Origin of the sequence: Virgibacillus sp. NKC19-16, assembly GCF_021560035.1 — a bacterium.
Lineage (GTDB): Bacteria > Bacillota > Bacilli > Bacillales > Amphibacillaceae > Virgibacillus_L > Virgibacillus_L salidurans.
The window spans coordinates 3,459,545-3,690,230 of sequence record NZ_CP074373.1 but is presented as its reverse complement, the minus strand read 5'-3'; the positions used below and the strand labels follow the sequence as shown (position 1 = coordinate 3,690,230).

The following is a 230,686-nucleotide window of genomic DNA, read 5'->3' as shown; positions in this document are numbered from 1 at the left end:
CACCGGAGTAAGAAGCCTTTTTAGAGAAAATAAGTAAATCAATGGAAGAAATGTACAAAAAATGAGGGTTGAGAGCCCTATGTTGTTTAACTTTTAAATTGTCATAAAAGATAGATTTTAGAATATTTTCGAATAGAGAGAGCAGGATGTAACCATTCATCCTGCTCCTTTAAGCATGATAACAATTGATTTTAATCGTCAATATAGAATATCCGAGTTTCTCTTGTGACCTTGCCTGCTATGTTTTTAGCCTCAAAGGTCACCACATGAAAACGTTCCTGTAAGTCTTCAGTCAGCTGCAGTGATAATGTTGATGTATTTTTATCAAAATCAGGTTCATAAGGGATACCATCTACAATAACTTTAAGACTGTCTTTATCAACAGGTGCTCCTCTTTTTGTTTCTATTTCTGCCGTTAGAAGGGGTGTTCTGCTATCAATGATTTCTCCCATTTCGTAATCAGGCTTGACAACAGGGCTCATACCACGTTTTGATGGGTCATGTTCTGCCGCTTTTTCGACATCTTTAAGGACACGCAGTTGATTTCCTCCTAGCACTTTCTCAATTTCTTGATTTGAATACCCCCTACTGACTAGTTCCTTCGTGATTTCAGGCATTTCTGATGCATCTTGCAGATCGTCAGGCATTGAGGCACCGTCAAAATCAGACCCTAGTCCGACATGGTCAATGCCGATCAAATTAACAGCATATTCGATATGATCAACGATATCTTCAGCGTAACCAGTTGAATTGTCTGTCAAAAATGCAGGGTAAAAAACGATATTGATGACACCCCCATTTTCTTCAAGCGCCAAAAGCTGTTCTTCTGTCAGATTGCGTTGGTGATCTTTTAATCCATTTACTCCTGAATGGGATGCTATTACAGGAGCTTCAGAGACTTCGATTACGTCCCAGAATGTATTTCTGGACATGTGAGACACATCAATGACCATCCCTAGCTTATTCATTTCCTGAGTCACCTCAGCACCCAACTCTGTCAAGCCACCTTCTGAAGGTGTTCTTTCAGGGTCGCCATATACTCTGTCAGCGCCTTCACCGAGGGCATTTGAATAATTCCAATTAAAGCCGATAACTTTCACGCCAAGGTCATTGTATTGATGCAGGAGTCCCAATGCATTGTGTTCTTGCATGGAATAAGCCCCTTCGATTGCAGGGACAGCTGCAATTTTATTATCTTTTACTGTTTGTTTGATTTCTTTGGTAGTGGATGAGATTTTGAGATCTTGCGGATTTTGTTCTTCTGTCCAGTATAACGCATTAATCAAGGCTAACGTCCTGCTAATACTGCGGGGGTTATTATCATAATATCCGGATGTATATGCTGCAAAGAAAGGAGCGTCGATACCGCCTGTCTGAAGCTTAGGTATATCAAGTTGAAATGATGTATTGTCTCCGATGTCTGTTTCAGGTAACCATGTATCCTTATCTACCACCTTCATCATCGTATCATTATGACCATCGACTACAGTGGAATTAAAATGGACATTCTCCACATCTTGTCCAGCATCATGTTTTGCTAGAGCTGAAGTAGAGGTGAAAGATAGAAACAGGATGGCGACAATTAGATATAAAAACTTCTTTTGCATAAAATTTCCTCCTCATCGTAGTGTTATAAGCTATTTTACTACTCAAAATAATATAAACAATAGTCCGAATGTAGCGTTTTATAGCATTTAAAATAGGGTTTGTAGGTATTTTCAATTAAGGTTGTTTCAACTCCACACGGAGAAGAAACTTTATCCACTTGTATTCTAAAAAACATTGACTTTTCCATAAAGTAAATAGAAACTAAGATTAGATTATTTTATGGGGTGGATGATTAGATGGATCTGATTCTTACATATCAATGGGAAATATTCATTGTAGCGGAAGTTTTATCGTTGGCTGCGCTTCTTCTATTCGGTGTTGTTCGTTATTTATTAAATAAGCGAAGACAGAGTTTGCTTTTTCTCCTTGCTTTTCTCGTACTATTGATATTTGAGGCATTGTTGGCAATTCTGATTTACCGGGAAACCGGGGAGATTTCAACCTTCCAGATTATCATCACGATTTTTGTGATTTACGCATGTACGTTTGGAATAGTTGATTTCATGAAATTGGATCGCTGGATGCGTCAGAAAATTGGTGTTTGGCGTGGTGTCGATCTTTTAACAGAGAAAGACTATCGTATTATCAAGAGGAATAAGGATCCAAAGTTTATAGCAAAAAAGTACCGCTGGAGCGCCATGGTGCATTTCGTTGTATTTGTTGGTGTGCAGGCTGTTTTTTGGGTTCATGGGACGGATGGCCTTGATGAAATGCTCATATATGTAACAGATCTTTCATGGATTGAGGCGGGGACTGCAGCCGAATCGCCATACGCAAATGAAACAATTTATAGCATTTCTATGGTGTGGGGAATTGTTTTTATTGTTGATTTTATTTATTCGTGGTCTTATACCCTATCTCCATCTAACTCAGGGGTATGAATTTTATGAAACAGAGGAAGTTATCGCTCGCCATTATTTTACTTTGTTTAGTAGCATAATTTTAATGAATCATGTATAATACTGTATAGGGAGAGGGGGTATGCATCCCCTCAATGAATATTGCGGTTCCCTTAATACGAGAACCATTTTGCAGCATGTAAGGCGAGCTTTTTGAGCACTCGCCTTATTTTCTTTCTATCCCAAATTGCTTGTACAAAAAATATTAGGAATAGAAAGGCAACTGCCTCAAACAATATTTTCACCCCCTTTCTATCGGGGGGTGGTAGCCAAAATCCTATACAGCATCGACGACATCTTCATTATACTACATATCTATAGTTTGGACAGGGAAATCTTATAGCAAATAATAACTTGTAGGAGGGATATTTTTGCGAATTGTTGTTATAGGTGCAGGTGCACTAGGCGCTTATTTCGGGGCGCGTTGGATTGAGGCAAGAGCAGATGTAACATTTTTAGTTAGGGAAAAAAGAGCAGCGCAAATTAAGGACCATGGGATCAAAATCAATAGCCCATACGGGGATTATGAAGTGGAAAATCCTAAGGTGATAACAGATCCTGAGGAGATTCAAGCAGCAGATCTCGTACTTGTAAGCGTGAAGGGATATCATCTGCAAGGTACGCTTGAGCATGTAAAAGCACTGACGAAAAAAGGTGCTTACGTGCTGCCAGTATTAAATGGCATGGAACATATTCAGATTTTACAAGACGCGCTTGGCAAGGACTCTGTTATTGGAGGGCTGTCATTTATTTTTGCAACGTTAAACGATAAGGGACATGTCGAGCATTCCGGTGATGCACATCAGTTGATTTTTGGACCGCTTAATCCTTCCCAAAAGGAAGTGTGCAGCAGAATAGAGGAGATGTCAGAACATGCTGTCATGGACAGCCGAAATAGTGAGGACATTTCACGGGAACTATGGAAAAAATACATGTTTATCAATGCATTGTCAGGTGTGACGACTGCGTCCAACTTAACTATCGGGCCGATTCGTGATAACAAAGAAACGTTTCATATCGTGGAGATGTTACTCAAGGAAATGAAGCTTTTGGCAACTAAGTACAACGTGCAGTTAACCGATGCAGATGTGGAAGCGACCAAACAGAATATAAGCAAGTTAGATTCCGAAGCAACATCTTCCATGCATAAAGACCGGCGAAAAGGCTTATCACTTGAAGTAGACCATTTGCATGGAGGGGCAGTGCGGCTGGCTGAAGGTGTGAATTTGGACGTTCCTTATATTAAGGCTGTACTGGGATTGATCAAGCCTTTTGCGTGAAGGAAGTATGAAGGCGGTTCTTTGCTTTTTTTATCTACTTCCTGCTTTAAGGGACTGAACCGCTCGATCCATGTATCCTAAAACATCTCTGATGGGAAGTTTAATTTTGTTGTTGTCCCTGGAAAAGGTTATATTTGAATGGAGGAAGCAGGAGAAACTTCCTCCCCGTGCTTCCTCGCTCAAGCCTCTTTACCCCAAAAACAATCCAGCCACAAAATACATCACTACAGCAATTCCCGCGCCGATGGATACGATTTTCAATTTGTATCGTGCATAATCGATCAAGGGGACTTCCAGTATGGATGCGGTTGTGATAGTTGTGTCGCCAAGCGGGGAGGTCATGGCACCGAATGAACCGCTGGCAAAAACTGCTCCGACGGTCATTGGAATGGGTGCGCCGGTTGCTGTTGCCAATGCCATCCCAAGTGGCATGAGCAGGCCCCATGTTCCCCAAGAGGAACCGATGAAATAGCTGATGATGGAACCAATCAGAAAAACGACTGCGGGTATCGTGAACCCCGGCAGGAATGAACCAAGTGTAGAACCAATAAATTGTGAAAAACCGAGATCTTCAGCTACAAGAGAGAGCGCCCATACAAGTATAAGGAGGATGATTGGCTGCATTAGCTGGTTTCCGCCATCATAGAAATGATAGATGATTTCTCCTAGTTTCTGATTTCGGATCATGTAGAAAACGAACGTGATGATAAGCGTAATAAATATAGAAAGCAACATCACAAAGGTAGCATCCGCTTCCGCAAAAGCATTAAAAATACCCGTAGCACCTTTGTCGACCCCATCCTTCCACAACAGGAATAGCGTCAGTCCAAGCAGTAAAAACAAGGGAACAATCAGATTCCACGGCTGTGCCTTTACCATGGAAAGCTCCTTTTTAATACCAACACGGTGATATTTCTTCCCCTGCTCCTGATCTCCTTTTTTGTTCTTATGTTTTTTTTCATTGGATGACCAAAATGTTCGAATCAGCCCGATAATGAGCATGACAATGGCAAAAAAGTTAAACGGAATACTGAAAAGAAACACCTGATAGGCATCCATGTTAAGGTTGTGTTCTTGAATACCGCCTTGAACAAGAGATACCATGAATCCGACAAATGCAGTTGCAACTGGTAGCAAAACAATTACCGAACTTGTCGATACATCCATGGTAAAGCCGACCTTCCATTTGGATGTATTTACTTTTTTAAGCAATGATTTCACAACAGGGCCGATCATCATGATCCGAAACATTGGCATCATAAATGTAAAGGGAAGTGTCAGCCAGATAATCGAAAGCAGACCGCGTTCAGAATCAATTTTTTCACCGATCCACTCGGAAAACCCTTTAATACCTCCCGAAATCTGCATCATGCCGATTAACCCGCCGAAAAGATAGAGAAAGGCGATAATATTTATATTTGACGGATCCGAAAGTGTTGTTACAATATAGTTGACCGTTTCCACTGTTCCGCCAAGAACACTGAATTCAACCAAAAGAGCCCCAACTAAAAGCCCAAGCACAAGACCGGGTAAGATTTTCTTCAGCCAAATGGATAAAGCTATAACAATCACAAACGGAATTAAAGAAAACCACGCATATTCCAAAATTTAGCCTCTTTTCTTTGAAGCATGGGACGGCCCCCTGCTTCCAAGGGTTATATTCTTACCATGTGTAAAATGTAGGATTTCATGCGAGGGTAAGGGTAATTTTTTGGGACGAAGGGACAGGAACGGTGTCTTTTTGTTGTTGTTGAGACGAGGAACCTCCCCTTTCTCCATAAATTTCAAACTTTTAATTAAGTTAATTCTTAGTAAAGTTTTTTAAATCGAAGGCCTAATTCTACATCTTTACGCCAATTTGTGATACAATAGGAATAAATATAATATTTAGAAAAATAAATGGAGTGAAACAGATGAGTAATATTGCATCGAGACTAATACAATTAAGGGAAGAAAAAGGATTATCGCCAGAGGAATTGGCTAATGAATTGCATTTTGCGAAAACAATTATTTGGAGTTATGAGCTTGGTAAGAAGCAACCGATCCCCAGTCATGTTAGTAAGATTGCTGAATATTTTGATGTGGACGTGGACTATTTACTAGGTGAAGAGACAAAATCATCAGGGGTAAACCTGCAGCATGCAAAGGATCTGGAGAGTTATAACTTATATGTGGATGATATCAAGTTGACCGATGAGGAAATAGAAGAAGCAATTGCCTATATCAAGGCAAGAAGGCTTATGAAAAATAATATGGCTATATAAGGGGAAGGTGAAAGGGTACTTTGCCCCCTCCCTTCCGTCAATTGATTGATAGATTGGGTGTTTATGTATTATGATAGATACAACAATTTACGGGAGGGTTGCCAATGAATGCGTTAGAGGTATGGAACAAAATACAAAAGCGAGATTACGAGTTTGAGATACATACAGTACCCAGAAATCATCAGGAACCATTATGGTTTGCTGTAATTCCTGCAGACGACACCTTAATTATAAAACCCACCACATTTAAAAAACCAAGTGTGAATATATCGAAAAACAGAAAGATCAGTTTCAAAGAATTCGAGCGTGTCCATGTTTTTTATGATCGTTGGAGCAGCGGGGAACCAGGTGTGAGGAAAGAAGCATCCTATGTATCGAAAAATACAGCATATATTTTTGCATTGATTGAAAGGTTTGAGAAAAAGCATGGGGTCGGTTCTTCTGCTTCTTAAGGAGGCGGGAGAACCTGTCCACATGCTTTTTTAAGGAGGTTAAAAAATTTCAGTTACCGATTTAAAAGCTGCTCAAAAATGGTCTAAAATTCCTAAGGACATCCAGATGCAGCTTCTTAGCAATGTGTTTTGTGTCAACTGCATGGAAACTACTATCGTCGATTATGACATGCATAACGACAAGCATGGAATATTGCTTAAAGGAAAATGCAAAAAATGCGGGGAAGATGTTGCTAGACTTATTGAGGATAATTAAGAAAGGGTAATTTAATTTAGAGGTAATCGCTAACCTTAGGGAGAGCGGTCACCTTTTTTATTTTACAGTAATATACATTCCAAGCCACATCCATTTCTGAAGTCAGGAAAATGTTTATTTTTCAAGAGCAGAAGGAATACTATTTACACCAGCAACAAAAAGGAGTGTATAGTAATGAGTCAAACTGAGATCAAAGCAACCGTTGAAAAAATTCTAAAAAGCAGCTACGTTGGCCCGATGGCAACAGTGAAGAATAATAAGCCCCATACAAGGTACATGACGTTTTTCAATGAAGGATTGAAGCTCTATACGTTAACGAGCAAGGAAACGGATAAGGCGGAGGAAATTGAAGCGAATCCTTTCACGCATATTCTGCTCGGATACGATGGTGAAGGATTTGGTGATGATTATGTGGAATATCAAGGGAAGGTCTCCTTTAATAATTCAGAAGCACTGAAAAAGGAGCTGTGGAATGACACGATGAAAATTTATTTTGATGGCCCAGAGGACCCAGAACTTGTCTTGCTGGAGATTAATCCAACTGCCATCCGGGTTATGAATAAAAAAGGAGAAGCACCAAAGGAATTGGAATTCTAAGGATGAACTGGGACGGCTCTTCTGCTTTTTAGGAAGCAAAAGGGCTGCCCCGTGCTTCCCCGTTGATTTGTGCAAGTAACATATGGAAGAAGGTAATGTCATGAACATCGGCATGTTTCTTGACCGGGATGGTGTAATCAATGAGGTACTCACCAATCGGGTGAAATTCGTAAATAAGCCAAAGGACTTCCATTTGCTAAGTGGTGTAGGCGAAGCTGTAAGGCGGTTCAATGATTTGGGATTTAAGGTTTTCGTTGTAACGAATCAGGGGGGGATCGGGCTTGGCTATATGCAAGAAACTGCTTTAGAGGCAGTACATACAAAGATGAAAAAAGATTTAGCCGCATTTGGTGCAACCATCGATGACATCGCTTATTGCCCCCACAAGCCACATGCGAATTGTGCCTGCCGTAAGCCGAAGCCGCAAATGATTTTGGATTTTGCAGAAAAACATGATATTGATTTAGATCAAAGTTATATGGTAGGGGACCGCGAGCCGGATATTGAAGCAGGGAAGGAAGCGGGTGTTAGGACCATTCTTATTGGAAATAGGAAAGAAACACGAGCAGATGCAGACATGTTTTTTCCAGATCTTATTTCGGTTGCACAGTGGATAGGGTGACACACGTATGCATGCTACCCTTTGTCGTTAGTATTGTGAGGGTTGTCCATGCTTCCTTGCTTTTTATCTATAAAAATGCTACTATCGTTTGTATAGTAATTCAAATAATTCAGGTAACGATTCTTATTAAGAGAGGCTGAGGGACTAAGCCCAGTGACGCTTCAGCAACCTGTTATTATAACAAGGTGCTACTTCTAGCAAGTTGATGAAACTTGGAAGATAAGAAGATGATCGCATGATAGTGCCTCTTCTTAATCGAAGGGGCCTTTTTTGATTAAAGGAGCGGAATACCATGACAACAACAAAATTAGATAGCAAGGCACCATTCAAAGCAGACCATGTGGGTAGTTTTCTAAGACCGGAACGCCTTAAACAGGCAAGAGCCCAGAATGCAAATGGAGAAATTTCCGCCCAGCAGCTTCGTACTATTGAAGATGAAGAAATAAGCAAACTTGTCGAAAAGCAGAAGGAAGCAGGACTTACGTCGATAACCGACGGGGAATTTCGCCGTTCATGGTGGCATTTTGACTTTCTAGAAAATTTGGGTGGTGTGGAAGGATTCGAATCAAACACTGGATTGAAGTTTGATGGCATTGAAACAACTGCCCATGCGATTCGTGTAACAGGCAACGTTGATTTTAATGAAGATCATCCATTCCTAGATCATTTCAAGTTTTTGCGAGGAAAAGTAGGAGAGGATCATGTTGCCAAGCAGACCATTCCAAGCCCTAATATGCTCCTAGTTCGGGCGGAGATTGATAATGAAGTTTATGGTGATATTGAGGATTTGTTGAGGGATTTGACAAATGCCTATAAAAAAGCGATTCAGGCTTTTTATGATGCGGGATGCCGCTATTTACAGCTTGATGACACGTCATGGGCTTCCTTTTTATCGGAAGAGGGGGAACAATCGCTCCGCGCGGAAGGGTATGAGCCTGCCGAACTGCAAAAATTATGCAAACGCGCTATCAATGAATCCATCGCCGATCGTCCAGATGATCTTCTGGTTACCATGCATATTTGCCGGGGCAATTACCGTTCGTTATTTCAGTTCTGGTTCGTATGATAAGGCATCGGAAACGATATTTAATGGTCTGAATGTTGACGGGCTTTTTCTTGAATTTGACGACGGGCGTTCCGGTGGATTCGAACCGCTGAAACATGTGAACAGGGATGATCTGCATGTTGTTCTAGGTTTAGTTACATCCAAATTTGCTGAGCTGGAAAATAAAGCCCTTGTAAAAGAGCGAATTGCTGAAGCGGCTGGATATCTATCCTATGATAACCTATGTCTTAGCCCGCAATGTGGATTTGCTTCAACGGAAGAGGGTAATGATTTAACGGAAGATCAGCAATGGGATAAAATCCGCCATATTGTAGAAATTTCTGAAGAAGTGTGGCAATAAACAGGTGCGAGTTTTAACGTTGTTAATAGAATAAGTATGCAGGAGGGAGAGATGTCAGTTGCCAATAAACATACCGAAAGAATTGCCTGCAACGGAAGTATTAAAACAAGAGAAAATTTTTGTGATGGATGAAGATCGGGCAAGGATGCAAGACATTCGTCCACTTAATATAATCATCTTAAATTTAATGCCGGAAAAGGAAAGGACGGAGTTACAGCTCCTGCGTTTATTGGGGAATACGCCCCTGCAGGTAAATATCACGTTCTTAAGAATGCGGACACATGAATCGAAAACTGTAAGCAAATCCCATTTGGATACGTTCTACACAACCTTTGAAAACATCAAAGATCGCCGGTATGATGGAATGATTGTTACCGGAGCCCCAATTGAGCATCTGCCATTTGAAGATGTAAACTATTGGGGAGAATTAACAGAGATCATGGAATGGACAAAAGAGAATGTGACTTCTGTTTTGAACATTTGCTGGGGTGCCCAGGCCGCATTGTACTATCATTATGGGATTGGTAAATATGAGCTGCCGGAAAAATTATTCGGCGTTTATAATCATCTGGTGTCTGATCCCAAAATAAAGCTGGTTCGTGGATTTGATGAAATTTTCAACGCTCCACATTCCAGGTATACAACCGTTTCGATGGAAGAAATTCAAAATGATCCACGCCTGACCTTACTTTCTTCCTCAAGTGAGGCTGGTGCGTTTATTGTTATTTCCAACGATGAAAAACATATTATGATTACCGGTCATTTTGAATATGATGCTGAAACACTTGCTGAGGAATACACGCGGGATCACCAGAGGGGTCTGGATACAAGCATACCGGAGAACTATTTTCCAGGTAATGACCCAAACGAAAGACCACCGAATACATGGCGGTCGCACACGCATTTGCTTTTTTATAATTGGCTTAATTACTATGTATATCAGCAAACCCCTTATCAATGGGATTAGCCACGATAAGCGAGTGACTCAACGCAAGGCACGGGCAGTCACTCGCTTTTTCTATGAAAAACGCTAAAATCCTTTGTCCCCGACCGCCTTATCGGCCATCCATTTCACGAAAACACCAATCAGAAAATAAAAAGGTGTAGAGTACCAATGCTCCCATCCAAGCAAGATATAAATACCTAACATCCCAAAAATGGGTTCCGCCACGAATACGGCAAAAAGCGATAATAAGAAAAGCCTAATAAGGTAAGGCCTCCATTTTCTAGCGTATTGATACAGAAGCATATAGCTTACTGGAATGATGGCGATATCGACAGTTAGTAATTTTTGTGTGAACGGTGCAAGTTGGTAGGCATAGGCCCATAAAGTTAAGAAAAGGCCAATCTCATCCAAAATTAATGCGATAATGCTTGCCATTAATCCGACCAGCAAGATGGCATTCAATCTCTTTTTATCCACTACAATTGCCCAAACGAACCAAAGCCCTACAGCGATAATCAGGAGGAACCACCACTGATAAGAGAAAATAATACTTTCAAAAAAGTACTCATTTTTAAATTGGACGAACCTTTTTTGCATTTCAATGATTTGCATGGCTGCTGGTTTCACCTTTCTTCAGATGTGAGCTAACCATAGGATTTGTTTTCCTATAAAAGATATACACACCTAATAACATACACTTCATTAGGATAAACGTTCTTTTTAAGGAAAGGTTATAAAAGACAGATAAATTTCGTAATAGGAGTCATTTCATTGAAAAATAACACTTCAGATAATAATGCCAGGCGGTACATTGCTCATATGACCGCGCTTGGTACAACACAGCTCCATTTAAGAAGTCCTTCGATCATTGCCTGGTGGAGTGCTGCTTTTCCGGGATTTGGACATTTGCTTTTATCAAAATATATCCGGGGTTTTGTCTTGTTTATTTGGGAAGTGATCGTTAATGTGAATGCGAATATTAATTTGGCAATCATGTATTCTTTTCAGGGTAACATTGATATGGTTGTTCAAGTGCTTGAGCCCAGATGGCTTTTAGTTTACTTGCCGGTTTACTTTTTTGGGATTTGGGATGGTCACCGAACAACGGTGGAAATGAACAAAATTTACATACTGGCAGACCGTGAAGAACATCGTTTCAATTTATTTAGCATAGAGGCACTGGAAATTAACTACTTGGATAAAAGAAGTCCAATAATGGCAGTTATATGGTCACTATTTGTCCCGGGACTCGGACAACTGTATAACCATCGAATTGTAACTGCATTTTTCATGATTATCTGGGGGTATTATTCTTTTATTTATCCCATTTTCTCGAGGCTGTCCTGCTTTTAACCTTAGGAGAAGTACAGCAGGCTACCGCCGTCCTGAAACCTGAATGGCTCCTGATGCTGCCTTCCATATTTGGTTTTTCCATTTACGATTCGTATGTGTATGCTGTCGAAAATAATAAGCTTTTTGAAAAAGAACAACGGCAATTTTTAAAAGATAATTATCAAAATCCCAATTTCCAAATCAAAGGGAAAAAGTGAAGTGATAAGATGCAGCTATTCTCCGTTTTTGATAATGATGCTCATATAGAGATGGCGATTTCCACCCTGGAAAAAGAGGGAATAAAAAAAGAAAGCATTTATGCGATTCCCCTCGATAAGCGAATGGAAGAACGAAAATTGTTTGATAGCCTCCACACTTCAGATGGCACATCACTTATCGATATCGGAGCAGCGCTTGCAACGGCTTTTGCTGTTGCTGGAACCAGTATAGGCTTCGAATTGGCATGGGGCCCGATATGGTGGGGGTTAATTGCTGCTTTTATTGGTTTTGTTCTGGGATTCGTAATTCGGCTGTTCACGGAAAAAGTCATCAAAAAGCGAAAACGGCTTTTAAAAGGCAAAAAGCCTGAAGTCATTTTAATTATTGATTGCAAGGAAGAGCAAGGTGAGCTAGTTGAAAATATTCTTTGGGAGCATTTGGCTTTGGGGGTTGGGAAGGTGGAGTGAAGGGATATTCACCCAACTTCAACCCTCATGTTTCTCACTCTTCAACTTTGCCAGCATTCTATCCACTTTCTCCAGTTCTCGCTGCTCGTCTTTGCTTACAGGTTTATCTGCTAAGCTTTTCTTCTGTTCCCTTTCCCTAAACCAGTCCGGCACAATTTCCTGCTGATAGTTGCCACCTCCACCAGATCTGTACGGTTGTTTTTGTTGCTGTTGATTATAAAAGGCTACTTCCTCGGCATGCGCCTGCTTAACAGTGGTGATTCCTTTCTTTGCCCAGTTTTTCAAGATGCTTTTCACATATCCCCAGCTGGCCTTATTGCGTTCCAAGGCACGCTTTAGCGCTTCAAGTACCAAGGCATCACCAACATCATTCGTCCAGTTCAAAAGGTCATCAGCTACATAGGCAGTGATGACACCGAAGTTTTCCTGGTAGAATCGCGCGGCATCTGTTGTATTTGTTTTCTTTTGTTTATTTTTTTGTTTATGTTTAAAGAATGGAGTCGGAATGCCCTCCACTTTGTCCTCCAAATTGTCCGCCGTTGTTTGCTCCTGTTGCACGGTGTCTTCTTTTTTGACCTCCGTTTTGCCGTTCAAATTGTCCGCCTTATTTTCATACAAGCAGACCATCCTGTATGCTGCAGCCTTATTCCCGCTCCCTGATGTAACATGAATAAATCCGTTATCCTCCAATTCTTTGCGCGCCCGTCGTAAAGGAGTTTCGGCTAATCCTGCTTTTGCAATAAGCGTGGATACCGCAACGGTAAAATCTTCTTTCCATCCTAGACGATTATTAATGTCCATTAACGTAAACCACAAGGACCGGGCATTGACAGATATTGGCTCCAGGTCAATTTTTAAATGAAATGCATTGATTTGTTTGAGGTAGTTCATGGTTTTCATCCTTTCGATTTTGTATAGGGTTCTTCTAATCTACAATCGAAGGGAATTTGGAAATGGGGGTGTGGATTTTAAAAATTTTATGATTTGCTTGGGAAGCATGCAACATCTTAATTTTTCAGTTCAATCCTACTCAGACATGCCTAATTTTTGCTATACTAGGTTTTATGGTATGGCAGATAAGAAAGTATAAACTTTCTTATCTGCATAAGTGCGGGCTTTGCCTTTTGCCGTAAAATCTTGGCAAAAGGCAAGTTTGCTAAAAAATTGGAGTGACACATGTGCGTAATGTTTTAAAAATAATTATTCATATCGCCGTATTATACGTCATTTTTTTAGTAGGAAATGGGATTCAGCAATATTTTAATCTTTTCATACCAGGAAGTGTAATCGGGATGCTTCTGTTGTTTGTTTTGCTTATGACAGGTGTGATAAAGGCGTCTTGGATAGAGGAAGGTGCACGGACGATCATCAATCATTTGGCTTTATTTTTTATCCCTGCAACGGTAGGGGTTATAAATTATTTTGACCTTTTTGCCGGGAAGGGTTTCCTTCTCGTCATCATTGTTTTGCTAAGTACGGTGATGGTGATTGTGACTTCAGGGCATGTGAGTCAAATTCTGATGCGCAGGAAGGAAGGAAATCAGCTGCAAGAGGAGGAAAGAAGTCATGGTTAATTTTCTCATTGGATTGGCTGCAATTATTGGTACATTCGTTTTTTATCTAATTGGGCTGACCGTGCATCAGCGGTGGCGCTATACTTTTACAGCGCCAGTAATTATAGCAACAATCTTTATTGTTAGTACCTTGCTTATTTTTAATATTTCCTATGAGACATATATGATTGGCGGAGACTGGATAAACGAGTTGCTTGGGCCAGCGGTGGTGGCGCTCGCATATCCACTTTACCAGCATCGTACAACACTTAAAAAGTTGATGTTCCCGGTTTTGACAGGGACTGTGGTTGGAGCGGTTGTCGGTATTTTGTCTGGTGTCTTGCTTGCAAAATGGGCTGGCTTTGAGGAATTTCTGATTTATTCGCTTACGCCAAAAAGTGTAACAACACCTGTTGCGATGGAAGTTTCAACGACGCTGGGGGGAGAGGCTTCCTTGGCAGCTGTATTCGTTATGATCGCAGGAATTGGTGGTGTCATGCTTAGCTCATTGATTTTTAAATATACGCGGATGGATCACTATATTGGACGCGGTGTCGGCATCGGCAGTGGAAGTCATGCGATTGGAACAGCTACAGCAATGGAGCACAGTCAATTGGAAGGATCTGTTAGTACGATAGCGATGGTGGTGAGTGCGATTGTTGTGTCGGTAATTGCACCTTGGATGGTGATGATTTTCGTGTGATAGGGAAGAAGAGACCTCGATGGATGAGGTCTCTTCTGTTATGCATGATGCATTTATTTATCTTTATCTTCCGGATCGTAGGGGGAAGTTTCCTCAGATGCTTCTGTTTGCATCGCCCGATCCCTCGGATGGCCCTCACGCTCGTCGTGATGCACTTCATTGTATGCTGATTTGAAATATTTATGATAGAAATACTCAAATATAGTGACACCAACTGCTGCAACGAATGAAGCCATAAACCAGCCTTCACCAGTTGTAACACCGAAACTCATAAAATAAATGATCAAAAAAGCAGTGGCAAAATCAGCAATGGTTGCGATTGTATTATTAACGTTAGGCAGAATAACAACATCTCCCAAATAGCCAATCATTCCTAAGACTAATGTGATCAGAAAAACGTTGCCAAAGGACATGCCAAAACCAAAACCTAGGATCAAATACAACAAAAGTAACGTCCCAATAAATTTAACGGCGAATAACTTAATATGATTCATAAAAAAACGCCTCCTTTTGCCCCTATCTTCTGCAGAATTCCAGGATCTATGCACGGAGACGACAAGAAACGACAAAATTCGGGCAGTGCCTGTCACGCCCCGAACAGTGACAGGCACTGCCTCTTAGCTGATGATATATGCGTCTTCTATTCCAGCGTTTTTAACTGTATTTAGGTGATCTTCAGCATTTTCACGAGAGGAGAAGGCTCCTGCTTGCACTCTGTACCACGTTCTGCCGGAAATCGTAATGGAATCAACAAAAGCGTCGATGCCATTTGAGTTCAGGAAATCTACGCGTTCTTCTGCGTTTGATTTTGATTGAAAAGAACCGGCAATCACCCTGTAAATAGAACCGGAATCATCTTCTTGTTTACGCTCCAGATTAAATGCGCGCGCTAACCCATTCGCGTGACCTTGCGCAACTTCCCTGCGCCATGATGGACTTTTTAACAATGCGGCATCATGATCGTTATCAATGAACCCATTCTCGGTTAAAAGTGCTGACATAGATGTTTCCCGTAAAACATGGAAATTCGCCTTTTTCTGGCCGCGGTTCCTTAATCCATTCACGTCAGTAATTTCATCATGCAAAATATCCTGATACGCAGCAGTCTGAGAAGAATCAGACAGGCTACTGTGAATATAATCTTCATACCCTTGAGCAGAGCCATTGAAGGCATTACAATGAATGGATAAATAATAATCCGCACCCCAGGAATTAGCCTCATCAGTGCGCGCCTGCAAGCTTTTCGTTCTGTCATTGGAGCGACTCATCATCACGTCCACATCGTCATAATCATTTGTCAAAATATCCCTCAGGTGGCGTGCAATGTCTAAAACAATATCCTTTTCTTCTATTCCATTGCCTTGAGCACCAGGATCTGAGCCACCATGGCCCGGGTCTAAATAGACTTTCATTTATTTTTCCTCCATTTCTTTTTAAAATTTGGCGGGACATAGGGACAGGATTCTTGTCCCTATATTCATAAAGGGAAAGGGGATTTCCTTTTAGCCATAAAAGGACAATGTACCTGTCCCCGTCCCATATAGCTATAATATGGTGAAAAAAGAAATCCAATTGGACAGACATCTTAATTCTCTTTCATTTCCATTATTGTCACCGCCCTTTCTTTGTAATTAGTATCGAAATGAGTTGCGGTTTGGGGGTGTTTTTTGTTGAAATAATGTATGAAAAATTTTGAGTAGATAGTAATTTGAGGCGATTTTATATGGTAACATGAAGATAAGCAGCGTATTATATTTTTAATATTATGACTATTAAACAAAAAGGAGGAAACTCAAATCAAAGAGACTGGCAAACCTTATCGATGATTGATTCCTGCTGGAGTGATGATTATGAGATATCGATAACAGTGGGAATGATGGTTGATAGTATGGAAACCTGTAAAGAAATGGTGATTATGGGATTGGGGTATGCGATATTACCTACTTCTATGTTGGAAGGGAACAAAGGTATATACCGAGTTGATTTGTTTGATAAGAATACAAAGATAGTATCCAAATTTGTTGATTTCATAAAAACATGGAATTGAAATGAAAGGAGTGGGGTAATGTCTATCAATAATGTTGATGAATTTTCGAAGCTTCCGACTACCGCTGTCTCAGATGGGTTAAAGGGTTATAATACGATGGATTTTGCTATTAAGCCCTTATCCAACCATACCATTGCCGGGAGAGCGTATACGGTGAAAATGCCAAAAGGACAAAACAAGGAAGTCTTAAAAGCTATTAAAGAAGCAAGTGTTGGTGATGTGCTTGTCATTGATACGGAAGATGATACTTCAAAAGCTATCGCGGGAGATTTTATTTTAGGAATGGCCCAGACGCTAGGAATTAATGGGATCGTAACCAACGGGGTGATACGAGATATCGAGGGTATCAAAAAATTGGATTTTCCTGTATTTTGTAAAGGCACAACGACTAATGCCGGGAGTAAGTCAGATGAAGGCATCTCTAATGTTCCAGTAACCTGTGGTGGGGTCGTGGTGCAACAAGGAGATATTATCATTGGCGATACTGACGGAGTCGTTGTCGTTCCAAGGGAAATAGAAGCGGAAACATTGGAGAAAGCAAAGAAAAAAGTTCAAAAGGATGACGAAAGAGACGCCAAGGTCTCGGACAATGTGCAAGCAATTCATGAATATATAGATAATCTGCTTAAATGAGAAGTAAAAATAGGATTAAATTATTATTACTTTCTGAAATAATTTTACATGAAGAGATAAAAGCCTTTGTAAAATGGGTGAACTTAGAAAAATATAGTAATTTGCAACAGGTGTATGATAAATTAGAGAAAATTCCAGGAGGGGACGAGTTTCCTGTCCCTCCACACACCAATTTGATTAATAAAAATGAATAATCATTTCGCTATCATCAATGAACCACCAAGTCCTATTGAATATAACAATTTGCAATTGGAAGGTGGTATAAGTGGAAAGTCAGAATAAGCTGCAATAGTCGGTTTAAAAAATTCATTGTTCGCGGTGAGCATCTACGATAAGAGTACATTAATCGGGAGGGGTCGTATAATTGGTGATGGAGGGGCCTTTTTCAGATAGTGGATATCGTTGTAAAGCCAAATTATCAAGGTCAAGAACTAGGAAAGATGGTTATGAAGGAACTGATAACTTATCTAGACCAAAACACGTATGCCGGTTCTTACTTAAGTCTGATAGCTGATGATCCAGCTAACAAACTTTATGAACAATTTGGGTTTAGGTATACCTATCCCAGATCACATGGTATGTTTAGCATGTATTAAATTTGGGTTTTCCTAAATAGCGATCAGATCAGGCAGTAAGGGCTATTATTGAATAACGTATTTTTTAAAAATGATGGGGAGACGGGGCCTACCCCCCATCTTTACGCATACGTCCACTTACGCCACAGCCATTCCATCGGCCCTTGCTTGAACCGCTTTAAATAAAAGTGGCTCACAAAGACTTGAAAAACATAGATCACCAGAGCGATAAGAAAACCCATACTACTAGACACTTGGCCAAAGAGACCCGCTCCATAGCCATAAAATATGCCAACTGCAACAAGGGACTGGAGTAAATAATTGGTCAGTGCCATCCGTCCCACGGAAGCAAATGGCATGAGCAGTTGCTGTATTTTCCCATTGCGCAAAAGTAGGACTATTGCCGATACATAGAACAGCATCAGGAATGGCCCTGACACCATATTGATGCCTTGATAGAGGCCCTGCGTCAGATATGCCGGCAAGCCAAAAACATTATAAGCAACAGCTAATCCGAGAGTATTCAAAGGAATGCCGATGATGAGGCCAACTAAGCAAAGGGTCTTCCATTTGTTTATATTTGTTTTAACGTCTTGAAACATGTTCTTTTTACCCATATATAAGCCAATCAGAAAAAGTGGCAAAATAGATGGAACGACAAACAAAACCTGCATGAGGATCGGCATAGCCTCGTTTGTAATCCGGAAAGACAGGATCTCACCCAGGCTACCACTACTCATGATCGCCGCGCTCATCTCCGTCTCCTGCTCCATTTCAGCTGCACTTAACATCCCTTCATCAATACTATAATGTATACCCAAGCCACTAACCATTATAAAGGCTCCTGTGATTAACGAAGCGATTAACAATAGGCCCACAATCCAGAAAATAATCGTTTTTCCAGCGCGATGAAAGAAGAATGGGAGTAAGATTCCAGTAATCGCGTACACATGCAAAATATCGCCACTCCAAATAAAAAAGAGATGGAAAAGTCCAAGCACGAGCAGAAAGACTATTCTTCTATAGAAAACCACTCTAGGAGAAATCTCTTTATCTTCTAATCGCTTGTAGAAAATATAGAATCCAAGACCAAACAACAATGAAAACATGGGATAGAACTTTCCGACGACAAAAAACTCTGTAAACAAGGTCGCACCTGCATTTAAGAGCCCCTCAGGCAGCGTATTGCCTTGAATAAAAACGTCTATATCTGTAAAAGCAAGTGTTTTAAAAGCTACCATATTGGCTAGTAGAATGCCAAATATGGCAAAACCTCGTATAATATCAAGTGAGTGAATTCGTTCATGTGGTGCAATCGTATTTGGTCGCATAACAGTCCCACCTTAACAACATAATTTTCCAATAATAAGTATAACCTATCTTGAATTAGCCGTCGAGGGACATTTAAGGAAAAGATCACTCATGCGTACAATTCGCGTGCATTTAGGCGCCTCCATTCTATAATTAGTCTAGAATCCCGTTATTATTTTTTATATAAATGTTTCCTTTTGTGAAACCAAAAAAGTATAAAATCGTGTATGATTTTACACTCGTATTCAAATTTTATCTGTCCTCCCATTCACCTCATAAGCAGAACGAATTCCGGATTCAATAGCCCCTTCGATCCATCCGTGAAAGGACGAAGTATGCTCTCCAGCGAAATGCAGCCTTCCTTCAGGTCGTGTGATTTCGTTGGCAAAATTGGTTCTCTGTCCCGGGGTATATATTGTGAAACATCCAGCAGAAAAGGGGTTCTCACTCCAATTGAAAGATACACTCTGCACATATTCATGGTAAACCTGGTCTCCGTAAATTTTCGCCAGGTCCTTCAATACATAATAAATGATGTCCTCATGAGACAAACTATTCCACAACAACGCATTCTGCCCCCATGTATAGCTGGCAAGAAGTACAGCTGCTCCAGTACTGCCAATATAGTGACTCGGGGTAAACGTAGCCCGTGTGGGAAGATCGGAAACAATGTTACCGCCCTGAAACCTCTCCCAAAAACGGTGTTTGAATTCAATGCCGACTTTTACAGCGGGTACATTTTTGAGCTCTCGAATTGCCTGCCATTTTTTAAAGGAAATAGAATGATACGGGGCGACATCGATTAATTGAAATACGGGGAATGGAATTGTGGTAATAGCAAAGTCTCCTGAAAATGCCTGTGCCACCCCGGTGACCTGGTTTTTGGTTATAAGGCGCACTTCTGCGTCATTTTGTATAACTTTTTCCACCTTTTGATCACATAAAATGTTGCTATAAAGCTCTGGCAGAAAGGACAGGGGAATTTGGTCATTCCCGCCTGTAACTTCATAGAACTTAGCATCATCATTAAAAATTGGGAGAATAATATTTGTTAATATATCAACGAAGGAAAGAGCGGTTATCCCTTCAATTCCAAAAAACACATTGATTTTATTGATGGCATTCACCGACAAAGAAGGGCCTATGGGGTTATATCGCAAAAATTCGTTCATCGAATAGCGATCATATTGTTTTGCTAGCTTTTCCTGTTGTTCAGGTGTACTGGTGGTGTAAAGGTCGATAAATGGCTGAACTGCTAAGAAGAAAAGTTCTTCCGCTGTTTTTCCTTTTTCCCAGTTCTCAACTGGAAACTCCAATATATCAGGGTTTTGCTCATAATAGGAGAGCGTGGTTCGTATGTTGTTGGTAAAAATGACATCATTTGGCGAAGTGCTAATAAAACGGTTGGTGCGGAGATGGAAACGGCGAATATATTCAGCTAAGAGGACATGAGTCCCGGGGAGTCGCATCGCCCCTACATCTAAATAATTCCCCTGGGTGAATGGCTTTCTCACTGTGTGAACTCTTCCGCCTAAGCGGTTGTTCCCTTCAAGGATGGTGACGTGATGTCCGGCTTGTTTCAATAAAGAAGCTGCGACAAGTCCGGACATGCCAGCCCCGACGATAATTATTTTTTTCGGCGAGGTGCTTCTGTTTAACCCTTTTCTGATAATAGCGAGCATATCATCTGGATACCTGAGTGAAGATACAGAACGTACTAGCAAATATTTTACCCCCTTTATTTACATTATGAAGGTCGGTGGAGGGATATGCTTTTATTAGGAGCCTTTTGGGGGGCTGTCCCCATAGCCATCAAGCTAAGCATATAACTTGGAAAAAAAGGAAATTTTTTACTAAACTTCTCTCAAAAATAATTATTGGGGAGGAGTTTTATTTATGTCAGACATGATCAAAGATAAAGAACTTCGAAATTTTAAGAAAGAATTGGAACATCTTTTTACTCCAAAGCAAGTTGAGCAGATAGCTAGAAGCGTAGATTTTACGCAAAGGAAATCAAAGCTTAAACCGGAATATTTCCTGCAGTTCTGCTCGTTCTTAGGTGAATCTATGGGAACGAAATCACTTACTGAATTATGTGCGCAGTTTTCTGGCCTTTTTGGATTACAAATTACTACAGAGGGATTAAATCAGCGTTTTGATGAAACGGCGGTGGATTTTTTGAAAAAGATCTTTCATTCTTTATTAATGACGCAGGTGGTGACTGCTCTGCCTATCGTTGAAAAACGATTGTTTAATACCATTCGAATTATGGATTCTACCGCCTTTGATTTACCCTCCGATTATAAGAAGTTTGAAGGCCCAAATGGATCCGGGATCAAAATTCAACTGGAATATGAATTATATCAAGGCATTTTTCGCCACCTTCAAGTACAAAATGGAAAAGATAATGACAGTACATATCCAGCATCTATTCAGAACGATATTGAGACCGGTGATTTATTTTTACGTGATTTGGGTTATTTCTCACAAAGAAATTTATTGACCATTGCCAAGAACGGCGGCTATTTTATAAGCAGATTAAAATCTGATACAAACCTTTATCAAAAAGATGAACAAGGAAATTGGCAGAAACTTAATACGATGGAAATAATGGATCCATTAAAGCCAGGTGAAGATATCGAACTAACGGATGTGCGAATCGGAGCGAAAAAGGAAGACCCACTTATAGCACGCGTGGTGATGACCAAGTTGACGGAGGAACAGGAACAACAGAGACAAGCTCAACTAAACATAAAAAATAGGAAGGGGAAAAGCACCCCTTCCGCACAGAAACATGTTTCCATCAACATGTTTGCCACCAATATACCACAGGAAATGGTAGGAAGTGAAGAAATTTACTCTCTTTATTCGTTGAGATGGCAAATTGAAATTTTATTTAAAACCTGGAAATCCTTATTCAAGATCGACGAAATAAAAGAGATGAAACAGGAACGATTCGAATGCCATTTATATGGTACATTGATACAAATCATTGTGTGCTCGGCTGCGGCCTTTCAATGCCGCAGGATCCTTTATAAAGAGGAACAAATGGAGGTAAGTGAATATAAATCTATAGACATCGTCAAAGAACATTTGTCTATAATATTTGCCATGACTAAGAAAGGAAAATTACCTAGATTTTTTAATCGGATTTATATAAGCATAAAAACAAATGGAAGGAAGAGTCGCAAACAGCAAAAGCCAACCGTATTTGACATCTTGCATATTGTTCATAAGCAATATGTTCCAGAAGTAGCGTAAAAGAACGGAAAAATATAATTATTTTCTGAAAAAAGTCTCCTCCAGAGGCTCATTTTGTCATGCGCTTTTTTAAATTAGGCGTGAGAAAATAAGAAGAGCTAACAAAATTAAATACTTCTACTTTATTATCTTTTGTTAGCTTGATGGCTATGGGGGCTGTCCCTCAGTGCTTTATCACTTTAGTATAGCGGGGGACAGGCCCCATACTATATAATATAAGATAGACAAGCTACTATTAACACAAGGTGGAGATATTATGAAGCCAATTCATGTAAGCAGGCGTGATGTTCGTCGCTTTTTACTTGATACGCAAAGCCTTCTTCACAGTGGTGAAGATACGGAGGCCTCCCGCTCTGTACTAGAATCCACTTTAAGGATGATTCGGCAGCTTGAGTGTGTTCAGCTTGACCCCATCGCCTCTGTTGAGCGTAATCAGCATCTTGTACTTGCAGCTCGAATTCCTGGATACGAGCCTCCAATGCTAAATGAGCTATTATCTCAAGGGGAGTTATTTGAGTATTGGGCGAATGCTGCTTGCACGATCCCAATGGAGGATTATCCGATATTTGAAGCAACTCGGAATCGATTTCGTTCGCGAACTCAAGCAGAACTGGATAAGCTTGAGCCTGCTGCATGTAATGTGTTGGAAAGATTGCACCGGGAAGGGGAGCTTCCTTCCCGGGATTTTCGTTCTACAGAGCGTGTCCACGGGGGATGGGACAATAAATTTCCCAAGACCAAAGCAACATCCCAAGCTCTTAATCTACTGCAAGACATCGGAAAGATTCGCGTTGTCAGGAGACAGGGAAGTGAGCGGTTTTTTGATCTGACAGCGCGTACTATACCGCCTGAATTACTGAAGAACGCTGAAAGCATAGACGAAGCTCAATCCAACGAGGCACTGTTGGAAAAATACTTGCGCGCCTATCGTGTGTTTGACGCTGGAGACGCTCGATTCGGTTGGCAAAAGTTAAGCGTAGCAGAACGTCGGGCGGCTATTATGAAGCGTGTTGACTCGGGAAAAGTTATCCCATTGGAAATCGAAGGCGTTCGCCAAAACTATTTTATATTGGCCACAGATCTTGATCAGCTAAGAGAACATAAACGAGGCGAGCAAGTATTTTCGCCGAACGAAGCACCAATCCGATTTCTTCCACCGCTGGATAACTTACTCTGGCGCCGGGAGCGTCTAGTCGACCTTTTTGACTTCACCTATAAGTGGGAGGTATATACACCAAAGGCCAAACGCCACTACGGCTATTACGCCATGCCAATTCTAGCCGGGGACCGCTTGATCGGCCGGATAGACCCTGGACTGGATAGAAAAAACAGGCGACTTCATATTCGCTTACTTCAGCTGGAACCCGATGTCGAGGTAACCGTCTATCTTCGCAAAAACATAAGACAAGCACTGGAGGCCTTTGCAGCATTTCATCAAGCAATTGATGTTATTATAGAACGAACGGATCCGCGGTGCCTGTCCCCTTTATGACTTTAGTGGAGCGGGGGGACAGGCACCTCAGGAGGAGTGAAAACATGAAGCAATTCACAGAGAACGTTCTTACAGTACTACACCAAATCCCTGAGGGGCAGGTGATGACATATGGGCAAGTTGCCCGTGCTGCGGGTAGTCCACGAGGAGCACGTCAGGTTGTTCGCATTTTATATTCCATGAGCCGCAAATATGATTTGCCTTGGCACCGAGTCATTAATGTAAAGGGACAGATTGCGTTGAAAAGTGAGGAAGGCATCATGAATCAGAAGTCGATGCTGGAGGATGAAGGTATAGAGGTTAGCGAGACGGGAAAAGTGGATTTGGATACATACCAATTTTATCCGGATATGATTTTGGATGAAGATGATAAACCTTGATTTGAAACCATTTGCTTGATAGCGGATAACAGTTGTGAAATAATTAAAAATATAAACCAATAAAAGGGAGGCATACTATCGTGAAAGTTCTTGTAATTGGTGCAAATGGACAAATTGGAAAACATATCGTCAATCAACTGCAAAACAGCAACGAACATACAGTAAGAGCGATGGTACGTAAAGAAGAGCAGGCTGAGGCCTTACAGCAATCCGGTGTAGAAGCTGTGGTGACTAATCTGGAAGGCAGTGTAGACGGGATTACAGAAGCAGCCAAAGGTTGTGATGCTGTTATCTTCACTGCTGGATCCGGGGCTAGTACTGGTTCGGATAAAACCATTTTAATCGATCTTGATGGTGCGGTGAAATCCATAGAGGCTGCAGAGCAAGCCGGAGCGAAACGCTTTATCATGGTTAGTGCTATTCAGACCCATAAGAGAGAAAACTGGAGTGAAAAGATTGCTCATTATTCTGCAGCTAAGCATTATGCAGATAGAATGCTAGAGGCAAGTGCTTTAAACTATACCATCCTCCGCCCAGGCGGCCTTCTAAACGAACCAGGCACCGGCAAAATTGCTGCAGCAGATAGCTTAAGCAGAGGTGACATTCCACGTGAGGACGTTGCCCGGACAGCTATCACAGCCTTAACCGAGGAAAATGCGCATACAAAAGCCTTTGATTTGATATCAGGCGACACAGATATTGCAGAAGCTTTGAAAAAAGTATAAACATGTATAAAGCAAACAGTAGCTCCCTACTGTTTGCCTTTTTCAGTGCCTGTACTGTCACCACCCGAAATTTGTCGAATAAAACCATATGTAAATAGGGTACATGAATCTTCTCTGTTCATGTACCCTTCATGCAAGGGTATTTCCTAATATTATTTTTTATCCAGCAACGCCAAAAAGTGTGTCAGTATCTTGGCTGTTAGCCCCCAAATTACTTTTCCGTCATATTGATAAAAAAGTTCATCGATTTGCCGCGTATGCCAGTTATAATTTTCCCCACCAACGATTAAGTCAAAAGGGAAATTCTCCTCTGGGACGACTTGAACATCCACTTTATATACATCCGGCTTTGTTTGGAGAAAAAAAGCCAAAGGTACAGTGAACACTTCTTCTACTTCGGCTTCACTTGGCTGAATTTGATCCAGATTCGTAATGCTGCCGATAAATGGATAAATCATTCTGCCGGAATCGGCCACGATGTAATCAAGTGGGATGATATCATCAATAGCAGCTTCGTTTATCCCGAGCTCTTCTGTTGTCTCACGGATTGCGCAGGCTCGAGGATCCTTGTCTATGCTATCTATTTTCCCACCTGGAAAACATATATCACCAGGCTGACTTCGCATCTTCATCGACCTGACTTCAAATAAAATATGAATTTCATTTTCTACTTCAATAAGTGGCAGCAGCACCGCAGACTTCCGAAACTGCTCCTGACCAAGGATGCCGGGCTGTCGATTCTGCAATTTTGAAATGATGTTTGATAGATTCATTCTAAAACCTCCATAAAACAGAACACACACTACTCTTTCTAGTATACTATATTCTACACCACAGTGAAAAATGCAGAACCACCGAACAGTGCCTGTACCACCCGTATTTTGTCGGAATGTGTCGTTAAAACGGATTCTTTCCCTCACTACATGAATGCGGTAGAGCGGTGAAGGGACAGGCCCCGGACTAGCATATCTTTTTCGGATATTAGGCATAATAATACCTCTCGCTTGGCACGAGGCACCGTCATGACGTAAAATGAAAGTGAAACCTTTTGCCGTTTTTAATCGTATAAGAGGTATGGACTTTTCTAAAGTTTATCCAATCCAAACTAATCTATCTAAATTGGATTTAATATAGGAGCTGGAAGATATGAAAGGATTTCTTCAATTTATAGTACGATCCATGTCCGCCACTTCAGCCACAGCCCTCACATGGCTGATCAGCTTTTTCGCCTTTGAGCAAACGATTTGGCTAGCTGGTCTGTACGGTATCCTTGGTGGAGGGGCAGTTTATATTTCCATGAAACAGATTATGGATTTCCGCCATCGAAAGCAGAATGGCCTGAGTCGTAGAGAATATAAATTTATCGAACAAAACCTGAAAGAAGCGAAGGAAAAAATAACACGTCTTAATCGAGCCTTACGAAGTGTCCGGAGTCTCGGACAAGCGAAGCAAAATTTTGAAACTATGATGACAGTGCGGAAAATTTATGCCAACACGAAAAAGGATCCAAAGCGTTTCTATAAAGCAGAACGCTTTTACTATGAACATTTGGACTCCCTTGTGGCATTAACCGAGAAATATGCGTATTTGTCCGAACAGCCATCGAGGACAAAAGAGATAAATCAGTCTTTGCGAGACACTCGTCACACGCTGGCGATCATGAACGAAACTGTTAAGAAGGATTTGCACATCATGCTGAATGATGACTTGGACATCTTGGATTTTGAACTGGATGTGGCCAAGCAATCCATAGACAAAAGGAAAAAACCAGATAGGAGGGCCTTGAAATGAATGAACAACATGAGCAGAAACGCTCGAACGAAATAGAAGATTTACTGGCAAATCCGTTTGGTAATCAGGAAAACGCCACGCAAGCCACCAATACTCAACAAGAGCAGGACAAGCCGCAAAGACAAATCGATCTTTTGGATGAAGAAAGCAGGCAACAAGCAATCCGGCTTGCAGAACAGATCGATTCGAATAATTATCAGGCAATCACCCAGTTTGGAACAGAAGCTCAGAACAAGCTGCTGAATTTTTCCCATTCGATGCTTGAGCATGTCCAAAGTAATGATGCTTCAGAAATCGGCGGGATTCTGGAAGACTTAATGAAAAAACTCGAGCAAGTAAACCCAGATGAATTACAGCCGGAGAAGCGTGGATTATTTTCCCGTATATTTGGAAAAATTCAGGGATCCGTCAATGAAATTCTCTCGAGATATCAAAAAACCGGTGCGCAAATTGACCGAATCAGTGTTAAACTGGATCATTATAAAAGTACATTAACCAAAGATAATGACATGCTGCAAGAAGTGTTTGATAAAAATAAAGATTATTTCGAGGCGTTGAATATTTATATTGCTGCCGGTGAAGTAAAGCAGGAGGAGCTAGAGCAGAAAACCATCCCCGAGCTGAAGCGAAAAGCCGAGCAGAGTCAGAATCAAATGGATGTGCAAGAGGTAAACGATAAACTGCAATTTGTCGAGCGACTTGATAAACGCATGCATGATTTGAAACTAAGCCGGCAAATCACCACACAAAGCGCGCCACAAATACGTCTTATTCAAAATACAAACCAAGCATTGGTCGAAAAAATTCAATCATCCATTCTAACCGCGATTCCACTTTGGAAAAATCAAATCGCAATTGCGCTCACACTGATCCGTCAGCGTCATGCTGTTGAGGCACAGAAACAAGTGTCTAACACAACGAATGAACTACTAGAAAGAAACTCAGAGATGCTAAAAACCAATTCCATCGAAACAGCGAAAGAAAATGAACGTGGCCTGGTTGATATTGAAACATTGAAGAAAACGCAGGAGGATCTTATCACAACCATCGAAGAAACGATGAATATCCAAACAGAAGGAAGGGAAAAACGCCAGCAGGCAGAAAAAGAAATAGCCAGTATGGAAAACGAACTAAAAGGGAAGCTGCTTGAATTGAAGTAGTGGAGCTCACAAAAAAGCTTGGGCAATGTCCTATTGTCCAAGCTTTTTATCTTTGCGATAATGATCAGGATAATCTAACGGACTCATATTAATCGCACGATCAATATCAAGATGCGGCTTGCCATGAACGGCCTCATTGGAAGCGATCGTGGTCTTGTTCTTCTTCTTCTTGTTTTTCATACATACTACCTCCTTAAGCGTAGTTTGCGCAATGTCTGGTCGACTCATTCTCTATTGCGAAAGTTTCAATAGTAAGTTACGATAAATGATAACGTTAAAGGAGTGAAATTTCATGACTGCAGAGCTATTTCATAACAAAAAGCCCCCTTATATTTGCATACCGTTAACTGGAAAAAATAAAGAAGAGATTCATGATGAGCTAAAAATGATTATCCCAAAGCAACCGGATTTAATTGAATGGCGTGCAGATTTCTTTGAAGAGATACATGATATTGATTCTGTTTTGGCTATAGCAGAGGAAATCGCCACGACTAGCAAAACGCCCATTCTATTCACCATTCGATCTGAAAAGGAAGGCGGAGAAAAGATCTCCGTAACGCAGGAAGAAAAGGTTCATTTATTAAGCGAAATATGTAAAAGTCCAGGTGTTGCAATCATTGATTTTGAAGTATCCAATGACCCAGAGCATATTAGAGAATTAAGAAGCGTCTCCAAAGAACATAACAAAAAATTGATCCTGTCTTATCATAATTTTAATTTTACACCAGAAAGCTCAGAAATAATGAAACGCGTATTCAAGGCTGAATTTTACGAAGCTGATATCGTTAAAGTAGCAGTCATGCCTGAAACAAAAGAGGATGTATTACGATTATTGGAAGTAACAAAGGAGGCGGATGATTCGCTCGCCATTCCTATTGTGACCATGTCGATGGGGCAAATGGGTAGTTTGAGCAGAATCATAGGCTGGGCATATGGCTCCATCATAACATTCGGCCTAGGTGTGCAAAGCTCAGCTCCAGGACAAGTACCAATAGACGACCTAAGGCAAATGATTGAAATGGTGCGGGAAACGGTGGGAGAGTGGGAGTGAAAAACATGAAAAGCCGACTGACATTGTAACTAACATCAATCGGCTAATTTGTTTCAAAAACATGGCAAACAGAGCGGCCGCGTATCACGCATTTACACGTTCTATCTTGCTTGCATGGCATGTAATTTTTTCATTGCAAACCTTGCTATCGGCTGTGCAGGAACGGTAACCGAGGGCGGTCCTAAATGCCGAAAGCGTGTGAAAGTTACCCAACTAATAACCTAAGTGGTTCATGGCCCCCAAAGAACACAGCAAAGCATCAAAAACACATACAAAAAAAGACCATCAAATCAACAAACAATTTGATAGTCATTTAACCTCATATTATCAATCAAGCTCACGCCAACACCTTTCCTACCCAAATCTCCCAGAAATATAATCCTCGGTTCGCTCATCAGCCGGGTTATTAAAAATCTTATCCGTTTTATCAAATTCAACCACTTCCCCGTGTAAGAAGAAAGCTGTTTTATCTGAGATTCGGGCAGCTTGTTGCATGTTGTGTGTAACAATGATAATGGAGTATTCTTTTTTAAGATCCTGAACGAGCTCTTCAATATGCGATGTTGATTTCGGGTCAAGGGATGAAGTTGGTTCATCCATTAAGATGACTTCCGGCTCAATAGCTAAGCAACGAGCGATACATAAACGCTGCTGCTGCCCGCCGGAAAGGCCGTATGCATTTTCGTTCAGTCGATCCTTGACTTCTTCCCAGAGAGAAGCTCCACGAAGGCTTTTTTCCACAATTTGATTTAGTACTTTTTTATTGCGGATACCATGGATTTTCGGGCCGTATGTGATATTTTCGTAAATAGATTTTGGAAATGGATTCGGTTTTTGAAAGACCATTCCAACGCGAGTCCGTAAATCCTCCACTTTAAAGGACTTATCCAAAATATTTTTGTCCTTATACGTGATATTGCCTGTCGTGCTAACGCTCGGGACAAGTTCCACCATACGATTTAATGTCTTGATAAATGTGGATTTGCCGCAGCCTGAAGGGCCGATGATTGCCGTCACTTCTTGTTCATGGATTGACAGATTAATATCTTTTAATGCGTGCGTATTCCCATACCATAGGTTTAAATCATTGGTGTTATAGACGCTTTTTTTATTTTCATCTGTGTTTTCTTCTGGATTTTTATTGTCTACTAATTTCAACTCTACTTTCTTTTCTAATGCAGTGCTCATTATTCATCACTACTCCTTTTTATAAAATTAATATCTTTGCTGAAACTTATTTCTTATAAATATTGCAATTGAGTTCAACAGTAACAACAATAAAAGCAATACAACAATGGTTGCAGCTGCTAGGTATGCATATTCCTCTGTTAGAACAGCATCAAGTGTCCAATAGTAAATTTGCATTGGCAGTGCGGTAAATGTGTCAAACAGTCCTTCCGGGAACGGAATTAAGAGTGCTGGTATACCGAGCGCTGTCAGCGGCGCTGTTTCGCCAATTGCGCGTGAAAGGGCTAAAATGGTGCCCGTCATGATCCCAGGCAATGCTGCTGGCAGAATGATCTTCTTGATGGTTTGCCATTTTGTTGCACCCATTCCGTAAGACGCTTCGCTTAAATCCTGTGGTACCGAACGGAGCGCTTCCTGTGCAGAAACAACGACAATAGGCATAATTAAGAGGGACAGTGTTAACCCTCCGGCTAAAACAACATTCCCAAGTTGCATGGCCCTTACAAAGATCGTCAATCCTAAGAGACCATATACGATGGACGGCACACCTGCAAGGTTAGCAATATTCGTTTGAATGAATGATTGAACACGTCCCTTTTTCGCATATAACTCAATATAAATGGCTGTACCTACTCCTAAAATAAAGGTAACAGGAACCACAACAAGCATTAGCCAGGCTGTCCCGAGGATCGCCCCCATGATACCCGCTTGTTCGGCATCTGTTGATAATCTGCCTGTCAGGAAGTTCCAATCGATCCAGCCGATGCTTTGGCTGATAACACGGATCAATAGAATTGCCAGTACAATAAGCCCGGAGATCGTTGCCAGGAAAAATACCCCTTTGGCAATTTTATTTTTTCTAACTCGGGCGTTCATTCTATTTTCGAATTGATTTGTATCTAAGTGCTCCATTTTAATATTCCTCCCTGAATTTGCGAGAGATATACCTTGCAAGCAAGTTCATGATTAGTGTAAAAACAAACAGGGTTAAAGCAACAGCATAAAGACTGTAATACATGGTTGTTCCAGTGGAGGCATCGCCACTTGTGATTTCGACAATATAAGAGGTCATTGTCTGCATCGATTGGGTAATGTCAAAGGTGAAATCCTTGGAGCTTCCGCTGGCAATGGTAACAATCATTGTTTCACCGATTGCTCTTGAAATTCCCAGTACAAAAGAAGATATAATTCCAGATAATGCTGCAGGAATAACCACCTTCAGCGATACCTCCAATTTGGTTGCACCAAGCGCAAGTGCTCCCTCCCGCATGGAACCTGGAACAGAAGTCATGGCGTCCTCAGAAAGTGAGGCAATCATTGGTATAATCATTACACCCATAATAATACCGGGACTGAGAATATTAGTTAGTCCAAGACCTGGAATAACTGCCTGCAGGATCGGTGTTAAAAATGTAAAGGCAAAAAAGCCATACACAATGGTAGGTATACCGGCAAGCACTTCCAACAGCGGTTTTAGTGTTCTTCTCATTTTATCTGAGGCGAATTCACTCAGATAAATAGCAGTCATTAACCCAATTGGGCCTGCAACAACCATCGCAATGAGGGTGGAAATAATCGTACCGTTGATCAGTGGCAATATGCCAAACTGGGGGTCTGCACCAAATGGATCCAGTTCGATACCTGTAAAGAAATCCCAAATTGGCACACGTCTGAAGAATTCAATCGCTTCAGAAAGCAATGTGTAGATAATCCCGATAGTTGTCAAAATGGACACAGTTGTGATGAGAAAAAGAAGTGCAGGAACCAGTTTTTCTGTTATATTGGAAAAACTCTTTTTCTGTTTGTTGTTTGCGATCATTTCGCTAACATTAATCTTGTTGTTTTTATTGTTATTATTTGCCATTCTTATAGCTCCTTCTAGCGTCTGTAAAGTGGCAAAGATGAGAGCACTATATGCTCTCATCTTATTGACATTTGCTATAAAACTAAATCAAGTTTTTATTGTTGCAAGGATTCAAGCTCCTCAACCTGTGACTGTATTTCTTCTTCAGGAATTGGTGCGAATCCAGTTTCCCCGGCAAAATCACTAACATTATTCATAACCCAAAGAGCGTAATCCATTACTTGCGGTTTTTCCTGAGCCATTCCAACATTCAAGTAAGTAAACACTGGACGTGTGAAGTTGGCATATGGGCCTTCTTCTCCAATCGTATCAAGGGATGGTTCGACAGCTCCTTCACCGAAGTCAATGCCTACTGCTTGCAGTTGATCCTGGTTGCTTTCATAGTAACCATAGCCGAAGAATCCAATTGAATTCACGTCTTCTGCTACCAGGCTGACCAGTGTGGAATATTCCTGCTGCAGGTTAATATTTTCAGCTAAAGGTTCTTCGCCAAGAATATCTTCATAAAAGAATTCATACGTACCATGGTTTTCGTTTGGACCGTATGTGTTGATTGCTTCATCCGGCCATTCTGAATTAACATCAGACCAGTTCGTATATTCACCAGTAAAGATGCCAATCACTTCATCTTCTGTCAGTTCAGTTGCCCAGTCGTTATCCGGGTGGATTGCGATGGTCAGTCCATCTAATGCTAATTTCATTTCTTGATATTCAATACTATTTTCCTCAGCAGTTGCTTGTTCTTCTTCACTAATGGGACGGGATGCATCGTTGAAGTCTGTTTCTTCATTTAGGAATCTTTCAAATCCGGCGCCAGTTCCTGCGCGACTGACTTCAACTGAAACATTTTGCTGTTCATTTACCATATATTCTTCAGCCATTGTAGACATTAACGGATAAACCGTTCCTGATCCGTCAATAGCAACTTCCCCTTCTAATTCCTCCGATTCGCTGTCACCTTCTGATTCTGCGTTCTCTGAGGATGTATCTTCAGATTCTGTGGTCTCTTCGCCTTCCTCTGCACTCGTTCCTCCACAGGCTACAAGCACCACAGCCAGTGCAGCTATTAGAAGCAAAAATAAAGCCTTCTTGAACCTCATAAACAATTGCCCTCCCTAGGTATCTATTAATTTTAGAGCGTTGTCCGCCCTCAATTGCTAGTATAGTAGACGAATGTTAAGAAGATATGTTGATAATGTAAAGCTTTTGTAAATTTATTGGATGAGAGACCGAACAAAAACAGAACAGTGCCTGTCACGCGCCCGTATTTTGTCGAAACCCGAACGGGCCCCCACCCGTAAATTGTCGGTTTTTGTTAAATTTTATTGTGAGATTTTCTTTCTTGAGTGGTTTATAATAGGTATTGAAAGTGAGGGATTTAGAATGACGAAGGTTTTATATTTTATTATTGTTGTTTCATTTTTAGATACATTTATTCAACTGCCGATTATTACACCATACGCGTTGGAATTAGGGGCCTCTCATTTTATGGCGGGGGCTATTGTTGCTGTTTATTCGCTTACAAATATGATTGGTAATATTTTTGGTGGGCATTGGATTGATTTATTCGGCCGTAAAAAGCTTCTGTTGATCGGTATGCTTAGCGGAGCGGTTATTCTTTTCTTCTATCCATTTGCTGGGACTCCTGAACAGCTTTTCGTAATAAGGCTTCTTCACGGCGTTGCAGGGGGTGTGCTGATACCAGCGGCCTTTGCTTATGTGGGGGATAAGTCAAGGGAAGGATCAAGAGGGAAGTCAATGGCTCTAACCGGTGCTTGTATCGGGATAGCCGCAATTATTGGGCCCGCGGTTGGTGGCATCATGGCCGCAAGAGCGCAGATTGATTATGTGTTCTGGCTCGTTGCTATACTCTTCCTTATCAGCTCTGTATTAATCGTGTACTTTGTTGAAGAATCTTTTTCCTCCAAGGAAAGAAATAAAGTTGTCTTTGGCGATTTTATTCCGCTTTTAAAACAGCCATTGCTGATACAAGCCTCATTAGCTGCTTTTGGGCTTATGGTAAGTAATGGAACATTAGCGTTCGCGCTACCATTAAAGGTAGGGGAAATGGGGCTGGATTCCGCAACAACGGGAATGCTTTTAACGACATTCGGGATTATCGCGATCATTATCTTTGTAAGTCCGACGAATGCCATATATGAAAAATTTCCTCCCATTTATTTAGTGATCACAGGACTGACGGTCATTGGACTCGTGCACCTTTCCCTAAACTTTACGGCGATTCCTTGGGTCAGTTTTCTATTAATGGTGATTTACGGAATTGGATTCGCACTCGTATTTCCTTCGATGAACCAGATTGTCTCAGAGGTATCATCAATGGTTGACCGGGGCAAAGCATATGGTATTTTCTACGCCTTCTTCTCCCTTGGTTCGGTAGCAGGATCTAGCCTATCAGGAGCAACTGCAGAAGTATTTGGCCTGCCATTTACATCTAGCGCAACGATCATGCTGGGGATTGGCGTGATTCTGTTGGTTATGTCTAGGAGAAGAGAATAGGTGCCTGTCACCACCCGAAATATGCCAAAATTTGTCGAATGGATTTCCCGTTAAATATATGACATTTGTCATGTGACATCCTTGACGTTTATGCCTTTTTTGGCTCGTGGTTTATAGCTACAATAAAGATAGAGAATAGTATCACCGAAAATTCCTATCTTTGGAGGATGTATGTTATGAGTAAACAAAAACAGGCGCAATTGAGAAAAAGTGTCATCCCGTTTGCAAGTTCAGATCATCGGATGAGCATCATACAACTGATCAATACGATCATCCCGCTTTTCCTGATTTGGTTTCTTGCATACCAAAGCTTGTCCATTTCCGTATGGCTAACCGTTGCATTAGCAGTCGTTGCTTCCGGATTTGTCGTTCGGACATTCATTATTTTCCATGATTGCACGCACGGGTCATTTTTCAAAAGCAGTAAAGCGAACCGGGTTGTCGGTACGATTACGGGGATTATTACTTTATTTGCTTTTGACAAATGGAAACGAAGCCATGCGATCCATCATGCAACGAGCAGCAACTTGGACAAGCGCGGCACGGGAGATGTATGGGTGATGACGGTGGATGAATATGTTGCTGCATCCTTTTGGGGCAGGCTAGCATATCGCTTGTACCGGACTCCTATTGTTATGTTTGGTCTAGGCCCGATTTACCTTTTCCTGATTTCTAATCGATTTAATCGAAAAGGGGCAAAACGGAAAGAACGCATGAATACGTATTTGATCAATGGTTCTGTCGCTATTATTTATGGACTGCTGATTTGGGCAATCGGCTGGCAGGCATTTTTGATCATTCAGCTGCCGATTCTGTTTGTCGCAGGTGCCGCTGGAATATGGTTATTTTACGTTCAGCACCAGTTTGAGGATTCTTATTTTGAAAATGAGGATGAGTGGGATTTTGTAAAAGCTGCGGTTGATGGAAGTTCCTATTATAAGCTTCCGAAAGTAATGGAATGGCTGACAGGCAGCATTGGCTACCATCACGTGCATCACCTGAGTCCGAGGGTTCCGAACTATAATCTAGAGAAGGCACATGAATCCACGCCGCCACTACAACAGGCAACAACGATTACGCTTGCTTCCAGTTTAAAATCGATTCGTTTCAGGCTTTATGATGAAGCTAATAAATCGTTTGTAAGTTTTTCAGAGGTTAAGGATCTGCTGAGAAAAAGAAATTTGAACCTGGATCTGGGCGAACAAAAGTCAAGCTTTCAGGAAAAATAAATACGAAATGAAATAGCGGCCTCCTGGGGGTCGCTTTTTCTGTTATACTTATCAAAAAGGAGGGGCCCCTACCATGCAAAGCTGGTATCACATCATCCCGAAAAACACCGGGCTCAGCGCCTATGCCTGGATTATATTTTGTGTTTTGCCATTCTATTTCGTCTTTCGTTCGTCAGGAATTTGGGAAATTATTTTCGGTATTGTGATGATTTTATTATTTTTCACGATATACAGGGTCTCCTTTCTTTCCCAAGAATGGACATGGACGGTATATTTATCGGTGAGCTTAAATATGGTAATAAGCATCGTGATGACAGTGCTTCTCGGCTATGTCTATTTTGCGTTGTTTTTAGCCTTTTACATCGGGAATATTCAGCATAAAGGTGGTTTCGTCGCCCTGTACGTGGTTCATCTTGTCACGACGATCGGTGCTGTCAGTGTCGGTTTTTTTACACAGAATGAATATTTCCTATCTCAGTTGCCATTTATCATCATTGCTGTAATCGGTGTTATTCTGCTGCCGTTTACATTATATAATCGGAATAAGCGAGAGAGGCTGGAGGATCAATTAAAGGATGCAAATGAAAAAATTTCCCAATTGGTCGTTGTGGAGGAACGGCATCGGATTGCGCGCGACCTGCATGACACATTGGGGCAAAAGCTTTCCCTCATTGGTTTGAAAAGTGATTTGGCCGGAAAATTAGTGGAAGCAAAACCGGAAACAGTCAAATCGGAACTGCATGATATCCACCAGACGGCAAGAACAGCGTTAAAAGAAGTGCGTGAAATGGTTTCAGATATGAAAGGGGAAAAATTGAAGGATGAAATGATCCGTATCCAGCAAATCCTGCAGGCTGCACAGATCGAATTCCATTTAGAAGGAAATCCGGAGCTTAAATATACGCCACTGCTAACTGAAAATGTGCTTAGCATGTGTTTAAAAGAGGCTGTCACAAATGTTGTCAAGCACAGTCAGGCCGCAAGTTGCAAGGTATCGATTATACAATCTCCTACAGCGCTGATTCTCCAAGTGAAGGATGATGGAATTGGTATCCCTGATCAAATAACGTTTAAGGAAAATGGCCTTCAAGGTATAAAAGAACGCCTGGAATTTGTGAACGGAAGCTTAGGCCTAGATGCTTCAAATGGCACAACCCTGACAATTCAGGTACCGCAAGTTATTCAACAAATGGAGAAGGGGGCATTGTCGTGATTCGCATCGTAATTGCTGAAGACCAGCGCATGCTGCTTGGCGCGCTTGGATCTATACTTGATTTGGAAGAAGATATGGAAGTGGTCGGAAAAGCCAGGAACGGGGAAGAAGCATTGGACGCTGTGAAACGAGAACAGCCTGACATATGCATCATGGACATTGAAATGCCACTCAAAAGCGGACTTGAAGCAGCAGAGGAATTAAAGGATGATGCTTGTAAAGTAATTGTGCTGACTACATTTGCACGTACAGGATATTTTGAACGTGCAAGAGGAGCCGGGGTAAGTGGCTACCTGCTTAAAGACAGTCCAAGTGAAGAGTTGGCCAGTTCTATACGTACGATTATGGATGGCCGGCGCATTTACGCACCGGAATTGGTAGATATGGCATTTGATTATGGAAGCCCGTTGACTAGCCGGGAGGAGCAGGTTATTAAGCTTATTGCTGATGGCAAAACGACAAAAGAAATTGCAAACGAGCTTTTTATCACAAATGGTACTGTTCGCAACTATGTATCCGTGATTTTGGATAAGTTGGATGTGAGCAACCGGATTGAGGCCATCTCAAAGTTTAAGGAGAACGGGTGGTTTAAGTGAGGGTGGCCTTGAAAATATGAAGTAAATGTAAAGTTTAGTAAAAGCTATTGAATTGTAAAATAAAACATGGTACTTTATCAATATCGGGTTTCGATATTGGATTTCGATAACGGAAAGAAGGGATCAAGCTGGAAGACAAAATATTAAGAAAGCTCTTCTTAGGATTCATACAAATACACATCCTGCATCACGCAAAGGAGCACCCTATCTATGGTGCTTGGATGCATGAAGAGCTAGAGGGGCACGGATATGAAATCAGCGCAGGGACACTATATCCAATCCTTCACAATATGGAATCAGACGGACTTTTGCTGAAAGAAGAGCGAAACGTAGATGGGAAAATAAGAAAGTATTATACAGCAACGAGCAAAGGGGAAGAAATTCTTGAACAAGCCCGGGCAAAGGCGTATGAATTATTTAAAGAGATAAAAGATTAGAGGGGCGGTGTAAACATGAATAATAAATTGAAAACATGGCTGGAAATCTTAATTGTTTCTACCAGACTTGGATTAACTTCATTTGGTGGACCTATAGCACATTTAGGATATTTTCACGAAGAATATATCCGCAGACGAAAGTGGATGGACGAAAAGGGGTACGCAGATTTAGTTGCGCTCTGTCAGTTTCTGCCTGGCCCTGCCAGCAGTCAGGTTGGAATTGGCATCGGTATTATGCGTGGGGGCATAGTTGGAGGAATGATCTCCTTTCTAGGCTTTACACTGCCATCTGTTATTGCACTTATTATATTCGCTTCCCTTCTTCATACGTTCAATATAGCAGATGCAGGATGGATAAATGGATTGAAGATAGTTGCTGTCGTCGTTGTTGCCCATGCAGTCCTGGGTATGGCCAAAAAACTAACGCCTGACTTGCAACGAAAAACAATTGCTTTATTTGCTTTGATAGTTACGTTACTATGGCAAACAGCTTACACCCAGATTGGTGTCATCTTACTGGCGGGGGTTGTCGGTTTTCTTGTTTATCGCCAGCACACCCAACAAGAAGAACAAGTCGTTTCCCATTTTCCGATTTCACGTCGTATAGGTTATATTAGTTTAACGTTATTTTTTGGATTACTAATATTTCTTCCTATATTACGAAATCTTACATCCGTCGAATGGGTTGCCTTATTTGATAGTTTTTATCGCTCCGGTTCGCTTGTATTTGGTGGAGGTCATGTCGTCCTGCCTTTACTGGAACAGGAATTTGTTCCTGCAGGTTGGCTTAGTGAACAGGAATTTCTAGCAGGATACGGCGCCGCTCAAGCAGTTCCCGGACCATTATTTACATTTGCAGCATATATTGGTGCAGTCATTAACGGCTGGCAAGGCGGTCTATTTGCGACCTTTGCCATCTTCCTGCCTGCATTCCTTCTCATACTAGGCACACTGCCATTTTGGGACGCTCTGCGCAGTAACCCGAAAATCAAAGGTGCATTAATCGGGGTAAATGCTTCCGTTGTAGGTATCTTAATCGCTGCACTTTACAACCCAATTTGGACCAGTTCGATTCATGAGCCAATTGATTTTGCACTGGCAGCAATTTTATTCAGTATGTTGGTTTATTGGAAGCTTCCGCCATGGGTTATTGTGGTGACAGGTGCTTTGGGTGGGTTGTTGATAGCTTATATATAGCCCATGTTTAGTGATCTGGTTCAAACATAACCTTACGAATAAAAACCCCAATAAATCAAAAACTAACTTCTAATCATATATAAAGGGGTTCTGATAAATATGGTCAACAAAGGAAAAGAGTTCAATAATATGTTTAAGAAAAATGAACAAAGCGGCGAACACCGTAACGGGCGGAAGAGTCAATTTAAAAATAGTAATACCCAAGGCGGAGAGGAACCGAACGAGTATATTAGCAAAAAGGATGAATAAGGTCGATTAGCGGTGTGGTTTCCATAAAATCACATCGCTTTTTATTTTTTCGGAGAGGCGATAATTCTTGCAAGTAATTCTGAATATTTATGTTAGAATGATTGTATCTAATATGAATGAATATACTTAGTAACTAAGTTCTGTTGAAGATGGATCAGGGGTGATTTTTATAATAATTGATAGAGAAAAAATCATCTCTCTTATTAAAGAAGATGAATGGATGATGGATATATTACTATCCGCAAAATCATTGAATTTACCTGATTGGTGGATATGCGCTGGATTTGTTCGTTCAAAAATATGGGATACATTACATAATTTTAGTGAAAGAACACCGCTTCCGGATATTGATGTCATTTATTTTGAACCTGAAAATAGTAATGAATTTGAGGAAAAGAAACTTGAAGAAATGCTTAGGATTCTTATCCCTGACACTCCCTGGTCTGTGAAAAATGAAGCAAGAATGCATATTAATAACAATATCCACCCTTATACCTCTTCCGTTGATGCTATTTCTAAGTTTCCAGAAACAGCGACAGCTTTAGGAGTAAGATTAGATGAAAAAGATAACGTGATTTTAATAGCTCCTTATGGAATTAGCGATCTTGTCCATTTAGAGGTGAAGCCTACCCCATTTTTTACAGAGGATAAACAACGTCTGCATATTTACGAAGACCGCATAACAAAAAAGAATTGGAAATCGACTTGGAATAAACTAAAAGTGTTTCATACCGATACTTCTGATTAGGCTAAATATATACTTCCGATAGAGGAGCTGCCCCAACGGATATGAAAGATATTAACTTAACAAGGATGGGTTTTAATGTTTATATTCGACCGAATGGATAATTTCTTGGCACATAGCACTGATAATTTTATTTTATTCATTTTGATCGGGATACTAGTCGCCTTAAGTTCGTTGATTATTTATGGAATATATATGAAGAAGATACGAAATGGTGATGATCATACATTGTTGCTCAAATTCCGCATAGAGAGACAGATGTTCTATGCATTGTTACTTTCGCTTGTCTTTTTTCTTTTCTTTGTACCAAGTGAATCGTAATTTTACAGGCAGTATATGTTTTTGCCTATTATAATCTCAATAGTAGTTGGAGCAATATCGTCATTCTATATGTATAGAGAACACATTCACAGCGTTACGCAATGAAATGACCGATAAAACTCGAGGACCTGTGTTTCTAATGATCAATTATTATAAAAAAGAATGCCGCAATCGGATGCTAGTCAGGAATAAATACTATCCTGGAATTGGCAGGTTTCTGGAAGATCAAGGTAGAATATAATCAAACTTTATTCCAAAGCAAACATTTCAACAAATAAATGATGATTTTAAAATTACAAGGTACGTTCCTACAAGAAACTAGGAGCGTTTTTTCTTATTGGGACTGATTATGAATAAAATTCGGCTTGTTTCCCTCATTTATCTCCCAGAATTGGAAATGCTAAAAGACGAAGTAAATTTCAAACGAGAAAGGACGGTTACAAGATGAGAAAAATTTCATTTATACTTGCTGCAATGGTGCTTTCACTCGGGATTATGGGGCAGGGTTCGGTTTCTGCTGATTCCCATGATGAGGTATGGAAGTCAGAGGAGAAGGATGATAAGAAGGGGCACGGAAAGATAGGCTTTTTTAAAAGTGAGGCGTTTTTAAAGTATCAAGCAGAGGAACTTGGTGTTGATGCGGAAGGAAAAGACGTGAAAGACTTAAAAAAAGAAGTAAAGGAAGCTAAGGTAGAGCAAGCAGCTGAAGAAATGGATATGGAGACAGAGGGAAAAGATTTCAAAGAGCTTGCAAAAGAAGTACATCATCAAAAAGTGAAGGAAAAAGCTGAAGAAATGAGCATCGAAACGGAAGGGAAAGAACCGGAGGAATTAGCTAAAGAAGTCCAGGAAGAAAGGCTGAAAGAAAGAGCGAATGACTTAGATATCGCTACAGAAGGAAAAGATCTTGAAACACTGCAAAAGGAAGTTTTCGAAACAGCCGTCAAATACGAGGCAACGATTTTGGGCATTGACACAGAAGGGAAAGAATGGATTGACGTCCATAAAGAAGTTCAAGAGGTGAAAGTGATACAATCTGCAGAACAATTGCGCATCAATACCAAAGACAAAGATCCGCAGCAACTCTTTGACGAAATAATCACAGACCATGCAGACGAAGCTAAAAAGCAAAAACTATTTCCATTTGATAAAAAGTGACAGGCACGACCCGAAATTTGTCGTATTTTGTCAAATCAGGGGGTGGGCTCTTGGTTACCATTCAAGAGCCCTAAGGATATATAAAAACATTCATTTTCTGCGATTGTTATAATTCTAGTTACAGCATATACAAAAGGACAGCTCCAAGACAGACACTTACTTTAGCAAGCAATCGCATTGTACACCTCCAGATAAGCTGTGTTATTTTCTACTTAAAGTGTACTATATTTGTTTTAAGACAGTGCTAAGAGCAAGTTAATTTTATGTAAAGTTACAAAAGAGCCACAATCTCACTCTGAGATCATGGCTCTTAAATTAATGCCGCTTATTCAACCAAAGTACACCGGACTTGGCCAGCCGAGGCAGGTATCCTGTTACTGATTTTTGCATCATGTTTCCAAACCCATCTGACTTTCCTAAGGATCCGAGTGTTCCTTTAAGTTTTATTTCTTTTGGCTTCGCTGGCTTTTTATCTTGCAATACAGCCAGCAACACCTCAGCGACTTGTTCCCCCTGCTGTCCTGCTAGTTGTGCGCTCGGTGAATGAACAGATGAAGCACAGTCGCCAACCACATAGATATTTTCTTGTCCTGGTACTTGGTAATAATCATTCACCACAATTTTTTCTTGCTCGTCTTTTTCAAGTGGCAATTCCCTTACTAAATAATTCGGTCGTACGCCTGCTGTCCAAATCGTGACATCATCTATGTAACATACACCTTTGTTGCAAACGCCTTGCTTCTCTACATATTCCACGCTGGAGCGGTGGAAGACGTCAACATCATTTTTTACAAACCAATCCTGCACGTACTCCTGAATTTTTGTATCAAATGCCTTTAATACAGATTCCCCCCGGTCCAGTAGTCTGATATTTAGATCTTTTCTACTTTCCCTAATTTCAGAAGCGACTTCGATACCGCTCAGGCCTGCACCAACGATGGTAACTTTTCCATAGGCATCTAGATTCCCCACTGCAAGACCCGTCCTCCTGGCTTTGGCGAATGTTTGTACACTATGTGTGAATTCCGCTGCACCTTCAACTCCGTGATAATCATCCTCACATCCCAGTCCAATCACCAGGTAATCATAAAGAATCGGATAGCTCTGTTCTCTCACCAAAATTTGCTGATTTTCGGTATCAATTTTTGTGATTTCTCCATAAGCATAGTTCACTCGTTTATCATCGGGAAAACTCACGCGTACATCCGTTTCCGCTGAGGTTCCTGCCGCAATCGTATAAAATTCTGTTTTCACGGAATGGTATGGATTTCGATCAATAATTGTAATATGTATGTCCTCAGGCAGCTGATGGTTCAGTAATCCCGTCAAAATATTAAGCCCACCATAACCCCCACCTAAAATGACTAATCTTTTCATAACAAAACCCCCATTACTAATGATCTATGTAAAAACGCTTACCCTCCTAAGAGTAACAAAAAATCGCAGCTTTAACTACCCAGAACTGAATAATTTAAAGCATGGCGACAGTTCCTTTGCTGATTGATATTGATTTTCATACCAATTTTTCTATGGGCTCATAATTTGGAAATTAATTTAAAAATAATTTGAAGGTTATGTTAAAATAAATGGAGATTGTGAGGAAATGTATTCGAGTAAGGGAAAAATATAAGGAGAGAAGAAAATGGACATTAATTTACAAAAAATGAATGCTGTTGAATTTCAGCAATATCATAGTTATGCAATTAAAAACTTTGCAAACGAACAAATGAAGTCTGGTAATTGGGAACAACACGAGGCAATGATCAAGGCAAAACAAGAATATGAAAAGCTCTTACCTGCAGGAGAGAAAACGGTACACAACTATTTATTTACTATTCGTGACGGTGATCAAGAAGTTGGTATGATTTGGCTCACGCAACGAACAAATGAAAAAGGGTTTATTTATGACATCAATATTTGGAAAGGCAACCAGGGTAAGGGTTACGGTAAGCAAGCAATGAAGGAAATTGAAACCGTAGCTAAAAAGATAGGATTGGTAAGTATAGGGCTTCACGTCTTCGGCCACAACAAAATAGCATGGTCCTTATATGAGAAATTAGGGTACATCGAAACGAATATAAATATGGAGAAGATGTTATAATTTAAAATGATTAGATAGATAGAAAGCAGGTTGATAGATATGAGCAATGATTCGATTAACAAAATGTGGGAAGATTATCGAAAAATGAACCCAATTGCACCGAAAGATTATGAAGCTTGGGCATTTGGTGATTCAAAGGAAATGGCTGATGAGCTTGCAAAATTAGTGTTAGAAGGAACGAAAACAGCAACAGCGTCAAATTATAATTTATATGAATTAGATAATGAGGAATTACCATACGTCGGTCTTCACAATATTATCCTCGATGGGGATGGGAAAGCTGTTGCAATAGCAGAAACTGTATCAGTAGAAGTGGTTCCTTTTGATGAAGTTACGGCAGAATTCGCGTATTTGGAAGGTGAAGGTGATCGTACATTAGATTATTGGCGCGAAGTTCACGAAGCCTTCTTTAAAAAAGAATTTCATCATATAGATCAGGAGTTTCATGACAAAATCCCTGTTGTTTGTGAAAGGTTTAAGCTGTTATATAAAAAGTAACATGTATTATCTGAAGGGAGTAAAAGGAGAAACACATCTATGCCTGAACATAAAAATAATTCATTTCGTGATATGAATAAAAAAGAAAAAGCGGCAACAGTTGCTGGAATAGCGCTTCTCATCATCTTTGTGGTTGGCTTTGTATTGGGGATTTATTTTTTTGGAATAACGGGGATCTTTATGCTGCTCGGCGTTGAGTATGAATCTATTTGGTCATTGATTGTTTTTGTTGTCAGTTACGTGATTTTAGGCGTCATCGTCGAACTGTTTTCCAAACCAATTTTCAAGCTGCTCGTCAAAAATATAAAAGGGAAAATAGAGATACTTTGGACCAGACTCAGCATTGAAGGCGCAACGAACTGGATGGTCTTGTTCACAGTGGATGAGTTTATGCAAAGCATTACACTTTCCCTGGAAACAGAGATTATTGCTGCATTGATAATTGCCGTAATAGAAATGGTTTTTGATCGTGATAAGGAGTGGCACAATAGGAATTGACTATGGGTCAGGTTGTATGTAATAACTCATGATGTGGTTGCACAGATTAGGGGCATATATATTCTTAAAGTAATAGCCGCGTTTTTAGCTCCTTTGGTATTGTCTTTGTTCTTCATTATACATAATATATTTAATAGGATTATCATACATAACGATTCTCTAATTTTTTCTATTGATGGTTTATTATTTGTTTATATTTATGCTTTGCCCGCTTTTCTCTTGGTTGGAGTACTTACGTCTATGCTTATAGAACGCATTAATAAAGGTATACGATGGTTTAATTATATCTTATCAGGAGGTATTGCGGGTGGAACTTTAGTTTTTATTAATTCAGTTATTAGTAGGGAAGATTTTGTATTTAATATAGAATGGATTCTAGCATGTATGATAGCAGGATTATCCTACTACCTAGCACTAAGATTTTTGGAAGTGAAGGAACAGAGGCTGCAGGAGGGAGAAGAGAATTAAACGGATTTGGAAATGCAAGAATCGTAGTTACAATTAAAAAATAATTCCTAGCTCTTATTGGCCTATATGGTGCAAAATGTTACACCGGAGATTCACTTATTGTATCTAAAAACAGATTTGTTTTACAGGAGGTAGATAATTCAATGAATATTAAGAAGAACATTATCCTGAGCACTGTAGGGATAATATTTTGTTTTATTTTGTTTGCTGTAAGCATGTTGTCTGTTGAAAAAAATGATTTCCTTGTTCTATCAGGGATTATGGGGCTTAGTGGTATGAGTTACTTTGTATTCAGTATGGTAACGAGAGCATTGGAAAATAAAAAATAGTGGTATGTCGCTTCTAATGGATGCTTTATTAGATGATAGCATGTTAGCCATCACATTAATACATCTCTAACTCAAATCCCATGCATAAAACCCCAATACAAACAAACCCTAAATCTGTGCATGAAAAACAGCGGCACAACTATAACTATGAGGAGGGTTTGAATGGGAGTTTTAGATGGAAATCCGACAGATGAGCCGATGCATTATGGTGAGGTTTTTGGTGTATGGTCAACATTACTGGCAACCAACGGGATGATTGCGGCACATCAAATACATCTTAACCATACAGGCGATCAGGATTTGGCTAATTTAATTCAGGAGTCTATTCAACAGGCTCAGCGGGATGTGAAAGAAATAGAGAGCCTGTTAAAAGATAATGGTATCGGTCTCCCCCGGCACCTCCAGAGCGTCCTAAGGCGCAAGTCGAGGACATTCCAGCAGGGGCTCGCATGCAGGATAAGGAAATTGCTGCTTCCCTGTCAGCGGAAGTTGCTGCAGGACTCGTTTCATGCAGTACAATGATGGGTAAATCCATTCGGGAAGACATCATTGCGATGTACGGGCAGTTTCATACACAGAAGGCGGCTATGGGCGGAAAACTTCTCAGGCTCAATAAACAAAAGGGTTGGTTAGTACCCCCGCCACTACATCACAAGCCAGCAAATAACTAAAACAGAAAGAGTGGACTGCTTCATCGTCTGCTCTTTTTATTTGGGCAGCTTTTCAACGGCCGTTTTTTTACAATTGCGGTAATTAACGATACAATATAATTAGACAGTTCAAACGGGGGAGGCAATCAGATGAAACATGCGGTTTATCAAATGGATATCATAGCGGGAGATCCGGGGGCGAATCGGCTGAAGGTTGAAAAATGGGTGAATCGGACGGTGAAGGAAGAGCAACCTGACATTATCGTACTTCCGGAAATGTGGACGACAGGCTATACATTAGCGGAACTTGAGAAACTAGCAGATGTGGATGGGGAGCCGACAACTTCCTTTTTAAAAAATATGGCTTCTAGACATAACATCAATATCATCGGTGGATCTATCGCTAATAAGAAAGAGGACGGAATCTATAATTCTAGCATCGTAATTGACGACCGAGGCAATGTGATCTATCAATATGACAAAATCCATCTTGTCCCCATGCTGGATGAACCGCGCTATTTAACAGGCGGCAAAGAGAAGGTGCAGGTTTTCGAATTAGGTGGGGTGAAAATGGGACTGATTATTTGCTATGACCTTCGTTTTCCTGAATTGGCCAGAAGTTTGGCACTGCAGGACGTGCAAATTTTATATGTAGTTGCCCAGTGGCCAACCGCTAGAAAAGAACATTGGAAGGCATTGCAGGTAGCTAGAGCAATCGAGAATCAAATGTATGTGGTTTCCAGCAATCGTATCGGCAGCTATGATGGGGTTGATTTTTCCGGAAATTCCATGGTTATCGATCCATGGGGTAATGTTTTGAAGGCTGGCAGTGGAACAGAGGAAGAGACAATCGTGGAAACACTCTCGTTGGAACTCGTTCCTAAAATCAGGAAGGATGTACCGATATTTTCAAGCAGAGTTCCTAAACTATATGAATGAAAAATAAGGCTACCTTTAGCGTGTGCGCATAAGGTAGCCAATCCATTTATTTTATATTTGGTGGTTCTTTCATTAATGCTGTTACGTTGTCCTCTGTTACATGAACCTGGCACGTTTTTCCCTCGTTATTTACGAATTTAAACACGCCATTGTTAAAATCGGTTCCGATTTCTTTATAGAAAATACCTTCATAGAGGTTGTTTTTCGATCTTGTAAAACTAAGTCGATAGCCGTCATCGTCCTGCCGGAGGAAGCCGCGCACACCCTTTTCGTAGGTGGTATCATTCGCATTCGCGCTTTTTAACGTCCGATCGGTGGACACGATATGGATATCAATAAATGTCATTTGGCGCAAGAGAACATTGACAAATGAGCCTTTTGTTATTTCTTCCCATCTGTTTTGCGGACTTTGGCCTATCACAATTTGCGTTATATTGTGATTATGCGCTACTTCTTTGATCGCTTTGACAGATGATCGCTTTTCATTGTCACGAATAATAAATTCATCCACATCCAGTTCTTCGCATAATTCCTTCCAGCGATCGACATATCCGGATTTTTCCGCATCGAACTCATCATATGGAAGTGGGTCGACGGTTAACACATATAACGGACAGTCGACGATTTGAGCCAACTTGTGGCCACGTTTAATTAATCTTTCACCATTTGGACCGTAATACACACAAACCAGGATGCTTTCATCCATACGTCCTTTTATTCTTTTCATGACGGCAATCACCTCTTTAATTGTTCATGTAATTCACCCCGCAAATTAGTGCGAGTGTGTGCATCAAACTTAAATATTGTAACACGATAATAATGGTTGTCAATCCCTTATGCTACAGAAATTTTTCAAGGAGTATAATTCCCTCATTTTCATATATCATATATCATAGTCGATGTTTATCAAAATTACTATAGAAAAGGGTAAATTGGAATAAAATAGCTTTAGAAATGCATTGAAAGTTTGTTTCATGTATAATTAACTTGTTAGGCTTTCGTTGATCTTATGTTTAGCATGTGATTGAAGTGGAATCCCACTATACACTATTATCACATGCGTTCTGCATAAATGAGTGATACTCCTGCAATATCCCTATTTAAATAGCTAGGGATCCATCATGCATTTTCCCACACAGGAAGTCAAGGTCAAATGGTTGCATATGACATGATTATCATATCTTTTCATCATATGCCACCGACTATCCATTGTTAACGAGTACCATAATAGGAAGTTACTTAGATTATCATTACGCCACCCACAAGCCCTTAGTTTGAAATGGAGGTTAGAATTTGTTATCTGTGAATTTGGCAATCATTATCCCATTTCTTATTGCCATCATTATTCCGTTTATTAATAAAAAATTTAGACGAATCCATATCGGCTGGTTTGTTCTTCTTGTTCCTGCTGGATTATTTATCGCCTTAGCAAGCTATATTCCATCTATAGCAAATGGACAGACATTCGAGAATACCATCCATTGGATCCCGACCTTTGGTGTCAACTTCACCACCTATCTTGATGGACTCAGCTTGATATTTGGTCTTTTAATCACTGGTGTAGGTGCACTTGTTGTACACTATTCCATCTACTATTTATCTTCAAAAGAATCACTGAATCACTTTTATATTTATTTATTACTATTTATGGGGGCTATGCTTGGGGTTGTATTTTCAGACAACATCATGATTTTATATGTGTTCTGGGAATTAACAAGTATTTCATCTTTCTTATTAATTGCTTTTTGGTATCACAGGAAAAGATCGAGAGAGGGCGCGCAGAAGTCGCTTTTAATTACGGTTGCCGGTGGATTTGCAATGCTGGTTGGCTTTATCATGCTTTACGTGATGACAGGTACTTTCAGTGTTCGTGAAATCATATCCATAATCCCGGATTATACGGATCATGCGCTCTTTATACCTGCGATGCTGCTGATTTTGCTTGCTGCTTTTACTAAATCGGCACAATTTCCGTTCCATATCTGGCTGCCTGATGCGATGGAAGCACCAACGCCTGTCAGTGCGTATTTGCATTCAGCAACAATGGTAAAAGCAGGGATTTATTTGGTCGCTCGTTTCACACCGGTTTTCGGCGGGGATGCGGTCTGGTTTTGGCTCGTTACAGGTGTAGGGATTCTAACACTGTTCTGGGGCGCTTTTAATGCCGTGAAGCAGACGGATCTTAAAGCGCTGCTGGCTTATTCAACAATCAGCCAGCTGGGAATGATTATGAGTATGTTTGGTATGGGTTCTGCTGCGCTTCATAATGGCTATTCGGCAGATTCCGTTATTTATACACAGGCCACGTTTGCGGCGCTTTTTCATCTTGTTAACCACTCTACCTTTAAAGGTGCGCTTTTCATGGTTGTCGGGATTGTCGACCATGAAGTGGGGACAAGGGACATTCGCAAGCTTGGCGGGTTAGTTACGTTAATGCCGATAACATTTACGATGGCTACGATAGGAAGCCTCTCCATGGCTGGCCTGCCGCCTTTTAATGGTTTCCTGAGTAAGGAAATGTTCTTTACCGTTGCCTTAAACGTAATGGAATTGAACATTTTCTCATTGGAAACATGGGGAGCTCTTATACCAATTTTAGGCTGGGTGGCAAGTGTTTTAACATTTGTTTACTGTTTGATCATTGTATTTAAAACATTTCTTGGCCCTTACCAGGAGGAAAAATTGGAGCGGCCTGCACAGGAGCCACCTGGAGGGATGCTAGTTGGGCCTGGTGTCCTTTCACTTCTTGTTGTAGGTATTTTCTTCTTTCCGAATATACTCGGAGATAATTTACTCAGACCTGCGATGAACGGTATTTTTCCGGAGTTTGCTCGTCAAGAAGGAAGCCTGGGTATAGAGATCTATGCATGGCATGGATTTAATTTGGAGTTATTTATGACTATCGCAATCGTGATTCTTGGAACATTGTTGTTTGTCACGCTGCGCCGCTGGAGAGGTATTTACAGCCTGTTCCCGGAAAATTGGACGTTTAATACCTTGTACAATTTTTCCCTTTATCAATTAGAGGAAAAATCATATCCGGTAACTCGTTCTTATATGACAGGCTTCCTTCGCGATTACTTGGTATATATCTATCTTTTCTTTGTAATGGTAGTAGGAGGAGCAATTATTTTTACAGGCGCCTTTTCTTTCGATATATCGGATGATCTTCCAATTACGAGGTATGAGTGGATTATTGCGATTGCCATGATGGTAGCTGCAATTGCTATTCTTTTTGCCAAGTCACGTTTAACCGCCATCATCCTTAATGGGGTACTCGGATATTCCATTGCATTGTTCTTTGTTTTATTCCGTGCGCCCGACCTGGCACTAACACAGCTCGTGATTGAAACGGTCACCACTGTATTATTTTTGGTATGTTATTATTTCTTGCCGGAATGGAAAAAGGAAAATTCTCCGAGACGATCAAAATCACTCAATGCCATTATTGCGATTGGTGTTGGAAGTGTGTTCACAGCGGTTGCGCTTGCTGTACAGAACGGAAGGTTATTTGAAACAATATCAGGCTACTTTGAAAATGCATATGAATTAGCTGGTGGAAACAATATTGTAAATGCCATTTTAGGTGATTTCCGTGCTTTTGATACGATGCTTGAAGTTGTCGTCCTTCTTATAGCAGGGATCGGTGTCTACACCATGATCAAGCTGAAAGCTGGGAAGGAGGATAAGAACGTTGAAGATCAATAATGTTATCCTTCGAGCTGTTACGAAAATTGTCGTATTTATTATATTAACCTTGGCCGTGTATTTATTTTTATCCGGGCATAACAACCCGGGAGGCGGATTTGTTGGAGGGCTTGTTTTGGCCTCTGCTTTCGTCTTACTGTTTATCGTCTTTGATATTGAAACGATTCAAAAGGCGGTTCCTTTTGATTTTAAAAAAATTGCTGCATTAGGTGCTTTTATTGCAGTGGCGACCGGATTTGGTTCGCTTTTATTCGGTGAACCTTTCCTGAGCCAGGCTTTTGACTATTTTGACCTTCCTATCTTCGGCGAAACGGAACTGGCGACAGTCACTCTTTTTGAAGCTGGTGTTGCACTGGCGGTCGTAGGTGTTGTTGTAACAATTATTTTAAGTATTAGTGAGGATGTGTAATATATGGAAACGTTAATAACCATCCTAGCAGGGGTTTTGGTAACTGTTGCTACCTATCTGATTCTCTCCAGGAGTTTGATCCGGGTTATTTTGGGGACGGCTATCCTTTCACATGCCGCTCACTTGCTCCTGATGACGATGGGTGGCCTGAAGCAAGGAAGTGTTCCTCTACTCGGGGAAGATGCGGGGTCATACGTTGATGCGCTTCCACAGGCACTTATTCTAACATCCATTGTTATAAGCTTTGCTGTCACTGCACTTTTCCTTGTCTTGGCTTATCGGACGTACCAGGAAACCGGGACGGATAATCTCGATGAATTGAGAGGTTTTAAAGATGAATAACCTTCTTGTATTGCCAATGGTACTTCCTGTGTTGGCAGGGATTATACTGATTTTTTTGCGTCCATATGTCCGGTTGCAGCGATGGATCAGTTTCAGTGTCATGATCGTTAATGCGATTATAGGTATCATTCTTTTAAATCAAATTCAAGAACAAGGGCCACTAAGGCTTGATATTGGAGGATGGGAACCGCCATTTGGCATTATGTTTGTAGCGGATTCCTTTTCTGTACTTCTTGTTCTGACAACAAGTATCGTAGCTTCTATCTGTTTGCTGTATGCTTTTTCTTCTATCGGGAAATCTTATGAAAATATGTTCTTCTATTCGTTTGTGAATTTTCTAGTAGCAGGTGTGAACGGTTCTTTTCTAACAGGGGATCTGTTCAATCTTTATGTTGCTTTTGAAGTAATGCTGCTAGCTTCTTATGTGCTTATTACACTAGGTGGAAGGGAAGTTCAATTACGGGAGTCTATCAAGTATGTCGCCATTAATGTGGTGTCTTCCTGGATCTTCCTTATTTCGATTGCTTATTTATACGGCACGATGGGTACACTTAATTTTGCACATTTATCAAGTCGGATTGCTGAATCAGGACAAACGCCTTTGCTGACAGTAATTAGTATTATTTTTCTAACTGTTTTCAGTTTAAAAGCAGGACTCCTCCTTTATTATTGGCTCCCAGGGTCCTATAGTGCGCCGCCTACCGCTGTTGCTGCCCTGTTTGGTGCATTGTTAACTAAGGTTGGAATATACGCGATGTTTCGTATGTTCACGCTTATCTTTTATCATGAACCTTCCATTACGCATACGATCATTGGTGTTTTGGCAGGGCTAACCTTAATTGGAGGAAGTATCGGTGCAATTGCGTATAAAGATGTCAGGCAGATTGTTTCGTATAATGTAGTCATTGCTGTCGGGTTTATCCTAGTAGGGCTTGCAGTGGCGACGCCGGAAGCAATTGAAGGATCTATTTATTATCTCGTCCACGATATGGTTGTAAAGGCATTATTATTTCTACTTGCAGGTACGATGATTTCCTTAACCGGTTATATAAGAATCGATTATATGAGCGGGCTCATTAAAAATTATCCAATGCTTGGCTGGATGTTCTTTATCGCGATGCTTTCACTTGCCGGGGTTCCACCGCTAAGCGGCTTTATTGGTAAGCTATTGATTGGACAAGGGACAGTGGAAGTAGGATCTTACATCCTGCTGGCACTTGTGTTTATCTCAAGTCTATTCGTATTATATTCATTGCTGCGTGTATTCCTGATTAGCTTTTGGGGTGAGACGATCATTAGTGAAGAAGATGAAGAACCGTTAAAAAAAGGCTGGTTAATCCCATGCGTTCTTCTCACCGTAGCTACGATCGGACTTGGACTCGGAGCAGAAACAATTTCAGTTTATGTACAGGATGCAGCAAATACACTGCTAAACCCTGATATATATATAGATGCCGTTTTGAATGACTAAATGTGAAAAGAGGTGAATGTGGATGCCTGCCCAGTTTTTATTAAATTTATGTATTGCTCTCCTGTGGATGCTTTTGAATGATGAAAGCGAGTTACGTTTCTCCACGTTTTTGGCCGGTTATCTTGTGGGTGCTGCCATTGTGTTTTTAATGCATCGTCTTTTTGGGGAACGATTTTACTTGATGCGATTCTTTGCAGTAATTAAATTGCTACTTATTTTTAATTGGGAATTACTGCAGTCGAGTTACCATATCATTAAGCAGATATTAAGTCCAAAACTAAAGATTAGACCGGGAATCTTTAAATATGAAACAGAGCTGAGAGGGGAATGGGAAATTACTGCACTCGCCCTGCTTTTGACATTAACTCCTGGGTCTGTGGTGCTTGAGGTAACGCCTGAAGGGGATGCATACTACATTCATGCGATGGATGTTGAACAATCGATGGGTAATTTAATACGATCCCTGTATAAATTTGAAAAAGCAATCATGGAGGTGACTCGCTGATGATAGAAACTATGCTCCTTACTGCACTCACGCTGTTCGGTGTATCAATTGCGATTGCCCTTATCCGCATTGTCATCGGCCCAAGTTTGCCGGATCGTGTAGTAGCTCTTGATATGATAGGGGTTAATCTCGTATCAGGGATAGCTATTATATCTGTTTTGCTTGGGACAAGATCGTTTCTTGAAGTTATACTAATACTGGCAATTCTAGCATTTGTAAGTACGATTGCCTTCTCGAAATACATTGAGAGGGGTGTTATCATTGAACGTAAGCGAGATAGTTGAGTTTATTGGCGTATTTCTAATTTTAATTGGCAGTATTATGGCTGTCATTAGTGCAATTGGAATTGTTCGCTTGCCGGATGTATATACACGCTCCCATTCTGGTACAAAAAGTTCCACGTTAGCCGTACTGCTAACACTTACAGGAGCGTTTATCTTCTTTTGGGGGAGCCAATCGTTTGCTAGTGTACGTCTACTTTTAGGAATTGTATTTGTGTTCTTAACGGCGCCTGTAGCAGGACATCTTATTAGCCGGGCAGCATACCGAGCTAACGTGAAGACGTCAGATTTAACAGTCGAGGATGAGTTAGGGGACGCGATACGGGCATATGAAGAAGAGGGTACAGGTGAACATGAAGAGGATAAAAAGGAGTAACTATTGGGATGGTTGCTTCCTTTTTTAATGGCTTTTTAATTCACAGGGTTTCAGAAGACCGGGTATAATGGGAGGGCGATTTTACGTTTGAGGAGGGGAAGGTATGCTTTTCGAATATGTATTGGTGTTTATTGCGGCGGCTATTCCATGGTTTGAAATCGCAGTGGTTATCCCATTGGGTATTGTTAGAGGCTTGTCGCCATTTTGGGTCATGCTGCTTGCGTTTGTGGGAAATGTTATTACTGTTCTTCCGGTTGTCTTCGGGGCTGATAAGATAATGGAATGGTATGCAAAACGGCGGGAGAAAAAGGGGAAAGAATCTTCAAATCGCAATGATCGTGGAAGAAGGATATGGAATAAATATGGCCTTCCCGGACTCGCGTTACTAGGGCCAATCGTAACCGGCATCCATCTGGCAGCACTTATAGCCATGACATTAGGCGCACAGAAAACAAGCGCTACAATATGGCTTACAATCAGCCTGGGGATATGGACACTTGTCTTAGGGATCGGCACAATACTGGGGTTGGATATTTTTTTATAAATATAATTCGACAAAATTCGGGTGGTGCCAGGCACTTTGTTACTTTTAGTTAGCAGGTTACTTGACACAAGTGTATTCCTCTGATATATTACTTACATAAAGTAATTAAGTTATAAAACAGAAGTTAAGCTCTATTTTGATAAAGGAGTGTCATTTAATAAATTTCACATAGTAAGGGGAAATTAATCATATGGGATTTTTAGATAAATTATTTGGAAAATCATCTACAGAGGAGACTGAGAAAATGGAAAATGTAAAATTAGCAATCGTTTATTACAGTCAAACAGGAACGAACTATCAATTAGCAAAGTGGGCGGAAGAAAGTGCGAAGGAAAATGGCGCAGAGGTTAGAATCGTAAAAGCCGCTGAACTTGCTCCAGAAGCAGCTATCGAGTCAAATCCGGCATGGAAAGAACATGTAGAAGCAACAAAAGATGTCCCGGAAGCATCTTCAGATGATATTGAATGGGCAGACGCTATTATCTTTAGTATGTCTACGCGTTTCGGTGGTATCCCATCACAAATGAAACAATTCCTTGATATGCAAGGTGGTTTGTGGGGATCTGGTAAAACAGTAAACAAAGTGGTGAGCGCTATGTCATCGGCAGGGAACGCACACGGTGGCCAAGAAGCAAGTATTTTGTCACTGTATACATCACTTATGCACTGGGGTGCTATTATCGTGCCACCTGGATATTCCGACTCAAGCTTGTTTGCGGCTGGCGGTAACCCTTATGGTGTCAGCACAGCGATAGACGGTGAAGGTAATATGGTGGATGATGTTGAAGGTGCCGCAAAACATCAAGCAAAACGTACAGTGGATATCGCAGCGCGCGTGAAAGCTGGCAATTAATTTTTTCCGAAAAGCTGATCAGAGGTAATTCTGGTCGGCTTTTTGTTTTCAGATGAAGTTCGTGGTAGCGAGCGTCCGAATGTCATTAATTTTTCACCACATACTATTATCACTTGTTTGGTAAGCCCATCTGATGGGAAAGCTTAATTAAAAAAGGAGATAGTGATCACATGTCATCAACGAATCAAATCCCGAAAGAAAAAGGTCTTGATAATAGTATTAAATTAATGACGGAAGGCTTTCTGTATATTCCAAACAGGTTACGTCGCTTTGATTCAACTATCTTTCAAACGAGATTGCTTGGTCAGAAGGCAATTTGTATAAGTGGCGAAGAAGCGGCTGAGCTATTTTATGATAATGAATTGTTCCAGCGAAAGGGAGCGGCACCAAAGCGAATCAAAGAGTCCCTGTTTGGCGTAGGCGGGGTGCAAGGCATGGACGGGAAGGCTCACCGGCATCGAAAGAAACTGTTCATGTCGCTGATGACATCGGAGCGCCTGAAAGTACTAAATTCCCTCACTGCCCGGCACTGGGAACTCGCCACCGAAAACTGGGAAAAAATGAAGCGTGTTGAACTTTTCCAAGAGACTGAGAAAATGATGTGCAGGATAGCATGCGGGTGGACTGGGGTTCCATTATGGGCAAAGGAATTAGAGCTACGGTCAGGAGATCTCGCAGCGATGATAGACGCTTTTGGAGCTGCAGGACCGAGACATTGGAAAGGAAGAACCGCACGCAATCGAACGGAAAAATGGATTGAATATATTATTGAGCAGGTTCGCACGGGCGAGTTGGAAGCACTGGAAGACACAGCTTTATATGCTATGAGCTGGCACCGTGATTTAAACGGCAATTTATTGGACCTGAAAACAGCAGCAGTAGAGCTGATAAATATACTACGCCCGATTGTTGCTATTGCTAGGTACATTACGTTTGGAGCTTTAGCATTACATCATTATCCTGAGACACGTGAGAAACTTGTGACAGATGACGGGGAATACAGTCAAATGTTTGTACAGGAAATCCGGCGTTTTTACCCGTTTGGCCCGTTTACCGGAGCTAGGGTGCGAAAAAACTTTACCTGGAAAGGGTATAAATTTAAGCAGGGAACACTCGTGTTACTTGATATTTATGGTACAAATCACAGCCCGGATTTGTGGAAAGATCCGAATACATTCCTGCCGGAGCGGTTTAAGGATTGGGAAGGAAGTCCGTTTGATTTTATCCCACAAGGCGGCGGTGAGTATGATATTGGACACCGCTGCGCCGGGGAATGGATCACTATCGAAGCAATGAAAACAAGTCTGGAATTCTTGACCCAGCGCATCACGTATGAAGTACCACCACAGGATTTAAGCTACAGTATGGTACGAATGCCAACCATTCCAAAAAGTCGCTTTGTGGTACAACATGTAAGAAGAAAATAAAATAAATGCTAAAAATCCACGATCTAAACAGGAATCGTGGATTTTTTGTGTTAGGATCTGCTCGACAAAATCTGACAAAATGCGGGTGGTGACAGGCACTGTTCGGTATTGCACATACTCCAGCCCAAATTAAAAAGCCGCGATTCTCAACAAATCGCGGCTCCCTCCTAATTTAATCCATCAACCCAGCAACAATCTCATAAGATCGCTTCCTGTCTTCCACATTAAAAATTTGTGAATTGATGATGATTTCATCTGCTTGTGTTTCTTCTTGAAACTTCTCAAGACCGCGCCGAACGGTCTCCGCGTCCCCTATGATAGTTGTACGTGGGTCAAGGCTTTGCTCAATTGCTGACAATTCCATTGGTGAGTACATTTCTTCTATATTTTCAATCGGAGGTAATAGCTTCGTCGGTTGCCCTTTTTGCATCGTTAAAAATTGCTGCTTTAGACTTGTTGCTAACCATTCAGCTTTCTCATTCGTATCAGCTGCGATCACATTGACACCAACCATCGCATATGGTTTTTCCAATATTTCTGATGGCTGAAAATTATCACGATACAGTTTCAGCGCTGGGATGGTATACGCAGGTGCAAAGTGACTGGCAAAGGAAAAATATAATCCTTTCTGTGCTGCAAGCCTTGCGCTAAAGTCGCTTGATCCAAGCAGCCAAATCGGAATATCAAGCCCTTGCCCTGGTACAGCTTTCACATGAGACACTGGTTCATCTGAAAAGTAATCCTGTAATTCATTAACCTGCATTGGAAAATCCTCTGGCCCTGTATTCAATGTACAACGCAATGCGTATGCGGTTGCCTGGTCGCTCCCCGGCGCGCGCCCAAGGCCAAGGTCAATACGCCCAGGGTAAATGGACTCAAGTGTGCCGAACTGTTCTGCAATCACAAGTGTTGCGTGGTTTGGCAGCATAATTCCGCCAGCACCGACGCGCATATGATTGGTAGCGCCCGCAATATGGCCGATAATTATCGATGTTGCAGAACTGGCAATACCTGGCATATTATGATGCTCAGCTAACCAATAGCGGTGAAAGCCAAATTTTTCAACGTGTTGGGCTAAGTATACGCTATTTTTAAAGGATTCACTTGGATTGCTCCCCTCAACGACAGGCGCAAGATCTAGAACGGACAGTGGAATATTATTAAATGTTTTTGCGTTGGTGGATTCTGTCAAATTGCTTCACTCCTCCTTAGTTCTTCTTAATAAGAAATAATACTTTTTTTGTAAAGTTTAGTCCAACTATAAGCTCGGGTTGCAGGTTTTGCGATGATTTCCCAGGCAATAGAAAGTAAAATATTATTATATAAGGCACTAACAGAGAAGGAATACTTATTGAAGTGGAAAAACCGAAACGATCGAGCCAGACCCCCATTGAACACCTTCAACGAGAAAAAACGTCACAAACGTGCCCAGAAAGCACTGCATACTAATGAAGCTAAACTCAGCTGCCTTCAGCATGAGCGGTGGCAAGTGACACAGCAGCCTAGTAAGTTAAAGGATCTTGAAAATCAGAAAGCTTCAAGGTGCTAAAGAAGAAAATCAAGTGGCGGAAATTATCCTTGTCTGTGAGCGTCATATCCCTCGTAGCATGTGGAATTATGTAGATCGCACACAGCCGTTTGTGAGTGTTTTGAAACAGGATAGTCGGGATTATAATCGCCACGTGCTTATTTGACTTTACAGCGGTGTGAGACGGTTTAGGTGGAGGGGTTACAGGAATTATTCTAAAAGGGGGCGAGCACGTGGGGACGCAACTCTCTGGTACATGGTTATACTGATTGAGCCCATTCATGTATCGGCGAATCGTTCTCAGGTAGGAGCTTCGGGTGGTTCTAGCTCACTCATGTATCAGAGAAGCATTCTCTGGTACATGGTAACGTCGAACCGTCCCATCCATATACCATCAAACCTCTCCCCACAGAACCTATCATCATTTGCCTCAAAGCCTCACATCAAGTATGATATAAGATAGTAATAAGCAATGTTTCGAAATGAGGGTACAAAATGAGTAAAACATCTATTTATGGGCTGACATATGATAAATTGACGGATTGGCTTTTGGAGCATGGACAAAAGCGATTCCGCGCGCAGCAGGTCTGGAATTGGCTTTATAAGAAGCGGGTCACAAGCTTCGCGGCTATGAAAAATGTAAACAGCGAAACAATCGAGCTACTGGAGGAAAACTTTTCCCTCCACACACTTGAAGAAGAGATTAAGCAGGAATCCGAGGATGGCACGATTAAATTTTTACTAAAATTAGCGGACGGCAACTTAATCGAAACGGTACTCATGCGCTTTAATTATGGCCTGTCCGTATGTTTAACCACTCAAGTTGGCTGTAATATCGGCTGTACATTTTGTGCGAGCGGACTCTTGAAGAAAAATCGTGATCTATCGGGTGGTGAGATTGTTGAGCAGATCATGAATGTTCAGAGGCATCTTGACGAACAAGGTGAAGACGAGCGCGTGAGTCATATTGTCGTGATGGGAATTGGTGAGCCATTTGATAACTTTAACAATCTGATGGACTTCTTATACGTCGTCAATGATGATCGAGGCTTAAATATTGGAGCAAGACATATTACCGTCTCCACAAGCGGTCTTGCTCATAAAATATATGAATTTGCCGATACAGGTATCCAGGTGAATTTAGCCATTTCAATCCATGCGCCAAACAACGAGCTTCGTTCACGGATTATGAAGATTAACAAGGCGTTTCCAATCGAAAAGCTCATGAAAGCTGTTGATTATTATCTGGAAAAAACAAATCGGCGAATTACATATGAGTATATTATGCTGCGCGATGTGAACGATCATGAGGAAGAAGCGAAACAACTGGCAAAATTATTATATAATCACCGCCACTTAGCTTACGTGAATCTCATTCCATATAATGCTGTATCCGAGCATGATCAATATGCAAGAAGTGAATCCACAGCGATTCAATCCTTCTTTGAAACGCTCAAAGCACACGGGATTAATTCCGGGGTACGCTGGGAAAATGGAGCAGATATTGACGCTGCATGTGGCCAGCTGAGAAGTAAGCAGATTAAAAAGACAAAAGCTGTGTAGGCTGGAAAAAAGCGCATCTAATGCTATTAGGTGCGCTCTTTTCATGCTTTTTACATTCCATGAATCATTATTACCCCGAGGTTAAATCATTTCAATATTCCCTCTCAAATGCTTCACATTTGCATTCACCCGACCACCACATATGACTGACCATTTTTATATAATTTGAATAAAGTTGGCGTAAATACAGGATATTATAATTAGTAGGATCTTTTATTGCTAAGCTTATGTGTTACTTCTGTTCTATTTTCGGAAACAAATCTGTCATAAATGAGTTTGAATAAATTTATGATTATGTTAATATGAAAAACATCTGTGTTATCAAAACAAACATAAAGAGGATGAAGTTTCATTATGAAAACAAAAAGAAAACAATTTTCCAGTGTATTCACTTACGCTTCAATAGTTGTTGGAATACTAGTACTTCTAGGCGCTGTATTTCCTGATCAATTTGGTCAAATCTCCGGTGCTGTTGGTACATGGGTTACTGATACTTTTGGTTGGTATTATATGACGGTTTTTACATTGATTTTATTTTTCTGTATATTTCTAGGTTTAAGTCCAATCGGTAAACTCAAACTGGGTAAGCCAAATGATGAACCTGAGTTTAGAACGATATCATGGTTAGCAATGCTGTTTAGTGCTGGTATGGGGATTGGCTTAGTGTTTTATGGCTCATCTGAACCTATCTCTCATTTCCTAGCTCCACCTACTGCTGAACCTGAAACAAGAGCTGCCTTGGCTGAATCAATGCGTTCAACTTTTCTGCATTATGGTTTTCATCCATGGGCTGTATACGGTATTGTAGCACTCGCGTTGGCCTATTCACAATTTAGAAAAGGCGAGGTGGGCTTAATATCTAAAACCCTCCGCCCTATTCTAGGAGATAAAGTAGATGGCCCTATCGGTACTGTTGTTGATGTGTTAGCGGTATTTGCAACAATTATTGGTGTAGCTGTTTCTTTAGGGGTAGGAGCCATGCAAATCAATGGAGGTTTGAACTACCTTTTCGATATCCCTAACAATCAGCTTGTCCAAGGCATCATCATTGCCATTGTTACGGTGTTGTTCTTATTTAGTGCTTGGAGTGGCCTAAGTAAAGGTATTCAGTACTTAAGTAATTTAAATATGATATTAGCAGGTCTATTGTTTGCTGCTATCTTAATTATGGGTCCGACTTTACTCATTCTCAACATGATACCAAGTGGGACTGCTAATTATTTAGATTCCTTGTTATTTAACAGTTTAGATGTAGCTCCACTAAACGAACAAAAAAATGAGTGGATGCAGTCTTGGACTTTATATTATTGGGGTTGGTGGATGAGCTGGAGTCCGTTTGTAGGTATATTTATCGCACGAATTTCACGTGGCCGGTCCATCCGGGAATTTGTTATTGCGATACTGACCGTTCCAACTGTTGTGAGTATCATTTGGTTTACTGCATTTGGTCTGACCGGAATTGAAGCGGGGCAAAATGTACCAGCAATATTTGACATGCCACCTGAAACGCAGTTATTTGGTATTTTAAATGAGCTGCCATTGGGCACCATTTTGTCTTTTATTACGTTGGCCCTGATCGCATCATTTTTTATTACTTCAGCCGATTCTGCAACATTTGTTTTAGGTATGCAGACTGCTTTTGGTATGTTAACTCCTGCAAATTTTGTGAAAGTCGTATGGGGATTAGGGTTATCAGCGATCGCATATGTGTTGCTTTTAGCAGGTGGAGAAACGGGGTTAAATGCACTGCAATCTGCAGCAATTATATCAGCATTGCCATTTAGTGTAGTGGTAATATTGATGACGGTAGCATTTTATAAAGATGCCAACCGGGAAAGAAAGTACTTAGGTTATACACTTACCCCGAATAAAAAAAGAATGAGAGAATATATTGATAAAACAAATGAGGAGCAAGATAAAAGAAACCAACGGGATTAATTCCGGCGTACGCTTGTAAAATGCAGCAGATATTGACGATGCCTGTGGTCAGTGGATAAGTAAGGAGATTAAAAGACAAAAACTGTATAAGCTATAGAGGAGCGCATCTAATGGTTAGGTGCGCTTTTCTAATGTAATAGTAATCATGCAGTGGTGCTTATTACGTCGAGATTTAAATTATCCGCAACTCTCTTCCTACAATCGTAAAAGTGACGAAATAGATAGCTAAAGGTAAAGGCGTAAAGAAATAGAAGCGATATCTTATGAGGAGCAACGCTAATAAGTCTGCGTTGCTCCTTTTAAATACTAAAGCACGCTTCACTTAAATGTTATCCGTTCCTCGAAGATCCACATCCCCACGCTATGAAAATAGTGAGGACAAATAATCCCTACTATCAATCCTACTCATCAATATACTCCATCAAATCCCCAGGTTGACAGCCTAACGCTTTACACAATGTATCGAGTGTTGTGAAGCGAATTGCTTTCCCTTTTTCGTTTTTTAATATCGATAAATTTGCTGGAGTACTATCGACTAGTTCGGAGAGTTTGTTTAGTGACATTTTACGCTCAGCCATCATGACATCAAGTTTTATACGTATCATCTTTAACCCCTATTTCGTGTCTATATTGTTTTATTATTTTATTCCACTGCATTTATAGCTTTTTTTCATTGCCCAGGAAATAAATAATAGAACAATCCCACCAATAATGAAATCAATAAGCGATTATTTGCAAGTTCAAAATCATATTTAGAATTCCATCAGTACTATAAACTTCTTATACACTAGCTTGTTTTGTTATATTAAAGCTATAGTATTCATGCTATTATTATGGATGTTTTTTACAAAAAAGGACGTTGCAGGTCACTAGGTAAGTGGTAAAATGATAATATAGAAAACAGCAAAAACTTAAGAGTAAAGGATTGATCTTTTGTACACACATGTTCAAGCACCAGAGGATCGGTTATCTAAGGATAGTGTCAAGGTCTGGTTAATCAGTGAAACAACGATGAATATCATCGGATTTATCATACTTGGTGTACTATTTTATCTTGATTATCACTTTTTCTGGAATGAATGGATAGGCTGGGTTCTTATTGGAATGACTGTCATATCTGTTTTTACGACAATCTGGTCTTTTTTTAATGCCTTTTTACTTTATAAACATTGGCGTTATGGGGTCAGCGCGGAATTTTTACAATTAAAATCAGGCGCTTTAAATGAGAAGCATCAGCTTATCCCAATGACTAAAATTCAATTTGTTTCCACGAAACAAGGACCGATAATGCGCAAATACAGACTTTACTCCATAACGGTGAAAACGATAGGATCTGAGCATGTGATTCCGGCATTGCATGAAACAGTGGCCATGGAATTGCGGGATCAAATTGCGCACTATGCAAAGGTGAAGGAGGCAGACGAATGATTGAGGAAAAACGATATCATCCGCTGCTTATCCTGTATAACATTTGGGACTTAATCAAGAATTCTATTTTCATCGCCATTCTCTTATTTATCATTCAGGGAGACTCCGATTTCTGGCTGGTGACATACGGTAGAATTGCATTTGTTGCAATCTTTGTTCTTATACTTTTGTACATTCCGATTAAATGGTTCACGCGTACGTATACGTTTGATGAGACATCGCTTCAGTTGCAGCGGAATTTTTTAACGACTACCAAGCAAACCATTCCCTATGCGAAAATTCAACATGTAAAGCGGGAAACGACATTGTTTCATCGCATTTTCAACATTACCTCTCTTAGGATTGAAACTAGTATTCAGGGTGACGTTGGTACGGTTACTTTTCATGTGCTTACACCTAAGGAAGCAACGCTGATTGAGGAGAAAATTCAAATAGGAGGACAGGGTGGCGGAGCAACTTCTGCGTCTTGTAAAGCACCAATTGAGGCTCCTGAGGCCATACCCGAACAGCAAAGCGAATCAAATCTTACTATACATTTTACACCAACGAAAGAGGATACACTAAAAGCTTCCTTTACATCGTTTAGTTTTATAGCAATTATTCCTATTGCAGGTACGTTTATTTCACAGATTGAGCGTACATTTCGTATGGAAGGGCAGATAGAAGGGCTGTTCTCTTCCATCTTTAACTCTTGGTGGATGATTACACTTTTCCTTATTGTAATAGTGCTGCTCGCTGTCTTCGCCGGGGTTATTTGGACGACAATAAGATATGGCAAGTACGAGATTGCTTCGGACACTGAAAAAATTTATATTACGAAAGGTATGCTTGAAGAAACCTATTTTTCGATTACAAAAGATAAAGTTCAGGCCATTAGTGTGGAGCAATCATTGATGAAACGGATACTCGGGCTCGCGGAGGTTAAATTGACCAGTGCTGGCGGAATGGGCGAGGATGATCTTGAAGTCAACACACTTTACCCCTTTCTTCCTGTAAAACGTGCGTATGCAATGATTACCGAAATATTGCCGTCCTATCAGTTGAGTCACACGATGGAACGTCTTCCTAGAAGTGCATTTTGGCTTCGTATTCTTGCTCCAAGCTGGCTTTGGATCATTGCCACAGCGGCTCTGTACTTTATAGAAGCGGACTTTCTTGGGATGGAACAGTCCTGGTGGATGATTTCCATTCTCATTCTTGTACTGGTAATCGTCTCCCGAATATTGAATTTTTTCCAGTCGCGTTACGTATTGAATGATCAATATGTACAATTTAAAACAGGTGGATTTACCACTACATTATTTGTTTCGAAGCGGAATAAGGTTATGGAAATTCAAGGTAGTCGAAATATCCTGCAGAAAAAACTGGGTTTAGCATCTCTTGTTACGGTAAACCGCGCCAAGCCAGTTAAGCACACGAAAATAAGGGATGTGCCGGTAGGTTGGGCCAGCATGTTTTATAAATGGTATATGGAGCGGAATAGGGAAGTGGAGGTTGAGCGATGAGTTGAAGGGGGGTGGAATCGACCAGACAGCTGAGAGAGCATCCCGACAGCAAAAGAATCAACTTGCCCACGATACTTCACACCAATGCAATACCATATCTGCAGAATAATTTGGCACTAATTGATCCTTTGAAATATTATAAATAAAAAATGGAACAAAAATCTCATACTAATCCCCTTTTAGGAAAGCATAACAAATGCAGCATTTTACTTAAGAAAGGGGAACGTCTATGAGTGATAAGAAAAAAGAAAATGAAAACAAGAAACAAGAACAATTGGAGCAGTATAAGGTAGATGATTCTAATAAAAAGATGACGATGGATCAGGGACTTAAGATTTCGGAGGATGAATTTTCCTTAACAGCCGGTGAACGCGGCCCGAGCCTGATGGAGGATTTCCATTTTCGTGAAAAAATGACCCATTTTGACCATGAGCGTATACCAGAACGGGTTGTACATGCGCGTGGTTTTGCCGCACATGGGGAGTTTGAACTATATGAGTCGATGAAGCCTTATACGAAAGCTAACTTTTTGCAAACACCTGGTACGAAAACACCCGTGTTCACCCGTTTTTCTACTGTGGTAGGCTCTCGTGGATCATCGGACATTGTTCGGGATGTTCGTGGTTTTGCGACAAAGTTTTATACAGAGGAAGGAAATTATGATTTAGTTGCCAATAATATGCCTGTTTTCTTCATTCAGGATGCCATGAAGTTCCCTGATATTGTCCATGCGATTAAGCCGGAGCCACATAATGAAATTCCACAGGCAACCGCAGCACATGATACATTTTGGGATTGGACTGCTAACAATCAGGAATCAGCACATCAGGTCATGTGGCTGATGTCTGATCGAGGGATCCCTCGGAGCTTTCGTATGATGCAAGGGTTTGGTATCAATACATTTCGCTTTGTGAACGATAAAGGTAAATCTCATTTTGTGAAATTTCATTGGATACCAGTGCTTGGTGTTCATTCATTCGTCTGGGATGAGGCGCAAAAGGTATCTGGTAAAGATCCGGATTTCAATCGACGTGACTTGTATGATGCAATTGAGCAAGGAAACTTTCCGGAATATGAATTAGGGGTGCAAATTATTGAAGAAAAAGATGAATTTGCTTTTGATTTCGATATTCTGGATGCTACGAAGCTCTGGCCGGAAGAAGACGTACCAGTTAAAATTATTGGCAAACTGACATTGAACCGTAATACGGATAACTTTTTTACGGAAACAGAACAGGTAGCTTTTCATCCGGGAAATGTTGTCCCAGGCATTGATTTTACCAATGATCCCTTATTGCAGGGGCGCTTATTTTCCTATACAGATACACAGTTAATTCGATTAGGTGGCCCTAATTTCCATGAACTACCGACGAACCGAGCAATTTGTCCGATTCATAATAACCAGCGTGACGGCTTCGGTAGGCAGACGATTCACAAAGGCAAAGTAGCCTACCATAATAATTCGCTTGCAAATAATACGCCAGCCACATCTACAGAACAAGAAGGTGGATTCGTCCATTATCAGGAGAAAATTGATGGGAAAAAGGTTCAGGCGCGCAGTGAGAGCTTTAAAGATCATTTTTCTCAAGCGAAGCTGTTTTGGAATAGTATGAGTCAGACGGAAAGACAGCATATTATTGACGCTTTCAGCTTTGAAGTTGGAAAAGTTCAAAGCATGAATATCAGACAGCAGGTTGTCGAAATGTTTAGCAATGTCGATTTAGAATTAGCAACGGCATTTGCAAAAAATATTGGAGCAACACCACCAAGCAAGGGTGGATCAAATGTTACCAAGTCCTCGCCAGCTCTCAGTCAGGCAAATACAACTAAAATACCGGCTACACGTAAAGTAGGGGTTATTTTAAATAATGGCTTTAAGGATGCCGAACTGAAGGATATATTACATGGATTGCAGGCAAAAGGGATTGTGTATGAAGTTGTCAGTGAAAAGCAGGGTGTTGTAACAGGAGAAAATGGTGAGGATCTAAAGGTTGATCACACATTCATAACGACACACTCGGTATTGTATGATGCTCTCTATATTGTTGGTGGAAGCGGGGAAAGTAATGCGTTTCATAAAAATACGACCGACTTTCTGAATGAGGCATTCAAGCATTACAAACCAATTGGGGCTACCCATGATGGGAAGAAGTGGCTGAGGGAAAATAATATGCAATCGGCCGTGGGTGTTGTTATGAATGACAATAACCAGAAATTCGTGGATATGTTTATCGATGCCATTGCAGCACACAGACATTGGGATCGGGAAGATGTTTAAGTTATAGGTATATGTGACCTGAGATGAGAGTGGAATGCTCTCGTCTCTTTTTTTAACACTCAGATTGGATAATCATGGTAAAATAATCTATGTATACATAATTGTTTACAAGTATATAAATTGTTTACAAATGAAAACAAAAAAGTTTTCTTGTACACAAAGCTGTTTACTTGTTGATTTAACAACGTGTTCATTTTGTACGCAAGTAAACGATATTGTGTGCACTAAATATATTATTGCTTATTTTATCCAAAACTATTAATCTAGTAGTAGTACTATTTTTTGAGAGGAGTAATTTTACAATGACAAATTCAAGAATTGCGGCAGTCGATGTTGGAAATGATGCCCTGAAGGCAAATTTTGGCAAACTGGAAAACGAAGTACACATACCTAACGTAATCGCACCTGATCTGGAGGATCGCCCGGTAATTGGAATCGAGGATTTGGATGAGAAGGATGTGCTGGATAATATTCATTTACGTGTACACTCCCCTGCCCTTGAGGAAAACAATGCCGTTTATCGTGTTGGGAATCTGGCAACGAAAAGTAATAATTCAACAGAGCTCGATCCTGGTGGGAGTAAATCGGAAGAGGATCAGACACTTGTAATGCTTTTTGCATCTATTGCACTGGACGCAGTGGCTAGTGACGCATTCAAATCGACGAAAAAAGACATTATTGACGCGAATTATACACTTGGAACAGGACTCCCTTTACGTGAAGTGAAGGAAGGAAAAGATGTCGGTTACCGCTCCCAGCTACTAGGTTCCGTACATCAAGTTGAATTTTTAGTAACACCGAAACACCAAGGCAAAAAGGTAAATATTAAATTTGATGAAGTCAAAGTGTATCCGGAGGGATTTGCGGCTTACGTAAATTTGATCATGGATAATGACCTGAAAGTGATTAATAAAGATCTGATTGATAAGCAAATTTTGATCCAGGATATTGGTGGTCTGTCAACAGATATTGCCGTCATTCGAAATCGTAATGTGGATGATGATAAGGCGCAAGGGTTCAATCTTGGTGTATCTGAGTCGCTGGAAGACATCCGGGAAGAAATTCGTTCCAAACATGGTGTTGAGTTAGATAGCCGCCGGGATGTTGTTGATATCATCACCCGGAAAAATGATCGGAATCATATTATGGTGAAAGGAAGCAGAACGAACGTCCATGACATCACTGATCATATTTTACTGGAGCTTGCGAAGAAGGAATACCGTTTCTTAAGAAATGTTTGGCAGAAAAACTCACAATCTGAGATCTGTTATTTTGTTGGTGGTGGGTCTACCGTATTGAAAGATTATATTAAAGCACTTAACAATAAGATGGACGGCTTTAATATAGAATTCTTTGAAGATGAAAATGAAAGTATCTGGATGATGGCAAACGCGTATTATAAGTTGGTTACAGATTTTGTCAGAAAATCGGGCAAAGATGACAGTAAGAAGGAAGAACAAGCAACGACGGAAGCTAAATAGGGTGAGAGGATGTCTAAGAAAAGTATAGAGCGGGGACAATCGATTACATTTCGTGTTCCCTCTGATACACCGGATTATCTTTTAAAACAATTGCAGAAGTTGAAAGAAACAGAGCGGAGAAATTTTTCCAGTGAAATCGCCCAGTTCGTCCTAAAAGGTGTGAATGAAACCTATTCCAAAGAACGGGAAACAATCACGATTCCGCTGCCAAAACAGCTTACAAAGGAACAGAAAAGCTGGCTTAAGCATGAACATTCGGAAGCACTAATTGGAACGATTCTCTATCAATTATTAAATGACCCAATGCGTGCGACCACATTGTTGGCCTCATTGAATAGTAATACAAGTGATATTGATGAAGCACTTTATTTACAGGAAGAGGTCGCTTCAGCTAATGAAGAAGACAAGCAGGAAGCCGATCCGGATTTTTCATTGGATAATGTGGATCTGGATGCGTTAGAAAATGACATTCATGAGAAACAAGAAGAGGAAGCAGAAACCGAGGAAGACGATGATCCTTTGGGCGACTTTTTCTCGAGTATGAATAAGTAGGAAAGCTGGTTTGAGAGGTTTGAAGCCTTTTGAACCGGCTTTTTTAATCCCCCATTGTTTTCGCGAACAGCAAGCAATGGGGCATTATTTAATCCTCGACTACTTATGTTTAGACCCTCCATGATCATCCGAAGTAGTATCCTCTGGAAAAACAGGGACAACATCAAAAATCTTCCCACTTTCAAAAAAGTCTACAAGTCGGTCGATCCAATCATAATAAGCGACCCATTCATCTAATTCCTGTTTTAGCTCATCTATTTTCTTCTCTACCTCTTCATTAGAAACTTCATCATGCCTTTGCTCGATTTGCGCAAGTTTATCCTGAAGACGCTTAGCCAATAACGAATTCTTACTGACAACATCTTTCCAGTTCGTTGTAAATAATGATATAAATGTTTGCACATAGTTATCCTCTACCGTGTAATGCTCCTTACGACTTCCTTTTACAAACTTTTTATCAGCAATGTTTAATGCCATCATCTGACGCATTACCTGACTCATTCTCGTTTTACTCATTCCTGTTTTGACCGCAAGCTCATCAAGGGTCATTGGTTCGCGATTTAAATAAATAATGCCAAGCAATCTTCCAATGGTTGAAGAAACACCAAATGTATTCATATTATCTGCAATTCGATCAGATATTTGATCTTCAGCCTCTTTCAGTTCATCCAGAACGTCTTGCCGCGTTTTATTAGCCATAAAATCCTTCCACCCCTTCACTTACTTGTTACATTAACATACATACAAAAGAAAAGAAAAAGTCTGTAGTATTTCTAATAACAAGTAAATCAAAGGAAATCTAAGAAAACAGTTTATATAATTTATACAATATATATTGCATAGGTTTTTAAAAGTTTACAGTCTTAAATGCTACTTTCCATTTATAGAGGTTTTTCCTATACTTAAAAAAGTGTTCATCAAGAAAAGACAATACGGAGGTGTTTTACTTTGTTAGATTTTAATCATATGACTAAGAACTATAAAGATGGAATACTAGCTGTTAAGGGGAAGCTGAAATGAGATCATGAAAATAGCTTTGTATAATTTAATCAAGAAAAAAGAACGTAGATACAGTGAGTGCAACAAGTTACCCTTTAATAGTATTATTTTTCTCCATGGATGAAAGAAAGAAGTCTGGGAACGTTATTTATAAAACCACTATCCTTATTAGGGAGGAGAAAATGAAGGCATATATCGGAAAATCTATGAATGATTTGTTTTGATATCGATTTTCCAAATACAATGCACCATTCATTTACCTGAAATGATCGAGCTTACAATAAACGATACTTAATATGTCAGGAGAGATTTAAAATGAAGAAAACACTATTTATTTTAATAACAATTTTATTATCACTAGTCATATACGGCTGCTCAGCAAGTGGTGATTCAGAAGATACAGGTGATGAGGAGAAACCAACATTAACGCTTGGCGTCACAAACTGGACAAGTACCGTTCCACCAACGAAAATAGCTGGACAAATCTTAGAAGACATGGGTTATGAAGTAGAAGAAATAAATGCCGATGCTGGTAGTGTTTATACCGGTATGTCAGATGGCGATGTCGATGTATTTATGGATTCATGGTTTCCAGCACAAAGACAATATATCGAGGAGTACTCCGATTCCATAGAAAGCATTTCTGTCAGTTACGATGATGCAAATTCCGGAATGGTTGTCCCTGCGTATATGGAGGATATTAATGACGTTGAAGATTTAAAAGGCAATGAAGATATAGTAAATAATGAAATGATTGCAATTGGCGAAGGTGATCCGGCAATGCAGGACATGCAAGAAGTTATAGATTTTTATGATCTGGACATTGAAATGATTAATTCATCTGAAGCAGCTATGCTAGCAGCTGCTGAAGGAGAAATGGAAGAGGGAAATCCTGTTTTGTTTTATGGATGGCGTCCGCATTCGATGTTTGATAAATTCGATTTAAAAATACTGACAAATGAGGAAGTAGCCGAACAGGAAGGATTGTTTGATTCGAGTACTATTCATGTTATTGCTAATAAGGGATTGGAAGAGAAGGCACCAGAGGCATATCAGTTTTTAAGTAACTGGAGTATATCCATGGGAGATGTGGAACAAATGATAGCCGAAATTGATAGTGGTGCGAATCCCGAAGAAGTCGCACAGGAGTGGATTGATAACAATCAAGATAAGGTTGAGGAAATGAAAAATGGAAATTAAGAAAGGCTTAGTTGTTGCTTAGTCAAATTTTCCATTAAGCGTAATTCAATCATTACATGACGATCAGGCGTTTTCCTTGACCGTCCGTTTAGTGACTCCATATTGGAACGAATTTTAACGCGGAGCAACTTAATACACGCATTAAAACGTGTGAAAAGAGAAAAAATTTATTGATAGTAAAGTCCCTAAATTTTTATGATTGGATACAGACAAGAGAGGAGCATGAAATTATGAAAATAGCGAACGATCCAATTATGTGGAAAGAACTCATCGAGGGGACGGAAGTTAAGGGTTTAACACAGAACTATCAATTCGCTGCCCCCGATAACGCTCAGGCACCTTCTACGGAATTTGAAGGTGCTTTGAAGCTTGAAGGTACACAAATGGGGATAAGCCCAGACTTCAATACGCACAAAGTACACGGCAAAGATATTACCTTTTTTCCAGACGTGTCTTTAGAATTTTTTACGGTAGATGACAAATATCTAGTTCCCGTGACTCAGGATGTCATCCCAAATGGCACGTTGGAGCATACAAGAAGCTACTGGGATATCGTTGTCCAACCGGGGCGTGTTTGGAGTAACTTTGACCAAGATAACGACTGGAATCGTGCGTCATTTCCATTTTCTCTCGTCAATCGCTTAGAAGGAGAAACGCGTATTGGAATTGCCATGTTCCTTTATAAAGAAGATAAAGTTTCACATGTTCGATTTCAAATAGTTGCTCAGACAGGTCCTTTCGATGTATCGGGCTACTTCAATGCCTGGGGAGTTACGAAGGCATCATATAAGTCCGGCGGAATAGATAACCTGGAGAATCACAAAAATGTTTATCGTCGTCACCTCGAAAACCGCTTTCCAACCGCACCATTTAATGAATTAAAAGAAAAGGTCGGCGCTAAAACCCTAGCGGCGTTTAACGGGGCAACAAACACAGCGGAGGAGAAACACGTTCTCCAGACTGGTCTTCTCTATGAGGGAGTACTTTATCGATCTCCTTGCCATTTCGCTGCTGGTCCATTTCCATATTGCGATGAAATTCGTTATGGCGTGTGGTCAGTGACAAAAACAGCGATGATGAACGTTGCGATGTTACGTTTAGCAGAGAAGTATGGGCGTGGTCTGCTTGATGAGAAGATCGCTAACTATATACAAATACCAGAAACCCAAACAGAGTGGAAGGCTGTCACTTACCTGGATATGGCTAACATGGCTTCAGGACGTGGTGCCACCGCTGATGATCCGACATCCTATTTAGGTGATTACCACAGATGGTATTTAGCACCCTCGAAGAATGAAAAGGTTACGGAATCATTAGACTATCCTCGGATTTGGGAGCCCGGAACGAAATACAACTATCGTGATCAAGATGCATTTCTTCTTGGCGTTGCTCTTGAAGGGTTTCTCCGGAGTAAGGAGGGCGAGGACGCCTCATTGGAGCAGTTGCTCAAGAAAGAAGTGTACGAACCAATTGGTATTTACTACGCACCAGTAAATCGCAGCATCGAGGACAACGGCTTATCTGGTCATCCCAGAATGGATTTCGGTTATCACGCCACACTGGACGACTTGGCAAAAATCGCTTTGCTCTATGAAAAGCGCGGTAACTGGAATGGCAAGCCGATACTAAATCGCCAGCTGGTGGACAGCATATTGCCAAAACAGGATCCTCCAGCTTTAGCTCTTCCCAAGGGAGTGAGGAATGAGTTTGGACCTAAATATTATGCTATGAATTGGCATATTGAGCCTTATCGCTCATCAGAAGGACGCGAGCTCTATCTGCCAAATATGAGGGGCTATGGTGGTAATATTGTTACGCTCATGCCTGGCCATGTAGTCGGTTTGCGAATGGCGAACAACCTAATAACTTCAGATTCGGCAGACTTTGATTCTACGGTGCCCCAGGCGAGAGTAGGCGATCAACTTGTATCTTTTTGCAGGGATAATGACCAAAAAAACAACAACTGAAAAAGTAGAAAGACAATTGAAAGGTAAAGCTGTTATCTTGTCATAAGATAACAGCTTTACCTTTTTAATGTAGGGCAGCCTTTCACCAATAAATTTAGCTTTCCAAATAGCCTGAAGGTGGATCCCGACCTGTGCGATAAGGCATTTGCCATGTATTGGATGTGGCTTTAACGCAGATGAGGTTTTTCTGTTAAACGCCTAAAAAATATGCTATACTCTATGGATTAGAAGTACTTATTTAGGTACTGTTCCAGAATCGCTTTTTTGATATAATTATGTACATATAAATAGCAAATATAGATAATGCAGGGGAGACAAGGTTTAGTGGAGGTAATCAAAATGAAATTAAATAACTTGTTAAAAGCAATAGAAATACAAAATAATCCAACATCAACGAATATCGATATTTCCGGAATTTCGTATCATTCGCAGAAAGTGACAGAAGACCATCTTTTTGTCTGTATCAGGGGATATAAAACGGACGGGCATAGATACCTTGAGGATGCCGCAAACCGTGGAGCAAAAGTTGCTATCGTAGAAGAAATTCAGGAAAACGTCGCTATTTCCCAGATTCTTGTCGAAAATAGTAGAATAGCATTAGCAAAGATAGCTGCTGCTTATTACAACCGTCCATCGGAAAAACTAAAAATGATCGGGATTACAGCAACAAATGGTAAAACGACGACCTCGTATATGGTAAATGCTATTTTGGAACAGCATGCACTTAAAACCGGATTAATCGGAACAGTGAATGTGAAAAACGGAGAAACTTCTATTCCAGCAGAACTCACAACACCGGAATCTTTGGAACTACAATACTTTTTAAACGAAATGGCCCATAATGACGTCTCCCATGTGAGCATGGAAGTGTCTTCTGCTGCGCTTGAAATGCATCGCGTGGAGGCAGTCGATTATGACATTGTGTCACTTCATAACATCAGCAAGGAGCACGTGGATACACATGGTTCTTTTGAAAGATATTTTGAAGTGAAATCCAGTTTGATTCGAGATGCTTCCGAGCATAGTTTTGCAATCCTTAATCTCGATGATGCATATTCAGCATCACTTGTTGATCAAACGAACGCGAAAGTGATTGCTTTTGGAGTTAATAGTAACAAAGGAACGGTGCGGTGTAAGGACTTGGATCTATCCACAGGGCGGGCAAGATTCACATTTGAGATTTTAAAACCTTTTACAGTGGATAATATAGAATACAAGCCCAGCCAGTTTAACGTAGAGTTGTCTGTGCCGGGCCTTCATTCGGTATATAATTCCATGACTGCGATTATTATTGGATTGCTTAATGGCGTGCCGATCGAGACAATTCAGCAATCATTAAAAGAATTTACCGGTGTTCCGAGAAGATTTGAATTTATTTACGAAGATAAATTCAAAGTTGTGGACGACCACTTTGCCAACCCGGGAAATATCAAAGTGACCTTGCAAACCATACATTTTATGGATTACAACAATCTCCATGTCGTTTATGCGATCAGAGGCAGGCGGGGAGCAAAAATTAACAGGGATAACGCGGAAATTCTCGCTAATTGGGCTGCTGAGCTAGGGATAAATGAAGTGACGGCAACCAGGAGTATTTCGCATACGACCGAAAAAGATAAAGTGACAGACGAGGAACTGGATGCATTTATGGATGTGATGGCAGAAGCGAATATTAAAGTCCATTTATATGATGAACTGCCAGGTGCTATCGTTGAGTCGTTAAATAAAGCAATGGAAGACGATCTTGTTCTATTAGCTGGTTGCCAGGGCATGGATTATGGTGCAGGCGTTGTGCTGGACCAGCTCAGCCAAGCAGGTGTGAAAATGAAATAAATTTTCAGTAGGGTACTCCTTTCAATAGAAACGGGTGCCTTTTGTTTTGCTAGCACAGTGCATAATACCAAGCCTATCAGTCAAACTATGCATATCACCCATAAAAAGGAGCTTGCATTGTATGGAATTTGATTGGATTTGGAAAGCAGTCGTCATTATAGTTGGTGGCACACTTCTTTTACGGTTAGCAGGAAGAAAATCAATTTCGCAAATGACCCTTGCTCAAACTGCGATCATGATTGGAATCGGCTCCCTGCTGATTCAGCCAGTTGCCGGGGAAAATATCTGGGTGACGCTCGGAGTTGGTGCCATACTCGTACTGACATTGATCGTCATGGAGTTTCTGCAAATTAAAGGAGATTTTTTCGAAGGCTTAATCACAGGTAAAGCAAAGGTATTGATAGAAAATGGGACGTTAAATGAGAAAAATCTAAGAAAGCTGCGATTAACGACAGATCAGCTGGAAATGAATTTGCGTCAAAAGAATATAACGAGGATAAGTGATGTGCAATGGGCGACACTCGAGCCAAATGGTCAAATCGGTTACGTATTAAAGCCAGAAGCACAGACCGCAACGAAAAAAGACTTACAACAGCTAGAGACGATGCAGCAAACACTTGACCAAATTGTGCAGCATTTGGGGATGATGAATGTAAACCAACCCAACAACCAACCCCTCCCTCCAGACCAGCAAGATGATTTATTTGCTGAAGTGAAGCGGAAGAGTCATAAAAACACACCGCCGAAGCATTTGCAGTGATTGGGTGTGGGCTAGGCACCCGTAATGGGTGCTTTTTCGCGTTTTCAATCGCCAAGGAGCGTTCTAGGTAATCGTTTCGATTATTCTTCCCCCCGCTTACGATTCCTCTTCACCGATTCACTAGGATCAATATGAATCGTGGGGGAGTTGTAATCTCTGGAAGCTCTAATATCACTGCTGGATGCCTTCATAAAGGACCAGGCGAGTAAGAACATGATAAATATAACCGGGAATCCTGCGACAATACTTGCTGTTTGCAATGTTTCTAAGCCTCCAATATACATCATGACAAGTGGCAATATGCATAACGTAAATGCCCAGAACAAGCGATTCCAACGCATCGGCTCGCCTTGAACTTTCTTTTGCACGACTGAAGCCAGAATAAAGGACGAGGAATCAAATGTTGTTGCCAAAAATATGATCGCAAGGATGGTAAACAACGCGACCATGATACCTGCCATTGGTAATTGGCCCATGATTGCGATAATAGCGGAAGGTGCACCAAATTCATTCATATGGCCGATAACGTCAAATGCCCCTGACAGCTGTAGATATAGCCCGAAGTTTCCCATAATACCAAAGAACAAGACACTGCCAATGGTTCCATATACCATTGTACCAATGATCATCTCTTGAATGGTGCGTCCACGGGAGATACGTGCAACAAACAGCCCGACAAACGGCGCATAAACAACCCACCAAGCCCAGTAAAACACGGTCCAGGATTCCGGGAATTCTGTTTCGGTAAACCCGGCTAAGTTACCGAACGGCTCCAACCATGTAGCCATCCTGAAAAAGTTATCAGCAAGAATGCCAAAACTGGAAATAGTTGTTTCACTGATGAAAACGGTTGGTCCAAATACGAAGATAAATGACAGGACAAAAACGGCCAGCCATAAATTAATATCACTTAAAAATTTGATTCCTCGCTTTAATCCGGAATACGCGCTAATTGCAAATATGACTGTACATAAAAGCAAGATTGCGGTTTGGAGACCAAGTGTAACCGGGATTCCTGTAAGCTCATTAACACCTTCTGCAATCATTGGTGTTCCAAGTGCCAACGTCGTTCCGGCCCCGCCCATTAAACCAAATATGAACAAAACATCAATAACTACACCGACCGGTCCATCAGCTAACTTGCCGATTACAGGTTGTACCGCTTTACTGATCTTAAGCACCGGATTCCTCCGAACATAATAGAAATAAGCAATTGGTAACGCGGGTAATGTATAAATCGCCCAAGCAATTGGCCCCCAATGGAAAATACCATAGGCAGACGCCCATTGGATGGCTTCATTTGATTCGGGTGACACGCCAAATGGCGGCCCCTGATAATAGTAAGCCCACTCGATCATTGCCCAGTACAGGATACTTGATCCAATTCCGGCCGCAAATAACATGGCAGCCCAAGAAAGATTACCGAACTCCTTCTCATCATCTTTATCTCCAAGCTTAATTTTTCCATTTTTACTAAACGCAACAAACAACAGGAAAATGAAAGCTACTAACCCAAGGATCATATAAAGAACACCAAAGTTTCCGGTCATAAAACTGTTCGCCATATTTATAACTTCAGCACCGGCCTCTGGAAAAAGCATTAGCGGAATTGCAACACATAACAAGACAATCAACGCGCCGATAAATGTAGGCCAATCAATCAATTTTGCATTCATAAAAACAGTCCTTTCTATCTAAAAAAATTTTTATTAAATAATAAAACATAAACTTTGTAAAATTTAAGTTGTATAAAGTTTACGTTGAACAGGCTCACTTTTTCTTTAGTATGCTCCAATTTCCGGTATATAATTGTATTTTTTATTTTTTTTGATGCATGTTAAAGTTTTATAAGGATAAACAACCATGCTATATCCGCTCACAGCAACACGGCAAAATAGAAGTAAATAAAATTAGCATTTTGTGGAAACATTTAGATATAGATAAGGGAGGAATTCATAATGAATAAGAATGTAATTGTTTCATGTGCAGTAACAGGTGCAGGAGAAACGACAGAAAAGAGTCCACATGTTCCTGTGACCCCAAAGGAAATTGCAGATTCAGCGATTAAAGCAGCGAAAGCAGGAGCAACCATTGCACATGTGCATGTACGCGATCCGAAAACAGGAAAATTAAGTCACGATGTGAATCTTTTTAAAGAAGTAGTGGAGCGCATTCGTGAGGCAGATACAGATGTGATTATAAATATTACAGCCGGCGGTGGCGGTGACTGGGTGCCAAGTGACGCAGATCCTACAAAAGGCGGTGAAGGTACAGACATACAGACACCAGAAGAGCGGCACGAGCCTGTCGGATTGCTGCTTCCGGAAATTTGTACATTGGATTGTGGTAGTGTGAATTTTGGTGATCAACTGTATGTTAGCCCAAGCAATTGGCTACGCAAGCAGGCCCGTCTTATTAAAGATAGTGGTGTCAAGCCCGAGCTGGAATGCTTTGACACCGGGCATATCCGTTTTGCTAATCAATTGGCTGCAGAGGGGCTTGTTGAAGGAGATCCGCTCTTTCAATTCTGCTTAGGGATTCCATGGGGAGCGGATGCAGATGCAGAAACATTAGCTTATATGAGAACTCGTATCCCGGAAAACGCAAACTGGGCTGCTTTCGGAATAGGTCGGATGCAAATGCCTATGGTTGCAGAATCCGTGCTTCAAGGCGGTAATGCGCGCGTCGGATTAGAAGATAATCTTTATTTAAAAAAAGGACAGCTTGCTACAAATGAACAACTTGTTGATAAAGCAGTGGGCATTGTGCATAGCCTTGGTTCAGATATCATGTCACCAGCAGATGCACGTGAATTTTTAAACTTACAGAAACCAAACGGAAAGGCGAATTAATATGAAATCAGAAGAATCAACAGCACAGATAAAAAACATCACCATTGTAGGAACCGGCGTCATTGGCAATGGCTGGATTACACGATTTTTGGCAAATGGCTATCAGGTAACAGCGAGCGATCCTGACCCGGAAGCGGAAGAACGCACACGCGTGGCAGTCGAACGTGCATGGCCAGCAATGGAGAAGGTAGGTTTAGCGGAAGGGGCTTCATTAGATCAGTTATTTTTCGAAAGTGACCTGAAAACAGCTGTTTCGAATGCTGACTTTATTCAGGAAAATGTACCTGAACGCGAGGAGCTTAAGCGAACAGTGATCGCTGAAATTGATCAGCATGCACCAGAAGAGGCCGTGATCGCTTCAAGTACATCGGGTATTTTACCTAGTACCTTACAGGCCGATTGCGAGCATCATCCGGGGCGCGTTATCGTGGCACATCCTTTTAATCCAGTGTATTTGATGCCATTGGTTGAACTAGTTGGTGGAAATAAAACGAAAAACTTTTATATTGAAAAAGCAAAAGCCTTTTATGATAGTATTGGCATGAAGCCCCTCGTCATTCAACGGGAAATTGAAGGGCATGTGGCAGATCGGCTGATGGAAGCGATCTGGCGGGAATCCCTGCATATCGTCAATGATGGCGTGGCAACAACAGAAGAAGTAGATGCATCCATTGTCTATGGGCCTGGTCTGCGTTGGGCATTAATGGGGCCATTTCTAACCTTGCATATGGGTGGTGGAAAACAAGGCATGAGACATTTGCTTGAGCAATTTGGCCCGGCATTAAAACTTCCATGGACTAAATTAGTAGCACCAGAGTTAACCGATGAACTTGCTGAGAAAGTAATTACAGGTACAGAAAAGCAAACAGCGAATACCTCAATGGATGAACTAGAAGAACGCCGGGATCAATTTTTGATCGAGCTCCAGGAATTATTAGAAAAGTATTGGCCTGCAGAGACTGTCGGACGGCTATAATATGGAGGGGACCTAAAGTGGGAACAGCAAAAGTAATTCTACAAAATAACGTAAGGGATGAATGGATCGATTATAATGGGCACATGAATGATGCAGAATATGTGCGTGTATTCAGTTGGGGTGTTGACGCGTTTATGAAAGCGATCGGTTTGGACGAAAGTTTTCGTGATGAAAAGCAGTACACGACGTTTACATTGGAAAACCATGTCTGTTATTTAGCAGAAATGAAACGTCACGAGCCATTTGAGGTACATTTGCAACTGATTGATTATGACGAGAAGCGTGCACATGTCCTTTATGAGTTGTATGGAAAAGATGGCAAACGAGCCGCAACGAGTGAACAAATGCTCATGGGGATTGATCAGACAACAGGAAAGCCCGCACCATTTCCGGATCCAATTTATTCTGAGGTAAAGGGATTGGCTGAAGCTCATACACCTGATGAAAAACCTGCCGAAGTTGGACGTGTGATTGGGATTAGAAGGAAGAAGTGAAAATAAGCAAGCATGCAGTGGGTAACCACTGTTTGCTTGCTTATTTAGCATCAATTGTGAAATAAAGACCGAAAAAATTTGTTCCCGCAGGAGTCACGGCACTTCGCTTATCCGAACTGACGAGGGGGCTCACCATCCGCCCTAAGGTGCGCGAAATGGGTTTCCGGAGCGAGTCGCTGCTTTCAACCAGTGTTTGCAAAAAATTGTCACTACGTCCTCTTTTATATCAACTACGAAGATTTAAAAGCAATAATACTTATGAAATGAGCCAAAATAAAAAACATGCAGATAACCTCTGCATGTTTCAAAAATTATTAAACCACACCCTGAGCAATCATTGCATCCGCAACTTTTCGGAAACCTGCGATATTTGATCCGGCCTCTAAATTGCCTGGGAGATCAAATTCCTCAGAGGAAGCGATACAATTTTGGTAGATATTTTTCATGATTTCCTGCAGTTGCCCGTCGACTTCTTCAAATGTCCAGGACATCCGCATGCTGTTTTGTGCCATTTCAAGGGCAGATACTGCTACACCGCCAGCATTTACGGCTTTTGCAGGTCCGTACAATACATCATTGGATAAAAATACATCAATAGCTTCTGAGTTACAAGGCATGTTTGCTCCTTCTCCAATTGCTTTGACGCCATTTTGAACAAGCAGTTGAGCTGCGTTTTCATCAAGTTCGTTTTGTGTAGCACATGGAAGCGCGACATCGCAAGGAATCTCCCAGATGCCAGTACATCCTTCAACATAAGTAGCTTCAGGATACTTTTCGATGTATTCACTGATACGCCCGTTATTTTCTTCTTTAATCTCTTTTACGACGTCAAGATCAATACCATTTGCATGATAAATATAGCCGCTTGAGTCACTGCATGCAACAACGGTAGCACCCAGTTCCATCGCCTTTTCGATGGCATAGATTGATACATTTCCGGATCCTGATACAACCACCGTAGATCCGTTCACAGACTGTCCTTTATCTTTTAGCATTTCTTCTAAGAAGTAAATCGTCCCATATCCGGTAGCTTCTGTACGTGCCAAGCTGCCGCCGTATTCTAATCCTTTTCCAGTTAAAACACCTGCATCAAAGCTGGAATTCATTTTCTTGTATTGGCCAAACATATAGCCAATTTCTCTAGCCCCTACACCGATATCGCCAGCGGGTATGTCGGTGTTCGGACCGATGTATTTGGCAAGTTCTGTCATAAAACTTCGGCAAAAGCGCATGATTTCATTATCTGATTTGCCTTTAGGGTCAAAATCAGCTCCGCCTTTTCCTCCGCCAATAGGCTGTCCGGTAAGGGAGTTCTTGATGATTTGCTCCAGTCCAAGGAATTTTACAATACTTAAATTGACGGACGGGTGGAAGCGCAAGCCACCTTTATACGGTCCTAGTGCGCTGTTAAACTGGACCCGAAATCCGCGATTTACATGTGTGTTGCCCTCATCATCAACCCATGGGACACGGAACGTAATTACACGCTCGGGTTCAATAATTTGCTCTAAAATTCCTTTTTCCATGTAGATGGGGTATTTTTCTAGGACAGGTATAAGGGATTTGAAGATTAATGCTACAGCTTGATGGAATTCGGATTCATTCGGGTCACGTTTTACAACGGTTTCATATACTTTTTCCAAATAATCGTGGACTTTTTGTTTGTTGTCTGTACTCTTTTTTTCGCTAACGGCGTTTATCATTCTATTCCTCCTTGCTTTTTGTTGGTATAATTAAGTGAAAATTTTTGTTGGAAAATTAGCTAATACTATTCTAGTTTACAAAAAATAATTCATCGAAGCAATATCAATTATAGATGAAATCAATGCCAATATGCGATAATGGACAAAGAGGTGAGTGTTATGGAACTGAAACAGATTAAATATTTCATTGAGGTTGCAAAGCAAGAACATGTGACAAGGGCGGCTGATACCCTGCATGTAGCACAATCTGCGGTTAGCCGGCAAATTTTTAACCTGGAGGCAGAACTTGGTGTTGATTTATTTATACGTGAGGGGAGGAACGTCCGTTTAACTTCGATCGGAAAGGTATTCTTAGACCGGATGGAAAATGCCATTCATGTTATTGACGATGTTTCTCAAATTATTGAAGAGTACACAGATCCGGAGATGGGGACGATCCATATTGGGTTTCCCAGCAGTGTAGCGAGTTATATTCTGCCAACAGCGATTTCTGCATTTCGGGAGCGCTACCCGAATGTGAAGTTTAAATTAAATCAAGAATCCTATTATGAACTAAAACAGGCCGTCATCAAGGGTGAAATCAATATGGCATTACTGGGACCTGTCCCGGTAAAGGAAAAGAAATTAGAGGGTACAATCCTTTTTTCGGAAAATATGGCAGCATTATTGCCGGCAAGTCACCCGCTTGCAGGATCCGATTCCCTGCATTTGAATGAATTAAGAGATGACTCCTTTGTATTGTTTCCGGAAAACTTTGTCCTGCGCAATATTACGATTGATGCATGCAGGCAACTTGGATTTGAACCGAACGTTTCCTTTGAGGGCAAGGATATTGATGCCATAAAAGGATTGGTCTCTGCAGGGCTCGGAGTATCTCTCATACCGGAGATAACACTCGTTGATAATTTGCCCCGTGCAACGGTGAAGATGCCGATTACTACACCAAATGTCACCAGAACGGTAGGAGTTATCGTGCCGTCAGATCGTCAATTACTTCCAACAGAAAAATTATTCTATCAATTTTTAAAAGAATTCTTCGTGCGTCTTGAGCAGTTTCAGAGTTAATCCGGGGAAAAAACAGGTAAAAAATCATTGCATTCTATTAGACTGTATGCTAGAGTTGGATACAACATATAGAGAATAAATTAGTTAAGTATAACCATATATAGTATTTTGAGCTACGGTGATAGTAATTGCTGTCTGAAAAGGGAATCCAGTTCAAAGCTGGAACTGCCCCCGCAACTGTACGTGTGGACGATGAGGGATAACCACTGTATTTTAACATACGGGAAGGACTCTAGGAGGTAGAAGCACAAGTCAGGAGACCTGCCATAGCTTGACAGTATCATTTCTCCGGGGTGAGGGAAAGGTGAAGCGGCATTATTTGTGTTGTTATTTACCGTTCATCCCATGAGGTGAGCGGTTTTTTAATTTATAACAAAGGGGAATTTATTCATGATCACAGTAGCAACAGCAAATCAGGAGCATATCATTCAAAAGATCGACCGCGCGGCGGAAAATTTATCTATCAACACAGAAAAATACAAAGAAAAATCACTACGAGCAATTCAGTCGAATGCTGCGCCGGAAAAAATGGCGGAAGTTCTAATCAAAAATGCACTCGAAAACATCGACGAGGTAAGTACCGAGTGGACCTATCTCGCAAGCCGGATTTATTTGCAGGAACTCTACCGCCAAGCAGGAGAGAACCGGCAGTATGATCCCGCGATTCGGTATGGAAATTTTTATACACTTATCCACACACTTACGCACAAAGGGATCTATTCGGAGGCCATACTGGACAAATATACAAAAGAGGAAATCGATCGCCTCGCCGAATATATTGAATCGGATCGTGATCTGCTTTTCAATTATTTAGGTTTATATTCCATCGCAACAAGATATCTCGCAACCGATCACGGGAAAAATACATATGAACTGCCACAGGAGCGCTGGATGATTATTGCGATGTATCTCATGCAGGATGAACCTAAGTCTGAGCGGACCGGTCTTGTTACCGAAGCATATTGGGCACTCAGCAACCTATACATGACAGTCGCAACACCCACATTAACAAATGCTGGAAAAACGCATGGCCAACTCTCCAGCTGCTTCATAGATACCGTCGACGACAGCCTGCAATCGATCTATGACAGTAATACCGATATTGCCAAACTATCGAAAAACGGCGGCGGCATTGGCGTTTACATGGGTAAAATTCGCAGCCGCGGCAGTGCGATCAAAGGATTTCAAGGGATGTCCAGCGGCGTTGTTCCATGGATTAAACAGCTGAATAATACAGCAGTGAGTGTGGATCAGCTTGGGACGAGAAAAGGTGCGATCGCAATTTATTTGGATGTGTGGCATAAGGATATCGAACCCTTTCTTGATTTAAAATTAAATAACGGGGACGATCGAATGCGCGCCCATGATATTTTTACAGGGGTTACGCTGCCGGACTACTTTATGGAAAAAGTGGAGAATCGCGAGGATTGGTATTTATTTGATCCACATGAAGTGAGACAAGTGATGGGCTATTCGCTGGAAGACTTTTATGATGAGGAAAGAGGAGACGGGGTGTGGCGCAGGAAATACGAGGAATGTGTTCAGTCCGAGCTGCTTTCGAAAAGAAGCGTCTCCGCAATTGATATCATGAAACGGATTATGAAGTCACAGCTCGAATCAGGCACACCATTCATGTTTTACCGTGATGAGGTGAACCGGCAGAACAGCAATCCGCATAATGGCATGATTTATTGTTCTAATTTATGTACGGAAATCACACAAAACCAGTCACCAAGTGAGTTTGTCGAAGAATTTATTGAAAATGAAGATACGATTGTTAAAAAATACAAGACAGGTGACTATGTTGTTTGTAACTTGAGCTCCATTAACCTCGGAAAAGCTGTACCGGATGATGTACTGGAACGGTTGATTAAAATTCAGGTACGCATGCTGGATAATGTGATTGACATTAACACATTGCCGATAAAACAAACGCAGTTAACCAATCATAAATACCGTGCAATCGGGCTTGGAACCTTTGGTTGGCATCACTTGTTAGCCCTGAAGGATATAAAATGGGAAACAGAGGAATCGGTCACATTTGCCGATGAATTGTATGAAAAAATTGCTTATTTGACGATAAAAAACAGCATGGAATTAAGTAAGGAAAAAGGAAGTTATCCTGCGTTTGAAGGCAGCAAGTGGAGTGATGGAACTTACTTTAAGCAAAAAGGCTACACGGATGATAAGTGGATGGCGTTAAAAGGGGAAGTAGAAGCAAATGGGATGCGTAATGGGTATTTAATGGCAGTGGCACCTAACTCAAGCACCTCTATGATTGCAGGGTCAACAGCAAGTATCGATCCAATTTTTAAGCCTTTTTACAATGAGGAAAAGAAGGATTTTAAAATACCAACAACCGCACCTAATTTAAATCATAACACATACGAGATCTACCGCCGTTCCGCTTATATTGTGGATCAGCGCTGGTCAGTCAGGCAAAATGCAGCACGTCAAAAGCATATTGATCAAAGCATTTCATTCAATATATATGTACCGAATACGATTCGCGCGTCGGTACTATTGGATGTACATTTGCAGGCATGGAAGCAAGGATTGAAGACGACGTATTATGTTCGTTCAACAGCAAATGAAATCGAAGAATGTGAGTGGTGTGAAAGTTGAGAACCTTAATTGCTTATTTATCCTATAGCGGAAATACAGAAGAGGTAGCGGATTATATTGAAACAAAGCTAAGGTGCGAAAATCTATCTGTGGAGCGGCATCTTATCGGAATCGATGTCCCAATAGATCCCGAAATGTATGATTATATCTTTCTCGGAACATTCACGTGGGAATACGGTAACACACCAGATGAGGTGAAGGACTTCGTGCTAGAAGTTGGCTATAAACCGGATAATATTGCCGTATTTGGAACAGGGGATACCCAATTTGGCGGTGAGGAATTGTTTTGCAGGGCTGTGGATAAACTTGCGAAATTTTATCACAGCCGCTGGGACGGTTTGAAGATTGAGCAATCACCTCGGGGAAGCCAGGAAGAGATAATAGATAAATGGGTAGAAGGAGTGTTACAAAATGCCAAGAGCTATGCTTGAGAAGGCGAAAACGTTGGAACCGCGTAATCCGAATAAATCAACCGGATTGTTTGGGGGTAAGTCGAGCGGGATTTTGAATTGGAATAACATTGCTTATCCACATTGGTATAAGATCTATAAGCGGCTTGTGGGTAACTATTGGCAGGCAGATGAAGTCAACATGTCCGGTGATGTGAAGCAGTTTCGCGCTTTGCCTGAATCAGAGCAGGAGGCATATTTGAAAATAATTGGCCTATTATCCACATTGGACGGTCCACAAACGAGAACTGCCCTGCTTTTGTCCCTGTATTCAACTGATGCATCGGTACAATCGATTATGGCAGTTATGGCTCAGCAGGAAGCGGTGCATAATGAAAGCTACTCCTATGTACTTTCATCCGTCGTATCGCTGGATGAGCAAAATGAATCTTTTGATCTCGGGAGAAAAGATCCTGTACTCTTGAAGCGAAATGAGAATCTGATCAAGCAATATAACGCATTCGTTGAAGAACCAACTATCGAAAATATCCTGAAGACGCTTGTGTACACGTCCTTGCTTGAGGGGATGTTCTTCTATTCCGGCTTTGCGTTTTTCTATAACCTGGCACGACACAACAAAATGGTCGGTACATCAACGATGATCAGCTATATTAACCGTGATGAACTCGAGCACGGACGCTTCATTGCAGAACTGTTCCGCGCAACACTGAGTGAAAACCCGGAATACAATACAGCTGAATTTACCGATTGGGTTTATACGCATTTTCAGGATTCGGTTGAGCTGGAAATCGAGTGGTCAAATTATGTACTGGCAGATGTGGAAGGCATCGACCTTGAAGAAATGGCAGGCTATATTAAATACCGCGCAAATAAGATGCTGCGAATGATGGGGCTGGAAGAAGTCTATCCACGACATGTGGAAAATCCAATGAAGTGGATCCGTGCCTATGTGGATAACTTTGATGGAACGAAGACAGACTTCTTTGAACAGAAGTCCAGGCAGTATACCAAGACGAGTGATTTGAATGGGTTTGATGATCTATAATATTTTGGTGGAGATGATTGGCGTGGAGCTGATCGTCTCCGCTTTTTGTGTTTAAGAGGAGCTGTGGAAAAGTGCGGCGTGGAAACGGGAGAGCCGAGCCTCAAAACGGGAGAAACAACATCGAAACCGGGAGGGAGCCGCACCAAATCGGGAGAGAACACCCCGAAACCGGGAGAGCGCGGCACTAAACCGGGAAAGAACTTGGCTGAAACGGGAGGCCGCTCTACCATATGCCCCTTGCTCTAACAGCTAGTATTAAGACTTTATTTTCCAAAATTTAACACTTGGATCTCGTGGCATCACTCACTTCGCTTTGTAGTGCTCTCGTATTCAGTTTCTCATTTTGCTAATTCAGGAGAGAACACCGAGAAACGGAAAGCCATCAACAGAATCAGGGAACTTAAATCTAGACAGCAAAAAACCGCTAACATGTATTGCAAGTTAGTTAACTTTCTGCTAAACTATATTGTATTACAAGATACATATAGAGGTAACGTAAATTTTTTTATGCAGCTATATTGCTATACAAGGTAGGTGGAGTATTTGTCGATAAGAAGTCAATTATTAAAAGGAGTATTGGAGGGGTGCATCCTCCAGGTAATCGCACGTCAGGCTGTATATGGGTATGAATTATCTGTAAAGCTTCAGGATTACGGGCTTTCCGTTAGTGAGGGTTCCATTTACCCCATCCTGCTTCGGCTGCAAAAAGAAAAGCTGATTAGAGGAGAAATGAAAAAGTCAGCGACCGGCCCAAATCGGAAATATTATTATCTGACGGAGGCGGGGTTTGAGGCGTTAGCTGATTTTAAAACGAACTGGGAAGGGCTCAAGGCACCGGTAGACCGTTTATTAAATAAGGAGGGCTAACATGGATGCAAAAGAATTGATTCAAATTAATAATGAAAAACGAAAACAGCTAACCAAAGAAAACAAGGAGTATTATGAGGATATGCTGGTCTATGTGCGCCTCTCCTATGACAAATCCGATCAGGAAACGGAAGAAATTCTAACAGAGTTACTGGATCATTTAGTGGAGGCGCAAGCAGAGGGGAAAACAGCGGAGGAAGTATTTGGACAGGAGCCGAAGAAATATGCGGATGAAATAATTGGAGAACTTCCTAAAATGGTGACGAAGGAACGCATGCAGCATTTTACAATGGGTGTGATGTATTTCCTAGCTAGTATTGCCTTTTTATCCGGAATTGCTACGTTGTTTAGTCATTATGTGCTTGGTATAGAGCCATTAACAGAAACCTATTATTTGGGGTCCTTAGCTTTTAAAACCTTGCTAAATATCGCTGTAGCATTTGTACTTCTATATTTTGTTATCAAATATATTCGCTGGTCTTGCTTTAAAAAGATAAATAAAGTAGCGGAATTCCTTTTGTCTAGTCTCATTGGTATTATTGCGATGGGTGTATTTATGCTAGTTATCTATGTCACACCTGAATTTGGTCCGACTATGCAGATTCCCTTCTATGTGGCCTTATTGCTTGGAGTTATATTGTTTTTGGTAGCACGAAGGGTGAGAAAGGCTATATAGTAAATCGGGAGAGAGGCGGGGATAAACGGGAGAGGATGTGTTGAAATCGGGAGAGACCGGGCTGAAACGGGAGAAAGAACATCGAAGCCGAGAGAACACCTCTAAATCGGGAGAGAATAATATAAAACCGGGAGCGGCCTCTTGGAACCTCGGGGCTGGACCTTCTGCTTCATAAGGAAGCAAGATAACCTCCCCGAATCTTACAAATGGAGAAGTAACGGAAATGACGAATGGGGAAGGTTTAGTGACCGAAGCTGCTTTTTCACCGGACGGCGAGTCTTTATTTTATCTTGAAGCCGGGATACATACAAATTATTCTCCAATTGCATCAGAGCGGCCGCATGACTTTGATATTTACCGCGTCGATCTGGGCGCTATGGAGATCGAGCAGATCACTCATAAAGATGCATACGATATGTCCGCCCTGGACGTGACCCCTGATGGAGAAGCGTTGATGTATCGAAGTTATGACGGGAGTGACCAGTTATTGTTTCAGACCCTAGAAGATGGAAGCGAAACAGCTGTTACGCCTATAGGAGATTTCGCTTCTGAGGCACCAATGATTTCTTCACCAGCATTGTCATCGGACGGAGAGCATGTCGTTTTCTCCGATGTGGCTACAACCAATGAAAGTGGCACCTTTATTTACGAAGGGTTTCGAATGGATCTGGAGACGAAGCAGGCAGAACAAATCACTTCTTTTGGTGAACATGTCACCAGCCCGGTCTTTTTTAACCATCAAGACAAACTGATCGTCACAGTGGATAAAGGATTTGCTACATCCGTTCCCGACTATGACTATTGGGTGATAAGTGCGGATGGCGATGAGCGAGAACGTATTCAGATTAATTTCCCCTAAATGGAGGTTTCTGTATGGATGGATTACTTATGGAAGATTGGCTTCCTATTATTCTCACGTGTATTCTTGTTGCTGTGATGATAGTTACTTTAGCCTTTTTCATGAATAAAGCTGTATTATATACAATTACTACCATTGTTAGTTTGTTATGTATTATTCTCATTGTCTACGGCATCGTTGGTCTGGGAGGTTGGGAAGGAATGGGGGTAGGAATATTTTCTGTGTCTGCTTTCCTGGGATTAACTGTTGGTGTGCTGATTTGTCCTTTTATAAATAGTAAATAAGCAGCACGGGGAGGTTCTTCTACAAATAAAGGAGGGGGTAGCTAAAAGTGAAACTAAACCAAGATGATCAATACGTTAAAAGTCTTAACCTCAAATATGAAAAAATAGATACCTATGATACGTTTCCATTTCACCTGCCGATTATAAAGTTCTTTGAAGAAATCGTTTTTCATCCCAATGTAACCTTTATTGTAGGGGAGAACGGGATGGGGAAATCTACCTTGTTAGAGGGAATAGCAATCGCATTAGGATTTAATCCAGAAGGTGGCACTAAAAATTTCAATTTCTCCAATTATGATTCCCACTCCGATTTGGATCAATATCTGCGGTTGGCTAAAGGAGCTTATAAGCCGAAAGACAGCTTTTTCCTCAGGGCTGAAACGTTTTACAATGTTGCCACACATATTGAGGAATTGGATAAAGAGCCTGGGGGACCTCCTGTTATAAATTCCTTCGGCGGAGAGTCCCTGCACAAACAATCTCATGGCGAATCCTTTTTTGCTGCCTTTAACAATCGATTCCAGGGGAAAGGGTTATATATCCTGGATGAACCAGAGTCGGCCTTGTCTCCATTAAGACAATTATCCATGCTTAGGAGAATACATGAACTTGTTCATCAAGAATCTCAGTTTATCATCTCTACTCATTCACCTATCATTATGGCTTATCCAGATGCAAAAGTTCTCCAGCTCACGGAGGAGGGAATGAAGGAAACAAAATTGGAAAATGCAGATCATTATACGGTGATGAAGCAGTTTTTTGAGGATAAGGGAAGGATGTTTCACTATCTGTTTCGGTAAAGAAAGTATTATTGTAGTTATGCGAGGTGAATGGGCTAGATTCTTTAGGTGAAGATGATTGATTTTAATCGTCTTCGCTTTTTTTGTTTGGGGGAAAGAGATGCAGCGTTGAATCGGGAGAGAAAGCAAAAGAATCATCCTTGTGCTTCCTTCTAACTAAAGTGTTGACATTTATACATTTTCCTTATAAAATTATACTTAATTAAATATAATGTAATTAAAAATATATAAATTAACAGTAAAAAAGGGAGGATTTAAATGAAAAAGACAGCGGGTATTCATCATATCACTGCAATTGTTGGCCATCCCCAGGAAAATGTTGATTTTTACGCCAGTGTTTTAGGATTACGGATGGTGAAGAAAACCATCAATTTTGACGATCCGGGAACGTATCATTTGTACTTTGGTAATGAGGGCGGAAAACCGGGTACCATTATTACCTTTTTTCCGTGGGCCGGGGCACGTCATGGGAGAATTGGTGGCGGCCAAGTCGGGGTTACCACATACGTGATTCCAGTTGGTTCTATAATTTTTTGGGAAGAGAGATTAGCAAAGCATAACATCGAATTTGATAAATCCAAACGTTTTGGAGAAACCTATTTAGCGTTTGAAGATCCACATGGCTTACAATTAGAACTCGTGGAAAGGGAAGAAGGCGAGTCTAATCCTTGGACAATGGGTGACGTAACGAAAGGTACAGCCATTAAAGGTTTTGGCGGAGCGGTTTTATTTTCAACCAATCCGGTAAAGACGCAGGAAACACTACAGGACGTTATGGGTCTGGAAAAAGTCAGTGAAGAAGAAGACCTGATTCGTTTCAAGTCTTTTGGTGATATCGGGAATATTATTGATGTGAAACAAACGAAAGTCCCGCGCGGCAAAATGGGAGTAGGAACGGTGCATCATATTGCGTGGCGGGCCAAAGATGATGAAGATCAATTGGATTATCAAAACGATGTAGGCAGCAAGGGCTACGGCGTTACGGAAGTGAAAGATAGAAATTATTTTAATGCCATTTACTTTAGAGAACATGGTGAAATACTTTTCGAAATCGCCACAGACCCGCCGGGATTTGCTCATGATGAGTCTTATGAAACAATGGGGAAAGCATTGAAACTGCCATCCCAATACGAACAATTCCGCGGGCAATTAAATGAAAAATTAATCCCAATACAAGTAAGAGATCTGGATGAATAAGGGGGAGACCATATGCTTTCTTTGGATCCTATAAATAATACGGAACGGGAAAACTATAAACTGCTAATCGGCAGTGTTGTTCCTAGGCCTATCGCATTTGTGACAAGTGTTGCAGAAGATGGAACAGTAAACGGTGCCCCATTTAGCTATTTCAATATTATTTCGCCCGATCCACCTATGCTATCCGTATCAACCCAACGGAGAAATGGAGGTATGAAAGATACAGCGCGAAATATTTTGAAATATAAAGAGTTTGTAGTTCATATTGTAGATGAACAAAATGTAGAAAAAATCAATATTGCAGCAGCATCCTTACCGCCAAACGTAAGTGAGATTGAAAAAGCGGGCTTAACACTCACAGAAAGTGAAAAGGTTTCTGTTCCAGGTATTAAAGAAGCTAAAGTTCGATTTGAATGTAAATTAGAGCATTGCATTGAGCTTGGTGAAAATGATTCGATTAAGACAGATCTTCTGATCGGAAAGGTAGCTCAATTTCACATGGATGAAAAGATATATGAGAATGGAAGGATTAGCCATCAAACACTTGGTGCAGTGAGCCGGTTAGCTGGATCTAATTATGCGAAAATTGGTGACGTATTTTCCATAGAGAGACCAAAATAGAAATTTGGAGGTATCATAATGAACGAATTAAAAGGAATGCATCACGTAACCGCAATTACAAGTAGCGCAGAAAAGATATATGAATTTTTCACATATGTACTAGGCATGCGTTTAGTTAAAAAAACAGTGAATCAAGACGATATTCAGACATATCATTTATATTTCACCGATGATGAAGGCAACCCTGGAACAGACATGACGTTCTTTGATTTTCCCGGTATCCCAAAAGGTGTTCATGGTACGAATGAGATTTTCAAAACATCTTTCCGTGTGCCAAGTGACGATGCATTGGATTATTGGGTGAAACGTTTTGATCGTTTAGAAGTAAAACATACGGGAATCAAAGAGCAATTTGGGAAAAGGACTCTTTCATTTGTCGACTTTGATGATCAGCAGTATCAATTAATCTCTGATGAAAACAACGAGGGTGTCGCTGCTGGAACACCATGGCAAAAGGGACCCATCCCTTTAGAATATGCTATTACAGGACTCGGGCCAATTTTTGTACGTGTTAATAACATTGATTACTTTAAGGAAATCATGGAAAAAGTTCTATTATTTACGGAAATTGATAAAGAAGGTTCTTATCATCTATTTGAAGTGGATGAGGGCGGAAATGGCGCACAAGTTATTGTGGAATATAATGCTGTACTTCCTCAAGCGCGCCAAGGATACGGAACTGTTCACCATACAGCATTCCGTGTAGAGGACCGGGCTGGACTGGATGAATGGATGAAGCGGATGCAGTCCTTCCGTTTACCGAATTCCGGCTATGTGGAACGTTACTACTTTGGATCTCTATATACCAACGTTGCACCGCAAATATTATTTGAAATTGCAACAGATGGTCCTGGATTCATGGGCGATGAACCGTATGAAACACTTGGAGAAATATTGGCATTACCACCGTTTTTGGAACCAAAACGGGAACAAATTGAAAATGCTGTGCGTTACATTGATACAGTACGGAGCAACAAAGTATTTGAAAAGGAATATGAGTAACGGGACGGGCGACGGGAACACTGTCCCACTTTCATATGGTGAAGGGACAATGAACCTGACCCTGTTTAAAAGAAAGGAACTGAGGTGAATTAGTGCATGGTAACTCTTTATACAACACCAAGCTGTACATCTTGCAGAAAGGCTAAAGCATGGTTTCAAGAAAATGAAATACCGTATAAAGAACGTAATATGTTTTCTGAAACGATGTCGATAGAAGAAATAAAGGAAATATTAAGCTTAACTGAAAATGGAACAGAAGAAATTATATCAACACGTTCAAAAGTTTTTCAAGAATTAGAGGGTGATTTCAATCAGTTGCCATTGAAAGAACTATATCCTATGATCCAAAAAAATCCAGGATTATTAAAAAGACCAATTATTGTTGACGGAAGAAGATTGCAAGTAGGTTATAATGAAGAAGGGATTCGCAGCTTTTTACCCAGATCCATTCGAACACGTCATTTACATGATGCTCAAAGAATGATGAATGAATCGGCATTGGGTTAATTCCTGAATTTTGTAGTTAAATTGAAGTAAAAACAGCCTTGAACCCATATGATTACTGGTTCTTGGCTGTTTTTGTTTATCAAAAAGTTGTAGTTAATCTGTCAACAGGGGCAAAATTTATAGATTTTATAACAAATGATTTTTATCATACATTGAATAACAATGATGAAATACCACATCCTAGGATAAAAGCTTCGGAGGTTATTTTATATGGCAACTTTTTTTAGGATAGCAAATGCAGTAGTTTTGTGGGCTATTGTGTTATCATTTCTTCCCAAATACTCATTCAAAAAATATTTACCAGTTACCATATTTTGTTCTTGTATTTTGTTGATACAGTCATTTCTAAACCCTATTTTCAAATGGTGGGATGTTAAAGGAGGCGTTAAATACAGGGTATTTGATGATTTAGCCTTTATATTTGGGCCATTTTTTACAATTAATTTGTGGGTGTTTCACTTTACATATGGAAAATTGCCCCTATATGCATTAAGTAACTTCATTCTGGATCTGGTTTATGCCTATCCCCTGCATTCACTTTTCCAAAAAATAGGGCATTATAAATCTAAAAAGATAACCTCTAAAGTCCTCTTTATTAAAACGTATTCACTGGCCTTTTTAAACTATGGTTTTCAGAAATTCATCGGAACAACAAATTCTTCTACCCCTAAATCCAAAAGTTAGGGTTCCATAATATTTAAGAATAAAATGGTGAAAATAAGAAATGTGAGAAAAAAACTGAACTAAAAAAGGATGATGCAATATGACGAAAATTGGTATTGTAGTTGGTAGTTTACGGAAAGAATCTTTTGCTAAAAAAATTGCGATAAATGTAGCTTCACTATTTCCTGAAGGTTACGAAACAGCGTTTGTCGATATCGGTAATCTCCCATTATATAATGAAGAGTATGATGGTAATTCCCCAGAGGAATATACTACATTCCGCAACACGATTAAAGGGTGTGACGCTATTTTATTTGTAACACCTGAATATAACCGTTCTGTACCAGGTGTATTAAAAAATGCCTTGGATGTAGGTTCAAGACCTTATGGCGAAAGTATGTGGGAAGGCAAACCAGCAGGTATTATTAGCCATTCGATAAGTAATTTGAGTGGATTTGGAGCAAACCACCATTTACGTCAATCCCTCACATTCTTGAATATGCCTGTGGTTCAACAACCTGAGGTCTACCTTGCCAATTCAGCAGATTTAGTGGATGAACATGGTAAAATCAACAATGAAGGAACAGTTCAATTCCTGCAAACGTTTGTGGATGCTTTTGTTGGATTGATTAAAAAATATCAAGTATAAGAAATAAAGATGCCGGCAGTAAAATAGAAGAAATTCTGTTTTACCGCAGGCCTTTTTTTATTTTAAATCAAAGTGGCACCAAACAACACGAACAACCTATTCCTCAATCACATCATCCGGATCAACCAGATTTGCAAAGGACCATGTTGCCCCGTCATCAACGGAGACAAATCTTGCTTTTACATTGCCGCCTTGATAATCGCCATTTGGCCCCTGACTAATGAGCAGGGTACCTTGGGAACCGTCAAACGTTGGGACTTCAGCAATGGTGAAAATTCCGTGATATTCAGCAGGGATGGGCACCTCAACCCTGTTCCAATTTTCTCCTCCATCTTCCGTGCGATACAAGGATGGAAGCGGGGGTTGATCATTACGCCGTTCGGCACCAAAAGACAGGAATCCAAGACTGTCATTGATAAAGCCTCCACTTGTTAGCATCCGACTTGTATCCGCTGAGCCTGTTTGCTCCCAGTTTTTCCCACCATCATTGGTTTTAAAAACAAGATGACCTTCCGCACTCATCGTCCTGCCTCCAGTCACGATCAAATACCCATCTTGTTCAGAAGTAAAGCCGATCAAACGCATGCGCGCCGCTGGAAACGGAGTGGAAATATCTACTTCATCCCAGGTTTCTCCCATATCATTGGACTGGAGAACATGCAAATTACTCTCTCTTCCCCCACCAATGACAAAAGCAGTTTTATCCGGGGAAATGACATAACTCCCGTCTATCAGGCTATGCTTGGGACCATTGTAGTCTCCTTTGAAAAATTCTTCTAATCGGGCGGGTACCTCCTGCCAGTTGTCGCCGCCGTCGTATGTTATTTCAACGTTACCATCTGCAATTCGGTGACGATGCTTTTCATCAGGTACGTCGATCCCGGCCTCTTTTTGATAGGTGTCTTCCAGCGGAGCCAATCCAGCAGTTGCGTTTGAAGTTTCGTCAATTCGTTTGAGGGTATATTCATTGTCCCCTGTTTTCTCGATTCGCAATGTCCACTCAATATCTTCAATGGTCCCGTCTTCCTGTACGTCTCCCCAGCTACGGTGTGTGGACCAATTTTTACTATCTAAAATTGCCCAAAACGTTACACCAACCGCAAATTCACTTTCATCTCCTGCGAGTAGTTGGAACTCATTGTAACGAACATCTGCAAGCCGCTGCCATGAACTAACATTTTCTCCTTTATAAGCCTGCATATAATCAAACCAGAAACGATACGCAATGTCCTCCGGTTCGCTATCTTCATCTTTAACCGTAGTTGTCATTGGCAGGCGCTCATTGAGATCTTCTTCATAGAAATTAAGATAATAGATAATCACAGCCGCGGCGATTAAAAGTACGAATAGGATAATGCCGATTACTATTTTAAACTTTTTATGTTTTTTCATGTAAGTCATGCTCCTTCTCTATTATTTTATCACAATAATCAACCCCAAAAATAATTCCTCCATTATGAAGGAATTTCAAGCCTTTGCATGGAATAAGTATATAACAACAAAACCCAGGCTCATAAGGAGAAAGGAAAGGCAGCTTATGAAATCCAAATTGGCTAATTGGAAGGAACCTATCTTTCTATTAACTTCTGTCGGCATTGCTGGGATAGGTGACTTTATCTACTTGGTTGCCATTAATATTTTGGTGTTTCAGATGACTGGTTCTGCAGCAGCGGTGGCTGGTTTGTGGATTATCGGTCCGGCTGTCAATATCCTGACCAAATTTTGGACGGGAAGTTTCATCGATTATCGAAGCAAAAGGAAAATCATGATTGTAACCTACCTGGCAAGAGCGATTTTCATATTTTTAATTCCTTTTGCCCCTAACATAGGATTCGTTTACCTGATCTTGATTTTTTTGAGTATTGCCAAGGCGTTTTTTACTCCTTCATCCACGACCTACATCACACAGTTAATTCCAAGACATATGCGGAAGCGATATAATTCAGTCCAGTCATTCACAACATCCGGAGCTTTTATTATCGGGCCGGCTATCGGTGGGACGCTCATACTGATGAGCTCTGTCACGACAACACTTTTGATCAATGGTGTATCATTCATACTTGCTGCTTTCCTATTATATATTTTACCGGAAAAAGATACATATGATAAAAATGCTATTCCAAAACTAACGATTTCTCAGATAGTGACGGACGTTAAAGTTGTTCTGACTTTTATAAAGAAGCATAAGTATGTTGCGCTCCTCTATGTGGCATTTTTGGCCACGGCCATCTTCACATTTGCGATGGATGCTCAGGAAGTGGTTTTCGCGCAGCAGGTGGTTGGTTTGACTGAGGTAGATTATAGTTTGCTAATCAGTATCACAGGTATTGGTTCTATTGCGGGTGCACTTTTGATCTCGGTGTTTTCACAAAAATTTTCGCTGCGTTATATGATCGCTATTGGAATTCTAATGCAAACTGTTGGCTATATTTTATATGCATTTTCATGGTCGTTTCTATCCATTGCATTTGGGTTTACGATTCTAGGATTCTTTAACGTGTTTTTAAATGCGGGGATCATGACCTTTTACCAAAATAATGTGCCTACAGCGTTGATGGGACGGGTGACAAGTATATTCCAATTGCTGCAAAGCCTTTTTCAAATCATATTTGTTTTAGGAGTTGGTGTGATCTCAGATATCATACCACTGCGTATCACGATTATAACGTTGTCATTTGAGATGTTGATGCTAGCAGTTGTGATGGTTGTTTTTATATTTTTGCCGGGAAAAAGAGTGTATTTTCGGGAGGGTTAAAAATGAGAAAAGTCCTGTTTATTATGATTTTGGTGAGTATAAGTGTTTTCATAGTGGCCTGCAGCGATGATACGGAAGATAGTGAATCAACGAATGATGTTACAATGGAGACAGAGGAATTTTCAGCAGATGAAAGCAGTAATTCGATGACTAACACGGACGATGCGGAGCGTGCGCCGCAGGAGGGCGAGGAATCTCAAGGGGAAACTATCTCACAAGCAGAAGATGTAGATCGAAAAGTAATTTACACGGCCAATCTGCGTGTTGAGGTAAGCGATTATCAACAAACTGTAAATGATATTCAGACCCAAGTTTCAGATCGTGGAGGATATATTGTGAATTCCTCCATGCAAGAGGGTACAGATGAAGAATCAACGAGTGGGCAAGTAACCGCACGAATCCCTCAAGACCAGTTTCAAGCATTTATTCAGGTCGTAGAGGAAGGTAGCAGCAAGGTCCTGGAAAGTTCGGTTTCCGGGCAGGACGTGACAGAGGAGTATGTTGATTTGGAGGCGCGCCTGGAATCGCAACAAGTCGTGGAAGAGCGGCTACTAGCGTTTATGGAAGAAGCAGAAGCAACAGAGAACCTGTTAGCTATTTCAAATGATTTGGCAAACGTCCAGGGAGAGATTGAAGAAATCACAGGTCGGATGAATTATTTGGAAAATAGAACGGATCTTGCAACTGTTACAATCAATATTGAAGAAAATAATGTCTCGATATCCGGTGACGATTTAAACACCTGGGAGCAGATGAAAGATCAATTTATGAAAAGCATTAACGTAATTATGTCCGTCTTTTCGGGGATTTTTGTTTTTGTGGTTGGAAGCTTACCTGTGCTTATCGTATTTGGAATCATTGGTCTGGCTGGGTTTCTGATTTACAGAAAAATAGCGAAGGGCAAGCAGGGAGATTGATTTTTAGGAAATGAGAGGGATAGCGATGTATGAACTAAAAACGAAAGAAAACGATCTCAGTGTTATGGCATTTATTGAAACAGTTGAGCGTCCTAAAAAACGTGAAGATGCGTATCGATTAGTAGATATTTTTACAGAGGCGACAGGCTATAAAGCTAAAATGTGGGGGCCGAGCATCATTGGATTTGGTTCCTATCATTATAAATATGCATCTGGCCACGAAGGCGATGCACCATTGGTCGGCTTTTCACCACGAAAGGCAAAAATCAGCCTGTACTTTGCAACAGGGGACGAGCAACGAGAAGAATTATTAAAAGACTTTGGTAAACATACGACAGGTAAGGCATGTGTGTATATCAATAAGGTAGCAGATATTGATGTGGATGTGTTAAAGGCGTTGATACAGCAATCGGTTGCGTTTTTGCGGGAAATGTATCCGGGTGAGTAGCTTGTAAATGGCTGGTGTCGCGTGACAATAGGAATGTTCCTCAATTGAACCATTTTGCGGAAGATCGTCCTTAAGATATTAAATAGTTATGGTAAAATAAATGGAGATTGTGAAAAAGCACTCTTAAGAGTCTGTTATAAAAAACAGGCTCTTTTATACTTAGATAAATTTAGTAATAAACCTATATTATTTTACATCTTCTTTATCCATATTTTTAATGAAAGGCATTAATTGCTTAATGTAATCTTCTGGTTTTTCCGTTTGATTTTGCATCCAATGCATCGCGGCTCCATACAGCGCCCAGCTTAGCATCACTGCGAATGCCTTTACTTCAGTTTTGTTTTGATTAGGCCATTGGATCCCGGCCCACTCTGAGAAAAAGTCTTGAAGTTCCATTTTAAATATCGCTTCTATCTGGGGTGTAAATGCCTCATAACTTCGCGAACATTGATTACTAAGTGATGTGTGGGCCTGAATAATGGATAAAAAGATTGATTTCATGCTTTCTTCGTGAATGACCCCATGTGTACTTACTTCTTGAATCACTTCCCTCATCATACTTTCACTTAACACTTTTTCCAGTAGATCGTATTTGTCATAGAAATGATTATAAAAAGTTGCACGATTTACCGTTGCTACAGATGTTATATCTTTAATGGATATGTCATTAAAGTCTTTTTTCATTGCTAACTCGATAAATCCATCCATTATAAGCTTACGTGTACGGATAGTTCGTGGATCCAGTTGTTTTGCCATTTAATTTCCTCCTATTTTTTAGACGTTTTTATCAATCTGTCGTTTAAGCGATAGAAGTGCAATATTGTCTATTGCTTCAAATTTTCCAGCTTGTTATATTAATTATACAACAAGTGTTGGATAATCGATAGGTGTTGAAGTAAAGAACTTGAAAATAAGGCGGGTACACTTCTACTTGCCATTAGTGGTATAGGAGGAGTTCTTACACATATTCGAGTAAAGGATGCCTTTAAGGATACAGCTATGATTCTATTCCTGGCAATTCTATCGTTTGTTGTATTTTTTCTTTATCTATCGTAAACGGCAAAGATGCTAAGTAAAGAGAAGTTTATTCTAGGAGGCATGTAGGGGGGTTAATGAGAAATGCTTGCAGTTAGCAGCCCAGATCAGCTAATGGAAAAGATTTTTATCAATAGGCGTGCTAGTTTTGGGGTGATTTAACATGGGGATAACCTATTTCTAAGATGGCGAAGGCTATAGAACTTTAGAAAAATGAAACATAATAACAAATTGGAGGTAAATAAATGATGAAAATTGGTGTAAGTGGTGCAAGCGGACAATTGGGTGGAGCGGTAGTTAACTATTTATTGGAGCGGTCCAATGAGCATCGTATTGTAGCCATTTCGCGCTCTCCAGAGAAAATAAAACGTGAAGGTGTAGAAGCTAGATTCGGGGATTATAATCAACCGTCATCACTTTCTAAAGGCTACAGTGGCTTGGACAGGCTGTTGTTGATACCTTCCACCGACATGGAGATCGGTCGTCGTGCACAGCAGAATATTACAGCTATTGACAAAGCCGTAGCTGCTGGTGTGTCTCACATTGTCCTTATGTCATCTGCTGGGGCGCGAAATGTGGAGAAAACGAACATCGCAGCTGAATACTTTGCCGGCGAACAACATTTGATGAAAAGAGCTAACCAATGGAGTATACTACGCATGAGTTACTATGCAGAGTCTATTATAGACGAAGCAAAGATGTCCCTAGCACAAGGTGCACTTACTGGTATCACTGAAAACAAAGTAAGTTTTGTTTCTCGTGACGATCTAGCTGCAGCAGCCGCCGGTCTACTTGTCGGTGAAGGTCATGATGGCGCAATTTATACGGGAACTGGACCAGAAAGCCTAACTGGTGCCGAGAGAGCAGAGGAAATAGCTAAAGCAAGTGGTAAATCATTGAAGTACGTAACACTGCCTGCCGAGACACTCGGGGAGCAGCTTCAGCAGGCAGAACTTCCAGAAGGGGTCGTTTCTGCTGTTGTGAGTATCCAACAGAACTTTTCAAATGGTGACTTCGATATCGTTACGGGAGATATCGAGAAATTGTCTGGTCGTCCAGCACAAAACTTTGAATCGATCCTGTCTACCATCACATTCGAGTAATTTACTCTTGTGATATAAATGTATGGATAACTCAGGAAAGCTGTCACATCATTGTTGGCAAGACATAACTTATTAGTCTATGACATTTCAATAACTTTACGCCCTTTTTTGAACGAGTTGCTGAGTAGACTGCATTTCCACTCGAAGCAATGCGGATTTGTTTCAATCAAATGGAGCATCTTTATTGTCGCTGATATCTGGAAAGCGAATTATGGTAGTAGATCATGTTATACTGACGTTATATGCCTTAAAGGGAGGTAAATTACGTGAACACCAAAGATGAAGTAATTAAAATGATTAAAGACCTACCGGATAATGTGACCATGGAAGAAATCATGCATGAATTATATGTTCGGATTAATATGGAAAGAGGTGCTCAGGATTTAAGCAAAGGGAAAGCAGCCTCTCCCAAAACACCAAAGATGAGATCCGGGAAATGGCTGCATTAGAAAAGGGAAATCTGCCCCTCAGCAAAGTGAGGGCGGATTTCCCTTCCAATTATTCATTAAAATAATTCTTCAATCCATTCGTAATAGCTTGTGCTACGTTGTTTTGATAATCTGCTGTTTGTACTGTTGCAAGATCACTCTGATTTGTAATAAATCCTAGCTCCGTTATGACGGATGGAGCATTATTATTGCGTAGCACACGGTAATCCCCCTGTAAGACTCCTCTATCTTGCAAATTTACTTTTGAGGCGAGGGAAGCTTGAATTTCCTCTGCTAAATGACGGTCCGTTCCATTGGAATGAAAGTAAGTGGTTACTCCATTTACCGATAGAATCGGGAAAGCGTCATAATGCAAACTAATGAACGCATCTGCATTGTTTCCGTGGCTAATCTGCGTCCGCTCATCAAGCGGAATAAAATAATCACCCGTTCTCGTTACAGTTACATTTGCACCGGCATCAAGCAAATGAGTCTCCACTTTGTCGGTTGTGGATATAGCCAAGTCTTTTTCATATATACCATTAAGCCCGATAGCACCAGGATCTTTTCCGCCATGACCTGGGTCAAGGACAATCGTATATCCTTCCAGTGATCCGGAAGAATTTTCATTTTCGGCAGCAGTGTCATTTGATTCACTGCTAGTTGGCGCCGCCACCGTCTCCTCGGATGAAGTCGTTGAATCCGTTAACCATGCAGCAATCCATCCTGTAGATCCATTGGCTAAAGAAACTTTATGCCAATCCCCAGCTGTGTCTAGGGTATTGTATGTATCTCCATATGCTGCTCTTCCAATGATCGTATGGTTCGTGCTCGGACCTGTACGAATATGAACATTATTTGCCGTGACTGTAATTTTCTCGGATGCGTTTTCTGAAGCTACTGTATCTACTGAAGAGACTATTGGGAATAAATGGTGTTTCGCGACCCAGGCCTCCTCACCCGCGTAATAGGTTTGCACCCAGCCATGTTGCTCCTGAAAAGCAACAATGGTGTCGCCTTTACTTAACATGCCAATGATTTCTGCGCCTGCAGCTGGTGCGTTTCGAACGTTCACCGTATTACTTACCTCATACGTATCTCCATTTTCTGCCTGACTTGTTGGGATAAATAGAAATAAAAATAGCAAGAAAGCCATTCCAACTGTAAAATACCGAATAAACTTCATGTGAACCTCCTTTGTATGATATGAAAATGAATACTATTAAACTAATAATATTACTTAATTATATCCTAATCAAGAAGAAGGCAAACCATATTTTGACAAAAATAATTCGGATGGACTAGAAGCGATAGGTAGAATAGCACTTTTTGACGTTTTGTGGCAGGGATATTGGTGGGGGATGTGGGATAGGTAATAGAGGGAAGGTTATGTTAATTTCTAATCGCGGGACAAACCGCTCTGTGCGCGGAACGAAAGACCTCGACCGCGAAATGAGTCGCTCTGTTCGCTGGACAAACGAATGTGAGCACTGGACGAAGCGCTCTAACCGCGGACAAAGGTCCGCAACCGCTGGACAAATCACCCTGACGCGGAACAAACGAAAAAAAGCAACAGCCCAGAATCGTCCACCAGGCCGTTACTCCCATCATTCACATCAATTTCCTTTCCGCATCCTGCTTCTCTTTATCCTCATAAAACAACACAAAATCAGGATCCACCTGCCCAACTCCAAGATACCTCGCTTTATAATCATTGAGCAGCTCAAAGAATTTTTTACTCAAAATCAAAATCACGACCACGTTGATAAATGTCGGTATCGCAGAGGTGATATCCGCGAAATACCAGACGGTTTGCCCCGGGATTCCAAAGCTGGCGGCATAAACGACCATCAGCATGCCGGGTATAGGATAAAACCATTTGAAAAAGGTGAGCAGTCCATTTTTTAATTTTTCCCTTCTATTTTTAAGCAAATGCCGAAGCAGGATCTCATAATAGAGAAACCAGCCGCTGAGGGTGGTTAAACCAAATAAGAAAATGCACAGGGTGATAATGATTCTTCCTGTCTCACCGATTCCAACTTCAAATGCGGATAGCGTCAAATCAGCGCCGGACAAGCCGGAAGACCATACGTCAGTGATAATGATTGTAAATGAAGTAATCGTACATACAATAATCGTGTCTACAAACACTTCAAATGCGCCCCAGACTCCTTGTTTTACTGGATGATCAACTTTCGCTGTGGAATGGACCATCGCGGAGGTTCCCCAACCAGCTTCATTACTGTACACCGACCTGGCCATCCCCATTTGAATCACTTGCGCAACCGCGGCTCCCGTAAAACCACCAACGGCAGCGGTGCCTCCAAAGGCGCTCGTGAATATGAGGGAAAAAACCTCACCGATCTGGCCGAAGTTGCTGATAATGATGTACAATCCGCAAAGAATATAAAATACAACCATAAACGGAACCAGTTTGGATGCTACTTTGCCAATATGTTTGATGCCACCGTAAATAATAAAATAAAGAACGGTAATAAACAGAATGGAAGCAGGGATCATACCAATATCAAAGGTAGAACTGATCGCCTCAGATATGGTGTAGTTTTGCATGGTGATAAAGAATGTTGAAAAGATACCCATGCCGAAAATAAATGCAGGAATCATCCAGAATTTAAAATTTCGCTCTTCACCAAGTCCTTTTTCCATATAATACGTAGGGCCGCCGTATGGATCGCCGTTTTCATCTGTGTTCCGGTAGTAAACAGATAAGGTTACTTCTACCGTCTTTATAATCATGCCGAGCAATGCGCACAGCCACATCCAGAATACCGCACCAGGTCCACCAACAGCAATTGCCGTTGCGACACCACCAATGTTTGCCACACCAACAGATCCTCCTATTGCGGTACTTACTGCTTCAAACGATGATAAGATTCCCTTCCCTGAACCGGCTTCCTTCTTTTTAAACAGACTTCCAAATGTCTTTTTCAAAATATGCGGCAAGTAGATGAACTGAAAAAATTTACTTCTAAATGTAAAGAATAATCCCACAAAAACAATGGTGAGGATCAGCGGCAATCCCCATAAAAAGGCAGATACATTTTCTAATAAAGCTTCCATAAATAGTACTCCTTTCTAGGACGTTGTATTTTTCTGGTATTTGACGTCTCCGCCGATGATTGTCATTTCAATGTCTGTATTTAACAATTCATCCGCGTCTGCAAACGTGAACGGATCTTTGGAATACACGGTCATATCCGCTAATTTCCCTCTTGAAATCGTTCCTTTTACGGTTTCTTCATTGGTTGGATATGCGCCCATTTCCGTGAATAGGCGGAAGGCTTCATGCATTGTTAATTTTTCTTTTGGATTCCAGCCATCATGGTTTTCTCCAGGTGCTTTCCTTGTTACTGCGGCATGAATGCCAAGCAATGGATCAACAGGCTCTACAGGCGCATCTGAACCACCCGCGCAAATAACACCAGCAGATTGCAGTGTTTTCCATGCATAAGCTAGTTCGATTCGTTTTTTGCCAAGTCGATCCTTTACCCATGGAAAGTCCGCGGCCAGAAAACGTGGCTGGATATCGGCAATCCGACTAGGTCGCGCCAGTCGCTTTATTAGGTCTTCTCGCAATACTTGTGTATGAATAAGTCTGTCACGGTAGCTAGCGGCCGGAAACTGATCCAAAATATCCAATACATTTTCGAGCGCTTGATCGCCGATTGTATGCACAGCAACAGGCATGGACAGCTCACGGGATCGTTTAACAATATCGAAAATTGCCTCCTGGCTATACATTGCTTCTCCATAGTTTTCCGGGTCATCCTCGTAAGATTCTGATAAAAGAGCAGTCCTTCTTCCAAATGCGCCATCAGCAAATAATTTTACCGCGCCGATTTGCAACGTATGATTTCCGTATCCCACGTACATGCCCATATCTCTTAAATCATCGAGAAAATCATGATTGATTAATAGATTTGCGCGTAGTCCGAGCTCTTCCTGATTCAGTAATTCATCATACATTCGATACGTTTGCTCGAGTCCGCCTAAATAGAGAGGGTCGTTTGAGTGTACACTTGTTAATCCCTTTTCCAGTGCAAATTGAATTGCCTGTCTCATCGCACCTTTTAGCTCCTCATAGGATTTTGCGGGGATATGCTGTTTGAACAGCTCTGAGGCCGATTCAAGTACGAGCCCAGTTGGTTTTTTCGTGTTTTCATCTAAAACAATCGCCCCACCCTCAGGGAGGCTCATATCCGGATGATAGTTAATCACCTCTAAAGCCTTCGTATTAACTACAGATGCATGTCCGCAGATTCTGGATAAAAATAACGGATTATGCGGCGCGGCCTGGTTCAGCTCATGAATGGCAGGTATGGGCGACCCATCGCTAAAAAGATTTTCATCCCAGCCGCTTCCTACAAGCCATTCTCCGGGCTTTAGCTTCGTTGTCCTCGTCACGATTTGATCCAGCATTTCCTGTTTGGAAGCCATACCTGTCAGATCTAAATTCAAAAATTTACTAGCAATTTGTGAAAGGTGAAGATGGCTGTCAATCAAACCAGGTGTAACGGCTTTGCCTTCCAGATTGATGACTTCGCTACCATTTTCCTTCCAATGGAGCAACATGTCTTCCGTTGTCCCCATATCGATAAACCGACCATTATCAACCACTACTGCTTGAACGTTCGCTTTAATAGAATCAAATGTATAAAAATTTCCATTGGTGTAGATTTTTTTCATGATGGCTCTCTCCTCCGTTATCGGCTGAATAGATAAATTGTAGAAATGTATGAAGCAGTGCTGAGAAGCTGGTGGTGAAACTGTTTGGGTGTTCACGGAGAGAGCTTGAGTGGTGATTGCTATTTTAATAGGTACAAACCCTTTTAAAATACAAAAAAACAACGATAGAAAATAACCTATCCTTGTTTGACAATAGACGTTATCCTCCATCTCGATCAGCAGTTCTCCATGCACGACGCATGACAGTATGTCCCTTCTTTAAAGACATCCCAGCAATAATAAGGTTGACATTTATTATGCTTCGGCGAATAATCCTTTCATCAATCATCATCGATGTCATACTCCAATTGACTACTTTTACCATCCGCGCCTCTACCTCATCGATCTGATAAGGTATGTTATGAAATTACATAATATACTAACAGATTATCGAGAGCTGATCAAGGGGATTTTAGATTGATGGACTTGTATCATAATACAAGCGTGTCAAATACATAATCAGATATTTCGTTGCTGAATAGTTTAATAAAAGGGAACAACATTTGGGGGTGTCATAATGTCGTCCACGCAAAGAACTGGAGCAAACAATCCTAAAGATACAACGGCAGGAGAAGCCTTATCCTTGGAGGAACTGAATTTTATCGTTTCCATTTTATTTCTCATCGGTTCAGGCATTTCTGTTTATATAGCTTATAAAAATTTTAGCAATTCAACTTCTGTAGAACCATTGGAATAAGGAGTTAAGGCTGGCTTTTCGCCTTCTTGTTTGTCGCCAAGCCGAACATATCCATAGTCGTATCCGGACCGATACTGAAATTGCAATAGCTACTGCATTCGTTTGTTTGGAAAGTCTCAATAGAAAGGGAAAATAGTAACCATTCTTCATGATTAGGTCTTATTTCTGGAATGCTAATAAAGCTTCTAAGTTAGATCCTATTGAAGCCTTACGATATGAGTGAATGGATTAATTTCTTGTTGGGATAATCACGGGATCACAAAGATAGACCCCCCTTGAGTTAAACAGCCAAGTGGAGGTCTATTCTATATTTGCATTCATCCCCTTGAAGGGTAACGGGTTGTTGCTTACACTCATTATGCCACTTAATAGATCATATTACAGATATAAACACTAAGCTCGGATCCACTTCCAAATCTCACCCGGCGTCGCATTCTTCCCATACATAAGAATACCTGTCTTAAATATTTTTCCTGCCAGTTTCATGAAGACCCAGACACTCACAACTAAAATAGCGATGGCGATAAGGATTTCCATCCAAGGCCATTCTTCCAGCAGCGAGAGGCGGAGCAGTAACACGCCTGGAGAGGTAAATGGAATATAGGTACCGAGTTGTGCTACGAAGCCGCTTGGATCACTTATTACTGGTCCGATAAAAATAGCTGGCAAAAATGGCAGCATCATAACCATGCCCTGGAAGTTCCCTGCTGTTGACACATCTGACATCGTTGCGCCAATTCCAACGAAAATAGAAGCGAACAACAGATAGCCTAGAATAGCGATAGCAATCAACAAGAGAAGTTCTGGTACGAATAGATATTCCAGAATCGGTACATCTATTTGCCATACAAGTACCGGTAAAATAAATACCGTCAAGACGACGACCTGAATAAGCCCTAATACAAAATAGCCGACAATTTTACCCTGCATCAATTCTCCAGGTGTTAAGGATGATAGAATGATTTCAGCAATTTTGTCTTTCTTTTCCTGGGAGGCACTTTGGAATATCGCCATCCCTGTCAAAACAATCGAAAGCATGATCGCCATGGCAAAGGCACCAGGAACGATTCGCTCCATCAGATTATCCGCTGCCATCCCGGTGTCGGTACTTTCTCCGGATTCACTAGCTTCCATGTCACCTGCTGTTGTTTCTTCAAAAACAACACCACTTGAGACGACCGCCATTTCTTCATCGCTCAAACCCAACTCTTCCAATTTCATGGCTTGAATTGGCGCTGCTAATGCTTGCACTTGATTGGTAAAAAATTGATCCATTTCATTACTTGTATAGACTGGTACCACGCCATTTTCCAAGGAACTCTCATCTACAAATACGTAGGCAGTGTTTTCCTCATCCTCCAGCGCAGCATTTACATCAGACTCTTCCACATCGGTTTGCTGCAACTCCCAGTCGAAACCGGATTGTTCTGCGGTTTGTTCCATTTGTTCATACACACCGAGTTGATCATTTACAAAAACGGTTGTGGATGCCGCTTCTTCCTCATCCGATCCACCGAAAATAGATGGCATCATGAAGAAAAACAGAAAGATAGCAGGTGTCAAAAATAATCCGATAAGATAGGATTTGTTTTTCATATTGCGTTTAATTTCCCATTTAGCAACCTTCGTTGTGTTATGCATGTAATTCACCAGCTTCCTCTACTAAATTTCTGTCTGTTGCGATATCGATAAATATTTCATGTAGGGAAATACGATCGATAGCTAATTCCTGAATGACAATGTGATCCGGCAAATTCTTCAACCAAATGGATGGCTGCACATCATTGGATAAATAAAGAACCGACGTTTCCTCACTTTGCTTCACGCGCTGTACTTGTGGTATGCGTTCGAGTTCCCCGAGGTCATTTTTTCCGCGTATGGTACATTTGAAATTCGCATATTGTGTCTTTACATCATCCATCGTTCCATGGATCACTTTTTGACCTTGATGCATCATGAACAACCTGTCAGCCATTTCCTCAACTAGGTTCATTTGATGGGATGAGAGGAGAATTGCTGTACCTTTGCTTGCAAGATTACGAATCTCTTGCTTGAACAATTCCTGGCTGACCGGGTCAAGTCCGGAAAAAGGTTCATCCAAGATCAATAGCTCTGGCTCATGAATAACGGATGCTATAAATTGAACTTTTTGCCCCATCCCTTTGGAAAGTTCTTCTACTGAAACTTTTTCTTTTCCTTCCAGATCAAATTTTTTCAAATAGGCAAGTGCCCGCTCTTTCGCTTTATCAAGCGGATAGTCCTTGAGTTCCGCCAAATAAAGCAGGATATCCATGACTTTTACGTTTTTGTACAGACCGCGCTCCTCCGGCAAATAGCCGATTTTATGACGCGGAATTTCCTGTGCCGCATTGTTTTGAAAAGTAATCGTCCCCTCGTCCGGGTACATGATCCCCATGATATTGCGAATGGTCGTTGATTTCCCGGCACCATTCGGTCCCAGGATTGCCATAATTTCTCCTTTACGTACATCAAAGGAGATTCTTGAGATAACCTGTTTGTCTTTAAAAGATTTTCCTAACTTTTCAACAGATAGCATTGTTTCCATATGTTTTCCCCTTTCTAATTTGATCGTACGATATCGTTTCTTGGCAGTTAAGAAAGTATAACTACTTTCTTACCGCATAAGTGCAAGCTATGAGCTTTTGCCGTAAAGGATTGCACTTCAAAGTATAAGGGATTCTAATAAAGCAAAGAACACTTTCTAATAACCCCTTTAACAAAGCCAACTTTTCTAATTACAAATTCTCCATCGAAGTGTGTGGGTTTGAAATAAAGACTAACTGTTTATATTGCCCCTTTGGATGTAATTTTTCTAAAGGGGTTTCCTATGGTAAAAGTAATATAGATCAGTAGAAATAATCATGCCTCCCATCTGTCTTCAAACACTACTCTTCCATCTCTTGCTCAATGGCTCTCATCACTTCTTCTATATATGTTTCTTCCTCTGGTGTCCAGAAGCTTGGAAAATTGAAATCATCCATCTTACCTGATTCGACTGTGTGTTCAATTTTATTCATGTAATTGAGCAATTCTTCTTCTGGCATGGATTTTGAGAGAAGTTTGAGCATGCGAAAGACTACTTGTTTCGCTTCAGGAGCATGTGCTGGCACGTTGTTCTTTTATTAGCTTTTTTACGTCTGCTAAGATCAACATCCAATCTTTATCAAGCTCTTGTCGCTGTTCTTTCGTAAGATCAAAGTACTGCTGAGCGAATTCTTCAGAGAAATACTCCTTCATCCATTCCTTTTGATCCTCTTCACATTCAATACTTTGGAGCAAGGAACTTAAGTGCCGCCATGTCATCGAATGTCCTTCCTTAAGCAATCCCTGCACATAATCGATTGAATCAATTGCCCGGTTCAACTCATCTCTTTTCTCCATTAACAGCTTCTTTTGTAGGGGCAGTGAAGATTCCAAATGGTCCATTGATGCACCTTTTTCTTCAAGAAAGTTCTTAATTTCCTGAAGTGAATAACCGATGAATTTTAACGATTGAATTTGTTGCAGCGTGGCTAGTTCCGAAAGTCCGTAAAGACGATGACCACTCGTGTTGCGTTCACTCGGATAGAGCAATTCAATTTCCTCATAAAAGCGCAGTGTTCTCGTTGAGATACCAGTTTTCATTCCGAATTCACTAATTGTATACATTTTGTCAGCTCCTTATATATAGAGCATAAGGCATAACGTAACGGTAAGCGCAAGCACAAAAAATCAAGAAGCACAGCAACGGTTCTCAAGTTTCCTCAAGATATCTAATTTTAAGATGCAAAAGAACCATCCCCGTGCTTCCTCTGTAGCAACAACGTAATAATTTCTTCCAAATCCAGCGCAGTCCGGTTTGCCCACTCCAAATTATTTTCCAGGAAATAATTCTCCGTTGCCTCAGGTTGATTCGAAAGGATTTGCTGATTTTCCCGGGAAACTTCACCTGGTATGTGTGCTTTTGGAAGCGAACTGACAACCCAATAGCGTTTAAAGCTTTCTGTTAATGCCTCCTTTTCAAAGATTCCTATCATCTCTCCGCTTTTTATTACGGATAAGTAGTCTACAAGTTTCATCATATCTGCTGATTGATGGCTTGCCATAATAATGGCGTGCTCCCCCTGATCCATCCAATCCACTAATATGTCCATCAGATGCTTTTTAGAAGGGATATCCATGAAAGATGTTGGTTCATCCAGCAGTAATATCGGTGTATTCCTTGAAATAGTTAAAGCCAGGTTCAACTTTTGCTGGACTCCCTGTGATAATTTCCCGAATCGCTTATTTAACGGGATATCGAAAAGCTTTACCATTTTATCGAATAACGCATCGTCCCAGTTAGGGTACAATGGCGAAATTAGATCTCTCAACGTTTTTCCGTTATAGGCATCCCAGCCAATCACAGTTTGCGGCTGGTAGGACACTTTAGACTTCCAGCTTTCATCATGCCCATAGACAAAGGCATCAAAGACTTCGATGTTTCCCTTATCAGGCGTTGCGAGATTCATGATTAGCTTCAGCAATGTACTTTTTCCGGAGCCGTTGTTACCGACTAAGGCAGTGATCGTCCCGGGTTCAAGGCTTAAATCAATCGGACCAAGATGGAATTCATCTATCTTTTTCTCTAAATCTTTGATCTGTACAAATGGTTGCATCGCTCTTACTCTCCTTTCTTTTGTCGAATCAACACTTCATGAAAAATTTCTTCAATCTGCTCGATGGTATAATCATAATTAATTGCTGTTTCAACTGCCTTTTCAATGGTTTCATAGACAGAGGATATCTTTACTTGTTGTTTAAGAGAATCCTCTATTTCCGCAACAAAGGTACCTTTTCCTTGTGTCGTTCGTATAAATCCCTGGTATTCCAAGTTTTGATAGGCGCGACGAATGGTAATCACACTAATTTCCAAATCCCTGGAAAGCACACGAATGGAAGGTAGTGATGTACCTGCAGGAAGATGGGCACCAGCGATCAATGCTTTAAGCTGTTTTTCGATCTGGTGATAGATTGGTTCTCGTGAATCCTTAGAAAGACGAATTGGCAGCTCCACGGTACACACCCCTTTCTGTGAAATGGCTCATTAGAGATAATCTATTTTATCTATTTGCTTTTTCATATAACGCTGCCAATAATGAACTCCAAGGAATGCAAATAATATCGAAATGATGGATGATAAGAGCGGCCAATCTTGGGCTGCAATAATTGTTAAATAAACAGGACCATTGCCGAAAAGCAAATGAATAAACGTAATAAATAACAATCCGCCTATGATTAGAATGATACCGTGAAATGTCATGATTTTCGTATTCACTATATCTCCTGCGTCACTTGCGGGCATGACGAAACCAGCATAAATTCCGATCGCGAGCCAAATGATAGCAAAGGCAATGTGTGACATAGGTGATATCATCGTTTGGAATTGCGGGTTTACAATATATAGCGCGATAAGCATTAAAAGGTTATATGGAATGGAATAGGCAGCGTAAACGATGAATCTGCTTTTGATTAATACATTTTTTGAAACAGGTAATTGTGCTAACATGATTAATGCTGGTGATGCCCAAATTTCTCCACTGATCTTCTGGTATTGAAATTCTTTGATTCTCAACCAGGCTGGAAACAGGGCAAACAGAGTAATGAAAAGTAAATCAAACCCAGCAAAATCATTTTCTAAATAAGTGCTAAATGACGGTAAGAAAAATACTGCAATAACAGCAAAGAATAGAAAAGTCCATATAAAGGCCCTTATGGAAGCCTTCCATTCAAATGTAGCCAGCCAATAAGCTTGTTTCCAGTCTTGCATGGTGTGCCCTCCTTTTCAACTGTATTACTGTGTATGTGTATATAAACAGTATAAAATACTTTCGCTGTAAGTCAAGGGTATTTTTATTTTTTTTAAGCATAGCTGCCTTTACCCGGTTGTTCACCATTTTGCCACAACTTTATTAACAAATTGTGAAATACTGAACAAAGTTATTTTCATGAAGTTATGATCATGCTATGATGTAATTGTAATAAAGAAACACATTCATAATTTATTGTGAAATACTGAACATAAAAATAAAAGGAGATGGAAATGATGATTATGGATTTCATTCGCAATAATAAAGTAGTAGCTGGAATATTAGCTTTCTTACGGATTTATATTGGGTATCAATGGGTGACAGGTGGATATGGGAAAATTGTTGGTGGAGAATTTGATGCTAGTGGTTTTATCCAAGGTGCCATTGCCAACTCAACCGGTGAGGGAGCAACGGTTCAAGCATGGTGGGGGACATTCCTGGAAGCAGTAGCACTGCCGAACGCGGAACTTTTTTCAATCATAGTAATGTGGGGCGAATTGTTGGTAGGTATTGCACTTATTCTGGGTCTTTTCACTAATTTTGCAGCACTAATGGGTATCACAATGAATTTCGCATTCCTGTTCAGCGGAACCGTAAGCACAAACGCGCAAATGGTTGCCATCACCGTATTTCTAATGATTGCGGGTTATAATGCAGGTAGATATGGCTTAGACAGATGGGTACTTCCTTTCTTGAAAAACCGTATGACAAACCAAACGGAAGAACAAGAAAACCAAGAAACTGTTGCAGCATAATTAGTAATAAAAGGGCTGACCTTGATCTTGGGAGGTTCAGCCCTTTTTGTATTCAGCAAACATATTCTGCCAATACGCTCTGTACTTTGTAAATGCTTAACTGCTTGTTGAATGTTTTTCCAATAGGCTCGGCACTCCCTGAAACCCATAATTTCAGTTCAGCCTCCATATCAAATGTACCTGCAGTTTCAATCGAAAAATGGGTGATATTCTGGTATGGTATCGAATGGTATTCTACCTTTTTCCCGGTAACTCCTTGTTTATCGACTAGAATTAGACGCTTGTTTGTAAAAACCATCAGATCGCGTATCAGCTTATACGCGTGTTCTACTTTTTCTGTAGTGCTGAGTAATTCTGTGAGCTCCTTTTCAGCTTCCTGAGCATCCATTTCAGATGCATTCCCCATCACGCCATCGAATAGTCCCATGGAACGTCCTCCTTAAAATTGTTACTTATTCTATTGTAAATCTTTTGTGGTGAAGTTGGAAGTATGGGGATAGTTATTTTGCTTCTTTCTTTAGAAAGCGGGAGAACCAGCCCCCCTGCTTTGTATATCGGATTCAGTTCGGGAAGTTGTATAAAAAAGTTGTATTCTTTAACATAATCGCATATAATTAAAATAAGAAGATAATAATAAAAACGAGTCGTAAGCAGCAACTTACGACTCTAAACAGTTACCGCAAAGTGCGGCGACTTGAGGATGAAAAGTAATTACCCCAGATTTGAGTCTACAGGGTAATTACTTTTGTTTTTGGCCGTCCACAATCAATACTGCCAGAATTGCAGATAAAATCATTAACTCGGGGTGTATTTTCGATTGGTATCACGGGCAATCACCCCTTTTCTTTCCTGGGAATGTACTGCCACACCTCCCTTCTGTTATGGGATGTGCGCCTCACACTGCTTCACTGTCTGAGTCTATTATACTATAAAGTTTTGGAAAGAACACTAGTTTTCTACCTTTTTGATTAATTTTTATTGTTGCATCAAGTAATAGCGGATATTCTTGTGACTTTTTCAGCTAAAATTAATAAAAACAGCCAAAAATCCTTATGAATACAGGAGTCTTGGCTGTTTTTATTTGTCATAAAGTTGTAGTGTTAAGAAGCCCGGAGATGATTCTTTTGCTTCATAAGGAAGCAGGAAAACCGCTCCCGGCTTCTTTTTTGCTAAAACATATACTATCATGTATACTGTGTATATAATATATACACGGATAAGGTTTCCAAGGAGGTGTTTCGATGTGCTGATCCATGTGTCGCAAGCGAGTCCGAAGCCGATGTATGAGCAGGTGGTTGAAGAGATTCAGCGGCTTATTGTAGCTGGGGAAATGGAACCGGGGGAGATGTTGCCGTCAATTCGGGAGCTATCCAAAGAGCTGACAACTAGCGGGATAACAATTAGGCGGGCTTATCAGGAATTAGAATTAATAGGATTTATTTATACACGGAAAGGCAAAGGCAGTTTTGTGTCAGCGTTAAGTGAAGAAAGGCTTTCGCGGTGGAAAATGGAACAAGTGCGTGAGCCTCTTTTGGAATCGGTGTTACGGGCAAAAGAGTTAGATCTGAATCAAGAACAATTTCAGAATTTGATTAACGACTTATGGCAGAAAACGAAAAGACAGGAATAATACTTCAAACAGGGAGGGAGGACAAACCGATGCATAAACAACAACTGGCAAATATAGATGAACAGCCACTGTTATTAGAGATAAATGGATTAAGCAAATATTACAAGGACTTTCAGCTGGAGAATGTAAATCTCGCATTGCCAATTGGAGGAATTATGGGTTTTCTTGGACGAAATGGCGCAGGAAAAAGCACAACAATGCAAGCGGTAATGGATTTGATTAAACCGGATGAGGGTGACATTCGCATTTTAGGTATGTCTATGCCGGAGGATGAGGTTGCTATTAAAGAACAGGTGGGATATGTAGGTGATACGCCACTATTGAATAATGCCTGGACAGTGGAACGGACGTTGCAGTTTTCACGTCATTTTTACCCAAACTGGGATCAGGAGATGGTAAAGCAAAATTTGCAGCGTTTTGGAATTCCGACAGATAAACGAATAGATAAGTTTTCCAAAGGGATGAAGGTCAAGGCCTCCCTTATACTTGCGATGGCGCATCAGCCGAAATTATTGCTTCTCGATGAACCGACTTCCGGTTTGGATCCTGTGGTGCGAGGAGAGGTTCTAGAGATACTGCTGGAATTTGTACAGGATGAGAATAGGGGTGTATTATTTTCATCTCATATTACACCGGATGTGGAGAAGATCGCAGACTGGGTGGCTATCATTGATGAAGGACAGATTTTATTCAATGAAGATAAGGAATCATTACTGGATCGTTACAGAAGAATCGTTATATCCGGTGGCGATGCTGAAAAAGTTATTGACCATCCCCTTCTCTTTAATTGTGAACCGACAAGGGGAAGTTATGTGGGATATACAGCTCAGTACGATGAATTCCAGAAAACCGCGGAGGGCGAATGGTACGCAGAGCGTCTGACATTAGAGGAACTTTTCTTACTGTTGACAGGACGAAAGGAGGGGTAAGAAATGAAGGTGTTGATTTCTAGAGAGTTTGATGAAATGTTTTATTGGAAGAAGATGATTTACTATCATAACCTTTTTGGGGCAGGAATAATTTTGCTTACATGGATTCTAGGCCCAAAAGTGGCCGGACTTACTGATGTTGAAAATATGAATATGATGATTTGTCTTATTGGGTTGCTTTTTGTCTATGGTCGATTAAGTTATACCATGAAGCAAGAAGCGGCTAATCGGCAGATAACTTTTTTACAAACGCTGCCTGTCCGCAAAAATTATATTATCCACGCGAAATTTCTCAGTAACCTGGGACTATGCGCTGCCTCTTTTATTTGGATGTTATTATTTGTTTCTCTTAATCAGTGGATTAATGCTTCCTGGACGTTTGAAGCCTGGATGATGGCGTCGGTCTTTATTTCCATGGCTCTTTTTATTGCTGCAATCATGCAGATATGTCATTTCATATGGGGTGCTGGAGGGAAAGATTGGATTTTTTATATAGCATTAGCCATATGGGGAGTGATTGCGATTTCATCAGGATTCTTACTAGAGGATCTGGGAATATCCTTCACCCAGTTTTGGTTGCTGTTAATAATAGTACCTATGGTGATTTATTTCATTTGCTGGTGGGTAACTATTTGGTGGACAAATAGAAGTGGATTCCCTGACGGAGGCAAGTATGCAGATGCTAGATTATCAGAGGGAGGGAAGAAATGATGAGAACAAGTGTGGTTATTCATTTAATTAAAGAAGAATGCTACAGTAACCGCCATTTGTTATTCTGGTATTTCCTGACCTCTCTGGTTCTCGCTGGCGTGTTGATTTATTATAGCAGCAAGGAAGGTGCACTTGACTGGGTGAACGCAGCAGGGATCAGTTACGAAGATTTTTCCATGCTTTATCTTGCTGTTTTGTTTATACCCTATGCGATAAGTTGGATGAAGTTTTCCAACAGACCCGAACGAGAGCTTGGCACAGGCTATTATTCGTATGTTCATACGCTCCCTATCACCTTAAGAGAAATCGTGACTGGAAAATATATTACCAACTTTCTTTTAAATGGTATTATGGCTGGATGGTTGTGTTTCCTATGGTGGGCTTTTGAAATGAATTTCCCTTACTCTACAGCTCCTGAAGGTTGGACGGCATTATGCATAGTTCCCTTCCTTTTCGCTTCCGGTGTATTAGCTGTTGAATTAGGCATTTTCTTTCAGTGGGGAAGCAGTTATTTGTCTCTTTTATTTCTTATTTTATTAATTGCATTTAGCCAATTTGAATTCGTAAGTCAGTTGGCAGGATTGACCACAGAAATTATGGAATCCTATCCGGTAATGTTGTGGGGAGTTTCTATTCTTTTGTCACTGTGCGTTTGGGTGTTATGCTGGCGCTGGTCGATGTCAGCTTATAGCAGGTATTGATGTTAGGTGAGGAAATGAAGCAAGCATTTGACGTGGGTAAATTACGTCTTTACTAGATTGGCAGAGAGGATGATTACTTTACTAAACTGTTACTACTATTTGTTCTGATCCCAGCAAGTATCAGCAATATCATCGGTGGAGCCATTTTCATCTCCTTGCTCTTTTCTTGTGGGTTTCAGAAAGAGATCCAAGTTAAAATCGGACTCAGACCGCATGTCGTAAACGATGAGCTTTTATCAACCAGACGAATCCTAATGTCAGTATCTACATATTATAAGTGGAGCAAAAGAAGTCTAATCTCTAGTTTGAATGCAGAGAGATTAGGCCTTTTTATTTTTCTTTAAGGTTGGATTATCCTAGCTTCTACTTATGGCTTCCGAGAAAAAAGGTAGTTGAAGAAAAAGAAAAGAGAAGCTAAATTAATATTCCCAATAAAATTAATGAAATAAGATTTAGTGAAGGTGTTTTCGGGAAATTAACACTCAAGAGTTTAAGGTAGCAAGTATATAAAAATAGGTGATTGTACACAAATGCTTAAAAGTAAATTAAAACTCCACGATAGAATATGATATTAAATGAAGGAGATGACGAAGATGACGAAGATGCCGGATCTTATCTATGAAGCATATATGAGCGATGAAGAGGCTATTGAAGTGATAGAAAGACTAAAAACAAAAGTAGATCAAGACGATATTTATGTTATTACACATGATGACCATACAGATCGAGTTACTGATCGTGCAAAAACCAATACTGTAGGAGTTAACGAAAGAGGGGTTGGTGACTCCATCAAAAACATTTTCCGTAATAAAGAAGATAAGCTAAGAGCTCAATTGATGGTACTCGGATTCTCAGAAGAAGAATCGAACATCCTTGAAGAGCAGTTGGATCAGGGAGTGATTATCGTTGTTTCCAAAAAGCCCGGTAATGGAACTCGGACAAGAAGAAAGCAGGAATGAACACGTGAAGACAGGAGAGTAATATAAACAATGAGAGTAGTTTTTCAGCACAACGGATTGTATTCTGGATTATAAAAGTATCTAATGCTTTTGATAGTGCTAAAAAGAGGTGTGTACCTTGAGAATGCGGCGACTTTTATGGGTACAAAAAGTAATTACCCCAGATTTGAGTCTGCAGGGTAATTACTTTTTTCATGGTTGCCTATCGGGAGACTACCTCATCAAAACGGGAGAGGCGCGTGGCAAATCGGGAGAGAACGCCTCCAAACCGGGAGGAAGCTTCGTTAAAACGGGAGACACAGGCTGGAAATCGGGAGAGCGCATCCTCAAACCGGGAGAGCTCGTTCCCAAATCGGGAGACATCGCCCTTAGGGAACCGTCCCCGTTCGTCCCCTTTGTTAATGTCAGTCTTGTTGTTTGTTCTTCGCTAATTTTTTGCGATCTTTTATTCCGGGTGGTTGTTCTAACCATTCGTGTTTAATCATGATGTCGGCACCACTTTTGGCAAGCTTGGAAACTTCTAATGATAATCGTTCATAATTAACCATTAAATCACTTCGTTGACTAGCAGATGCTGCTGTAGAATAATTTCCAACCCCTGCAGCAATCATCAAATTTGTGTGAAACATTATTAATTTATCTGAAAAAGTTTTGGTTATGGAGTCACTTATAGTTACATCTACTATCTGTGGAGTTTCCATATCATCTTTCAAAAGTGTATCTGTAAAAATTTTGATATGTTTTTTCGAGATGTCTCTTGCTCGAAGCATGTAATCCTGTACGTCTTTAGATGGCGACGTTTGGGCAAATGCAATGCATAGTTTCATCCCTATTGAATTTGTCAGTACGTTCTGATACAAATGGGTAATCTCTACAGCACTTAATGGCCGTTTATCACTGAAAGGATTTAACCCGCTTAAATACTTTTTGCTGTCCACATAATCCGTTTCTTTAGGAACTTCAATATATGGGTGTCTGGGACTTATTCCCTTGGAAAGAGCAGTTTCGAGTGATTGTTTATAAAGGTTATTGCTATCATTTAATCCCTGCGAAAAGTAGTTGCATACATCTTCCCGGTAACTCATAGAAACAAAACTGCTGTACGTTAACATTCCTACTTTTGCCATATGATTCACATACGTTAAACAAAGTATGTCTGAAAAAAGCCATGGAGCATTCATGTTTACGTCTTTTTCAGTAAACCCATATGGAATGGCGAATTGCTCATTTTCAAAAATAGATATTATCTGCTCGATATGGTTAGACGACATATCATAGGAATATTGAACAACAGCTTTTATATCCGGGTCTTCTATATGTTGCAACATATAGCCCAAAACATATTTTGACATAGTATCATTCATATACCCTGTCCAAAGTGAAGCAATTTCCGAAGATGTTAGGTTTGTTTTCTGTTCATTCATTGTGTACGCTCCTATAAAATTAATAATTATAGGTTTAATATGTACAAACAGCCGTATTTTATGTAAAAGTCATGAAGGTGATTGATGTCTACCCCACTAAATATAATCCATAATATATTCGATAGCCTGCTTGCCCGCATCTTCCCATTCACTTTTATCTTTTATGTATCCATCTCGATCGAGTGGTTCTTGAAATTGATTCAGTCCGCCTGCTGCAGTGAGAAGCAATGAATCAGCATCCCTATCTAAGCCAATATGCACAACATGTTTAATGACATATGGTGTTCCGAATTCTATAAAGGTGTCATCGTTATCCAGTTCCCCGTCTAAGACGTGAAAAGGAATTCTTATGTAAATCGTCTCGCCGCCATCTCTCCATAATAGCCCGTCGAAAAAGGCTCTGTCATACTCCCAATTTCCACACAACGTGTAACCCATAGGCTTTAGCAGTTTTCTCATTTGCCCGAAGTATGTTTTCTTTCCTTCAATAGCTGTTTGTAGTTCAATCACGTTTGATCACTCCTGTTCGAAAAATGGTCATTATTAGTATGAACAAAGAAGATGTGAAACATACCAGATCAGATTAAGAACCTTCCCTGTGCTTCGTCATGTTAGAAAAACATAGAAGAAGGGTATATGGTAAACTAAAGTTGTAACAAAAAAATGGAAATAAATCACCTTAAAGATGAATAGCTTTAAGGTATGAATTGAATCCAGCACAGTAGGAAGTGAAGAAATGTTCTTAGCATGGAATGAAGTGAAGTATAATAAGCTGCGGTTTATTTTAATTGCAGGCGTTTTGATGTTGGTCTCCTATTTAGTTTTTTTCTTATCGGGCTTAGCAAATGGATTGGAACAGTTAAATAGGGAAGCTGTTGACAAATGGAATGCGGATGGAATCATTTTAACGGAGGAAGCAAATATTAATCTTCCCCGGTCAACCATGAACATAGAAGATTTTAACCCGGAAAAAGTTAATGATGCTGCTGTACTGGGCCAATTAAATGCCATTGCCAGTGTGAATGATGATCTCAAATCCAATGTGTCTATCTTCGGAATCAGGACGGATGAGTTTATCATGCCTGAAGTAACAGAAGGTAGCCCATTCTCGGCAGAAGGGGAAGTGATTGCCGATGATACTCTAAAGGAAGAGGGTTTTCGGGTCGGCGATGAACTGGAAATATCCTCTTCTGACGCAGTATTAACAATTACAGGATTTACAGATAATGCAAGATTTAGTGCTGCGCCTGTGCTATATAGCAGTTTAGAAACAGTGCAAACAGTTCAGTATGATGACGCGGCAGAAAACAATGAAGGGCAGATTAATGGAATTGTCATTCGGGATGATAATATTGATGAAGTTTCTCTAAACGGTGAGCTGCAGATGGTGGATACGTCAACATTTATTGAAAGCCTACCTGGCTATACCGAACAAAATCTAACGTTAAACTTTATGATTTATTTCTTGTTCATCATTTCATCCGTCATTCTGGCAATTTTCCTTTATGTATTAACCATTCAGAAGATAAGTATGTTTGGTGTCATGAAAGCACAGGGGATTTCCAGCAGGTACCTGGCTAATTCCGTAATAGCTCAGACGTTTCTTTTGGCATTTGCAGGTGTGATCATTGGTTTCCTGTTGGCTGTTGTCACTGGATACTTCCTGCCGCCAGCTGTTCCCGTTGCATTTGATTATACCGTAATGCTGGTTTACGGGATGGTACTCATAGCTGTATCTGTTTTAGGCGCATTTTTTTCTGTACGCACGATTGTAAAAATTGATCCATTACTAGCGATAGGAGGCTAAATCATGGCTACACTTGCAATGAATGAAGTAAATAAAGTGTTTGGAGAAGGTCATACTATGGTCGAGGCCTTAAAAAAGACGAATTTTACAGCGGAAAAAGGTGAACTTATTGTTGTGATTGGACCATCAGGTTCTGGTAAAAGTACCTTTTTAACGATAGCTGGCGGTCTTCAATCCCCGAGCCACGGAGAAGTGACGATAAATGGAAATATTATCACACGTTTCAAGGAAAAGAAGCGAGCCGCTGTCCGCCTGCATGAAATTGGTTTTGTACTACAGACTTCGAACTTGGTTCCCTTTCTAACGGTAGATCAGCAGATGAAGTTGCTGGACAACGTAAAAAAAGGCAACCTCGCAAAAGATGACCTGCATGATTTATACAACGCTTTGGGCATCGATCCATTACGGAATAAGTACCCTTCTGACTTATCAGGGGGCGAACGGCAGCGCGTGGCCATTGCGAAGGCATTGTACAGCGATCCCAGCATCCTTCTGGCAGATGAACCTACTGCCTCACTTGATACGGACCGTGCATTTGAAGTGATGGAAATACTGCAGGATTTAACCAAAAAAAGGCATAAAACAACGATCGTGGTCACCCATGATACCCGGTTGCTTGACTACTCTGATAAGGTATATGAAATTACAGATGGCAGAATTAGCTTGCAGCAGCGAGGAGAGGGATGAGGACGAGTATATTCGAACGTCAATATAAGAGATGTAAAATAAAGTAAAGCAAAGGGATGCTAAAAGCACATAACAGACTGGATACTAATACGCCCAAGGAGGCAAAAAGGGTATCTCCTCCGAATTTCTGCGCATAAAGCGACATTGTTGGAGCTGATGGCATTCCTGCAACAAGAAAGGCAACCGCAAATAGGCTAAATGGTATAGAGAATGCAGCAAAGGGAAGTAGTAATAGCGGGATAAAGAGCAGCTTTGCTATGGCGGATTTCCATAAGTATTTATTTTTTAATAAGAATGGGATGTCTTTGTATGTTACATTTGCGACCAAACTGCCAATTAAAATCATGGACAGGGGAATCGTCATTTTTCCAACACTCTCCAGGGTATTTGCAAGCATCACGGGCAAACTTATGGGGAGAAGGAAAAAGATCAATCCAATCGTTGTGGAAAGAACTCCTGGATTTAGGAAGATTTTTTTCCATTCAATTGCAACTGTATCCCTAGTAAATAAGTAAATGCCATAGGTCCATATGAGAATAAAATATACGATATTAAACATCGTTAAATAAACGATTCCCTGTTCCCCGAAAATGGAAAAAATGACAGCATAGCCAATATATCCCTGATTGCCAAAGATAATAAGACCTTCATAAACGCTTTTCTTATCTTTTGAAAGCTGTGATCGCTTTCGCATCCAAATAGCTAAAAATATGGAGAGGAGAAGGATATAGGCAGACATCAACACCAGCCATAAAAAGTCTTTTAATAAGTCAATGGAAAATGTAATATTCAAGGAAAATAAAATGAGAGCGGGTAATGTAATATATAAAATTAGCTGTGTCAGTACATAATTTGTCTCTTCATTAAGTATTTTTGTCTTTCTTACCGCAAACCCCACCATCGCAATAAGGTAGAGCTGGAGCATCTCCTGTATAAAGCCCTCCATCATATAACCTCCCAACTATCGGTTAGTATATGTGCAAATGCCGCGTAAAGTTCTTTCGCCCATGCTTCCCAAAAAAATTGTATGAAATGGACAGTAACACAAATAATAAGCGCATGCCCTTTTAATTTTCTTGCGGAGTTATTGCGGAGGGCAGTAATACTAAGGAGGTGTAACCCTTGAGAACAGTTCAACGTATTGCGTTAGCGTTAGTAATAATCGGTGGTATTAATTGGGGACTGATTGGATTATTTCAATGGGATTTAGTCGCATCGCTGTTTGGTGGACAAGAAGCAGCATTGTCAAGAGTAGTATATACACTTGTTGGAATTAGTGCCTTGTTCTGCCTGACATTATTGTTTGAGCCAATGGATGAAACGGAACATGGTGGTAACCGTCGGGGAAGAGAATCTAGGAATGTAAATTATGGTACTGAATTTAGTGATGAAACAGACGCATCTAATTTAAACGATTCTTCCAGAGACTTTCCTGAAAAGGATAAAAATTTATAAATGACGGATTGTATATTTGTAAGTAAATGGAATACTGGTGTATAATCAATAAAATGTTGTGGAGGGAAATTACGATGAATATTCGTGAAGGCATGATTCCAACTGCATTAGGTACTGTCGTAACCGCTACAGGCTATGGATTAAAACAAAATCCTGGTTCCAATAAAATGGTTGCAAACACCGTATTTGGCTTCGGATTAGCACACGTCGTATTAGGTACAATTGACCTCGTTCAACATCGCAGTTAAAAGTAAATGAGGTTGTGGCAAAATCTCACTGCCTCATGAGTTTGGAAATAGGAACCCGGGTGGACTCAGCACCCGGGTTATTTTGCTGATTTCAGCTGTTTGTTATAAAGGTGTTTCCAAGAGTGGTGCCCATTTAAAGGAATATGATAAAATGATACTGTGTAAGGGTTCATGTTCTTATATTGAAAAAATTAGTCGAATAAAAAACACAATATTCCATTGATTTAGTTGAAGGAGAAATAAAAATGAAAATATTGATTCTAGGTGCAACTGGAAGAGTAGGAAAAGCTATTTTGCTTCAAGCTCTGTCTGATCAACACGATGTTAAGGCTTTTGTACGCTCCCCTGAAAAAGTAGATGTGACCAGTAAGTATTTAACGGTTTTTCAGGGTAATGTTTTGTATAAGAAGGACCTGTCAGAAGCAATGATTGATGTAGATGTTGTGATTAGTGCACTTAATACGGATAAAAGTGACACCCTGTCACGAAGCATGCCCTTTATTATCCAAGAAATGGAGAAAATGCGCGTTCGTAAAATCATCACGGTTGGTACTGCGGGGATCTTAAATAGTCGCGCAGATTCAGGGGTTTATCGATTTCAGTCGAAGGAGTCCAAGCGAAGATCAACGACTGCGGCAGAAGATCATCTCGCTGCTTATCGCCTCTTAAAGCGATCAAGCCTTGATTGGACCATTGTCTGTCCTCCTGCTTTGTTTGGTGGGAAAGCAGAAGGAACTTATCGTGTTATGAAAGATTTTTTACCGGAAAACGGTAAACGAATAACCACGGGGGATACTGCAGACTTCACCTATTCACTAGTGGACAAGGCGGATTTTATTCAAACACGTGTAGGTATTGCCAATTAATTCTTTCAATAAAAGTATTTCAAGAAGTAAAGCAACGTTATTAATGTTTTTCTAATGATGTATTATTATTTTGTAGAAATTGAGGGTAAGATGAATCAATATCATGTAGGACAAACCATACAAAAACGATGCTGTTCTTCTTTGATGCCAATGCATGAAATGTGGGTTGGATGATCACGAGCTTATACCATAGTAAGTTCATGACGCCTTTGGTTTAAGATTTAAGCTTTATTGGAGGTTGAAAAGAGATGAGGTTATGGCATGAATCATTGATCCCAATACTACCACGTCAACAATTACTGGGACAGCACCGGGAATGCTGTGCATTGAGAGGGAATGGCTGGGGAAAGAAGCATGCCACTGTCCAGTATGTGTTTCGCTATAGCCCCGAAAGGCTTTTTCTATATCATGAGAAGGTCATGCACGAAATGAAAAAAAGAGGCTATCAGAATGATTCTTTATGGGAGAACCCATTCTATCGAGGTAAACAATGTCCCCCGCACGATCCTAAAGGGTTTTATGAAAGGACTTCGTTCGCAAAAGAAGGAGAATCAATTTATCCTGAACATGATCAAGCTTATTTAGAGAAATGTCTTGAGAATTTACGTGAAAAGGGAATTCTGCTGTCATGGACTGATCCCATTTAGAAAAAAGCTGTCAGAAAAAGTATGCGACAGCTTTTTAATCCTTTTAGGCAAGAAGACTCCATCTGATTTGTGATTCGGGCGTAAATTTAACAATTCAGTTAGAGATGAATTATTTCTTCCCGAGCTTGATAGACATACGCAAATACCGTAGCTTCCCCGCCACTCATCAAGGTGCTTTTGTCCCGTGCAAAATCAAATCCACAAGTAATGTATATTGGCCCGCTAAAGACTGAGGTTTATTTTCCCAAGTAGACATGGTTTGCCCCATTGTTAGCAAGCAAAAACGAGCTGCTTCTTCTGGAGATATGTTCTCTCTTAGTGTTCCATCCTCTTTCATGTCTTCAAAAAGGTTGACGAAAGGATTTAGATAGGTCTGTTTCCATAGATAATAAATATGTCGACGATTATCTTCTTTAAACTCAACTAAAATATCATGAACCATCATCATAATACTTGTAGGGTGTTCCTTTGACAGGACCTCCAGCATGGCTTCTAAGCGTTGAGCAACTGTATCTTTAGGTACAGACTCTAATTGTGCCTGAATTATTGCTACAAACCTTTCGAGCATGGCAATATATAACGTCTCTTTGTCTGCAAAATGGTAGTAAAGCGCAGGTTGAGTTATATTGCATTCTTTTGCAATTTCTCTAGTAGTTACTGCACGATAACCTTTCTCCATAAATAACCTCTGAGCGGTTGTTAGGATCAGTTCTCTTTTCAATGTCAGTTGTTCTTTCCTGGATCTGCCTTTTTTCATGCAAATATACTCCTTTTTGGTATACGTTACGGTTAATCTCTCTCCTCTATTTTATATCATACATACGTTAGAGTTGGTAAGGAATGCTATTACAATTCCAGCGTAACTGTATGAATATACTTTTTCTAACAAAATGTTGAATTTATTTGTCTGGAATTAAGGCAATTAATAAAAATACCATAAGTAGAATTCACTTATCACTTGATAAGTGAATTCTACTTATGGTATAAATGAATTGTTAAAAATAAAGAATTTATAAATGGAATGGGAACCTAAAGAGGGATTTATAATACCCCCCGAGTCTATTTATACATCTTACCGGGGTTTACATTCTTCATATCATCTAACGTGTTCGTTATCTGGATGTTATAGAGCTCGCTCGTAGCTGCATGAGCGATCGATCCTTTACCTCCCAGATAAAAATATATCTCGTTCTGCTGACCAGCAAATTGATCCAACTCTTCAAGTAAGTAGGGGTGTTCATCAAAAGGAGTTGTTGTAGTTGCTGAAAGCAGTACAATTTCAGGTTGCAGGTGATGAATGAGAGCTTGAATCGAATTCTTTGCTGGTGATGTGCCAACCAACGTCGTTTTCCATCCTCTCATCATTAGCTTAAGTAAGATAATATGAACGGGTATTTCATGTTGTTCTCCTGGCAGACAGGCCCCTAATGCCATTGGTGCATGATCGGCATATTGAAAATTTCTGCGTATCTGTATAAGAAAGTCCCTGACTACAAGACTAACCACCGACTCTTGATATGCATCCCATTCACCAATTTCCCAACGATCACCGACTATTTTTAAGAAAGGGGTGACGACTTTTTCCAGAAAGGCGTCTAATCCATAGTAATGATAAGCCTGCTGCAATATATGATTTAAATGAATTTCATTACAGGAATCCCCGTATTCCAGCAACCTTAAGACAAAATCATCAACGTCTTTTAGCATTTGTTTCCGAACTATTTCTGCTTCTTGCTTTTGATCATTTTGAGCAAATTGAACGGCGCTTTTCGTTGAATATCCTTGACTGCGGTAATGCTTTATTTTAAACAGCATATTTAGATCATCGTCACCATATAAACGATAGCCGTTCTTGAGGCGAACTGGTTTAATAACTCCATACCTGTTTTCCCATTTCCGAATAAGTTGTTTCGACAATCCAGTAATAGAAGCAATCTCTTTGACATAGTACTTTCCATTGTTTAATACCATCTTATCACCCAATGCTGTTTGATACTCTACCTAAGTATATCGTCTCTATGGACTTTGTACAATGTTTATCTAGCTAAGGGTATACAATGTATTAAAATGTTTTTTGTTTTTAAAATCGGAATTTGGGTATATAATAATGCATATATTGTATAATGTTTTCTATAACATTGTACAGAAATAATATTTGGAATCTGAGGGGGTAGAGTGAATGAAGAAAAAAGTAATCGTAATTGGTGCTGGTGTAGCTGGATTAGCAAGTGCGATCCGTCTGCAGCATGCAGGATATCAAGTTGAATTATATGAGAAAGAAGCGATTTCCGGTGGAAAAATGCACAAAATTGAAAAGGATGGTTACCAGTTTGATCTTGGTCCGAGCATTGTAATGATGCCTGAATTATATCAGGAAATTTTTAAATTGGCAGGTAGAGATCCGGATGATTATATACCTATGGAAAAGTTAGACCCGATGTACTCGGTGTTCTTCGGCAAAAAAGAAACAGATGCATATGAGATTTCCTCTGATTTGGTTCAGCTTACAAAAACTTTGGAAGAAATTAGCGAAGAAGACGCAGCTGGTTTTTTAACCTATTTGCAAAAAATATATGAGCGTTTCTTAGTGGCGAAGAATCATTTTATACAAAGACCATTTCGACATGCATCTGATTTTTATAATCCTTCTACGATTCGACAAGGATTAAAGCTGAAAACATTTGGAAGTGCTGATCGTTTTATTGGAAAACATATAAAAAATCAACGGCTAAAACAAATGATTAGCTTTCAAACGTTATACATAGGCATATCACCATTAAGCGGTCCTTCCCTATATACGATTATTCCTATGATTGAGTTATTGTACGGTGTTTGGTTTATTAAAGGTGGTATGTACACCATGGCTAAGGCGATGGAAAGGCTGTTTATCGAATTAGGTGGCACTATCTATTATAATGCGTCGGTTGACCAAATTATAATAGAAAACAAGCAGGCAAAAGGAATCAGCGTCGATAATGAAAGGGTGTATGCAGATTATGTCATGTGCAATGCAGATTTTCCTTATGCGATGAAGCATTTAGTTCAAGCGGAAGAAGCAAAAGGAAAGTATACAGACAAAAAAATAGATAACATGAAATACTCGTGTTCCTGTTTCATTATGTATCTGGGAATGAACAGAAAATACGATGACGTAAAGAATGTTCATAACTTTGTGTTTAGTGATGATTTGGAAGATAACTTGAAAGGAGTATTCGATGGGGAGCGATTAGAAGATCCTTCCTTCTATGTTTATATTGGTTCAAAAATGGACCCCTCTTTAGCGCCTGAAGGGAAGGACGGATTATATATATTGGTGCCTGTTTCTGATTTATCTACATCTAATTATTCCTGGAATAACGAAACGATAAATTATTATCGGGGGCTCGTGTTAAATAGATTAAAAGATATTGATGGTTTTGAAAATATTGAAGATGATATTGCAACTGAAACCTATATGACACCAGAAGATTTTGCGGCTAAGTTTCATGCATATAATGGTGCTTGCTTTGGCTTACGTCCAACATTAACGCAAAGTAACCATCTACGTCCACAAAGTAAAGCGAAAAAGTGTGATAATTTATACTTCACTGGAAGCAGCACGCATCCTGGAGCAGGCGTACCCATTGTATTATTGTCAGCTAAAATTGCCACGGAAGAGCTGATTTTGGATGACCAGAAAGAGATGGGATCTGAATCTAAATTAGGAGGTTAATTATGCGAAGTGTTAATCAACTGGAACAGGACTATTACTATTGTAAAAAGATTATTCAGAGGAACTCGAAAAGCTTTTATTATGCATTCAGTCAACTTCCTAAAGAGAAGGCAAATGCAGTATTCGCCATTTATGCTTTCTGTAGATTAGCAGATGATAGTGTTGATGAAGCTCGGACTACAGAGGAACAAGTGGAAAGGCTGGATCGTTTAGAACTGGAGTTATCACGATTTGAAAAAGGAGTCCTGGTTGATCACCCCATTTGGCGTGCATTACATGATGTGTTTACACGGTACGATATGAATATTTCTCATTTTTACGATCAATTGAAGGGGCAGCGAATGGATCTCTACTTTTCTTATCCGAAGACGATGGAGCAGGTAGAGGAGTACAGTTATTATGTGGCAGGTTCTGTTGGTCTAATGCTACTGCAGATTATTGCTGCAAGAGCGAATAAAGATTTAACGAACCAGGCGATTCGTTTAGGGATTGCTATGCAAATCACAAATATATTGCGAGATATCGGAGAAGATTATCAAGCGAATGGAAGAATATATATACCCGAACAGGAAATGCTGACGGTATCCTACACGGAAACAGATCTTGCTAATGCTGTCATCAATGATTCTTTTATTTATATATGGGAGAAAATGGCCCATCACGCCGAAAAGTTTTATGATGACTTTTTAGATCATCTACAATATTTTGATCAAGACAGTAGAGTGCCAGTTGCGATATCAGCAAAGGTCTATCGAAGGATTTTGACGGCTGTTCGGGAAAATAATTATGATTGTTTCAAAACACGGAATGCAGTACCTCGTGTAGAAATGGAAAAAATCTATCAAACCATACAAGTGTAACAACCTATTTTGGGGGAGGAATTACGATGCATCTCAAACCATCTGCTGTTGTAATAGGTGGTGGGCTAGGAGGGCTTTCTGCAGCCATTTCACTAGCACAAGCTGGACATGAAGTATCTCTTTATGAAAAGAATGATCATGTAGGTGGAAAGGTGAATCGCTTGGAACAGGATGGTTTTGGCTTTGATCTGGGGCCTTCGATTTTAACGATGCCACATATATTTGAACGGCTTTTTTGTAATAGTGGCAGGAAAATGGAAGACTATATTCCCATACAACGCCTGTCACATGAATGGCGTTCCTTTTTTACCGATGGATCCACGGTTGATTTGTATAGCGACCTTGAAAAAATGTTTCAAGTAAACGAGCAAATAAGTAAAAAAGACATTATCGAATACAGAAATCTTTTAAACTATGCCCAACAATTATACGATATCACAGAAGCTGGCTATTTCGAACAAGGAATAGATTCAACAAAGGAGATTGTTAAGTACCATGGTGTCTTGAATTCGTTAAAGGGGTTTGATCTTTTTTTAACCATGTATGGGGCTATTGAAAAGCGGATTAGTAACCCCAAGTTACGGATAATGTTATCGTACTTTATTAAATATGTTGGGTCATCTCCGTATGATGCTCCGGCTATTTTGAATATGTTAATTTATATACAGCATAAACAAGGTCTATGGTATGTACCTGGAGGGATGCATCAAATTGCTGAAGGGATGGCCAAACTTGCAATGGAATTGGGTGTAAACATCTATTGTAATCAAGAAGTGAAGAAGTTAATAAAAAATGAGAAAAAACAGATTGTAGCTGCAGAATTAGTTGATGGTACAAGGGTTCGAGGGGATTATTTTATCTCCAATATGGAAGTCATACCAGCGTACCGGAAACTGCTGAAGGAAGATGAGGCATTTATCTCAAAATTAGAGGATAAGTATGAACCTTCCAGTTCAGGACTTGTCTTGCATTTAGGGGTAAACAAGACATATTCACAATTAGCCCATCACAACTTTTTCTTTTCGGATAATTTATATGAACAAATGGATAAAATATTTCATCAACATCAGTTGCCTGACGACCCGACGATCTATTTAGTTAATGTAAATAAAACAGATCCAAAACAGGCACCTCATGGTCATGAAAACATAAAAATTTTACCACATATCCCTTATATTCAAGATCAACCATTTACCAATCAGGACTATGCTCAATTTAGGGAGCGCGTGCTGGTTAAACTTGAAAAAATGGGCTTAGATGGGTTAAGAGAACATATCGTTACCGAAGATATGTGGACACCACATGATATAGAACGTGTATATGGCTCTTACCGAGGGTCCATTTATGGTACATTGGCTCATAAAACACAGAACCGGGGATTCAAACACCCAAAACACAGTGAACGCTACGAAAATTTATATTTTGTAGGTGGTACAGTTAATCCGGGTGGTGGGATGCCTATGGTTACACTAAGTGGGCAGCAAGTTCGAGACAAGATTAACAAAAGAGAAAAGCATCACCGTGATAACAAATAGTTCGTTTGACGATCGGTGTTATCTGTCATTCCATTGGGAGTGTAAAAATTTGTTAGGAGGACACGTATGCTTACATGGTTATTGACGATTAGTGTCATTATAATTGTTATTGGATGGTTAAGCGGTTATTTAATGTTGTGGAAAGTTCCGCATTTAGGGGGTAAATCAACGAATGTATCAGCCGACTCGTTTGTTTCTGTTATCGTGCCCGCTCGTAATGAGCAAGCAAGGTTAAAGCCCTTGCTGGACTCTATTGTAAAGCAAAACTGGAGAAATTATGAGATTATTGTTGTTGATGATGATTCAACAGACGAAACGGTATTGGTTGCGGACGCTTATGACGCTGTCACAATTATTGAAAATAGAACATTAGAAGAGGGATGGATAGGTAAATTAGCTGCATGCTGGAGCGGGGCAAAAATGGCGCGTGGCAATTATTTATTATTTTTAGATGCTGATACACGCTTTAAGAAGGAAGATAGTTTACATCGCTTAATTGCAGCATATCAAGATGTTGGGGGCCGGGGGATACTTTCGCTTCAACCTTACCATACTATTAAACACAGCTATGAAAATCTTTCTTCTATATTTAATATTATTGTAATGGCTGGTATGAATGTTTTTACCCCTTTAGGTAATAAATTGAAAAGCGCTGGTTCGTTTGGTCCTTGTATTTTAACTTCAAAAGAAGATTATTTTGCTGCTGGAGGTCATGAAAAGATTCGCGGGGCAGTAATGGATGATTTTGCGCTCGGTGAAGCAATGGAGAAAATGGGATTGCCTGTTCGTTGTTATGGCGGCCGTGGCCTAATTGATTTTCAAATGTATCCAGAGGGGATTAGGCAATTAGTGGAAGGGTGGACGAAGAACTTCGCCACTGCTTCTCAATCCACTCATCCGCTGGTAATGACACTTATTATTTGTTGGATAAGTGGTGGATTTGTAGCGATACCGCTTCTAATTACAGTGATCATCACTGATTCTTTGTTTTGGTCGATCATTGGAATGATTGGTTATTTGGGTTATATGATACAGTTTTTCCTTTTAGCTCGAAGAACAGGTAATTTTCATTTCATTCCTTTTCTCGTATTTCCATTTCTGCTACTATTTTTTACAATCCTTTTCGCCTGGTCATTCTTTTTAACAAATGTACGACATTCGGTCCGGTGGCGCGATCGTAATATTAAGGTATAGGTGAGGGTAGCGGTATGCAGATTATCGAATTATCCAATACATGGACGGTCATTATTGATATTATCGTTTGGGGATTTTTTCATCTTGGCATATCATGGTTAACGTTAAAAATGCCTATTCGCTGGTTTGAAAAAAATTCTTTCCTATATTCTATACAAGCCTGGGAACAAGGGGGGCAATTCTGGCAAAAGCATTTTCGGGTGAAAAAATGGAAATCAGTTGTTCCCGATGGTGCAAAGTTGTTCAAACAAGGCTTTGAGAAGCGTGAACTTTCTAAGAAAGACAGGTCTTTTCTAGTAACATTTATACTTGAATCCCGTAGAGCTGAATTGACCCATTGGCTTTGTATTCCGCCAGCAATTTTGTTTTTTCTATGGAATCCACCATGGGCAGGCTGGATTATGATTGCTTATGCCGTCCTTGTTAATGTACCTATTATTATACTTCAACGGTACAACCGGGCACGTTTAGAAAGGGTAGTTAAAATGATGTAGATGATATATTAGCGATGTGGAAGTCAAAAAGGGTAAATAATGAACCATATAGGAACCCGGGTGGACCTCACCACTCGGGTTATTTACGAACGAAGAAAAAGCAATCACGATAGAGTCAGCTTTTTTCTTAGAATTCCTTGTAATAAAAATCCTATAAGCAATCCTGGAATGATGCTTATTATGGGAAACCAGACAGGCCCGATCAACACTCCAAATAACGTCAACGTAGACGAGTAGATTACCCCTACAGTCATAAAATAGGCTGAAAATACAAACGGTAAAAAGGCGTACGGTTTCCTTCCTCCACCTGCATCTTTAAAAGCATCCCATATTGCAAAAAAGTATAGACAAGGATAAAACATAACCCATTGATAGTTAGCCTGTTCAATTGCTATTTCAATGTTCCCTAAAAAACTGGAAATAATAATGAGGTTTATACTTCCTTGGACATTGACCAAAAACTCCAGAAAAATCAATAGAAATCCTTTCAGATATTTCCCATTTAACAATTGCCCAAAGCCCGATAAAGCAATATTCCATAAAAGCTTTTCGATTGCGTTTTTATTTGCCATATAATTTCGCCTGAACCACCTTAATCCCATTGGCCTTTTGCTAAATCTTTACGATTGGTCGCCATAGGAGGCTTTTCTAACCATTTATTTTCAATCATGATATTAGCCCCGTCCTCTGAAAGCTTCTGTATCTCAAGGGATAATCTGTTATACATGGCACCCAAATCCATTCTCGGGCTTTGAGCAATACCTGTACCATAATAGCCAACACTTAACGTGATCAAAGAACTTGTATAATACATCATTAATTTATCTGAAAATGTATATGTTGTACTAGTTGTTACATCTGTATCCCATGTCATAGGTACGGGCAGATCGCTTTCCTTTAATTTATCACTAAATAATGTAATATGCTTTTTACCGACTTCTATACATCTTAGAATGAATTTTGTAACTTCCTTTGATTGGGCAACTTGACTAAAACCAGTTAAAACAGCTGTCCCGAAAGCATTTCTTTGGATGTTATCAAAAAGCACAGCCACTTCCGTACCGATTAAAGGTCTTTTCTTACCTAAAATGTCCCAAATAAAGCCTTGTTTTTTGACAAAGTCAACTTCATCGAGAGTGGGCAGAGATGGTGGTCTGAGATATAACCCCTTTGATAATAATAAATCCTTTGACATCTCGTACAATTCCATCGTCTCTGATAGACATTCTTTATAGTGTGCGGTAACCTCTGTTCTTACAGCAAAGGACAAGCTAGCTGCATATGCTGTAAGTCCTATCCCGGCCATTTGCTGTATAAACGATAATGCAAAGCTATCAGCATATAATCTCGGCGCAGTTAAATTGACATCATCCTCCACTTAAAGCCATGAGGGACTTTATGCTTTTCCTCTGTAAATGCCATCTACTTTTTGTACATGTACCTGGGATAATTTCAAAGCATGTTCAATGATAGGTTTTATTTCCGTATCCTCGACATGCTCCAGGAAATAGCTTAGCGCACATACACTTGCACTATCTTCCATATATTGAGAAACAAGCTGTGATAATTCTGCTGATGTCAGCCTTATTTGTTTTTCCTGTTCCAAGTAAAAACCTCCATTTTATAAACTTCTTGCTGGTTATTCTTTGTAATGAAATGTAAAATATGTAGGGTTAAATACTTTCCTGCCATTGTTTTCATTGGAATGTGAAAAATAAATATACTATAATAGCGCGCGAAGTATGAATTAAAAACGATATTACTTTATCGTCAATACTAGCGTAAACAAATAGGAGGGATCTGATGGCAGATAATAAAACCCGGGAATTTTCCAACCAATCCAATAGTACCCCAAAGGAACCTAAAAGACAGTATTTTCTTCCGTCACAGGTTATGGAGTCGTTCGGTGAGAAAGGGAAAGAACACCTTGACAAAAATATGCCATCCCAGTTCACTCTATCTTTAACAGCCGGATCATTCATGACCTTTGGGGCTGTTTTTTCCGTGTTGCTTGCCATTGGCATTGATGCTAAAGGACTGACTTATCTGTTGGAGGGAATTGGTTTTACAACAGGTTATCTTATGGTATTTATATCAGGAGCAGTTTTGTTTACCGAAGTGAATGTGCTTTTGCCAACCTATTATTTACAAAAGTCCTATTGGAAGAAACACAAATACGTCAAATTCTGGTCTGCAACCTATATCGGCAACATTGTAGGTGCACTGTTTGTTGCTTTATTAATAATCGGTTCAAATTCTATGACACCTGAGTTCACCAAAGAGCTTGAAACACTTCTGGGAAATAAAATGAAATTTGCCGAGAATGGCTGGATCGGCTGGTTTCAAGTAGTTTTATCGGGTATCATCGCTAATTGGCTCATCGGCATGGCTGCTTTTCTAACAACAGCAGCCAGAGATATGGTCGGCAAAATATTGGGAACAGCCTTACCTGTCATCCTTTTTGTGGCAGGTAACTTTCAGCACAGCGCAGCAAATATGGGCTATTTCAGCCTCGGTCTCTTCACATCCGATAACTATGCATGGTATGAATATTTATGGTTTAATCTGATCCCTGCAAGTATCGGTAATATCATCGGCGGAGCTATTTTCATCTCCTTACTCTTTTCTTATGCATTTCGGAAAGAGATTCGAAGTTAAAAGAGGAAGCGTGGAGAACGTCCCTGTGCTTCCTTTCTATTTATTCCGCACCACTAGCTGATATTTTACATTAACGACTAGCAATACAATTGCCATAAGGATAATCGAAAAAATCTCTGAATCGTTTGTAGTAATGGAGTAGGTTACAGAGAATGCAATAGCAAAGAAAAGGGAAAAGTTTAATAAGCTTTGTGATTTAAATAATCCATCCAAAATGACATATTTTTCACCATCATCTGCAACATCAAGTACCGATTCAGCATCCGGTTTAGAAGTACTTGGTGTAACTGTACGCTCTGGATATACGAGTTGCGCAAAATGCGACATGTAATTCCCTAAGAAAAAAGTAATGATGAGTACGATGACTGATACAATAATCATTATCACATTTTGAGTGACAATAAGACTTAAACTAAGCGCAAGAATGGAAAAAACGAAACTGACATGGGTACATAAAGCATAATCGGAAAACATCTTATACTTTCTATTCTCAACGCCATCTTCTTCCTCACCGCTAAAATTTTGCTTGTTTAGTGATTTAATCTGTTGATACCGAAAAATACTCATTGCTATTAGGATAATTGAGATTGCAATTAGGCTGATGACAGCTATCTCTCCTGCATAATGGAGATGAAAAACTCATCAATCCATACACAGTAAAAAATCCAACACATGCGCTAAAAAGTTGACGTAATATTGATTTCATTTATAACTCCTCCTCCTCAAAGCTAAATACATTTTCAACAGGCTCATTAAAAATATGTGCAATACGCACGGCAATTAATAGGGAGGGCATATACTCCCCACGTTCGATTAAACTTATTGTTTGTCTGGATATCCTTGCGTGTTTCGCTAGCTGTGTTTGGTTATAGCCATCACGTGCCCGAAGCTCCTTTAAGCGACTTTTCAAAGACCATCACCTGCAATTCTTTCAATCTAATAATGGTAGCATATATGATAATAATCAATTTGACAATAATAATTGTCAAAAATAGAATAATTATTGTCAAATTGAAGGGAATATGTGGACGGTTTTGTTCCATAAGAAAGCAGGATAATCGGTCCCATGATATCAGACGCCAAGACGGGAGAGAGCCACTTCAAACGGGAGAGGATACAAAAGAAACGGGAGACACAGACAGGAAATCGGGAGAGAGCCACTTCAAACCGGGAGAGGATACAGCAGAAACGGGAGGCACAGACGGGAAATCGGGAGAGAGCAACCCCAAACCGGGAGACAGCACCTCGCCAGGGTATACACATCAATGCCCCCACGAGAAGGCTTACGATATGTCATCCTCATTCCTCTCATACCCAAGTGGCACGTTTGTGATCTTGCTAGTTAACTCATCGAGCGCGACTAGATCTTGAGAGTTCACTTCTTGGATAGAGTGTTTACCCAACGCGTGAATCGCCGCTTCCATTTCTTGATTGCATGATTTTATAAAGTTTTCTAGATAGTAACTGGCTTTTTCTTCATCAAACTTTTTCGCCCTCTCTTTTCCATAGAAAACAAGTGATGTAGGAGCATCCCAGGGCAATGATTTGGTGACTTGATCATGGGACATCGCCCAGATCAATGCGGTTCCCATAAAGACGGCATCTGCACCTAATGCTATGGCTTTTAAACATTCCCCAGGTGTATTCAAGCCTCCGCCAACAAGCAGGCTGATTTTACTTTTGACGCCTTTCTCTCGTAAATATTTTGCAGCACGGGCGAGGGCGTATATCGTTGGTAGGCCAAAATCGTCTTCGAAAATCGGTGCGTCCCCTTTCGTGCCGGCTTGACCGCCGTCTATAGCGATAAAATCGACTCCAGCAACTATCGCAATTTTTAAATCCGCTTCCAATTCACCGCCTGCTACCATTTTTACACCAATGGGAACTCCATTCGTCTCCGCTCGAAGCCTATCCACCATATTTTTTAGGCCATCCGGTTCCTTGAGCTCTTCAAACGGGGGGATCTCTAGCGTTTCCCCGGGGGATAGATGAAATATTTCCTGTATGTCGCCGGGCAAGTCTTTAGGGGGAATGCTGGATGTAGAAGCAGCTGAAGCCCCTTGGCCGGCATGAATTTCAATCGCATCGGCTTGGCTGAGAATTTCCGGGGACTTCGACCAGTTCCCGGGTGCGTACTGCAAGATGAAATGTTCCGCTAGCTCTCTTTCTTCCGGAAAGTATGCGCCTTCTCCCGAATTGGTAGCGGTTCCTGTCGCGGCCGTGGCCTTTGCAATTGCTCTTTTTACCTTTCCGCTGAGTGCAATTCCATACGCCATCCCGCCAGCCATCAGCGGGATATCAATGACGAGCGGTTGCTTTGCATTAGGGCCAATCGTAGTCTTCATATTTATAGGTTCACTAGCGCTTGCGGGTGGCTTTGATAGCTGAGCAGGTGAAAAAACAAGCCCGTCAAAGTGATGGAAATTACGAGGACTGCCAAAGGGGCGGTTGATAATTGTTCCTGAAGTGGACCGCAGACTGTTTTCCATAATGGTATTTGGACTCACCCGTGTCATGCCGGAGATCAACTCCCACAGGTTTTCTTCATATTTTTTAGACATGAATCGTTTCATCAGTCGACCGAATATCCATTTGATGAGAGGTCTGGCAAAAATGACAATATATAAGACACTGAGGATAAGGGATAAGCTCACTACGACTAGCGCATTCATGAGAAATAGAATCCAATCAATCGTGATCATTGCTACTGCCCTCCGTTTGATTTTTATAGGTTGCGACCCCGGCTGGAGACCATTTCCAAATGACTCCTTTTACTTGATGAGCCTGGTCTTTATTCGAACAATGAACCAGGAGAAACACTTCCGTTAATGTATCATTTTGTTTATGTATTCCTTTTTTTCTCGTTCTTTTGATTCTGAGCAGATCGATCACACCGCCGATGAGCACTCCTATGCCTAATCCGATGAGCCCCCAAAGAATAGGTCCCCATTGTAAAACAAATCCGTAAATCGTACCGAATAGCATGATGATCGTCCCCAGTATGGGCATAATTTCAAATGACCTCTGATGGTAACTTGTTTGTGTTTCTTGTTCCACTGTTTTCGCCAATGGGAGAGCGAGGATATTTTTTCTGCTGATGTCGAGATATTCCAATTCTGCGATGACCCTCTCCAAATTTTTGTTTAGCTTAAAAGAAGCAACGACATACATGGTGTTCCCTCCCTTTCCATTAAATTGGCATTTGAAAATGATGGTGTTGATATGTTTTTTCCAAGTAGCGCTGTTGATACTGTTTGTATAATTTGTTGTACTCTACCGTTTTTACATATGCATCATAAGCCATAAATCCATAAATCGAAGGGAGGTTCAATAACCATTGAGGATTCGCTACGTTTCGGGCTGATTCAAAGTCTAAGGTCATCGTATAATGGACGGCTGGAAGCAGCTCAGAATTATACATGATAAGAACGAGTAAAGGAACCACTAGATAGACAAGAATCCTGTTTATATAGATATGGCCAAGTCCCGGAGCCAATAGCGACCAAAAAACGGCGACATATGGTTTTTTCTCTTCCATTCTGTTAAAACCAAATAATGGCACGTTGTTGGAATATATTTCAAAACCTTTTTGGCGGGCAATCAGATAATCTTCATTCAGCTGTTTAGCCCGTTGATAGCTGTTCCAGATTGCAAAGATATAAGGGGGGACGTATGCTAACAGCCAGGTTGTATCGATCGATAGCATCGCTTGTTCGAATTCACCGACAAACGAATAATAGATGGCTGCATTTAAACCGCTAAGTGCATTAATCACAGCTTCATGAATCAGAAGAATAAATCCGATGAAATAATTGCCCAGGATCAAATGTCCGAAACCGGGAAAGGAGGCAGACCACCACGCGATCACTGCGGGTTTCCTTATGTCGATATTGTTGATCATGGACGGACTGACGGAGGCGATGATGCTGCGGTAATCTTCTGTAGATTTAGTAGGTTGCATTGATGGCACCACCTTTTATGAATGTCCGGATAGAATCACTCGGCTATAATACCCAAGCTCATTGGTCGGGTCAGTAAGTATCACTTGTAAGCGTTATTGTCCCACTACGTCGAAGCTTGTATACAGGCTTCTGATGAAAAAGTTGTTTACTCTGATAAAGGTTCTTTATTATAGTAGGTTGAAGGGTAGCAATTAAAAACATCTCCTATAAATAGAAGATGTTCACTAGCTATTTGTCTTTCGCAATTTCTTTCCTATTCGGGGCAAGTGGTGGTTGTTCAAGCCATTTATTCGTTGTCATTAAATTGAACCATTCTTTTGTAACCGTCATGTTTTTTAATATGATTTTTTCATAAGTCATTACGAGGTCTTTTCGCATAGATGATGCAAGTCCTGATCCGTGATAAGCCTGTGCGGTCTGCAATAAAAAACCAATGTGAAATAACATTAACTTATCTGAAAAAGGGGAATTCCGGGATGTTGTGACTTCAGATTCCCAAGACATAGGAACAGGTAAGTTATCTTTTTTAAGTATTTGAGACAATGATTGAATTTGCTTGTCTGCGGTATTCTGTGCGGATTTCAAAAATTTCCGTACCTCTTTTGATTGTGTCACTTGGCTAAACCCAATGGAAAGAGACTTCTCCAGTACTTTCTTTTTGATATTAAACGAAAGACTAATGATTTCGGTGGCTGCTATTGGGCGTTGATCTCCAAAAAATCCATCTAAAAACTGTGAGCCCGAAATAAATTCAGGATGTCCCTCTGGATAAAAGTATGGGTCCCTTTGGTAATGTCCCTTTTCAAGCAATAATTCAATTGTTTGATGGTACATTCTCTTCCCATCATTATCACAGGAATCATAAAAGTCTCTTAAATCCTTTCGTAAAGCAGCACCGAACGATGTGGTATGCCCTAATAACCCGTGGGAGGTTATTATATGCAAATAGTGCAGGCAGAATATGTCCGTGAATAACCTTTTTGCACCCTTATTAAGGTCTGATTCCGTAAACCCGATTGGAACCGGGAACCCTTCATTCTCAAGAAATGTTGTGATTTGATTCTTTTGTTTATCATATGTCTGTATAGCATCCTCGAAAAGGGCTCTTATCTCTTCGTCCTCTACAATGGATAACATATACTTGTTTACAATATCAGTTGACGTTCCATTCACATACTCCATCCGCAATGTCCCGATTTCAGAAGACGTAAGTTTTAAATCTTCTTCATCCATATAATCACCTCATCTTAATAATCCCCAGGTTATAACAAAGTATAATTGCCTATTTTTAGGAAGTATGGATATGATTCTTTTGCATCATGTGGGAGCAGGAGAATCGCTCATGTACTTCCCAAGGTCCCATTTTTCAAAATGGATTATTATGGTAAAATTTTGATTGAGTAGTTGGAATCTATACTTACATAGTCAGAATTAAACGTTAATCACGAATTGGGGGGACATATGAATCAAAAGAAAAACTACCAGGCCCGATATAACGCTTTATCTAAGGAATTTGAGGAGGGATTGAGAAGACCACTTACAGCTAAAGAGAAAAATTTTCTTAAATGGTTAGTGACAAAAGAAAGAGCAGAACATGAATCTTATTACAAATGATTATAAGAAAAAAGCCGATTGCGATCAGCTTTTTTCTTTATTCTTAGCTAACTTTTTTCGATCTTTCGTGCCTGGCGGTTGTTCTAACCAGTTGTGCTTAATCATAATATCGGCCCCGCTTTTTGCCAATTTGGAAACCTCAAGCGATAAGCGTTGATAATTGATCATCAAATCACTTCGTTGACTAGCAGCTCCGGCAGTCGCATAGTTCCCTATGCCTGCGGACATCAACAAGGTCATAAGAAACATCATCAATTTATCCGAAAATGTTGGTGTTGTCGATTCACTTATAGCTACATCAGTCACGTCCGGGGTCTGAATATCATTTTCCATTAGCGTATCCGTGAAAATTTTAATATGTTTATTTGAGACTTCGTTTCCTCGAAGCATAAAATCCTGTATCTCTTTTAAGGGAGAAGTTTGAGCAAAGGTAAGGCACATTTTCGTTCCTATTGAATTTGTCATTATATTTAAATATAGGTGAGAGATTTCAACTGCATTTAGTGGTCGCTTGTCACTAAATGGATTTAAGCCACTTAAATATTTTTTATTGTCCACGTTATCTGTTTCTTTAGGGACTTCAATATATGGATGTCTTGCATTTACGCCTTTACGAAGGGCGATTTCAAGCGACTGATTATAGAGATTGGTAACTTCATTTACACCCTGCGAAAAATAATCACGTATATCTTCCCTGTAACTAATAGCTAAAAAACCACCGTATTCTAGTAAGCCCACCCTTGCCATGTGATTCACATAGGTTAAACAAAATACGTCCGTAAAAAGCCATGGAGCATTCATATTTACATCTTGTTCCGTAAATCCGTTTGGAATGGCATAATTTTCATTTTTGAATATGGACTCTAATGTTTCCAGATGACTGGAGGAAAGATCATATGCATATTGAACAACAGGTTTTATTTCCGGATCATCAATATGTTTCAGCATAAAGCTTAAGATAATCGTAGACATACTATCATGCATATATCCTGTCCAGAGGGCACCAATCTCAGAAGATGTTAGAGGTATATTCTGTTCCATCATTAAATACTCCTTTCTTTAAAGTTTAGATTGGGTTTAGTATGTACAAACAATCGCGTTGTATGTAAATAACCTCCAATTCAAACACATAGATGAATAATTCTTTTTTCGTGAAGCATCCTATGGGTACGAAGAAAGGGTGAAAGGGTGTTTTTGTGAAAGGGAATAAGGTCGAGAAAATCATGTTGCGCGGATCGATGATTTTCTCATTAATCAGTTTACTAATTTTATTGTCAAGAAAAAGACGGTCAATAAAAGATTGGTTACTGGCTTATTTATTTAATGGAATTTCCAATGGAATAATTGATAATGTGCTTGCATCGTATAAAGTACTTCAATATCCTGTTCGTTACGTTCCAAAAGTATTTAAGTCAAATGTGCTATTTGACTTTCTTGTATACCCTACATTTACCGTTTTTTTCAACCAATGGACGGATAAAGATAAGCCAAAGACGATCCTTTTGAAATTGCTTGTCTTTACAGTCCCAACGACTTTCCTTGAATATTTAATAGAAAAGAAAACTAATTTACTCAAATGGAATAAATGGTGGAAGTGGTACCATACGATGGCATTTACTACCTTTAAGTCTCTAGGGACAAAAGGTGTAGTAGAGCTTGTGAAAAAAGTAAGTAATAGACAGAATAGCTAATTAATGGGCATTTTCATTTTAGGATAATGCCCTCCCCCCTTATGCCTCAATTTTGAAAAGTTTATGATTGCATAATTATGAAATAATGTTAAGATTGGACAAAGAGAGGGGGGCGTAGATTCCAATGCCCTATAAATTAATTAAGTTAATTTCTAATAATACAAAGCCGTCTCAAGTACTTCAGCATTCAGGTACTAACAGCGATAAAACATTTGATACTTTCGCAGAAGCTAACGCAATGAGTGATGAGTTAAATACCATTACTGTTGATAGTGTCCAATGGGAAGTCCTATCTGTAGAATAATAAAGCCTAGTCATCTGAGAGAATGTAAATTATTTTATTATCAGTCGATTTAAAAAAGCCTAATTTCTCATCTAGAGGGAAATTAGGCTTTTTTATATTATCTATCTATAACAAAGCGCGTTGCTTCATTTCCTTTTTTAACAGCTCTCCGAAAGAAGTCTCCCACCTCAAGGAATGTGGAGGGCGATGACTCTGTACTTTTATTATGCATTAAACACCTGCACAGAGCAACGGACTAGGGTATCATCCGAGGGTGTGATAACCAAACCAACGTAGTCAATGAAGACTAAGGCTAGACAACTAAAGGCTTTTTTTAAGCCCCCCACTTCAATCGGACTGAAAGGTCGATAAGTGGTGGGTAGTTGACTTAGCTCAATAAAATCTGGAGCTAAATGTAATGCCTTTGCTTGATGATAGGCTTCAACTAGCAAGGCATTAGATAAGTTATTCATCCTGCACCTAATTTCCTAGATTAGACTTTTTTTCATTTTAACCCCAAGCAAGCCCCTTGACTACCTATTTTAGTAATTCCTTTTCATCGTTTGTTAATTTTTGATTTCGTCTGTTTTCAAACGCACTAAGATGCAAAAAAACCGGTCCCCGCGCTTTCCTTCCCTGAACTCTATTAACTTCCATTCACTAGATAGATGGCAAATATAGTATAAAACGCCCATAAAAAGGAAATCCTAGTAAAAGTAGAAAAATGGGAGGGCTATTAAATGGATAATTACGTACCTGATAATACAGCTAGACGCTATACTGCATATGTCAGTGTGCTTGGTACCACGTATATTCATTTAAGAAGCCCCTCTATTGTTGCATGGTGGAGTGCGGCTTATCCCGGGTTTGGTCACCTACTTTTATCGAAATACATTCGCGGGTTTGTTTTATTTATTTGGGAAGTTATTGTTAATTTGGCAGCGAACGTTAATCAAGCAATTATATATACATGGCAGGGTAACTTTGATATGGCTACTAATGTACTAGATACTAGATGGCTTTTAGTCTATTTGCCCGTGTACTTTTTTGGAATTTGGGATAGTCATCGAACAACAGTAGATATGAACAAAATCTATCTATTGGCCGACCTTGAAGAACATCGCTTCAATATATTTAGCATGGGAACACTGGAAATTAATTACTTAGATAAAAGAAGCCCCATGATGGCAGCATTTTGGTCAGCAGTTGCACCAGGGCTGGGCCAACTCTATATACACAGAATCATTACATCATTTTTTGTTATTACCTGGGTTGTTATCTTCTTTTATTTATCAAATTTCCTTGAAGCTGCCCAGCTTTTGGTTGTTGGAGATGTTGGTCAGGCAACTTCCGTTTTGAGTGGAGAACATCTGCTCATGTTGCCTTCCATTTATGGATTTTCCATTTATGATGCTTATGTGAATACCGTGGAAAACAATAAAATTTTTGAGAAAGAACAACGGCGTTTTTTAAAGGAAAATTACCAGCATCCCGATTTTCAACTTCTAAAAGGGCGAAAAGTGAAGTGATAAACATGCAGTTATACTCCATATTTGATAATAATATTTATTTAGAGCTGGCTATTGCCACACTGGAAAAAAGGGGTGTTAAAAAAGAAAGCATCTTTGCGGTGCCCCTTGATAATCGAATGGAAGAGCGCAGGTTGTTTGATAGCCTTCATACTTCTGATGGTACATCACTGATTGATATAGGGACAGCACTTGCTACGGCCTTTGCTGTTGCCGGAACCAGCATCGGCTTTGAATTGGCTTGGGGTCCTATTTATTGGGGGTTAATCTTCGCTTTGATTGGATTTGTTTTAGGAGTCGCAATCAGACTGTTAACGGAGAAAGTTTTTAAGAAGCGAAAAAGACTTTTAAAAGGAAAACATCCGGAGGTCATTCTTATTGTTGATTGTGAGGAAGAGCGGGCTGAGTTAGTAGAAAATATTTTGTGGGAGCATCTGGCTTTGGGTGTGGCGAAGGTTAAGTAGGAGATTGATAGGGATGATCTCGAAAAACATTTAAGCAAAAGTTTTTAGATTTCAAGCTGAATGTGTCTGGTGATAGAAGAAATTCTAGCACTTCAAAGCCTTCCATATCGTCCAGCGGTCTTTTTCAACAATAGTAGTTTCCCCGTTCAGCTCAACGTCAATAAAATCAATAAGCTGTTCTAATTCTATATCGTCTAATTCATGCAGGATGGATCGTCCGTGTCTTGAACGTATGTCTGCCAGCAATTCTTCTTTGGAGGGATATGTTTTTCTGATCTCCCATCGTTTTACTTCCTGAATGTCAGTGAACCCAGCCTCTTTTAACTCCCTTACAACAATGTCACTTGGATATCTTCTTTTCACTTCGAGCTCAGCTAAGTGAGGGAATTGGGAAAAGAAATACCCTCTAATGTGATCATAGCTTCCTTCTAGCAGGCAGTCAGAGGGGGCCCTATCTTGGATAAGGATGGTTCCCTGATTTCTTAATATCCGGAATGCCTCTGCAAAACACGAAGGTAAATCTTCCAAATGATGAATGAGTGCACGCTCCAATAGGAAATCAAATGAGCTATTCTTTAATGTTGTATCGTACGCAGTGCCAACTTGAAAATTTATTTGTTTGTAATCGCTTGAACTGGCCCTGGCCTCCTCAATCATCGCTCTTGAAAAATCAACACCAGTCACAGCAGCAACTCCCATATCAGCTAAGGCTCTTGAATAGATACCCCTCCACAACCTACATCCACTGCATCATGAATATCCTGCATATCGACCATCTTTCTGATCGTATCACGCCAACTAATATCTGCCTTTCGGGTGGAGTAACTGTCTTTGTTATCTGGATTATGGAAATTGATCGTCAATGTAATCAGCTCCTTTCGCCACCTACTTGGTAACTGCTTTTAGTTTACATGAAATTTTTCGATAATAATAATGTCGGTTTATAATCATGAGTGATAGTTAATACTTATTGATTTATGCGCCTTCAAAAATTTGCCTTTCTGAAGGGATTGTAAAGGCGCTTCTAGAAGTTTATAGTTAGATATAATAACACGCCGAATCGAGAAAGGAAGTACAACATGAAAGGACCAGCTATTGAAATTGTAAATTTTGCCACAGGTCTTCCCAAAACGATTAAATATATTTAGTTGGAGAGGTTCACGCATCTAAGAGAGGGAGATTAATTTGATAACTAGAGAAATAGACACTTCTGATTCAGAAAAATTTGCCCAACTTACTTCTCAAGTTGAGGCAAGTTCCGAATATATGCTTTGGGAGGCAGGGGAGAGAAACATTCCACCCGAGCAACAAGAAAAGATGATAGAGCGTATTGGGGAAAGCGAGAACTCTACTATATTTGTGGCTGAAAATGATAACAATGAATTAGTAGGATATCTGCTGGTTATTGGCGGCAATGCAAAAAGAAATAAACACGCAGCTTACATTGTTATTGGTATTTCAAAAGATTACAGGGGACAAGGGATAGGAAAAAGGTTATTTAAAGATTTGGAACAATGGGCCTCGAACCATAATATACATCGTTTAGAATTAACAGTTGTTACCCGGAACGAAGCAGGGGTATCGCTATATAAAAAAATAGGGTTTGAAATTGAAGGGACAAAAAGGCATTCTTTATTCATTGACGGTGAATTTGTTGATGAGTATTACATGTCAAAGTTGTTGTGATTTTTTCTTAAACTAGATTGATCATGATTAGGGGGAGCACTTCGAGACTATTAGAGATTAAAAGCAAAGCCTTGGCTTGGTATCAAAGCTTAAATGTGAAGGGGGACCCCATACCCTATGGAACAAGTAAACTTTTATAATCAACAAATATTCAATCATGACGCGGAGAAAACATTCCTCTTTCAAAAGGAACGGATTAAAGAAATTATTCCAAACGTAGATGTACAGCATGTCGGTAGTACTGCGATACCAAATAGCCTTACAAAGGGTGATTTAGATATACAAGTTCGTATTTCCACGGGACAGTTTCCCCAAGCTGTTGAGGCACTTTCTACATTATATGAATCAAATGAAGGCAGTATAAAGACAAGTGAGTTCAGAGCATTTAAAAGTGATCTAACTAATCCGCCCCTAGGTATTCAACTTAACTTGATCGGTTCAGAATTTGATTTTTTCTGGAAGTTTCGAGATGCTTTGCTGCAAAATGATCCATACAGAGTTGAGTATGATAATTTGAAACGACAATTTGAAGCGGAATCGATGGAGGACTATAGGGAAGCTAAAAATGATTTTTTTGACAAAATCAAACAGACACCCGAATTCAAGCAATTGAAAACAAGGAGATGAATGCATGTTAGGTTATTATAGTTATAGATACCTTTTTGCAAACTGATTTAGCTACGGACATCGTATCAACAAGAACATGGGAATCCGAGAATGGTGATATGATCACATTAGAAAGTAAAATAGTCGAAGCTGACTATATCAATTAGCACACCCTAACTCACAACCGATATGAAAAATGGCGTAACGGTGTGCTCATACAAACCGAATTAGAACAATTCCCGCTTCGTTGGTATGGAGTTGAAGAATTTAAAATGCTGCTTGAGCAAGTTGGGTTTAAAGATATCGTAATTTCAGCGGATTATGAGTATGGACGATATCCAAATGAAGCAAATCAGATGATTACATTTGAGTCTGTTGTTGACAATAAGTGAAGAATGAGTAAAAAACAATAAGGTGGAAACAAACATGACAAAGAATATAAAGGAACTATCACCAGAACAGCGTGAAGAATTACTCAGTACATTGAAAACCCGTTTTGAAGAAAATATGAACCGCCATAAAGATCTTGAATGGGCTAAAGTCCAAGCAAAGCTAGATACGAATCCAGAGAAACTATGGTCGCTCCATGAGATGGAGAAAACTTTCGGTGAGCCGGATGTTGTCGGGTTTGATGAAAGTGAGGACAAATACATTTTTAATGATTGTTCAGCGGAGAGTCCTAAAGGTCGCAGAAGTGTTTGCTACGACCTTGCAGGGCTGGAATCAAGGAAAAAACATAAACCAGAGAATAACGCTATTGATATGGCAACTGCCATGGGAATTGAACTTTTAACAGAAAAACAATATCGAGCGTTGCAGCAACTTGATAATTTCGATTTGAAAACGTCGAGTTGGGTGCAAACCCCTTCTGATATTAGAGAACTCGGTGGTGCCCTTTTTTGCGATTACCGGTACGGGCATGTCTTTGTGTATCATAACGGTGCGTCCTCTTACTATGGTGCTAGAGGGTTCCGTGGATCGCTAAGGGTATGAAGTTTTGGGATCTGGCTCAAAAGGGTGAAGCTGTGTTGTCGGCCTAGATTGTTTGATATGAAGGAAATTGGGGTAAGAAAAAAGGAAGTTATGATAATTCTGTGGGATTATCATTTCCAATAGGGTAAGGCGCTCCTTGACCCATTTAGTTTGGCAAATACGGGCGTCTATTTAGATAGTTGGAGGAATGATTCCGTATGTTAACAAGAGAAGATATATTTAAGCATGTCAAAGAAAACTACGGTACATCGCCTGATTATCTGTGGGATAAATTTCCAAGTTATGCTGCGTTGAGACATGAATCTAACAAAAAATGGTATGGTCTTATAATGAATGTTCTCCCGGAGAAAATAGGATTAGATGGAAATGACGAAATAGATGTTTTGAATCTAAAATGTCCCCCTGAAATAAGTGACGGCTTAAGAGATGGAAAAACTATTTTACCTGGATATCATATGGATAAGGAACATTGGATTTCGATTGTTTTAGAACGTATTGATCAAGAAGGCGAAATTTATAATTTGATTGAGCAAAGTTTTCATTTAACTGAGTAAAAGGAATAATTTTACCAACGGGATATTTCTTTATAAGTTCCCCATTTTTTCGTATACAACATACGTGTTATTTGTTTTGCATCAATCATTGCCCGCTCACCGGTCATCTTTGCCCATTAATAAACCCAACCATATTTTCGTTTGGGTTTATTGTTTTGCTGTTCTGACATAACAACACCGTCTTTATTAAATTATAGCAGATTGTTGGTTTGATTATAATTGCTTTATTATCTTTTCCTTCCATCTAAAAAAGGCAATTTTCACAAAAAAGGTTTAAACTTCTCCTATTACGTAAAAAATGTAAATAACTAACCTTGAAGGGAGAAAATGCTAAATGAAGCGTTGGATAATGATTATTTTCGTTCTGGCCTTGGCCGTTGTCATGACTGCTTGTGGTGGAAATCAAGAGGAACAGGACAACCAGCAACAAGACAATCAAGATCAGGAAGAACAGACAAGCGAAGAAAACACGGAAAGTACGGAAGAAGAAGCTGAACAAACTAGTGCTATGGAAGAAGAGGAGAAGCTTGTTTCACTAAGTAATAATGATGGTGATGTTGTAGCAACCGCGACTCTAACAGAAGGTGAATCGGGCGTTGCGATTGAGCTTGAAGGAACTGATTTACCAGCGGGTACACTTGGCTTCCATATTCATGAAAATCCATCTTGTGAACAAGCTGGCGGTTTTGAATCTGCAGGAGGGCACTTTAACCCGACAGATGCTAATCACGGTTTCGACGATCCGGATGGTCCGCATGCGGGGGACTTGCCAAATATTGAAGTGAGCGAAGATGGAACAGTTGAGGAAGAAGTAACGGCAGACATGGTTACACTGGAAAAAGGTCAGGATAATTCATTATATGCTGACGGAGGGACTGCGCTTATGATTCATTCCGGGGGAGATGACTATATATCTCAGCCATCGGGTGATGCTGGTGATCGCATTGCTTGTGGGGTTATTGAAGAATAGATTTTTGCGAATGTCCGGGATTCATTCTCGGGCATTTCTTTTTGTGTTACGATTAACTGCATAACGATAGATTGCAGGTGTGTTCATTGGAATCATTCATTTTATTTATATTCATCATTTTAGTTGCTTCCATTCTTCAAACCAGTACTGGATTCGGCTTTTCGATTGTAGCCACCCCATTTTTATTATTGCTATTCGAGCCTCGTGAAGCGGTGCAAATTAATTTAATTTTGTCTCTAGTTATCTCAATCGCACTAATCATGAAAATTAGAAAAGATATTGATATGGGGGTGCTGAAACGGTTTATACTTGGGAGCATAGCTGGACTGCCAATAGGTATCTCCGTATTTTTGCTCATGGATATGACGCTGCTGAAACTTGGGGTAAGCATCATTATTTTGGTGCTTACGTTGGTGCTTATCCTCCGTTTTCGCATTGCCCAAACGAGAAGTCGGGATTTTACTGTGGGAGGGTTCTCCGGTGCATTGACTACCAGTATAGGTATGCCTGGGCCACCTATTCTACTTTATTTTTCCGGAACAAATACAACGAAGGAAAAATTGCGTGGGACAACACTGGCATTTTATCTGTTCGTTTATTTTGTGAGTTTAGTTATTCAGGTGATTTTTGCAGGGACATCGAGGGAGATTTGGGTATCGAGTTTGGCGGGGCTTCCACTAGTCATCGTTGGATTGGTATTGGGGCAGTTGTTGTTTAAGCGGATTAATCAGCGATTGTTTCGGTTGTTGACATATGTGTTGCTGCTGTTTAGTGGGGGGTATTTGTTGGTGCAGCAGGTTTGGGGGTGATGGGGCCGGGCGAAATAACCTGTTTTGCGGGGCAACGTGCTGCGACCTTAAATGTTCTGAACGAGGGACAGGGAAACGTGAATGCCGAACTGGGCGCCGTGAAAGCCGAACCGAGTGCCGCGAAAGCCGAAGCAAGCACAACGAGAGCCGAACAAAGTACTGCGAAAGCCGAACCGGGCTACATGAACTTTAGCCAATACTGAGAACGCCAGACAAAGCCCCCCATCGCGGCACGAAGCACTCTGACCGCTGAATCAAGCACCTCAGCCGCTGGACCAAGCGCTTTGACCGCGGAACCAAATGTCGTAAACGCGGGACAGAGCATTATAACCGCGGAACAAAACACTCCAGCCGCTGAACCCTCAGGCAATGTAATCACAAATACAATCCCCACCACCTTCCATAATTATCCCTACTCATGTATAATATACTTCGAGTACCGAAGGGAGGAAGTCTTACATGGGTTCACAACCGAACACGCAAGGTGCGCCGAAAACCGATAAAATTTGGACACGTGATTTTGTGTTTATTTGTCTGGCTAATTTTTTTGTGTTTCTAGGATTCCAGATGACACTCCCGACGATTCCTTTATTTTTGAAGGATCTAGGTGGCAGTGACCAATTAGTTGGAGTTGTTGTTGGAATTTTCACGTTCTCTGCTTTGTTATTTCGTCCCTACGCTGGTCATGCGCTGGAGTCAAAGGGAAGGGCATTCGTGTACATGATAGGTCTGGCCATTTTTGTGCTTTCTATCGGTGCATATGCATTTATAGCAAGTATTGCGCTTTTATTTGCTATCCGAATTATTCAAGGCATTGGCTGGGGATTTTCCACGACAGCGGGTGGGACGATTGCCACCGATTTGATACCACCTAAGCGACGAGGGGAAGGCATGGGTTATTTCGGTCTGTCCGGAAATATTGCGCTCGCCTTTGGGCCGGCACTTGGACTTACATTGGTTGGGATCATTTCCTTTTCACATTTGTTCTTAATTTGCGCAGCATTTGGATTAATTGCACTCATTTTTTCCTCACAAATTCGTTATAAAAAAGTGGAGAAATCCGAACATAAAACGACGACAGTTAAATTCGATATTTTTGAAAAAACAGCATTAAAGCCATCGGTGCTGTTATTTTTCATTACAACGACATTTGGCGGGATCGCTACATTCTTGCCATTGCATGCGATAGAACAAGATGTGGTGGGCATTCAGTTGTATTTTCTTGTATATGCGATCTTTCTAATGATATCCAGAACGTTTGCGGGAAGAATTTATGACAATAAGGGTCATGTATACGTCTTTCTCCCAGGTGCGTCCATGATTGTTATTGCGATGCTTCTGTTGTCGTGGCTCCCTAGCACGACGGTAATGCTTGTGGCGGCCGGATTTTACGGGCTTGGATTTGGCAGTGTGCAGCCGGCATTACAGGCATGGTCTGTTGAAAATGCACCGAATAATAGAAAGGGAATGGCGAACGCAACCTTTTTCTCATTCTTCGATTTAGGAATAGGCCTTGGCGCGATGATTTTTGGCCTGCTTGCTTCTGCTTTTGGCTATGGATCTATATATGTAACATCTGCGGGATTTGTCATGCTTTCGATTCTGTTGTATGTTTATTTGTTAGTGAAAGCTTGGAGGAATGTTGAACGATAATAAAAGGCCTGGCACGGTAGGTGGCAGCCTTTTACTAGCAACCGCACAGCCTCATCCCAAAAATTCAGCCCCATACTATATTACTAATCTCCCGACCCTCTAAAAAGCTTCCACGGTTTAAAATCTTACCCTTCTCGTTTATAATAGATATAACGAGACTGTAGAAGGTAGGTTTACAGAACTTTGAGACGTATTAGCGATATTAACATCCAAAAATTATTTCCAACCATTATTTATAAGCGCGGATTAGATTATTATAAACGAGATCTGGTGAGCGATCTTTTATATGATACGAAAAATCAACGATGGACTGCAACCGTCCAAGGTACGCAAAATTACTTCACGGAAATTAATATGAAGGACTTTGCCAATGGGTCGGTCGATACGTATTGTACCTGTCCGGCATTTGAAACATTTGGGTCCTGTAAACATATCGCAGCTACATTGATCAGTGTGGCAAACAGGGAGTCTGAGCGGGGAACGCCGGCATTCGCAAATTATGATTATCAAATGTCCAATCGCTTTATAAATGCCTTGGCCTCCATAGGGCAGCCCAGCACAACTGCTGAAATTTTACCTGAAAAGAAACCAATGCATGTAGAGTATTATTGCAAATGGTCGTTTGATAAAAATCTGGTTATCGAATTAAAAACCGGTGAAAAAAGATGTTATGTTGTCAAAGATGCGCATGATTTTCTGGAAGATGTTTTGCAGGGAAATGAACACTATTTCACGAAAACATTCACCTACAATCCAGATACACACTACTTCCAGCAAGAGGATTTAGTTATCTTTGAATTGCTTTATTCCATTTTGAAAAATGAACAAATATATAATGGCTATACATTTTATCATTACCGGGGAAATGTCAGTGACAGACGGTCGATCGTTATTCCGCCGTTGGTTATCCGAGAGCTTTTTGAAAAAGTTATCGATCGGGATTTCACGGCAGAAACACGAAATAGAAGCTATAACCCTGTCACACTGGAGACAGACACATTGCCGTTTCAATTTGCCTTGACCAAAAATGAACGCAATGACTTAATGCTCAAGATGGATGAAATAGGTGACGCCATCTATTTTAAAGCCTATGAAATGTTGTTCTACCAGGGGACATTTTATTTTCCGAGAAAGGAGCAAATCCCTGTATTGGAAGAAATTAGCCAGTTTGGGATGGGGACTTAGAACTGCCGATCAGTCAGACTCAGGCAGATACGTTTTTATCTGAAGTACTTCCTTCTCTGAAAAGGGTCGGCGATGTAGAAATAGCTGACAAAGTAGCGGCGGGAATCATTCAAGTTCCGCTAAGAGCGAAGTTATACCTGGAAATGAAGACAGATTGGATCACCGGCAAATTGGAATACTATTATGGTGATCATTTGGTAGATCCGTTTAGCGGTCGCAAGGAGAGCGATGTTATTATCATTCGTGATGTGGAAAAAGAACAGCAGATTATGCGTTTAATCGAGCATGCGAATTTTCATTATAATGGGCGTGAACTTTATATCGAAGCGGATGAAGAGGAAATTTATACATTCCTTTATAAAGTATTACCATTGCTTGATGGGCATGTGGAGCTATTTTTAACATCAGATATCCGAAATTTGATTGTCGAAAATGAACCGATGCCAAGCACAAACGTGAATCTGGAATCTTCTTCCAATCTGCTTGAAATTGGTTTCAATATTGATGGTGTGGATGATTCAGAGATCAATCAAATCATTGATGCTGTTATTGAAAAGAAACGCTATTACCGTATGCAAAGCGGTGCACTGCTTTCATTAGAGGGTGAAGAATTTTCCTCCATGAAACAGTTCTTCGATGATTTTGAAATTAAAAAAGATGATGTGCAGGACGGGAATGTCCATATGCCCGTATACCGCGGGACGCAAATCGATGAGTTAATGCAGACAAACAAGAATTATGATCCATCGTTCCGCAAACTACTGAATCACTTGAGGTCACCGGAGGATCAGGTTTATGAACTGCCGGAAAATCTGCAAGGCACAATGCGAAACTATCAAGAAACAGGCTTTCAATGGTTTAAGTCATTAAGCAATTATTATTTAGGTGGTATTTTAGCTGATGACATGGGCCTTGGGAAAACTTTCCAAAGTATCGCTTATATAGCATCAGAGCCGAGTGATAATCCGCATTTGATTGTGACACCGTCCTCTGTCGTGTACAATTGGAAAAATGAATTCGAGAAATTTGCGCCTGATTTAAAAGTAGCCATTCTGACAGGGACACCCATGGAGCGCAAACAGAAGATTGCAGAATTAACGGACATGGATGTATGGATAACGTCGTATGCGACATTGCGCCAGGACATCGAGCTTTATCGTGAATTGAATTTCCAGACATTGATCTTGGATGAAGCACAATTTATTAAAAATTATGCGACAAAAACATCACAGGCGATTCGCGGGATTAAAGCAGGAAGACGATTTGCATTAAGCGGTACACCAATTGAAAATTCAATTGAAGAACTATGGTCCATTTTCCAAGTGATATTACCGGGACTCATGCCAAGCCAGCGCAAGTTTAAACAACTGTCAAACGAAAAAATTGCATCGATGACAAAACCATTTATCCTGCGCCGTCTTAAAGGTGACGTATTAAAAGAACTTCCTGATAAGATTGAATCTGTCAGCGTTTCGGAGTTAACAAAAGATCAAAAAGATTTATATCTCGGTTATTTGCGTCAGCTACAGCAGGAGGCATCACAATCGATGGCGGAAAGTGGCTTCAACCAGAACCGCATGAAGATCCTGGCCGGGCTAACACGCTTGCGCCAAATTTGCTGCCACCCATCATTGTTTATCGAAAATTACCAGGGATACTCGGGCAAGCTTGAACAGTTGATGGATACGGTAAGAAACGCAATTGAAAATGGGAAGCGTATGCTTATTTTTTCACAGTTTACAAGCATGCATGAAATTATTATCGAAAAGCTAAAGCAAGAGGGTATTGATTATTTCTATCTTCATGGTGGAACAAGTTCACAAGAGCGCGTGGAAATGAGCGAACGCTTTAATAATGGGGAGAACAATGTCTTTTTAATTTCCCTAAAAGCAGGAGGTACCGGCCTGAATCTAACAGGCGCAGATACGGTTATTCTATATGATCTATGGTGGAACCCAGCCGTAGAGGATCAGGCAACAGGGCGCGCCCACCGCTTCGGCCAGAAAAACGTCGTTCAGGTTATTCGCCTCGTTACAGAAGGCACGATTGAAGAGAAGATATACGATCTGCAACAGAAAAAACGCGAACTCATCGATCAAGTTATTCAGCCAGGTGAGACAATGCTTTCCAGCTTGAGTGAAGATGATGTAAGAGAGTTATTGAGTATTTGACCCGAGGGATGAAGAGTGTGTTCGCTGGATGGAGAGCCGTGACCGAGGGATGGAGTGCTCTGGCCGCAGAATAAAGTGCTCCTACCGCTGGACAGAGCGTCAAGATCGCTGGATCAAGAATCCCGAACGTCTATAGAGAAGAGGAGGTGGACCTCAGATAATGCGGCCTCCTCCTTTTTTGTGTTTTATCGGCGGTTGCTGCCAATATATCAGCGGTAATCACTATCTTATCAGCGCACCGCTCCCTTTTATCAGCGATCATAGCGGATTTAGGGAGCCATGATTAATAAAAGCGAGCCAAAATCGCGTCAAGCCACGCAAGGCGCTCCTTTATCCTACTGATTCAACGTAAACAATTTTCTGGGCCGCCCTCTGGCATACGGCTTCTCTTCTCCAACCGCTATAATTACCTCACCACTTAAGAGCTTATTTATTGTCCGCTCGGCACTGCGTTTTGTTACATTGTAGTACGAGGCAATGTCATTGGATGAGAATGGTTCATTGTTGCGTACCGTAATAAAGTCAAGGAAATTATACGACAACTCATTATTAAGTTGCGCCTTGTGTATGAGCGAATGATATAATCGTGTTGTATCAAATTGCTTCTTGATTCCAAGCGGGCCAATCGTATCCTGCCGATCGTTAACAATATAGCAATTGCTGATTTCTGTCTGCTCCCCCCGGTCCAAAGCTAATTTTGCATGATCCTCTGCCTGTTTTGCAGTTAATCCAAGCCCGAACCCAATGTCTACAGGTGTCTCAAGCGTCTCTTCAATTTCCCGAATTAGGGGAAAATCGCGGTAATGCTTTGTGATATGATCCTGCAAACTTCTCGTACCGAATAATACAAACTGATTATGATTGGATAAAACTGAACTATCTGTTTTCCGTCCAAATTTTAATAACATATGATGAAGCTTGAGTAAAAGTTCATTTGCTGCAGATGCTCCTTTTTCCTTGGTTATGGCTTCTAAATGTTGAATCCGTACATGGCCTGAAACAATTTGGGGGCTCTTACTTTGGTTCAGTCTGACGGTCGATGCCGCTTGATCGATAGCATGCTCCAGATTTAAATTGGGAATGGTCATACAACTTGCTGGTATTTCAAGCTTACTTAGTCGCTGCTCTACTTCATCCATGGAGGTCAGGGCATGATCAATTTTTCCTTCATTCCAGAGATCATGATGATGTTTTACGATTTTATCAATTGTTATGTCACTCTCTTTTCCAAATTCGAACGTATAAATTTCTTTCTCATCCATTTCCAATTCACCAACCACTTTATTTACATGTACATGATCGGACACATCAATGGAAAAGCGCTTAAGGTCATTTTTAAGACGGTATAAAGATGTTAAGATCATGTATTCGTCGAAAATCACTTGAACAAAAGGTAGTCTTTTTTTGTTGATTTTTTCATATGCATATAAATAGGGAAGGGCGCCTGCAAATAAATAAATGTCACACATCAAAGCTTTATCGATTAATGCGTTTAAATCTTTTACATTTACATATGTGAATGGAATAATTTCTAAATCATTCCGTTCATCTACTAACTCTATTATTCGATCCATTATCTCTTTTCTACCAAATACTGCTATTTTCACTCGCATAAAATACACTCCTATTTGTTTAGTTAAACGTAAAGAAAGTAACGCCATTTTGACTGAATTCTACTGCTGGCAGTACTTTCTTCTTACCGCACCTGTATATATTACTATTATGATAGTGAATTTTCTCAAAATTGTCAAGACACATAAGGCAATAGTTAAATAGTACTATTCATAAAGACTTGACATATTCATGAAAACGGTTAAAATCTAATTAGTATTATAGTTTTATAAATTACAAGGGGGAGTTTCATGAAACAGAATAAACTGTTGTTGTTTGGTATGTTGCTATTTGCAGTCCTGATGCTATTAGCAGCATGTGGCGGAGAAAGTGAAGACACTGGCGGAGAAGCTGAAGGTGATGATGGTGGTGGAAGTGAAGAAGCACCTGAATTCTTGAGTATGCTTACTGGTGGTACTAGCGGTACATATTATCCGCTGGGTGGTGAGATGGCGCAAAATATCGGTGATGATACTGGGATTCAAACAGATGCGTTATCATCGAATGCTTCAGCCGATAATGTGGTAGCACTTCAAAACGGGGAAGCTGAACTAGCCATGGTACAAACGGACGTTATGTCCAATGCGGTGGAAGGTGTCAACTCGTTTGAGGGAGAGCCGGTAGATAACGTATTAGCCATCGGATCCCTTTATCCGGAAACCATTCAAATTGTAAGTAGCGCTGATTCAGGCATTGAAACTGTAGAAGACTTAGAAGGGATGGCCGTATCTGTAGGGGCACCAGGTTCGGGGACTTATGTGAACGCTGAGCAGATCCTGGAGGTGCATGGACTTTCCATGGATGATATTAATGCACAGAATCTTGACTTCGATGAATCAACATCGGGAATACAGGATGGCAACATTGATGCAGCATTTATTACATCCGGTACGCCAACCGGGGCAGTAGAAGGTTTGGGGGCTACTGTAGATATTTCCATTGTTTCTATGGAAGAAGATAAAATAGCTGAATTGATTGAACAATATCCTTATTATGCAGAAGATACCATTGAGGCAGGAACTTATGGTTCGGTGGATGAAGATATAACTACAGCTGCTGTTATGGCAATGATGGTTGTAACTGAAGATATTCCTGAGGATACAGTCTATGAAATCACCAAATCCATGTATGAAAATGCGAGCGAAATGGCACATGACAAAGCTGAACTAATCACAACTGAAACTGGACTTGACGGGGTTGGTATTGATTTACATCCCGGTGCACAGCGTTACTTTGATGAAGAAGGAGTAAGTGCAGACTAATTGGACTTCGTATAAATGGAATGGCCGGCAACCATTCTTCTGAGGGGGTGGCTGCCGGTTATTTTCAATTTGCTGTACTTTTTGATAGGACAAGAGAATTTTTTTAATGGGTGAATGATCAATGAGACATCGAAAAGCTATATTATTTGTCAGTTTTTTCATTATTGTAATTGTCGTTGTTCTATTCATTCCTTATCGGACAGCTTTGGTATTTTATGAAGAAAATACAGACCATATTGAAGCGTTTCTTCCGATAAAATCCGGGGAAACATTTCAAATTATATTTAAACATTCTATCCATTTAACAGATGTTGTGGAAAAATACATAGTGACTGCGGACCACGACATAAAGCAATATGAGATGGTTTATGAAGAATTTGGAATCGGCATGCCATCCAATGCAGGCCCCGGGGAAACATTTGCTTATGAGGACGGAAAGTATCATTTAAAGGATTTGGATAATTACTTTTCTTCTATGAATATACGAAATGGAAAAACGGTTTCAGAGCATCGCCTCATATGGGAGTCAAGCAACGATGACAGTTCTTCAGAGAAAGAGTATATGGCCTGGTTTAATAGGTATTTTGAACCTGGCGCATGGTTTACTGTTCAGGTGGAACGGCTGTCTCTTTGGGAACGCTTGAAAGGAGTGAAAATTCATGAAGGAAAACAATAGTAATCAAATGACAGAAGAACAACAAGAAGAATTAATGGCGAAATATGATGCTGAGGCCAATACGAGGACATCAAAAGGCTGGATTGGTTATGTGGTCTTTTTTGGATTAATCGCTTTTTCTCTATTCCACATTTATACCGGGATATTTGGTCAATTTACAGCGTATATCCAGCGAACGGTACACTTGGGTTTTGCATTATCACTTATATTTCTTTTATTTCCGGCAAGGCGTAAAACGAAGAGAACATCCATACCGTGGTATGATTACATATTAGTGCTGCTGTCAATAATTGTTACCGCATATTGGCCGTTGTTCTATGAGACGTTGGTACAACAGATCGGCGGGGTAGACACGGCTCAAATGATTATAGGTGGTATAGCTATTTTACTTGTTTTGGAAGCGTCCAGAAGAGCTGTCGGACTTCCAATTACGATTATTGCATCAGCCTTCTTAGTTTATGCTTATTTCGGCCAACAAATGCCTGGCATGCTGGCACACCGAGGCCTCAGTCTGGAACAATTAATCGACTCGATGTACTTTACAACAGAAGGGATTCTTGGTACACCGTTGCAGGTATCATCTACCTATATTTTCCTCTTCTTGCTATTTGGAGCATTTCTTGTACAGACAGGTGTCGGGACGTACTTTAATGACCTGGCTATTTCATTGGCAGGCAGGCGTACTGGCGGGCCTGCGAAAGTTGCGATTTTCTCCAGTGCCTTGAATGGGACGATTTCCGGTAGTTCTGTCGCAAACACCGTAACAACAGGCTCCTACACGATCCCTATGATGAAAAGATTGGGTTATCGAAAGAACTTTGCTGGGGCAGTAGAAGCGGCGGCTTCCACTGGTGGGCAAATTATGCCGCCGATAATGGGTGCTGCAGCGTTCCTGATGATCGAATTTGCAGGTGAAAGCTACTGGAATATTGCTAAGGCAGCAACTATTCCTGCTATATTATACTTTACCGGGATCTGGGTTATGACACATCTTGAAGCAAAGCGTACAGGTCTGCATGGTTTACCGGAAGAAGTAATCCCAAAAAAGAGAACTGTATTGAAAAAAATACATTTGTTACTACCGATTCTGTTAATTGTATATCTCTTATTTGCCGGATTTAGTATTGAGCGGACAGCCATCTATGGTATTGGTGCAACGATACTTGTCAGTTTGTTTAGGAAAGATACGAGAATCAACTTTAGCAGGTTTATTGTGGCATTGCAGTCCGGTGCAAAAACAGCATTGGGAGTTGCGGCGGCTACTGCCTGTGCCGGTATTATCGTTGGTGTTGTGACGAAAACCGGATTAGGGTTGAAAATGGGGAATAGTCTTGTAAGCATTGCTGGAACATTAGCAACCTCGCCGGAAGTCCAATTACTGCTGACACTGGTGTTTACTATGATTGCTTCAATTATACTAGGAATGGGATCGCCAACAACAGCTAATTATATTATTACATCAACCATTGCTCTACCAGCAATTCTGGCATTGAATGATCAGCTGGAGGTAGCTATCCCGGTATTAGCTGGACATATGTTTGTATTTTACTTTGGTATTGTTGCGGATATCACGCCACCTGTTGCTCTGGCAGCATTTGCGGCGACAGGGATTTCCGGCGGGGAGCCGATTCGTACCGGCTTTAATGCGTCAAAATTAGCTATTGCTGCGTTTATTATTCCGTACATGTTTGTGTTGAATCCACAGTTGTTAATGATTGATGCAAATTTCATCGAGATTACCTGGTCGCTCTTTACTGCACTTATTGGGATGATAGCGATCGGGGCAGCAATCATCGGATTCTGGTATCGAAAACTACACTGGGCCGAGAGAATCCTTGTAGCAGTAACAGGTCTGATGTTAATGTATCCAGAAGGAAATTCAGATATCATAGGATTTTCAGCCTTTATTGTACTACTTATCATCCAGCTATTTACAAGGCAGGATAAAAAGATCGATGATGAAGTCCAAAAAACGGGTAGTGAGGGATAGTAAAAGTAGACATTGAGCTAACTGTTAAAATACTTTTTAAGCGTTTATTGTACTGTTTGCTATAATCTCCGTTCGGGTGAGCGAAGGGCGGATGCGCACCCTTAGGGCAAGGCCTCAGCCTTCGACGCACAGGACGTGCTAGTGCAGGTGTTGCGACAGGACGTCGCGAACTTAACCTGCCTCGAGAAAACCACTCTGCGGGGTCTTCGGACACGTGCTGGGACTGCGCGTAAATGCTCGCCCCACCGAAGACATTTGTTCCCGCAGGAGTCACCTCCCTTCGCTCACCCGAACTAATGAGGCGGTTCGATGTTTTGAATATTGATTATTAATGTATTAAGCGGCAGTAAACACAACACCAGCGTAGTGTATTTCCGTAGCGGGTAAATGCACCCATCATCTATTACTATGTCGTAGTTTTATATCAACTACGAAGGTTTAAAAGCAACAACTCTTACGAAAAAAGCCAAATAAAATAAGTAAAAGCGCTCCAGCTACGTGGCTCGGAGCGCTTTTGGTATTGCTTTATCTAGTTGGCTGATGCTCGCCTGATTCAATTTCTTCCATATAGTGACAAGCAGCTAGGTGACCGCCTTCCATATAATCCGCATTGCGAAGTTTAGGTACTTCATTGACACATTTTTCTGTTGCAAATGGACAACGCGTATGGAATCTGCATCCTGTTGGTGGATCTATTGGTGACGGTACATCACCTTTCAAGACAATCCGTTCCTTTTTCGTTTCCATCTTTGTACTCGGAATAGCAGACAATAGTGCCTTTGTATACGGATGCTGTGCACCTGAGAAAAGTGATTTCTTGTCCGCGATCTCGACAATTTTGCCTACATACATGACGATAATACGATCTGATATGTGCCGCACAACGCCGAGATCATGTGAAATAAATAAATAGGTTAAATCAAAATCTCGCTGCAATTTTTTCAATAGATTGATAACCTGTGCCTGGATAGATACATCTAATGCTGATACTGCTTCATCAGCAACAATAAGTTGTGGATTAACAGATAGGGCACGGGCTATACCAATTCTTTGCCGCTGCCCGCCACTGAATTCATGTGGCATTCGATCTACTTGATGCTCACCAAGGCCAACTGTTTTCAAAAGCTCTATAATTCTATCATTACGTTCTTTTTTGGGTACAACATTTTGTATTTCCATGGCTTCGTTCAATATCTGGCGAACGGTTTGCCGCGGGTTTATTGATGCGTATGGATCCTGGAAAATCACTTGCATATTTTTACGTGTTTTGTTCATTTTCTTTTTGCTGAATGATAGCAAGTCTTCTCCGTCGAATTCCACTTGTCCGCCTGATGGCTCATCAAGCCGGAGAATTGCACGGCCAGTCGTGGACTTTCCACAACCGGATTCACCTACAATACTTAGTGTTTCTCCCTCATAAATAGAAAATGATACACCATCAACTGCTTTTACATGGTTAACTGTTCGACCTAGTATTCCGCCTTTAATCGGAAAATGTTGCTTTAGATCAGTAACTTTTAGAAGTTCTTTCGTCATTAACATTCACCTCCGGATCGCCATCCCATTCATCTGTATAAATCCAACAGCGAATTTGATTTCCGTATTCGTCTGTTTCTAATTCTGGAAGTTTATTCTTACAAAGCTCTGTTGCAAATGGACAGCGTGGTGCAAAGCGGCAGCCTGTTGGCATTTCCGCCGGGCTTGGTACGGTTCCTTTAATAACAGGCAAATCGCCTTCTATATCATGATCATTTGGAGGTATAGAGTTAAGCAGGCCAACTGTATATGGATGTTTCGGATCATTGAAAAGTGTATTCACATCTTCATATTCGACGATTTGGCCACCATACATAACAGCGACATAATCGCATGTTTCAGCAACGACCCCCAGATCATGGGTGATTAAGAGCATACCCATTCCTAATCTCTCTTGCAGATCATTTATTAATTCAAGAATCTGGGCTTGTATGGTTACATCAAGTGCTGTTGTAGGTTCATCTGCAATCAGAAGCTCTGGATTACATGCAAGCGCGATTGCAATCATAACCCGCTGCCTCATCCCTCCTGAGAGTTCATGCGGATATTGATTAATTCTTTTTTTCGGGGAAGGGATCCCTACAAGTTCAAGCATCTCAATGGAACGCTGCTTTGCTTCTTTTTTTCCTAAACCTTCATGTGTTATATATGCTTCACTGATTTGCTGCCCAACCGTATACGTAGGATTTAAGGAAGTCATCGGTTCCTGAAAAATCATGGAAATTTCGTTACCGCGAATTTTTCTCATCTGGGCATCTTTCTTATCGAGAAGGTTTTCGCCTTTAAATTTTATTTCCCCACCAACAATTTTTCCTGGTTCATCGATTAGACGGAGAACAGAAAGCGCGGTAATACTCTTTCCGGAGCCGGATTCGCCTACAACTCCTAGTGTTTTCCCTTTTGGGAGGGAAAAAGTTACACCGTCAACTGCTTTCACCTCTAAATCTTTTGTAAAAAAAGAGGTTTGCAGCTCATTTATTTCTAGTATATTTTCATGAGAATTAGTCTCCATTGTCATATCACCTCAGCCTTTTCTAATTCTAGCAAGCCATTAATCCAGTTCGATTCGTTTATTTAAGAAGCGATACGCTATATCGACAAGTAGGTTTACCAATACGAACAAGAGTGCAACGACAAGTATAGCGCCTTGAACAATTGGGAAATCCCGGGCTGTGATTGAGTCGATAATTAATTTGCCCATTCCATTAATCGCAAAAACAGTTTCTGTTAGAACGGTACCACCCAGAAGTGACCCGAACTGTAGACCGACAATCGTAACTACGGGAATTAACGCATTCTTTAGTGCATGGCGATAGATGACAATGCGCTCTTTAACCCCTTTTGCCCTTGCTGTACGGATATAATCCTGATCAATAACATCCAGCATACTGGAACGGGTCATACGAGCGATGATTGCCGCACCACCAGTGCCAAGTGTAATGACAGGTAATATGACTTGTTCGAAACTACCCCAACCTGATGGTGAGAACCATGCCGTGTCGTTTAAGAATGGAACCCAGCTTGGTAAGTCAATTCCGATGGCAAACCATTGAATTAACATCAATCCCAGCCAGAAATTGGGCATGGATAGCCCGAACAGCGCAATGAGCATAAGGGAAGTATCTGCGAAGGAATTTCGTCTTGTAGCAGAAACAATCCCAGCTATTAATCCCATAAATACACTTAAAATGGTACTGTAAATGGCGAGTTCTACCGTTACCCAGAATCTGCCGCCAATTTCTTCTGTGACATCCCGCCCACTTCGAATAGAGCTTCCTAAATCACCTTGAACTGCATTTGAAACATAGTTAAAATATTGCACGGGTAATGGATCATTTAAGCCTAATCGTTCTTCCATAGCTTCAACTGTTTCCTTTGGTGCACTTTCACCTGCCATGATTTGAGCAGGATTACCGGGAACAAGGTGCATTAAGCTGAATACAAGTATAGAAACCCCTATTAATACAGGGATGGTTTGAATGAGACGTCTGATAATAAATTTAAACATGTTCCTCCACCTCTCTACTCTTTCATCTTCGGATCAAGTGCATCTCTTAATCCATCACCAAGAACATTAAATGCAAGTACAACAGCAACAATCATAATACCCGGGAAGAATGCAACGTGCCAGGCGTTATATAGATAATTACGTCCATCTGCCAGCATAGCGCCCCACTCCGGCATCGGCGGCTGTGCTCCAAGTCCAAGAAAGGATAGGCCACTAGCTGATATAACAGCTGTCGCAATATACATTGTAGCTTGTACAATGATTGGTGAGGTAATATTCGGAAATATATGTTTAAATATAATACGTGCATCACTGGCACCTAAAGCTTTCATCGCATCTATGTATTCAAGGTTTTTTACAGAAAGTGTTGAACCTCGTGTAATTCTGGCAAAAACCGGGAGTGATGAAATAGCTACAGCAATAATAACGTTGTTCAAGCTACTACCTAGTACTGTCACAATTGCGAGTGCTAATAGAATACCAGGGAAAGCTAATAGTACATCCATACATCTCATAATGAACGAATCTGTACGTTTGCCGTAATAACCGGAAATAATTCCAAGCAATACGCCAATGGTACCGCCTAATGCTACTGAGAAAAAGCCAATATATAATGTGATGGACATCCCATGCAGAATTCGACTAAAAATGTCACGTCCAAAACTATCCGTACCAAACCAATGGTCAGCGGATGGCGGAGCAAGTTTATTTACAAGGTCCTGCGCATACGGATCAAAAGGCGCCACAAACGGTCCAACTATTGCGACAATAATGAAAAAAAGTATTAGAATACCACCGACCATCGCCGGTTTGTTCCTCTTGAGTTTGTTATAGACAATCTTTAAATTCTTCAGGCGGGGGTTAGGTGGTTTAACAGCAGTTTTGGGATCGTCTATGATTGTCTCTCTTTCTACACTCATGGCTTGTTTACTCCCTTTCTCGACAAATTATTCAAACATTTAAAAACGCTATAATGATAGATTATACCACGAATAAAGTATTTGACAATATGGTAATTTTATAAAAAATCTATAAACCTATTGGAATCAGCGTTTAAGCCTGTAAGAATTTTTTTCCTTTTTAAATAGGAAGTTTATATTCTAACATTGAAAAAAATTAAAAAATTATCTTGTGTTTTTGCGTTACATAGGGTATATTATAGATTAGTAACAGAATTATTACATACTAGAAACAGGGGGGAAATAACACATGAAAATGTCCAAAAATTCATTGTTATTATTGGTTTTGGCATTAGTAATTACCATCTTTCTCGCAGCATGTGCTAGTGAACCGGATGAAACCGGTTCAACAAGTGACGGTGGCGGTGAAGATACATCAGAGGGCGGAGATGACGCTGGTAATGGTGAAGCAGAAGGCGGAGAAGGTCAGGGTGGCGATTTAGTGATCGCAAATATGTCTGACATCGTTTCGTTAGATCCAGCTGGTTCGAATGATGTTCCTTCCAGTGATGTTCAGGCAAACATCTATGAAACATTAGTGAAACAAGATATGAATATGGAGCTTCAGCCTGAACTTGCAGAAAGCTGGGAAGCTGTTGAAGATAATGTATGGGAATTTCAACTTCGTGAAGGTGTAACTTTCCATGACGGCTCAGAATTTAATGCTGAGGTTGTGAAGGCAAATATAGAGCGCGTGATGGATCCAGATGTGGCATCACCTCGTGCATTCTTATACGATATGATTACAGATATTGAGGTAGTTGATGATTATACGGTTCGGTTCACAACGGAATATCCGTTCTCTCCACTACCTGCACATCTAGCTCACAGCGGTGGAGCTATGGTTGCGTTAGAACAAATTGAAGCAGATTATGCTGCAATGGAAGAAGGAGAAGAGCCTGGAAGTGTCATCAACGAAAATCCGATTGGAACAGGTTACTTTCAGTTTGATGAATGGTCTCCAGGTGAGTATGTTCGCTTAACTAAAAATGAGGATTACTGGGATGAGCCAGCTTTACTTGATACTGTAACGTTTAAAGTTGTAGGTGAAGACTTAACGCGTGTTGCAGAGGTTACTACCGGTGATTCACATATCGGTAACCCGCTCAGCCCATCCGATGTTGAGCAAATTGAAACGACGGACGGTGTGCATGTACATGATCAAGGAAGTGTAAGTTTATCTTATATTGGGTTTAATATGGATAAAGAACCGTTCGATGATCCACTCGTACGTCAAGCTGTATCCATGGCTATTGATAAAAGCCAAATCATTGACGGTATTTATAATGGTGTTGGTATCCCTGCTATTGGCCCAATACCACCGGATGTGTTCGGTTATGATGAAAATGTATCCGGTCTCGAATATGATGTAGAACAAGCACAAGAACTGTTGGCTGAGGCCGGCTATGAAGATGGCTTCTCTACAACGATTTGGACGAATGATAGCCGCGAGCGTATCGATGCAGCGACAAACGTTCAAGCACAACTTGAAGAAATTGGAATTCAAGCAGAAGTAGAAATTCTAGAGTGGGGAGCTTATCTGGAGCAAACGGCGAACGGCGAGCATGAGATGTTCGTTCTTGGCTGGTCAGTTGCTACAGGTGATGCAGATTACGCGATGCATCCACTGTTCCACTCCGATAATGTAGGAGAGCCAGGTAACCGCACATTCACAGAAAATGATGAACTGGATGCCCTTTTAGAAGAAGGACGTCGGGAAGCGGATCCGGAAGCACGTCAAGAAATCTATAGTGAAGCACAAGAGCTCCTTGTAGATATTGCACCAATGCTTTATCTTCATCACCAGGAATATCTATTTAGTGTACGTGATGAAGTAAAAGGATTAGAAGTGTTACCAACACAAATCCTACAGCTAAAAGATGTTTATATTGAAGAGTAGAATTGAATAAAGAAACAGTCCTCATTATTCGTGGGGACTGTTTTTTTTATTTTTATTGAAAGGACCTATCCCTCACTGCTTTAGCACATTAGCGCAGCGAGGAACAGGCCCCTTATAAATAATAAATCACAAGCAAAATGACTAAAATAACGAATAATGCTACACCTTGAAACTGAACACCCCGGTAGAAAGTGTTGTTCATTTTTTCTGACGGGAGGGCCCTTTCTTTCCACTCTTCCATATGATCTTTATTCTTTGACATGATACCAAAAAATCTTCTGAAACCAAAAGTCACTCCGTCATAAAAGCCGTGATTTATGGTGTAAATAAATAATGTTAGCAACAAGTAAAAGAAATTTATATAAAATAGATAGTTAATATAATGTATAAGATTATAGGCCGGAGCAAAAAGTAAAAGAAGGACGAGCGCCAAAAAAAGATTGGTGAGCAGAAATAACCATTTATTTTTCAACATTGATTTTCACCTTTATTCTAGAGTAACACGTTGATTTAACGACATCAATAGAGGGAGAAAGTCCTATTGTTTGCGTTAATTTCTGAATCATAGGCTATTATAACACAATTGTGTGTGTAAGTAATCTTATTAATAGTGAAAAATATTCACCGGGAAATACTATTATCATAAGTCTTTATTGTAATCTAAATGATATAATGTAAAAAAATTATTCAATTCTCTTTACAACTTTAGTACAAAAGTAGTATACTCAAACTCATAGCTATTAAATATATTTAGCGTTAATTTTTAGAAAATAACATAAATGGGAGGTATTTTTGGATGAAAAAGTATTCATTACTTTTAGCACTTGTGCTTGTACTAAGTGCGATTTTAGTAGCCTGTGGCACCTTTGAGGAAGAGGGAGAATCAGAGGGCGCAGGAGACACGGGAAGTGAAGAGACAACAGAAGGAGAATCTTCTGGAGAAGGTGAGCAAGTACTTAATTTTATAAATGCGGATACGATCCCTACAATGGATGTGGCACAAGCAACTGACGAATTCGCATTCCAATTCCTTGGTGCTACGAAGGAAGGTTTATATAGATTAGATGAAAATGCAGAACCGGTTGAAGGGATAGCAACAGATCACGAAGTAAGTGAAGATGGTTTAACTTGGACGTTTAATTTACGTGAAGATGCGACTTGGTCGAATGGAGACCCTGTGACTGCACATGACTTTGTTTATTCCTGGCAGCGTTCGGTTGACCCGGATACAGCTTCTGAGTATGGCCCTTATATGATGGGCGGGGTTATTAAGAACGCTGAAGCTGTTAACACGGGCGATGTTCCTGTAGAAGATCTTGGTGTGACAGCAGAAGATGATTACACTTTGGTTGTTGAACTTGAGACCCCGACACCTTACTTTGAATCGTTAACAACATTCGGGACGTTCCTCCCATTGAATCAGGACTTTGTTGAAGAACAAGGAGATAGTTATGCAACAAGTTCGGATGCATTACTATCAAATGGACCATTTGTGTTAGAAGACTGGGAAAGCACAAGCAGCTCTTGGAGTTTGACGAAAAATGAAGATTACTGGGATGCTGAGACAGTACAACTCGACGCAATGAATTATGAAGTTGTAAAAGACCCACAAACTCAAGTGGATCTATATGAAAGTGGCGAAATTGACCGTGCAAATATTTCATCTGACCTAGTCGATCAATATCAATCCCATGAAGATTATCAAGTGACACCTGAAACTGGTGTGTTTTATATAAAAATGAATCAATCAAGAGAAGAACTTGCGAATGTAAATATACGTAAAGCAATCAGTAAAGCCTTTAATAAACAGGATTTGGTAGACGTCGTTCTTAACAATGGCTCGCTTGTTGCAAACGGTCTTGTTCCTGCAGAATTTGTGAATACACCGGATGGCACAGATTTCCGTGAAGCGAGTGGTGATTTAGTAACATATGATCCGGAAGAAGCTAAAGCCTTATGGGAAACTGGTCTGGAGGAATTAGGAACGGACTCCATAGAGCTTGAATTACTAGCAAGTGACAGTGAAACATCAACAATAATGAATGAATATATTGTCAATCAGCTGGAAACCAACTTGCCTGGACTTACAGTTAACTTAAGAACTGTTCCATTTGAGCAACAAATCGATGCAGATACGAATATGGATTATGATCTCCAAGTTCAGGGTTGGGGACCGGATTACCTTGATCCAAGTACTTTCCTAGGCCTATGGGTAACGGAAAGTGGAAATAACAAAATGGATTATTCCAATGAAGAGTACGATGCTTTAATGGAAGAAGCTCAGACTGAGCTTGCACAGGATCCAGAAGCTCGTTATGAAAACTTCCTGGAAGCAGAGCAAATTCTATTTGAAGATGCCGCTATCGCTCCAATATATCAAAGTTCAATGGCACAATTAGTTTCTCCAAAAATTGAAGGTGTATTTGTAAATCCATTTGGAGCTAAGTATGAATATAAATGGGCAAGTGTTGGCTCAGAAGAGTAATTTTATCGTAATTGACAATTTAATTAAGGAAACCTGACTAAACGGGAGAGTGTGCACCAATTCGGGATGCATACTCTCCTATTAGGTTTTAAACAAAAAAATCTTACAATAACGAAGATTAAAAGATTAAACTTAATAGGAGGTACTGGAATGGTACGATATATATTAAAGCGGATCATGTACATGGCTATTACCTTATTCCTAATCGCTTCTCTTTCATTCTTTCTTATGAAAATGTTGCCGGGAAGTCCGCTTAATGCAGATGATAAATTAAGTGAAGAGCAACAAGCTATCGTACTTGAACAATATGGATTAAATGACCCGGTACCGATTCAATATGTGAATTATCTTGGAGGTCTCGTGCAAGGTGATTTAGGCATTTCATTTGCTTTTGATAACACACCGGTAACTGATATTTTACTAGATAGAATGGGGCCCTCTATCCAATTAGGTTTCCAGGCACTGGTTATTGGTACAATTTTAGGGATCCTTTTTGGCTTAATCGCAGCTATATCCCACAATGGTGTGCTTGATTATACCTCAACAGTTATTGCTGTTTTAGGTACTTCGATTCCTTCCTTTGTTCTTGCGGGCCTTCTGCAATGGGTCTTTGCAGTTAATTTGGAGTGGCTCCCTGTGGCATTATGGCAAGGATGGGAGTATTCGATACTGCCGACGATTGCTCTGATGATATTCCCGATGGCGACCGCTGCCAGGTTTACCAGAACGGAGATGCTCGAAGTACTTGGTTCAAATTTTATAACGACCGCACGAGCAAAGGGTGTCAGTGAATATGGTATTATTTTCAAACACGGAATGCGTAACGCACTCATACCATTAGTTACAGTTATGGGCCCAATGGCCGTTAGTCTTATGACTGGAACATTAGTTATTGAAGAAATTTTTGCTGTTCCTGGGATAGGTGAACAATTTGTAAATTCGGTAATGGTAAATGATTACCCGACAATTATGGGGACAACATTACTCTTTGCCTTTTTATTTGTAGCTATCATTTTAGTCATCGATCTCCTGTATGGATTAATTGATCCTAGAATCAGAATTACGGGAGGAGATAGTTAATATGGATAACAATAATAATAATAAAAACGAAATTCCAAAAGAACTTCTCGTACCATTAAAAAGTGAAGAAGATACGAGTGAAGAGATTGCAAAGCCAAGTAGAACATTTATGCAAGATGCAAGAAGAACGCTATTTAAAAGTAAACCGGCAATGATAGCCTTAGTAGCTTTAGTACTGATTATACTGATGAGTATTGTTGGTCCTTTTCTAAATGATTACGGTTATGATGACCAGGATTTATCGCGAACAAAAATGCCGCCACGCATACCTGTCTTGGAGAACATCTCTTGGCTTGGATTTGATGGCACATTAAGTAGTTCATTTGAAGGAGAATCTGTTGAAGCGGCAACTCAAGATGCCGTGATGCAGTACGATAACAACGAGGAATACATTGACATTGAGGTCATTGATGAAGGTGACGGAAGTGAGAATTCTGCCGAAATCGATGCAACCTATCATGTATATCATGCACAGGATATGGCCGATACCTATTTCTGGGTTGGTACAGATTCATTAGGACGTGATCAATGGACACGCTTATGGGAAGGTACAAGAGTATCCCTTGTTATTGCATTTGTGGCCGCAGCGATTGACCTTCTAATCGGGGTTGCTTATGGTGGAATTTCTGCCTATTTTGGAGGCAGAGTGGATAATGTGATGCAGCGTATACTGGAAATTATGATCGGTATTCCGAACTTGGTGATTATTCTTCTGATGATGCTGGTCCTTCCTCCCGGTATTTTATCGATCATTATTGCATTATCGATAACCGGCTGGACGGGAATGGCCCGGATTGTAAGGGGCGAGGTATTGAAACTGAAAAACCAGGAATTTGTCCTTGCATCCAGGACGCTTGGTCAATCAAATAGCAAAGTAATCGTGAAACATTTGTTACCGAATATTAGTGGGATCATCATTATAAATACGATGTTTACCATTCCAAGTGCCATTTTCTTTGAAGCATTCTTGAGCTTTATCGGACTCGGAATTCCAGCTCCGGAGGCATCACTTGGTACACTGATTAACACTGGGTTTGACAATCTCAGACAATTCCCATTCTTGCTGTTGTATCCTGCGATTTTAATATCTGTTATTATGATTGCATTTAATATACTGGCTGATGGATTACGAGATGCATTTGACCCGAAAATGCATAAATAATAAGGTAGGTGTTTTTAAATGAGTAAATTATTGGAAGTCAAAGATTTAAATGTATCATTTAACACCTACAATGGTGAAGTACAGGCTGTACGAGGTGTTAGTTTTGATTTAAATAAAGGAGAAACGCTGGCCATTGTTGGTGAATCAGGTTCAGGGAAGTCTGTGACCTCACTTTCTTTAATGCAGCTGCTTCCCAAACCACATGGCGTCATAAAGTCAGGTGAGATGCTTCTTGAAGGAGAAGACTTAGTTAACAAGTCAAATCAGCAAATGCAAAAAATCCGTGGAAAGGACTTGTCCATGGTGTTTCAGGATCCTATGTCATCGCTAAACCCTACGATGAAGGTAGGGAACCAGGTTATGGAAGGTCTAATGAAACACCAAAACCTGAGTCGGGATAAAGCGAAAAAGCGAGCATTGGAACTTTTGGATTTAGTTGCAATTCCAGACCCAGCTACTCGTATGAAACAATATCCACACGAATTTTCAGGGGGGATGCGCCAACGTGTTGTTGTTGCTATTGCACTCGCATGTAATCCAAAGATTTTGATTGCAGATGAACCAACAACGGCACTGGATGTAACCATACAAGCGCAAATTTTAGAATTGATGAAGGATATTCAAAAAGAAATGAACAGTGGCACCATATTTATTACGCATGATTTAGGTGTAGTGGCCAATATTGCAGACAGAGTGGCTGTAATGTATGCAGGCAAAATTGTTGAAATTGGTACAACAGATGATATCTTTTATAATCCTAAACATCCGTATACATGGGGATTACTTGGGTCTATGCCTACGTTAGATGGTGGGGAGGAAGAGTTGTTTGCCATACCTGGTACACCTCCGGATATGCTAAACCCGCCAAAAGGGGACGCGTTCGCACCGAGAAACAGGTTTGCAATGGAAATTGATAAAGTAATGGAACCACCTATGTTCAAGGTGTCAGATAGTCACTATGCTGCTACGTGGTTGCTACACGAGGATGCGCCAAAGGTAGAGCCTCCTGAATCAGTGAAACGGCGTATGCAAGGATTCACGAATAATAGCTCTAAGGATGGTGAGCAGCAGTGACAGAAGAGAAACTATTGGAAGTAAAGGATTTAAAGAAACATTTCAAAGCAGGAAGAAACAAAACGACGAAAGCTGTAGATGGAATAACCTTTGATATTCATAAAGGAGAAACCTTTGGATTAGTTGGCGAGTCCGGCTGTGGCAAATCTACAACAGGCAGAACCATTATACGTTTGTATGAAGCTACCGATGGACAAGTTAAGTTCAATAATGAGAGTGTTCATGGCAAAAAGTCTAAGAATGAACTTGCAAAATTCAACCAAAAGATGCAAATGATTTTCCAGGATCCATCTTCTTCATTAAATCCAAGAATGACGGTAATGGACATTATTGCTGAAGGGTTGGATGTTCATAAATTAGTTAAAGGCCAAGATGAACGCAAGGCTAGGGTAGAAGAATTACTGGAAACAGTTGGCTTAAACAAGGAGCATGCTTCCCGTTTTCCACATGAATTTAGTGGGGGACAAAGGCAGCGAATTGGAATTGCGCGTGCACTTGCTGTGAAGCCTGAGTTCATTATTGCAGATGAGCCGATCTCTGCGTTGGATGTTTCCATTCAAGCGCAAGTAGTAAACCTACTTAAGAAATTACAGGACGAACAGGGCTTAACGTATTTGTTTATTGCCCATGATCTCTCGATGGTGAAATATATCAGCGATCGTATAGGTGTTATGTATTTTGGTAATATGGTAGAGCTTGCGGATAGTGATGAATTATATAAAAATCCGATCCATCCCTACACTAAATCTCTATTATCTGCCATACCGCTACCCGATCCGGCATATGAACGTACGCGTGAACGTTTCAGCTATGACCCCACCGTCCATGATTTATCGGAGCAACCGGAATTCAGAGAGGTCACACCAAGACACTGGGTACGTTGCACAGCAAAAGAATTTGAACAATACAAAGCAGAACAAGAGAGTAAATAATATGATGAGAGCGCCATGCTGGCTGGGGAAGGACAGTACGGCGCTCTTTGCGTGTTTGGAATCCATGCGAACAGTGGTACGAACAGTGCCTGTCACCACCCGAATTTTGTCGAATTGGGCTATAGTTGGTTGTTGCTTCTTAATTTGCATGACATGCCCCATAAATTATGTGATAATTATGATATATATCGAGGAGGGTTGCTTGTGAATTCTTTTTTGAGGATGGTTAATGTGGAGGTCCCGATCATTCAAGCTGGCATGGCGGGAGGGATAACGACACCCGAACTTGTGGCAGCTGTAGCGAATAAGGGTGCTTTAGGTACAATTGGTGCGGGATACATGAACGGTACTGCGTTGAAAACTCTGGTTCAACAGGTGAAGCAATTGACGAATAAGCCTTTTTCTGTAAATCTATTTACGGTTAGTCTGGAAGCTTCCTCGACGAATGCGCAGGATATGCAGGAGCTATTAGATAACTATAGAGGGGAGCTAGGAATAGAAAATAGTAGTAGGGCGGTAAAGGTATATGACTATTTACAGGAAAAGATAGACATTATCATAGAGGAAAAGATACCAATTGTTAGTACAGCATTTGGTGTATTATCCTCAGTCTTGGTTGAGCGGCTGAAATCGAAGCAGCTTGAACAGGCCGGTTATGACATTGTTGTTGCACAAGGATATGAAGCTGGTGGCCATCGAGGGACTTTTGATATGTTGGAATATCCAGATGGCTATGATATAGGACTTATCGTTCTAGTGCAATCCTTAGTAGAAAATCTTTCTGTACCTGTGATTGCGGCTGGCGGTATACATACATCGAATCAAACAGCAGCTTTATTCAAAATGGGTGTCTCGGGTGTCCAATTGGGCACAAGGTTTTTAATGGCAAAAGAAGCAGGGACGAACAAGTCTTATCGCCGAGCCTTGTTACAAGCGAACATGGAAGATACGGTTGTGACAAAAGTATTCTCGGGACGGCCAGCGCGGGCTATTACTAATCGGTTTGTTCGAGAAGTAGGAGCGAGTAATGTTGATTTACTGCCATTTCCGATCCAGAATGAGTTGACGAAGGATATACGAGCAGCAGGTAAGGAATTGGGTGTTGCGGGTTTTCAATCATTGTGGGCTGGGCAGGGTGTAGGTGCGATTAAGAAGGAAGAAACAGTTGAGGAGATTATTGATGATTTAGTTGGTGAGGGCATTGCTGATTAGGTCGATGTCGTTTGGGTGATGGTTACTTGTAGGGGGAGATAGCTTTCTGGCAGTGTGTTCTAGAGAGAATCAATGATACATGGGTGGACTTCCGTTAGACTAATCAGCTTTATGGCGAAGCTCCTCCCGCCCGAGTTTATGATGTCCACGCTCAAGTTCACGCTACTCCACAAAAAAAGGGTTTGTCAAATAAAGTGTGTAAATCAACTCTTACTCAAGATACTTTAAAACCCTATCCTTAAGATTTTCATGTAGGAGGAGTTGGTTCATAACCATTGGCCAGCTTTGGATATAGCCACCTTCCCATTTTTTCTCAAGTTCGGTCACGCGTAAATATAAGACTTTTAAAAGGGCGTTCTCGTTGGGGAATGCTCCTTTTTTGGTTACCTTTCTGAAGCTGGAGTGAATACTCTCAACCGCATTGGTTGTGTACATAACTTTACGGATAGCACTTCCATAATCATAGAGTTGCTCAACATGATGAAAGTTCCTTGTCCAAACATCAATCGCTCCTGGATAGGAAGCCCATTGTTGTTGGAACGATTCAAATGCACTATGACAAGCCTTAAGGCTTGGTGCACCATATACCTTTCTTAAGGCTTTGGTGAATGCTTTATAATCTTTGCTTGGTACATATTTAACGGAGTTACGAATCAAGTGAACCATACAACGTTGGACGGTCACATTAGGAAAAATAGAACGTGCACCTTCCTCTAAGCCACTCACACCATCCATGGAGATAAAGAAAATGTCTTCAACACCTCTCGCTTTGATTTCATCAAATATCTGCATCCATTTATGTTTGCTTTCCGTTTCATTTAACCATAATCCAAGTATTTCTTTAGTACCCTCTATGGTGTATCCTAAGATCGTGTAGACGGCATATTTCTTCGTCTCATATTGATTACGAACAGTTGTATACATGCAATCAACAAATACAAATGCATAACAACTACTTAACGGTCTAGATTGCCATTCTTCCAACTCAGAAAGAACATGATCTGTAATATCAGAAACCATTTCATGAGAGACAGAAAAACCGTAAATATCCTCAATCGTTGAAGAAATGTCTCGCTGCGACATTCCGCGGGCATACATGGAAATCACTTTATTCTCAATCGCAGAGACATCCTTTTTACGTTTGGGTATCAGTTCAGGATTAAAAGACCCATCACGATCACGTGGTACCTTAATACCTACTTCACCTGAACTGGTTTTTATGGATTTCTTCCCGTATCCATTACGTCTGTTTTCCGTAGCCTTTTCATCTTTATCATTCGATTCATAACCTAAATGGTGATTCATTTCACCCTTAAGCACCGTTTCAAACATCGGTCCGAAGATATCTCTAAGGGCATTTTGCATATCTTCTACAGACTCCGGTTGATATTCCTCAATTATTCGGTTCGCTAGATCAACAGACTTGGAATCTCGTTTTGGCTTATCCAATAGAATAACCTCCCGTTTGAATTATTTTAATTGTAACAATAAAAAACTGAACTGCGAAGTAAGAGCCGTACGCTCTCTCACTTACACAGTTCAGTTTACACTCCCCAAAAAAAGATCAGCAACACGAGGGGCCTCTCCACCCTTTTCAGCGAGCTGATCTTTTAACCCTACTAATCCTGCAAATTATATTCCGCCTTCACCTGTTCACGCAACTCACGCTTCAAAAACTTCCCTACAGACGTCTTTGGAGCCTCATCAAAAAACAGCACGTCATCCGGCAACCAGAATTTAGCAAATTGTGGACGCAGGAATTCGATTATTTCTTCCTTCATACCATCTACAGCGAGTCCTTCGTTTAATACAACACAGGCAATAGGGCATTCCTGCCACTCGGCGTCTGGGATTGCTACAACGCTTGCTTCAAAAATTGCATCATGCGCAATGAGGGCGTTTTCAATATCGACCGATGAAATCCACTCGCCACCGCTTTTGATCAGATCTTTTGTACGGTCAACGATTTTGATCGTTCCTTCCTCGTCCACGGTTACAACATCCCCGGTGTGGAGCCAGCCGTCGATGAAGGCGTTCTCGCTTCGGTCGTCTTTGTAATATTCATCAGCAATCCACGGTCCGCGCAAGAGAAGCTCACCCATTTCTTGGTCATCCCATTTGACCTCGCCGTTGTTACCGATGATTTTCATATCCAGCCCTGGTACTAGAATGCCTTGTCTGGCACGTTCCTCCAGCCTCTCTTCATCGCTTAAATCCTGCTGATAGCTTTTTAACCGGGAAAACGTTGCAACTGGTGTTGTCTCTGTTGCGCCATATGCATGATAAAACGGGATGTTATGTTTTTCCTCAAATGCTTTAATAACCCCGAGCGGCGCTGCTGAACCACCGCATAATACCATTCGCAAACTGGATGTGTCGTAGTTTTCCTGTTCCAATTCACGTAACAGTCCCAACCAGATCGTAGGGACACCTGCTGTTACGGTAACGCCAAATTTTTCAATGAACTGGGCGAGCCGTTTTGGTGTAAAACGCGGCCCTGGCATAACTTGTGTGCTGCCAAACCACGTACTGGCAAATGGGATTCCCCAGGCGTTAACATGGAACTGTGGCACAACAGGCATGGCTACATCTGATTCCGAAAGGCCGGCAGTATCGGCGATTCCGAGTGCAAAGCTATGCAGGACAATTCCGCGATGGGAGTAAGTGACGCCTTTTGGTTTGCCAGTTGTCGCAGATGTGTAACACATTCCCGCCGTGTCATTTTCATCGATTCCTTCAATAAATGGGTGTGTTGGATCACCGGATTGCAGTAATTCTTCATAGGAGTATAATGGATTCAGTCCAGATTCAGGAAGCTCGCTTTTATCTGTCATAACAACAAATGCTTCAACGGTCGTAAGCTGATCCTGTATCTTTTCAATAAGGGGCAAAACATCTTCATCAATAAATAGAATTTTATCTTCCGCATGGTTGATGATGTAAATAATGTGTTCAGGTGACAGGCGAATATTGATGGTGTGCAATACGGCGCCAATTCCAGGTGCACCAAAATAAATCTCCAGATGCCTGTGATGATTCCAGGCTAAGGTACCAACGCGGTCTCCTTTTTGTACGCCGAGCTCATGTAATACACTCATCAACCGGCGTGTCCGCTGTCCGATATCTGCATAGGTAAGGTAGTGCAGCTTGTCATGTGTTTGTGAGATGACTTGCTTTTTCGGGAAAAATTTCTCGGCTCGCTCAAGCATTGATCCTACGGTTAGTGGAGCTTCCATCATAAGTAAAACATCCCCTTTATTCTGATTTGTAAGTCATATATTCATAGTATCATAAAAATGTAAGCGTTTCACCATCGTTTCATGATTGTGAAAGTAATGATAAACTAAAAGAATGAGCGTCTCGTGAAAGGGTGGACAACAGTTGCCGAAACAACAGGATTTTACAGAAGGAAATATATTGAAACAATTAATCATTTTCTCAGGCCCAATTATGCTTACGAATCTCCTGCAGACGTCGTACCAATTTGCAGATAGTTTATGGGTTGGAAATTTGCTCGGGGCAGATGCATTAGGTGCTGTGTCCATATCGGGTGTTATTATTTTCACCGTCCTGTCATTTGTTATTGGCCTGAATAATGCAGCACTGGCGATACTGTCACAGCAAAAGGGGCAGGATAACGAAGCTGGCCTAAAACGATATCTTAATGCTTTTGTGGTGATTTTGACGATTATGGCTGTGACACTGGGAACGGCTGGATTTGTATTTGCGGAAGGGCTTCTTGGCTTGATGGGGACTCCGGAGGACATGATGGCAGAGGCGGCGGCTTATTTGCAGATTAATTTTCTCGGGATATTATTTCTGTTTGGATATAATTTTATCAGTACGGTGCTTCGTGCACTGGGCGACAGTAAAACGCCACTGCGATTTGTGACTATTGCCGTTGTGATGAATATCGTCATTAATCCACTGTTTATAGCTGGGTTTAATCTCGGGGTAGAGGGAGCAGCGTATGCAACGATTGTTTCACAGGGGGCTGCGTTTATATACGGAATCGTTTATGTATTGTACCGTAAGCTAGCACCATTCAGTTTCCCGACATTACCTTCCCGGCAGGAGGTTGGATTGATTTTAAATCTGGGAATTCCGTCCGGTCTGCAAATGGCCGTTATTTCTGCTGGTTCAGCGGCTATCATGAGTGTTGTGACAACATTTGGAGGGCCTGTGGTTGCGGGCTTCAGTGCCTCGCAACGATTGGATAGCCTGGTGATGCTGCCGGCTCAAGCTTTGGGAGTTGCTGTTAGTAGTATGGCAGGGCAAAACATTGGTGTACGGAATTGGTCAAGGGTGAGAAGTATTGCCAAATATGGCGTTCTGTATAATTTTTCTGTTATGCTTGTTATAGGAATTATCGTAGTCCTTTTTGCAGAATATGGAGTGCGACTTTTCATCCAGGAGGAAGATGCCGTCCAATTTGGCACAAGATACCTGCAAATTATTGCATTATGTTATCCATTTTTAGGGATTAACTTTATTTTAAATGGAATTGTCCGTGCAGCGGGAGCGATGTATCAGGTACTTGCGTTAAATATTATCTCTTTCTGGGTACTGCGCTATCCGTTGACAGCACTATTTTCAAGATTGTTCGGTGATACGGGCATTGCGATTGGAATGGGAGCAAGTTTTATTGTCAGCAGTATGGCTGCATATCTGTATTATCGATTCGGTAAATGGCGGGAGAAGGAATTGTTTGCGAAGAGTGGATAGTAGGGGAAAATCTATGAAAATTTTTCTTAATCTTGTTGTGATAGGGATTGTGTCCGGATTGGTTTTGGGAGGGGTCCTCAAGACTGTTGAACAATTAACGGGGAAGTTAGTATATACCCTTTTGTTAAATGTGGATTATTTTCCGGTTATACAAGATTGGCCTTTGAATGAGGTGCAAGACTTCCTTTTGCATATAGTTGTTTCGGTGGGACTCGTTATCGTTCTTTATTTTACGTTAGATAATGGGAAAATCCATCATTATATTGTAATGAGTGTACTGATAGGTGGCTTGCTGTATCTAACGACAGCGTTCTCCGGTCGAACGCCAGCGCTTACGGATGTCACGGCTTTGATGTATTGGCTGATGGGTCATCTTATATATGGTATAATCGTTGGTATATTAATAGTTTTGATGAAAAAAGGACTAGATGACAATGAAACTAAAGAAAAAGAATAAAAAAGCAATAAAAAAAACAGCTGTGATTGCCATTTTATTATGCAGCTTATTCGTAGTCATTTCCGTATTATCCAATGAAAACACACCTAGGCAGACGCATCCTGAGATTAGTGAAGAGGTAGAAAATTACAGGCCGATTGTTGAGGATTACGCCGATGAGTATGGGGTTTTGGAATATGTTGATGTGATTTTAGGGATGATGATGCAGGAATCCGGTGGTAGGGGAAATGACCCGATGCAATCCTCTGAGAGCTATTGCGGGGAACGGGGTTGTATCGATGATCCGAAGCTTTCTATTAAACAGGGAGTCTATTATTTTGCGGAAAATTTGAGTGATGCAAATGGCGATCTTGGATTAGCGGTTCAGTCCTATAATTTTGGTAGCGGGTTTATTGACTATGCACGCGAGACGTCAGGGGATTATTCACAAGAGACAGCGATTGCCTTTTCTCAGGAAATGTATGAAAATGTTCCGAATCAATCGGATTTTCGCTGTTTGCGTGAGGAAGCAGAGCAACTGGACGCGTGCTATGGCGATATCTATTATGTTCAGGCTGTGATGGAATATACGGATGTACTGGCTGCAAAATAGTTGATATAATCAAGAAAGACAAACGAAGGAGGAATTTATTATGGCAAAAGGGATTCATACAGATAATGCACCAGCGGCACTAGGACCGTATTCTCAAGCAATTCAGGCGGGTGATTTCATTTATGTTTCCGGACAAATTGGAATTGACCCAGCAACTGCCGATGTAGTAGAAGGAGGAATTGAAAACCAAACGGAGCAGGTGTTGAAAAATCTGCAAGCTATCTTTACAGAAGCGGGTACTGATTTTTCTCAAGTGGTTAAATTCACGATTTATTTAAGTTCGATGGATGACTTTGCAACAGTAAATGACATTTATGGGGCCTATTTAAGTGAGCCATACCCATCTCGTGCAACGGTTGAAGTAAGTCGGTTGCCGAAGAATGTACTTGTTGAAATGGACGCTGTTGTATACACGAAATAAGTAGGGGGCACTTTATTGTGGAAAATTTTACCTATTATAACCCAACGAAATTAATTTTTGGTAGAGGGCAACTGGAAGCCCTTCCGAAAGAAGTCCAAACGTACGGCAAAAAGGTACTTATCGTTTATGGTGGTGGAAGTATAAAGCGAAATGGCATATATGACAATGTACTGGCCAAGCTGGATGAAATCGATGCTGAAGTGTTTGAATTATCTGGTGTAGAGCCAAATCCACGCATATCCACTGTTCGCAAGGGTGTTGAGATTTGTAAAAGCGAAGACGTGGAGTTCCTGCTTGCAATCGGTGGAGGCAGTACGATTGATTGCACAAAAGCGATTGCTGCAGGTGCGAAAACGGATGTCGATATGTGGGATATTGTGACGAAAAAAGAAAAAGCAACAGATGCGCTGCCATTTGGGACGGTATTGACACATGCTGCAACCGGCTCTGAAATGAACCGTGGCTCTGTCATCACACATTGGGACAAAAATGAAAAACATGGATGGGGGTCACCTCATACAAGCCCGGCATTTTCGATTCTTGACCCGGCGCATACATTATCCGTTCCGCGTGATCAAACAGTTTATGGCATTGTGGATATGATGTCCCATGTGTTGGAGCACTATTTCCACGTGGCAACAAATACACCTATTCAAGACCGCTTTTGTGAATCTGTTTTAAAAACAGTGATGGAAACAGCACCAAAACTGCTGGATGATTTAGAGAATTATGAGCATCGTGAAACAATCATGCTGAGTGGTACGCTAGCACTAAATGATATGCTTAGCATGGGGCTTCGCGGAGATTGGGGATCACATAATTTAGAACATGCCGTCTCAGCAGTACATGATATCCCGCATGGTGGTGGACTGGCTATTTTAATGCCAAATTGGATGAAGCATATATTAAGTGATGAAAATGCAGCTCGTTTTAAGCAACTTGCCATCCGCGTATTTGATGTGGATGCTTCTGGGAAAACAGATCGTGAAGCGGCACTCGAAGGAATAGAAAAACTGCGCGAATTTTGGAATAGTATTGGCGCACCAGCAACATTGGCTGACTATAATATTGACGCGAGCACCATTGAAGCCATGGCAGAAAAGACAGTTATTGCGCGGCCAGAATTTGGTAATTTTAAAACTTTAACCAAAGCAGATTCCGTCGAAATTTTCCAAGCAAGTCTGTGATTTCGACAAAATATTTCCCGGGAAATAGAGTAGGTAATAAAAAGAAGAACTGGCTATTATTGATAAACAGCCAGTTCTTCTTTTATTGCGGTTCTTATTTTATCTAAACATTCTTCAGGTGTGTTACCGAAAATGCGTTTATTATTGACTAGTGCATATGGTTTTACCCGGCATAGGCCGCAAAATGATAGACATTCATTCATCAGTACGGCAACTTCCGGAAATTCTTCTTCTATTATTTCTTCTATATTAATTGTAGTGATTGCATTTCCGTCACAAACCTCAACAACGACTATTCCCACCTGAATCACTTTCTTTCTATTGCTTGAAGTTCAAATGCCTTTATAAAGACTCATTTATTTGTAACATATCCACAAGAACAATTCAATAGTTCTGCTTCCCTTAAGGGATAATTCGTTTTTGCTCTCAAAAATTTCTACCCTCGATGCGACTGTGTTGAAAGCTTTGAGGAATGTTTTGGACGTTTTGAATGCTTTGGTGCGTTTTCGCTTTTGTACCAGGTAACCAACATGAGCAACCCGCTTAATATGAGTAACGCGCTCGTTACAAAGAATACGGCTGAGAATCCGAGGAAACCTGCAATCATTCCACCCATTGCCGGGCCAATAATATTTCCCAGGAAACGCAGACTGGTATTATACCCAAGAACTTCACCCTGCATCGACAATGGAGCTTCTTGGCGGATATAAGCAATACGAACAGGAATAATTCCTCCAATAGCTACCCCAAGTAAAAATCGTAGGATGACAAGTTGCCAGATATTAGTAACAAAGGCTCCAGGGAAATAGACAATCCCTGCCATGAACAGCAAAATGATTAATATCCGAATATAGCCGGTCCGATCTCCTAATTTCCCCCAGTTTCGGGTCATTAATAAATTACCAAGTCCTGCTGCGGAAAATGCCAAACCGGAGAAGAAAGCAATATTGACAGGTCCATGTATTTCAGCAACAAATAAAGACAAAATTGGCTGTATGCTAAAATGGGCAATTTGAACAAGTGCAGAAATAAGCATAACGACAAGTAAAACTGGTCTTCTTGTAATATATCCTATAATCTCTTTACTGGAATAGGACTTATAATCACTGTCGCTACCAGTTGATTTTAATTTGATTTCTTTTATACCGAATAAAACAATGAGTGCGGAAAGAAATACGGTAATGGATACCCATTTAAATGTACTCCCGTAGCCAAATGTGTCTGCTAATACACCTCCAAGCAGCGGGCCCATTAATGTACCGGTAATGCTACCTGTTTGCAGTGTACCCAGCACTCTTCCAGCAATATGCTTTGGCGTTTGTGTGGAAATAAATGCTTGTGACATTGGAATAAATCCGGTTGCAACACCCATAATGAGTCGAAGGATAAACAATTCCCACACCGATGTGGCAAATCCCATTAATAATACAGATAAACCAATGCCAAAGGCTGAAAAAATCAGGATTTTCTTCCTGCCATATTTATCTCCAATCCTACCCCAAATCGGTGAGACGATAAAAGCTGTTACAAATGTAATCCCAAAAGTAAAGCCAGACCATGCCTGCACATAGCTATCCGAAAAATTTCCAAATGATTCAATGTATAAGGAAATAAATGGAATAACCATAGTCATACTTCCAGCAACAAAAAAATTAGCAAACCACATGATTGCTAAATTACGCTTTGCAATTTGTTCTTGACCGTTGATTGTAATGCCCTTCTTTCTTACAATTTATTTCGTTACCCTAAATATATCTGATTTCAAGGGGAAACGAAAGCTTAATGCTCATAACATTAATTCGAAAACTTTCAAAGAAAAATATGTTCACATGATAAGAAAAACGATATAATAATATATATAGAAATATAGGTTTCTTTTTTAAGTGGACTAGCATATGATGGGATTAAGTAAACATAAAGGAGAAATAAAACATGAAACATAAATTAAAAGCAATTGGCATTTTATTACTAATTGCAGTTTTGACTATAGGTTTAGCCGTACCTGTAAACGCAACTTCTGGTTCGATTGTGGTATACGGAGAGCAACTGACGGATGAGCAGCGTACTGAGGTGCGTGAAATCTTAGAGGTGAGCGATACAGGTGCCGTCCAAGAATATGATGTAACCGGAGAAGATTACGCGAACTATATTAATGGCAATCCGAATGCTAACATGTATTCATCTGCCAAAATCACATTAGAAGATAGCGGTGAAGGGTTAACTGTTAATATTGCTACACCTGACAATATTACGGAGGTCACCAATGAAATGTATGCAAATGCTCTGCTGACAGCAGGAGTAGAAAATGCGACAGTAGATGTTGCTTCCCCAGCTGCAGTAACCGGCCACTCTGCATTAACAGGAATTTATAAAGCGTATGATGCTGAAGGAGAAGAACTCGACAAAGAACGGATGGAACTGGCAAATGATGAGCTTAATGTAGCCACAGACCTTGCTGAAGAAGAAGGAATGTCCCAGGAAAAAGTCAGCGAACTGCTGACGGAAATTAAGCAAATGATTGCAGATCAAGACCCGGCAACAAGGGAAGACGTAGAACAAATCGTCCAGGAGCAGCTGGATAATCTAGAAGTATCGTTAAGTGAAGCTGACAGACAGATGCTTGTCGATCTTTTTGATAAAATGCGAGATTTAGAGATTGATTTTGATCAAGTGAGAAGCCAACTGGAAGATATCGCTTCTACAGTTAGAGATCAAATGGATGAATTAGGATTGGATGCGAGTTTTTGGGAGAAGGTCGGTAACTTTTTTGCGGATTTATTTGAGTCGATAAGTAATCTTTTTAGATGATAATGGCAAAAGCAAAAGCACATCCATCCATGTCGATGTGCTTTTTTTATTTCAAAACCTTGAATTCTATTACTATAGTAACAAAAATCAGAATGGCATAAGACTTTTGTATCAAAACTATTACACTATGTAATAAATTCTCCCCTTTTCGGTAATCCTTGTAATAGACATTTAAACTTCCTGTAACTGTATTGTCTGTAGACATGTGTTACGATGGATCTTGTCAGAAATTAAAGGGAGGGACTACTTAGTGAAAAAATTAGTAGCCACACTAGCAAGTGTCATCATGGTTGGCACAGTTGCAACAACCGTTTCAGCAGAAGAAATTGAGGTTCAAAAAGGAGATAACCTCTGGAATATAGCAAATGAACACGATACTACCATCGAAGAATTAGTAGATATAAATGAATTAAAATCAACCGTAATTCATCCAAAACAAACATTATCTATTACGAACAACAACGATGAAACAACATATACAGTAGAAAAAGGCGATACGCTAATTGGTATCGGCAATGAATTTGATGTAACAATAGATAATTTGAAAGAATGGAATGAACTTTCTTCCGACATTATCGGAGTTGGACAAGAGTTAAGCCTTAATGGTGCCAATGTTGAACAGGAAGAAGCTCCTGAGGCAACAGAAGCAACAACTGCTGAAACATCAAACGAAAGCGATCAATCAGAAAGTGCTGAATCAAGTGAACCAAATGTAGAAAATACTGCAGCAGAATCTGATTCAAACGAACAAGCAAATAATACAGAGCAAGAAGCAAATGGTGAAACAATTACTGTCTCCGCTACAGCATATACAGCTGAATGCGAGGGATGCTCTGGTGTCACTTCAACAGGAATTGATTTAAACGCAAACCCGAATAAAAAGGTGATTGCTGTTGACCCAAGTGTTATTCCACTAGGTACAGAAGTATATGTAGAAGGATATGGCCATGCAGTAGCTGGAGATGTTGGTAGTGCAATTAACGGTAATAAAATCGATGTTCATGTTCCAACAAAAGGTGAAGCTCTCGACTGGGGCGTTCGTACAGTTGATGTAACAATAGTAGAATAGTAGTTTACTAAAACAGAATAAAATAAAAAAGGAAAGTATCTTTTAGTAGGATGCTTTCCTTTTTAACATTTTTTCAAACCAATATATCTAAATCTCACGAGGTAATTCTCGTAGAATAGTCATTATCCTCAATAACTTCTGCTGGTTGGTCTATGGCCTGCACATAACCTATAATCCCAACCCCCAGTATAATTGTTATAAATAATGCAACTAATATTTTTTTCATTCCAATTCCTCCAAAAATCTCTTCTATTATTAGTATAGTAAATGAGACATGAAATAACCATAGATTTAAGTGACAATTATCGTGGTAAATCTTACAATTTTGTAAGATGCATGTGTAATAGCGAATTTTTACGATGATTCGTGTAAACATTACTGAGCAAATATGTTAAACTATAATTATAAAGCGCTTACATTATGGGAGGTTTTTAGTATGTCCAGTAACAAATTGGATGTATTTTTAAATGAAAACATTATGGAGTTAAAAGAACGCGGTTTCTATAATGAAATTGATCCGGTACAGGGTGCCAATGGACCAAAAATTAGAATCAATGATAAAGAGTTAATTAATCTCTCATCCAATAATTATTTAGGTCTTGCTACAGACGAACGCTTGAGGGAGGTAGCGAAAGATGCAGTAGATTCATATGGTGTAGGAGCAGGGGCGGTTCGTACGATAAATGGCATTGGATCTCCATCTTGATCTGGAAGAAAAGATTGCTAATTTTAAAGGTACGGAAGCCGCAATTTCATATCAGTCCGGCTTTAATTGCAATATGGCTGCTATTTCTGCTGTCATGGATAAAAACGATGCGATTCTATCCGATGAACTGAATCATGCGTCCATTATTGATGGCTGCCGTCTATCAAAAGCCAAAATCATTCGTGTCAATCATTCAGACATGGAAGACCTTCGCCAAAAAGCGAAAGAGGCGGTGGAATCAGGTCAGTACAATAAAGTAATGGTCATTACAGATGGTGTGTTTTCCATGGACGGAGATATTGCAAAGCTTCCTGACATCGTTGAAATTGCCGAGGAATTTGACCTGATCACCTATGTGGATGATGCACACGGGTCCGGTGTACTTGGAAAAGGTGCTGGTACTGTGAAACACTTTGGACTTCAAGATAAAGTTGATTTTCAAATGGGGACACTATCCAAGGCAATCGGCGTTGTTGGTGGATATGTTGCCGGCAAAGAAAATTTGATTGACTGGTTGAAAGTAAGCTCCCGTCCATTTCTGTTTTCAACAGCGGTTTCCCCAGCAGATGCTGCTGCAAGTACAAAGGCGATTGAACTTCTTATGGACAGCACAGATTTGAATGAAAAACTGTGGGAGAACAGCGATTACTTAAAATCGGGATTAAAAGAATTAGGTTTTGATATTGGAAAAAGTGAAACACCCATCACGCCATGTATTATTGGCGAAGAAAAAGAAGCCCAGAAATTTAGCAAACGTTTAATAGAAGAGGGCGCTTATGCGAAATCCATCGTCTTCCCAACTGTTCCACGTGGGACTGGGCGCGTACGTAATATGCCAACAGCAGCGCATACAAAAGAAATGCTTGATGAGGCAATTGGTATTTATGAAAAAATCGGGAAGGAAATGGGCTTGATTTAATTCACAAACAGATCAGAGAGGGTTTGGGAGATGAAAAAGATTCTTGTTACAGGAGCACTTGGACAAATTGGTTCAGAGCTTGTGGGGAAATTACGAGAAATCTATGGAACATCTAATGTGATTGGAACAGATATACGCGGGTCAAATGAAAAGGGGAAGAAGGCCCTTTTGAAGTAACGGATGTAATGGATCCCGATCAATTATTTTCTGTCGCTAAAAAATATAATGTGGACACGATGATGCATTTAGCTGCACTATTGTCAGCAAAGGCAGAGGCTTTTCCCAGAGTGGCATGGGACCTGAATTTGGGTGGCCTTTTTAATGCATTAGAGGTGGCCCGTGAACTTGATTTACAATTTTTTACACCAAGCTCAATCGGCGCATTCGGGCCGTCAACACCAAGAGATGATACGCCACAAAATACATTGCAACGGCCCACTACCATGTATGGTGTAAATAAAGTCGCCGGTGAATTGCTCTGTGACTATTATTACAGCCGTTTTGGTGTGGACACACGCGGCGTTCGTTACCCCGGGTTAATTTCGCATGTAACGCCTCCTGGTGGGGGTACAACGGATTACGCCGTCGAGATTTATTATGAAGCTATTAAAACACAAGCATATACGTCCTATATTGCAGAAGGAACGTATATGGATATGATGTATATGCCGGATGCCCTGGATGCCATTATCCAACTGATGGAGGCGGATCCAAATAAGCTTATACATCGTAACGCATTTAATATTACCGCCATATCCGCAACACCAGAGGAATTTGCAGCTTCCATCCAAAAGTATATCCCAGAATTTGAATTGTCCTATAACGTTGACCCAATCAGACAACAAATTGCAGACAGCTGGCCGAACAGCATTGATTCATCCGCCGCGAGAGAAGAGTGGGGCTTTAAGGCGGCATATGATATGGATAAGATGACGAAAGAGATGCTGGAAAAAGTGGCGGAGAAGATTAATGTGAAGGACGCTCTCTTTTAGTGGAAGGGGGCGTTTTTTGGTTTGAGATTCGGCGGCGGGAACGCTGATAAACCGGAGATAACTGCAGCTTTCGAATAGGTGATTCAGTCCTTATGCAAGAAAAAGAGTACGTATCTGTATCTAGGCAACTCTCCTAGTTTGTTGTAAAAATACTCACTATTAACTTTTCTATAAAATCGACGTTAATGGCGAAGAGCCCTTTTTATAGTATTATTACTCACTTTTTCAATTCCGTTCCTTTCCCTTCCAAAAACCCATCAATTTGCTGCTTATGATGATTGTCATGCCATATGAAGCCTGCTATATAATTAAAAATGGAATGAGGATAGCCTGAATACTGATCCACTTCTGCTCCGTTCAGTGAAAAAGTAGCAAAAAATTCTTCCTCCTTCTTTTTCCTTAATGCAGAGACAAGTTGCTTTCTTGCTTTTAATTGTTTTTCTAGCAGATGTTGCTGTGATACACCAGAAAGTGCATAATTCGCTGCCTGGTTGTTAAGTGTGTCAAAATCAATACTTTGGATGGCAGCATTTGACTTCATCTGTGGCAACGTTTCTACGCGGATATATGTATCCCAAAATGATATATGACTAATAATCTCAACTGTAGACCATTTCCCTTCAGCAATTGGCTCAAAGAAGAGAGGCTCCTCCATCGTTTTTAGGGAATTTACGTAGAGGTTGAAATTCTCGAAATCATTGATTAGAACTTCTGTCGTGTACATGATTATCCCTCCAATTCGTTATTATTGTCTCGATTATATACAATAATGGCAATACTCAATCTTTCGTATGTATATAGGCGCAGACCCTTACTCTGGAAATACGCCCATTTGAAAAAATTTCCTATCTAGCGTTTATAGAATACACCAGATTATCCGTCCACTCTCGAAACTCAAATATAAATTTCTTTCTGTTACATTCAAACTCCATCCCCACGCTTTCCGCTAATTTAATGGAGGGCATATTGTCAACATTTATATGAGATTCAATGCGATGGAAGTGGAGAGTCTTAAAGGCGATATTAAGTGCCTCTTGTACAGCCTCTTTACCATAACCTCTTCGCCAGTATTGGTTATGAATCGTATAACCCAAAAGTCCCCACTGGAACTCGTCTCGCATGATTGTACAAATCTCAACCTTGCCGATATGGTTTCCATCCGACTTCCGAAAAATGCCAAAGACATACGCTTTATCTTGTTCAGCTAATCGATGGTGTTTCGTGACTACATCATGGAACTTCTCTTGCGTCCATCCGCTCAAATCCATTTTCACGTCATCGTACTTGTGCTGTGAAGGAAGCCGCCTGCGAAATCCCTCCAGCCACTGTTCATAATCCCAGTTTTGCAGGGGCCTTAATACGAATCGTTTTGTTTCTGATTGAAGCTTGGTTTCTTCTGTTTTCAAGGTGACATCTCCTAAGCATAATTTTTTCTCGAAAAACAAGACCTTCTCTGTTAACGTGATTTTGTTTGTATGCCATAAGACATCACACCTTTCGTAAAATTATGTAAATATTATACCATTGTTTACCCATTGGATGAAGGGATTTTCTCTATATAAAAATCTTTTTTCGACTTATCGAAAACAACTAAGTTAATGATAAAACCTAGAATCAAAAAGGAAAAAGAACCTATAACATAAATTGGCCGAATCCCTAGCAATTCCGCAAACACTCCTACTGCAGCAGTAAATACAATTATTAGCAAAGCCTCCAAAATGCCTAAAACACTCGAAAATCGACCCATAATATTGACTGGTACATTATTTTGATAAAACGTCAAAAAGCCAGTATTTGCGAATGATAAGGCAAATGTTAATGTAAAAAAACCAATAGATGCCCAAATAAATTGGTGTGAGAATGCAAAGATTAAATATCCTACTGGTGTAAATAGTGCACCAAAACCAATAAGGACATTCAGTTTTAGACGATCAGCGAATAAAGCATTTGTTAATGATCCTGTTATAATCCCTATTCCAGCTATGCTCACAAGAAACCCATAAGCACTTTCAGATAACGAAAGAACATCTGTTGCAAATGCTGCTTCTAACGAATCTAACGCTGTCATAAACACAGTAATTCCACTAAAGAGGACATAAACCAAAGTTATATAAACATTCGATTTACTAAAACGAAGAATCTCTCCTAAATCATTTTTGATCATTCTAATGCTAACTTTTTCAGTAGTAACACGTTCGCTTCTTAATTCCAAATTAGGAAGTATAAGAATTATTATGGCTGATAGACATAATGCTAGAGCATTCAATTGAATAGCTAGATAAGGTGATCCAATCATAAATAGCAAACCCGCAATTGACGGCCCTAATATAAAGCCACTTGAATTAATGAAATTTCTTAAAGCATTAAATTTTTGCCGGTTCCCCTTAGGTATAAGCTTCGTCATATAGACTAAAGAAGTAGGCTCAAAAATAGAACTTGCCATATTAATGATAAAAACCATTATATAAATTAGAGTGAGCGAATCCATCAATGAAAGTGAAAATATGAATGATGCTCGAATTAAGTCTAAGAAAGTCATCAAATTTCTTTTATTCAATCTGTCAATAAAGCTTCCTGACCAAAGGTTTGTACATAAAGTGGCAACTGGTATAAGGACATAAAGAACGGACACTGCTAGTGGCGATCCCGTTATATCCAATACAATCAAATTTAGGGCAATTAAATAAACCCATGCGCCTAAATTTGATACACCAATACCTAGCAGAAGTAATAAGGGATTTTTCCACTTCATAAATTTCATTGTTTCATCAGCTCCTAAATTCAAGGTTTAAAGACAAAAAAGAATCCCACCCCCAAGTCATTAGACTTGAGGGCGAGACTCCCCTGAATTTAGAAGCTCACGGTGCCACCTCAGTTTGTTCTTATGTCGCCACAAAAACCTTTTCAAGTACGCCCACAATATATATAGCAGGATATACTTTATCTCGGGTAACGGGAGAAACCGGTACATCATCAATCCTCAAAAAGAAAATATCCTATGTACAGCTCCAAGACTTGATTCTATGCGCTCTTACATCCTCCATCACAGCTTACGGAGTTCTCTGTTATGTTGAAAGCACATGTACTCTTCTCTTCATCGCTTTTTAAGTAGAGATATTATAGCATAATGGAGTTAATTTTAGAATAGATAAATTCTACTGGTCGGCTATTTAATAAATTGCTGTGAAGGAAAGTTGTTAAGAAGAAGGCTCCTTTATCAAATTCAAAAAACTTCCTCCCTATGATCTTTAACCGTACGATAAAGGCTATGCAGCAATCCGTACATGCCTGCGAGCCATGCAGCAATCGCCACAAATACCATAATCTGAGGGATCACTTTTAGAAATGGCACGCCCAGCGCTTCGGACAATTGATACGTACTTGTCGTATACATCGCCAACGGGAAGATCATCCCCCAATATTGTGGATTGTATGTAATGGGATCGTTATTATAAACATGTTTCCAAATCATGAGTATAAAGAGCAATGGCATCCACCATGTGCCGGTTATCCAGAAAAATAGTGTGAAACCTTTCAAAAATGGCGTGATTTCCGTTATCAATCCCCAGTAATTGGCATGAAGAATCAAGGTTGAACCGGCGAGGGTTGTGATGGCAACAGCACCCATATTGATCCAGTACGGCGGTGTCAAAGCATCATGCTTTAAATTCACAAAAATAAACCTGTAAAAAATAAGCGTAATGATATTGAGGTATAACATGCAACCCAGGAAATACATACAGAGGGTAAAGAAGAGAATGATCTCACGCCCTTGTTCTATATGCGGTATTAAAAGTGTTCCGAGTATAGAGATCGACTGGGTGGCCACAGCGGCAATCAGCCAGGCGCCATTGATCCCTTCCTCAATGCTGGGTTTATCTTTTCTCACCGTCACGGCAGCAAAAAAGGAATACATAATAATAATCCATAAGACAATAGCAAGCCCCCATAAATAAACCGGTATCGTATAGTTTTCAGCGACGACTACAAGTTCGCTGCCAAATACACTTGTGCCTGCAACTAATGTAAAGAACCCCGGACCTAAAGAATGACTCGTCAAATCAGCGCTCACCCTAGGAAAATAATAAAATAGACGAATCGCGGTGAGCAGCCATAATGTTATGTATGCAATGATATTCACGTATAACAGCAATTGTGCGAAAATACTCATCCCGAGCAAGTGTGATCCGATAGACAGGGCCCCGGTAGCCATAACAAGCGCAAAATAACCCGGGAAAAGATCCTTCGCCTGCTTTTTTAGAAAGTTCATTATAAGCTTATCTCCTCGCAAACCGAATCGGGATACACTTTATAAAAGACAAATATTTTGTATAAACACCATAAATCGGTTTTTCCATCAATAAAAAATATCCATTTATCCTAATTGTTAAATAAAAAAATTAAAATTGCAAGAGAAATAAGCGTAAATGATTCTTCCATCCATAGATCACTGTTTCTTATTTCTATCTTTCTGTATAATGTGATGTAGAAAATGAAAAAGAGAGGAATTAGACCAAATGAGTTCTTTACTGACAAGAATTAAATCTAACCTTCAAACTTTATCTGAGGCCGAGAAAAAAATGGGAGTTTATGTCTTAGAAAATCCTGAGCTTATTCCCGATATGACTACAAAGGACTTGGCAAAGAAAGCCGGTACCAGTGAATCCAGTGTCATTCGCTTCTGTAAATCAATTGGGATAGGGAGTTTCAAATCATTTAAACTTGGACTTGCTAAAGAGTTAGCTACGAGCGATAAGAACATTACCGATTTAGATTTCCTGCAAAAAAAGAGCGAACCCTATGATATTTTCCATAAAGTAGCTCATGTTAACAAGTCAGCCATTGAGGAAATAGCTACATCATTGGATCGAAAAGAGTTTGAGCAAGCAGTTGAAACGATTAATAATGCAAATAGACTTATCTTGTACGGGGTTGGAGGGTCGGCAACAGCAGCAGTTGATGCCTACTATAAATTTACAAAATTAGGATATCCATGTACAGCTCACCAGGATTTCCACTTTTTATTATCTTCTATTCCTTATTTAACGAAACATGATGTGGTTATCGCAATCAGTATGTCAGGAAAGACAAAAGATGTGCTGGAATTATCCAGATTCACTCAAAAAGAGGGGGCGACGGTTATCGCCATTACGAATCTCGACAAATCTCCACTATACAAAGAAGCAGATATTCGTCTTTGTACACCAGTCGTTGAACATGATTATCGTATTGGAAGCATTCCTTCCAGAATGACACAGCTGACGATTATTGATGCATTATATCTTAGTGTCCTTAATAGAAAAGGAGAAGACGTACTCCCGCAATACCATGAAGCAAGAAATGAAGTCGTACGTTTAAGACGATAGGATCATGTTTTTTTGAATGAAATGAAATTTAATTTCATAATTTAATCTATTATTATTGACTTATAGTTTCATAATTTATAAACTATAAGTGTAAGCAACCTCGGGTGAAAGGATGAAAAAATGCTAAATCAATTAACAACAGAAACTAGAAACGCGCAAACGATAGATATAGATACAAAATCTATTAAAGAAATCCTGCAAACGATGAACCAGGAAGATCAAAAGGTTCCATTAGCTATTGCTAGTGAGATTCCACAAATTGAAAAGGCTGTCAATTCCGTTATCAATTCTTTTCATCAAGGTGGCAGGTTAATTTATCTTGGTGCTGGGACAAGCGGTCGTCTAGGTATTCTAGATGCATCTGAATGCCCCCCGACCTTTGGTGTATCAAAAGAAAAAGTTCAGGGTTTAATTGCGGGTGGTTTGAAAGCGATTACGGATGCAGTGGAAGGTGCTGAAGATAGTGAAGTTTTAGGAGGTGATGACCTGAAATCCATTTCATTAACGAAGAATGATACAGTCGTTGGGATAGCTGCAAGTGGCAGAACCCCCTATGTAATGGGTGGTCTCAAATACGCAAATCGGATTGGTGCCAGTACCGTCAGTATTAGCAACAACAAGGATTCAAAAATAGGAGAAGTCGCCAGTGTTGCCATTGAAGCGGTAACAGGCCCAGAAGTTCTCACCGGTTCTACTCGATTAAAAGCGGGAACTGCTCAAAAACTTGTTTTAAACATGATTACCACCACAGCTATGATAGGTATCGGCAAGGTTTATCAAAATTTAATGGTAGATGTACAGGCAACCAATCAGAAATTAACCGAACGATCCAAGCAAATTATCATGGAAGCAACAAATGCTGACTATGAAACAGCAGCAGATTATCTTGAAAAAGCGAATCATGAAGTGAAAGCAGCAATTGTTATGATTTTATTAGACTGCAACTTTGAACAAGCAACAGAAAAATTAAAAGAGTCAAAGGGACGTATTCGTAATACGAAATAATACAACTAGGAGGAGACCTGATGAAAAAAGAGGAGAAACTGGCCAGAGACATACTGGATCAAATTGGCGGTGAGGAAAATATTCGTTCCTTTACCCATTGTATGACCCGTCTGCGCCTTGATTTAAAAGATGATCAAAAAGCTGATGTGAAACAATTAAAACAAACAGATGGTGTCATGGGTGTCGTTGAAGATGATACCCTGCAACTTGTGATAGGTCCTGGAACGGTCAATAAGGTTGCAGACCATGTTTCCAATATCACGAACATAAAAATGGGTGAAGAATTGGATGTGGAAGAAGATGATCCTGCTAAAATGAAAAAAGCAGAAATCAAAAAGAAAAATAACACACCGATGAAAAATTTGCTGCGGAAAATTGGTAGCATTTTCATCCCATTAATCCCTGGTATTGTTGGTTCTGGTATCATTAATGGTATCGCAGGAGTGCTAGTCAATTCAGGCGTCGATACGACATTAACATGGATGCAAATACTTACTGTACTGGGCGGAAGTATTTTTGGTTATTTAGCTATTGTCGTCGGTTGGAATACAGCGAAGGAATTTGGCGGTACACCAGTGTTAGGTGCTATCGCAGGTATTATAACCATGAATCCGGCCCTGGCAGACATTACAGTGTTTGGAAACGAATTATCTCCTGGTTACGGCGGGTTAATTGGTGCAATGTTTGCTGCGTGGCTTATGGTAGTTTTTGAAAAGCTGTTTAGAAAAATCATCCCAAGTGTTGTCGATATTATTTTCACTCCGGCTCTTACTATATTAGTGGTTGGCATGTTGACCTTAGTTGTTGTACAGCCAGTTGCCGGTGTTCTCTCTACTGGAATTACATCCGGAATTAATATGATTTTAGATTTGGGCGGTATCTTTGGCAGTGCGGCTGCGGGGGCTGTCCTGGCAGGGTTCTTCCTGCCTTTAGTGATGGTAGGTCTGCACCACGGGTTAACGCCAATTCATTTGGAATTAATTAATACGTTTGGAGAGACTGCATTACTGCCAATTCTGGCTATGGCTGGAGCAAGTCAAGTTGGTGCAGCTATTGCCATTTATACGAGAACAAAAAATAATCGTCTTCGTAACGTAATTAAAGGCGGGCTTCCAACTGGGTTTCTGGGAATTGGTGAACCATTGATTTACGGTGTTACCCTACCACTCGGACGACCATTCTTAACAGCTTGTCTTGGTGCATCAGTTGGTGGGGCCTTTCAGGCGATTATGAATACAGCATCATCGGGTATTGGGATTTCCGGTATTCCATTAATTCCGCTGATTACCGATAATCAGTTCCTAGTATACTTTTTCGGCCTAGTTATCACGTATATAGCAGGATTTTTATTCACGTATTTCTTCGGATTTAAAGAGGAAATGGCGGATAACTTAGATTAAAGAATAAGGGTGCTTGAGCCTGTCGAAAAAAGGAGGGATTTATTTTATCCCTCTTTACTATATTGATTTGAAAGGTGTGGACATAAATGCTCGGAATTTCCATCTATTTATCCAATTTATCCATAGATCAACAAGAGACTTATATCAAGAAAATGAATCAACTGGGCTTCACCAGTATTTTTACATCCTTGCATATCCCTGAAGACAATCCAGAAACATATAAAGAAAGCTTGTCTAAATTAGGCAAACTCGCCATCAAATATAATATGGAATTGATTGCCGATATCTCGCCTGAATCATTAGACTATCTTGGATTTTCCTGGGATAATGCTGATCAATTGAAAGAATGGGGACTAACCGGCTTGCGTATTGATTATGGAATCTCCGATGAAACAATAGCACAGTTATCCCATAAAATGATCGTTGCCTTAAACGCAAGTACCATTACATCAGAAAACATAACCCATTTACGAAAATACGGTGCAAACTTCTCATCGCTTGAAGCATGGCATAATTACTACCCGCGACCTGAAACTGGCTTGGGTGTGGAAGATTTTAATGAAAAAAATCACTTTTTGAAATCAGAGGGAATCAAGGTCATGACATTTATTCCAGGAGATGGGGAACAACGAGGCCCCCTCTTTCAAGGACTGCCAACGATAGAAGCGCATCGAGGTCAATCAACGTTTTCATCTTTTATGGAGTTACAACATAATCCATGGGTAGACAAAATATTCATTGGTGATCCATCTGTCGGTGATATGTCTGAAGATAAATTTGCCAACTACACGGATCGTACGGTTTTAGTCAGAGCCAAAAGCTTTACCAGCAATCAACGTGTTAAAAAAAGCTTAGAAGTGAAACAGACAAATCGTCTCGATGCAGCAAGGGACGTCATTCGTTCCGCTGAATCCAGACAATACGGACTTATTGGTGACCTTCCCGTTGAGCCACATCATACCGTAGTGCGAAAAGAAGGATCCATTACTGTAGATAACGAAAACTATGGACGGTACCAAGGTGAGATTCAAATTACAAAACGCACACTTCCAGCCGATGAAAAGGTGAATGTCATTGGTCAAGTTATGGAGGAAGACAGGCCCCTATTGCCATTCATTAAAGGTGGAATGGCCTTTCAAATCGAATGGGTGGAATAAGTATTACTAGTGCACGAATTGAATATTGATAAATTAACTTCAGCGGCTTCATCCTGTAGGTAGGGAGGAGCCGTTTGTTGAATTAAGGACAATTTTGCGGTTATCTGTCGGATAGCTGTATACCTTAAAATTACTTTTAAAAATTTCAAAAATATGTTACTATTTTTGAAAAGGGGAGATGAGCGTATGATCCATTATCAAATGTGAAGCATCTAACTAAATGTGGCCTTTTTCTTATTCTTAAATTTGTATAATTAAAACCTGTAAAAGGGGCATTTAGGAGGATTTTAAATGAATAATAATGGTGCAATAAATAAAATACGCAAAATACAAGACAGCATCCAATTTTCTGGAACGTTTTACGCAAAATCAATGGAGCATATTTTAACAGGAAGTTATGGCTTTGCCAATCGCTCTGAAAAAATTAAAAATCAAACAAACACTCGATACGCAATTGCTTCGGGCTGTAAAATCTTCACATCCGTTGCGATTTGCCAACTGGTTGAGAAAGGAAAAATTTCTTTCGATACAAAGGTAAAAAATTGCCTGGATATCGACTTTCCTCATTTTGATGAAGGGGTGACGATTCACCACTTGCTCACCCATACATCAGGAATACCAGATTATTTTGATGAGGATGAGATGAACGATTACGAAGAACTATGGGTGTCCACGCCTATGTATCATATCCGTATGTTGCACGATTTCTTGCCATTGTTTGAAAACCGGAAAATGAAAGCAGACGTTGGTAGCTCTTTTCACTATAATAATGCAGGCTATATTGTCTTAGGTCTTATTGTTGAACATGTTAGTGGGCTTGCCTTTAGTGATTATATCGAGCAATTTATCTTTCAAAAGGCTGGGATGGCTGATTCCGGATATTTTGAAATGGATGAACTGCCGGAGAGAGTCGCTCTTGGTTATATTGAAAAGCCTAACGGCGGCTGGAAGACTAATGTCTATTCACTTCCAGCAAAACCTGCTTCCGATGGTGGAGCCTATGTGACGGCAAAAGATATGATTACGTTTTGGGATGCACTAATGAATCATCAGCTGCTAACGGAAGAAATGACTCGGACTTTATTGCGCTCCCGTGCAGAGGTTATAGAAGATATTTTTAACGGCTACGGAGGGTATATGGAGACGAATCAAAATGGTGTTGTGAAGTATATCTTAATGGGCTATGATCCTGGTGTAAACTTTCGAGCAGTGCATTATCCTGATATATATCTTACCATCGTGGTTTGCTCAAATGAATCTGAGGGTGCCTATGACATGATTAAGGGAATTGAAAACGCAATTTTATAATGTGAAACCGGAAAAGGGGTTAATAATAGCCCCTTTTCTTGCTATCATAAATAAATTACCCTTTATATTTACTGCTACCTGGTAGTTTACAAAAAAGTAAAGTGTTGATTGTACCATTCTCATACATAATATATAGCCCTAAACCGATGAACACGATGGGAACAATCCAACGTTCGTATTCTTCGATTTTTTCCGAGATATAATTCACAGAAGCAAGTCTATAACTGAAATAGCATAATACCCCCACCATGACAAAAAAGACTAGCATTACAACCGGTATTTCAATCGCGTTTAACGTAGTGAAATATGGTATATAAATGGAAAAGTCATCTGCGCTAGAAGCTAATACGATAAAGGTTACCGTTAAATAGAGTTGATTAAAACGATTGGAAGATAAAACAGATAGGAGATTATTTTCATCTGCGTCTTCCTCTCCTTTAATCCATATTTTCACACCTAAATATATTGGCAAAAGCCCAAGGAGGCCTACAACCCATTGTTGAGGGACGAAATTGACACCATAAGCTGCTAACAGACTTACTGACACGATAATTACAGTGCCTAAATATTGTCCAATCCAAATATGTTTCATTTGACCTTTTTTTAATTGCGAAAATAGAAGGATTAATATAATCAGGTAATCAATACCTGTGGCTATATAAACTGCAATAGCGGTGAATATCGTTGCAATCATTTTTTCATCTCCAATATATCTGGGTACAAACGTCTTTAATACTTTTTCTTCTCCATTCTATAATTACATATTGTCGTGTAATAGTAGCTTTGTCAACATACGAAGTTCCATAAAAGATAACGCGAAATAAAAGCAATAATTACTAGATTATATTATACTAATTTGTAGGAAAATCACAGTTACCTTTTTAAAAGAAAAGAGATATATTTATGGGGACGTTAGATAAACTACAAACTTTTATTATACTATTTGCTGTTGGTTTAGGTCTTTTAGTAGGACAGGCGGACATCACTGAAAACGATGCGGATACTTTCGTTGTTCCGTTTCTTTTCTTGATGCTATATGGATTATTTTTAACGATTCCACTGCAACAGTTGAAGGAGTCCTTTTTGAATAGTAAATTCCTAGGGTCCAGCACAATCATTAATTTTATATGGACTCCAATTCTAGCTTGGGGGTTAGGAGCTGTTTTCCTATCGGATTATCCTGCTTTATGGATTGGTTTTATCATGCTTATGGTGACACCTTGTACAGATTGGTACCTCGCGTTTACAGGAATTGCAAAAGGAAATGTATCTCTTTCAACATCAATTTTACCAATTAATTTAATTTTACAGGTCGTGCTTCTGCCTGTATATTTACTCTTATTTGCTGGAACTATTGAAACGATACCCATATCGACGCTTATAGAAAGTATAATGATTGTCTTGGTTATTCCTTTCATTCTTGCGCATCTAACGCGATTCTTATTAAGAAGAAGAGAATCAATTTTAAACAACAAGGTTATTCCTTTTTTCGCCAATGCCCAGATTTTCTTTTTAGCCTTGGCCATTATGGCAATGTTTGCTTCCCAAGGTTCTTATCTACTTGAAAACCTTGAAGTCATTTACATATTAATAATACCAATTTTGATGTTTTTTGTTATTAACTATGTGATAGGGCGCTTGGTCGGAAGGTTCTTAAACTTTTCCTATGAAGATTCGGTTAGCTTAAGTATGACGATTATAGCCAGAAACTCACCGGTTGCATTAGCTATAGCTGTCACAGCATTTCCAGACCAGCCACTCATATCCCTAGCTCTAGTGATTGGCCCTTTGATTGAGTTACCTGTACTTGCCGTTGTTTCTCAAGTTCTGCTTTTTACAAGGAAAGAGAGAAGGAAATGAGGATAACCCTTACTTTTTATTTCTTGATAGGGCCAGTTAAATGAAAAATGAAATGGAAATTATATTAACCTTGTTCAACAATATGATAAATCCGGCACGAACGCAGGTATTTATTCCGCGTGCAAGCCGGCTCGTCCCGCGGAGGTAGGTATTTGTTCCGCGGACAGAGCAGTTTGTCCAGCGTACGTGAGCATTCGTTCCGCGCACAAATCGGTTCATCCCGCGCACATGTCGAATTGTCCAGCCACTAGCATTTTTTCAACGCCGGCCCCCAACCGCCAGCACTAAAAGAGCGCTCTCCATTAGGAGTGCGCTCTTTTCATTAACTAGCATACATTTGTTCAATTTCTTCCTGCAACTTGCGATCTTGCACATAGTCATCGTAGCTCATTTCTTTATCTATAATGCCATTTGGCGTAATTTCGATAAGGCGGTTCGCTACACTTTGAACGAATTGATGGTCATGTGATGTAAACAGGATCGATCCTTTAAATCGGATTAAGCCATTATTTAAGGATTGAATCGACTCCAGGTCCAAGTGATTTGTAGGTTCATCCAATACGAGCACATTTGCACCGGATAGCATCATTTTTGATAGCATACAGCGAACCTTTTCGCCACCTGATAGCACATTTGCCTTTTTTAGTGCTTCTTCGCCGGAAAACAACATTCTTCCCAGGAAGCTGCGCAGGAATGTCTCCGTCTGATCTTCTGGAGAATATTGACGAAGCCACTCGACCAATGGCAGATCATTATTTTCAAAAAATGCAGTGTTATCTTTTGGAAAATAGGACTGCGATGTGGTTACGCCCCATTTATATGTGCCCGCATCCGGCTCCATCTCGCCCATTATAATTTGAAATAGGGTCGTTTTGGCAATATCATTTTTCCCGACAAACGCGATTTTATCATCCTTGTTCATGGTAAAACTCACATTATCCAGCACTTTTTTGCCATTGATGGTTTTCGTTAATCCGTCAACACGCAGCAAGTCATTACCGATTTCGCGATCTGGTGTAAAGGCGATATACGGGTATTTACGGGATGATGGTTTAATATCATCCAGTGTGATGCTGTCCAGTAATTTCTTGCGTGACGTTGCCTGCTTAGATTTCGATGCATTGGCACTAAATCTGGCAATAAAGGCCTGCAGATCTTTAATTTTTTCTTCTTTTTTCTTATTCTGTTCCTGAGCCATTCTGTTTGCCAGTTGGCTGGACTCATACCAGAAATCATAGTTTCCGATATAAATTTGAATTTTCCCATAGTCAACATCGGCAATATGTGTGCATACTTTATTTAAAAAGTGCCTGTCGTGTGACACGACGATTACCGTGTTTTCAAAGTTAATCAGAAACTCTTCCAGCCACTGAATGGCATGGATATCAAGTCCGTTTGTTGGCTCATCCAGTAGTAAAATATCGGGATTGCCGAATAAGGCTTGAGCAAGCAAGATTTTTACTTTTTGGCTTTCTGTTAATTCATTCATTTGTTTCATATGAAGGGATTCATCGATTCCGAGCCCTTTTAGTAGAACAGCAGCATCTGATTCTGCTTCCCAACCATTCATTTCAGCAAATTCGCCTTCCAGTTCAGCAGCACGCATGCCATCTTCTTCTGAAAAGTCGGGTTTCATATAAATAGCGTCTTTTTCCTGTTTCACTTCATATAATTTTTCATGGCCCATTAAAACAACTTCCAGCACCTGCTCATCTTCATAGGCGAAGTGGTCCTGTTTTAACACGGCAATTCTTTCTCCGGAGGACAAGGAAATACCACCGGATTGCGGTTCTATTTCGCCTGATAATACTTTAAGAAAAGTGGATTTACCGGCACCATTTGCACCAATTAATCCATAGCAGTTACCAGGGGTGAATTTTAAATTAACATCTTCAAATAACTTCTTACCACCATATTGTAAACTTACATTAGAAACATTAATCATCGATTATGATATTCCTCCAATAAAAAATAGTACACAAGATTAGCTTACGGCATTTCTTCGGTTTCGTCAACGTTTAGTGGTTGAATGGGGGGAGAGGAAGGCGAAAAGGGAGGGAGCTGTTTTAAAACGAGGTAGGGAACGGTAAAACGGGAGAGAGGCTTTTCAAACCGGGAGAGGGAAGCACTAAACCGGGAGAGAATCGTGCCCAAACGGGACACAACCAGTCCAAAACGGGGGTGAACCTCCAGTAAGAACACTGAATACATTTTAGTTGCCAATTTTTTAAATAATAGTAAAAAAGGGTGTATTTTTATGTGAAAATATGTAACAATAAGGTGTCATCAAATAAAAAACACTGCTCACGTACTAAGTAACGAGATTACCGAAAACCTGCCGTATTAAAAAATAAAAGGGCGATGAGGGGAGATTTGATGGGAGAAAGGACGATTTACTTTCTTTTTACGGATACAGGAACCTATTTATCCAAGGTGATTAATTTCTGTACAAATCAATCACTAAATCATGTATCAATCAGCTTTGATCCGAAATTAAAAGAGATATACAGCTTTGGGCGGAAACAGCCACGTAATCCATTTATTGGTGGATTTATACGGGAGGACCCCCACAGTGATTTTATGAAAAACTCGAATTCTGCTATTTACAGCTACACGGTTTCTGAAAACGACTGTGAAGTAATTATCCATCATATAAAAGAAATTGAAGCAAAGAAAGAAGCGTATAAATTTAATTTTATTGGTCTTCTTGGTGTCTTATTCCAATTTGAAATTAATCGCAGGAATGCCTTATTTTGTTCCCAGTTTGTGGCGACGGTATTACGGGATCTAGAGACATTTCAGTTTATGAAGCCTGCATGCTTTACGACGCCTGCTGATATTCGAACGCATGAGGGCATGCAACTGATTTATCAAGGAAAACTCAGCGATTACTTCATGGATACAGAGAGAAAATTAGTGAAGCGTAAGCAAAAATTGCAAAAGCAATCAGTAATCTTATTATTATCCGCAAAAGTGAAACGATTTGTTATCAGATGAGAAGAGCCATACACTAGGTGTAGCGGTTCTTTTTTTAATGAAAAAAGCTGAACCCATCAATTTTCGGTAGTGCTGGTTCAGCTTTTCCTATTATGGTTCTATCTGGTCAATGCCTAATGTCCGATATGGAATTCGAATATTAAATGCGATATTATTTGCCTCCAAATCAATATGTTCCACACTGACTTCAAAGTTACTACGCAGGTCCATGTCGGTAACCGCAACATAAATTTCCTCATCTTGTGGGTTGATCGTTACCCATTCAGGCATTGATAAATATTGTTCCATATATGACATAATTCTTTGATTCGGTAATTCCAATAATCCAAGCGAGATTGATCTTTGTTCTAAAATGAGATCCCCATTTTCTTGCACGAGTGGTTCTAAATGAACGGAAAGTGGCACAGTACTGGAAAATACCGGCAACTCGCCAATTAAATGGACATCTTCCTCAAGGGAGATGCTATACTCGTGACCTGTGTTCGATAATGCCTGATCTATATAGGCATTGATCAATTCATTCAAGTTATTTTTGGTCGTTCGAACCGTAAACTCGGAGCTTTCTTGTGCTTCCTGCTCCTCATTTGATGGAAAGGTGTTCTCGGAAACAGGCCAGAAAATGAGTGCGACGATGACCAGCAAAAAAAGGACATTCACACTTAATAAACCATAAAATAATCGTTTCCATTTATTTTTATTCGATTGATGGAGTTCTTTTCGTTGTGACATCGCGCTCATCCTTCTTCATTAGTTAAATAATCCATCACCCTTCTTGCCATTCGTTGATAGCCACGATCATTTGGATGAAAGTTATCGTCTGCGAATAAATCTGCGTCTGGATCATTGAATAAATCGACTGTTGGGATGAATGTGATAGCCGCGTCTTCCTCGGCAATGTCACTTCCGGTTCTATTCCATGACTCCACAATCATACCAAGTTCTTCAATATCCTGAAAGTATTGTTCGAAGGGGTTATAAAATCCTAATAAATATATATCGGTGTTCGGATTTATATTTTGAAGCTTGGTAAAAATTTGGTTGAGCCTTTCTTCATAATTGACCCGTTCCTCTCTAAACTCCTCGATCGTTAAGTTCGTAAAATTTTCCCTGAATACTTTCATGATATCATTTGCCCCGATCGTTATTAAAACAATATCCGCTTCTTCAATTGCGTTGGAAACTTCCGGATTATCCAAGCGTTCCAACAGCTGATCTGATCGATCGCCGCGTATGCCAAAATTATCAAATGACACAATTTGGTTTTCAGCATTGATAGCGCGATCCAGTATTTCAACATAACCGCCCTGGTCATCACTGCTTCCGACCCCTTGTGTTAGGGAGTCGCCAACAGCAACAATGTGTGTGTCTCGATTGGTAAAGAAATCAACTGTTTCCTGAAACGCCTCGAAAATTGTCGTTGAAAACTGCCTCTGATCAGTTTCATCACTTTGTTCGGTTTCTTCCTCTTCTTCCTGCGGTTCTTCATTAGCTTCTTCGTTTGTCTCGTTTTGAGTTGTTTCTGTCTCATCACCTGGCGGAGGCGTTATATTATCTAAAGTTGCGGTAGGTCGATTGATTAATGCAAAAATTCCTGCCCCAATGATAAGAACAAAAATCGCAATCATAAAATTTTTCTTCTTCATGTTTACCACACCCGGCTGTTATATTATACGTATGAATTAGTATATTGTCTCATGTCGCAAATAAATTCGAAAGTATTTTTAATATACCTTTGGATTGATCTTATCATACTAAAAAATCGCCTTCTGTGAAGGCGATTTTTAATGCTTTTTCCTTTATAGAGAGAAGTTAAACTTAAATTGGATGACTTCTTGTGGGGAGGAAGTTTCGCCCAGGGCGAAAGAATCAACCTCAGGGCAGAAATATCAACCCCAGAGAAAAACCTCACCCTAAGCATTTACAACAACTTACACTTCCAACGGATCCGCTACTTTACGGTTATTCCTCAGACGGACCGCTTCTTCATACGGATTTTTATTCGTAATCACGGTAATCCCTGCAGCACGTGCATTTTCTAATGTTTGATCATTCGTATCCGGTGCTTCCACTAACAATATTTTTCCCTGTTTATTGATAAATTGCTCAATGGTTGATTGCGGTAGCTGTTTGTTGTTCACCCATACGGCATCCACTTCTTCAGGAATGTCCTCCAGCTTCGACTCACCATTGATAGGGATAACGCTGAATCCGAGTTTTGCCAGTTGCTTGCCGCTTTTATCAAGTTTGTTATCAGAATCAGTCACAGTTGCAATTACTTTTTTACGAGCCCCTCCATCTTTACGATCAAATGGGGAAGTAAGCAGCCATTTTATAGCATCTTCTTCCGTAGCTTCAAAAAGTGGCGGCTGATCCACAGCTTTGGCAATGGCTTGATCTAGATCGACTAAAATATCTTTCGGTGACTCAATGCCAATCGATAGGCGGACTAATTCTTCCGTTGTTCCGCTTTTTTCTAAGTCCTCCGCGCTTAATTGTTGATGTGTGGTTGATGCTGGATGAATAATGAGTGATTTTGCATCACCGACATTAGCAACATGGGACCAGAGTGTAACATTATCAATTAACTTTCTGCCGGCATCTCGGCCGCCTTTGATACCAAACGTGATAACAGAACCGAATCCCTTAGCAAGATATTTTTTCGCAAGCTGATGGGATGGGTGCTCTTCTAGCCCTGGGAAATTAACCCATTCTACAGCTGGATGTTTTTGTAAATAAGCTGCGACCTCTTCGGCATTTTTATTATGACGCTCAATACGCAGATGCAATGTCTCCAACCCCTGAAGGAATAAGAACGCACTTTGTGGACTCAGGGACGCACCGATATCACGCAGGAGCTGCACACGTAATTTTGTCGCATAGGCTGCTGGCCCCAGATCAACATAGCGGAGGCCATTGTAGCTTGCGTCGGGCTCGGTAAAACCAGGGAAGCGTCCGTTGCCCCAATCAAATCGGCCACCATCCACAACGACACCGCCGATTGTTGTACCATGCCCACCAATCCATTTTGTCGCAGAGTGGACGACAATATCTGCACCCCATGTTAGTGGTTTTGTGCCATATGGCGTGGCAAACGTATTGTCAATGATTAAAGGAATATTGTTTTCATGTGCGATTTCGCCAACCGTTTCCACATCAAATATATTCAGACTTGGATTTGTAATAATTTCAGCGAAGACAGCCTTTGTTTTATCTGTAATAGCACCTCGAATTGCTTCAGGATCCGTGCCGTCAACGAATTTTACATCGATACCGTAACGAGGCAATGTATTTGCAAAAAGATTGTACGTTCCACCATATAAATTACTGTCAGCGATGATCTCATCACCTGAACCAGCAATATTAAGAATGGAAAGTGTAATTGCTGCCATCCCGGATGATGTTGCGACAGCCCCGATTCCATCCTCAAGTTGTGCCATCCGAGTCTCAAAAGCATCGACAGTCGGATTCATAATACGGCTGTAAATGTTTCCTGGTTCTGCTAGGCCAAATAAATTCTGCGCATGTTCCGTATCGCGAAATACATAGGATGTTGTTTGGTAGATTGGCACAGCCCTTGACCCAGTTGCAGGATCCGGTTCTTGGCCCCCGTGAAGTAATACTGTTTCCGGATTGTGAAATTGAAAGTTAGACATGAATAATTCCTCCTTGGATTTTTGGCAGTAGTGCCGCTTTTTAACGTATCTGGGAGGAAGAGGGGATAAATAAATAACCCCCTTCCTAAGAAGAGGGCGTATATGTAAACGATCCTCCTCTTATCTTCCAGACCAATGTTGATCTGTAGGATTTAGCACCGTAAAAGGCAAATTGTGTTGCCTTCAGGTTGCCGGGCATCAAAGGGCCTATCCCTCCGCCACTCTTGATAAGAGATTAATTTTTCTAAATTACTGAACAGTATAACGGTAATTTGGATGGAATGTCAACCGTTTTGGGGAATAAATTTTTATTTAATTGAATTCAATTAAACTTGATAAATTGGGTGTTTTTTCATACTATTAGTTTAAAAAGAATGAGAGGAAGTAGAAAATGACGGTTACCGAATCGAGAGAATTGCAGCTCCTCCGATATTTAGATATGCGCATGCATCTATCAGATACGGATAAGCAATACTATGTAATCCTTGAGAAGGGATATGAAGGTGAACAAAAATTTGCAGCACGATTGGAGGGATTGTCGGACAGGCTAATCATATTACATGATTTATTGCTTGAATGGAATAATACTTTTTTTCAAATTGATACACTGATCATTTATGAAAATTTCATCCATCTTATTGATGTGAAAAATTACGAAGGGGAATTCTTTATTGAAAATGAAAGATGGTACACAAAATCAAAAAAGGAAATTAAAGATCCCGTCTTGCAACTGACGCGATGCGAATCCTTACTCAGACAATTACTCCAACATCACGGTGTTAACCTTCCAGTCAAATCACACATCATTTTTATCAATCCCGAATTCACATTATTCCAAGCATCTATAGACGTGCCTATTATTTTACCCAGTCAACTCAATCGTTTCCTAAGACAATTAAGCAGAAGTTCATCAGGTGGAAATAAAAATATAAAAATTGCTGAAATGCTAGTAAAGCTTAGTGAAGATGAATCCCCATTCACTCGTATACCCAATTATGACTATGCTGAACTGAAAAAGGGAATAACCTGCCTTGCATGTAATTCCTTTTTGTTATCTGTAAAAGATAGATACATAGTTTGTGATAGCTGTGGCCATGAAGAGGACACGGATGCTTCTATATTAAGGAATGTAGGTCAATTTCAATTGCTATTTCCTAATGAAAAAATAACAACTACAGTGATTCATGATTGGTGTAACGAAATTAAATCAAAGAAAACGATTAGTAGAGTATTGAACAAAAATTTCATACGTATAGGTCATGGAAAATACTCCTACTATGCTGAATGCGGCGATTAGACCTTTTATGGCTACCGCTTTAGCTCCTTTTCTTAGATTTAAGGTAGCCATGAACGGTTCATGTTAACGTTAGGGAACATGTTCAGGATTACGGTAGCCATGAACGGGTTATGACGACGTCAAAGGGGATATTTTCGGGTTCGCGGTAGCCATGAACGGGTTATGACGACGTCAAAGGGGATATTTTCGGGTTCGCGGTAGTCATGAACGGGTTATGACGACGTCAAAGGGGATATTTTCGGGTTCGCGGTAGCCATGAACGGGTTATGACGACGTCAAAGGGGATATTTTCGGATTCACGGTAGCCATGAACGGGTTATGACGACGTCAAAGGGGATATTTTCGGGTTCGCGGTAGCCATGAACGGTTTATGACGACGTCAAAGGGGATATTTTCGGGTTCGCGGTAGTCATGAACGGGTTATGACGACGTCAAAGGGGATATTTTCGGGTTCGCGGTAGCCATGAACGGTTTATGACGACGTCAAAGGGGATATTTTCGGATTCACGGTAGCCATGAACAGCTCATGACAACGTTAAAGGTATCATTTTCGGATTCACGGTAGTCATGAAAGGTTCATGTCGACGTCAAATACATCTTTTCCTGATTTATTGTCGCCATGAACTTCTTATGACGCTCATTCCTGCCCCTTTTCCAACCCCAGTCATACAGATGACTTATTTTTCACGAGCCTCCCGCCTAGCACCACCCCGCTTATATCTTGAACTCATATAAATAAACAAAGCAGACCAAATAAATACAAATGCTACAGCATGCCCGCTGGTAAAGGGTTCTTCGTATAGAAATACGCCGAGAATTAACATGATCGTTGGGGCAATATATTGCAGAAAGCCGACCATCGCTAGCGGAATTAGCTTAGCTCCGCTTGCAAATAACAGCAATGGAACTGCGGTCACGATTCCTGCGCCGATTAACAGAAAATTCACAGGTGAGACCAGATTTTCCAGTGTAAAAGCACTGTCAGGAATGGCGAATAAATAAAGACAGGCAATCGGTGTGACGATCATGGTTTCAATGGTCAGGCCGAACATGGCGCTAACGTCAAGCCTCTTTTTCAATAAACCATAGAACCCGAAAGTAAGCGCTAGAATGATAGAAATCCATGGAAATACACCAAAACTGAATGTTAGGTAGATGACGCCGATACCCGCAAGAATAAAGGAGAGCGCTTGTTTTCTTGTGACTTTCTCTTTCAGCACAATAATCCCCAGTAAAATACTGATAAGTGGATTAATATAATATCCCAAACTTGCTTGAATGACGTGATCACTATTGACTGCCCATATAAATGTGAGCCAGTTCAAACTGATGAAAATAGATGCAAGGGTTATGCCGAGCAGTCTTTTCTTGTTTCTGATAATGACGTTCAATTCCTGTATAAAAGGAGTCCATTTTCGTAAAATCAATACAATGCCAAGCATGAAAATAAATGACCAGACAATACGATGTGCCAGTGTCTCCCCGGGAGGAACGTCCTCAACCAATTTCCAATAGATTGGCAGGAATCCCCATAGTACGTAAGCCAATGCTGTATATATAATTCCGAGATTGTTTTTCATATAGCGCCCTCCGTCATTATAGTAAACTAATTTTAAGAGGAAATATATCGTAAAGCAATTAATCAGATTAAGAAAACGCTTTCAAAAATGAGTTTTGTAGATTATGATAGTAGTAGCGTATCATTAATCATGAGGGGGAAATTTCATGTCAAAAAAACATAAACACTTTGAAACAGCGGTTATTCATGAAGGGTATGATTCAAAAGAAATGCTTGGGAGTTTGACCACACCATTATTTCAAACATCGACCTATACATTTGATTCGGCTCAGCAGGGGGAGCGCCGATTTGCCGGTGAGGAAGAGGGGTATGTCTATTCGCGAATAGGAAATCCAACCGTTACCGTGCTGGAAGAGCGTATTGCGAAACTTGAAAATGGAGAGCGGGGGCTTGCATTTGGTTCAGGGATGGCAGCAGTTTCTGCCGTCTTAATCGCCTTAACCAAAGCAGGTGATCATATTGTATGCTCATCCGGTTTATATGGCTGCACATTCGGATTACTGACCATGATGAAGGATAAATACAATATTTCCCATGACTTCTCCACTATGGAATCCAAGGAGGAAATTCGCTCTCTGATTAGGCCGGAGACGTCATTAATCTATGTTGAAACCCCGATTAACCCGACAATGAAGCTGATCGATTTGCAGCTGGTTGCAGAAGTTGCAAAAGAGTATGGTATTCCTGTCGTCGTTGATAATACATTTTCAACCCCATATCTACAGCGGCCGCTTGAGCTGGGAGCTGATGTTGTTGTCCATAGTGCGACGAAATATATTGGCGGGCACGGTGATGTCGTCGCAGGTTTAGTTGTGGGGAAAAAAGATTTCCTTGATTCGGTTGCTATGACAACCCAGAAGGACATTGGCGGCGTTATGTCTCCGTTTGATGCCTGGCTTTTGATTAGAGGACTCAAAACCTTGGCCATTCGTTTGGATCGTCATTGTGATAATGCAGAAAGGGTTTTTGAAAAATTACGCAAGCATCCGAAAGTTGCAAACGCCTACTACCCAGGTGATGGGCGTCATCCGGATTATCCGATAAAGGAAAAGCAAATGAAGCGTGGCGGTGGTCTGATCTCATTTGAAATCAAGGGGACAAAAGCGGATGCTCAAGCAATGTTAAATAAGCTGTCCTTTTTAAAACTTGCCGTGAGTCTTGGTGATGCAGAGACATTAATACAGCATCCTGCAACGATGACCCACGCAGTTGTTCCGGAAGAATCGCGCAATAAAATGGGGATAACGGATCAACTTATTCGCCTTTCTGTCGGGCTTGAGGCATGGGAGGATATTTGGGAGGATTTAGAACAGGCATTAGATCAAGTGTAAAATGAAGAATGGAAATCGGTCACCTCGCCGATTTCCAATCCGACCTCCAACTTCTATCCTCTTGTCTCCACTATAAAGACGTGTTTTCTTTTCCGATTTTTGGGGTAGTATAAAATACATTGGCGTGATTAATGAGTACGTTGCGAAAAAAATGTAACTTTATGCTATATTATAGGTAGACAAAAATTAATCATTCGCAAATAGGTGGGAGATTTGCTTGATGGGAATATGGGCATATTTATTAGGGTTTATTATCGTTTTTAATATAATGTTAGGACTTTCTATTGTCTTTTTGGAAAGAAAAGATGCCAGTTCCACTTGGGCATGGTTGATGGTGTTGCTTTTTCTCCCAATTGCAGGGTTTGTCCTTTATTTAATTTTTGGAAGACCAATTAGCAAAAAACGCATTTTTACATGGGATACCAAAAGCCGATTGGGCGTAAAAGCAGCAGTACAGTCGCAGTTGCGCGCGCTTGAAGATGGAAGTTTCCATTTTAAACAAGATGAATTAACGGAACATGAGGATTTAGTTTACCTGCACTTGAGGAATGATGATGCGATTTTTACGCATGATAATAAAGTTGATATTTATACAGATGGTGCCGCGAAATTTGATGCACTCATCCAGGACTTGGAAATGGCAACAGATCATATTCATTTGTTATACTACAGAATTCGGAGTGATCAGCTGGGCAAGCGCTTTGCAGATGTTTTAGTGAAAAAAGCAAACGAAGGTGTAGAGGTTCGCGTACTCTATGATGATATGGGATCAAGGAGCTTGGGACGTAAATATATTAAGCGTCTGCAACATGCGGGGGTCCTTGTAGAGGCATTTTTTCCGCCAAAAATTGCCAAATTAAACTTTAAAATCAATTACCGGAATCATCGTAAATTAGCAATAATTGACGGGAAAGTTGGCTATATTGGCGGGTTTAACATTGGTGATGAATATCTTGGGAAAGATAAAAAATTTGGCTACTGGCGTGACACGCATCTGCGAATATATGGTAATGCGGTCCAAAATATGCAAACAAGATTTATCCTGGACTGGAACCAGGCTTCACGTAATGATATTTTGTATGAAGATCGGTTTTATGATGCTGCAGGCGCTGGCGATGTTGGGGTGCAAATTGTATCAAGCGGGCCGGATCAGGATTGGGAACAGATCAAAAATGGTTATATCAAAATGATTATGGAAGCCAAAGAGTATATTTACATACAAACACCTTACTTTATTCCGGATGAAAGCCTGCGCGATGTACTCCGAGTTGCAGTTCTGTCAGGTGTGGATGTAAAAATAATGATCCCTAATAAACCGGATCACCCGTTTGTATATTGGGCAACACTATCTTCTGTAGGGGATTTGCTGAACGCGGGTGCTGAGGTTTATATGTATCAAAATGGCTTCCTGCATGCGAAGACAATTGTCGTAGATGGGAAAATTTCCTCCGTAGGTACAGCGAATATCGATGTCCGGAGTTTCCGATTGAATTTTGAAGTAAACGCATTTTTATATGACTTGGATCTGACACAGCGATTAGACGATGCGTTTAACCGTGATATTTTGTTATCAACACAACTAACGAAAAAATTATACGAGCAACGGTCATTGGGGATTCGATTCAAGGAATCCGTCTCTCGCTTAATTTCGCCAGTATTATAACACAAATGTTTGGCAAAACTTTTGACATAACGTAATGAATAGGAGAATTTGACATGGAAGAAAAACCTTGTTGGCAATCACTAGCAGTAAAAACATCACATGTCCTGCCACCGGATACCAATGCGCACGGGACATTATTTGGTGGTGCATTAATGGCACATATTGACGATGTGGCTGCAATTGCTGCTGTGAGGCATGCCAGAAAGCCAGTGGTAACGGCCTCCACAGATTCAGTCGATTTCCTGGCACCTGTGAAGGAAGGAGATTCCATTTGTTTGGAAGCTTTTGTCACATGGACGCACAACACATCGATGGAAGTATTTATCAAAGCTGTTACAGAAGACCTACTGACAGGTGACCGAAAAGTATGTACAACAGCTTTCACCACATTTGTTGCAGTAGATAACAAAGGAAGGCCATCTCCTGTTCCAGCCGTTTACCCGGAATCAGATCAGGAAAAGATGCTTCATGAACAAGCGCCTGAACGCGCAAAACAGCGAAAAGAACGAAGGAAGCAATCAAAAGAGTTAGCTGAAACATTCGGGACGGATTTTCCTTGGGATCGGGAAGGATGAAATATAACGGGTGCCGCTATCGCAAACATTAAAAATGTAAGCAAAATGACTATCAAGTTGTAGATAAATTTGGTAGTCATTTTTAATTTATTGGGGGAGAACTATTGTATGATTCCCTTTTTTTACCTGCAAATTTGTATGCAAATCATCATGGATAATTATGAAATTATAGTATTAAATTAAGAAGCAGTTTATCTCCTCTGATCACAATAAAAGAGACACCCTTTAATGGATGCCCTATGATTTTATTTTTTATCTAATTTTTCCTCAATTCTCGCTAACCTATTTAATACTTCGTCTTTCCATTGTTGATCTTCGCTATTGTTATTGTCGTTGTCGTTTTTGGAATTTGTATATTCGTTAATTTTATTCAACGCTTTATTAATATCAAATTTAGGCATTTTTTCACCTCCTATTCGTATTTTACAAAGTGAGCCCGCTACCCTGCAAATTTATGACTATTTTCTGCTTTTCCATAACTTATATTCTCTTTTAACCGGGTTCTAAATATTATAACATGACAATCCAGCAGTAGAATAAAGGAGACAATAAAACCTGTTGAACCGCCTTGTTTTTGACATCAAGCGTTTCTTTAAGTGGATGAAGAGCACTGCTTACATACAATTTAGTATGCAAATTAGAGTTTTGCAATAGGAAACAAACCCCGTTAACTTTTATAGGTGCTACTTTTTAAATGGAATACATGCTTTTGAACGGAATATATATTAATAAAGTGTTGAATTCTTTTTAGAAAACGCTTACAATAATGTATAGATAGTTGGTAATTACGTGATGCGCTGATAAAGTTGAGGATTGCACTGATAAACTGCCGGAGAACGCTGATAAAATTCCCCTAAGCGCTGATAATCTAATAAATACGTGAGGTGGTCACATGTTTTTCCATCAAAAATGGCGACATTCATTCACCAATAGGAAACATCAAGGAGGCATGGTTTCGGGACCATAGCCTCCTTTTACTTTGCCTGCTTTATTACGTTAAAGCAGTACTATGGAGGTGTGAAGGCGTGGTTATTTTAACTGGTAAAACGTTAACATTGGAAGAGGTGGAGCGGGTTGTTTTCAGAAATGAACCTGTCACATTAGCTGATCAGGCGCTAGCAGGCGTTCAAGCGAACAGAAAGACTATTGAGGCGATGCTTGATAATAAGCAAACCATGTACGGGATCAATACGGGATTTGGAAAGTTTAGTGATGTGATTATCGAGGATAAGGACTTAGATGATCTGCAGCTGAATCTGATTCATTCCCATGCGAGCGGGGTTGGCGAACCTTTTTCAGACAAAATCAGCCGGGCGATGCTGCTGCTCCGGGCTAATGCGCTCCTGCAGGGTTATTCAGGTGTTCGCCCGTCACTGATTCATCAATTAATATATTTTGTGAACACAGGAATTCATCCGGTCGTGCCAGAGCAAGGATCCCTCGGGGCAAGCGGGGATTTGGCACCACTTTCCCATTTGGCGTTAGCTCTATTGGGGGAGGGGGAGGTATTTTATAAAGGCAGCCGAGTAGATGCAATGGATGCGTTAACAGCGGAAAACATCGCACCACTAACGTTAAAGGCGAAGGAGGGTCTTGCTTTAATTAACGGGACACAGGCGATGACGGCGGTTGGTGTGATTACCTATTTGGAGATGGAAAAACTACTTCGCCAAAGTGAGCAAATAGCGGCCATGACGTTGGAAGGATTACACGGCATTATCGATGCATTTGACGGGGATTTGCACAAGGTACGCGGTCATCAGGAGCAAGTCGATGTGGCTGAACGTATTCGGTTGATGCTGGAAGATAGCCGGTTAACAACCAGGCAAGGCGAGCAGCGCATGCAGGATGCGTATTCATTAAGATGCATCCCGCAGGTTCTTGGGGCTAGCTGGCAAACTGTGCACTATGCATGTGAAAAGTTGGAAATAGAAATCAATGCAGTGACAGATAACCCGCTTATTTTTTCCGAGGAAAATAAAGTCATATCCGGCGGTAATTTTCACGGGCAGCCAATTGCTTTTGCAATGGATTTTCTGAAGCTGGGCATTGCAGAGGCGGCGAATATTGCAGAACGACGGATTGAGCGTCTAGTGAATCCACAGCTAAGCGACTTGCCGGCATTCTTGAGCCCGAATCCGGGACTGGAGTCGGGTGCGATGATCATGCAATACAGCGCAGCATCTCTTGTCTCTGAAAATAAAATACTAGCACATCCGGCAAGTGTGGATTCGATTCCATCATCAGCCAATCAGGAGGATCATGTCAGTATGGGCACCATTGCCGCGCGCCACGCATTGCAGATGCTCGGCAACGCACGGCGGGTCATTGCGATTGAGCTGATTTGTGCGATGCAGGCGGTGGAATATCGTGGGGTGGAGAAAATGGCTTCGGCTACAAGGACTTTGTATGAAGCTGCCAGGAAGGTAGTTCCAAGCATTACGAAGGATCGTGTTTTTGCGACAGATATTGAAAAGCTTACGGAATGGCTGAAATATAATGGGGAGGCTGAGCGTGCCAATGAAAGCGAAAACAGGAGTGGAACTGGAGTGTAAGGGCTGGGAACAGGAAGCGGTACTGAGGATGCTATACAATAATCTGGATCCGGATGTAGCGGAAAATCCGGAGACGCTGGTGGTATATGGCGGGATTGGGAAGGCGGCGAGAAATTGGGACTCCTTTCATGCGATTACAAGTACGTTACGCGAGCTGGAAAATGATGAAACGATGCTGATTCAATCAGGGAAGTCTGTTGGTGTATTTCAAACACATAGGCATGCGCCGCGCGTTTTGCTTTCGAATTCTGTTTTGGTTCCAAAATGGGCAACATGGGAGCATTTCCATGAACTTGATCAAAAAGGGCTCATGATGTATGGGCAAATGACGGCAGGAAGCTGGATTTACATTGGGACACAAGGCATTTTACAAGGAACGTATGAAACGTTTTCCGCGCTTGCCAAGAAACATTTCGGTGGTTCTCTGAAATCGACCATCACCTTAACTGCAGGGCTTGGTGGCATGGGTGGTGCACAACCGCTTGCGGTGACGATGAATGGAGGAGTCGTCATTGCGGTTGAAGTGGATAAAAGCCGTATTGAAAAGCGAATTCAGACGAGGTATTGTGACGTCATGACCTCGGATATCGACGAGGCTATCAACCTAGCGAAAGATGCGAAGAAGAACGGAGAAGCATTATCTATCGCACTTTTCGGAAATGCTGTAGAAATCCATCATGAGTTGCTTACGAAAGATATCCAGATTGATATCGTCACAGACCAAACATCTGCACATGATCCGCTAAATGGTTATGTTCCTGCAGGATATACAGTGGATCAGGCTAGCAAATTACGAAAAGCGGATCCGGAGGCATACACACAGATTTCCAAACGAAGTATGGTAAAACATGTAGAGGCCATGCTCCTACATGAGCAGAATGGCTCGATTGTTTTTGATTATGGAAATAACATTAGGCAGGTGGCTTATGACGAAGGAGTCGCGCAAGCTTTTGATTTTCCAGGGTTTGTCCCTGCCTATATTCGCCCATTATTTAGTGAAGGAAAGGGTCCGTTTCGCTGGGTGGCGCTCTCTGGAGACAAGCAAGATATTTACCGGACAGATCAGTTAATCAAGGAACTTTTTCCGGAAAATGAGGCATTAATTCGCTGGATCGATATGGCTCGGGATAAAGTTGTTTTTCAAGGCTTGCCATCGAGAATCTGCTGGCTGGGCTACGGCGAACGCGTGAAAATGGGGCTAGCCATCAATGAATTGGTTCAGAGTGGTGAATTAAAAGCGCCGATCGTCATTGGACGTGATCACTTGGATAGTGGCTCGGTCGCATCGCCAAACCGGGAAACAGAAGGCATGAAGGATGGCAGTGATGCTATAGCCGATTGGGCTGTATTAAATGCGTTAATCAATACGGCAGCTGGGGGTTCGTGGATCTCTTTTCACCACGGTGGCGGTGTTGGCATGGGTTATTCCCTGCATGCAGGAATGGTCGCCGTAGCGGACGGAACGGACTTGGCAAAAGAGAGACTAGAACGTGTATTAACAACCGACCCAGGCATGGGAGTGATCCGGCATGCCGATGCGGGCTACGAGGCTGCAGAAAAATTTGCAGCCGAAAATGCTATCACCATACCGACGAAAGGGCGAGATGGATGAGCGTAGATACACTGATTACAAATATTGGCCAGCTTTTGACGATGGATAAAAAAGGTCCAGTGAAAGGCAGCGCGATGAATGAATTACCTGTATTAGAGAATCAGGCAATTGGAATCAAAGACGGAAAAATAGAATGGATTGGAGCCTCAAAGGATGCGGGCGACCTAAAAGCAGAGAAGAAGATTGACGCAGGAGGGAAACTTGTCACACCAGGACTTGTCGAAGCACATACCCACCTTGTCTTCGGAGGATCCCGGGAAGAAGAAATGGCGCTTAAACAGCAGGGTATTCCTTATCTGGAAATTCTAAAGAGAGGCGGAGGAATTTTAGCCACTGTGAACGCGACACGAAAGGCATCTTTTGAGGAATTGCTCAAAAAGGCATTATTCCATCTTGACCGCATGGCGATGCACGGAATTACAACCGTTGAGGCAAAAAGTGGATACGGACTTGATAAGGAAACCGAGTTAAAACAGCTGAGAATCGCAAAAGCAGCCGGCGAGCAGCACCCGCTTGATCTTGTCTCCACTTTTCTAGGGGCGCATGCGATCCCCCCTGAATATAAACAGGATCCAGAAGCCTTTCTTGATCAGATGAGTGAACTATTTGAGGCCATAAAAGCAGAAAATCTCGCAGCATTCGTCGATATTTTTACGGAAACAGGGGTGTTTTCTGTGGAGCAATCAAGAAGGTATTTGCAAAAAGCGAAGGATAAAGGTTTTGGGGTCAAAATACATGCAGATGAAATCGATCCATTGGGTGGGACGGAGCTTGCGGTTGAAATGGGAGCAATTAGTGGCGATCATCTTGCAGTGGCGTCTGATGCGGGGATAAAGGCGTTGGCGGCATCTGATACGGTTGGCGTCATTTTACCGGGAACGAGCTTTTACCTTGGAAAAGATATGTATTCCAGGGCGCGGGGAATGGTTGATGCTGGTGCGGCGGTAGCTATTTCGACAGATTTTAATCCAGGCAGTTCAGTGACCGAAAATCTGCAGCTGATTATGTCGATTGCTGCGTTGAAATTAAAGTTGTCTCCTGCTGAAATTTGGCATGCAGTGACGGTGAATGCGGCGCATGCGATTGGAAAGGGAGACGTGGCAGGTTCGATTGCACGTGGCAGGAAAGCGGATGTTGTTATTTGGGACGCGGCAAATTATATGTATATTCCGTACCATTACGGGGTGAATCATGCAAAAACAGTTATCAAAAATGGTGTTGTTTTATATGAAAGGCAGATGATTCGATGAGCCGTGAGCTTCGCCATTTGAAACCAGCTGGAGAGGCCATTTTCAAGGACCGCCATACGACAAAGGCGAAAGAGCTGCTTAAAACTTGGAAGCCGGGGGAGAGAAGTACGTTCGCTTTAGTCGGTGTACCGCTGTCAAAGCCTTCGATTAGCCATTCTGGTGCTTCGTTTGCTCCGGGTACGATTCGGGCGGCATTGCAAAACTATACGACGTATTCCGGGGAATCGGGGTATGAGCTTATGGATCCTATCCTTGACTTGGGAGATATTTATATGGACCCTACCGATGTTATTGGAAATCAGGAGCGGATCGGGGAAGGGCTGTCGGATGTTTTTTCAACAGAAGCGGCAGAAAACTGGATGATTTTAGGTGGTGACCATTCGATAAGTTATTCCTCAATTAAAGCTTTTGCCGCTGGGAAACGCGTTGGAGTCATTCAGTTCGATGCCCATCATGATTTACGCAACACAGAAGATGGCGGTCCGACAAATGGTACACCATTTAGGCGTTTGCTGGAAGACGGGATTATCAATGGGGAAAATCTGGTGCAAATCGGGATTCGTGATTTTACAAACGCAGCTGCCTATGCGGATTATGCGAAGGAGCAGGGACTGGGCATCTATACAATGGGGGATGTAGATAATCTTGGCATAACGGAAATTTTGAGAAAAGAAATACAACGATTAGCGGGTGGAGTGGACCTCATTTATGTATCTGTGGACATGGATGTGCTTGACCAGGCATTTGCGCCTGGCTGTCCGGCAATTGGACCGGGTGGCATGGATAGTAAAACACTGTTGGAAGGAATAACACTAGCAGCCAAGCATGAAAAAGTTAAAGCCATGGATATCGTGGAAATTGATCCAACGATTGACTTTCGTAATATGACAAGCAGGGTTGCGGCATATGTCATGTTGCAGGTTATGAAAGCAAAAAAGGGCTGTAAGTAAGCGCAGCCCTGGGATTTCATCATACATTTTGTTCTTTTGTTTCTTCTGAGGTCACGTGGTGATCTGCCCAGCACTGAATTTCCTTGATAACAGGCTCTAAATCTCTACCTTTATCAGATAGCGAGTATTCGATACGGACAGGGAATTCGGAATATATATTTCGATTGACGATACCTTCTTTTTCGAGCAGTTTCAGTCGATCAGAGAGCAATCTTCCGCTAATAGGCAAATCGGCTTCCATCTCGGAAAAACGTTTCGTACCTTTTAGTAGATCAAACAAAATTAGCCCAACCCAGCGTGTACTAAGAAGTCCCATAGCTTTTTCAAAACGTGGACACAAGTTCTCCATGATCATCACCTCACTCTACTTAATTAGTATGTTTTACTTGAGACATAAATATTTTTTTATTGATTACCAAAAGTAACCTAATATTAGTTTAACATATGCTTTTTTCCACGTAAATAGGAAGGATTGCTTGACAGGACAAGAGGCTGATACTCCCTGCGCATAATAAGTAAAAGAATTTGGTAATTTGCCCGGTTTTGTGAAATAATAAGATGAATTAAACACATTTTGGAGGTAAAAATATGGTTAGTCAGAAAACGAAGGAAAAGTATGCAGAGCTAGCATTACGGACAGGGGTTAATTTGCAAAAAAACCAAGCATTAATGATTAATGCGCCAATTGAAGGATCGGATTTCACAAAGGTTGTTGCTCGAAAGGCATATGAACTCGGAGCAAAAAATGTACATATTAATTGGAGCGATGATGAGTTAACCCTTTTAAAATATGAAAATGCGCCGGACGACGTGATCACGGATTTCCCTGAATGGAAAGTATTGCTGAATGACAGTTTTGCGGAGGACGGAGCAGCCGTATTAAACATTCGATCAACAAATCCTGATTTATTAAAGGATATCGACCCAACGCGTGTGGCTAAGGCCAATAAAGCAGCAGCACAAGCGATGAAGAATTTCCGTAGCTACACCATGAATGACCGTATCGCCTGGTCCATCATCTCGATTCCCACCGGAGATTGGGCACAGAAGGTTTTCCCGGATAAATCGCGTGAAGACGCTGTCGAAAGCCTGTGGGATGCGATTGTAAAAATTGTACGTGTTGATCATGACGATCCAATCACGTCTTGGGATGAGCACAACGAAACACTGCGAAAAGCACGCGAGATTTTAAATGAGAAGAACTACAAAAAATTGGTGTTCAAAGCACCCGGAACCGAACTCGAAATGGAGTTGCCTGAAGGACATATCTGGAAGGGCGGATCGGCTCAAACAGAAGGCGGCGTTACCTTCAATCCAAACATGCCAACAGAAGAAGTGTTTTCCCTGCCGCATAAATACGGGGTAAACGGCACTGTTTCAAGTACTAAGCCTTTAAACTACAGCGGGAGCTTAATTGACAACTTCAGCTTGACGTTTAAAGATGGTGAGGTAGTTGATTATCAAGCTGAGCAAGGGGAAGATACCTTGAAACATTTGCTTGATTCCGACGAAGGCGCGCGCCGGCTCGGTGAGGTAGCACTTGTACCGGACGAATCACCTGTATCTCAATCAGGATTAATTTTTTATAATACACTGTTTGATGAAAATGCATCCTGCCATATCGCGCTAGGCAAAGCATATCCAACAAATCTAAAAGACGGCGCATCCATGGATGACGAGCAATTGGATAATCACGGCGTTAATGACAGCTTGTCACATGTTGACTTCATGATCGGATCAGCAGAACTGGACATCGACGGCGTGAAAGAAGATGGGTCAACAGAGGCAGTGTTTAGGAATGGGACCTGGGCATTGGATGTGAAATAAGACTGGGGAAGGAAGCATGGGGGCGGTTCTCGTGCTTCTTTTTTAAACGTATTACCCTTAGAGCGAGGCGTCAAGGCATAAGATTAATTATTTGGAATACCATCGTTGCCATATGTATTAGGAAGTGATAACCTAATTGTAGATAATATGAGTCTTTAATATCTTTAATGTTATGAATTAAGGAGGAAATCATGAAATACTCAAAAGCCACTAATTACGCATTGCACACAATGGTGTATTTAGTTACCTTACCTAAGGGAAGTACAATAGGTGTTCAACGCTTGGCAGAAATGCAAAATCTTTCACCAACCTATCTTTCAAAGATATTAACGAAACTTGCCAAAGGTGGGTTAATTGAATCAACACCAGGGGCTAAAGGGGGATATAAAGTTTCTAAACCGAAAGATGAAATCTCATTTCTAGATGTAATAAAAACAGTAGAGGGGGATTCCAATTTATTTCATTGCTCCATGGATCATAACGAAGGCTGCATGATTGAAAATGTGATGACAGAGGCTGAACAGAATATGAAAAACGACCTAGACCATAAATTTCTCATCGATATTGCCAATAACATGGAGGAAATGTTATTACCAATAGAAAGGGAAGAACAAATTAAAAAGGAGAATTAAAAAGAATATGAAAAAGAATAGCGAATCAAATCATATGGGCAATTTCAATAAAAAGGTAGAATACCTAGACAGCATGAAAAGAAGAGAGGAATTTTCCCCAGAAGATCTACTGAAACTACTCCCTATTAATAATAGCGATACTATTTTAGATATAGGTGCAGGGACAGGTTTTTTAACGATACCGGCTGCGAAAGTAACCGATGGAATGGTCTATGCACTTGATATAGACTCCAATATGTTGGAAATTGCATATGACAAGGTAACTAATGAGGGACTTGAAAATGTTCGAACAATTCAAGGAGAAATGCAGGATTTACCATTATCAGCCAATTCCATTGATATTGTGTTAGCTTCGTTAGTTCTTCATGAAATAAAATCTTTATCGGAGACATTACAGTTAATCAACCAAATGCTTAATGTAAAGGGCTACCTTGCATGTGTTGAATTAGAAGAGGACGAGAGCCCAAATCCTAATCACCCAAGAATATCCAGATCCAACATGGAACAAGAATTAAATAAAGCAGGATTTGATGTAATTAAGAAACGTTATCCAACAGATTCGATGTACGTTTTAATCTCCCAGAAGCAACAATAACTATATTGAATTGGTTTATCATATTTGAATGAACTTTAGAACAGATTATGATATGTTTATTTAAGAGATTATCAAAAAATAACACTTTTATTATATTAGGTGAATCTAGGAGCCTTAACCATTGTTAGAAGTAGATGAGTGACGATAAAAATGTTATACATTAACAGAATAATTAAGGGAGCATGTATCATGACAAAACATAAGATTTATACAATGAGTGTCGCAAAGGTCTATCCTCATTATATTTCGAAAGCAGAGAAAAAAGGCCGTACAAAAGCAGAAGTCGATGAAATCACCCGTTGGTTGACAGGATATAACCAGGAAGAGTTAGAAGTACAACTGGAAAAACAAACAGACTTTGAGACCTTTTTTGCGGAAGCTCCCCAATTGAATCCCGCGCGTGCTTTGATTAAAGGTGTAATCTGTGGTGTCCGAGTGGAAGATATCGAAGAACCAACGATGCAGGAAATTCGCTATTTGGATAAGCTAATCGATGAGTTAGCAAAGGGAAAAGCGATGGAGAAGATTTTGCGGAAATAATAATTAAAAACGGAAGCACTGATTCCATTTATATATACATTTTAGAGAATGCGATAGGGGCGGGTATATGGTGAAGAACTTACCATTACTATTTTTAATGATAATAGTTGGCAGCAGTGCCGCTCTAATAATAAATCAAACTATGCCGGGGATATTATTTTGGTCTTTGTTACTATTATCTTTGATTCTTAACATTTGGGGTGTAGTAGGTCTAATTCTGCACTTTTGGATTTATAATGTTGAAAATTGATAATTCTCATCTTTAACAATCGAGGCGCATTCCCAAAACAACCGTAGCAACGCTAGTGATATGTTCCGTTTGCACTGGCGCATACTTCTTAACTTCATTTGGATTGTTGGATAAAAAGCGGGCAGCAGCCATTATCAATCTGTCAATGATACTAAGACAGTGTTGTATATTTTATTTCAATTTGCTAAATCCATTTTTCATGGTATAATTAGATAACAATTAAATTTCTTTGACTTTTCGTCAAAGGGGAGTAGCGTTGAAATAGAATGTGATTCTTTTTCAAAATAAAGTCGTCATTACATGGTTAGCGATCCATCGGCTTTATTGGCAGTAATTGCTTAGCGAGACCTTTGCCTAGTATGGCAGAGGTCTCGCTTTTTTACGTTTTATATGTATTTATATCAATATGCCTGTACATGGTATGTTGTACATAAGGAGGTTGTTTTTTTGGTATTTATAGGTTTTATTTTGGCTGCAGCAGTCACCGTGTTTACGGCAATTAAATTATCCGAGTATGCGGATGTGCTGAGTGAGAAAACAGCAATGGGAGGCATGATTGTCGGAACCGTTCTTCTTGCGGGTGCCACATCGCTACCGGAAGTAACGACAAGTTTCTCAGCAGCAGTGATTGGAAATGTAGACATTGCTGTAGGCAATATGCTCGGTTCGAATGTATTTAATTTATTCATTTTGGCAGGATTTGATCTTTATTTCAGGAGAAAGCAAATATACCACAAGGCTAGCAGCAATCATAAATATACTGCTTATCTTGGGTTGTTTTTAATGCTTTTAGTGTCCTTGGCGCTGTTGCTGCAGATAGATTACACCATTCTTGGCATAGGTGTGGACGCCCTCTTGATTCTCATCATCTATATAGCAGGAATGGTTGTTATCAGTAAAATGCCAGCACCGCCTTCCAGCGATGATGATGAATCTTCAGAACCTGTGGCAAAAAAGAGATCCATGACAGTCAAACAGGCAATTATCGGTTTTATTATTGCATCGGTCTTTATCCTGGCTGCAGGTACGATGTTATCGATTACTGGCGACCAGATCGCAGTGATTACGGGGCTTGGCTCAAGCTTTGTGGGAAGTTTTCTTATTGCAGCAACAACTTCCCTGCCGGAAGCAGTGTCTGTATTTGCGGCGCTCCGTATCAAGAATGCCAATTTAGCTGTAGGTGCGATACTGGGAAGTAATGTGTTCAATATGACCATCCTGGCAATTTCTGACGCTGTTTATCAGGAAGGATCTATTTTAGCTGATGTGTCTATGTCGAATATATATACCGCACTTGGCGGTTCGATTCTAGGTGCCATTACCATCTGGGCATTTTTAAGAAAACGCACATCATCCGTATGGGTATACAGTATTCCGTCTATTTTGACGGTAGTCGGGTATTTTGTGATTACGTATTTGATCTATGTCGGTTCATAAGGTTTTTATGTTGTAAATATATAATAATGGAGGTAGATCGTGCAAAACTGGGTTACTGATTTTATGGAGCAATTCGGTTATCTCGGAATTTTTTTAATGATGGCATTGGAAAATGTGTTTCCGCCGATACCATCTGAAATTGTTTTGCCTTTTGGTGGATTCCTGACTACATATGCAGATTTAACTGTTTTAGGAGTTATTATTGCTGCTACAGCCGGATCCGTACTCGGGGCAATCATATTATATGGCATCGGTTTACTGTTGGATGTGGAACGATTGGAAATAATTGTGGACCGTTGGGGGCACATACTGCGTGTGAAAAAAAGCGATGTCCATAAGGCCGATGCATGGTTTGACCGTTATGGCTATTGGACTGTTCTTTTTTGCCGGATGATCCCGCTGATCAGAAGTCTGATTTCCATTCCGGCCGGGATGTCAAATATGAAGTTTTGGCTGTTCCTTCTGTTCACAACGATTGGTACAGTTATATGGAATATTATCCTCATTACTGCTGGAGTTGTACTTGGCGAGTCTTGGGAAAACATACTCGATTTTATGAGTATCTATTCAAACATTGTCTATGCGGTCATTGTAATCGGAATTATTTTGTTTGTCGTATGGTTTGTAAGGAAAATCAGAAAGCCAAGGTAAAGGGAAGGGTCCCAGTGGAAGAAGGGTCCTTTATTACAATAGAAAAGACTTGCCGCAAAAGGGCGCATTTCCTTAGTAAGGATTTGCGTCCTAATTTTTGCTTGGATACCGATTACAAAAAAATTTGAAATCATGTTCTAAAAATATTGAATAAATAATTCGATTAATATAGGATAATATATGGAGGTGTCCTCTATGGATATTTTAAGTGCAACGAGCAGGGAGAGAGAAACTTATCAAGTTGAGCTGCAATACAGTGTGTTATGGGAAGCGGCTTTGGGAATCGCAGCATTCACAAATACGTCTTTGCTCGATTCATTAGAAAGGCCAAAAAGCTATTGGGATGAAATAAGAGATTCTTTCGATAGGGAGATGCATGACCACCTGGACTACGTAGAAAAAAATAATACGTGGAAAGCATTACTTCAGTTATTACATCAAAAAGATTTTGCAGCGTTAGAGGAATTTTCGACATACATAGAAACGCTCTCGGTAAATGATTTGAAGTTTATTTGTATACCATTTGTTGGTGAATCATTTCAAACATTACGAGAAAGGGCAGCAGAAGGGGAAATGAAAGCAATCCAAACGCTTAAAGAACAAACGAAGAACAACCCTTTCTTCCCTGACTATATTGACTTTATTTGTAATTGTGAAGGCAACGAGTTGGAGGATCATTTAATTCGTGTCATGACAGGATGGTATGAAAAGGTGATCCAGCCGAACGAAGACCAGCTCAATAAAATTCTGCAAACAGATGTAGAGACAAAGGCGAAAATGAAAGAAAAAATGAAGCCAGAGGAATTTGTTGAGTGGGCGACAGCTGGTGTTGTTTATACGCCGGAACCAAGTGTCCATAAAGTGCTATTAATTCCGCATTACATTTATCGGCCATGGAATATTACCGCAGATATAGATAATACAAAAGTGTTTTATTATCCGATTTCAAACGAGAGTGTTTCACCGGAAGATAAATATCTGCCAAGCAACTTCCTGGTTTTGAAACATAAAGCGCTGGGTGACGAGGTAAGAATGCGAATCGTTAAACTATTATATGAAAGAAGTAGAACTCTTCAGGATATCACCGAACAATTGGGCATGGGGAAGTCCACCATTCATCACCATTTGAAACTATTGCGATCAGCACAGCTGGTTAATGTGGAAGATTCGAAGTATGTATTAAAGAAGAAAGCAATAGATTCATTGGCGAAGGAAATGGATTTGTATTTTCATCAAGGAATGTAAGAATTTGCGTTAAAGGCTTGGGGGCAAATGTCAAATGAGTGTTTTTAAAAATAGGTCTTTTACATCTATGTGGATTGGAAATGCTTCCTCTGAGTTAGGTGGAGCATTTGGGACGTTTTGCAATTCATTGCTTATTTATGAAATAACAGGTTCCACGGTGGCTTTAGGCAGTATGTGGCTATTATATTTCCTGCCATCACTCGTATTACAGTTGTTTAGTGGTCCATACATTGATAAATGGAGCAGAAAATGGATTATGATTATAGCGCTTTGGAGTCGTGGGCTGATTTTTCTTATTCCACTAATTGCATATATGATAGGAGTAGTGGCGCCATGGCATATATATGCTGTTCAGATCATTGTCGGTCTCATTACACCTTTATATGTACCGGCCAATCAGGCAATTCTCCCTACCATTGTTTCAAAAGAGCAATTACCCACTGCAAATGCCTATGTGGATGGGACAGCACGCTTAATGATGTTCACAGCTCCTTTTGTGGCAGGCTTGGTCATTGAATATGTTGGCATACAGATAACTTACATACTTGTTTGTTCATTACTTCTAATAAGTGGATGTTTGCTGCTGGCAGTCCGAGAAAAAAGAATTAATCAGGATGTTCGAAAAACGTGGGCAGAACAATTTGTTGAAGGAATAAGTTACTTTTTCAAGCAGCGTGTCATTGTATGGTTAGGAGTTTTTCTTGCCTTTGTTCAATTCGGAGTAGGGGTAACAATGGTCATTACGCTTCCCTATATTACCGACGAGTTAAATGGATCATATGCAATGTATGGTTACTTTATGGCGGGCTTTCCCCTCGGTTATGTCATTGGCTCTTTGCTCGTCGGGAAAATGAAAGTGCAGCGGCGCAGAATACTTATGCTAGGTGCTTTGGTAATAGGCGGTTCAACTTTTATTGCGTTAGGCCTTACGCAATCAATAGCATTAGCGATCACCACCGAAATAATCGGTGGAATAGCAATGGCCGTTTTTAATGTACATAATACAACGATTACCCAACAGATCGTGCCGAATCATTTAATGGGAAAAGTTTTCTCCGTTCGTATGTTAATTATTAGAGGAATGATGCCGCTTGGCGTGCTTGCTGGAGGTATATTAAGTGAACTGTGGGGTATCAGAACAATGTACATAATGATTGGAACGGTGATTTGTACGGTATCTTTATTGGGGTTAATACTTCCATACTTCAGATTCATTGACGGTTCCCTTGAGGAAAAAGAAGATGTGTTGAGAAGAGTGGGGAGTTAGACATATCTGGTATGAATTTTTTATTATGTAT

General features: G+C 40.5%; 228 protein-coding genes, 7 pseudogenes and 5 riboswitches. Of the genes and pseudogenes, 161 read left to right on the top strand and 74 right to left on the bottom strand.

Going from position 1 to position 230,686, the window contains the following annotated elements; genetic code table 11:
• Positions 1-191: 191 nt before the first annotated feature.
• Entirely contained in the window at positions 192-1,607 is a 1,416-nt protein-coding gene (locus KFZ58_RS18390) for a dipeptidase (RefSeq protein WP_235792738.1), read from the bottom strand.
• A gap of 237 nt (positions 1,608-1,844) precedes the next feature.
• On the opposite strand from KFZ58_RS18390, the gene KFZ58_RS18385 reads away from it, so the two are divergent.
• Entirely contained in the window at positions 1,845-2,489 is a 645-nt protein-coding gene (locus tag KFZ58_RS18385) for a hypothetical protein (protein WP_235792737.1), read from the top strand.
• Positions 2,490-2,878: 389 nt separating this feature from the next.
• Positions 2,879-3,787 (top strand): ketopantoate reductase family protein, encoded by a 909-nt coding sequence (locus KFZ58_RS18380; protein ID WP_235792736.1) that lies wholly within the window; start codon positions 2,879-2,881, stop codon positions 3,785-3,787.
• A gap of 189 nt (positions 3,788-3,976) precedes the next feature.
• Here KFZ58_RS18380 and KFZ58_RS18375 read toward each other — a convergent pair whose 3' ends face one another.
• Positions 3,977-5,392 carry a Na+/H+ antiporter NhaC family protein gene (locus KFZ58_RS18375; protein WP_235792735.1) on the bottom strand — a complete coding sequence of 472 codons (1,416 nt, stop codon included), beginning with the start codon at positions 5,390-5,392 and terminating at the stop codon, positions 3,977-3,979.
• A gap of 308 nt (positions 5,393-5,700) precedes the next feature.
• Between KFZ58_RS18375 and KFZ58_RS18370 the strand changes: the two genes are divergently transcribed.
• The 6 genes and pseudogenes from KFZ58_RS18370 to metA all read left to right on the top strand — a co-directional run bounded on the left by KFZ58_RS18370 (position 5,701) and on the right by metA (position 10,351).
• Positions 5,701-6,051 (top strand): helix-turn-helix domain-containing protein, encoded by a 351-nt coding sequence (locus KFZ58_RS18370; RefSeq protein WP_235792734.1) that lies wholly within the window; start codon positions 5,701-5,703, stop codon positions 6,049-6,051.
• A gap of 104 nt (positions 6,052-6,155) precedes the next feature.
• Positions 6,156-6,503, top strand: a complete 348-nt coding sequence (locus KFZ58_RS18365) for a hypothetical protein (protein ID WP_235792733.1) — start codon at positions 6,156-6,158, stop codon at positions 6,501-6,503.
• A gap of 430 nt (positions 6,504-6,933) precedes the next feature.
• The gene (locus KFZ58_RS18360; protein ID WP_235792732.1) at positions 6,934-7,356 is read left to right on the top strand and encodes a pyridoxamine 5'-phosphate oxidase family protein; all 423 of its coding nucleotides are present in this window, start codon (positions 6,934-6,936) and stop codon (positions 7,354-7,356) included.
• Between the two features lie 100 nt (positions 7,357-7,456).
• Positions 7,457-7,978, top strand: a complete 522-nt coding sequence (locus KFZ58_RS18355) for a D-glycero-alpha-D-manno-heptose-1,7-bisphosphate 7-phosphatase (protein WP_235794779.1) — start codon at positions 7,457-7,459, stop codon at positions 7,976-7,978.
• Positions 7,979-8,098: 120 nt separating this feature from the next.
• A riboswitch (SAM riboswitch) is annotated at positions 8,099-8,204 on the top strand.
• Between the two features lie 66 nt (positions 8,205-8,270).
• Positions 8,271-9,384 (top strand): annotated as a pseudogene (locus KFZ58_RS18350) (5-methyltetrahydropteroyltriglutamate--homocysteine S-methyltransferase).
• 58 nt (positions 9,385-9,442) lie between these two features.
• Entirely contained in the window at positions 9,443-10,351 is a 909-nt protein-coding gene (metA, locus tag KFZ58_RS18345) for a homoserine O-acetyltransferase MetA (RefSeq protein ID WP_235792731.1), read from the top strand.
• A 63-nt stretch (positions 10,352-10,414) separates the two neighbouring features.
• On the opposite strand, the gene KFZ58_RS18340 is transcribed toward metA, so the two are convergent.
• Entirely contained in the window at positions 10,415-10,957 is a 543-nt protein-coding gene (locus KFZ58_RS18340) for a CBO0543 family protein (protein WP_235792729.1), read from the bottom strand.
• A gap of 192 nt (positions 10,958-11,149) precedes the next feature.
• On the opposite strand from KFZ58_RS18340, the pseudogene KFZ58_RS18335 reads away from it, so the two are divergent.
• Both KFZ58_RS18335 and KFZ58_RS18330 read left to right on the top strand, forming a co-directional pair.
• A pseudogene (locus KFZ58_RS18335) lies at positions 11,150-11,880 on the top strand (hypothetical protein).
• A 9-nt stretch (positions 11,881-11,889) separates the two neighbouring features.
• Complete coding sequence (locus tag KFZ58_RS18330; protein WP_235792728.1) at positions 11,890-12,348, top strand: hypothetical protein; 459 nt, start codon at positions 11,890-11,892, stop codon at positions 12,346-12,348.
• An 18-nt stretch (positions 12,349-12,366) separates the two neighbouring features.
• Here the strand turns inward: KFZ58_RS18330 and KFZ58_RS18325 are convergent, their stop codons facing one another.
• On the bottom strand, positions 12,367-13,239 hold the full coding sequence (locus KFZ58_RS18325) for a DnaD domain-containing protein (RefSeq protein WP_235792727.1): 873 nt from the start codon (positions 13,237-13,239) through the stop codon (positions 12,367-12,369).
• A gap of 287 nt (positions 13,240-13,526) precedes the next feature.
• Here KFZ58_RS18325 and KFZ58_RS18320 point away from each other — a divergent pair, with 287 nt between their 5' ends.
• Both KFZ58_RS18320 and KFZ58_RS18315 read left to right on the top strand, forming a co-directional pair.
• Positions 13,527-13,922, top strand: coding sequence for a CidA/LrgA family protein (locus KFZ58_RS18320; protein ID WP_235792725.1), 396 nt, complete (start codon positions 13,527-13,529; stop codon positions 13,920-13,922).
• Entirely contained in the window at positions 13,915-14,604 is a 690-nt protein-coding gene (locus tag KFZ58_RS18315) for an LrgB family protein (protein WP_235792724.1), read from the top strand. The genes KFZ58_RS18320 and KFZ58_RS18315 overlap by 8 nt, the downstream gene beginning before the upstream one ends.
• A 53-nt stretch (positions 14,605-14,657) precedes the next feature.
• Here the strand turns inward: KFZ58_RS18315 and KFZ58_RS18310 are convergent, their stop codons facing one another.
• Together KFZ58_RS18310 and KFZ58_RS18305 are read right to left on the bottom strand one after the other, a co-directional pair.
• Entirely contained in the window at positions 14,658-15,098 is a 441-nt protein-coding gene (locus tag KFZ58_RS18310) for a DUF2512 family protein (protein ID WP_235792723.1), read from the bottom strand.
• A gap of 123 nt (positions 15,099-15,221) precedes the next feature.
• The gene (locus KFZ58_RS18305; RefSeq protein WP_235792722.1) at positions 15,222-16,016 is read right to left on the bottom strand and encodes an N-acetylmuramoyl-L-alanine amidase; all 795 of its coding nucleotides are present in this window, start codon (positions 16,014-16,016) and stop codon (positions 15,222-15,224) included.
• 353 nt (positions 16,017-16,369) lie between these two features.
• Here KFZ58_RS18305 and KFZ58_RS18300 point away from each other — a divergent pair, with 353 nt between their 5' ends.
• From KFZ58_RS18300 to KFZ58_RS19425, 4 genes are all read left to right on the top strand, one after another.
• On the top strand, positions 16,370-16,651 hold the full coding sequence (locus tag KFZ58_RS18300; protein ID WP_235792720.1) for a LysR substrate-binding domain-containing protein: 282 nt from the start codon (positions 16,370-16,372) through the stop codon (positions 16,649-16,651).
• 18 nt (positions 16,652-16,669) lie between these two features.
• Positions 16,670-17,284, top strand: coding sequence for an RraA family protein (locus tag KFZ58_RS18295; protein WP_235792719.1), 615 nt, complete (start codon positions 16,670-16,672; stop codon positions 17,282-17,284).
• Positions 17,281-17,478, top strand: coding sequence for a hypothetical protein (locus KFZ58_RS18290; RefSeq protein WP_235792718.1), 198 nt, complete (start codon positions 17,281-17,283; stop codon positions 17,476-17,478). Before KFZ58_RS18295 ends, KFZ58_RS18290 begins: the two co-directional genes overlap by 4 nt.
• A gap of 198 nt (positions 17,479-17,676) precedes the next feature.
• A complete protein-coding gene (locus KFZ58_RS19425; RefSeq protein ID WP_370642342.1) occupies positions 17,677-17,880 on the top strand; it encodes a GNAT family N-acetyltransferase in 204 nt (67 codons plus the stop codon).
• 101 nt (positions 17,881-17,981) lie between these two features.
• Here the strand turns inward: KFZ58_RS19425 and KFZ58_RS18280 are convergent, their stop codons facing one another.
• Positions 17,982-19,190, bottom strand: a complete 1,209-nt coding sequence (locus tag KFZ58_RS18280; protein ID WP_235792717.1) for a DUF418 domain-containing protein — start codon at positions 19,188-19,190, stop codon at positions 17,982-17,984.
• A gap of 225 nt (positions 19,191-19,415) precedes the next feature.
• Positions 19,416-20,894, bottom strand: coding sequence for a flavin monoamine oxidase family protein (locus tag KFZ58_RS18275; protein WP_235792716.1), 1,479 nt, complete (start codon positions 20,892-20,894; stop codon positions 19,416-19,418).
• Positions 20,895-21,066: 172 nt separating this feature from the next.
• Here KFZ58_RS18275 and KFZ58_RS18270 point away from each other — a divergent pair, with 172 nt between their 5' ends.
• The 4 genes from KFZ58_RS18270 to KFZ58_RS18255 all read left to right on the top strand — a co-directional run bounded on the left by KFZ58_RS18270 (position 21,067) and on the right by KFZ58_RS18255 (position 25,028).
• Positions 21,067-22,431, top strand: coding sequence for an IS4 family transposase (locus KFZ58_RS18270; protein ID WP_235792282.1), 1,365 nt, complete (start codon positions 21,067-21,069; stop codon positions 22,429-22,431).
• 256 nt (positions 22,432-22,687) lie between these two features.
• Entirely contained in the window at positions 22,688-23,923 is a 1,236-nt protein-coding gene (locus KFZ58_RS18265) for a winged helix-turn-helix domain-containing protein (protein WP_235792715.1), read from the top strand.
• A 44-nt stretch (positions 23,924-23,967) separates the two neighbouring features.
• Positions 23,968-24,303, top strand: a complete 336-nt coding sequence (locus KFZ58_RS18260) for an MGMT family protein (protein WP_235792714.1) — start codon at positions 23,968-23,970, stop codon at positions 24,301-24,303.
• 80 nt (positions 24,304-24,383) lie between these two features.
• Positions 24,384-25,028: an SDR family oxidoreductase gene (locus KFZ58_RS18255; protein ID WP_235792713.1), complete on the top strand. Its 645-nt coding sequence runs from the start codon at positions 24,384-24,386 to the stop codon at positions 25,026-25,028.
• A 152-nt stretch (positions 25,029-25,180) separates the two neighbouring features.
• On the opposite strand, the gene KFZ58_RS18250 is transcribed toward KFZ58_RS18255, so the two are convergent.
• Complete coding sequence (locus tag KFZ58_RS18250; RefSeq protein ID WP_235792712.1) at positions 25,181-25,801, bottom strand: NUDIX hydrolase; 621 nt, start codon at positions 25,799-25,801, stop codon at positions 25,181-25,183.
• A 373-nt stretch (positions 25,802-26,174) separates the two neighbouring features.
• Here KFZ58_RS18250 and KFZ58_RS18245 point away from each other — a divergent pair, with 373 nt between their 5' ends.
• Positions 26,175-26,819 (top strand): 5-bromo-4-chloroindolyl phosphate hydrolysis family protein, encoded by a 645-nt coding sequence (locus KFZ58_RS18245; RefSeq protein ID WP_235792711.1) that lies wholly within the window; start codon positions 26,175-26,177, stop codon positions 26,817-26,819.
• Positions 26,816-27,979, top strand: a complete 1,164-nt coding sequence (locus KFZ58_RS18240) for a toxic anion resistance protein (RefSeq protein ID WP_235792710.1) — start codon at positions 26,816-26,818, stop codon at positions 27,977-27,979. Before KFZ58_RS18245 ends, KFZ58_RS18240 begins: the two co-directional genes overlap by 4 nt.
• 30 nt (positions 27,980-28,009) lie before the next feature.
• Here the strand turns inward: KFZ58_RS18240 and KFZ58_RS18235 are convergent, their stop codons facing one another.
• Entirely contained in the window at positions 28,010-28,159 is a 150-nt protein-coding gene (locus tag KFZ58_RS18235) for a hypothetical protein (protein ID WP_235792709.1), read from the bottom strand.
• Between the two features lie 112 nt (positions 28,160-28,271).
• On the opposite strand from KFZ58_RS18235, the gene aroD reads away from it, so the two are divergent.
• Positions 28,272-29,030, top strand: coding sequence for a type I 3-dehydroquinate dehydratase (gene aroD / locus KFZ58_RS18230; protein ID WP_235792707.1), 759 nt, complete (start codon positions 28,272-28,274; stop codon positions 29,028-29,030).
• A gap of 354 nt (positions 29,031-29,384) precedes the next feature.
• Here the strand turns inward: aroD and pstB are convergent, their stop codons facing one another.
• The 4 genes from pstB to KFZ58_RS18210 all read right to left on the bottom strand — a co-directional run bounded on the left by pstB (position 29,385) and on the right by KFZ58_RS18210 (position 33,182).
• Positions 29,385-30,218, bottom strand: coding sequence for a phosphate ABC transporter ATP-binding protein PstB (pstB, locus tag KFZ58_RS18225; RefSeq protein ID WP_235792706.1), 834 nt, complete (start codon positions 30,216-30,218; stop codon positions 29,385-29,387).
• Positions 30,219-30,245: 27 nt separating this feature from the next.
• Positions 30,246-31,130, bottom strand: coding sequence for a phosphate ABC transporter permease PstA (gene pstA, locus KFZ58_RS18220; RefSeq protein ID WP_235792705.1), 885 nt, complete (start codon positions 31,128-31,130; stop codon positions 30,246-30,248).
• Between the two features lies 1 nt (position 31,131).
• Positions 31,132-32,082, bottom strand: a complete 951-nt coding sequence (pstC, locus tag KFZ58_RS18215) for a phosphate ABC transporter permease subunit PstC (RefSeq protein ID WP_235792704.1) — start codon at positions 32,080-32,082, stop codon at positions 31,132-31,134.
• Between the two features lie 95 nt (positions 32,083-32,177).
• Positions 32,178-33,182: a PstS family phosphate ABC transporter substrate-binding protein gene (locus tag KFZ58_RS18210; RefSeq protein ID WP_235792703.1), complete on the bottom strand. Its 1,005-nt coding sequence runs from the start codon at positions 33,180-33,182 to the stop codon at positions 32,178-32,180.
• A gap of 283 nt (positions 33,183-33,465) precedes the next feature.
• On the opposite strand from KFZ58_RS18210, the gene KFZ58_RS18205 reads away from it, so the two are divergent.
• From KFZ58_RS18205 to KFZ58_RS18160, 10 genes are all read left to right on the top strand, one after another.
• Positions 33,466-34,599, top strand: a complete 1,134-nt coding sequence (locus KFZ58_RS18205) for an MFS transporter (RefSeq protein ID WP_235792701.1) — start codon at positions 33,466-33,468, stop codon at positions 34,597-34,599.
• Positions 34,600-34,775: 176 nt separating this feature from the next.
• Positions 34,776-35,828, top strand: a complete 1,053-nt coding sequence (gene desA / locus KFZ58_RS18200) for a Delta(5) desaturase DesA (RefSeq protein WP_235792700.1) — start codon at positions 34,776-34,778, stop codon at positions 35,826-35,828.
• 73 nt (positions 35,829-35,901) lie between these two features.
• Entirely contained in the window at positions 35,902-37,041 is a 1,140-nt protein-coding gene (locus KFZ58_RS18195; protein ID WP_235792699.1) for a sensor histidine kinase, read from the top strand.
• Entirely contained in the window at positions 37,038-37,637 is a 600-nt protein-coding gene (locus KFZ58_RS18190; protein ID WP_235792698.1) for a response regulator transcription factor, read from the top strand. The genes KFZ58_RS18195 and KFZ58_RS18190 overlap by 4 nt, the downstream gene beginning before the upstream one ends.
• Positions 37,638-37,765: 128 nt before the next feature.
• Positions 37,766-38,074: a PadR family transcriptional regulator gene (locus KFZ58_RS18185; RefSeq protein ID WP_235794778.1), complete on the top strand. Its 309-nt coding sequence runs from the start codon at positions 37,766-37,768 to the stop codon at positions 38,072-38,074.
• A gap of 15 nt (positions 38,075-38,089) precedes the next feature.
• The gene (gene chrA, locus KFZ58_RS18180; protein ID WP_235792697.1) at positions 38,090-39,271 is read left to right on the top strand and encodes a chromate efflux transporter; all 1,182 of its coding nucleotides are present in this window, start codon (positions 38,090-38,092) and stop codon (positions 39,269-39,271) included.
• Between the two features lie 99 nt (positions 39,272-39,370).
• Positions 39,371-39,520 (top strand): hypothetical protein, encoded by a 150-nt coding sequence (locus KFZ58_RS18175; RefSeq protein WP_235792695.1) that lies wholly within the window; start codon positions 39,371-39,373, stop codon positions 39,518-39,520.
• A 220-nt stretch (positions 39,521-39,740) separates the two neighbouring features.
• Entirely contained in the window at positions 39,741-40,268 is a 528-nt protein-coding gene (locus tag KFZ58_RS18170) for a nucleotidyltransferase family protein (RefSeq protein ID WP_235794777.1), read from the top strand.
• A gap of 75 nt (positions 40,269-40,343) precedes the next feature.
• Positions 40,344-40,586, top strand: a complete 243-nt coding sequence (locus KFZ58_RS18165; RefSeq protein ID WP_235792694.1) for a hypothetical protein — start codon at positions 40,344-40,346, stop codon at positions 40,584-40,586.
• A 444-nt stretch (positions 40,587-41,030) separates the two neighbouring features.
• A complete protein-coding gene (locus KFZ58_RS18160) occupies positions 41,031-41,744 on the top strand; it encodes a hypothetical protein (RefSeq protein ID WP_235792692.1) in 714 nt (237 codons plus the stop codon).
• A 315-nt stretch (positions 41,745-42,059) separates the two neighbouring features.
• Here the strand turns inward: KFZ58_RS18160 and KFZ58_RS18155 are convergent, their stop codons facing one another.
• Positions 42,060-43,121: an NAD(P)/FAD-dependent oxidoreductase gene (locus KFZ58_RS18155; RefSeq protein WP_235792691.1), complete on the bottom strand. Its 1,062-nt coding sequence runs from the start codon at positions 43,119-43,121 to the stop codon at positions 42,060-42,062.
• A 265-nt stretch (positions 43,122-43,386) separates the two neighbouring features.
• Between KFZ58_RS18155 and KFZ58_RS18150 the strand changes: the two genes are divergently transcribed.
• The 7 genes and pseudogenes from KFZ58_RS18150 to KFZ58_RS18120 all read left to right on the top strand — a co-directional run bounded on the left by KFZ58_RS18150 (position 43,387) and on the right by KFZ58_RS18120 (position 47,227).
• Complete coding sequence (locus tag KFZ58_RS18150; RefSeq protein WP_235792690.1) at positions 43,387-43,845, top strand: GNAT family N-acetyltransferase; 459 nt, start codon at positions 43,387-43,389, stop codon at positions 43,843-43,845.
• 39 nt (positions 43,846-43,884) lie between these two features.
• Positions 43,885-44,343, top strand: coding sequence for an ASCH domain-containing protein (locus tag KFZ58_RS18145; protein WP_235792689.1), 459 nt, complete (start codon positions 43,885-43,887; stop codon positions 44,341-44,343).
• A gap of 39 nt (positions 44,344-44,382) precedes the next feature.
• Positions 44,383-44,841 carry a regulatory YrvL family protein gene (locus KFZ58_RS18140; RefSeq protein WP_235792688.1) on the top strand — a complete coding sequence of 153 codons (459 nt, stop codon included), beginning with the start codon at positions 44,383-44,385 and terminating at the stop codon, positions 44,839-44,841.
• A 240-nt stretch (positions 44,842-45,081) separates the two neighbouring features.
• Positions 45,082-45,309 carry a hypothetical protein gene (locus tag KFZ58_RS18135; RefSeq protein WP_235792686.1) on the top strand — a complete coding sequence of 76 codons (228 nt, stop codon included), beginning with the start codon at positions 45,082-45,084 and terminating at the stop codon, positions 45,307-45,309.
• A gap of 143 nt (positions 45,310-45,452) precedes the next feature.
• Positions 45,453-45,638 carry a hypothetical protein gene (locus KFZ58_RS18130; RefSeq protein WP_235792685.1) on the top strand — a complete coding sequence of 62 codons (186 nt, stop codon included), beginning with the start codon at positions 45,453-45,455 and terminating at the stop codon, positions 45,636-45,638.
• 162 nt (positions 45,639-45,800) lie between these two features.
• A pseudogene (locus KFZ58_RS18125) lies at positions 45,801-46,309 on the top strand (DUF3231 family protein).
• 129 nt (positions 46,310-46,438) lie between these two features.
• Positions 46,439-47,227, top strand: a complete 789-nt coding sequence (locus tag KFZ58_RS18120) for a carbon-nitrogen family hydrolase (protein ID WP_235792683.1) — start codon at positions 46,439-46,441, stop codon at positions 47,225-47,227.
• Positions 47,228-47,273: 46 nt separating this feature from the next.
• Here the strand turns inward: KFZ58_RS18120 and KFZ58_RS18115 are convergent, their stop codons facing one another.
• Positions 47,274-47,954 carry an adenine nucleotide alpha hydrolase family protein gene (locus KFZ58_RS18115; RefSeq protein ID WP_235792682.1) on the bottom strand — a complete coding sequence of 227 codons (681 nt, stop codon included), beginning with the start codon at positions 47,952-47,954 and terminating at the stop codon, positions 47,274-47,276.
• 566 nt (positions 47,955-48,520) lie between these two features.
• Here KFZ58_RS18115 and KFZ58_RS18110 point away from each other — a divergent pair.
• The 10 genes from KFZ58_RS18110 (at position 48,521) to cypC (ending at position 57,143) form a co-directional block, all read left to right on the top strand.
• Positions 48,521-50,935 carry a Na+/H+ antiporter subunit A gene (locus tag KFZ58_RS18110; protein ID WP_235792681.1) on the top strand — a complete coding sequence of 805 codons (2,415 nt, stop codon included), beginning with the start codon at positions 48,521-48,523 and terminating at the stop codon, positions 50,933-50,935.
• Complete coding sequence (locus KFZ58_RS18105; protein ID WP_235792680.1) at positions 50,922-51,344, top strand: Na(+)/H(+) antiporter subunit B; 423 nt, start codon at positions 50,922-50,924, stop codon at positions 51,342-51,344. The genes KFZ58_RS18110 and KFZ58_RS18105 overlap by 14 nt, the downstream gene beginning before the upstream one ends.
• Before the next feature lie 3 nt (positions 51,345-51,347).
• Complete coding sequence (locus KFZ58_RS18100) at positions 51,348-51,686, top strand: Na(+)/H(+) antiporter subunit C (protein WP_235792679.1); 339 nt, start codon at positions 51,348-51,350, stop codon at positions 51,684-51,686.
• A complete protein-coding gene (locus KFZ58_RS18095; RefSeq protein WP_235792678.1) occupies positions 51,679-53,157 on the top strand; it encodes a Na+/H+ antiporter subunit D in 1,479 nt (492 codons plus the stop codon). The genes KFZ58_RS18100 and KFZ58_RS18095 overlap by 8 nt, the downstream gene beginning before the upstream one ends.
• A 22-nt stretch (positions 53,158-53,179) precedes the next feature.
• A complete protein-coding gene (locus KFZ58_RS18090; RefSeq protein ID WP_235792677.1) occupies positions 53,180-53,662 on the top strand; it encodes a Na+/H+ antiporter subunit E in 483 nt (160 codons plus the stop codon).
• Entirely contained in the window at positions 53,662-53,946 is a 285-nt protein-coding gene (locus KFZ58_RS18085; RefSeq protein WP_235792676.1) for a Na(+)/H(+) antiporter subunit F1, read from the top strand. Before KFZ58_RS18090 ends, KFZ58_RS18085 begins: the two co-directional genes overlap by 1 nt.
• The gene (locus KFZ58_RS18080) at positions 53,924-54,319 is read left to right on the top strand and encodes a Na+/H+ antiporter subunit G (protein ID WP_235792675.1); all 396 of its coding nucleotides are present in this window, start codon (positions 53,924-53,926) and stop codon (positions 54,317-54,319) included. The genes KFZ58_RS18085 and KFZ58_RS18080 overlap by 23 nt, the downstream gene beginning before the upstream one ends.
• A gap of 103 nt (positions 54,320-54,422) precedes the next feature.
• Entirely contained in the window at positions 54,423-54,863 is a 441-nt protein-coding gene (locus KFZ58_RS18075) for a small multi-drug export protein (protein WP_235792674.1), read from the top strand.
• Positions 54,864-55,053: 190 nt separating this feature from the next.
• A complete protein-coding gene (gene wrbA, locus KFZ58_RS18070; RefSeq protein ID WP_235792673.1) occupies positions 55,054-55,716 on the top strand; it encodes an NAD(P)H:quinone oxidoreductase in 663 nt (220 codons plus the stop codon).
• A gap of 170 nt (positions 55,717-55,886) precedes the next feature.
• Positions 55,887-57,143: a CYP152 family fatty-acid peroxygenase CypC gene (cypC, locus tag KFZ58_RS18065; RefSeq protein WP_235792671.1), complete on the top strand. Its 1,257-nt coding sequence runs from the start codon at positions 55,887-55,889 to the stop codon at positions 57,141-57,143.
• A gap of 172 nt (positions 57,144-57,315) precedes the next feature.
• Here cypC and KFZ58_RS18060 read toward each other — a convergent pair whose 3' ends face one another.
• A complete protein-coding gene (locus KFZ58_RS18060; RefSeq protein WP_235792670.1) occupies positions 57,316-58,335 on the bottom strand; it encodes an LLM class flavin-dependent oxidoreductase in 1,020 nt (339 codons plus the stop codon).
• A gap of 328 nt (positions 58,336-58,663) precedes the next feature.
• On the opposite strand from KFZ58_RS18060, the gene KFZ58_RS18055 reads away from it, so the two are divergent.
• The 3 genes from KFZ58_RS18055 to KFZ58_RS18045 all read left to right on the top strand — a co-directional run bounded on the left by KFZ58_RS18055 (position 58,664) and on the right by KFZ58_RS18045 (position 62,172).
• Positions 58,664-58,837, top strand: a complete 174-nt coding sequence (locus KFZ58_RS18055; protein ID WP_235792669.1) for a hypothetical protein — start codon at positions 58,664-58,666, stop codon at positions 58,835-58,837.
• A gap of 329 nt (positions 58,838-59,166) precedes the next feature.
• Positions 59,167-60,234: a dual-specificity RNA methyltransferase RlmN gene (gene rlmN / locus KFZ58_RS18050; RefSeq protein ID WP_235792668.1), complete on the top strand. Its 1,068-nt coding sequence runs from the start codon at positions 59,167-59,169 to the stop codon at positions 60,232-60,234.
• Positions 60,235-60,588: 354 nt separating this feature from the next.
• Positions 60,589-62,172 (top strand): BCCT family transporter, encoded by a 1,584-nt coding sequence (locus KFZ58_RS18045; RefSeq protein ID WP_235792667.1) that lies wholly within the window; start codon positions 60,589-60,591, stop codon positions 62,170-62,172.
• Between the two features lie 401 nt (positions 62,173-62,573).
• On the opposite strand, the gene KFZ58_RS18040 is transcribed toward KFZ58_RS18045, so the two are convergent.
• The gene (locus KFZ58_RS18040; RefSeq protein WP_235792666.1) at positions 62,574-62,777 is read right to left on the bottom strand and encodes a helix-turn-helix domain-containing protein; all 204 of its coding nucleotides are present in this window, start codon (positions 62,775-62,777) and stop codon (positions 62,574-62,576) included.
• A 328-nt stretch (positions 62,778-63,105) separates the two neighbouring features.
• Between KFZ58_RS18040 and KFZ58_RS18035 the strand changes: the two genes are divergently transcribed.
• The 5 genes from KFZ58_RS18035 (at position 63,106) to KFZ58_RS18015 (ending at position 69,416) form a co-directional block, all read left to right on the top strand.
• Positions 63,106-63,600, top strand: a complete 495-nt coding sequence (locus KFZ58_RS18035; protein ID WP_235792665.1) for a PH domain-containing protein — start codon at positions 63,106-63,108, stop codon at positions 63,598-63,600.
• Positions 63,597-65,105 carry a PH domain-containing protein gene (locus KFZ58_RS18030; protein ID WP_235792664.1) on the top strand — a complete coding sequence of 503 codons (1,509 nt, stop codon included), beginning with the start codon at positions 63,597-63,599 and terminating at the stop codon, positions 65,103-65,105. The genes KFZ58_RS18035 and KFZ58_RS18030 overlap by 4 nt, the downstream gene beginning before the upstream one ends.
• 229 nt (positions 65,106-65,334) lie before the next feature.
• On the top strand, positions 65,335-67,383 hold the full coding sequence (locus tag KFZ58_RS18025) for a catalase (protein WP_235792663.1): 2,049 nt from the start codon (positions 65,335-65,337) through the stop codon (positions 67,381-67,383).
• 302 nt (positions 67,384-67,685) lie between these two features.
• Complete coding sequence (locus tag KFZ58_RS18020; protein ID WP_235792662.1) at positions 67,686-68,864, top strand: ParM/StbA family protein; 1,179 nt, start codon at positions 67,686-67,688, stop codon at positions 68,862-68,864.
• Between the two features lie 9 nt (positions 68,865-68,873).
• Positions 68,874-69,416: a hypothetical protein gene (locus tag KFZ58_RS18015; RefSeq protein WP_235792661.1), complete on the top strand. Its 543-nt coding sequence runs from the start codon at positions 68,874-68,876 to the stop codon at positions 69,414-69,416.
• A gap of 99 nt (positions 69,417-69,515) precedes the next feature.
• Here KFZ58_RS18015 and KFZ58_RS18010 read toward each other — a convergent pair whose 3' ends face one another.
• Entirely contained in the window at positions 69,516-70,115 is a 600-nt protein-coding gene (locus KFZ58_RS18010; protein ID WP_235792660.1) for a GbsR/MarR family transcriptional regulator, read from the bottom strand.
• Between the two features lie 615 nt (positions 70,116-70,730).
• On the opposite strand from KFZ58_RS18010, the gene KFZ58_RS18005 reads away from it, so the two are divergent.
• The 4 genes from KFZ58_RS18005 (at position 70,731) to KFZ58_RS17990 (ending at position 76,175) form a co-directional block, all read left to right on the top strand.
• Positions 70,731-71,615 carry a glycine betaine ABC transporter substrate-binding protein gene (locus tag KFZ58_RS18005; protein ID WP_235792659.1) on the top strand — a complete coding sequence of 295 codons (885 nt, stop codon included), beginning with the start codon at positions 70,731-70,733 and terminating at the stop codon, positions 71,613-71,615.
• A 230-nt stretch (positions 71,616-71,845) separates the two neighbouring features.
• A complete protein-coding gene (locus tag KFZ58_RS18000; RefSeq protein ID WP_235792658.1) occupies positions 71,846-73,582 on the top strand; it encodes a serine hydrolase domain-containing protein in 1,737 nt (578 codons plus the stop codon).
• Between the two features lie 339 nt (positions 73,583-73,921).
• Positions 73,922-75,415, top strand: a complete 1,494-nt coding sequence (locus KFZ58_RS17995) for a Mur ligase family protein (RefSeq protein WP_235792656.1) — start codon at positions 73,922-73,924, stop codon at positions 75,413-75,415.
• Between the two features lie 121 nt (positions 75,416-75,536).
• Positions 75,537-76,175, top strand: coding sequence for a DUF421 domain-containing protein (locus KFZ58_RS17990; protein ID WP_235792655.1), 639 nt, complete (start codon positions 75,537-75,539; stop codon positions 76,173-76,175).
• A gap of 80 nt (positions 76,176-76,255) precedes the next feature.
• Here KFZ58_RS17990 and KFZ58_RS17985 read toward each other — a convergent pair whose 3' ends face one another.
• Positions 76,256-77,851, bottom strand: coding sequence for a BCCT family transporter (locus KFZ58_RS17985; RefSeq protein ID WP_235792654.1), 1,596 nt, complete (start codon positions 77,849-77,851; stop codon positions 76,256-76,258).
• Positions 77,852-78,133: 282 nt separating this feature from the next.
• Between KFZ58_RS17985 and KFZ58_RS17980 the strand changes: the two genes are divergently transcribed.
• Genes KFZ58_RS17980 through KFZ58_RS17970 form a run of 3 tightly spaced genes read left to right on the top strand, consistent with a single transcriptional unit; the run spans position 78,134 to position 80,497 of the window.
• Entirely contained in the window at positions 78,134-79,027 is an 894-nt protein-coding gene (locus KFZ58_RS17980; protein WP_235792653.1) for a beta-keto acid cleavage family enzyme, read from the top strand.
• Position 79,028: 1 nt separating this feature from the next.
• Entirely contained in the window at positions 79,029-80,003 is a 975-nt protein-coding gene (locus KFZ58_RS17975; RefSeq protein WP_235792652.1) for a 3-hydroxyacyl-CoA dehydrogenase NAD-binding domain-containing protein, read from the top strand.
• A gap of 17 nt (positions 80,004-80,020) precedes the next feature.
• On the top strand, positions 80,021-80,497 hold the full coding sequence (locus tag KFZ58_RS17970; RefSeq protein ID WP_235792651.1) for a thioesterase family protein: 477 nt from the start codon (positions 80,021-80,023) through the stop codon (positions 80,495-80,497).
• A gap of 314 nt (positions 80,498-80,811) precedes the next feature.
• Here KFZ58_RS17970 and gdhA read toward each other — a convergent pair whose 3' ends face one another.
• Entirely contained in the window at positions 80,812-82,200 is a 1,389-nt protein-coding gene (gdhA, locus tag KFZ58_RS17965) for an NADP-specific glutamate dehydrogenase (RefSeq protein WP_235792650.1), read from the bottom strand.
• Positions 82,201-82,359: 159 nt separating this feature from the next.
• Here gdhA and gltC point away from each other — a divergent pair, with 159 nt between their 5' ends.
• From gltC to KFZ58_RS17890, 15 genes are all read left to right on the top strand, one after another.
• On the top strand, positions 82,360-83,265 hold the full coding sequence (gltC, locus tag KFZ58_RS17960) for a glutamate biosynthesis transcriptional regulator GltC (RefSeq protein WP_235792649.1): 906 nt from the start codon (positions 82,360-82,362) through the stop codon (positions 83,263-83,265).
• Between the two features lie 99 nt (positions 83,266-83,364).
• A riboswitch (cobalamin riboswitch) is annotated at positions 83,365-83,548 on the top strand.
• A 107-nt stretch (positions 83,549-83,655) separates the two neighbouring features.
• Positions 83,656-85,890 (top strand): ribonucleoside-diphosphate reductase subunit alpha, encoded by a 2,235-nt coding sequence (locus KFZ58_RS17955; RefSeq protein ID WP_235792648.1) that lies wholly within the window; start codon positions 83,656-83,658, stop codon positions 85,888-85,890.
• The gene (locus KFZ58_RS17950; RefSeq protein ID WP_235792647.1) at positions 85,887-86,321 is read left to right on the top strand and encodes a flavodoxin; all 435 of its coding nucleotides are present in this window, start codon (positions 85,887-85,889) and stop codon (positions 86,319-86,321) included. The genes KFZ58_RS17955 and KFZ58_RS17950 overlap by 4 nt, the downstream gene beginning before the upstream one ends.
• Positions 86,302-87,345 (top strand): ribonucleotide-diphosphate reductase subunit beta, encoded by a 1,044-nt coding sequence (locus KFZ58_RS17945; protein ID WP_235792646.1) that lies wholly within the window; start codon positions 86,302-86,304, stop codon positions 87,343-87,345. The genes KFZ58_RS17950 and KFZ58_RS17945 overlap by 20 nt, the downstream gene beginning before the upstream one ends.
• A 543-nt stretch (positions 87,346-87,888) precedes the next feature.
• On the top strand, positions 87,889-88,212 hold the full coding sequence (locus KFZ58_RS17940) for a PadR family transcriptional regulator (RefSeq protein WP_235792645.1): 324 nt from the start codon (positions 87,889-87,891) through the stop codon (positions 88,210-88,212).
• Between the two features lies 1 nt (position 88,213).
• Complete coding sequence (locus KFZ58_RS17935) at positions 88,214-88,888, top strand: DUF1129 family protein (RefSeq protein WP_235792644.1); 675 nt, start codon at positions 88,214-88,216, stop codon at positions 88,886-88,888.
• Between the two features lie 223 nt (positions 88,889-89,111).
• On the top strand, positions 89,112-89,747 hold the full coding sequence (locus tag KFZ58_RS17930) for a TolB family protein (RefSeq protein ID WP_235792643.1): 636 nt from the start codon (positions 89,112-89,114) through the stop codon (positions 89,745-89,747).
• Positions 89,748-89,761: 14 nt separating this feature from the next.
• Positions 89,762-90,031, top strand: coding sequence for a YesK family protein (locus KFZ58_RS17925; RefSeq protein ID WP_235792642.1), 270 nt, complete (start codon positions 89,762-89,764; stop codon positions 90,029-90,031).
• Positions 90,032-90,078: 47 nt separating this feature from the next.
• On the top strand, positions 90,079-90,831 hold the full coding sequence (locus tag KFZ58_RS17920) for an AAA family ATPase (RefSeq protein WP_235792641.1): 753 nt from the start codon (positions 90,079-90,081) through the stop codon (positions 90,829-90,831).
• A gap of 258 nt (positions 90,832-91,089) precedes the next feature.
• Positions 91,090-92,028 carry a ring-cleaving dioxygenase gene (locus KFZ58_RS17915; RefSeq protein ID WP_235792640.1) on the top strand — a complete coding sequence of 313 codons (939 nt, stop codon included), beginning with the start codon at positions 91,090-91,092 and terminating at the stop codon, positions 92,026-92,028.
• Between the two features lie 12 nt (positions 92,029-92,040).
• Positions 92,041-92,649 carry a flavin reductase family protein gene (locus KFZ58_RS17910; protein WP_235792639.1) on the top strand — a complete coding sequence of 203 codons (609 nt, stop codon included), beginning with the start codon at positions 92,041-92,043 and terminating at the stop codon, positions 92,647-92,649.
• An 18-nt stretch (positions 92,650-92,667) separates the two neighbouring features.
• The gene (locus tag KFZ58_RS17905; RefSeq protein WP_235792638.1) at positions 92,668-93,651 is read left to right on the top strand and encodes a ring-cleaving dioxygenase; all 984 of its coding nucleotides are present in this window, start codon (positions 92,668-92,670) and stop codon (positions 93,649-93,651) included.
• A 96-nt stretch (positions 93,652-93,747) separates the two neighbouring features.
• Positions 93,748-94,158 (top strand): transcriptional regulator SpxA, encoded by a 411-nt coding sequence (gene spxA / locus KFZ58_RS17900; protein WP_235792637.1) that lies wholly within the window; start codon positions 93,748-93,750, stop codon positions 94,156-94,158.
• Between the two features lie 210 nt (positions 94,159-94,368).
• Positions 94,369-94,842, top strand: coding sequence for a hypothetical protein (locus KFZ58_RS17895; protein WP_235792636.1), 474 nt, complete (start codon positions 94,369-94,371; stop codon positions 94,840-94,842).
• Positions 94,843-94,921: 79 nt separating this feature from the next.
• Complete coding sequence (locus tag KFZ58_RS17890; RefSeq protein ID WP_235792635.1) at positions 94,922-95,470, top strand: NADPH-dependent FMN reductase; 549 nt, start codon at positions 94,922-94,924, stop codon at positions 95,468-95,470.
• Positions 95,471-95,566: 96 nt separating this feature from the next.
• On the opposite strand, the gene KFZ58_RS17885 is transcribed toward KFZ58_RS17890, so the two are convergent.
• A complete protein-coding gene (locus KFZ58_RS17885; protein WP_235792634.1) occupies positions 95,567-96,862 on the bottom strand; it encodes a WD40/YVTN/BNR-like repeat-containing protein in 1,296 nt (431 codons plus the stop codon).
• Positions 96,863-97,007: 145 nt separating this feature from the next.
• On the opposite strand from KFZ58_RS17885, the gene KFZ58_RS17880 reads away from it, so the two are divergent.
• Genes KFZ58_RS17880 through KFZ58_RS17870 form a run of 3 tightly spaced genes read left to right on the top strand, consistent with a single transcriptional unit; the run spans position 97,008 to position 99,590 of the window.
• A complete protein-coding gene (locus KFZ58_RS17880; protein ID WP_235792633.1) occupies positions 97,008-98,225 on the top strand; it encodes an MFS transporter in 1,218 nt (405 codons plus the stop codon).
• A 2-nt stretch (positions 98,226-98,227) separates the two neighbouring features.
• Positions 98,228-99,142, top strand: coding sequence for a DUF4349 domain-containing protein (locus tag KFZ58_RS17875; RefSeq protein WP_235792632.1), 915 nt, complete (start codon positions 98,228-98,230; stop codon positions 99,140-99,142).
• Positions 99,143-99,167: 25 nt separating this feature from the next.
• On the top strand, positions 99,168-99,590 hold the full coding sequence (locus KFZ58_RS17870; RefSeq protein WP_235792631.1) for a DUF1801 domain-containing protein: 423 nt from the start codon (positions 99,168-99,170) through the stop codon (positions 99,588-99,590).
• A gap of 186 nt (positions 99,591-99,776) precedes the next feature.
• Here KFZ58_RS17870 and KFZ58_RS17865 read toward each other — a convergent pair whose 3' ends face one another.
• The gene (locus KFZ58_RS17865; protein WP_235792630.1) at positions 99,777-100,346 is read right to left on the bottom strand and encodes a TetR/AcrR family transcriptional regulator; all 570 of its coding nucleotides are present in this window, start codon (positions 100,344-100,346) and stop codon (positions 99,777-99,779) included.
• A 524-nt stretch (positions 100,347-100,870) separates the two neighbouring features.
• Between KFZ58_RS17865 and KFZ58_RS17860 the strand changes: the two genes are divergently transcribed.
• The gene (locus KFZ58_RS17860) at positions 100,871-101,728 is read left to right on the top strand and encodes an SDR family oxidoreductase (protein ID WP_235792629.1); all 858 of its coding nucleotides are present in this window, start codon (positions 100,871-100,873) and stop codon (positions 101,726-101,728) included.
• 266 nt (positions 101,729-101,994) lie between these two features.
• Positions 101,995-102,177 carry a hypothetical protein gene (locus KFZ58_RS17855; protein ID WP_235792628.1) on the top strand — a complete coding sequence of 61 codons (183 nt, stop codon included), beginning with the start codon at positions 101,995-101,997 and terminating at the stop codon, positions 102,175-102,177.
• Between the two features lie 49 nt (positions 102,178-102,226).
• Here the strand turns inward: KFZ58_RS17855 and KFZ58_RS17850 are convergent, their stop codons facing one another.
• From KFZ58_RS17850 to KFZ58_RS17840, 3 genes are all read right to left on the bottom strand, one after another.
• The gene (locus tag KFZ58_RS17850) at positions 102,227-103,342 is read right to left on the bottom strand and encodes an N-acetylmuramoyl-L-alanine amidase family protein (protein ID WP_235792627.1); all 1,116 of its coding nucleotides are present in this window, start codon (positions 103,340-103,342) and stop codon (positions 102,227-102,229) included.
• Between the two features lie 425 nt (positions 103,343-103,767).
• On the bottom strand, positions 103,768-105,237 hold the full coding sequence (locus KFZ58_RS17845) for an alanine/glycine:cation symporter family protein (RefSeq protein ID WP_235792626.1): 1,470 nt from the start codon (positions 105,235-105,237) through the stop codon (positions 103,768-103,770).
• 15 nt (positions 105,238-105,252) lie between these two features.
• On the bottom strand, positions 105,253-106,863 hold the full coding sequence (locus KFZ58_RS17840) for an amidohydrolase (protein WP_235792625.1): 1,611 nt from the start codon (positions 106,861-106,863) through the stop codon (positions 105,253-105,255).
• A gap of 211 nt (positions 106,864-107,074) precedes the next feature.
• Positions 107,075-107,246, bottom strand: a riboswitch (Lysine riboswitch).
• A gap of 173 nt (positions 107,247-107,419) precedes the next feature.
• On the opposite strand from KFZ58_RS17840, the gene KFZ58_RS17830 reads away from it, so the two are divergent.
• Positions 107,420-107,599, top strand: coding sequence for a hypothetical protein (locus tag KFZ58_RS17830; protein WP_235792623.1), 180 nt, complete (start codon positions 107,420-107,422; stop codon positions 107,597-107,599).
• A 393-nt stretch (positions 107,600-107,992) separates the two neighbouring features.
• On the opposite strand, the gene KFZ58_RS17825 is transcribed toward KFZ58_RS17830, so the two are convergent.
• The 7 genes from KFZ58_RS17825 to KFZ58_RS17800 all read right to left on the bottom strand — a co-directional run bounded on the left by KFZ58_RS17825 (position 107,993) and on the right by KFZ58_RS17800 (position 113,408).
• A complete protein-coding gene (locus tag KFZ58_RS17825) occupies positions 107,993-109,240 on the bottom strand; it encodes an ABC transporter permease (RefSeq protein WP_235792622.1) in 1,248 nt (415 codons plus the stop codon).
• Positions 109,233-110,165, bottom strand: a complete 933-nt coding sequence (locus tag KFZ58_RS17820; protein WP_235792621.1) for an ABC transporter ATP-binding protein — start codon at positions 110,163-110,165, stop codon at positions 109,233-109,235. The genes KFZ58_RS17825 and KFZ58_RS17820 overlap by 8 nt, the downstream gene beginning before the upstream one ends.
• A 340-nt stretch (positions 110,166-110,505) precedes the next feature.
• On the bottom strand, positions 110,506-110,637 hold the full coding sequence (locus KFZ58_RS19245; RefSeq protein ID WP_255694958.1) for a hypothetical protein: 132 nt from the start codon (positions 110,635-110,637) through the stop codon (positions 110,506-110,508).
• 73 nt (positions 110,638-110,710) lie between these two features.
• Positions 110,711-111,268, bottom strand: a complete 558-nt coding sequence (locus tag KFZ58_RS17815; RefSeq protein WP_235792620.1) for a MerR family transcriptional regulator — start codon at positions 111,266-111,268, stop codon at positions 110,711-110,713.
• Between the two features lie 110 nt (positions 111,269-111,378).
• Positions 111,379-112,257: an ATP-binding cassette domain-containing protein gene (locus KFZ58_RS17810; protein ID WP_235792619.1), complete on the bottom strand. Its 879-nt coding sequence runs from the start codon at positions 112,255-112,257 to the stop codon at positions 111,379-111,381.
• 5 nt (positions 112,258-112,262) lie between these two features.
• Positions 112,263-112,655, bottom strand: a complete 393-nt coding sequence (locus KFZ58_RS17805; protein ID WP_235792618.1) for a GntR family transcriptional regulator — start codon at positions 112,653-112,655, stop codon at positions 112,263-112,265.
• 30 nt (positions 112,656-112,685) lie between these two features.
• A complete protein-coding gene (locus KFZ58_RS17800; protein ID WP_235792617.1) occupies positions 112,686-113,408 on the bottom strand; it encodes a hypothetical protein in 723 nt (240 codons plus the stop codon).
• Positions 113,409-113,684: 276 nt separating this feature from the next.
• On the opposite strand from KFZ58_RS17800, the gene KFZ58_RS17795 reads away from it, so the two are divergent.
• Positions 113,685-114,203, top strand: coding sequence for a DoxX family protein (locus KFZ58_RS17795; protein WP_235792616.1), 519 nt, complete (start codon positions 113,685-113,687; stop codon positions 114,201-114,203).
• 52 nt (positions 114,204-114,255) lie between these two features.
• Here the strand turns inward: KFZ58_RS17795 and KFZ58_RS17790 are convergent, their stop codons facing one another.
• Positions 114,256-114,630, bottom strand: a complete 375-nt coding sequence (locus tag KFZ58_RS17790) for a PH domain-containing protein (protein WP_235792615.1) — start codon at positions 114,628-114,630, stop codon at positions 114,256-114,258.
• Positions 114,631-115,446: 816 nt separating this feature from the next.
• On the opposite strand from KFZ58_RS17790, the gene KFZ58_RS17785 reads away from it, so the two are divergent.
• The 5 genes from KFZ58_RS17785 (at position 115,447) to KFZ58_RS17765 (ending at position 119,133) form a co-directional block, all read left to right on the top strand.
• The gene (locus tag KFZ58_RS17785) at positions 115,447-115,833 is read left to right on the top strand and encodes a GntR family transcriptional regulator (RefSeq protein WP_235792614.1); all 387 of its coding nucleotides are present in this window, start codon (positions 115,447-115,449) and stop codon (positions 115,831-115,833) included.
• 29 nt (positions 115,834-115,862) lie between these two features.
• Positions 115,863-116,762, top strand: a complete 900-nt coding sequence (locus KFZ58_RS17780) for an ABC transporter ATP-binding protein (protein ID WP_235792613.1) — start codon at positions 115,863-115,865, stop codon at positions 116,760-116,762.
• A gap of 3 nt (positions 116,763-116,765) precedes the next feature.
• Positions 116,766-117,473: an ABC-2 transporter permease gene (locus tag KFZ58_RS17775; protein WP_235792612.1), complete on the top strand. Its 708-nt coding sequence runs from the start codon at positions 116,766-116,768 to the stop codon at positions 117,471-117,473.
• Positions 117,470-118,174, top strand: a complete 705-nt coding sequence (locus KFZ58_RS17770; RefSeq protein ID WP_235792611.1) for an ABC-2 transporter permease — start codon at positions 117,470-117,472, stop codon at positions 118,172-118,174. The genes KFZ58_RS17775 and KFZ58_RS17770 overlap by 4 nt, the downstream gene beginning before the upstream one ends.
• A 593-nt stretch (positions 118,175-118,767) precedes the next feature.
• Complete coding sequence (locus KFZ58_RS17765; protein WP_235792610.1) at positions 118,768-119,133, top strand: YflT domain-containing protein; 366 nt, start codon at positions 118,768-118,770, stop codon at positions 119,131-119,133.
• Between the two features lie 404 nt (positions 119,134-119,537).
• Here KFZ58_RS17765 and KFZ58_RS17760 read toward each other — a convergent pair whose 3' ends face one another.
• Together KFZ58_RS17760 and KFZ58_RS17755 are read right to left on the bottom strand one after the other, a co-directional pair.
• Positions 119,538-120,557 carry a DUF3231 family protein gene (locus KFZ58_RS17760; RefSeq protein WP_235792609.1) on the bottom strand — a complete coding sequence of 340 codons (1,020 nt, stop codon included), beginning with the start codon at positions 120,555-120,557 and terminating at the stop codon, positions 119,538-119,540.
• Between the two features lie 96 nt (positions 120,558-120,653).
• Positions 120,654-121,067, bottom strand: coding sequence for a YugN family protein (locus KFZ58_RS17755; RefSeq protein ID WP_235792608.1), 414 nt, complete (start codon positions 121,065-121,067; stop codon positions 120,654-120,656).
• Between the two features lie 226 nt (positions 121,068-121,293).
• On the opposite strand from KFZ58_RS17755, the gene KFZ58_RS17750 reads away from it, so the two are divergent.
• Both KFZ58_RS17750 and KFZ58_RS17745 read left to right on the top strand, forming a co-directional pair.
• Positions 121,294-122,364, top strand: a complete 1,071-nt coding sequence (locus tag KFZ58_RS17750; protein WP_235792607.1) for an ABC transporter permease — start codon at positions 121,294-121,296, stop codon at positions 122,362-122,364.
• A 3-nt stretch (positions 122,365-122,367) separates the two neighbouring features.
• A complete protein-coding gene (locus KFZ58_RS17745) occupies positions 122,368-123,051 on the top strand; it encodes an ABC transporter ATP-binding protein (protein WP_235792606.1) in 684 nt (227 codons plus the stop codon).
• A gap of 19 nt (positions 123,052-123,070) precedes the next feature.
• Here the strand turns inward: KFZ58_RS17745 and KFZ58_RS17740 are convergent, their stop codons facing one another.
• Positions 123,071-123,997 carry an AEC family transporter gene (locus KFZ58_RS17740; RefSeq protein ID WP_235792605.1) on the bottom strand — a complete coding sequence of 309 codons (927 nt, stop codon included), beginning with the start codon at positions 123,995-123,997 and terminating at the stop codon, positions 123,071-123,073.
• 176 nt (positions 123,998-124,173) lie between these two features.
• On the opposite strand from KFZ58_RS17740, the gene KFZ58_RS17735 reads away from it, so the two are divergent.
• The 4 genes from KFZ58_RS17735 (at position 124,174) to KFZ58_RS17720 (ending at position 126,267) form a co-directional block, all read left to right on the top strand.
• Complete coding sequence (locus KFZ58_RS17735) at positions 124,174-124,506, top strand: DUF378 domain-containing protein (RefSeq protein WP_235792604.1); 333 nt, start codon at positions 124,174-124,176, stop codon at positions 124,504-124,506.
• A gap of 74 nt (positions 124,507-124,580) precedes the next feature.
• On the top strand, positions 124,581-124,754 hold the full coding sequence (locus KFZ58_RS17730; protein WP_235792603.1) for an asparagine synthase: 174 nt from the start codon (positions 124,581-124,583) through the stop codon (positions 124,752-124,754).
• Between the two features lie 245 nt (positions 124,755-124,999).
• Positions 125,000-125,620, top strand: coding sequence for an NAD(P)-dependent oxidoreductase (locus KFZ58_RS17725; RefSeq protein WP_235792602.1), 621 nt, complete (start codon positions 125,000-125,002; stop codon positions 125,618-125,620).
• A gap of 248 nt (positions 125,621-125,868) precedes the next feature.
• Positions 125,869-126,267, top strand: coding sequence for a TIGR02328 family protein (locus KFZ58_RS17720; protein ID WP_235792601.1), 399 nt, complete (start codon positions 125,869-125,871; stop codon positions 126,265-126,267).
• Positions 126,268-126,433: 166 nt separating this feature from the next.
• Here the strand turns inward: KFZ58_RS17720 and KFZ58_RS17715 are convergent, their stop codons facing one another.
• A complete protein-coding gene (locus KFZ58_RS17715) occupies positions 126,434-127,024 on the bottom strand; it encodes a TetR/AcrR family transcriptional regulator (protein ID WP_235792600.1) in 591 nt (196 codons plus the stop codon).
• A gap of 302 nt (positions 127,025-127,326) precedes the next feature.
• Complete coding sequence (locus KFZ58_RS17710; RefSeq protein WP_235792599.1) at positions 127,327-128,250, bottom strand: MerR family transcriptional regulator; 924 nt, start codon at positions 128,248-128,250, stop codon at positions 127,327-127,329.
• Between the two features lie 196 nt (positions 128,251-128,446).
• On the opposite strand from KFZ58_RS17710, the gene KFZ58_RS17705 reads away from it, so the two are divergent.
• The 5 genes from KFZ58_RS17705 (at position 128,447) to KFZ58_RS17685 (ending at position 134,062) form a co-directional block, all read left to right on the top strand.
• Entirely contained in the window at positions 128,447-129,979 is a 1,533-nt protein-coding gene (locus KFZ58_RS17705; RefSeq protein ID WP_235792598.1) for a phytoene desaturase family protein, read from the top strand.
• A gap of 2 nt (positions 129,980-129,981) precedes the next feature.
• Positions 129,982-130,839 carry a phytoene/squalene synthase family protein gene (locus KFZ58_RS17700; RefSeq protein ID WP_235792597.1) on the top strand — a complete coding sequence of 286 codons (858 nt, stop codon included), beginning with the start codon at positions 129,982-129,984 and terminating at the stop codon, positions 130,837-130,839.
• 26 nt (positions 130,840-130,865) lie between these two features.
• The gene (locus KFZ58_RS17695; protein ID WP_235792596.1) at positions 130,866-132,374 is read left to right on the top strand and encodes a phytoene desaturase family protein; all 1,509 of its coding nucleotides are present in this window, start codon (positions 130,866-130,868) and stop codon (positions 132,372-132,374) included.
• A gap of 66 nt (positions 132,375-132,440) precedes the next feature.
• The gene (locus KFZ58_RS17690) at positions 132,441-133,568 is read left to right on the top strand and encodes a glycosyltransferase family 2 protein (RefSeq protein ID WP_235792595.1); all 1,128 of its coding nucleotides are present in this window, start codon (positions 132,441-132,443) and stop codon (positions 133,566-133,568) included.
• 14 nt (positions 133,569-133,582) lie between these two features.
• Positions 133,583-134,062, top strand: a complete 480-nt coding sequence (locus tag KFZ58_RS17685; protein WP_235792594.1) for a glycosyl-4,4'-diaponeurosporenoate acyltransferase CrtO family protein — start codon at positions 133,583-133,585, stop codon at positions 134,060-134,062.
• A gap of 104 nt (positions 134,063-134,166) precedes the next feature.
• Here KFZ58_RS17685 and KFZ58_RS17680 read toward each other — a convergent pair whose 3' ends face one another.
• Both KFZ58_RS17680 and KFZ58_RS19450 read right to left on the bottom strand, forming a co-directional pair.
• Positions 134,167-134,634 (bottom strand): hypothetical protein, encoded by a 468-nt coding sequence (locus KFZ58_RS17680; RefSeq protein ID WP_235792593.1) that lies wholly within the window; start codon positions 134,632-134,634, stop codon positions 134,167-134,169.
• Between the two features lie 20 nt (positions 134,635-134,654).
• Positions 134,655-135,668, bottom strand: a pseudogene (locus tag KFZ58_RS19450) (DUF3231 family protein).
• 197 nt (positions 135,669-135,865) lie between these two features.
• Between KFZ58_RS19450 and KFZ58_RS17665 the strand changes: the two are divergent.
• Positions 135,866-136,720 carry a formate/nitrite transporter family protein gene (locus KFZ58_RS17665; protein WP_235792592.1) on the top strand — a complete coding sequence of 285 codons (855 nt, stop codon included), beginning with the start codon at positions 135,866-135,868 and terminating at the stop codon, positions 136,718-136,720.
• Positions 136,721-136,756: 36 nt separating this feature from the next.
• Here the strand turns inward: KFZ58_RS17665 and KFZ58_RS17660 are convergent, their stop codons facing one another.
• The 6 genes from KFZ58_RS17660 to KFZ58_RS17635 all read right to left on the bottom strand — a co-directional run bounded on the left by KFZ58_RS17660 (position 136,757) and on the right by KFZ58_RS17635 (position 141,915).
• Positions 136,757-137,308, bottom strand: a complete 552-nt coding sequence (locus KFZ58_RS17660; RefSeq protein ID WP_502654447.1) for a DUF3169 family protein — start codon at positions 137,306-137,308, stop codon at positions 136,757-136,759.
• A 118-nt stretch (positions 137,309-137,426) separates the two neighbouring features.
• Positions 137,427-137,630: a helix-turn-helix transcriptional regulator gene (locus KFZ58_RS17655; protein ID WP_235792590.1), complete on the bottom strand. Its 204-nt coding sequence runs from the start codon at positions 137,628-137,630 to the stop codon at positions 137,427-137,429.
• 373 nt (positions 137,631-138,003) lie between these two features.
• Positions 138,004-139,236 (bottom strand): FMN-binding glutamate synthase family protein, encoded by a 1,233-nt coding sequence (locus KFZ58_RS17650; protein WP_235792589.1) that lies wholly within the window; start codon positions 139,234-139,236, stop codon positions 138,004-138,006.
• Positions 139,237-139,408: 172 nt separating this feature from the next.
• Positions 139,409-139,891 carry a hypothetical protein gene (locus KFZ58_RS17645; RefSeq protein WP_235792588.1) on the bottom strand — a complete coding sequence of 161 codons (483 nt, stop codon included), beginning with the start codon at positions 139,889-139,891 and terminating at the stop codon, positions 139,409-139,411.
• Between the two features lie 19 nt (positions 139,892-139,910).
• Positions 139,911-140,681 carry a hypothetical protein gene (locus KFZ58_RS17640; protein WP_235792587.1) on the bottom strand — a complete coding sequence of 257 codons (771 nt, stop codon included), beginning with the start codon at positions 140,679-140,681 and terminating at the stop codon, positions 139,911-139,913.
• Between the two features lie 229 nt (positions 140,682-140,910).
• On the bottom strand, positions 140,911-141,915 hold the full coding sequence (locus tag KFZ58_RS17635; RefSeq protein ID WP_235792586.1) for a DUF3231 family protein: 1,005 nt from the start codon (positions 141,913-141,915) through the stop codon (positions 140,911-140,913).
• A gap of 228 nt (positions 141,916-142,143) precedes the next feature.
• Between KFZ58_RS17635 and KFZ58_RS17630 the strand changes: the two genes are divergently transcribed.
• The gene (locus KFZ58_RS17630; RefSeq protein WP_235792585.1) at positions 142,144-142,296 is read left to right on the top strand and encodes a hypothetical protein; all 153 of its coding nucleotides are present in this window, start codon (positions 142,144-142,146) and stop codon (positions 142,294-142,296) included.
• A gap of 24 nt (positions 142,297-142,320) precedes the next feature.
• Here the strand turns inward: KFZ58_RS17630 and KFZ58_RS17625 are convergent, their stop codons facing one another.
• Positions 142,321-143,340 (bottom strand): DUF3231 family protein, encoded by a 1,020-nt coding sequence (locus KFZ58_RS17625; protein WP_235792584.1) that lies wholly within the window; start codon positions 143,338-143,340, stop codon positions 142,321-142,323.
• Between the two features lie 152 nt (positions 143,341-143,492).
• Here KFZ58_RS17625 and KFZ58_RS17620 point away from each other — a divergent pair, with 152 nt between their 5' ends.
• Positions 143,493-143,987 carry a CBO0543 family protein gene (locus KFZ58_RS17620; RefSeq protein WP_235792583.1) on the top strand — a complete coding sequence of 165 codons (495 nt, stop codon included), beginning with the start codon at positions 143,493-143,495 and terminating at the stop codon, positions 143,985-143,987.
• Between the two features lie 124 nt (positions 143,988-144,111).
• Positions 144,112-144,291, top strand: coding sequence for a hypothetical protein (locus KFZ58_RS17615; protein ID WP_235792582.1), 180 nt, complete (start codon positions 144,112-144,114; stop codon positions 144,289-144,291).
• Positions 144,292-144,494: 203 nt separating this feature from the next.
• On the opposite strand, the gene KFZ58_RS17610 is transcribed toward KFZ58_RS17615, so the two are convergent.
• Entirely contained in the window at positions 144,495-144,743 is a 249-nt protein-coding gene (locus tag KFZ58_RS17610) for a sporulation histidine kinase inhibitor Sda (RefSeq protein WP_235792581.1), read from the bottom strand.
• A 267-nt stretch (positions 144,744-145,010) separates the two neighbouring features.
• Here KFZ58_RS17610 and KFZ58_RS17605 point away from each other — a divergent pair, with 267 nt between their 5' ends.
• Entirely contained in the window at positions 145,011-145,799 is a 789-nt protein-coding gene (locus KFZ58_RS17605; protein ID WP_235792580.1) for a hypothetical protein, read from the top strand.
• A gap of 5 nt (positions 145,800-145,804) precedes the next feature.
• Positions 145,805-146,263 (top strand): hypothetical protein, encoded by a 459-nt coding sequence (locus tag KFZ58_RS17600; protein ID WP_235794775.1) that lies wholly within the window; start codon positions 145,805-145,807, stop codon positions 146,261-146,263.
• 84 nt (positions 146,264-146,347) lie between these two features.
• On the opposite strand, the gene KFZ58_RS17595 is transcribed toward KFZ58_RS17600, so the two are convergent.
• Positions 146,348-146,962: a methyltransferase domain-containing protein gene (locus KFZ58_RS17595; RefSeq protein WP_370642336.1), complete on the bottom strand. Its 615-nt coding sequence runs from the start codon at positions 146,960-146,962 to the stop codon at positions 146,348-146,350.
• Between the two features lie 5 nt (positions 146,963-146,967).
• On the bottom strand, positions 146,968-147,126 hold the full coding sequence (locus KFZ58_RS19420; RefSeq protein WP_370642335.1) for a hypothetical protein: 159 nt from the start codon (positions 147,124-147,126) through the stop codon (positions 146,968-146,970).
• 322 nt (positions 147,127-147,448) lie between these two features.
• On the opposite strand from KFZ58_RS19420, the gene KFZ58_RS17590 reads away from it, so the two are divergent.
• The 10 genes and pseudogenes from KFZ58_RS17590 (at position 147,449) to KFZ58_RS17545 (ending at position 156,890) form a co-directional block, all read left to right on the top strand.
• A complete protein-coding gene (locus KFZ58_RS17590; protein WP_235792579.1) occupies positions 147,449-147,949 on the top strand; it encodes a GNAT family N-acetyltransferase in 501 nt (166 codons plus the stop codon).
• A gap of 117 nt (positions 147,950-148,066) precedes the next feature.
• Complete coding sequence (locus KFZ58_RS17585) at positions 148,067-148,576, top strand: GrpB family protein (protein ID WP_235792578.1); 510 nt, start codon at positions 148,067-148,069, stop codon at positions 148,574-148,576.
• Positions 148,577-148,764: 188 nt separating this feature from the next.
• The gene (locus KFZ58_RS17580) at positions 148,765-148,947 is read left to right on the top strand and encodes a hypothetical protein (protein WP_235792577.1); all 183 of its coding nucleotides are present in this window, start codon (positions 148,765-148,767) and stop codon (positions 148,945-148,947) included.
• 34 nt (positions 148,948-148,981) lie between these two features.
• Positions 148,982-149,548 (top strand): DUF4256 domain-containing protein, encoded by a 567-nt coding sequence (locus KFZ58_RS17575; protein WP_235792576.1) that lies wholly within the window; start codon positions 148,982-148,984, stop codon positions 149,546-149,548.
• A 197-nt stretch (positions 149,549-149,745) separates the two neighbouring features.
• Positions 149,746-150,102, top strand: a complete 357-nt coding sequence (locus KFZ58_RS17570; RefSeq protein WP_235792575.1) for an MmcQ/YjbR family DNA-binding protein — start codon at positions 149,746-149,748, stop codon at positions 150,100-150,102.
• Between the two features lie 334 nt (positions 150,103-150,436).
• Complete coding sequence (locus tag KFZ58_RS17565; RefSeq protein ID WP_235792574.1) at positions 150,437-151,072, top strand: superoxide dismutase family protein; 636 nt, start codon at positions 150,437-150,439, stop codon at positions 151,070-151,072.
• Between the two features lie 86 nt (positions 151,073-151,158).
• Complete coding sequence (locus tag KFZ58_RS17560) at positions 151,159-151,881, top strand: sulfite exporter TauE/SafE family protein (protein WP_235792573.1); 723 nt, start codon at positions 151,159-151,161, stop codon at positions 151,879-151,881.
• Entirely contained in the window at positions 151,881-152,084 is a 204-nt protein-coding gene (locus tag KFZ58_RS17555; RefSeq protein ID WP_235792572.1) for a hypothetical protein, read from the top strand. The genes KFZ58_RS17560 and KFZ58_RS17555 overlap by 1 nt, the downstream gene beginning before the upstream one ends.
• Before the next feature lie 256 nt (positions 152,085-152,340).
• Positions 152,341-153,534: an MFS transporter gene (locus KFZ58_RS17550; protein WP_235792571.1), complete on the top strand. Its 1,194-nt coding sequence runs from the start codon at positions 152,341-152,343 to the stop codon at positions 153,532-153,534.
• A 183-nt stretch (positions 153,535-153,717) separates the two neighbouring features.
• A pseudogene (locus KFZ58_RS17545) lies at positions 153,718-156,890 on the top strand (DEAD/DEAH box helicase).
• 335 nt (positions 156,891-157,225) lie between these two features.
• Here the strand turns inward: KFZ58_RS17545 and KFZ58_RS17540 are convergent.
• Positions 157,226-158,503 carry a hypothetical protein gene (locus KFZ58_RS17540; protein WP_235792570.1) on the bottom strand — a complete coding sequence of 426 codons (1,278 nt, stop codon included), beginning with the start codon at positions 158,501-158,503 and terminating at the stop codon, positions 157,226-157,228.
• Positions 158,504-158,752: 249 nt separating this feature from the next.
• Here KFZ58_RS17540 and KFZ58_RS17535 point away from each other — a divergent pair, with 249 nt between their 5' ends.
• From KFZ58_RS17535 to KFZ58_RS17525, 3 genes are all read left to right on the top strand, one after another.
• On the top strand, positions 158,753-159,763 hold the full coding sequence (locus tag KFZ58_RS17535) for a TAXI family TRAP transporter solute-binding subunit (protein ID WP_235792569.1): 1,011 nt from the start codon (positions 158,753-158,755) through the stop codon (positions 159,761-159,763).
• 121 nt (positions 159,764-159,884) lie between these two features.
• Entirely contained in the window at positions 159,885-160,439 is a 555-nt protein-coding gene (locus KFZ58_RS17530; protein ID WP_235792568.1) for a DUF1850 domain-containing protein, read from the top strand.
• Positions 160,423-162,429 carry a TRAP transporter permease gene (locus KFZ58_RS17525; RefSeq protein WP_235792567.1) on the top strand — a complete coding sequence of 669 codons (2,007 nt, stop codon included), beginning with the start codon at positions 160,423-160,425 and terminating at the stop codon, positions 162,427-162,429. The genes KFZ58_RS17530 and KFZ58_RS17525 overlap by 17 nt, the downstream gene beginning before the upstream one ends.
• A gap of 525 nt (positions 162,430-162,954) precedes the next feature.
• On the opposite strand, the gene KFZ58_RS17520 is transcribed toward KFZ58_RS17525, so the two are convergent.
• The 4 genes from KFZ58_RS17520 to KFZ58_RS17505 are packed head-to-tail and all read right to left on the bottom strand — an operon-like array spanning position 162,955 to position 166,893.
• Complete coding sequence (locus KFZ58_RS17520; protein WP_235792566.1) at positions 162,955-163,965, bottom strand: ABC transporter ATP-binding protein; 1,011 nt, start codon at positions 163,963-163,965, stop codon at positions 162,955-162,957.
• Positions 163,937-164,977 carry an ABC transporter ATP-binding protein gene (locus KFZ58_RS17515; protein WP_235792565.1) on the bottom strand — a complete coding sequence of 347 codons (1,041 nt, stop codon included), beginning with the start codon at positions 164,975-164,977 and terminating at the stop codon, positions 163,937-163,939. Before KFZ58_RS17515 ends, KFZ58_RS17520 begins: the two co-directional genes overlap by 29 nt.
• A gap of 39 nt (positions 164,978-165,016) precedes the next feature.
• A complete protein-coding gene (locus tag KFZ58_RS17510) occupies positions 165,017-165,973 on the bottom strand; it encodes an ABC transporter permease (RefSeq protein WP_235792564.1) in 957 nt (318 codons plus the stop codon).
• A gap of 14 nt (positions 165,974-165,987) precedes the next feature.
• On the bottom strand, positions 165,988-166,893 hold the full coding sequence (locus tag KFZ58_RS17505; protein WP_235792563.1) for an ABC transporter permease: 906 nt from the start codon (positions 166,891-166,893) through the stop codon (positions 165,988-165,990).
• 289 nt (positions 166,894-167,182) lie between these two features.
• Between KFZ58_RS17505 and KFZ58_RS17500 the strand changes: the two genes are divergently transcribed.
• Entirely contained in the window at positions 167,183-168,832 is a 1,650-nt protein-coding gene (locus KFZ58_RS17500; protein ID WP_235792562.1) for a glutathione ABC transporter substrate-binding protein, read from the top strand.
• A gap of 112 nt (positions 168,833-168,944) precedes the next feature.
• On the opposite strand, the gene KFZ58_RS17495 is transcribed toward KFZ58_RS17500, so the two are convergent.
• Positions 168,945-169,307 (bottom strand): DUF3899 domain-containing protein, encoded by a 363-nt coding sequence (locus KFZ58_RS17495; RefSeq protein ID WP_235792561.1) that lies wholly within the window; start codon positions 169,305-169,307, stop codon positions 168,945-168,947.
• A 321-nt stretch (positions 169,308-169,628) separates the two neighbouring features.
• On the opposite strand from KFZ58_RS17495, the gene KFZ58_RS17490 reads away from it, so the two are divergent.
• The 6 genes from KFZ58_RS17490 (at position 169,629) to KFZ58_RS17465 (ending at position 176,777) form a co-directional block, all read left to right on the top strand.
• Complete coding sequence (locus KFZ58_RS17490; RefSeq protein ID WP_235792560.1) at positions 169,629-171,317, top strand: peptide ABC transporter substrate-binding protein; 1,689 nt, start codon at positions 169,629-169,631, stop codon at positions 171,315-171,317.
• Positions 171,318-171,467: 150 nt separating this feature from the next.
• Entirely contained in the window at positions 171,468-172,397 is a 930-nt protein-coding gene (gene opp3b / locus KFZ58_RS17485; RefSeq protein ID WP_235792559.1) for an oligopeptide ABC transporter permease, read from the top strand.
• Position 172,398: 1 nt separating this feature from the next.
• Positions 172,399-173,559, top strand: a complete 1,161-nt coding sequence (opp3C, locus tag KFZ58_RS17480; protein WP_235792558.1) for an oligopeptide ABC transporter permease — start codon at positions 172,399-172,401, stop codon at positions 173,557-173,559.
• A gap of 18 nt (positions 173,560-173,577) precedes the next feature.
• The gene (locus tag KFZ58_RS17475) at positions 173,578-174,633 is read left to right on the top strand and encodes an ABC transporter ATP-binding protein (RefSeq protein ID WP_235792557.1); all 1,056 of its coding nucleotides are present in this window, start codon (positions 173,578-173,580) and stop codon (positions 174,631-174,633) included.
• On the top strand, positions 174,630-175,565 hold the full coding sequence (locus KFZ58_RS17470) for an ABC transporter ATP-binding protein (RefSeq protein ID WP_235792556.1): 936 nt from the start codon (positions 174,630-174,632) through the stop codon (positions 175,563-175,565). Before KFZ58_RS17475 ends, KFZ58_RS17470 begins: the two co-directional genes overlap by 4 nt.
• A 204-nt stretch (positions 175,566-175,769) precedes the next feature.
• Entirely contained in the window at positions 175,770-176,777 is a 1,008-nt protein-coding gene (locus KFZ58_RS17465) for an NAD(P)H-dependent flavin oxidoreductase (protein WP_235792555.1), read from the top strand.
• A gap of 210 nt (positions 176,778-176,987) precedes the next feature.
• On the opposite strand, the gene KFZ58_RS17460 is transcribed toward KFZ58_RS17465, so the two are convergent.
• On the bottom strand, positions 176,988-178,226 hold the full coding sequence (locus tag KFZ58_RS17460; RefSeq protein WP_304956804.1) for an IS256 family transposase: 1,239 nt from the start codon (positions 178,224-178,226) through the stop codon (positions 176,988-176,990).
• A 170-nt stretch (positions 178,227-178,396) separates the two neighbouring features.
• On the bottom strand, positions 178,397-180,016 hold the full coding sequence (locus KFZ58_RS17455) for a long-chain fatty acid--CoA ligase (protein ID WP_235792554.1): 1,620 nt from the start codon (positions 180,014-180,016) through the stop codon (positions 178,397-178,399).
• Between the two features lie 142 nt (positions 180,017-180,158).
• Here KFZ58_RS17455 and KFZ58_RS17450 point away from each other — a divergent pair, with 142 nt between their 5' ends.
• From KFZ58_RS17450 to KFZ58_RS17430, 5 genes are read left to right on the top strand one after another with little or no spacing between them, the layout of a single operon-like run.
• Positions 180,159-181,502 (top strand): MATE family efflux transporter, encoded by a 1,344-nt coding sequence (locus KFZ58_RS17450; protein ID WP_235792553.1) that lies wholly within the window; start codon positions 180,159-180,161, stop codon positions 181,500-181,502.
• 13 nt (positions 181,503-181,515) lie between these two features.
• Positions 181,516-181,959: a hypothetical protein gene (locus tag KFZ58_RS17445; protein WP_235792552.1), complete on the top strand. Its 444-nt coding sequence runs from the start codon at positions 181,516-181,518 to the stop codon at positions 181,957-181,959.
• Positions 181,937-182,551: a lysozyme family protein gene (locus KFZ58_RS17440; RefSeq protein ID WP_235792551.1), complete on the top strand. Its 615-nt coding sequence runs from the start codon at positions 181,937-181,939 to the stop codon at positions 182,549-182,551. Before KFZ58_RS17445 ends, KFZ58_RS17440 begins: the two co-directional genes overlap by 23 nt.
• Positions 182,552-182,591: 40 nt before the next feature.
• Positions 182,592-182,972 carry a RidA family protein gene (locus KFZ58_RS17435; RefSeq protein ID WP_235792550.1) on the top strand — a complete coding sequence of 127 codons (381 nt, stop codon included), beginning with the start codon at positions 182,592-182,594 and terminating at the stop codon, positions 182,970-182,972.
• A gap of 17 nt (positions 182,973-182,989) precedes the next feature.
• Entirely contained in the window at positions 182,990-184,159 is a 1,170-nt protein-coding gene (locus KFZ58_RS17430) for an iron-containing alcohol dehydrogenase (RefSeq protein ID WP_235792549.1), read from the top strand.
• Positions 184,160-184,215: 56 nt separating this feature from the next.
• Here KFZ58_RS17430 and KFZ58_RS17425 read toward each other — a convergent pair whose 3' ends face one another.
• Together KFZ58_RS17425 and KFZ58_RS17420 are read right to left on the bottom strand one after the other, a co-directional pair.
• The gene (locus tag KFZ58_RS17425; protein ID WP_235794774.1) at positions 184,216-184,461 is read right to left on the bottom strand and encodes a YuzB family protein; all 246 of its coding nucleotides are present in this window, start codon (positions 184,459-184,461) and stop codon (positions 184,216-184,218) included.
• 134 nt (positions 184,462-184,595) lie between these two features.
• Positions 184,596-185,825: an MFS transporter gene (locus KFZ58_RS17420; RefSeq protein ID WP_235792548.1), complete on the bottom strand. Its 1,230-nt coding sequence runs from the start codon at positions 185,823-185,825 to the stop codon at positions 184,596-184,598.
• A 266-nt stretch (positions 185,826-186,091) separates the two neighbouring features.
• Between KFZ58_RS17420 and KFZ58_RS17415 the strand changes: the two genes are divergently transcribed.
• Both KFZ58_RS17415 and KFZ58_RS17410 read left to right on the top strand, forming a co-directional pair.
• Positions 186,092-186,967 carry a DUF1002 domain-containing protein gene (locus tag KFZ58_RS17415; RefSeq protein WP_235792547.1) on the top strand — a complete coding sequence of 292 codons (876 nt, stop codon included), beginning with the start codon at positions 186,092-186,094 and terminating at the stop codon, positions 186,965-186,967.
• Between the two features lie 250 nt (positions 186,968-187,217).
• Positions 187,218-188,036, top strand: coding sequence for a 3D domain-containing protein (locus KFZ58_RS17410; protein ID WP_235792546.1), 819 nt, complete (start codon positions 187,218-187,220; stop codon positions 188,034-188,036).
• Between the two features lie 94 nt (positions 188,037-188,130).
• On the opposite strand, the gene KFZ58_RS19240 is transcribed toward KFZ58_RS17410, so the two are convergent.
• Entirely contained in the window at positions 188,131-188,262 is a 132-nt protein-coding gene (locus KFZ58_RS19240) for a hypothetical protein (RefSeq protein ID WP_255694945.1), read from the bottom strand.
• 210 nt (positions 188,263-188,472) lie between these two features.
• Between KFZ58_RS19240 and KFZ58_RS17405 the strand changes: the two are divergent.
• Together KFZ58_RS17405 and KFZ58_RS17400 are read left to right on the top strand one after the other, a co-directional pair.
• Positions 188,473-189,661 (top strand): annotated as a pseudogene (locus KFZ58_RS17405) (glycine C-acetyltransferase).
• A 30-nt stretch (positions 189,662-189,691) separates the two neighbouring features.
• Positions 189,692-190,653: pseudogene (locus KFZ58_RS17400) on the top strand (L-threonine 3-dehydrogenase).
• A gap of 217 nt (positions 190,654-190,870) precedes the next feature.
• On the opposite strand, the gene KFZ58_RS17395 reads toward KFZ58_RS17400, so the two are convergent.
• From KFZ58_RS17395 to KFZ58_RS17380, 4 genes are all read right to left on the bottom strand, one after another.
• The gene (locus tag KFZ58_RS17395) at positions 190,871-191,377 is read right to left on the bottom strand and encodes a DinB family protein (RefSeq protein WP_235792545.1); all 507 of its coding nucleotides are present in this window, start codon (positions 191,375-191,377) and stop codon (positions 190,871-190,873) included.
• 121 nt (positions 191,378-191,498) lie between these two features.
• Positions 191,499-192,059 (bottom strand): GNAT family N-acetyltransferase, encoded by a 561-nt coding sequence (locus KFZ58_RS17390; RefSeq protein ID WP_235792544.1) that lies wholly within the window; start codon positions 192,057-192,059, stop codon positions 191,499-191,501.
• Positions 192,060-192,181: 122 nt separating this feature from the next.
• Positions 192,182-193,405: an MFS transporter gene (locus KFZ58_RS17385; RefSeq protein WP_235792543.1), complete on the bottom strand. Its 1,224-nt coding sequence runs from the start codon at positions 193,403-193,405 to the stop codon at positions 192,182-192,184.
• Between the two features lie 471 nt (positions 193,406-193,876).
• Entirely contained in the window at positions 193,877-194,923 is a 1,047-nt protein-coding gene (locus KFZ58_RS17380; RefSeq protein ID WP_235792542.1) for a tellurite resistance/C4-dicarboxylate transporter family protein, read from the bottom strand.
• Positions 194,924-195,170: 247 nt separating this feature from the next.
• Here KFZ58_RS17380 and KFZ58_RS17375 point away from each other — a divergent pair, with 247 nt between their 5' ends.
• From KFZ58_RS17375 to KFZ58_RS17355, 5 genes are all read left to right on the top strand, one after another.
• Positions 195,171-196,019, top strand: a complete 849-nt coding sequence (locus KFZ58_RS17375) for a MurR/RpiR family transcriptional regulator (RefSeq protein ID WP_235792541.1) — start codon at positions 195,171-195,173, stop codon at positions 196,017-196,019.
• A gap of 120 nt (positions 196,020-196,139) precedes the next feature.
• Positions 196,140-197,024, top strand: coding sequence for an N-acetylmuramic acid 6-phosphate etherase (gene murQ / locus KFZ58_RS17370; RefSeq protein ID WP_235792540.1), 885 nt, complete (start codon positions 196,140-196,142; stop codon positions 197,022-197,024).
• A gap of 20 nt (positions 197,025-197,044) precedes the next feature.
• On the top strand, positions 197,045-198,424 hold the full coding sequence (locus KFZ58_RS17365) for a PTS transporter subunit EIIC (protein WP_235792539.1): 1,380 nt from the start codon (positions 197,045-197,047) through the stop codon (positions 198,422-198,424).
• Positions 198,425-198,510: 86 nt separating this feature from the next.
• Positions 198,511-199,581 carry a DUF871 domain-containing protein gene (locus KFZ58_RS17360; RefSeq protein ID WP_235792538.1) on the top strand — a complete coding sequence of 357 codons (1,071 nt, stop codon included), beginning with the start codon at positions 198,511-198,513 and terminating at the stop codon, positions 199,579-199,581.
• Positions 199,582-199,872: 291 nt separating this feature from the next.
• Positions 199,873-200,889 carry a serine hydrolase domain-containing protein gene (locus KFZ58_RS17355; protein WP_235792537.1) on the top strand — a complete coding sequence of 339 codons (1,017 nt, stop codon included), beginning with the start codon at positions 199,873-199,875 and terminating at the stop codon, positions 200,887-200,889.
• 55 nt (positions 200,890-200,944) lie between these two features.
• Here the strand turns inward: KFZ58_RS17355 and KFZ58_RS17350 are convergent, their stop codons facing one another.
• The gene (locus KFZ58_RS17350) at positions 200,945-201,583 is read right to left on the bottom strand and encodes a CadD family cadmium resistance transporter (protein WP_235792536.1); all 639 of its coding nucleotides are present in this window, start codon (positions 201,581-201,583) and stop codon (positions 200,945-200,947) included.
• Positions 201,584-201,792: 209 nt separating this feature from the next.
• Here KFZ58_RS17350 and KFZ58_RS17345 point away from each other — a divergent pair, with 209 nt between their 5' ends.
• Positions 201,793-202,749: an arsenic resistance protein gene (locus KFZ58_RS17345; RefSeq protein WP_235792535.1), complete on the top strand. Its 957-nt coding sequence runs from the start codon at positions 201,793-201,795 to the stop codon at positions 202,747-202,749.
• Between the two features lie 322 nt (positions 202,750-203,071).
• Here KFZ58_RS17345 and KFZ58_RS17340 read toward each other — a convergent pair whose 3' ends face one another.
• Positions 203,072-204,694, bottom strand: a complete 1,623-nt coding sequence (locus tag KFZ58_RS17340; protein ID WP_235792534.1) for an ABC-F family ATP-binding cassette domain-containing protein — start codon at positions 204,692-204,694, stop codon at positions 203,072-203,074.
• Positions 204,695-205,125: 431 nt separating this feature from the next.
• Between KFZ58_RS17340 and KFZ58_RS17335 the strand changes: the two genes are divergently transcribed.
• A complete protein-coding gene (locus KFZ58_RS17335) occupies positions 205,126-205,746 on the top strand; it encodes a hypothetical protein (protein ID WP_235792533.1) in 621 nt (206 codons plus the stop codon).
• 90 nt (positions 205,747-205,836) lie between these two features.
• Here the strand turns inward: KFZ58_RS17335 and KFZ58_RS17330 are convergent, their stop codons facing one another.
• The 3 genes from KFZ58_RS17330 to KFZ58_RS17320 all read right to left on the bottom strand — a co-directional run bounded on the left by KFZ58_RS17330 (position 205,837) and on the right by KFZ58_RS17320 (position 209,399).
• Positions 205,837-206,475, bottom strand: a complete 639-nt coding sequence (locus KFZ58_RS17330) for a YpmS family protein (RefSeq protein WP_235792532.1) — start codon at positions 206,473-206,475, stop codon at positions 205,837-205,839.
• Between the two features lie 5 nt (positions 206,476-206,480).
• Positions 206,481-207,389: an SGNH/GDSL hydrolase family protein gene (locus KFZ58_RS17325; protein ID WP_235792531.1), complete on the bottom strand. Its 909-nt coding sequence runs from the start codon at positions 207,387-207,389 to the stop codon at positions 206,481-206,483.
• A gap of 285 nt (positions 207,390-207,674) precedes the next feature.
• Positions 207,675-209,399 carry a PLP-dependent aspartate aminotransferase family protein gene (locus KFZ58_RS17320; protein ID WP_235792530.1) on the bottom strand — a complete coding sequence of 575 codons (1,725 nt, stop codon included), beginning with the start codon at positions 209,397-209,399 and terminating at the stop codon, positions 207,675-207,677.
• A 117-nt stretch (positions 209,400-209,516) separates the two neighbouring features.
• Positions 209,517-209,633, bottom strand: a riboswitch (SAM riboswitch).
• Positions 209,634-209,844: 211 nt separating this feature from the next.
• Here KFZ58_RS17320 and KFZ58_RS17315 point away from each other — a divergent pair.
• Entirely contained in the window at positions 209,845-210,696 is an 852-nt protein-coding gene (locus KFZ58_RS17315; protein WP_235792529.1) for a nuclease-related domain-containing protein, read from the top strand.
• Between the two features lie 677 nt (positions 210,697-211,373).
• On the opposite strand, the gene rarD is transcribed toward KFZ58_RS17315, so the two are convergent.
• Positions 211,374-212,276 carry an EamA family transporter RarD gene (rarD, locus tag KFZ58_RS17310; protein WP_235792528.1) on the bottom strand — a complete coding sequence of 301 codons (903 nt, stop codon included), beginning with the start codon at positions 212,274-212,276 and terminating at the stop codon, positions 211,374-211,376.
• 145 nt (positions 212,277-212,421) lie between these two features.
• On the opposite strand from rarD, the gene megL reads away from it, so the two are divergent.
• The 3 genes from megL (at position 212,422) to KFZ58_RS17295 (ending at position 215,844) form a co-directional block, all read left to right on the top strand.
• Positions 212,422-213,606 (top strand): methionine gamma-lyase, encoded by a 1,185-nt coding sequence (megL, locus tag KFZ58_RS17305; protein ID WP_235792527.1) that lies wholly within the window; start codon positions 212,422-212,424, stop codon positions 213,604-213,606.
• A gap of 220 nt (positions 213,607-213,826) precedes the next feature.
• A complete protein-coding gene (gene cls / locus KFZ58_RS17300; protein WP_235792526.1) occupies positions 213,827-215,269 on the top strand; it encodes a cardiolipin synthase in 1,443 nt (480 codons plus the stop codon).
• Between the two features lie 53 nt (positions 215,270-215,322).
• On the top strand, positions 215,323-215,844 hold the full coding sequence (locus KFZ58_RS17295) for an acyl-CoA thioesterase (RefSeq protein WP_235792525.1): 522 nt from the start codon (positions 215,323-215,325) through the stop codon (positions 215,842-215,844).
• A 245-nt stretch (positions 215,845-216,089) separates the two neighbouring features.
• On the opposite strand, the gene KFZ58_RS17290 is transcribed toward KFZ58_RS17295, so the two are convergent.
• Positions 216,090-216,245 carry a hypothetical protein gene (locus tag KFZ58_RS17290; protein ID WP_235792524.1) on the bottom strand — a complete coding sequence of 52 codons (156 nt, stop codon included), beginning with the start codon at positions 216,243-216,245 and terminating at the stop codon, positions 216,090-216,092.
• 624 nt (positions 216,246-216,869) lie between these two features.
• Between KFZ58_RS17290 and hutH the strand changes: the two genes are divergently transcribed.
• The 4 genes from hutH to hutG are packed head-to-tail and all read left to right on the top strand — an operon-like array spanning position 216,870 to position 222,211.
• Positions 216,870-218,399 (top strand): histidine ammonia-lyase, encoded by a 1,530-nt coding sequence (gene hutH / locus KFZ58_RS17285; RefSeq protein ID WP_235792523.1) that lies wholly within the window; start codon positions 216,870-216,872, stop codon positions 218,397-218,399.
• Complete coding sequence (hutU, locus tag KFZ58_RS17280; protein WP_235792522.1) at positions 218,344-220,011, top strand: urocanate hydratase; 1,668 nt, start codon at positions 218,344-218,346, stop codon at positions 220,009-220,011. Before hutH ends, hutU begins: the two co-directional genes overlap by 56 nt.
• Positions 220,008-221,261: an imidazolonepropionase gene (gene hutI / locus KFZ58_RS17275; RefSeq protein WP_235792521.1), complete on the top strand. Its 1,254-nt coding sequence runs from the start codon at positions 220,008-220,010 to the stop codon at positions 221,259-221,261. The genes hutU and hutI overlap by 4 nt, the downstream gene beginning before the upstream one ends.
• Positions 221,258-222,211, top strand: coding sequence for a formimidoylglutamase (gene hutG, locus KFZ58_RS17270; protein WP_235792520.1), 954 nt, complete (start codon positions 221,258-221,260; stop codon positions 222,209-222,211). The genes hutI and hutG overlap by 4 nt, the downstream gene beginning before the upstream one ends.
• Before the next feature lie 19 nt (positions 222,212-222,230).
• On the opposite strand, the gene KFZ58_RS17265 is transcribed toward hutG, so the two are convergent.
• The gene (locus KFZ58_RS17265; protein WP_235792519.1) at positions 222,231-222,560 is read right to left on the bottom strand and encodes a winged helix-turn-helix transcriptional regulator; all 330 of its coding nucleotides are present in this window, start codon (positions 222,558-222,560) and stop codon (positions 222,231-222,233) included.
• 239 nt (positions 222,561-222,799) lie between these two features.
• Between KFZ58_RS17265 and KFZ58_RS17260 the strand changes: the two genes are divergently transcribed.
• The 8 genes from KFZ58_RS17260 (at position 222,800) to KFZ58_RS17225 (ending at position 230,655) form a co-directional block, all read left to right on the top strand.
• Positions 222,800-224,038, top strand: a complete 1,239-nt coding sequence (locus KFZ58_RS17260; RefSeq protein ID WP_235792518.1) for an aminopeptidase — start codon at positions 222,800-222,802, stop codon at positions 224,036-224,038.
• 191 nt (positions 224,039-224,229) lie between these two features.
• Entirely contained in the window at positions 224,230-224,670 is a 441-nt protein-coding gene (locus tag KFZ58_RS17255; protein WP_235792517.1) for an Rrf2 family transcriptional regulator, read from the top strand.
• A gap of 7 nt (positions 224,671-224,677) precedes the next feature.
• Positions 224,678-225,265 (top strand): class I SAM-dependent methyltransferase, encoded by a 588-nt coding sequence (locus tag KFZ58_RS17250; RefSeq protein ID WP_235792516.1) that lies wholly within the window; start codon positions 224,678-224,680, stop codon positions 225,263-225,265.
• Positions 225,266-225,454: 189 nt separating this feature from the next.
• Positions 225,455-225,805 (top strand): DUF2200 domain-containing protein, encoded by a 351-nt coding sequence (locus KFZ58_RS17245; RefSeq protein WP_235792515.1) that lies wholly within the window; start codon positions 225,455-225,457, stop codon positions 225,803-225,805.
• A gap of 483 nt (positions 225,806-226,288) precedes the next feature.
• Positions 226,289-226,395: riboswitch (yybP-ykoY riboswitch) on the top strand.
• Positions 226,396-226,502: 107 nt separating this feature from the next.
• Positions 226,503-227,492, top strand: a complete 990-nt coding sequence (locus tag KFZ58_RS17240) for a sodium:calcium antiporter (protein WP_235792514.1) — start codon at positions 226,503-226,505, stop codon at positions 227,490-227,492.
• Positions 227,493-227,531: 39 nt separating this feature from the next.
• Complete coding sequence (locus tag KFZ58_RS17235) at positions 227,532-228,143, top strand: DedA family protein (RefSeq protein ID WP_235792513.1); 612 nt, start codon at positions 227,532-227,534, stop codon at positions 228,141-228,143.
• A 195-nt stretch (positions 228,144-228,338) separates the two neighbouring features.
• Positions 228,339-229,388, top strand: a complete 1,050-nt coding sequence (locus KFZ58_RS17230) for an ArsR/SmtB family transcription factor (RefSeq protein WP_235792512.1) — start codon at positions 228,339-228,341, stop codon at positions 229,386-229,388.
• A gap of 34 nt (positions 229,389-229,422) precedes the next feature.
• Complete coding sequence (locus KFZ58_RS17225; RefSeq protein WP_235792511.1) at positions 229,423-230,655, top strand: MFS transporter; 1,233 nt, start codon at positions 229,423-229,425, stop codon at positions 230,653-230,655.
• Positions 230,656-230,686 lie beyond the last annotated feature (31 nt).

Excerpts from the sequence above, each read along its gene's own strand:
- KFZ58_RS18390 (WP_235792738.1), bottom strand. The coding sequence starts at position 1,607 with ATGCAAAAGAAGTTTTTATATCTAATTGTCGCCATCCTGTTTCTATCT.
- KFZ58_RS18385 (WP_235792737.1), top strand. The coding sequence starts at position 1,845 with ATGGATCTGATTCTTACATATCAATGGGAAATATTCATTGTAGCGGAA.
- KFZ58_RS18370 (WP_235792734.1), top strand. The coding sequence starts at position 5,701 with ATGAGTAATATTGCATCGAGACTAATACAATTAAGGGAAGAAAAAGGA.
- KFZ58_RS18365 (WP_235792733.1), top strand. The coding sequence starts at position 6,156 with ATGAATGCGTTAGAGGTATGGAACAAAATACAAAAGCGAGATTACGAG.
- KFZ58_RS18360 (WP_235792732.1), top strand. The coding sequence starts at position 6,934 with ATGAGTCAAACTGAGATCAAAGCAACCGTTGAAAAAATTCTAAAAAGC.
- KFZ58_RS18355 (WP_235794779.1), top strand. The coding sequence starts at position 7,457 with ATGAACATCGGCATGTTTCTTGACCGGGATGGTGTAATCAATGAGGTA.
- KFZ58_RS18330 (WP_235792728.1), top strand. The coding sequence starts at position 11,890 with ATGCAGCTATTCTCCGTTTTTGATAATGATGCTCATATAGAGATGGCG.
- KFZ58_RS18325 (WP_235792727.1), bottom strand. The coding sequence starts at position 13,239 with ATGAACTACCTCAAACAAATCAATGCATTTCATTTAAAAATTGACCTG.
- KFZ58_RS18315 (WP_235792724.1), top strand. The coding sequence starts at position 13,915 with ATGGTTAATTTTCTCATTGGATTGGCTGCAATTATTGGTACATTCGTT.
- KFZ58_RS18310 (WP_235792723.1), bottom strand. The coding sequence starts at position 15,098 with ATGAATCATATTAAGTTATTCGCCGTTAAATTTATTGGGACGTTACTT.
- KFZ58_RS18305 (WP_235792722.1), bottom strand. The coding sequence starts at position 16,016 with ATGAAAGTCTATTTAGACCCGGGCCATGGTGGCTCAGATCCTGGTGCT.
- KFZ58_RS18300 (WP_235792720.1), top strand. The coding sequence starts at position 16,370 with ATGACTATTAAACAAAAAGGAGGAAACTCAAATCAAAGAGACTGGCAA.
- KFZ58_RS18295 (WP_235792719.1), top strand. The coding sequence starts at position 16,670 with ATGTCTATCAATAATGTTGATGAATTTTCGAAGCTTCCGACTACCGCT.
- KFZ58_RS18290 (WP_235792718.1), top strand. The coding sequence starts at position 17,281 with ATGAGAAGTAAAAATAGGATTAAATTATTATTACTTTCTGAAATAATT.
- KFZ58_RS18280 (WP_235792717.1), bottom strand. The coding sequence starts at position 19,190 with ATGCGACCAAATACGATTGCACCACATGAACGAATTCACTCACTTGAT.
- KFZ58_RS18270 (WP_235792282.1), top strand. The coding sequence starts at position 21,067 with ATGTCAGACATGATCAAAGATAAAGAACTTCGAAATTTTAAGAAAGAA.
- KFZ58_RS18265 (WP_235792715.1), top strand. The coding sequence starts at position 22,688 with ATGAAGCCAATTCATGTAAGCAGGCGTGATGTTCGTCGCTTTTTACTT.
- KFZ58_RS18260 (WP_235792714.1), top strand. The coding sequence starts at position 23,968 with ATGAAGCAATTCACAGAGAACGTTCTTACAGTACTACACCAAATCCCT.
- KFZ58_RS18250 (WP_235792712.1), bottom strand. The coding sequence starts at position 25,801 with ATGAATCTATCAAACATCATTTCAAAATTGCAGAATCGACAGCCCGGC.
- KFZ58_RS18245 (WP_235792711.1), top strand. The coding sequence starts at position 26,175 with ATGAAAGGATTTCTTCAATTTATAGTACGATCCATGTCCGCCACTTCA.
- KFZ58_RS18240 (WP_235792710.1), top strand. The coding sequence starts at position 26,816 with ATGAATGAACAACATGAGCAGAAACGCTCGAACGAAATAGAAGATTTA.
- KFZ58_RS18235 (WP_235792709.1), bottom strand. The coding sequence starts at position 28,159 with ATGAAAAACAAGAAGAAGAAGAACAAGACCACGATCGCTTCCAATGAG.
- aroD (WP_235792707.1), top strand. The coding sequence starts at position 28,272 with ATGACTGCAGAGCTATTTCATAACAAAAAGCCCCCTTATATTTGCATA.
- pstB (WP_235792706.1), bottom strand. The coding sequence starts at position 30,218 with ATGAGCACTGCATTAGAAAAGAAAGTAGAGTTGAAATTAGTAGACAAT.
- pstA (WP_235792705.1), bottom strand. The coding sequence starts at position 31,130 with ATGGAGCACTTAGATACAAATCAATTCGAAAATAGAATGAACGCCCGA.
- pstC (WP_235792704.1), bottom strand. The coding sequence starts at position 32,082 with ATGGCAAATAATAACAATAAAAACAACAAGATTAATGTTAGCGAAATG.
- KFZ58_RS18210 (WP_235792703.1), bottom strand. The coding sequence starts at position 33,182 with ATGAGGTTCAAGAAGGCTTTATTTTTGCTTCTAATAGCTGCACTGGCT.
- KFZ58_RS18205 (WP_235792701.1), top strand. The coding sequence starts at position 33,466 with ATGACGAAGGTTTTATATTTTATTATTGTTGTTTCATTTTTAGATACA.
- desA (WP_235792700.1), top strand. The coding sequence starts at position 34,776 with ATGAGTAAACAAAAACAGGCGCAATTGAGAAAAAGTGTCATCCCGTTT.
- KFZ58_RS18195 (WP_235792699.1), top strand. The coding sequence starts at position 35,902 with ATGCAAAGCTGGTATCACATCATCCCGAAAAACACCGGGCTCAGCGCC.
- chrA (WP_235792697.1), top strand. The coding sequence starts at position 38,090 with ATGAATAATAAATTGAAAACATGGCTGGAAATCTTAATTGTTTCTACC.
- KFZ58_RS18175 (WP_235792695.1), top strand. The coding sequence starts at position 39,371 with ATGGTCAACAAAGGAAAAGAGTTCAATAATATGTTTAAGAAAAATGAA.
- KFZ58_RS18170 (WP_235794777.1), top strand. The coding sequence starts at position 39,741 with ATGATGGATATATTACTATCCGCAAAATCATTGAATTTACCTGATTGG.
- KFZ58_RS18165 (WP_235792694.1), top strand. The coding sequence starts at position 40,344 with ATGTTTATATTCGACCGAATGGATAATTTCTTGGCACATAGCACTGAT.
- KFZ58_RS18160 (WP_235792692.1), top strand. The coding sequence starts at position 41,031 with ATGAGAAAAATTTCATTTATACTTGCTGCAATGGTGCTTTCACTCGGG.
- KFZ58_RS18155 (WP_235792691.1), bottom strand. The coding sequence starts at position 43,121 with ATGAAAAGATTAGTCATTTTAGGTGGGGGTTATGGTGGGCTTAATATT.
- KFZ58_RS18150 (WP_235792690.1), top strand. The coding sequence starts at position 43,387 with ATGGACATTAATTTACAAAAAATGAATGCTGTTGAATTTCAGCAATAT.
- KFZ58_RS18145 (WP_235792689.1), top strand. The coding sequence starts at position 43,885 with ATGAGCAATGATTCGATTAACAAAATGTGGGAAGATTATCGAAAAATG.
- KFZ58_RS18140 (WP_235792688.1), top strand. The coding sequence starts at position 44,383 with ATGCCTGAACATAAAAATAATTCATTTCGTGATATGAATAAAAAAGAA.
- KFZ58_RS18135 (WP_235792686.1), top strand. The coding sequence starts at position 45,082 with ATGCTTATAGAACGCATTAATAAAGGTATACGATGGTTTAATTATATC.
- KFZ58_RS18130 (WP_235792685.1), top strand. The coding sequence starts at position 45,453 with ATGAATATTAAGAAGAACATTATCCTGAGCACTGTAGGGATAATATTT.
- KFZ58_RS18120 (WP_235792683.1), top strand. The coding sequence starts at position 46,439 with ATGAAACATGCGGTTTATCAAATGGATATCATAGCGGGAGATCCGGGG.
- KFZ58_RS18115 (WP_235792682.1), bottom strand. The coding sequence starts at position 47,954 with ATGAAAAGAATAAAAGGACGTATGGATGAAAGCATCCTGGTTTGTGTG.
- KFZ58_RS18100 (WP_235792679.1), top strand. The coding sequence starts at position 51,348 with ATGGAAACGTTAATAACCATCCTAGCAGGGGTTTTGGTAACTGTTGCT.
- KFZ58_RS18095 (WP_235792678.1), top strand. The coding sequence starts at position 51,679 with ATGAATAACCTTCTTGTATTGCCAATGGTACTTCCTGTGTTGGCAGGG.
- KFZ58_RS18090 (WP_235792677.1), top strand. The coding sequence starts at position 53,180 with ATGCCTGCCCAGTTTTTATTAAATTTATGTATTGCTCTCCTGTGGATG.
- KFZ58_RS18085 (WP_235792676.1), top strand. The coding sequence starts at position 53,662 with ATGATAGAAACTATGCTCCTTACTGCACTCACGCTGTTCGGTGTATCA.
- KFZ58_RS18075 (WP_235792674.1), top strand. The coding sequence starts at position 54,423 with ATGCTTTTCGAATATGTATTGGTGTTTATTGCGGCGGCTATTCCATGG.
- wrbA (WP_235792673.1), top strand. The coding sequence starts at position 55,054 with ATGGGATTTTTAGATAAATTATTTGGAAAATCATCTACAGAGGAGACT.
- cypC (WP_235792671.1), top strand. The coding sequence starts at position 55,887 with ATGTCATCAACGAATCAAATCCCGAAAGAAAAAGGTCTTGATAATAGT.
- rlmN (WP_235792668.1), top strand. The coding sequence starts at position 59,167 with ATGAGTAAAACATCTATTTATGGGCTGACATATGATAAATTGACGGAT.
- KFZ58_RS18045 (WP_235792667.1), top strand. The coding sequence starts at position 60,589 with ATGAAAACAAAAAGAAAACAATTTTCCAGTGTATTCACTTACGCTTCA.
- KFZ58_RS18040 (WP_235792666.1), bottom strand. The coding sequence starts at position 62,777 with ATGATACGTATAAAACTTGATGTCATGATGGCTGAGCGTAAAATGTCA.
- KFZ58_RS18030 (WP_235792664.1), top strand. The coding sequence starts at position 63,597 with ATGATTGAGGAAAAACGATATCATCCGCTGCTTATCCTGTATAACATT.
- KFZ58_RS18025 (WP_235792663.1), top strand. The coding sequence starts at position 65,335 with ATGAGTGATAAGAAAAAAGAAAATGAAAACAAGAAACAAGAACAATTG.
- KFZ58_RS18020 (WP_235792662.1), top strand. The coding sequence starts at position 67,686 with ATGACAAATTCAAGAATTGCGGCAGTCGATGTTGGAAATGATGCCCTG.
- KFZ58_RS18015 (WP_235792661.1), top strand. The coding sequence starts at position 68,874 with ATGTCTAAGAAAAGTATAGAGCGGGGACAATCGATTACATTTCGTGTT.
- KFZ58_RS18010 (WP_235792660.1), bottom strand. The coding sequence starts at position 70,115 with ATGGCTAATAAAACGCGGCAAGACGTTCTGGATGAACTGAAAGAGGCT.
- KFZ58_RS18005 (WP_235792659.1), top strand. The coding sequence starts at position 70,731 with ATGAAGAAAACACTATTTATTTTAATAACAATTTTATTATCACTAGTC.
- KFZ58_RS18000 (WP_235792658.1), top strand. The coding sequence starts at position 71,846 with ATGAAAATAGCGAACGATCCAATTATGTGGAAAGAACTCATCGAGGGG.
- KFZ58_RS17995 (WP_235792656.1), top strand. The coding sequence starts at position 73,922 with ATGAAATTAAATAACTTGTTAAAAGCAATAGAAATACAAAATAATCCA.
- KFZ58_RS17990 (WP_235792655.1), top strand. The coding sequence starts at position 75,537 with ATGGAATTTGATTGGATTTGGAAAGCAGTCGTCATTATAGTTGGTGGC.
- KFZ58_RS17985 (WP_235792654.1), bottom strand. The coding sequence starts at position 77,851 with ATGAATGCAAAATTGATTGATTGGCCTACATTTATCGGCGCGTTGATT.
- KFZ58_RS17980 (WP_235792653.1), top strand. The coding sequence starts at position 78,134 with ATGAATAAGAATGTAATTGTTTCATGTGCAGTAACAGGTGCAGGAGAA.
- KFZ58_RS17975 (WP_235792652.1), top strand. The coding sequence starts at position 79,029 with ATGAAATCAGAAGAATCAACAGCACAGATAAAAAACATCACCATTGTA.
- gdhA (WP_235792650.1), bottom strand. The coding sequence starts at position 82,200 with ATGATAAACGCCGTTAGCGAAAAAAAGAGTACAGACAACAAACAAAAA.
- gltC (WP_235792649.1), top strand. The coding sequence starts at position 82,360 with ATGGAACTGAAACAGATTAAATATTTCATTGAGGTTGCAAAGCAAGAA.
- KFZ58_RS17955 (WP_235792648.1), top strand. The coding sequence starts at position 83,656 with ATGATCACAGTAGCAACAGCAAATCAGGAGCATATCATTCAAAAGATC.
- KFZ58_RS17945 (WP_235792646.1), top strand. The coding sequence starts at position 86,302 with ATGCCAAGAGCTATGCTTGAGAAGGCGAAAACGTTGGAACCGCGTAAT.
- KFZ58_RS17935 (WP_235792644.1), top strand. The coding sequence starts at position 88,214 with ATGGATGCAAAAGAATTGATTCAAATTAATAATGAAAAACGAAAACAG.
- KFZ58_RS17930 (WP_235792643.1), top strand. The coding sequence starts at position 89,112 with ATGACGAATGGGGAAGGTTTAGTGACCGAAGCTGCTTTTTCACCGGAC.
- KFZ58_RS17925 (WP_235792642.1), top strand. The coding sequence starts at position 89,762 with ATGGATGGATTACTTATGGAAGATTGGCTTCCTATTATTCTCACGTGT.
- KFZ58_RS17915 (WP_235792640.1), top strand. The coding sequence starts at position 91,090 with ATGAAAAAGACAGCGGGTATTCATCATATCACTGCAATTGTTGGCCAT.
- KFZ58_RS17910 (WP_235792639.1), top strand. The coding sequence starts at position 92,041 with ATGCTTTCTTTGGATCCTATAAATAATACGGAACGGGAAAACTATAAA.
- KFZ58_RS17905 (WP_235792638.1), top strand. The coding sequence starts at position 92,668 with ATGAACGAATTAAAAGGAATGCATCACGTAACCGCAATTACAAGTAGC.
- spxA (WP_235792637.1), top strand. The coding sequence starts at position 93,748 with ATGGTAACTCTTTATACAACACCAAGCTGTACATCTTGCAGAAAGGCT.
- KFZ58_RS17895 (WP_235792636.1), top strand. The coding sequence starts at position 94,369 with ATGGCAACTTTTTTTAGGATAGCAAATGCAGTAGTTTTGTGGGCTATT.
- KFZ58_RS17890 (WP_235792635.1), top strand. The coding sequence starts at position 94,922 with ATGACGAAAATTGGTATTGTAGTTGGTAGTTTACGGAAAGAATCTTTT.
- KFZ58_RS17885 (WP_235792634.1), bottom strand. The coding sequence starts at position 96,862 with ATGAAAAAACATAAAAAGTTTAAAATAGTAATCGGCATTATCCTATTC.
- KFZ58_RS17880 (WP_235792633.1), top strand. The coding sequence starts at position 97,008 with ATGAAATCCAAATTGGCTAATTGGAAGGAACCTATCTTTCTATTAACT.
- KFZ58_RS17875 (WP_235792632.1), top strand. The coding sequence starts at position 98,228 with ATGAGAAAAGTCCTGTTTATTATGATTTTGGTGAGTATAAGTGTTTTC.
- KFZ58_RS17870 (WP_235792631.1), top strand. The coding sequence starts at position 99,168 with ATGTATGAACTAAAAACGAAAGAAAACGATCTCAGTGTTATGGCATTT.
- KFZ58_RS17865 (WP_235792630.1), bottom strand. The coding sequence starts at position 100,346 with ATGGCAAAACAACTGGATCCACGAACTATCCGTACACGTAAGCTTATA.
- KFZ58_RS17860 (WP_235792629.1), top strand. The coding sequence starts at position 100,871 with ATGATGAAAATTGGTGTAAGTGGTGCAAGCGGACAATTGGGTGGAGCG.
- KFZ58_RS17850 (WP_235792627.1), bottom strand. The coding sequence starts at position 103,342 with ATGAAGTTTATTCGGTATTTTACAGTTGGAATGGCTTTCTTGCTATTT.
- KFZ58_RS17845 (WP_235792626.1), bottom strand. The coding sequence starts at position 105,237 with ATGGAAGCTTTATTAGAAAATGTATCTGCCTTTTTATGGGGATTGCCG.
- KFZ58_RS17840 (WP_235792625.1), bottom strand. The coding sequence starts at position 106,863 with ATGAAAAAAATCTACACCAATGGAAATTTTTATACATTTGATTCTATT.
- KFZ58_RS17830 (WP_235792623.1), top strand. The coding sequence starts at position 107,420 with ATGTCGTCCACGCAAAGAACTGGAGCAAACAATCCTAAAGATACAACG.
- KFZ58_RS17825 (WP_235792622.1), bottom strand. The coding sequence starts at position 109,240 with ATGCATAACACAACGAAGGTTGCTAAATGGGAAATTAAACGCAATATG.
- KFZ58_RS17820 (WP_235792621.1), bottom strand. The coding sequence starts at position 110,165 with ATGGAAACAATGCTATCTGTTGAAAAGTTAGGAAAATCTTTTAAAGAC.
- KFZ58_RS19245 (WP_255694958.1), bottom strand. The coding sequence starts at position 110,637 with ATGAATAAAATTGAACACACAGTCGAATCAGGTAAGATGGATGATTTC.
- KFZ58_RS17815 (WP_235792620.1), bottom strand. The coding sequence starts at position 111,268 with ATGTATACAATTAGTGAATTCGGAATGAAAACTGGTATCTCAACGAGA.
- KFZ58_RS17810 (WP_235792619.1), bottom strand. The coding sequence starts at position 112,257 with ATGCAACCATTTGTACAGATCAAAGATTTAGAGAAAAAGATAGATGAA.
- KFZ58_RS17800 (WP_235792617.1), bottom strand. The coding sequence starts at position 113,408 with ATGCAAGACTGGAAACAAGCTTATTGGCTGGCTACATTTGAATGGAAG.
- KFZ58_RS17795 (WP_235792616.1), top strand. The coding sequence starts at position 113,685 with ATGATTATGGATTTCATTCGCAATAATAAAGTAGTAGCTGGAATATTA.
- KFZ58_RS17790 (WP_235792615.1), bottom strand. The coding sequence starts at position 114,630 with ATGGGACTATTCGATGGCGTGATGGGGAATGCATCTGAAATGGATGCT.
- KFZ58_RS17780 (WP_235792613.1), top strand. The coding sequence starts at position 115,863 with ATGCATAAACAACAACTGGCAAATATAGATGAACAGCCACTGTTATTA.
- KFZ58_RS17775 (WP_235792612.1), top strand. The coding sequence starts at position 116,766 with ATGAAGGTGTTGATTTCTAGAGAGTTTGATGAAATGTTTTATTGGAAG.
- KFZ58_RS17770 (WP_235792611.1), top strand. The coding sequence starts at position 117,470 with ATGATGAGAACAAGTGTGGTTATTCATTTAATTAAAGAAGAATGCTAC.
- KFZ58_RS17765 (WP_235792610.1), top strand. The coding sequence starts at position 118,768 with ATGACGAAGATGCCGGATCTTATCTATGAAGCATATATGAGCGATGAA.
- KFZ58_RS17760 (WP_235792609.1), bottom strand. The coding sequence starts at position 120,557 with ATGAATGAACAGAAAACAAACCTAACATCTTCGGAAATTGCTTCACTT.
- KFZ58_RS17750 (WP_235792607.1), top strand. The coding sequence starts at position 121,294 with ATGTTCTTAGCATGGAATGAAGTGAAGTATAATAAGCTGCGGTTTATT.
- KFZ58_RS17745 (WP_235792606.1), top strand. The coding sequence starts at position 122,368 with ATGGCTACACTTGCAATGAATGAAGTAAATAAAGTGTTTGGAGAAGGT.
- KFZ58_RS17740 (WP_235792605.1), bottom strand. The coding sequence starts at position 123,997 with ATGGAGGGCTTTATACAGGAGATGCTCCAGCTCTACCTTATTGCGATG.
- KFZ58_RS17730 (WP_235792603.1), top strand. The coding sequence starts at position 124,581 with ATGAATATTCGTGAAGGCATGATTCCAACTGCATTAGGTACTGTCGTA.
- KFZ58_RS17725 (WP_235792602.1), top strand. The coding sequence starts at position 125,000 with ATGAAAATATTGATTCTAGGTGCAACTGGAAGAGTAGGAAAAGCTATT.
- KFZ58_RS17720 (WP_235792601.1), top strand. The coding sequence starts at position 125,869 with ATGAGGTTATGGCATGAATCATTGATCCCAATACTACCACGTCAACAA.
- KFZ58_RS17715 (WP_235792600.1), bottom strand. The coding sequence starts at position 127,024 with ATGAAAAAAGGCAGATCCAGGAAAGAACAACTGACATTGAAAAGAGAA.
- KFZ58_RS17705 (WP_235792598.1), top strand. The coding sequence starts at position 128,447 with ATGAAGAAAAAAGTAATCGTAATTGGTGCTGGTGTAGCTGGATTAGCA.
- KFZ58_RS17700 (WP_235792597.1), top strand. The coding sequence starts at position 129,982 with ATGCGAAGTGTTAATCAACTGGAACAGGACTATTACTATTGTAAAAAG.
- KFZ58_RS17695 (WP_235792596.1), top strand. The coding sequence starts at position 130,866 with ATGCATCTCAAACCATCTGCTGTTGTAATAGGTGGTGGGCTAGGAGGG.
- KFZ58_RS17690 (WP_235792595.1), top strand. The coding sequence starts at position 132,441 with ATGCTTACATGGTTATTGACGATTAGTGTCATTATAATTGTTATTGGA.
- KFZ58_RS17685 (WP_235792594.1), top strand. The coding sequence starts at position 133,583 with ATGCAGATTATCGAATTATCCAATACATGGACGGTCATTATTGATATT.
- KFZ58_RS17680 (WP_235792593.1), bottom strand. The coding sequence starts at position 134,634 with ATGGCAAATAAAAACGCAATCGAAAAGCTTTTATGGAATATTGCTTTA.
- KFZ58_RS17665 (WP_235792592.1), top strand. The coding sequence starts at position 135,866 with ATGGCAGATAATAAAACCCGGGAATTTTCCAACCAATCCAATAGTACC.
- KFZ58_RS17650 (WP_235792589.1), bottom strand. The coding sequence starts at position 139,236 with ATGACACGGGTGAGTCCAAATACCATTATGGAAAACAGTCTGCGGTCC.
- KFZ58_RS17645 (WP_235792588.1), bottom strand. The coding sequence starts at position 139,891 with ATGTATGTCGTTGCTTCTTTTAAGCTAAACAAAAATTTGGAGAGGGTC.
- KFZ58_RS17640 (WP_235792587.1), bottom strand. The coding sequence starts at position 140,681 with ATGCAACCTACTAAATCTACAGAAGATTACCGCAGCATCATCGCCTCC.
- KFZ58_RS17635 (WP_235792586.1), bottom strand. The coding sequence starts at position 141,915 with ATGGATGAAGAAGATTTAAAACTTACGTCTTCTGAAATCGGGACATTG.
- KFZ58_RS17630 (WP_235792585.1), top strand. The coding sequence starts at position 142,144 with ATGAATCAAAAGAAAAACTACCAGGCCCGATATAACGCTTTATCTAAG.
- KFZ58_RS17625 (WP_235792584.1), bottom strand. The coding sequence starts at position 143,340 with ATGATGGAACAGAATATACCTCTAACATCTTCTGAGATTGGTGCCCTC.
- KFZ58_RS17615 (WP_235792582.1), top strand. The coding sequence starts at position 144,112 with ATGCCCTATAAATTAATTAAGTTAATTTCTAATAATACAAAGCCGTCT.
- KFZ58_RS17610 (WP_235792581.1), bottom strand. The coding sequence starts at position 144,743 with ATGAATAACTTATCTAATGCCTTGCTAGTTGAAGCCTATCATCAAGCA.
- KFZ58_RS17605 (WP_235792580.1), top strand. The coding sequence starts at position 145,011 with ATGGATAATTACGTACCTGATAATACAGCTAGACGCTATACTGCATAT.
- KFZ58_RS17600 (WP_235794775.1), top strand. The coding sequence starts at position 145,805 with ATGCAGTTATACTCCATATTTGATAATAATATTTATTTAGAGCTGGCT.
- KFZ58_RS17595 (WP_370642336.1), bottom strand. The coding sequence starts at position 146,962 with ATGGGAGTTGCTGCTGTGACTGGTGTTGATTTTTCAAGAGCGATGATT.
- KFZ58_RS17585 (WP_235792578.1), top strand. The coding sequence starts at position 148,067 with ATGGAACAAGTAAACTTTTATAATCAACAAATATTCAATCATGACGCG.
- KFZ58_RS17575 (WP_235792576.1), top strand. The coding sequence starts at position 148,982 with ATGACAAAGAATATAAAGGAACTATCACCAGAACAGCGTGAAGAATTA.
- KFZ58_RS17570 (WP_235792575.1), top strand. The coding sequence starts at position 149,746 with ATGTTAACAAGAGAAGATATATTTAAGCATGTCAAAGAAAACTACGGT.
- KFZ58_RS17565 (WP_235792574.1), top strand. The coding sequence starts at position 150,437 with ATGAAGCGTTGGATAATGATTATTTTCGTTCTGGCCTTGGCCGTTGTC.
- KFZ58_RS17555 (WP_235792572.1), top strand. The coding sequence starts at position 151,881 with ATGGGGCCGGGCGAAATAACCTGTTTTGCGGGGCAACGTGCTGCGACC.
- KFZ58_RS17550 (WP_235792571.1), top strand. The coding sequence starts at position 152,341 with ATGGGTTCACAACCGAACACGCAAGGTGCGCCGAAAACCGATAAAATT.
- KFZ58_RS17540 (WP_235792570.1), bottom strand. The coding sequence starts at position 158,503 with ATGCGAGTGAAAATAGCAGTATTTGGTAGAAAAGAGATAATGGATCGA.
- KFZ58_RS17535 (WP_235792569.1), top strand. The coding sequence starts at position 158,753 with ATGAAACAGAATAAACTGTTGTTGTTTGGTATGTTGCTATTTGCAGTC.
- KFZ58_RS17530 (WP_235792568.1), top strand. The coding sequence starts at position 159,885 with ATGAGACATCGAAAAGCTATATTATTTGTCAGTTTTTTCATTATTGTA.
- KFZ58_RS17525 (WP_235792567.1), top strand. The coding sequence starts at position 160,423 with ATGAAGGAAAACAATAGTAATCAAATGACAGAAGAACAACAAGAAGAA.
- KFZ58_RS17520 (WP_235792566.1), bottom strand. The coding sequence starts at position 163,965 with ATGACGAAAGAACTTCTAAAAGTTACTGATCTAAAGCAACATTTTCCG.
- KFZ58_RS17515 (WP_235792565.1), bottom strand. The coding sequence starts at position 164,977 with ATGGAGACTAATTCTCATGAAAATATACTAGAAATAAATGAGCTGCAA.
- KFZ58_RS17510 (WP_235792564.1), bottom strand. The coding sequence starts at position 165,973 with ATGTTTAAATTTATTATCAGACGTCTCATTCAAACCATCCCTGTATTA.
- KFZ58_RS17505 (WP_235792563.1), bottom strand. The coding sequence starts at position 166,893 with ATGAGTGTAGAAAGAGAGACAATCATAGACGATCCCAAAACTGCTGTT.
- KFZ58_RS17500 (WP_235792562.1), top strand. The coding sequence starts at position 167,183 with ATGAAAATGTCCAAAAATTCATTGTTATTATTGGTTTTGGCATTAGTA.
- KFZ58_RS17495 (WP_235792561.1), bottom strand. The coding sequence starts at position 169,307 with ATGTTGAAAAATAAATGGTTATTTCTGCTCACCAATCTTTTTTTGGCG.
- KFZ58_RS17490 (WP_235792560.1), top strand. The coding sequence starts at position 169,629 with ATGAAAAAGTATTCATTACTTTTAGCACTTGTGCTTGTACTAAGTGCG.
- opp3b (WP_235792559.1), top strand. The coding sequence starts at position 171,468 with ATGGTACGATATATATTAAAGCGGATCATGTACATGGCTATTACCTTA.
- opp3C (WP_235792558.1), top strand. The coding sequence starts at position 172,399 with ATGGATAACAATAATAATAATAAAAACGAAATTCCAAAAGAACTTCTC.
- KFZ58_RS17475 (WP_235792557.1), top strand. The coding sequence starts at position 173,578 with ATGAGTAAATTATTGGAAGTCAAAGATTTAAATGTATCATTTAACACC.
- KFZ58_RS17455 (WP_235792554.1), bottom strand. The coding sequence starts at position 180,016 with ATGATGGAAGCTCCACTAACCGTAGGATCAATGCTTGAGCGAGCCGAG.
- KFZ58_RS17445 (WP_235792552.1), top strand. The coding sequence starts at position 181,516 with ATGAAAATTTTTCTTAATCTTGTTGTGATAGGGATTGTGTCCGGATTG.
- KFZ58_RS17440 (WP_235792551.1), top strand. The coding sequence starts at position 181,937 with ATGAAACTAAAGAAAAAGAATAAAAAAGCAATAAAAAAAACAGCTGTG.
- KFZ58_RS17435 (WP_235792550.1), top strand. The coding sequence starts at position 182,592 with ATGGCAAAAGGGATTCATACAGATAATGCACCAGCGGCACTAGGACCG.
- KFZ58_RS17420 (WP_235792548.1), bottom strand. The coding sequence starts at position 185,825 with ATGTGGTTTGCTAATTTTTTTGTTGCTGGAAGTATGACTATGGTTATT.
- KFZ58_RS17415 (WP_235792547.1), top strand. The coding sequence starts at position 186,092 with ATGAAACATAAATTAAAAGCAATTGGCATTTTATTACTAATTGCAGTT.
- KFZ58_RS19240 (WP_255694945.1), bottom strand. The coding sequence starts at position 188,262 with ATGAAAAAAATATTAGTTGCATTATTTATAACAATTATACTGGGGGTT.
- KFZ58_RS17395 (WP_235792545.1), bottom strand. The coding sequence starts at position 191,377 with ATGTACACGACAGAAGTTCTAATCAATGATTTCGAGAATTTCAACCTC.
- KFZ58_RS17385 (WP_235792543.1), bottom strand. The coding sequence starts at position 193,405 with ATGAAGTGGAAAAATCCCTTATTACTTCTGCTAGGTATTGGTGTATCA.
- KFZ58_RS17380 (WP_235792542.1), bottom strand. The coding sequence starts at position 194,923 with ATGAACTTTCTAAAAAAGCAGGCGAAGGATCTTTTCCCGGGTTATTTT.
- KFZ58_RS17375 (WP_235792541.1), top strand. The coding sequence starts at position 195,171 with ATGAGTTCTTTACTGACAAGAATTAAATCTAACCTTCAAACTTTATCT.
- murQ (WP_235792540.1), top strand. The coding sequence starts at position 196,140 with ATGCTAAATCAATTAACAACAGAAACTAGAAACGCGCAAACGATAGAT.
- KFZ58_RS17365 (WP_235792539.1), top strand. The coding sequence starts at position 197,045 with ATGAAAAAAGAGGAGAAACTGGCCAGAGACATACTGGATCAAATTGGC.
- KFZ58_RS17360 (WP_235792538.1), top strand. The coding sequence starts at position 198,511 with ATGCTCGGAATTTCCATCTATTTATCCAATTTATCCATAGATCAACAA.
- KFZ58_RS17355 (WP_235792537.1), top strand. The coding sequence starts at position 199,873 with ATGAATAATAATGGTGCAATAAATAAAATACGCAAAATACAAGACAGC.
- KFZ58_RS17350 (WP_235792536.1), bottom strand. The coding sequence starts at position 201,583 with ATGATTGCAACGATATTCACCGCTATTGCAGTTTATATAGCCACAGGT.
- KFZ58_RS17345 (WP_235792535.1), top strand. The coding sequence starts at position 201,793 with ATGGGGACGTTAGATAAACTACAAACTTTTATTATACTATTTGCTGTT.
- KFZ58_RS17340 (WP_235792534.1), bottom strand. The coding sequence starts at position 204,694 with ATGATTAATGTTTCTAATGTAAGTTTACAATATGGTGGTAAGAAGTTA.
- KFZ58_RS17335 (WP_235792533.1), top strand. The coding sequence starts at position 205,126 with ATGGGAGAAAGGACGATTTACTTTCTTTTTACGGATACAGGAACCTAT.
- KFZ58_RS17330 (WP_235792532.1), bottom strand. The coding sequence starts at position 206,475 with ATGTCACAACGAAAAGAACTCCATCAATCGAATAAAAATAAATGGAAA.
- KFZ58_RS17325 (WP_235792531.1), bottom strand. The coding sequence starts at position 207,389 with ATGAAGAAGAAAAATTTTATGATTGCGATTTTTGTTCTTATCATTGGG.
- KFZ58_RS17320 (WP_235792530.1), bottom strand. The coding sequence starts at position 209,399 with ATGTCTAACTTTCAATTTCACAATCCGGAAACAGTATTACTTCACGGG.
- KFZ58_RS17315 (WP_235792529.1), top strand. The coding sequence starts at position 209,845 with ATGCATCTATCAGATACGGATAAGCAATACTATGTAATCCTTGAGAAG.
- rarD (WP_235792528.1), bottom strand. The coding sequence starts at position 212,276 with ATGAAAAACAATCTCGGAATTATATATACAGCATTGGCTTACGTACTA.
- megL (WP_235792527.1), top strand. The coding sequence starts at position 212,422 with ATGTCAAAAAAACATAAACACTTTGAAACAGCGGTTATTCATGAAGGG.
- cls (WP_235792526.1), top strand. The coding sequence starts at position 213,827 with ATGGGAATATGGGCATATTTATTAGGGTTTATTATCGTTTTTAATATA.
- KFZ58_RS17295 (WP_235792525.1), top strand. The coding sequence starts at position 215,323 with ATGGAAGAAAAACCTTGTTGGCAATCACTAGCAGTAAAAACATCACAT.
- KFZ58_RS17290 (WP_235792524.1), bottom strand. The coding sequence starts at position 216,245 with ATGCCTAAATTTGATATTAATAAAGCGTTGAATAAAATTAACGAATAT.
- hutU (WP_235792522.1), top strand. The coding sequence starts at position 218,344 with ATGGGGAGGCTGAGCGTGCCAATGAAAGCGAAAACAGGAGTGGAACTG.
- hutI (WP_235792521.1), top strand. The coding sequence starts at position 220,008 with ATGAGCGTAGATACACTGATTACAAATATTGGCCAGCTTTTGACGATG.
- hutG (WP_235792520.1), top strand. The coding sequence starts at position 221,258 with ATGAGCCGTGAGCTTCGCCATTTGAAACCAGCTGGAGAGGCCATTTTC.
- KFZ58_RS17265 (WP_235792519.1), bottom strand. The coding sequence starts at position 222,560 with ATGGAGAACTTGTGTCCACGTTTTGAAAAAGCTATGGGACTTCTTAGT.
- KFZ58_RS17260 (WP_235792518.1), top strand. The coding sequence starts at position 222,800 with ATGGTTAGTCAGAAAACGAAGGAAAAGTATGCAGAGCTAGCATTACGG.
- KFZ58_RS17255 (WP_235792517.1), top strand. The coding sequence starts at position 224,230 with ATGAAATACTCAAAAGCCACTAATTACGCATTGCACACAATGGTGTAT.
- KFZ58_RS17250 (WP_235792516.1), top strand. The coding sequence starts at position 224,678 with ATGAAAAAGAATAGCGAATCAAATCATATGGGCAATTTCAATAAAAAG.
- KFZ58_RS17245 (WP_235792515.1), top strand. The coding sequence starts at position 225,455 with ATGACAAAACATAAGATTTATACAATGAGTGTCGCAAAGGTCTATCCT.
- KFZ58_RS17230 (WP_235792512.1), top strand. The coding sequence starts at position 228,339 with ATGGATATTTTAAGTGCAACGAGCAGGGAGAGAGAAACTTATCAAGTT.
- KFZ58_RS17225 (WP_235792511.1), top strand. The coding sequence starts at position 229,423 with ATGAGTGTTTTTAAAAATAGGTCTTTTACATCTATGTGGATTGGAAAT.